This window comes from Streptomyces sp. NRRL B-24484 (assembly GCF_000717715.1).
Lineage (GTDB): Bacteria > Actinomycetota > Actinomycetes > Streptomycetales > Streptomycetaceae > Kitasatospora.
The window spans coordinates 57672-241744 of record NZ_JOAI01000003.1; the positions used below are offsets into that span (position 1 = coordinate 57672).

The following is a 184073-nucleotide window of genomic DNA, read 5'->3' on the forward strand; positions in this document are numbered from 1 at the left end:
CGGTGCTGCTGCCCTGGCTGCCTGCGCTGATCACCGGTCTGCGGGCGGGCGGCGCCGAGCTGGCGCCGCTGCTGATCCGCGAGGCCGGGCGGATCTTCCCGGGGCGGCTCGCCGCGCTGGACGCCTGGGTGCCGCCGTGGCGCGCCCCGCAGCCGGACCCGGCGGCGCTGCGCCCGGCCGGGGGCGGGGGCGGCGCGGCCCTGCTTGCGGCCCACCCCGCGTCCTGCGACGCGCTGGCCGCGCTGCTGGGCTGCGAGGGCGGCTGGGCGTCACCGGACTCCGGGCCGGCGGGCGCAGCGCTGGTCGGCCGCCACCCGGACGCGGCCGGGGCCCTGGAGGCGCTGCTGGCGACCCGCTGACCCGCCCGGACGGACGGCGGCCGCACCCCCCACCGGGTGCGGCCGCCGTCCGTCGTGCGCCGCTCAGGTGCCGCCGGAGGCGGCCGTCCGCCGGGCGCGGGCGAGGTCGAGGCAGAGGGCGGCCGCGGTGATCAGCCAGGCGGCGACGGCGATCCAGAGCAGCGGGTGGCCGAGGCCGTTCAGCCAGGGGAGGTGGGCGGCGGTGCCGGTGGAGAGGGTCGCGACGGCGCTCATGCCGAGCGGGAAGACGGTGGCCCAGCGGCGGATGTTGTACCGCGGCCGGGGGTGGCGGATCTCGGCGGCGAGCAGCACGAGGTAGCCGGCCAGGTCGAGGGTGAGCAGGACGAGGGTGGCGTCGCGCAGCACGGTGTGCCCGGCGCCCGTCCACTCGGGCCAGGCGGTGAGCTTGGAGCCGGCCAGGGCGCAGATGGCGAGGGCTCCCGCGGAGATCCACTGGTCTCCGGCGCCCGTCAGGATCTGGCGGGGGTCGAAGCGGAGCAGCGCGGCGACGTACAGCACCAGGCCGAGCGCGAAGGCGGCCAGCGCGGCCGGGGCGAGCCAGTCGCCGCTGCCGGCCGGGGCGAGGGTGCCCGCGAGCACGGCGAGCCCCTCGGTGGCGACGCAGACCAGGAAGGCGACGCCGGGCAGGTGGTGCTTCCAGTGCCGCAGCACGGAGATCAGCAGTGGCGGCCAGGCGGCCGCGGCGATCGCCAGCAGCACGCCAGCGGTGCCGTGCCAGCCGGCGAGCGCGAAGCGGGTGCCGACCACCGTGGTGGCGGCGACGGCGGTGAGGGCGGGCGGGGTGGTGGCGTTGGCGGCCCAGCGGTCGCGGTCCCGCAGCAGGGTGAGGGCGAAGGCGAGGGCGAGCAGCAGCCAGCCGGCGGAGGCGAGCGCCAGCAGGACCTGCGAGGAGGTCTCGCGGCCGACCAGGTCCAGGCCCACGGAGACGATGCCGGTGGCCATCACCGCGGAGCCTGCGGCGGGCGGCACCTTCGTCCACCAGTGCGCGGCCGGCCGGTCGCCGGGACGGTTCGGGGCGGGGCCGGCCCGGTTCGGGGTGGGGAGCTCCATGCCGCCCATCGCAGCGCAGCGTGGCCGGTGCTGCCAGCGGGCCACGCCGGTGGGCCACTCGCCCGGGTGCAGCCGCGGTGGTCCGCCCGGTGCGGCGGGAGAGGCGCCGCACCGGGCGGGGTCGGATCGGCGGCCCGGCGGGGCCGCCGGGGTCAGAGCAGCGGGCCGGTGACCGGCAGCACCACCTGGCAGGGGATCGGCCGCGGGTGCGCCGGGTCCAGGGCGTTGAGGACGTCGGTGAGGGCGATCGGGTCGTAGCCGATCTCCAGGTGGTCGGTGGCGTCCAGCGGGCACTGGTCCTGCACGGTGAGGTTGGTGACGTGCGGTCCGGCCGGCAGGAAGGTGTTGGTGTACGGGGTGACGACCTCGTCGAAGCGGGTGGCGATCACCGTGTAGTCGACGCCGGGGACGGTCTGGCCGCCGGCGTCGAGGGCGGCCAGGAACGGGGAGCCGACCTCCTGCTCGACGCAGGCCGCGCAGGCGTCGTCGAGCAGCTCGTTCGCGGGCTCCAGGATGTGCAGCTGCCGGCCGAACTCGGTGATGCCGTCCAGGGTGGTGCCGCTGTTGTTGGGCGCGAGGCCGACCAGCTTGCCGACCTTGGCGGCGCCGCCGAGGTTCTTCAGGTAGTAGCGGGCCATCAGGCCGCCGCCCTGGGAGTGCCCGACGAGGTCCGCCTCGGGCGCGCCGGTGCCGGCCAGCACGCGGTCGACGAAGGCCGCGAGCTGCTGCGCGGAGTCCTCGATCGGGCCGGTGCCCTGGACGGGCGACCCGGCCGCGCCGCCGTAGCCGAAGGCGTAGACGCAGTACCCGGCGTTCGCCAGCAGCGGCGCCGCGCCGCCCCAGTTGTCGTTCATGTTCTCGAACGTGCCGTGCACCAGCACGACCGGGGCCGGGTGGTCGGCCCCGGGCCGGCAGGACCAGTCGTTCGCGCCGGCGGGCGGCCGGTCCGGGGTGAAGAAGCCCTTCACGAAGCCGGCGCCGAAGTGGTACTCGACGGGGTACGAGGCCGCCGCCGCGGAGGGCTGCCCGCCGGCTGCGAGCAGGCCGGCCGCCGCCAGGGCCGTCACCGCGAACGACCGTGCACGCTTCGCTCTCATATTGCACACCTTCCGATTCCGCCGGAATTCCCTGACATCCGGACGGGACCCGAAGCTAAGTGCGGCCCGATGGTGCGTCAACACACACGGCGGCCCGCCGAAGGAAATCCTTCGGCGGATGCCAGGAATCTTCCCACCCCCTCCCAAAAAGTGTCATCCGGACGAGTGATTCTGCGTCAGATGCTCTCCACTGCAGGCCACAACGGTGCGCCGAGCCTACTGACCCGCCGGTAACATCACCCGCATACTCCCCCTGTGACAGCCCACAGAGAGGCCCTTCCACGCAATTTCTCCACAGAACTCAGGGCCGCGGAGAAGAGTCTCGCCGTCGATATCATCCGGGAGATCAGGGCAGCCATTCCAGAATTCTCCCGACCGCTCGCCGGGCAATTCGGTGCCGGAATCCAGCACGGCGTGGAGACGGCGCTCGCCGAGTTCGCCGACCGGATCGAGGGGGCCGGCGGCCTCGGCGTGGAACGGCTGCGGGTGTACCGCTCGCTCGGCCGCGGCGAACTCACCGAGGGGCGCAGCCTGGACGCGCTGCAGGCCGCCTACCGGCTCGGCGCCCGGGTGGCCTGGCGCCGCTACGCACGGGTCGCCCGGCGCTGCGGCCTCGGCCCGGAACCGCTGGTGACGCTCGCGGAGGCGGTGTTCGCGCACATCGACGAGATCGCCGCCGCGAGCGTGCAGGGCTACGTGGAGGCGCGTGCCGACCGGGCCGGGGCGCTCGGCCGCTCCCGCCACCAGCTGCTCGGGGCGCTGCTGGGCGGTGCGGCACCGGAGGAGGTCCGGCTGGCCGCCGCGGCGGCCGACTGGGCACTGCCCGAACGGGTGGCCTGCGTGGCGCTGGACCCGCCGCCCGCCGACCGGCCCCGGCCCCGGCCCCCGCGGCTGCCCGATCCCGTCCTCGCCGACCTGGACCATCCGGAGCCCCGGCTGCTGGTGCCGGAGCCGGAGCTGTACCTGCGCGACGGCCAGGTCCGGGAGGCGCTGCGCGGCCGCGGCGCGGTGATCGGCCCGCCGGTTCCGCTGGCCGAGGCCGCCGAGTCGCTGCGCTGGGCACGGCTCGTGCGGGAGCGGCTGCCCGGCCCGCCGCCCGAACCGGTGGACTGCCGGGACCGGCTGGCGGACCTGCTGCTGCTCGCCGACCGTCCGCTCGTCCGGCTGATCGGCGAACGGCGGCTGGCCCCGCTGGCCGGTCTGACGGCCAAGCAGAGCCGCCGGCTGGCGGAGACCCTGCTGGCCCGGCTGCAGACCGACCACGGCAGCGCGCCCGAGGTGGCCGCCCGACTCGGCATCCATCCGCAGACCGCCCGCCAGCGGCTGCACCGGGTGCAGGAGCTGTTCGGCGACGCACTCCGCAGCCCGGACGCCCGCTTCGAACTCGAGGTCGCCCTGCGCTCGACCCTGTGCGACCCGGCCTGAGCGCGACGGGACACCTCTTCGAGGACGCCTCGTCAGGGGCACCTCGTCAGGGGCACGGCATCCGTGCGCGCTCGAAGCCGGCTCCTACCGCCCGACCTCGCGGGCGCGGAAGTCCTCGACGGTCTCGCGGCGGATCAGCAGCCGGATCCGGCCGTCCCGGACGGCGGCCACCGCGGGGCGGCCGACCAGGTTGTAGCCGGAGGCCATCGACAGCTGGTAGGCGCCCGCGGCGGGGACGGCCAGCAGCTCGCCCGCCCGCAGGTCGGCCGGCAGGGCCGCGCCGCGGACGAGGACGTCCCCGGCCTCGCAGTGCCGTCCGACGACGTCCGTCGGAACGGTCGGGACGGCCGGCCCGGTGGCGCTGCGGCCGACCGGACGGACCTGGTAGGCCGAGCCGTACAGCGCCGGGCGCGGGTTGTCGCTCATCCCGCCGTCGACGGCGGCGTAGCACCGGCCGTCGGCGGTGCGCTTCACCGACAGGACGCGGTAGACGGCGACCCCGGCCGGCCCGGCGATCGCCCGGCCGGGCTCGACGATCAGCCGGGGCACCGAGAGGCCGTGCGCGGCGCAGCGCTCGGCGAGCCGGCGCCCGACCGCGAGGGCGAAGCGGGCGGGCTCCAGTTCGCCGTCCCCGGGCAGGTAGCGGATGCCGTGCCCGCCGCCGAGGTCGAGCTCGGGGAGTTCGCGGCCGTGGCGGTCGCGGACCACCGCCAGCAGCGCGACCAGCCGGTCCACGGCGGCGAGGTAGGGCCCGGTGCCGGTGATCTGCGAGCCGAGGTGGCAGTGCAGTCCGGCGAGGTCGAGACCGGGTCGGCCGAGGACGCGGGCGACCGCCTCCTCGGCGTCCCCGCCGGCGATCCGGAAGCCGAACTTCTGCCCGTCGGTGCCAGTCCGGACGGCGCGATGGTGCCCGGCGGCGATGCCGGGGACCACCCGGACGAGGACGCGCTGCGGGGTGTCCGCGTCGGCCAGGGCGGCGAGCCGGGGGATCTCGGAGAGGCCGTCGACGACGATCCGGCCGACCCGCAGCCGCCGGGCGAGCCGCAGCTCCTCCGGGCTCTTGGCGTTGCCGTGCAGCAGGATGCGCTGCGCCGGGAAGCCCGCGGCGGCGGCGAGTCGCAGTTCGCCGGCCGAGCAGACGTCCAGCCCGAGGCCCTCCTCGGCGATCCAGTCGGCCATGGCACTGCACAGGAAGGCCTTGGCGGCGTAGTGCACCTGCGCCTGCGGGAGGGCACGGCGCCATGCGCGGGCGCGCCGTCGGACTTCGGCCTCGTCCAGGACGTAGAGCGGGGTGCCGAAACGGTCGGCGGCCTCCGCGAGGCCGACGCCGCCGATCAGCAGGTCGCCGTCGGGTCCGGGGCGGGCGGACTCGGGCCAGGGGCTGCCGAGCGGCCGGGGGCCGACCGGGGCGGCGGCCGGCCGGGGGTCCGCGGGCGGACGGTGACCCGCGGGCGGACGGCCGGTGGGCGGGTGGGCGGAGAGCGTGGTCATGGCGCGGTGCTCCTGGTTCGGAGGGGCGGGGACAGCGGGGACGGCGGGGACGGCGGGGCGGCGGGGACGGGTGCCGGGGCGACGGCGCGGAGCACCGGCTCGACCCGGATGCGGGTGGCACCGGCCCGGCGCAGCTCCGCGACGACGGCGTGCAGTTCACCGGGCCCGGTGCAGGCGAGGAGGAGTTCGAGGTCGGCCTCGTCGGCAAGGGCCGGGCCGGGCCGTACGGCGGGGCAGCGCGCCGCCAGGTGGTCGAAGTCGAGGGGCGCGGGGCCGTGGCAGAGCCGGACGACGGCGCGCAGCGGACGGGGTGTCACCGCCGGTGTACCAGCGGCCGTTCGGCGCCGGACAGACTTGGGAGCGCGGCGACCGCGGGGAGGCGGGTGCCGCCGGCGCGGGGTGCGACCAGTCCAGGGTCGAGGACGAGCCGGTCGATACCGAGCGGGGCGGTGAGTCCGCGCAGGGTGGGCTCGGTGAGCTCGGCCACCTCATGGTCGGGGCCGAGCAGGGCGTGCAGGGCGGCGGCGGTGCTGAAGGCGACGGCGCAGCGGCTGCCGTCGCGGAGCCGGAACAACCGGAGCACCTGCACCGGGCCGGTGGTCCGGACGGGCACGAAGCGGAGCGCCCGGGCCCCGGGCCGGCCGGATTCTTCGGGCTCTTCGGGTTCTTCGGGGTCGTCGGGCTCTTCGGGCGCGGTGTGATCGGTGGTCATCGCGTGTCCTCGGGTCGCCTGGTCGGGACGGTCGGTGAGGTGCCGTCAGTCGAGGTACTGCAGCGCGGTCCGGCAGGTGCCGGTGGTGCGGGCGCGGTCGGCGCCGCGCTCCTCCCTCTCGTCGGCCGCGGCAGTGGCGCGGGGCAGGGGGCGCGGGACCGCCCCGTCGGCCGGGCGGGGACCGCGGTCCGGCGCGGGGGTGGCGGTGAGGGGCAGGTGGTCCGTCATGACGGGGCGCTTCCTTCCGGTGGCCGTACGGGCGACCGGTCGTCCGGGCCCGCACCACCAGTGGATTCCCTCCACCCGTCGACGGCACCGCTTCTTGACGCACGGTCTACGCGAACCGGCCCCGCATTGACGCGATCCTGACGCCCCGGCACCCGCAGCACGCCCCGCACGGACAGCCCCGCACCCGCAACACATCCCCGGCCCCAGCCGGCCCCGCGCCTCGCCCGTCAGCCGAGGGTGCGGCGGAGCCGGCCGGACAGCCGGCGCCAGAGGGCCGTCCCGAGGTGGCTCGTCTCCAGGCGGTCGGCCTCCCGGGCGGCCTGCTCGTTGCCGCTCTCGGCGGCCCAGCGGTACCAGTCGATGGCCTCCCGGACGTCGCCGCGGGCCTCGCAGGCCCGGGCGCCGTCCACGATGGCGGCGGTGTTCCCGGCCTGGCCGGCCCGCCGGAGCCAGTCCAGCGCGGTGCGGAGGTCGCCGGGGCCGTCCGCCTCCAGATGGGACCGCGCCACCTCCCGCATCGCCTTGGTGCTGCCCGCCAGGGCGGACCGGCGTTGCCACTTCGCGCCGTTGGTGGTGTCGAGCTCGGTCATCATCCGGAGCGCCCTGGGGTCACCGCCGTCGGCCAGGTCGCGGTACCGCTTGACGGCACGCCGGCGCAGTCGCCGGCGTTCCTCGACGTCGTCGGTCCGGTCGCACAGCTTCAGGCAGAGCCGGGCGATCTCGCGCTTGGCCTCCTTGTCGCCCAGCGCCTCGGCCTGGGTGTAGCAGTGGACGGCGTCCTCCAGCCGACCGTTCCGCTCGTGCTCCGCGGCCTCGGCGTGCGCGGCGGCCCGGACGTCCGCGGCCGGCGGGGCAGCCGCCTTCGGCGCGGCCCCGGGCGCGGCGTCGGTCTTCGGTGCGGCCGCGGCCTTCTTCCCGGCGGTCGGCTGTGCGGCCGCGGCCTTCGGCGGTGTGGTCTTCGGCGCGGACTTCCCGGTGGCCTTCCCGGCGGGACTCCCCGCTGCGGGCGCGGTGGCGGCTCGCAGGCGTTCGGCCTGCCGGGCCGCTCCGGAGTGTCCCTTGGCGGCGGCCCGCTCGTACCACTCGACGGCCCGGACCCGTTGGCCGGACTCCTCCAGCAGGGCGGCCGCCTCGACCATCGACGGGAGGTGGTCCCGCTCGCCGGCCCGCCGGAGGTGGTCGAGCGCCTCGGCCGTCCGGCCCTCCTCCCGCAGGCGGCGGCCGAGGACGTGCAGCGCCTCGGTGTTGCCGGCCGCAGCGGCCAGGCCGTACCAGTGAGCCGACTCGCCCTGCCGCTGCGGGTCCTTGCCGAGGAGCTGGGCGGTCAGCAGCATGCCGTGCGCGTGGTCGGCCTCGGCCGCGCGCCGGTACCAGACCAGGGCGTCCTGGAGCCGCTTCTCCTTGTGGTACCAGGTGCCCAGCGCCAGCATGGCGTTGCCGTCGCCGTCCAGCGCGGCGTCCCGGTGCTGGCGCAGCACCGCCTGTTCCCCGGGCGACAGCACCGTCCGGGTGGCGGCGGCCCTCACCCGCAGCACGGCGTCCGCCGCCTTGGCGTGGTTGTGCGCGGCGGCCCGTTCGAACCACTTCAGTGCGTCGGGCAGCCCGCCGGGCTCCTGCTCCAGCAGTTCGCCGAGCCTCATCGTGGCGTGCAGGTCGCCGGCCTCGGCGGCCTGGCGGTAGAGGGCCATCACCTTGGGCCGGTGGTGGGGCAGGTGCTGTTCGATGAGGAGGGCGGCCTCCCGGGCACCGGTGGGGTTCCGGCCCGCGGCGGACCGCCGGAACCAGCCCAGCGCCCCTTCGAGGTCGCCGGCCTGTTTGAGGGAGGCGGCCAGTCTCCGCATCGCCTCGGTGTCGCCGGCCTCGGCGTCCGCCAGGAACTTCGCCCCGGGCGTCCCGGGCCGCTTCACCGCGCGCGCGGGCACCGGGGCCTTCGCTGCCGCCGCCTGGCCGGTGGGCGGCAGGGTGGTCGACTCCTCCCCCGGTCCGCGGGACGGCGCGGGGGCGAGGCTCCGCTCCCGCAGGGCCCGCGCACCCGCCGCCGGCGGACCGTCGGCCGTCGGCGCGGGCGGGGCCGTCGGCGTGACCGGGCCCGACCGCCCCGACCACGGCGGTCCGCTGCGCATCGGTTCGGCCAGGTCGAGGGCGATCGCCGACCGTTCGTCGACGGCCACCCGCAGCGCCGGCGGCAGCCACTCCCGGCCCCGCTGCTGCCCGTCCGCGGGGAGCAGCCGGGCGAACTCCGCCGGGTCCGGCCGGTTCTGCGGCCGGGGCTCCAGGCAGGGCCGGACGATCCGCTCCAGCGCCGGCGGCATGCCGTCGAGCTGCGGGGTGCCGTGCAGGATGTTCGCGCCGATCTGCGCGGCCGAACCCGGCCCGAAGGGGTGCCGGGCGAGGGCGGTGTAGGCGAGGACGAGGCCGAGCGCGAACATGTCGCTGGCCGGGCCGACGCGTTCGTCGCGGAGCTGCTCGGGCGAGGCGAAGGTGGTGGTGCGCAGCGCGACGCCGGTGGCGGTCAGCGTGCCGCCGTGGGTCGGGGCGAGGTGGCGGGCGATGCCGAAGTCGATGACGGCGGGGCCGGTGCCGGCGAGCAGGACGTTGGCCAGTTTGAGGTCGCGGTGCACCAGGCCGGAGGCGTGGATGCTGCGGAGGGCGTCGGCGAGCCCGGTGGCCAGCACCCGCCAGGTCCGCTGCGGCAGTGGGGCACCGTGGCGTTCGAGGGCGTCGGCGAGGTCGATGCCGGGGATGTAGCGGGCGGCGAACCAGGGTTCGGGGGCGCGGGTGTCGGCGTCGACGACCTCGGCGGTGTACTCGGAACCGACCGCGCGGGCGGCCTGCACCTCCCTGGCGAACCGGGTCCGGAACCGTTCCGGGGCCTCGGCGAGCCGGTCGGGCCGGACGGTCTTGAGGGCGACGGCGCGGCCGTACTCGGTCCGGGCGAAGTAGACGTTCCCCCAGCCGCCGCGGCCGAGCAGCGCGAACAGCCGGTAGGGACCGATCAGTTCGGGATCGTCCTCCCGCAGGTGCTCCACTCGCCCCCCTCCCTCCGCCGCGCCCGTACCCCGCCCCGGCCCGCGGAGCCGGTCCGCCGTCCTCAGTCCGTCCGGGTCAGTTCCTCGTCGTGCCGCGAGCGTCTGGGCGGTCTGGCCCGGACGCCCTCGGCGCGTTCGCCCGGCCAGCGCTGTCCGCTGCGGCGGAGGACGATGCCGGGCACCAGCTCGATCTCGTCCTCCGGGCCGAACGTGCCGTACCGGCCGGGGCCGGCCGCCCCGGCGGGCAGCTCGTCGCGGTGCGGCAGCGGCCGCCAGGGCGAGGCGGCGCCGCCGGGCCGCAGCGTGCGGATCCGGCTGCGGCCCTTGCTGGTGTCCAGGACGCGCAGGGTTCTGCGGTGGGCGACGATCACCAGGTGGTACCGGCTGACGGCCAGTCGGCGCCGCTCGGCGAGCACGCCGGGGTCGATCCGGGCGAGGTGGCCGCGGCCGAGGGCGAATTCCCGGCCCTCCTCCTCGGCGAGGTTCTCCCAGGCCTGGCACTCCCCGTCGACGAGGATCTTGAGCTGGAGGCGGGGGCGCCGGGGGCCGGCGTCGGCGAGCAGGGTGCCGTGGCCGCGGCAGACGACCTTGCCGCTGCGGATCGCCGGGGCCGGGTTGCACGCCTGCCGGGGGCAGCGCCAGGAGCGTTCGAGGATGTCCGCGCGCGGACGGCCGCCGACCATCAGGTTGCGCGCCCTGAGGTCGTCGCGTTCGCCCTCGCGGGAGATCTCCCGGTCGGCGACGATCCGCATGGTCCGGCGGACCAGCCGGACGGCGCCGCCGCCGGGGCGCTCCGGCTTGAGGAAGTGGTCGCGGTCGCCCTGGATCCAGGGGTGCTCGCCGCGGTGACCGGTGAAGTTGTCGCTGCTGACGACCGGGGTGCCGAAGACCTTCGCATGGTCGAGGAGGTCCGGGTCGGCCTTGCCGATGGCGGCGATCAGGCCGGTGTCACGCCACTCGCGCAGCAGACCGGCCTCGCCCGGGTCGGGGAACTCGCCGTCGTGCCGGCGGTCGAACAGGCTGTTGTCGGCGATCGCGTGGACGGTGACGTCCGGGTCGCCGCTGGTGCGGCAGAGGGCCGCGAGGACGAGCCGCAGGCGCTCCAGGGAGCGGCGGGTGCGGCCGCCGAGGGCGGTCTCGCGGACGATGTTGGAGAGGTCGATCAGGTAGTCGGCCCGGTCCGGTGCGCCCCGCAGGTGGCGCTCCATGCCGCGGAAGACCGCCAGGTCACTCGCCACGCCCGTCACCCCATGCAGCCGGCCCGCCCCGTACAGCAGTAGAGGCTAGCGATTCCCGCGGCCCGGCAGGCCGTTCTCCGGCAATTCGGGCGGGCGGACCCGCCGGGGTGCTAGGGCCGGCTCCCGGGAGCCCGACCGGGCCGGACGCGAGGACACCGGAGGTACGCGTTCCGCAGACCCCGACGACCTCCCGCCCGGGCGGCCGTCGGGGTCACCGTCGGGCGGCCGTCGGGGCCGCTGCCGGGCGGCCGTCGGGGCCACTGCCGGGCTGTCGTCCGGGCTGCGGACAGCCCTTGACATGCGGGTCCGCGGCTGGATTACTGGGATTCCCGACACCGACCGAACGGTCGGTGGGCATCGGCTGGAGGCGTGATGAGCGGCAGCGGCACGGAGCACCACCGGAACGGGGCGCACCGCCTCGGCGAGCCGCTGCCCGCCGACCTGCGGGACTCCGGCGAGCTCCTCGACCGACGGGAGCTGGCCGGGCTCCAGCTCCGCCGCCTCCGGCAGACGCTGCGGCACGCGTACACGAACGTCGAGTTCTACCGGCGCTCCTTCGACACCGCCGGCGTCAGCCCCGAGGACTGCCGCACCCTGGCGGACCTGGCGCGCTTCCCGTTCACCACCAAGGCCGACCTGCGGGACAACTACCCGTTCGGGATGTTCGCCGTGCCGATGGCGGACGTCCGGCGGGTGCACGCCTCCAGCGGCACCACCGGCCGCCCCACCGTGGTCGGCTACACCGAGAACGACCTGTCGGTCTGGGCGGACGTGGTCGCCCGCTCGATCCGCGCGGCCGGCGGCCGCCCGGGCCACAAGGTGCACATCGCCTACGGCTACGGCTTGTTCACCGGCGGCCTCGGCGCGCACTACGGCGCCGAGCGGGCCGGCTGCACGGTGATCCCGGCGTCCGGCGGCATGACGGCCCGCCAGGTGCAGATCATCCGGGACTTCGAACCCGAGATCATCATGGTCACCCCCTCGTACATGCTCACCCTGCTCGACGAGTTCGAGCGGCAGGGCATCGACCCGCGCAGCACCTCGCTGCGGATCGGCATCTTCGGCGCAGAGCCGTGGACGGAGGAGATGCGGCGCGAGATCGAGGAACGCCTCGACCTGCACGCGGTCGACATCTACGGGCTGTCCGAGGTGATCGGCCCCGGCGTCTCCGCCGAGTGCGTGGAGACCAAGGACGGTCTGCACGTGTGGGAGGACCACTTCTATCCCGAGGTGGTCGACCCGTTCTCGGACGAGAACCTGCCCGACGGCGAGAGCGGCGAACTGGTCTTCACCTCCCTCACCAAGGAGGCGATGCCGATCGTCCGCTACCGCACCCGCGACCTGACCCGGCTGCTGCCCGGCACCGCGCGCCCGGCGTTCCGCCGGATGGAGAAGGTCACCGGCCGCTCCGACGACATGATCATCCTGCGCGGGGTCAACGTCTTCCCGACCCAGATCGAGGAGATCGTGCTGCGCACCCCGGCCGTGGCGCCGCACTTCCAGCTGGAGCTGACCCGGCGCGGCCGGATGGACCACATGTCCGTCCGGGTGGAGTGCCGTCCGGACGCCACCCCCGAGCAGCGCGAGGCCGCGGCCGCCACCATCGCCGCGGGCGTCAAGGACGGTGTCGGCGTCACCGTCGCCGTGGAGATCGTGCCGCCGGACACCCTGGAGCGTTCGCTCGGCAAGCTCCGCCGCGTCGTCGACGCCCGCAACCGCTGACACCCGCACCCGGCGAACTCGGCGCCCTCCGCCCCGGACCGGCACACCGCCGGGCCGGGGCGGAGGCGCGCCGTCAGGCGGGCCCCTCGCCGAGCACCCGGTGGAGCAGGCCCAGCAGGGCGGTGCGGTCGGCGGCCGGCAGGTCCGCGTAGCACCCGGCGAGCACCTCCTCCGCGACGGCGCGGCCGGCCTCCAGCATCCGCTCGCCGGCGGGCGTCAGCCGGTGCTCGATGCGCCGGCCGCGGCCGGGGGTCCGCTCGACCAGCCCCTGGGCGACGAGCCGGCCCGCGAGGGCGCCGAAGGCCTGCTCGGTCTGGAAGGTCTCGGCGGCGAGGGTCCGGGCCGAGGCTCCGGGCAGCCGGCCGACCGCGCGCAGCGCGTCCCACTGGGCGAGGGTGGTGCCGACCGCGGCGAGTCCCGTCTCCAGCGCGCGGTGCTGACGGTACTGAACCTGCTTGACCGCCCTGCCGAGATCCTGCAGCTCACTGTGCATGGGCCGATTCTAGGCCATGACAAAACTAGCTTATATAAGCATCCTTAGTTATGCTCGCCCCATGACCACCGACCGCGCGATCGCGCTCCCCGACGACCCGGCCCTCACCCTCTCCGAGAGCGGGAGCGGCCGCCCCGCCCTGGTCCTCCACGGCGGCGGCGGGCCGGCCACCGTGGCGGGCCTCTCCGCCCACCTCGCCCGCACCAGGCACACCCTGACCCCCGTCCACCCCGGCTGGGACGGCACCCGCCGCCCCGACCGGCTCACCCGCATCGCCGACCTCGCCACCGCCTACCTGCAGCTGCTACGGGACCGCGGGCTGACGGACGTCCTGCTGGTCGGCTCCTCGCTCGGCGGCTGGATCGCCGCCGAGATGGCCGTCCGGGACACCGTCGGGACGGTCGGCGGCCTGGTCCTCGTCAACGCCGTCGGCGTGCACGTCGAGGACGAGCCGATCCGCGACGTCCTCACCCTCGACGCCCGCGGCCTCGCCGAGCACGCCTGGCACGACGCCGAGCGGTACTACGTCGACCCGGCCGGCCTGCCCGCCGCCGAACTCGCCCGCCGCCGGGGCAACACGGCCACCATGCGCGCCCTCGCCGGCGACCCCTACATGCACGACCCCGAGCTGCTCGGCCGACTCGGCGGGGTCCGCGTCCCCGCCCTGCTGCTCTGGGGCGAGAGCGACCGGATCGTCACCCCCGCGTACGGCGCCGCCTACGCCCGCGCCTTCGCAAACGGTCGGCTCGCCCTCGTCCCCGCCGCCGGCCACCTCCCGCACATCGAGCAGCCCGAGGCCACCTTCGCGCTCCTCGACGCCCACCTCGCCTGACCCGCTCCGCCCGCCGGGGCGCCGCCCGCCGGCCGAGTCAGCCGGCGCCGCCCGAATGCTCCCGCCCGTTGGCGTTGAAACCGGTGAAGGGGTGCACCCCCGCAGGATCCGCGCCCGCGTCCCCGCCGGCCCCGGCCCGCCGGTCGGCGCGGAACCGCCCGGCCAGCAGGGCCGCCACCCGGCGGGCCCGCGACGGTGCGGGCGTACCGCCGGTCCGCACGAAGTGCGGTCTGCGCGACGGACCGGCGGGTCCGCGACGCTCCTCGTCCACCGGGCGCTCCTCGCCTGCCGGAGGAATCCCCCACCCGCGCGGCGCCCGTCGGCCCCGGCGCGTCCTCGCGCCCCTCGGACACCGCTCCGTTCCAGCGTCCCACCGGCGCACCCGACCCGGAAGCGCCCTGCAGCAGCCGGGGACTTCAGTCGAGTTCGATGTCCGACTCGTACTGCCACCACAGGTCGATCCGGTAGGACTCCAGCACCTCGGCGTGGGCGGCGAAGACCTTGTCGGAATCGGCCTGCCCCTCCGGCTCCCCGAGGCTGCGCAGCAGCGAGGTCTGCTGGGCGGCAGCGGCCTCCCTGCCTCGCCACGACACCAGGGCCGCGTACACCCCGGGCCGGGGCAGTTCGACGCATCCGGCGAACTCGGGGACGAACGCCCGGACGATCACGGTTCCGGTGGGGCAGTCCAGGACGGCGGGACAGAAGCCCTCGCACTCCCCCAAAACGTCGCCGGACACCGGCGCGTCCCAGACCCGCAGGACGATCTCGGCGGGCGAGGTGCCCTGCAGGCTGTGGATGTGGAGCTGGGGGCCGATGCCCGCCACCACCGTCCGCATGCTCCGCCGGGCGGCGGCGGAGTCAGGAACGCAGGCGTCCGAGTCGTACACGAATATCCAGCCGTGGTCCGGCTTCGCCTCGGTGCGGAACTCAAGGGCCGCAGCCATGAGCACTCCTGTCCATGCGTCATGGACGGCCGCCGCGCGGGACGGGCCGCCGCCCGGGCCTCCTTGCCGCATACACGGCAAGGATGATGGTGCCACCGCACCGCTGCCGCCGTTGTTCGATCGGCGGCGAAGGGTGCCGTCCTCCGCTCGGCCGGACGGCACCCGCCCGCACCCTCGGCGGGGCGGTCAGACCGCCGCCGCCTCGGCGCGGCCGCGCAGCCGCGAGGGCCGCAGCGCGGCGAACGCCGTGACCGCGCCCAGGAGGACGGCCGCCGCGGTGAAGGCGGCCTCCGGCGCCGCCCGGTCCGCCAGCAGCCCGCCCGCGGCCGAGCCCAGGGCGCCGCCCAGGTTGTACGCGGTGTTCACCCAGGCCCCGGCCTCCGTCCGGGCACCGGTCGGCACCAGGTCCTCGACCAGCAGGTAGCCGGTGACCAGCAGCGCGTCCGTGCAGGCCCCCGCGAGGAAGAGGCCGAGTGCGGCACCGGGCGGGGCGAACAGCACGGCCGGCAGCCCGTAGCAGGCGGTCGCCGCGGCGGCGAGCAGCAGCAGCCGCCGTCCGGGGGCGGCCCGCCAGGCCAGCCGCCCGTAGACCAGACCACCGACCACGCCGCCCACCGAGAACAGCGCGAGCAGCGGCCCGGCCGCACCGGCACCCCAGGCGGCGACCACCACGAGTTCGTCGACCGCGAGCGCCGCCGCGACGGCGAGCACCACCGCCAGCAGCGGCGCGAAGCCGGGGGCCCGCAACGGGCCGAGGATCCTGCCGCCGCGGGCGGACTCCGCCGGGCCCGCCGCCGGCCGGCCCCGCAGTGCCCGGGCGAACGCGGCGAAACCCGTCAGGGCGAGCAGCGCGCAGACGGCGAGCGCCCAGGCCGCCGAGGTGCGGGCCGCGAGCAGTCCGCCCAGCACCGGACCGCAGGCGAAGATCGTCGACTCGGCCACCGTGTCGAGGCTCAGCGCGCACCGGCGCTGCTCCTCGCCGTCGGTCAGCTCGCCCCACACCGTGCGCATCAACGGCCCCACGGGCGGCGGGAAGACACCAGCCACTGCGGCCAGCACCAGGGCGGCCCACGGCGGCAGACCGGCGGCGGCGCCGGCCGCCAGCGCCACCAGCAGCAGGGTGTAGCAGCACGTCAGGACCATCAGCGCGGCAGGCCGGCGGGACACCAGCCGGGCCCGGGCCGGGCCGAGCAGCGCCGAGAGCAGACCGAACGCACCGGCGGCCGGGCCGGCCGCCGCGAACGAGCCGGTGCCGTCGCGCAGGGCGAGCAGCAGCGGCAACGGGAGGACGCCGTAGCTCAGCCGGGCGAGCAACGCCGCGGCGAAGGGTGCACGGGCATGCGGAAGGGAGAGGACAGCGCGACAGCCGACGCTGCCCCGGGAGGTTCGGGACACGGGTGAGCTCCGGTACGGGAGGCGGACATGACGGATCGACGGATCGCCGCCCCGACCCGCCCGCGAAGGGGCGAGGGGCGGCCGGAGTCGACCTGTCAGTGCGGCCCGGAGATGTCCATGCCGGAATCCTACGGGCACTCACCACCCCGCAACCACCGCCTTCGCCGAACCCGCTCCCCCGGAACCCGACCGCGGCCGGAAGGAGTCGTCCACGCACCGTGCGGACACACCCGGGCCCGACCCCCGAGGACGCCCCGGACCCGACCGGCCCTGCGGCCGGCAGCGGGCGCCGGACCGGGCCCCGGACCGGGCCCCGGACCGGGCTTCCGACCGGATCACGGCGCTCACCAGCGCAGAGCGCTCCCGCACGCGCCGGTCCGGTTCTGATTGGATGTCGCCATGAGCACAGGCACCCACGCGGAATCCGGTCTGACGAAGAGCACCTGGAGCGACGCCGACTTCGACGACATGGGATGGCACTACGTCACCATCCACGGCCTCTGCGTCCAGCCGGGCGCCTCCGCGGATGCGCTGCCGCGCCTCGTGCTCGACATCGACTACATCATCAAGTGGGTGCACCCGGTCGCGCCGGAGAAGCACTTCAGCTTCTGGATCGCGCCCTCCACGCTCGCGTTCGAGGACGTCCGGGACATCGAGGGCGATCTCGACTTCAAGGGAACGGCCCTGAGTCTCGACATCGACCACCTGCGGCGTTCGGCGGCCGAGGACGGACACGACGACCCGCAGTGGCACATCGAGGGCCACTCCTTCGACCTCAGGTTCCGGGCCACGGGCTTCCAGCAGTACCTGCGGCAGTCCCCGCGCCACGCCCAGCGGCTCGCCCTCACCCACGGCGAGCGCGGCGGCCTCTCCTTCGCGGAGACCGCCTTCGCCTGACGGGCCCCGCCGCCCCCTCCTCGCCGGCACCGCCTCCCCCCGCCGTCCGCCGGTCGGGTCAGGCGAAGAAGGCGCTCATGCCGTCGACGTCCGACAGGTAGCTGTCGATGGCGGCGATCACGCCGTCCCGCACGGTGAGGACGGTGGCGAGGTGCTCGTCGAGTTCGCGGCCGTCGGCGGCGACGGCGGTGTTGTGCAGCGAGAGGGCGACGCCGTGCTGCCCGACGAGGACGTGGAGCAGTTCGGTGCGGACGCCGCGGCCGGCGATCTCCCACGCGCGGGTGGCTGCGGCGTCCCGGCCGCGCACGGTGCCGGAGATCGTTCCGCTGCCCGGCATCGACCAGACGACGTCCTCGGCCAGCAGCGCCCGCAGCCCCGCGTCGTCGCGCGCCCCGAACGCGGCGAGGAACCGCTCCGCGACCCCTGCGTGTCCGCTGCTCTCCACCATTCCGGCTCCTCCCGAGGGCGATTCGTGCTGGACCGACCCTAGGCCGCCGCCCGGCGCCCCGAACAGTGCACGACGGGTGGTGTTGATACCGGTGTCAGCAACACCAGGACGGCCGCAGGGGCCACCATCCGCCGTTCCCAAGGGAATTCGTCCGTTTACCGGCCAGTAGCCAATTCGTCCCGGAGCCTTGACGCGTGCTTTGCCGCTCGCGATTCTCGGGTGGATCCCGCACGGCATGCGCAGTACAAAATCCCCCACCGCCTCCCGATGAAGCGAGGTGCGATTCCTTGACCACACATCACCGCCGCAGAAGCCGCACGGCCACCACCCTCGTGGCGCTGCTTCTCGCCCTCACCGCCGGTGCCTTCGGCGCCGTCCGAGCCCCCGCGGCCCACGCCGCGGACGGCTGGTGGGAGCCGGCGGCCCGACCCGCGCCCGACTCGCAGATCAACGTGACGGGGGCGCCGTTCACCGGCACCGACGCCGACGGCAAGGTCCGCGGCTTCGTCGACGCGCACAACCACCTGATGTCCAACGAGGGTTTCGGCGGCCGCATCATCTGCGGGGCGACCTTCTCGGACAAGGGCGCGGCCGACGCGCTCAAGGACTGTCCGGAGCACTACCCCGACGGTGCGCTCGCCCTGTTCGAGAACGTCACCGGCGGCGCCGACGGCCACCACGACCCGGTCGGCTGGCCGACCTTCAAGGACTGGCCTGCCCACGACTCGCTGAGCCACCAGCAGAACTACTACGCCTGGGTGGAGCGCGCCTGGCGCGGCGGCCAGCGCGTCCTGGTCAACGACCTCGTCACCAACGGGCTGCTGTGCTCGATCTACCCGTTCAAGGACCGCAGTTGTGACGAGATGACGGCCATCCGGCTGGAGGCGCAGAAGAGCTACGACCTCCAGGCGTACATCGACCGGATGTACGGCGGCCCGGGCAAGGGCTGGTTCCGGATCGTCACCGACAGCGCGCAGGCGCGCCAGGTGATCGAGCAGGGCAAGCTGGCGGTCGTCCTCGGCGTGGAGACCTCGGAGCCCTTCGGCTGCAAGCAGATCCTGGACATCGCCCAGTGCGGCGAGGGCGACATCGACCGCGGCCTCGACGAGCTGTACAAGCTCGGCGTGCGCAGCATGTTCCTGTGCCACAAGTTCGACAACGCGCTGTGCGGCGTCCGCTTCGACGAGGGCACCATCGGCGTCGCGGTCAACGCGGGGCAGTTCCTGTCGACCGGCACCTTCTGGAAGACCGAGAAGTGCGCCGGCCCGCAGCACGACAACCCGATCGGCCTGCCGACCGCGCAGGCGGCCTCCCTGCTGCCGAAGGGCGTGCAGATCCCGACGTACGCGGGCGACGCCCAGTGCAACACCCGCGGCCTCACCCGGCTCGGCGAGTACGCCGTGCGGGGCATGATGCAGCGTCACATGATGCTGGAGGTCGACCACATGAGCGTGAAGGCGGCCGACCGTGCCTTCGAGCTGCTGGAGTCGCAGGCGTACCCGGGCGTGATCTCCAGTCACAGCTGGATGGACCTGCAGTGGACGGAACGGCTGTACCGGCTCGGCGGGTTCGCCGCGCAGTACGCGCACTCCGCGGACGGCTTCGTCGCCGAGGCGCACCGCACGGAGGCCCTGCGCGACCGGTACCACGTCGGCTACGGCTACGGCACGGACCTCAACGGGGTCGGCGGCTGGCCCGGTCCGGTCGGCGAGGACGCCCCCAACGCGGTGCACTACCCGTTCCGCACCGCCGACGGCGGATCGGTGGTCGACCGGCAGGTGACCGGGGACCGCACCTGGGACTTCAACAAGGACGGCATGGCGCACGACGGCCTCGTGCCGGACTGGATCGAGCAGATGCGGCTGAGCGGCGGCCAGGACGTGGTCGACGACCTGATGCACGGCGCCCAGTCCTACCTGGACACCTGGAAGGCCACCGAGGGCCACCGGCCGGGCACCGACCTCGCCGCGGGCCGGCCGGCGGCCGCCAGCTCCTCCGAGTGGTCGCTGTTCACCAGCTACCGGCCCGGCCGGGCGGTGGACGGCGACCGGGGCACCCGCTGGGCGAGCGGCTGGAGCGACGACCAGTGGCTGCAGGTGGACCTCGGCTCGGTGCGGACGGTGAACCGGGTCACCCTCGACTGGGAGCGCGCCTACGGCAGGGAGTACCGCATCGAGCTGTCGGCGGACGGCAGCAGCTGGCACACCGCCTGGTCGACGGCCGCGGGCAACGGAGGCATCGACACGGCCTTCTTCGACCCGGGCCCGGCCCGCTACGTGCGGGTGCACGGCGTCAAGCGGGCCACCGGCTGGGGCTACTCGCTGTACGAGGTCGGCGTCTTCGGCCCCTGACCGGGGGCGAGCGTGCGGAGCCGGTGTCCGGACGGGCGCCGGCCCCGCCGCGTCCGGCGGGAACCGCCCCGGTCAGACGGCCGGCGGCCCGGCCGGCGCGGCCTCGGCGGGCCGGTCGGCGGTGTCCGGCGCGGAGCCGGGCGCGGAGCCGGAGCCGGCCGGCAGGCGCTTGCCGAGGCAGACGAAGAGCAGGACCAGCCCGGCGGTCAGCAGGATGTGTCCGAGGCCGGCGATCCCGGCGATCGCCGCGCCGCTCCCGCGCCCCAGCACGGTCAGCGTGCCGTGCACCGTCATCATGCCGACGGTCAGGGCGAGGCCCGCGTTGTAGATCCAGTAGAACCAGGGGAAGAGTCTGCTGCCGGTCAGCCCGAACTGCTTCTCCAGTACCAGCACGATCAGGAAGAAGAGCATCCCGAGCGCCAGCAGATGGGTGTGGACGACGCCGAGTTGGGAGTCGCCGGTGAAGTCCTCGGCCTTGGTCAGCTCGCGGTAGTACAGACCGCCGACCACCCCGAGGATCATGTAGATGTGCGCCGTGTTGAGGATTCTCCGCATACTGCTCGCCTCCGGACCGGGTCGGATCTCGACGCCCCACCCTCACCCGGAATCCGATGATCCATCAACCGGGCGGCCGGTGAAGATCCCGTGACCTCAGGCTCGCCGCCGCACCCGCGCCTCCGCCGGTGCCGGCGGGTCGCGGCGTAGGCTCGGGGCATGGCGGACGCAGGGTTCACGGCACGGGCGATCGGCCGGGTGGAGTCGCCGCTGCGGACGCGGGCCGAGGCTCCGAAGCAGGGCGACGAGGGCGGCCCGGACGCCTGGCTGGTCTTCGAGCCCGAGGTGGCCAGGGGCCTGCGCGAACTCACGGCGGGCCAGGAGGTCCTGCTGCTGACCTGGCTCGACCGTGCCGACCGCAGCGTGCTCGCCGTCCGTCCACGCGGCGACCTCACCCGCCCGGAGACCGGCGTCTTCGCCACCCGCTCCCCGGACCGCCCCAACCCGATCGGACTCCACCGGGTCACCATCCTCGCGGTCGACGGCCTGCGTCTGCTCGTCGGCGGCCTGGAGGCACTGGACGGCACCCCGGTGCTGGACGTCAAGCCGGCCCTCCGCGGCTCCGCCGAACGCTGATCCGGCACCCCTCCGGCGACGACCGCTCCGCCAACTCGACCGCCGTACCGACCCCTTGCCAATTGGTATAGGCCAATCGTAGGCTCCAGGGCGGCTGACGGTGTGTCGGGTCCACGCCGCCGCGCCCGCAGGCTCCCCGGGTTCGCACCGCTCCCCCACGACCGGCCCGAATCCGCACGAGGAGAACCATGTCCTGGACCCGCAGAGTCCTCGCCGCCGGCGCCCTGACGGCCGGCGCGCTGGCCGCGACCGCCGGCACGGCCAGCGCGCACGGCTCACTGTTCGGCCCCACCAGCCGGGTGGCGGCCTGCTACGCCGAGGGCCCCGAGCACCCCCAGTCCCAGGTCTGCAAGGACCTGGTCGCGATGAGCGGCACCCAGCCGCTGTACGACTGGAACGAGGTCAACATCGCCGACGCCAACGGCCGGAGCCAGCAGATCATCCCCGACGGCAGGCTGTGCTCGGCCAACCGCGACAAGTACAAGGCGCTCGACATGGCCCGCACCGACTGGCCGGCCACCTCCGTCGCCGCGGGCAGCAACACCTTCAACTTCCGCGTCACGGCCCCGCACCAGGGCGTCATGACGCTCTACATCACCAAGACCGGCTACAACCCGGCCCAGCCGCTGAAGTGGTCCGACCTCGACCTGGCCAACCCGGTCGCCCAGTACGCCACCGGCCGGACGGCCACCAACGGCTACTACACCTTCAACGGCACCCTGCCCAGCCGCACCGGCCGCCAGCTGGTGTACCTGGTCTGGCAGCGCAACGACAGCCCGGAGGCCTTCTACGGCTGCTCGGACGTCGACTTCGGCGGCTCGGCGGCCGCCGCGGGCCTCGCGGCCCCGATCGCGCCCGGCACGCCGACCGAGCAGCAGCTCGTCGCCGACGCGCCCAAGTCCACCGTGAGCTACCACGACCACGGCGCGGCGGCGGCCGCGGCGACCGCGGAGCTCGCGGCGGCCCCGGTCCTGCCGGCCGCCGGCTCGGCCTCCTCCGCCGTCCTGCTCGGCGTGGTGGGCCTGTCGCTGGTCTCCGCCGGCGCGTCCGGGGTTTACCTGTACCGCCGCACCCGGACGGTGGCCGCCGCCGTCTGACCCGGCGTCCCTGCCGGGCCCGGTCCGCACCGCGCGACCGGCCCGGCAGGGCACCACCTCCGGGCACCCGTACCGCACGGACATCCGCCCGGTCCGGGCAACTGCGGCACCCCGGGAGGGTGTTGATCGGGAGACGGGCGGATCACGGCTCCGCAACGCGGCGGGCCCGCCGGGCGCCCGCGGCGGTAGCGTCGGCGCGCCTCGCACCGCCGACCCTGGGGAGCCCATGCGCGTCCGCACCACCGCCCTCGTCTGCACCGCCGTCCTCGCGGCCGCCACCGCGTGCGCCGACCCCGGGTCGGCGGCCACCGCCACCGGGCCGGGCGCGGCTCCGGCCTCCGGTCCGACCTGGGCGGTCGGTGACGCGGCCGCCGTCACCAAGCATCTGCTCGCCTCCGGACTGCCGGTCAAGCTGACCGCCGCCTACACCGGTGCCGACGACCCGGAGCGGCTGCTCGGGCGGCCGCGCCAGTACGTGTCCAAGGCCGCCTTCGACGACACCCGGGTGTCGAACAGCCCGCTGGCCAAGGAGGAGGCCCCCGGACACCGGCGGGACGCCGTCTCGTACGGCGGCGCCGTCGAGGTGTTCGCCACCGCGGAGGACGCCGAGGCACGGGCCGGCGACCTGGGCGGCCGGCAGCCCTCCCCGGGCGGCGGCGCCCGGCCGGACTACGTCTACCGCTCGGGCGTGGTCCTCGTCCGGGTGTCGCACCTGCTGACGCCGGAGCAGGCACATGCGTACACACGGGCGATCCGCTGACGGCGGCCGGGCGGCCGGGCGGAGGCACGACCGGCCGGGCGATCGGGCCCCTCCGCCGTCCGGCAACCCGGACGGGCGGCGCACCCGCCCCGTTCCGGGGCCGCGCGCGGCGGGGAGGCACGGCCCCGGGACCTCTGGAATCCTGGCCGTACCACGCCGCACGCCAGCGAGGAGCGGACATGTCCGGACAGTTCGAGGCGACCGTCGAGATCGACCGGCCGGTGGACGAGGTCTTCGCCTATCTGGCGGACGGCCGGCACGACCCCGAGTTCAGCCCCCGCGTCCAGCGGATCACCAAGTCGCCGGACGGCCCGACCGGCGTCGGCACGGTCTTCCGCAGCACGGTGAAGGACGCAGGGATGAAGACGGCCCGCGAGTTCCGCATCACCCGGTTGGAGGCACCGCGCACGGTCCGCTGGGCCGAGCAGAGCAAGAACCTCATCACCGCCGAGGGCGGCTACGACCTCGAACCGCTGCCGGACGGCCGGACGAGGGTCCGGATCTTCAACGAACTGGCCGGCCACGGACTCGGCAAGCTGCTGCTCGGCCCGGCCCTGCACGCCGCCCGCAAGGACGCACCGGCCTTCGGCGACCGGATCAAGAGCGCGGTCGAGCACTCCTGACGCCCGGCCGGTCCACCGTCCTGCAGGGAACGGCACCGCCCGGCGCGGAACGGCACCGTCCGGCGCGGAAGCGCACCGTCCTGCAGCGAACGGCACGGCCGGGGCAACCACTCGCCGCACCGCCGCATTTGCCGTCCCGGTGACCTCCGGCGACCGTGGGAACGTGGAGTGCCGCCAGGGCCCGTCGGACGGCCCCTGGCACCGGCGGACCACCGCCGGAGCGGCTCTGCGCCGAGCACGCCGGCCGGTTCCACGGGTGTGCGTCCCCGACCTCCGTGTCCGTGGGCGCCCCCGCCGGCCCGAGCGCAAGGGAGCAGCACATGACCGAGGCCCGACCCGGAGTCGACGGGCGGTCCGCCGCCGGAGCGGCGTCCGCCCCGCCCCGGCCGGACGGCCACCGCGGCGGGGCGCCCGCGGACCTCCGGCGGATCGGCATCGATCCGGACCACTGGTACCCGGTGGCGGTGTCGCGGAAGGTCCACCGGCAGCGCACCTTCGCCGCCGTCTTCGCCGGCGAGCGGATCGCGCTGTACCGCGGCCGCAGCGGCAAGGTCTACGCCCTGGAGGACCGCTGCGCGCACCGCCAGGTGCCGCTCAGCATGGGCGTGGTGGAGGACGAGATCCTGCGCTGCTGTTACCACGCCTGGGCCTACCGCGGGAACGGCCGCATCTCGCAGATCCCGTACCTGCCGAAGGGCTGCGAGCGGCCGCCGCGCGGAGTGCGGTCCTACCCGGTGCGGGAGGCCTTCGGGCTGGTCTTCGTCTTCCCCGGCGATCCGGAGAAGGCCGAGTCGGCACCGTTCCCGGTGCTGCCGGAGTTCGGCTCGCCCACGCACCGCACCATGACGTTCTCCCGCACGGTGAAGTGCCACTACTCGTTCATGCACGAGAACCTGCTCGACATGAACCACCAGTTCCTGCACCGCGGCGTGCTGGGCCGGATCAAGCCCGAGCTGCTCGGCTACGAGACCGGGCCGCGGTTCGTGGAGGCGCGCTACCTCTTCGTCCCGGCCGGCGGCCGCAAGGACCGCGGCGCGGGCCTGCTGTCCGCCGAGGGTTTCGGCGGCAAGGACCGGCCGGACGTCATCACCATCCGCACCGAGTACCCGTACCAGACCCTGCACGACGTGCCGGAGGACGCCGAACTCCCCGCCTTCTCGCTCTGGGCGGCGTACGTTCCGGAGGACGCCGAGCAGCGCACCAACCACGCATACGGCCTGCTGATGATCGCGAAGCCGCCCGTCCCCGGGGCGCTGCACGTGGCCTGGCCGTTCATCCGGCGGTTCACCGAACGGGTCTTCGCCCAGGACCGGATGGCGGTCGAGGCCGAGCAGCGGGCCTGGGACGAGCAGGGCGCGGACCGGAACCACGAGGTGTTCCCGCTCATCCTGGACGTCCGGGACGTGCTGCGCAGCAACGGCGTTCCGCTCCCTGCCCCGCAGGAGGCCGGCTCCGGCGGGGTGCCGTCCGTCAACGGCCACGGCGCGGCCGCCGACGGCCCGGCCGACGGAGCCGTCCAGGTGCCGCCCGAGCCGCGGCCGGCCGATCGGAGGCAGCCGTGAAGGACCTGAAGTTCGAGCAGAAGCGCTCGCTGTCGCGGATCGAGGCGGCGGCGCAGCTGGAGGCGCTGGCGGCCGCGCTGCGCCACGGCGGCGAGGCCGAGTTGGAGCTCGGCCCCGGGGTGCTGACCCTGCGCGTCCCGGACGAGCTGCGCACCGAGCTGGAGGTGGAGGCGGGCGAGGGCGAGATCGAGGTGGAGATCGAGCTCAAGTGGTCGACCGGCGAGGGCTGAGCCGCACGGAACGGCGCTGACGGCGGGTGCACGGAACGGTGGTGACGACCGGCCGCACGGAACGGCGCTGACGGCCAACAGCGTTCGAGGCTTTACGAGTTGTGATCGACGGGAGGACGCCCGGGCGGGCGTCCTCCCGTCTTTTCGGGTACGCCGCCCCGTGGATCACGCCATAGCAGATGATCCCGCGACGGCACGGCCCACCGCCCGAAGTCCGCCCGCACGAATGAATCCCGCTCCGGTCCCCGGCATGACAACTCCGGGTGCGGCAAGTCTGGTTGGCGGCAGCGACCGACGGACCGACGGGTCCGTCCGCCGACTGTCGAGCACCGGCATGCGAATACCTGGCCGAAACCCTGGCACGTCCCACATGAATGCACTGATTCACGTGCACAGCAGCGTTTTTGAGGACGCGTCAGATATGTCCGGAAACCGGCTATGCTTCTTCCGGCTCGGCCCGCCGCACCGCCGTCGCACCAGGTCACCCGGACCGACGCAGGTGCCGCGCCGCACGCCAGACGCAGCCCCACGCCCCCCGGAGCGGCCGCCGCCCGTCCGTCCCCCCGCCACCCACTCGATCGCTTGAGGATGCCGATGCTTCGTGCTGGATCGCCCCCCGCCAACCGGGTCTCCGCTCCCGTCCTCGGCTGGCTCCTGCCCACCGCGGTGACGGCGGCGGCCGTGGTCGCCGCCGTGTCGGTGGTCTCGGCCGGCGCCCGGGCGGGAGTGCTCTGGTGCGGGCTGGCGTGCACGGCGGCCGTGGCGGTGGCGGCCGCCGAGGCGGCCCGCCGGGGGCGCGCGCTGACGGCCCTGCGCGAACAGTGCGCCCGGCAGGAGCAGGAACTGCACGCCCGGCTGGCCCGGCAGGAGGCCGAGACGGTCGAACTGGCCACGGTCGCCCTGCCCGAGGCGGTGGCCCGGCTCCAGCGCGGCGAGTTCCCCGAGGACGTCCTCAAGGCGTTCGAACGCCGGGAGGCCGGCGCGGCCACGGAGTTCCGCGCCGCGCGGGAGGCCGTGCTGCGCACCGTGCTGGACGCGGTCGACAATGAGGAGGGGATGCGCGAATCCGCCCAGCGGGCCTTCGTCAACATCGCCCGCCGCGTCCAGGCGATCGTCCACCGGCAGGCACAGGACCTGCGGACCATGGAGGACCGGCACGGCAACGACCCGGCCGTCCTCGACGACCTGCTGCTGCTCGACCACGGCAACGCACTGATCGGCCGTCTCGCGGACAGCATCGCCGTCCTCGGCGGGGCCCGCCCCGGCCGCCAGTGGAGCCGCGCGGTTCCGCTCTACTCGGTACTGCGCGGCGGCATCTCGCGCATCCTCGACTACCGGCGCGTCGAACTGCACCCGGTCTCCGAGGTCGCCGTGGTCGGCCCCGCGGTCGAACCGCTGATCCACGCCCTCGCCGAGCTGCTGGACAACGCCACCCGCTACTCGCCGCCGCACACCAGAGTGCACCTGTCCGCCGCCGAGGTGCAGGCCGGGATAGCGATCGAGATCGAGGACGGCGGCCTCAGCCTCAGCGAGGAGGGCCGGGCCCGCGCCGAGCGCATGCTCCGGGACGCACAGGCCGGCATCGACCTCAACGACCTCGGCGAGACGCCCCGGCTCGGCCTGGCCGTGGTGGGCCGGCTCTCGCAGGCGTACGGCTTCCAGGTCTCGCTGCGCCCCTCCGCCTACGGCGGCGTGCGGGCGGTGCTGATCGTGCCGCAGCAGCTGATCACCACGGCGCCCGCCACCGGCCGGGCGCACGGCATCGGCGCCGCCGCCGGCCTCCGGCCGGCCCCGGGCGCGATCCCGCAGCCCGCCTCCGAGCCGCGGCCGTACGGCCGGACGACGGCGGGTGCGTTCTCCACCGGTCAGCCGTTCGGGTCGAACGCGGGGATCCTCGCGGATTCGGGCCGTACGGACAACGAGATTCCGGTGGTGGCCGAGCGGGCCCCGAACGGGCTGCCGCAGCGCCGCCGCCACGCCAGGCCCACCCGGCCGGGTCCGGTGGAGGTCTCCCGGGTCCCCGAGCCGGCCCAGGCACCGGTGCAGCCCGGCATGTGGCTGGCCGCGTTCCACGAGGGGGTGAACGGCCACGCGCCGTCCACCGGTGCGGCCGGCCCCACCAGTGAAGAGTCGGCAGGGAAGGGCGAGCAGTGATTCAGCAGCGCAGCAACATGGACTGGATGCTCAAGGAGCTGGCGAACGGCGTCCCGCACACCCGCCACATCATCGTGCTGTCGGCGGACGGCCTGCGGATGGCGCAGTACGGCACCGACCCGGACACCGCCGACCGTCTCGCCGCCGCGTGTGCCGGCCTGCAGAGCCTGGCCAGCGCGGTGGGCCACGAGTTCCCGCACGGCGACGGCCGGATGCGGCTGGTGGTGATCGAGGTGAGCGGTGGCTTCTTCTACCTGATGTCCGCCGGCGCCCGGGCCTACCTCGCCGTGCTCGCCGACGAGGGCGTGGACGCGGGCCTGATGGGCCAGCGGATGCGGGACCTGGTCGCCCGGATCGGCGAGCATCTCAGTACACCGCCCCGCAACGGCGAGCAGGTCGCATGAGTGCAGGCGACCAGGACTGGGACGAGGGCATCCCCGAACGTCTCTACGTGATCACCCGAGGCCGCAGCGGTCTGGCCGAGCAGGCCGCGTTCGACCTGGTCACCCTGATCGTCTCCCGTGCGGAACCGGCGCCCACCATGCAGCCGGAACTCGCGGCGATCCTGCGGATCTGCGGTTCGCCGCTGTCCGTGGCCGAGATCTCCGCCTACCTGGGGCTGCCGACCAGCGCGGTCACCGTGCTGCTGGCGGACCTCCTCGCCGACGGACGGATCGAGGCGCGTTCTCCCGTCCCACAGGCGATCCTTCCCGACCGAGCCCTGCTGGAGGCGGTGATCCATGGACTACAGAGGCTCTGACACGATCGCCGGGCCGGCGAGTGCGGACCTGCTGCCCGACTCGGCCACCATGGCGGTCAAGGTGGTGATCGTCGGCGGCTTCGGCGTCGGCAAGACCACCCTCGTCGGATCGGTGAGCGAGATCCGGCCGCTGACCACCGAGGAGACGATGACCCAGGCCGGCGCGGGCGTCGACGACCTGGCCGGCATCGAGCGCAAGACGTCCACCACCGTGGCGATGGACTTCGGCCGGATCAGCATCACCGACGAACTGGTGCTGTACGTGTTCGGCACGCCCGGACAGGAGCGGTTCTGGTTCCTCTGGAACGGGCTGTTCGAAGGGGCGCTCGGCGCGGTGGTCCTGGTCGACACCCGGCGGCTGGAGGTCAGCTTCGACGTGATCGGACGGTTGGAGGACCGCGGTGTGCCGTTCGTCGTCGCCGTCAACACCTTCCCGGAGTCGCCCGGTTACCCGACGGAGGAGCTGCGGGCCGCCCTCGACCTGGACCCGGAGGTGCCGATCGTCGCCTGCGACGCCCGGACCCGGGAGTCCAGCAAGGACGTCCTGCTGACGCTGATGCGCTACCTGTACGGCCTCTCCGCCCGTGCGGGCCGGTGACGGTCCCGCACGGCTGACGGTCCGTTGCCGTACCGATGGTCCGTTGCCCGGCCGACACCCCGGCGCTCGCGTGACGGACGAGCGGTCGGGTGCTGCCCCGTCGGGTCGGTGACGGCCAGCCGGTCCTGCGATTGCCTGTCAGCCGCGCGGCACTCAGTCAGTTACATGACTGCCGGTCAGCCGTGTAAGCCCCAGTCGATTCAGTGATACCCCGTCACTAGACCGACCCGGTAAATCCAAATCACTTCAGTGATACCCCATCACTGAACCGACACCCCGTCACCCCGCCACCCGCGACGACCCCGGAGCCATTGTGACCTCGTCCTTCCCCGAGAACACCTCCGCCACCCCGCCGCCCGGGTGCCCCGCCCACGGGCTCGGCCCCGACGGTCTGCGCCGCCTCTACGGCCCCGAGGCCGAGGCCGACCCGGCCGGCCTGTACGAGAAGCTGCGCGCCGAGCACGGCGAGGTGGCCCCCGTCCTGCTGCACGGCGACATCCCCGCCTGGCTGGTCCTCGGGCACTCCGCGAACCTGGCCGCGATGCGTACACCGTCCCGGTTCTCCCGGGACTCCCGCCGCTGGACGGCCTTCCAGAACGGACTGGTCACCCCGGAGTCCCCGCTGATGCCGGTGATCGCCTGGCAGCCGCTCTGCGTCTTCGCCGACGGCGAGGAGCACCGGCGCCTGCGCGGCGCGGTGACGGACGGCCTGAACCGCTTCGACCGGCGCGGCATCCGCCGCTACGTCACGCGCTTCGCCGACCAGCTGATCGAGGAGTTCGGGCCTTCCGGCCGGGCCGAACTGGTCTCCCAGTTCGCCGAGCACCTGCCGATGCTGGTGATGACGCAGTTGGTCGGCATGCCCGAGGAGTACGGTCCGCGGCTGGTCGAGGCCGCCCGGGACCTCATGAAGGGCACCGAGACGGCGATCGCCAGCAACGAGTACGTGGTGGAGACGCTGCGCCGGATGATGGAGCGCAAGAAGGAGTCGCCCGGCGCCGACCTGGTGAGCTGGCTGATGCAGCACGAGGCCGGGCTCACCGACGACGAGGTGATGGAGCACCTGCGGGTGGTGCTGCTCGCCGCGAACGAGACCACGGTCAACCTGATCGCGGACGGCCTGAAGATGGTGCTCACCGACCGGCGGTTCCGCGCCCACCTCTCCGGCGGCCAGATGACCCTGCCCGACGCCCTGGACCAGGTGCTGTGGGACTCCCCGCCGATGCTGCTGGTCGCGGGACGCTGGGCCACCGGCGACACCGAACTCGGCGGCCAGCGGATCAAGGCCGGCGACATGCTCCTGCTCGGCCTCGCCGCCGGCAACGCCGACCCGGCCGTCCGCCCGGACCTGGCGGAGCCGCTCTTCGGCAACCGCTCCCACCTGGCCTTCGGCAGCGGACCGCACGAGTGCCCGGGCCAGGACATCGGCCGGGCCATCGCGGAGACCGGCATCGACATCCTGCTGACCCGCCTGCCGGACCTCCGACTCGCCGTCCCCGAGGCCGAGTTGAGCTGGACCTCGGCCTGGATCTCCCGCCACCTGACCGAGCTGCCGGTGAGCTTCTCCCCGCGCACGGCCGAACCCGCACCGACGGCCGCACCCGTACCGCCGGTGGTGCCGGCGACACCGACCGTCCCGAGGCCGGCCGCACCAGCCACCCCGGACAACGCGGCCGACGCCGCCGACCCCGCCGCGGGCCGGATCGCGGAGCCGGTCGCGGCAGCGGTACCGCGCCAGCGGCGCAGCTGGTGGACCACGCTCACGAGCGTCTTCCGGCGCTGACGGTTCCAGGGCTCCAGGGCTCCAGGGCTCCAGGGCTCCAGGGCTCCAGGGCTCCAGGGCTCCGGCCCGCTCCGGAGACCCATCACCTCCGGCCGGAATGCCCGCGGTGCCTACGGCGGTCATCGACTGTCGTAGGCCCGGCGGGCCGCTTCCACCGCCGGCAGGGCGCGTTCGACGAAGCGACCGAGGCCGCCGACCAGGTCGGCGGCCTGCTCGCCGAGCGGGGTGAGGCTGTAGTCGACCCGGGGCGGGATGACGGGGTGGGCCTCGCGGTGCACGAAGCCGTCCCGCTCCAGGGTCTGGAGGGTCTGCGCCAGCATCTTCTCGCTCACTCCGGCGACCGCGCGGCGCAGCTCGCTGAAGCGGTAGCCGCGCTCGCGCAGGGCGATCAGCACCAGCACGCCCCAGCGGCTGGTGACGTGCTCCAGGATCCCGCGGGAGGGGCACATCCGGTCGGTGACGTCACCGGTGGGCGCGGCGGCCGGGGCGGGGACGGCGGCCGGGGCGGTGTCGATCGAGGTACTCACCTTCATATCAGTACCGTACTTCAAAGTGGGTACTTTCGAATGGTTAGTGCAGCGCCTACCGTGGTGGTTGAAGTCGAAACCATCTGAGGGAGCGCATCATGATCGTCGTCACCGGAGCCACCGGACAGCTCGGCCGCCTGGTCGTCGAGGGCCTGCTGGAGCGGATGCCGGCCGCGGAGCTGGCGGTGGCCGTCCGCTCGCCGGAGAAGGCCGCGGACTGGGCCGCCCGCGGCGTCGAGGTCCGCGAGGCCGACTACGGCCGCCCGGAGACGCTCGTCGGAGCCTTCCGTGCCGGTGAGACGGTACTGCTGGTGTCCGGCAGCGAGGTCGGCGCCCGGGTGCCGCAGCACACCGCCGTCGTCGAGGCCGCCGCGGCGGCGGGCGTCGCCCGGCTCGTCTACACGGGCGTCCTCGGCGGCGACGAGGCCACCTTCGACCTCGCCGCCGAACACCGCGCGACCGAGGCCGCGATCCTCGCCTCCGGCCTGCCGTACACCTTCCTGCGGAACGGCTGGTACACGGAGAACTACACCGCCGGCGCGGCGGGGGCCGTCGAGCGCGGCGTGGTGCTCGGCAGCAGCGGCGACGGCCGGCTCGCCACCGCCGCCCGGGCCGACTACGCGGCCGCGGCCGTCGCGGTGCTCACCGGCGAGGGCCACGAGAACCGCGCCTACGAACTCAGCGGCGACACCTCCTGGAGCCTCGCCGAGTACGCCGCCGAGCTCGCCTCCCGGTCCGGCCGCCCGGTGGCGTACCACGACGTCGCCCCGGAGGAGCACCGGGACGCCCTGGTCGGCGCCGGGCTGCCGGACGTCTTCGCGGCGATCCTGGTCGACGTGGACGCGGCCGTCCGCCGCGGCGAGCTGGACCGCGACCGCGGAGTCCTCTCGGCCCTGATCGGCCGTCCCACCACTCCGCTCGCCGACTCGGTCGAGGCCGCCCTCGGCCGCTGACCGCACCGGCCCGTCCGGCCGTGCGCACCGTGTGCACGAGCGTGGGGCACGGCCCCTCGGACGGGGCCGTAGGGACCTTGGTCCCGTTCCGTCGGCACCGACCGGACCTGGTGACGCATCGTCCGGAGCACCGAGGATGGAACTGCGGCGCCGCCGCGCAGGTCACCTCGGAGAGGAATTGCCATGCCCCAGTACGTTCTTGCCGGGATCGACGGTTCGCCCGAGAGCGCTGCGGCGGCCCGCTGGGCGGCCGGTGAGGCCGTCCGCCGGGAGCTGCCGCTGCGCCTGGTGCACGCGCAGACCTGGCTGGACGACATCCACGCCGACGGCGCTCAGCCCACGGACGTCCGCGGGCTGACGCTGCGCATGCTGGCCGACGCCCGCGAGGAGGTCCGCGCCGCGCACCCGGGTCTGGAGGTCGGCGCGGAGCTGATCGGCGGCGGGGATCCGATCGACGTGCTGGTCGAGGCCGCCGCCGGCGCGGAGCTGCTGGTGGTCGGGTCCCGCGGGCTCGGCGGGTTCGCCGGGCTGGTGGTGGGCTCGGTGGGCCTCGCTCTCGCCGGCCGGTCCGAGGCGCCGACGGTGCTGGTCCGCCCCGCCGGGACGCAGGACGGGCCGGCCCCGGAACGGACGGCCGTGGTGGTCGGGGTCGACACCCGCTCGCCCTCCCCCGAGGTGCTCGACTTCGCCTTCGCCGAGGCCGCCCGGCGCGGGGCGGTGCTGCGTGCGGTGCACGGCTGGACCCCACCGCCGGTGTGGGGCTACGCGGGCGGGGTGGGCCCGCAGTTCGAGGCGGACCAGTTCCGCGCGATCGAGGCGGAACTGCTGGACGAGGCGCTGACCGGCTGGCGCGCGAAGTACCCCGAGGTCACCGTCGTCCAGGACTGCCGGATCGCGGGCGGGGCCCAGGCCGTCGTCGACACCGCCGAGGACGCCGCGCTCGTGGTCGTCGGCCGCCGGCGCCGCCGTCACCGCGTCGGCCTGCACCTCGGCCCGGTCGCCCACGCCGTCCTGCACCACGCCGAGGCCCCCGTCGCGGTCGTCCCGCACGACTGACGGGACAGGGTTCGCAGCGCAGGGCTGCGGGATGGCACGGCCGGCGGCCTCCCCGGGGTTCAATGCCGGGATGACGGAGCGGGCGGGGATGTACGACGGCTGGTTCGAGGTCGATCGCGTGCCGGAGCTGTTGGCGCGGGTGGAACGCCGGCACGACCCCGAGGCGTGGGAGGAGCTGGACCGGCGGCTCGTCCTCGAACACGACCTGGTCTTCCCGGCGGGCTTCGCCGCGCTGCCCCGCCTGGTGCGCCTAGCCCCGCACAGCGCGGAGGCGCGCGGCCTGGCCGGGCGGATCCTCGCACGGGCCGCGGGGCACCACGGCTGCGACGACCTGCTCGCGGACTGCGCCCCTGTGATCGCCGAGTTCGGCCGGGTGCTGAACGCGCACCTGCGGTCACGGCCGGCCGACTACCTCGTGGCTTTCCGAGCGCTGCTCGCCGTCGCGGAGGAGTACCACTGGGCGAACGTTCTCGAGGACTTCACGGACGACATCAAGCACGTGGGCTGTCCGCACTGCGGGGTGACGACGACGATCGCCGTCGGCGGGTTCGGCTGCTACTCCCAGGTCTGGGACGGGGACGAGGAGTTGCGCCGCGACCTGCGGCCCGCGGCGGCCGGGGAACTCACCGGCACGGGCCGGTGGATGCACCGGCTCGCCGTCCGCGACGGACAGCAGGAGCTCGCCGACGGCATCGCCCACCTGTTCGGACGTGCGGAATGCCCGGTCTGCGCCTGCCTCTTCACCGTCGCGGACGAGTACGCGGCCGCCAACCGCCCGGTCGTCCGGTGACTGCGTTGTCCGACAGCTGCGTCGCCCGGTCGCTGCGTCGTCCGGTCGCTGTGCTGCGACGGCGGCAGCTCCGCCGACGGTTCGGCCGGAGTCGGGGACGGCCCCCACGCCGTCCCCGGCTCCCGTGCGTCGGCCCGGCCCGCCCCCACGGCGGTCCGGGCCGCGTCCGCCCACCCCTGGTGCGGACGCGGCCGGGTCGGCGGTCCTGTCGGGCCCGGACGAGGGGCCCGCTCCACTGACGGATCGTCAGGAATGCTTCCCGGTAACTCCACCGTGCCGCACGCCGCCCGGTCACGCGGAGGGCCGAAGGTCCCGCCGACCGGCCCGCCTGCCGTCCGGCCGCTCGCCGCCCGCTCGCACGCGCGGCCGGCGTCGCCCCCGGCCACCGGGTCGGGGACCGCCGACCGGCTCGCGGCCGACGGAACGCGACCGGGCAGCGGCCTCCGGGTGACGGAGATCAGGTGAGCAACTGCTCGATGCGGTCGAGGGCTCCGGGCAGGTCACGCGGGCGCAGTATGCCGGCGCCGGGCGGGTGGCCCGCCCAGCCGGGTCCGGCGGTGAGGACGACCGGACGGGTCCGGGAGCCGCGGCCGCCCCAGGCGGTCTCGGCGGCCCGGCGGGCGAGGACGCGGTCGGCGGTGTGCTTGGCCTGGGACCAGACCATCACCGCGGCCGGTCCCGTCCGGCGAACGGCCTCCAGGAGCGCCTCGGCGGGTACGGCGGCGCCGAACATCCGGTAGGGCAGGCCGCGTTCGGCCAGGCCGGCGGCGACCGCCTCCAACGGCAGGGTGTGCAGTTCGGCGGGCATGCCGGCGAGCAGGACGGGCGGCCCCGGGCGCGGCGGTGCCGGGCGGTCGGCGACCCGGCGCAGGGCTGTGGAGACGTGCCAGGAGAGCAGGTGCTCGACCTCGACGTAGCGCTCGCCCTCGCCCGCCCACCGCCGTCCGGCCGCCCGCAGCGCGGGCATCATGACCTCCGTCCAGGCGGCCACCGCCCCCATGTCGTCGACCACCTGACGGAGGATCCGGGCGACTTCGACGGTGTCGAGGCGGACGGCGGCCCGGGTGAGGCCGCGGCACTCGGGGCTCACCGGTCCGGCCACCGGGGCGTTCGCCGTCTCCGTCCGGTCGGAGGCCCCCGCAAGGGGATCGGCAGCCTCCGGCCCGGCACTCCCCGGGTCGCCCCCACCGAAGGCAGGCCCATCGGGAGCAGCACCACCGGGAGCAGCACCACCGGGAGCAGCACCACCGGGAGCAGCACCGTCCGGACGGACAGCACCGTCGGGACGGACAGCATCGGCGTCCGACGGCACGGTCCGGGTGGCACCGAGCGCCTGCCGGGCCGCCTCGCCGGGCGGGACACCGCGGGCGGTCAGGTGGCACATGGCTTCGAGGACGGCCATGTCCTGCGGGGTCCAGCGGCGGTGGTGGCCCTCCTCGCGCCGGGCGGGTCCGATGCCGTAGCGCCGTTCCCAGGACCGCACGGTCGTCGGTGACACGCCGAGCCTGCGGGCGACGCCCCCGGTGGTGAGGCTGGCTTCGGCGAGCGCCGTCGCGGCCGGAGAGACCGCAGGAGCCGCCGCGGCCGCGCCATCCGGTCCGGAGGCAGATGGGGCGGGCGAGGTGGCTGAGGAAGGTCCCACGGGTCTCCTCCTCACGGGCATACGGGCGGGCGATCGGGCCGGCGGCCCGGCGGCCCGGCGGCTCGGCTCCGCTGCCCGTCCAGCATGGCGAACCTGCACCGGGAGGGGCGCTCGCAGCGGTTGCGCACCGGAAGGACCGTCTCGGACGGGAGCCGGCTCAGTCGTGACCGGCGAGGCCGTTCCGCATCCGGATCAGGCCGTCCCGCATCCGGGTCTTGACGGTGCCGAGCGGGGCGCCGAGGATCGCGGCGATCTGCGACTGCGAGTACCCGCCGTAGTACGCGAGCGCGAGCGACTGCCGCTGCAGTTCGGTGAGCGCGCCGAGGCAGCGCCGGACGCGGTCGCGGTCGATGCGGCGTTCCACGGCCTCGGCGACCTCGTCGTACACCGGGGGGCGGGAGGCGGCGGCGACCCGCCGGTCCCGGTCTGCGGAGGCCTGCGCGGACCGGACGCGGTCGACGGCGCGGCGGTGGGTGATGGTGAGCACCCAGGTCAGCACTTCGCCGCGCTCGGGCCGGTAGCGGGCGGCGGTGCGCCACACCTCCAGCAGGACCTCCTGGGCAACCTCCTCCGCCTGGGCGCGGTCCCGCAGGACCCGGCGGGCCAGTCCCAGCACCGGGCCGGCCACCGCCTCGTAGAGGGTGCCGAACGCCCGCTCGTCGCCGTGCGCGATGCGCGGCAGCAGGCCTGCCAGGTCCCGGCCGCAGGTGCCGGGCGGGGCCGGGACACGCTGGGCGGGGCCTGCGACGACGGGGTGCTCGCGGACGGCTGTCACGCTGCGACCCTCCCGGTCCGGCCGGTTCACAGGCCAGTCGCAGCGTTCCTGCACCGTTCTCTGCGCCGCGCCCTGGACCGTGCCCTGGACCGTGCCCTGCGCCGTTCCGGTGCGCCCTCCGGGAAGGGCCCACCGGGACGTCCCCGGGCGGCGGGCGGGCCTGTGCGTCAGTCCGGGAGCAGCAGCCGGGCGACCCGCTCGGCGGTCTTCTCGCCGGCCCGCTGCCTGATCAGCCCCTCCTTGGCCGCGGCGCGCAGCCGGACGACGGTCGTGTCCTCGGCCTCCCCGGCTGCGAGCAGCACGGTGACCAGGACGGGGTTCATGTTCCACGCGCCGCCGCCGGTCAGCACCCGGAGCGCGCGGCGCTCCTCGGCGGGGGCGGAGCGGCGCGGTGCGATCCGGCGGCCCTGCATGCCGAGGACGGCGGACACCCTGGTCCGGGCCTCGGCGGTCGGCATCGGGAGGTGGAGGGTGATCTCGCGGACGTTCTTCGGCAGCCGTCGGGCGACGAAGCGGGCACCCCGGCCGCCGAGCGAGCCGAGGGCCTCGGCCAGGATCTCGTCCTCGTCGTCCACTGCTGCTCCCCCGTCCCGGCGGCTCCCCGCGCCACCGCCTGTCCGGAGGTCAGACTAGCGACCGGGCCACCGGGGGCCGCCGCACGGCGCTCTGCCGTGCCGTCAGACCTTCACCGCAGCGGCCGGGGCGGGAGCGGGCGGGGTGGCCCCCTGGTCCGGAGCCGCCGGCGAGGACGGACCGGGCTGCGAGGACGGCGACGCCGCCGGGGCGGACGGCGCGTCCACCGAGGAGGACGGGGACGCCTGGGGTTCCTGGGACGCCGACGACGATGATGACGAGGGCGATGACGACGAGGGCGGCGACGGCGGCGCGTCGCGGTGCAGTTCGGCGGGCGGGGTCCGCTGCGCGTCCATCGGGTCGACCCGCACCAGGCTGCCCCAGACCGCCATCCGGTACAGCGAGGTGTAGACCGGGGTGCAGGTGGTCAGGGTGATGTACCGCCCGGGCGCGTGGTACGGGGAGCCCGCGGGGACGGCGGCGACGATGCCGACGTTCTCGGGCGAGGTCTCGGGCAGCACGCCGTCCACCCGGTAGACGTACCAGTGGTCGCGGGTCTCGACCACGATCGGCGCACCGAGGCCCACCGCGTCGAGGTCGTGGAACTTCGCGCCGTGGCCGTCGCGGTGGGCGGCGAGCGCGAAGTTGCCGGCCCGGTCCCAGGGCATCGCGGCGCGGGGCTCCTGGTAGACGCCGGCGACGCCCTGGTCGAGGACGGCGGCTTCGGTGCCGACCTTGATCACGACGGGGTCCTGCTCCATCGCGGGCACGTGCAGGAAGCCGACCTCCTGCCCGGTGTACACGGTGCTCGGCGCACCGGACGGGCCGGGCGCCGCCCAGCTCTGCCGCAGCCGGTCCCCGGCCCGGTCGGCCTGGCGGTCGGCGAGCACGTCCGTCCACCAGAGCGAGTAGGCGGCGAACAGTGCGGCCGCCAGGGCGACGGTGAGCATCAGGTTGCCGAAGGCGTTGGTCCATCGGCGGCGGGGGGATCGCCGCGCGGTCTCTGCCGGAGCCCGGCCCATCGGGTCCTCCTCCGCCACGCGCCTGCCGGTCACCGTCCCGGGCCCGGTGTCCGAGGGCCCGTCAGACCGGCACGCGGCGGCGCCGCTTGTCCGTTCCCGGGATCCGGCCGGCGCGGGTGGGCCGTCCGTTCCCGGAGTTGTCCGTTCCCGGACAGTCTGCCGACCGGGCGCGGCCGAACGGCCCGGACGGCACGCGGCATTCGGGTGACGCGGTCCGCCGGACGGCCCGCCGGGAGGTGCCCGGGGAGCTCTTCACTCGAACGGCATGCGCGCCTTCCGCCGGACACGGCGCCCGCACCTATTACAACTCTGAATGTCGTACGGACCGCGCGAGACCGCGGTCCCGACACCGACTCCCCCGCCCTCCCCCCTCCCCCCGCGAGGCCATTTGCCATGAGTACTGCCACCCGCCCGCTGACGCTCACGGTCATCGTTCCCGCGCACAACGAGGAGCAGGGCCTCCCGGCGACACTCGAGGCGCTGCTCCGCCAGACCGTCCCCGCCGAGCAGATCGTCGTCATCGACGACGGGTCCACCGACCGCACCGGCGAGGTCGCCGCCGGCTACGGAGTGACGGTGCTGCGCCCGCCCGCGAACCTCGGCAGCAAGGCCAAGGCGCAGAACTACGCGCTGCCGTTCTGCACGACCGACCTGGTGCTCGCGGTCGACGCGGACACCGTGCTGGCCGACGACTACATCGAGCACATCAAGCCCGCCTTCGACGACGAGGAGGTGCTGATCGCCTCCGGCTGCGTGCAGAGCCGGTTCGAACGGACCTGGGCCGAGCGCGGCCGGTCTGTGGAGTACCTCTACGGCTTCCACTGGAACCGCCCGATCGAGAACATGGCCAACTCGCCGGTGGTCTGCTCCGGCTGCTGCTCGGTGTTCCGGCGCCAGCCGCTGGTCGACTTCGGCGGGTTCCCGGAGCGGACGATCGTCGAGGACATGGACTACACGTGGTCCGTGCAGATGTCCGGCAAGAAGGCGGTCTACGTCAGCGCGGCCGTCGCCTGGGCCGCCGACCCCGAGGACCTCACCTACCTGCGCAAGCAGACCTGGCGGTGGGCCGCGGGGTACTTCCAGAACGTCCGCATCCACCTGCCGCGGATGATCTTCAAGAAGCCGATGCTGGCGTTCTGGGTGGCCCTCAAGCTGTGGGAGACCATCGCCGTCCCGCTCTGGCTGATCCTCCCGATGGTGGCGCCCGGCGTCGGCTTCTCCGTCGGGGACGCCTTCGTCTGGTGGTTCCTGTGGTGGCTGTCGACGAGCACCCTGATGATCGGACTGCCCCTGGTCTACGCGGCCAAGAAACGGGGGATCCCGATCCGTCGCGTCCTGCGGAACCTGCCGTACGTCTTCCTCACCAAGATGGTCGACTTCTGCTACCAGTGGAAGGCGATGGTGGTCGAACTGATCCTGGTGCCGCTGCGGCTCTCCAAGGGCCTGGTGAGCTACGAGAAGGGCCGGGCCGACACGCCCGGCGTCCCGGGCCCGGCCGCCCCGGCCGAGGTCGAGACCGGCACGTCCGCCGGTACGTCGGCCGCCGCGCCCACCGCCTGACCACCGCCGCGCTGCTCCGGCCGGCCCTGCACCCGCGGGGCCGGCCGTCGCGCTTCCCGGGAGGGGCACCGCCGGCAGGGCCCGCACACGGAGCGAGGTGCCCGGCACCGCCCCCTCGCGGGGCGGGCCCGGGCACCTCGGCGCGTTCTCCTCGGCCTGGCCGACGCTCCGTCAGCGACCGGACGTCCGGCGGCCGAAGAACTTCATCATCAGGCCGGACGCGCCGAGCACCAGCGCCACGCCCACGTACGCGAGCCCGCTGAAGCCGGTCTTCGGAAGAGAGTGCCCGTATCCCATGAGGGTGCTTCCTTTCGGTGAAGGGTCCCAGCCCTGATTCCGCCGGCCGGCATGTGCCGCCGGGCAACTGAGTACCAATAAGTTTTTAAGCTGCCCACGGTGATTTCCGGCGACAGGCACGTATGTTGTTCGGGTGAAGCTCGTACGGAAACCTTCCGGTGACCCGTCCGGCCGGGGGTGACGGCGGTGCACGGCTTCGCCACGACCGAGTTCCAGCTCGTCCTGCTCCGCCGGATGGCGGATTTCCACCCCGATCTGGTGGAAGGCGCGCTGCACCGGCTCGGCGCGACCCGCGCCGGGATGCGGGAGGCGAACAAGCGGTGGCAGGCGATGGTCCGCTCGCCCCGCCTCCCGCACGGCGCCCGCCGCTACGCCGCCGTGCTCGGCCCGCCGGAGGCCGTGCTGCCGCGGCGGATCGGCGACCTCGACTGCACGGTGCAGCTCTGGGCGCTGCCGCTCTGGCCCGACCTGCGGTTCGAGATCCTGCTCGGGCCGGCCGGCGGTGCGGCCCCGCCGTGGAACGAGTGGCTCGTCCGCGCGCCCGGCACGCCCCCGCCACAGCTGCGCACCCTGGAGGACCTCGTCCCGTGGAGCTGCGTCGTGGCGGACGTCGGCGCGGCATTCCCGCCCGCCGTGCCGCGCGAGGGCAGTGCGCCGACCCGGTGGCAGCTGGACTTCACGGCCCCGGACGGCGCGGGCCGGCCGCGCTCCTGCACCGCCGACTTCACCTGGGGTCTGCTGCAGGAGGTCCGCACCGCCGGCGCCTCCCGCGGCACGGAGCCCTCCTGACGCCCCGTCCGGCCCGCCCGACGGCCCCTCGCCGGCCCGCGGAAATTCGCGCGAGGCACGGCCGGATCTGTGGTCGGATACCGGTCGACCGGACCGTCCGAGAAAGGGGATGCCCGTGGGATCCGTACTGGAAGCGCCGCTGCTGGAGGGTTCGCTGGTGCGCCTGGAACCGCTGGGGCGCCGCCACGCGGCGGGCCTCGCCGCCGCGGCGGAGGAGGACCGCGGCTCGTACGGCTTCACCTGGGTGCCGGCCGCGGCGGAGGTCCCGGCGTACGTCGACAAGCAGCTCGCCCGGGCGGCCGCGGGCCGGCTCGCCCCGTTCGCCCAGGTGGACCGTGCCTCGGGGCGGGTGGTCGGGGCGACCGCCTTCTGGGACCCGCGGCCCTGGCCGGACGGCGAGGGGCTGTGCGCGGTCGAGGTCGGCTTCACCTGGCTGGCCGCGTCGGCGCAGGGCACCGGGCTGAACACCGAGGCCAAGTACCTGCTGTTCCGGCACGCCTTCGAGCAGTGGGGCGTGGCGCGGGTCGACCTGAAGACCGATGCCCGCAACGGCCGCTCGCGGACCGCGGTCGAGCGGGTCGGCGCACGGTTCGAAGGGGTCCTGCGGAACTGGTCGGCCTCGTGGGCGCCCGGGGAGCAGGGCAGGCTCCGCGACTCGGCGATCTTCTCGGTGACGGCCGAGGAGTGGCCGGAGGTCCGGGCGGGCCTCGAACGGCGCCTCGCCGCACGGTGAACCGGGCACCGGCCGGTGGCCCGCGGCCGATGACCGGTGGCCCGCGGCCGATGACGGGAGCAGAGCCCGGCCCGACGGAGGAGGACCCATGACCGCATCCACCGCCACCGTCTTCCGCGGTGTCCGCCCCTTCCGTGCCGGCGAACCCGTCGACCTGGTCGCCGTGGACGGGCTGCTGGCCGCCCGGGTGCCCGAGGGCGCCCGGGCGGAGGTGGTCGACGGGGGCGGCCGGATGGTGGCCCGGGACGGGCGGTTCACGGGCTGAGCAGCGGGCCGCCGGAGCACCCGGTGTCACTATTCGTGGTGAAGTGCCGGGATCGTCCCTAGGATGGATGACCGGCGCTCGGGCGTGGCCGGACGGGTGACGTCCAGGGCGGGAAACCGATCAGCTCGGGACGGGGTCCCCATGGCTCAGGCCGCCGGTCCGCCGCGGACCGTTCTCATCACCGTGGACGACGATCCGGCGGTGTCCCGCGCCGTCGCCCGGGACCTGCGGCGGCGCTACGGCGAGTCGTACCGGGTGGTGCGCGCGGAGTCCGGGGAGTCGGCGCTGGAGGCGCTGCGGGAGCTGAAACTGCGCGGCGACCCGGTCGCGGTGATCATCGCCGACTACCGGATGCCCGCGATGAGCGGCATCGAGTTCCTCGAACAGGCGATCGACATCTACCCGGACGCGCGGCGGGTGCTGCTCACCGCGTACGCGGACACCGGCGCGGCGATCGACGCCATCAACGTGATCGACCTCGACCACTACCTCCTCAAGCCGTGGGAACCGCCGGAGGAGAAGCTCTACCCGGTGCTGGACGACCTGCTGGAGGTGTGGCGGGCCGCCGACCACCACCACGTCGCCGTCACCAAGGTCGTCGGCCACCGCTGGTCGGCCCGCTCCTCGTCGGTCCGCGAGTTCCTGGCCCGCAACGAGGTGCCGTACCGCTGGTACTCCTCCGACGACCCCGAGGGGCGCCGGCTGCTCGCCGCCGCGGGCGAGGACGGCCGGCGGCTGCCGCTGGTGGTCACCCCGGACGGCACGGCACTGGTCGAACCCGCCGACCGGGACCTCGCCGCGCAGGTGGGCCTGGCGACGACCCCGGCCGCCGACTTCTACGACCTGATCATCATCGGCGGCGGCCCGGCCGGACTCGGCGCGGCCGTGTACGGCGCATCGGAGGGGCTGCGGACCGTCCTGGTCGAGCGGTCCGCGACCGGCGGCCAGGCCGGCCAGAGCTCGCGGATCGAGAACTACCTCGGCTTCCCGGACGGCGTGTCCGGGGCGCAGCTCACCGACCGGGCGCGGCGCCAGGCGGCGAAGTTCGGCGCCGAGATCCTCACCGCGCGGGAGGTGACCGGGCTGGAGGTCGGCGGCGCGGCACGGGTCGTCCGGTTCGCCGACGGCTCGGCGATCGCCGCGCACACGGTGATCCTGGCGACGGGAGTGTCCTACCGGCAGCTGGACGCCCCCGGCGCGGCGGAGCTGACCGGGTGCGGGGTGTTCTACGGCTCCGCACTGACCGAGGCGGCCGCCTGCCAGGGCCAGGACGTGTACATCGTCGGCGGCGCCAACTCGGCCGGCCAGGCCGCCCTGTACCTGGCCCGCAGCGCCAAGTCGGTGACCCTGGTGGTGCGCAGGCCCTCGTTGACCGCCACCATGTCGCACTACCTCGTGCAGCAGGTCGAGGAGGCCCCGGAGATCTCCGTCCGCGCCAACACCGTGGTGGAGGCGGCGCACGGCGAGCACCAGTTGGAACGGCTCACGCTGCGCGACACGGAGTCCGGCCGGAGCGAACTCGTCGACGCGCAGTGGGTGTTCGTCTTCATCGGGGCGGCGCCGCGGACGGACTGGCTGGAGGGCACCGTCCGCCGGGACGCCCGCGGGTTCATCCTGACCGGCCCGGACCTGGCCCCGGAGGGGCAGCTGCCGGCCGGGTGGGAGCTGGAGCGCCCGCCGTACCACCTGGAGACGAACGTTCCGGGCGTGTTCGTGGCCGGGGACGCCCGCGCCGAGTCGGCCAAACGCGTCGCCTCCGCCGTCGGCGAGGGCGCGATGGCCGTGATGCTCGCCCACCGGTACCTGGAGCAGTCATGACGGGCCGTTCGATGCCCTGCGACCCGGTGGAGCTCTCCACGCTCTTCCTCTTCGAGGAGCTCGCCCCGGAGCAGTTGGACCGGCTCTGCCGGGAGGGCTCGGTGCTGGAGTTCGACCCGGGGCCGGTGTACGCCGAGGGCGAGCCGGCGACCTGCTTCTACGTGCTGCTGCAGGGCACGGTCGTGCTCTCCCGCAAGGTCGGCGACTCCGACGTGGAGGTCACCCGGACGTCCGACCGCGGGGTGTACGCCGGGGCGTTCCAGTCCTACCTGGGCGACCGGGTGCCGCAGGTGTACAACAGCTCGCTGAAGGTGCCGGAGCGTTCGCGGTTCTTCGTGCTGCCCGCGGAGACCTTCGCGCAGGTGATGCGGGAGTGGTTCCCGATGGCCGTGCACCTGCTGGAGGGGCTGTTCTTCGGGTACAAGAGCGCCCAGGCCGCGGTCGGCCAGCGCGAGCGGCTGCTCGCCCTGGGGGCGCTGTCCGCGGGGCTCACCCACGAGTTGAACAATCCCGCGGCGGCGGCCGTCCGGGCCACCTCGGCGCTGCGCGAGCGGGTCGCCGGGATGCGGCACAAGCTCGGCGCGATCGCGGCCGGCCCGTTCCGGCGGGAGAGCCTGGAGGCGCTGGTCGAGGTCCAGGAGCGGACGGCGGAGCGGGTCGCCAAGGCGGTCGCGCTCAGCCCGCTGGAGGCCGCGGACCGCGAGGACGCGCTCGGCGACTGGCTGGACGAGCACGGCATCGCGGGCGGCTGGCAGCTCGCCCCGACCTTCGTCCAGGCCGGTCTGGACACCGACTGGCTCGACCAGGTCGCGGCCCGGGTGGACGAGGGTCTGCTGGAGGGGGCGGTGCGGTGGCTCAACTACACCGTCGAGACCGAGCTGCTGATGAACGAGATCGAGGAGTCGACCAACCGGGTCTCCGCGCTCGTCACCGCGGCGAAGCAGTACTCGCAGCTCGACCGGGCGCCCTACCGGACGGCCGACGTGCACGAGCTGATCGACAGCACGCTGCTCATGGTCTCCGGGAAGATCGGCCCGCGGATCCGGGTGGCCAAGGAGTACGACCGCACCCTGCCGGCGATCCCGGCCTACCCGGGCGAGCTCAACCAGGTGTGGACGAACCTGATCGACAACGCCGTCGCCGCGATGGACGGCGCCGGCGGCGAGGGCACGCTGACGGTGCGCACCGCCCGGGACGGCGACCGGCTGCTCGTCGAGTTCGGCGACACCGGCCCGGGCGTGCCGGAGGAGATCCGTGACCGCATCTTCGACCCGTTCTTCACCACCAAGCCGGTCGGCGAGGGGACGGGCCTCGGCCTGGACATCTCCTGGCGCATCGTCGTCAACAAGCACCACGGCGACCTGCGGGTGGTGTCCGTGCCGGGCGATACCCGCTTCCAGGTCCGCCTGCCGCTGACCGCCCCGGAGAGCACCGGAACGGAGAACGGCGGAGCGGAGGACGGCGAGGTGGCGGAGGACGGCACGGAGGAGGACGCCGGGGCCGGGAGCGGTGCGGCGGAGCAGCCTTCCTGAGCGGCCGCCGGGAGCGGCCCGACCGACAGCGAGGTGGAGCGATGGGATTCATCGGCACGGTGGGGCTGGTGCTCCACCCCGAGCGCCAGTGCGCGTCCACCGTGGACGCCGTCCTCGACTGGGGGCACGGGCGGGGCGCGAAGGTGCTGGGGATGGCGGAGGAGGTGGACCGGATCGGCTGCCGGGCGGTGCCGGTCGGCGCCGAGGAGATGACGGCCGCCGCGGACCTGCTGATCAGCCTCGGCGGGGACGGGACCATGCTGCGCGCGCTGCGCCTCGCGGTCGGCGGCCACGCCCCCGTCCTCGGGGTGAACGTCGGACGGCTGGGGTTCCTCGCCGAGGTCGACATCCCCGAACTGCCGTCGGCGCTGGACGCGATCGACGAGCACCGGTTCACCGTCGAGCAGCGCTCCGGTGTCCGCGCGGGGTTCGAGGCGGGCCACGAGACGGCGCTCAACGACGTGGTGCTGCTGCGCAGTCCGGGGCAGCGGTCGGCGGAGGTCGCGGTGCGGGTGCAGGAGCAGCCGTTCGTGCGGTACACGGCGGACGCGGTGGTGGTCGCCACGCCCACCGGGTCGACCGCGTACAGCTTCTCCGCCGGGGGCCCGATCGTCTCGCCCAACGCCGAGGGGCTGCTGGTCACTCCGGTGGCGCCGCACGCGGTCTTCAACCGTTCGGTGTTCCTCTCGGCGGGCGAGCGGCTGTCGCTGGAGGTGCTGGCGCACAGCGGCGACCTCGCGGTGGAGGCCGACGGCCGGCTGGTCGGCCACGTCCGGCCGGGCGACGTGATCGAGGTGACGATGCTGCCGGCCGCGGCCCGGGTGGTCCGTCTCGGCCACACCACCTTCTATCAGCGGGCGCAGCGCAAGCTGCGCCTGTCCGGCTCCGCCGAGCCCGACTGAGTCCGACTGGGTCCGACTGGGTCCGGCACCGCCGAGTCGGCGGAGGGATCTGTTCCGTCACCGTCCCGAGAGCCCTCTCTGCACATCAAAGGAGGCTTAAGAGAGGGTTAAGACCCGAGCCCTCGGGCGTTTTTGCAGGTCAAGGCCGTGCCGGAGATGGTCTCCTGACATTGCCATGACGGTTGCCGCTCCGTAATATTCAGGCCCACGGACGACGCCGCTTCAGATCTGAGAGCGCTCTCACTACTGTGGGTGAGCACAACCCGATGCGCGAACCGACGGATCCCGTACGGCAGTTGCCCCACCGCTCCCCCACCCGACCCCGCGGAGAACGGAACCCCCACCTCATGACGCCTCGTCACCAGCGCCCGATATCGCGCCGCAAGCTCCTCGCCGCCACGGCAGGTGTGGCCCTCACCGTGCCCGCCGCAGTGACCTGGCTGCAGTCCAGTGCAGGCGCGTCGACCTCCGTCAGCCTGCCCCTGGACCTGGTCAACACCACCGGGAACAACACCGTCTACGCATACGTCCTCGGCCGCGACCCCGCCGCGGGCGGCAACTGGGCCTTCGTCCAGGCGAACGGCAGCAGCCTGTACCACCCGCCGTCCCCGGCCAACGACCAGACGCCGCTGGGCGTCGACTGCGCCATCGCGCTCAACGGCTCGGGCGCGGGCGCCCGCCGGGTGACCCTGCCGCGCCTGGACAGCGGCCGCATCTACTTCGCCATCGGCTCGAAGCTCACCTTCCTGATGAACCGCGGCGGCGGCCTCGCCCTGCCGTCGGTGAGCAACCCGAGCGACCCGAACATCGACATCCGCCACGACTTCTGCGAATTCACTTTCAACAACGACCAGTTGTACGCGAACATCACCTTCGTCGACATGGTCGGCCTGCCGATCTCCTTCCAGCTGGAGACCGGTCAGGGCACCCAGAACGTGCGCGGCCTGCCCGCCGACGGGCTGTCCCGGGTGGCGAGCGCGCTGCGGGCGCAGTCCGCCGCGGACGGCAGCGACTGGAGCCGGCTGATCGTCAGCAAGAACGGCGCCGACCTGCGGGTGCTCAGCCCCAACCTGGCGATCCGCGGCAACAGCGCGCTGTTCAAGGGCTACTTCGACAGCTACGTCGACCAGGTGTGGACGAAGTACCGCACCACCGACCTCAAGATCGACACCCAGTTCACCTGGGGCACCGTCACCGGCCGGGTGAACGGCGACACGCTGACCTTCCCCGGCGTCGGCAGCTTCGCCCGGCCCTCCACCCTGTCGATCTTCTCCTGCAGCGACGCGCCCTTCACCACGGGCAACGACGAGATGGGCAACCTGAGCGCCCGGCTCGCCGCCGCCTTCAACCGCACCACCCTGCTGGACAACCCGAACCAGCCGACCGCCGAGAACCCGTCGGCCTTCTACACCAAGCCGCGCACCAACCACTACGCCCGGATCCTGCACACCACCACCCCCGACGGCCTGGGCTACGCCTTCCCGTACGACGACGTGCACCCGTCCGGCGTGGACTTCGAGGGCAAGGTGCAGTCCGGCAGCCCCACCCGGTGGACCATCACCGTCGGCGGCACGGCGGGCGGCGGCGGCACGCCGACCCCGACCCCGACGCCGACCGCGACGGCCACCGGAGGCGGCGGGGCCAGCGCCTTCTCGACCATCCAGGCCGAGGCGTTCAACGCGCAGTCGGGCACCCGGACGGAGGCCTGCTCGGACACCGGCGGCGGCTCCGACGTGGGCAACCTCGGCAACGGCGACTGGCTGAAGTTCAACGCCGTCAACTTCGGTACGGCCGGGGCGACCCGCTTCAGCGCGCGGGTGGCGTCCGGCGCGGCCTCCGGGGTGAGCGGCCTGGTGCAGGTCCGGCTCGGCAGCCCCACCGCCACACCGGTCGGCAGCTTCGCCATCGCCAACACCGGCGGCTGGCAGACCTGGCGGACCGTCCCGGCCGACATCGCCCGGACGACCGGGACGCACGACGTCTACGTGACCTTCGACAGCGGCCAGCCGGCCGACTTCGTCAACCTCAACTGGTTCACGTTCGCGTAACCCCCGAGGTCGTCGCGTGCGGTCCCCGGCGGGCAGGCCGGGGGCCGCACACCCGTTCCGCCGACGGGGCGCCGCGGGGCCGCCGGGACCGCGCCCTACCGCTCGCCGTGGATCACCGCGAGGGCGTGCTCGCGGGCCCGGGCGCCCAGCCTGGCGTTGAGTTCGCCGAAGAGCTCGCCCGCGCCGACGCCGTTCCACCCCGGTGGGAGCAGCGAGAGCGGCAGGCCCGGGTCCCGGTAGGGCAGTCGGCGCCACTGGGTGAGCATCGGGACGTACTCCCGGAAGGCCTCCTGCGGGGACGCCCCGGCCGCCTCCGTCCGCTCCAGCACCGGGCGGTAGCGGCGCAGGAAGTCCGCGTACAGCGCGGTGAGTTCGTCGAGGTCCCACCAGCGGCGGACCTTGGAGCGCAGGTCGCCGAAGGCGAGGTGCTCGCCGGTGAAGAGGTCGACGTACCCGGCGAGCCCGAGGCGTTCCAGGGTGCGGCGGGTCTCGCCCGCGAGGTTGCCCGGGGCGATCCAGGCGCCGGGGGCGGCCGTGCCGAAGCCGAGCCGGGTCAGGGCGGCCCGCAGTTCGTGCCGCTTCTGGCGCTCGGACTCGGGGACGGAGAAGACCACGACGACCCAGCCGTCGTCGGCGACCGCGCGGACCCGCTCGAAGATCCGGACGTCGCCCTCCGCGAGGGTCTCCAGCACCGAGGACGCCAGTGCGTAGCCGGCCGCGCCGTCGTGCCGCACGCTCTCCAGGACGCCCCGCCGCTTGAGCCGGGAGACCGACGAGCGGACGGCCGGCGGCTCGACCCCGAGGTCGCCCATCAGCCGGACGACCGAGGCGACGGAGAGCCAGTTCTGCTCCCCGCGCGCGTACAGTCCGAACGCGGTGATGATGAGCGGTCCGTGCCGCGTGTCGCGGCCGGCCGCCGGGGACTCCTCGGGCCCGGCCGTCACAGCTGTGCTCTCCTCGCCTCGGGCCGGTGCCGTCCGTGGTGCCCGTCGGCGGGCAGCCTACCGCCTCGCCCCTCCGCATGATCGCGGTGTTCCGTGCGCCCGCCGCCCGGTGCGGGGCGGCGGCCGGCCGGGCTCAGACCAGGGATGTCGTCACCACCCGGTTGCGCAGTTCGCCGAGGCCGCCGACCCGGGTCACGACGAGGTCGCCGTGGCCGAGGAAGAGCTGCGGGTCGCGGGCGCTGCCGATGCCGCTCGGGGTTCCGGTCAGCAGGACGTCCCCGGCGCGCAGGGTCATCCCCCGGCTGAGTTCGGCGATCAGCCGGGCGAAGGGGAAGGCCATCTGCGCGCTGGACGCGTTCTGCCGCAGCTCGCCGTTGACCTCGCACTGGACCTGCAGGCCGGCGGGGTCGGCGATCTCGTCGGCGGTGGTGAGCCACGGCCCCAGCGGCATGGTGGCGTCGATGCTCTTGCCCTTGAGCCACTGGCCGCCGTGGGCCCGCTGCAGGTCGCGCTGGGAGACGTCGTTGGCGACCAGGTAGCCGAGGACGTGCTGCAGCGCCTCGGCTTCGGGGATCGACCGGCCGTCGCGGCCGATGACGAGGGCGATCTCGGCCTCGTAGTCCCACTGGGCGGAGAGGTCGGGGTCGTAGGCGATGTCGGCGGAGGGGCCGATGACGGTGTCCGGGCCCTTGGTGAAGAAGGTGGGCCGGGTCGGGAGTCCGGCCGGGTCCTGGCCGCCGCGCTTGCCGGCGGACTCCTCGAAGTGGTCCCGGTAGTTCCAGCCGGTGCAGAGGATGTCCCGGTTGAAGCGCTGCAGCGGTGCCTCCAGCCGGACGCCGTCGAGCGGCCGCACGTCGGGGCCGGCGAGGGCGGACGCGGCGGCCTCGCGGGCCGCGTCGAGGGCGGCGGGGCCGCCGCGGACGATGTCGTCGACGGTGCCGAGCGACGCGGGGAGCACCGCCAGCGCCGTCCCTGCCGGGTCGACGGCGGCGGCGCGCCGGGCGCCTCCGACGGTGAGCGATGCGAGCCTCATGCCTGCCCTTCGTGCGGATCCGTGCCGGTCGTCAGAGAATGTCGATGCCAGAGCGTGTTCCCGGGGATGCGGGTGCACCGCCAGGGGGCGCGGGAGGCGCCTCCACGCGCCCCTACGAGCCGTCCGTTCGGCCGGGGCGCACCAGGCGGTCGTCCGGGACGACGGCGACGCCGAGGATCTCGATCATGGCTTCGGGCTGCCAGAGCGCGGTGCAGCCGATGCCGGCCATGGCGGGGTAGACCGGGCCGGCGAGCTCCCGCCAGACCTTGCCGATCTCCTTGCCGTGGGCCTGGTAGTCGGGGATGTCGGTCAGGTAGAGGGTCACGCTGACCAGGTCCTGCGGTTCGCCGCCCACCGCGCGCAGCGTGGTGAGCACGTTGCCGAACGCCTGGCGGAACTGCTCGACGATGCCGCCGGGAACGATCCGCATGTCGGCGTCGAGGGCGGTCTGTCCGCCCAGGTAGAGGGTGTTCCCCGCCAGGGTGCCGTGCGAGTAGCCGCTCGGTGCGGGAAGGGTGTCCGGGTTCACGGCGACGGGCGTCATGCGACCTCCGGTCGGTGCTGCGTCGGGCCGGTTCCGCCCCGCCGCGCGGGGCATATTGACAATAGATGACGGCCGTGAAAAAAACGAGATACCGATCGGCCCGGGCGGCGGGCGGGAACAGCGCCGGCCCGGCAGCAGACCCCTTCGAGACCACCATGGCGCCGGCCGCGGCAGCAGCCCCCACCGGCGCGCCGACGTCCGCCGCACGGAACGGAGCCGTCCGCAATGGAGCCCGACCTCAGCAAGTACCGCCTCGACGGCGACAACTCGATGTACCGCCTGCCGAGCGGCCTGGTCGCCCCCGTCGTGACGCGCCGCGGCCTGGAGGACCCGGGCACGGCCGACTCGGGCGGCGCCGTCCGCGTCTCCGGCGTGAGCATCCAGCACACCCCGGCCAGGCGCCTCTGGTTCGGCAAGGTCAGCAACGAACCCGGCTACCGCTCGGTCTCCCACCACCACGGCGAGGCCGAGACCGGCGGCTACGTGCTGTCCGGCCGGGCGCGCATCTACTTCGGCGAGGAGTTCGCGGACTACCTCGACATGGAGGAGGGCGACTGGGTGTTCGTGCCGCCCTTCATGCCGCACGTGGAGTGCAACCTCTCGCGGACGAAGCCGCTGGTCTGGATGACCACCCGCACACCGGAGAACATCGTGGTCAACCTGCCGGACGTCGCCGACGCCGACCTGCGGGACTGGGCGGACCGATGACCCCCGACGCCGCCCCGCCCACCTCCGCGGTCTTCACCGCGGCGGTCACCCTGGCCCCGGCCGAGCCCCAGCACTTCGACCTCGCCTTCACCGCGACGACCCAGCCCTGCCCCTGGCCCAAGGCCTACGGCGGCGACCTGGTGGCGCAGGCCGCGGCCGCCGCGATGCGCTCGGTCACCGACGGCAAGTCGCTGCACTCCATGCACGGCTACTTCCTCCGGCCGGCCGACATCGGCGCCGCCGTCCGCCACGAGGTCGAGCTGCTGCGGGACGGCCGCGGCTACAGCACCCGGCAGGTGCGCGCCTACCAGAACGGCCGGCCGGTCTACGTCTGCCTGGCCAACTTCGCGGCCGGCGAGCCCGGCGGCAGCTTCGGGGCCGGCCCCGACCTCGACCTGGACGTGCCGGCCCCGGAGACCCTGCCGGACTCCGCGGCGTACCTGGCGGAACGCAGCGGCGGCACCATGACGGAGGCGTCCAAGGCCTACTGGTCGGGCGGCCGGAGCTTCGACATGCGCCACGTGCCGGGCCCGCTCTACCTCGCCGTGGAGGGCAAGCAGACGCCGCACCAGGCGGTGTGGGTCCGCCCGTTCGACCGGCTGCGGCCCGTCGAGGGGCTGACCGACGACCAGCGGGACCGGGCGGCGCTCGCGTACGTCTGCGACTACACGATCCTGGAGCCGGTGCTGCGGGTGCTCGGCCTGCCCTGGGCGATGCCCGGGCTGGTCACCGCGAGCCTCGACCACGCGATGTGGTTCCACCGCCGCGGGCCGGTCGACGACTGGCTGCTCTACGTCCAGGAGGCGGTCGCCGCCGAGAGCGGCCGCGGGCTCGGTACCGGGCGCTTCTTCACCCGGGACCACCGCCACCTGGCGACCGTCGCCCAGGAGGGCATGATCCGCACCGCCTGACCCCGTGTCAACGCCTTGGAAGGACTCCTCCGTTGACTCTTTCACCGTCGGCCCACCAGGACACCTTCACCCGCGACCACCTGCCCCCGGCGGAGCTGTGGCCGACGCTCGAGTTCGGCACGCCGGAACTGCAGTACCCGGACCGGCTGAACGCCGCGACCGAACTCGTCGACCTGCCCGTCCTCACCCACGGCCCCGACCTGCCCGCGCTGCGCACCCCGGACGGCGAGACCTGGTCGTACGGCCTGCTGCAGCGGCGGGCGAACCAGATCGCCCAGGTGCTGACCGAGGACCTCGGCCTGGTGCCGGGCGGGCGGGTGCTGCTGCGCTCCCCCAACAACCCGTGGGCGGTGGCCGCCTGGCTGGGCGTGCTGAAGGCCGGCGGGGTGGCCGTGACCACCATGGCCGCGCTGCGTGCCCGGGAGCTCACCCCGCTCGTGGAGCGGACGCTGCCCGCGGTCGCCCTGGTGGACCACCGCTTCACCGAGGACGTCGAGGCGGTGCGGGCGGCCGTGCTGCCCTCGCTGGCGGTGGTGCCGCACGGCGGCACCGGCCCGGACGACCTGGTGGTGCGGGCCACCGCGAAGTCCGGCGCGTTCACCAACGTGCCGACCGCCGCGGACGACGTCGCCCTGCTCGGCCCGACCTCCGGCAGCACCGGCGTCCCGAAGATCACCATGCACTTCCACCGCGACCTGCTCTCCATCGACAACACCTTCGGCCGGCCGCTGCTCGGCCTCGGCCCGGGCGACACCGTCGCCTGCTCGGCGCCGCTGGCCTTCACCTTCGGCCTGGGCATGCTGGTCGTCTTCCCGCTGCGGGCCGGCGCCTGCGCGCTGCTCACCGAGCCGGCGACACCGCTGCAGCTCGCCGACATCGTCGAGAAGCAGGGCGTCACCGTGCTGGCGACCGCGCCGACGGCGTACCGGGCGATCCTGCGCGAGGGCCAGGAGCACCGGCTCGCCGGGCTGCGGGCGGCGGTCTCCGCCGGCGAGCAGCTGCCGCGGACCACCTGGGAGGCGCTGCGCGACCGGCTGGGCCTGCGGGTCGTCGACGGCATCGGCGCCACCGAGCTGCTGCACATCTTCATCTCGGCCGCCGGCGACGACATCCGGCCCGGCGCCACCGGCAGACCGGTGCCCGGCTGGCGGGCCGCGATCCTCGACGTCGACGGCCGCGAGCTCGGCCCCGGCGAGGTCGGCCGGCTGGCCGTGATCGGCCCGGTCGGCTGCCGCTACCTCGACGACCCGCGCCAGCACGACTACGTGGTGGACGGCTGGAACGTCACCGGCGACCTCTTCCACCGGGACGCCGACGGATACTTCTACTACCGGGCCCGCAGCGACGCGATGATCGTCTCCTCCGGGTACAACATCGGCGGCCCCGAGGTCGAGGCGGCCGTCGACACCCACCCGGACGTGGTGGAGTCCGGAGTGGTCGCCAAGCCGGACGGCGAGCGCGGCTCCGTCGTCTGCGCCTTCGTGGTGCTCCGCGAGGGCGTCACCGGCGACGCCGCGAAGGCCAAGGAGATCCAGGACCACGTCAAGCGGATCCTGGCCCCCTACAAGTACCCCCGTGAGGTGCGGTTCTGCGAGGCCCTGCCGCGCAACACCAGCGGCAAGCTGCAGCGCTTCGTGCTGCGCAGGATCGTCGACGACGAGCAGGCCGCCGCGCCTGCCGCCGAGCACTGAGAGGACCAGCGCGTGAGGATCGCGATCGTCGGCGGCGGGCCCGGCGGCCTGTACTTCGCCGCCCTGATGAAGCAGCTCGACCCGGCCCACCGGGTCACCGTCTGGGAGCGCAACGCACCGGACGACACCTTCGGCTTCGGCGTGGTGTTCTCCGACGAGACGCTCGGCGGCATCGAGAACGCCGACCCGGAGTTCGCCGCCGCGATGGCGGACCGCTTCGCGCGCTGGACCGACATCGACATCCACCTGGACGGCGGCAGCCACACCGTCGGCGGCCAGGGCTTCGCCGCCCTGGGCCGCCGGGAGCTGCTGCGCCTGCTCCAGGACCGCTGCCGCGACCTGGGCGTCGAGCTGCACTTCGGCACGCCGGCGCCGGACACGGCCGAGCTGCTCGCCTCGTACGACCTGACGGTGGCCGCGGACGGCGCCAACTCGCAGGTGCGCAGGGGCTTCGCCGAGGAGTTCCGGCCCGCGCTGGACACCCGGCGCAACAAGTACATGTGGCTCGGCACGGACCTCGTGTTCGAGGCGTTCCAGTTCTTCGTCAAGCAGACGCAGTGGGGCACCGTGCAGGTCCACGGCTACCCGTACTCCGACTCCGGTTCGACCTTCATCGTGGAGATGCACGAGGACGTCTGGCGCCGGGCCGGCTTCGACGCCACCGAGGGCGAGGAGTTCCCGCCCGGCACCTCCGACGAGAAGGCCGTCGACCGGATCCGGGAGCTGTTCGCCGCCGAGCTGGACGGCCACCGGCTGTTCGCCAACAACTCCAAGTGGCTCAACTTCACCACCGTGCGCAACGAGCGGTGGCACCACGGCGGTCTCGTCCTGCTCGGGGACGCCGCGCACACCGCGCACTTCTCCATCGGCTCGGGGACGAAGCTGGCCATGGAGGACGCCCTCGCGCTCGCCGCCTGCCTGCACGAACACCCAGGCCTCGACGAGGCGTTGACGGCGTACGAGACCGAGCGGCGGCCGGTCGTGGAGTCCACCCAGCGGGCCGCGCAGGCCTCCCTGGAGTGGTTCGAGAACATCGGCATGTATGTCCGGCAGGAGCCGACCCGGTTCTGCTTCAACCTGCTGACCCGTTCGCGCCGGATCACCTACGACAACCTGCGCGAACGCGACGGCGACTTCGCCGACCGGGTCGCCGCCGCCTTCGCCGCCGCGCAGGGGCCGGCCGCGGACGGGGCCGTCCCGGCGATGTTCCAGCCGTTCCGGATCGGGCAGCTGGAGCTGAAGAACCGCGTGGTGGTCTCCCCGATGGACATGTACTCCGCGGTCGACGGCGTGCCCGGCGACTTCCACCTCGTCCACCTCGGCTCCCGGGCGATGGGCGGCGCCGGGCTCGTCATGACCGAGATGGTCTGCGTCTCCGAGGACGCCCGGATCACCCCCGGCTGCACCGGCCTGTGGACGGACGGGCAGCGGGACGCCTGGCGCCGGATCGTCTCCTACGTGCACGGGCAGAGCTCCGCCCGGATCGGCCTGCAGCTCGGCCACGCGGGGCGCAAGGGCTCCACCCGGCTGATGTGGGAGGGCATGGACGACCCGCTGCCGGAGGGCAACTGGCCGGTGGTCGGCCCCTCGCCGCTGCCGTACGGGCCGGGCTCCGCCGTCCCCCGCGAGGTGACCCGGGCGGACCTGGACCGGATCACCGCCGACTTCGTCGCGGCGGCCCGGCGCGGCGCCGAGGCCGGCTTCGACCTGCTCGAACTGCACTGCGCGCACGGCTACCTGCTCTCGTCCTTCCTGTCGCCGCTGGCGAACAGCCGGACCGACGAGTACGGCGGTCGGCTGGAGAACCGGCTGCGCTACCCGCTGGAGGTCTTCGACGCCGTCCGCGCCGTCTGGCCGGCCGAACGCCCGGTGATCGTCCGCATCTCGGCCACCGACTGGGCGCCCGACGGCAACACCGAGCACGACGCGGTGGAGATCGCCCGGGCCTTCGTCGCGCACGGCGCGGCCGCCGTGGACGTCTCCTCCGGTCAGGTCACCAAGGACGAGCGCCCCGCCTACGGCCGCTCCTACCAGACGCCGTTCGCCGACCGGATCCGGCACGAGGTCGCCGCCGCCGCGGGCGTCGCCGTGATCGCGGTCGGCGCGATCGCCTCCTACGACGACGTGAACTCCATCCTGCTGGCCGGCCGCGCCGACCTCTGCGCGATCGGCCGCACCCACCTGTACGACCCGCACTGGACGCTGCACGCGGCCGCCGAGCAGGACTACCGCGGGCCGGCCGCCCAGTGGCCGCTGCCCTTCCGGGCCGGCAGCCGCAAGCCGCCCTCGGCGCGGACGGACGCCGTCCGGCCCCGCCTCTCGCTGCTCCGGTCGGACGGCCCGGAGCGGGCCGTGCACCTGCGCTGGACCCCGCCCCGGCAGCCGGCCCGGGTGCCCTGAGCCCGGCTCCGGCGGCGCCCGGCGGTGCGGTTCAGGCCGCCGAGCGCTCCACGGTGACCTTGAGGTGCTTCATGATCGGCTGGTCGCTCTGCGTGCTGTGGTCGGCGAGCGCGCAGAGCACGTTCATCTCCGGCATGTAGCCGGCGGCGCAGCCGCGCGGAATGTCGTACGGGACGGCGAGGTAGCCGTGCAGCGAGCGGGTGGAGCCGTCCCGGGCGGTGCTGGTGATGTCGACCGGGTCGAACTCGCCGAGGCCGCGTTCGCGCATGTCGTCGGGGTTCATGAAGACCAGGGTGCGCAGGTTCTTGATGCCGCGGTAGCGGTCGTCGTCGGAGTAGATCGTGGTGTTCCACTGGTCGTGCGAGCGCATGGTGCCGAGTGCCAGGGTGCCGGGGGCGGGGACGACGTCGGGCAGCGGGGCGGCGGAGAACTCGGCGCGGCCGGACGGGGTGAGGAAGACCAGCTCGCGGGCGGGCTGCCTGATCCGGAAGCCGAGCGGCAGCCGGACGCGGCGGTTGAAGTCCTCGAAGCCGTCGAGGACCTTCGCCATGGTGTCGCGGATCCGGTCGTAGTCCTCGACGTACCACTCCCACGGGGTGGCGCTGTCGGGCAGGGCGGCGCGGGCGATGCCGGCGATGATCGCGGGTTCGGAGAGCAGGTGCGGCGAGGCGGGCCGTTTCATGCCGACGGACAGGTGGACCATGCTCATCGAGTCCTCGACGGAGGTGCTCTGCACGCCCGCGCGCTGCTCGTCCTTCTCGGTGCGGCCGAGGCAGGGCAGGATCAGCGCCTGCCGCCCGTGCACCAGGTGGCTGCGGTTGAGCTTGGTGCTGACCTGCACGGTGAGCTCGGTGCGGCGCAGCGCCTCGCAGGTGTAGGGGGTGTCGGGGGCGGCGAGCGCGAAGTTGCCGCCCATGCCGACGAAGACCGTGACGTCGCCGCGGTGCATGGCCTCGATCGTGCGGACGGTGTCCAGGCCGTGGGCGCGCGGCGGGTCGATGCCGCAGACCTCGCCGAGCCGGTCGAGGAACTCCGCGGCGGGGCGGTGGTCGATGCCGCAGGTGCGGTTGCCCTGGACGTTGCTGTGGCCGCGCACGGGTGAGGGGCCGGCGCCCTCGCGGCCGAGGTTGCCTCGCAGCAGCAGGAGGTTGACGATCTCGCGGACGGTGTCGACGCCGTGTTCGTGCTGGGTGACGCCGAGGCACCAGCTGACGACGGAGCGGTCGGCGTCGCGGTAGGTCCGGGCGGCCGCCAGGATGCCGGCGCGGGGGACGCCGGACTGCTGCTCGATCTCCTCCCAGGGGGTGGCCTCGCAGCGGGCGCGGTACTCGTCGAAGCCGGTGGTGTACCGGTCGACGAACTCCCGGTCGAGGGCCTTGGGGTCGGAGTCGGAGAGTTCGAGGACCGCCTTGGCGATGCCGCGCAGCAGGGCCATGTCGCCGCCGATCCGCGGCTGGAGGTTGAGGGTGCTGGTCGTGGTGGGGTGGAACAGCGCCATGTCGACGAAGTCGTGCGGGACGATGGTGCGGGTGGCGGCGGCCTCGACCAGCGGGTTGATGTGCACGATCCGGGCGCCGCGCCTGTGCGCCTCGGCGAGGGCGGTGAGCATCCGGGGCGCGTTGGAGGCGGCGTTGACGCCGATGACGAACAGCGCGTCGGTGGTCTCCCAGTCCTTGAGGTCGACGGTGCCCTTGCCGGTGCCGAGCGATGCCTCCAGGGCGCGTCCGCTGGCCTCGTGGCACATGTTGGAGCAGTCGGGGAGGTTGTTGGTGCCCAGTTCACGGGCCATCAGCTGGTAGAGGAAGGTGGCCTCGTTGCCCAGCCGGCCGGAGGTGTAGAAGGCGGCCCGGTCGGGGCTGTCGAGCTCCCGCAGGGTGCGGCCGACGAGTTCGAAGGCGTCCTTCCAGCTGATCGGCACGTAGTGGTCGGTGGCGGCGTCGTAGACCAGCGGCCCGGTCAGCCGCCCCTCGTTCTCCAGGGCGGAGTCGGACCACTCCGCGAGTTCGGTGACGGTGTGGGTGCCGAAGAGCTCCTTGCCGGCGCGCTTGCGGGTCATCTCCCAGGTGACGTGCTTGATGCCGTTCTCGCAGATGTCGAGGTGCAGGCCCTTGGTGTCGTCGGGCCAGGCGCAGCCGGGGCAGTCGAAGCCGGTGTTCTCGTGGTTCATCCGCAGGATCGCGCGCGCTCCGTCGACCAGGGCGCCTTCGCGGACGAGGACGCGGCTGACGCTCTTCGCGGCGCCCCAGCCGGCCGCCGGGTGGTGGTAGGGCCGGAACTCGGGCGGGTTGCCGGGGGCGGGCCCGGAGCCGTTGCCGGCGCGGTGGCCGTTCCCTCCGTCGGCGCCCGGTGCGCCGTCGGCGTCCGTCGCGACCGGCACGTCGTCGTTGCGGTCGGAGGCGTTCACGGCACTCACCCTTCGGCGTCGGACCCCCTGGTATCCGGCCCTCCCCGGTCCCGGATCCCCGGCGTCCGGCTCCGCGGCGTCGGGGCGCCGGTGTCGGAGGCGGGCGGCGGGACGCGGGCCGGTACCCGCTGCCCAGGCTATGCCCGGCGGCAGGCGCCCGCCCCCGGCACCGGGTGCGGGGCGGTGCTGCCGCCGTCCGGCCGGTCCGGCGGGCTGCCGCTAGGGTGGCAAGCGTTGTGTCCGTTTTGATATGAGGCGAGTGATTTCCATGGGCTTGCCCCCCGTGGCGGGTCTCGGCTCCTCCGGGTCCGCGGATCCCTTCTCCGACCTGCTCAGCCGTCGCTTCCGCATGTCTGCGGTGTCCGCGCCGCCGGCCGTGCGGCGGGTGCCGATCGCCCGCGCCCCGCAGCGCGCCGCCGGGGACGGCAGCGAGGACCCGGACACCGAGCACCCGGTCGCGCACGGCCAGCGGCCGGAGTTCGGCGCGCGCCCGCGGCGCCGCACCGTCCGGGGCGACACCTTCGTCGCCGACGTGCAGGACGGCGAATCGCGGGTAACCGCCCGTCACCCCGCCGACGGCCCCGCGCCGGACGCGGTGTGACCACCCCGGACGAAGGGACGAGAGGACGGTGGACGTGACCGGACCGGTCGAGGTGCCCACTCCGCAACCGGTGCTCAGCCCGCTGACCAGCGCATCGCTGTTCCTCGTGCTCACCGTCGACCCCGGCGGCGAGCCCGTGGTGCGCGAGCTGCTGGCCGACCTGGCGGGCCTCCGGCGCAGCGTGGGCTTCGGGCATCCGGACGGGCGGCTGAGCGTCGTCGCCGGGATCGGCTCGGCCTGCTGGGACCGTCTGGCGGACGGCCCGCGCCCCGCCGAACTGCACCCCTTCCGGGAGCTGCAGGGCGCCCGTCACCGGGCCCCGGCCACCCCCGGCGACCTGCTCCTCCACATCCGGGCCGCCCGGCAGGACCTCTGCTTCTCGCTCGGCTCGGAGATCATGTCCCGACTGCGCGGCGCGGTCGCGGTCGCCGACGAGGTCACCGGTTTCGCGTACCTCGACCAGCGCGACCTGCTCGGCTTCGTGGACGGCACCGAGAACCCCGTCGGCCGGGAGGCCGCCGAGGCCGTGCTGATCGGCGCCGAGGACCCGGACTTCGCCGGCGGGACCTACGTGATCGTGCAGAAGTACCTGCACGACCTCGACGCCTGGAACCGCCTGCCGGTCGAGCAGCAGGAGCTGATCGTCGGCCGCCGCAAGCTCACCAACGTCGAGATCGACTCCCCCGGCTCGCACGTCGACCTCAACACGATCACCGGCCCGGACGGCGCGGAACGGCAGATCCTGCGCGACAACATGCCCTTCGGCAGCCCCGGCAGCGGCGAGTTCGGCACGTACTTCATCGGGTACGCCCGGACGCCGGAGGTCACCGAGGAGATGCTGCGCCACATGTTCCTCGGCGACGGGCCGGTGAGCCACGACCGGATCCTCGACTTCTCCACGGCCGTCACCGGCACGCTGTTCTTCGTGCCCTCCGCCGACCTGCTGGAGGGCCTGGGGGCCGAGCAGGACGCCGGTGCGGGCGAGCGGGGGTCGCTCGGCATCGGCGACCTGAAGAGCCGCTGACCGCCCCGCACGCCGGCGGCACCGCAGCAACCGAACCAGGCAACAGGAGGCCCGACCCATGGACAACCTGCACCGCGAACTCGCGCCCGTCTCGGCCGCCGCCTGGGCCGACCTGGAGGAGGAGGCCCGGCGCACCTTCACCAGGCACGTGGCCGCCCGCCGCATCGTGGACGTCCCCGAGGCCGGCGGCACCGAGCTCGCCGCGGTCAACACCGGCCGCCTGGACGAGATCCGCTCGCCCGACCCGGGCGTGCGGGGCCGGCTGCGGCAGGCGCAGCCGCTGGTGGAGCTGCGGGTGCCGTTCACCGTGGACCGGGCGCAGGTGGACGACGTCGCGCGGGGCGCCCGGGACGCGGACTGGGGACCGGTGAAGGAGGCCGCCCGCCGGATCGCCTTCGCCGAGGACCGCGCCGTGTTCGAGGGCTACCCGGCCGCCGGCATCGCCGGCCTGCGGGCGTCCTCGGCCAACGAGGCGCTGACCCTGCCCGCCGACCCGCGCGACTACCCGAACGTGATCAGCCGGGCGATCGGCGAACTCCGGCTGGCCGGTGTCGGCGGCGCCTACACCCTCGCGCTCAGCGCGGACGCCTACACCGCCGTCAGCGAGACCTCCGACCACGGCTACCCGATCCACGAGCACCTGCGCCGCCTGCTCGACGGCGAGATCATCTGGGCACCCGCCATCGACGGCGCCTTCCTGATCTCCACCCGTGGCGGCGACTTCACCCTCCAGCTCGGCCAGGACCTGTCCATCGGCTACCTCGCCCACGACACCGACACCGTCGAGCTCTACTTCCAGGAGTCCCTGACCTTCCTCGTCCACACCGAGGAGGCCGTCGTCGCCATCGACCCCGCCCCCGCGGCGTAGCCCGGCCCTCCGTGCCGCCCTCCTGAACGGCCGGGTCGCGGCCTGTGACGGACCACCCGGGTAGGACCGCCCCCGAAGAGGGGAGGACACCGGTGAGGGGTTACGGGGCGCTGCTCCGGAGCCGGCACGGCGGGGAGGGACCGATCGATGGTGGATTCGATGCTGCCGGCGCGCTACGAGCGGCGCGAACGGCTGGGGCACGGCGGTATGGGCACCGTGTGGAGCTGCTGGGACAGCGTGCTGGAACGGACCGTGGCCGTCAAGATCCTGCACGTGTCGGAGGACGAGGAGCGCACCGGAACGCTCCTGCGCGAGGCCCAGACGGCCGCACGCCTCAACCATCCCGGGATCGTCGCCGTCCACGACGCCGGCATCTGCCGGGACGGCGAGGTCTTCGTGGTCATGGAACTCGTCGACGGCCGGAACCTGCGGCAGGTACTGCGCACGCAGGGAGCGCCGGGCCCGGACACCGCCGCCGACTGGGCCGCACAGATCACCGACGCCCTGGCCGCCACGCACGACCACGGCGTGGTGCACCGGGACGTCAAGCCGGCCAACGTCATGCTCACCGACGCCCACCGCATCAAACTGCTGGACTTCGGTCTCGCCCGGGCCCAGGTCGTCAGCACCGAGGACAGCCGCCTCGTCGGCACCCTCGGCTACATCGCCCCCGAGCGGCTGCGGCAGCAGAAGGCCGGCTCCCGCGCGGACCTGTACTCCGTCGGCTGCCTGCTGTTCGAACTCCTCACCGGGAGCCCGCCGTTCGTGCGTGACCACAGCGCCGCACTGATCCAGGCCCACCTGGACGACCCGGCCCCCGCCGCGAGCAGTGTGGTGCCCGGCCTTCCGGCGGCGCTCGACCTCCTGGTGGCCCAGCTCCTGCAGAAGGACCCCCGGGACCGGCCGGCCGGCGCACGCGAGGTGTCCGACCGTCTCCGCACCGCCTTCCCGCCCGCCTCGCGACCCGTCCCGAGACCCGTCCCGGGACCCGTCCCGGGACCCCGCGTCGACACCGCACCGACCGTCACAACGGGCCCCGCCGAGCTCGAACGGCTCCGGAAACAGGCGGACGAGGCCGCGGACACGGGCGACCACCGGGAGGCGGACCGGCTGTACGGCGCCCTCGGCGAGGCCTGTACCGGCCTGCTCGGCGCCGAGCACCCCGAGACGCTCACGATCCGCCACAGCCACGCCCTGCTCCTCGGCAGGGCCGGCGACCACGAGGAAGCCACCCGACGGCTCACCGTGCTCGTCGACGACTGCGCCCGCATCCTCGGCCCCGACCACCGCGATACGCTCCTCGTCCGACAGAGCCGGGCCCGCGCGACCGCGGAGTCCGGCAGGCAGCGCGAGGCCGTCCGGCTGTTCGCCGCGCTCGGCGAGGACTGGACGAGGATCCTCGGCCCGCACCAGCCCGACACCCTGCTCGTGCGCCACGAGCACGCCCTCGCCGTGGCGGCGTCCGGGAACCACGAGGAGGCCGCACGCCTGTGCGACGACCTCGTCCCCGCCTGCACCCGGGTGCTGGGCCCCTCCCACCCCGTCACCCTGACGGTGCGCCACGACCTTGCGCACTGCCTCGGGGAGACAGGGCGCCGTGCCGAGGCGACGCAACAGTTCGCCGACCTCGCGGCCGAGCGGACCCGCGTCCTCGGTGCGGCCCACCCCGACACCCTCCGGACCAGGCACGGTCACGCGCGCAGCCTCGCCGGGACGGGTGACCGGCCGCGGTCGGTCCGGCTGCTGGAGGAACTCCTCCCGGAACTCACCCGGGTGCTGGGCCCCGACGACCGGGAGACCCTGACCGCACGCCACAGCCACGCCGTGGGCGTGTCGGACGTCGGCGACCCGGCCGAGGCCGTCCGGCTCTGCACGGCGCTCGTCGCCGACTGCACCCGTGCCCTCGGCGCGGACCATCCCGACACGCTCGCCGCCCGGCACAGCCGGGCCCGCAGCCTCGGCGAGTCGGGTGCCCGGCTGCAGGCGGTGACCCTGTTGCAGTCCTTGGTCGAGGACCTGACGAGAGTGCTCGGACCGGGCCACCGGGAGACCCTCGCGGCCCGCCACAGCCACCTCCACAACCTCGGCGAGCTGGGCGAGCGGCACGCGGCGGCCCGGCTGTGCGGAGCACTCGTGTCCGACTGTCGACGGGCGCTGGGCGCCGACCGACCCGGAACGCTCGCGGCACGGCACGAGGAGGCACGGCAGCTGGGCGCGCGGGGCGACCGGCGACACGCCGTCCGGCTGCTGGAGGAACTCCTCCCGGAACTCACCCGGGTGCTGGGCCCCGACGACCGGGAGACCCTGACCGCACGCCACAGCCACGCCCACAACCTCGGCGAGGTCGGCGACCACCGCCGTGCCGCCCGGCTGCTCGCCGGACTCGTCCGGCACTGCACCAGGGTGCTGGGGGCCCGGCACCGCGTGACGCTGACGGCCCGGAGCGACCGCGCGCGCAACACCGGTGCCGCGGGCAGTCCCGCGAAGGCGGCCCGGATGTACGCGGCGCTCGCCGAGGACCAGTCCGCCGCGGTGGGCCCGCACCACCGCGAGACCCTGGTCGCCCGCAGCAACCAAGCGCACAGCATCGGCCGGGCGGGCGCCCCGGCCCGGGCCGCGGGGTTGCTCACGACCGTGGTCACCGCCTGCGAGCGGTCGCTCGGCGCAGACCACCCGGACACCCTCATCGCCCGCAACAACCACGCCCACTACGTGGGTGCGGCGGGATCGCCCGCCGCCGCCGCGAAGATGCTGCAGGACGTCCTCGACCACCAGACCCGGGTCCTCGGCGCCGGGCATCCGGACACCCGTGCGACGCGCCGCAACCTGCTCCACTGGTCGCGGCGTTGAGCCGGCGGCGGTGACAGCGTCCGCCCGGCCGTGTCGTGCCTCAGGAGGCGGCGCTCTCGGCCGCGATCATCGCGATCAGGCCGGCCCTGCCGTGTTCCTGCAGGTGGTGGCGCTGGCGTTCGGCGCCGTTGCCCTCCCGTAGGAGGCGGCCGACCAGGGGGGCCACCGCGCGGGTGTCGCCGAGCGTCTCCAGGGCGGGGGCGAGGCGCTCCAGCATGGCGGCGGCGACCTCGCCGGCCGGCCGGGACATCCCGGTGGCCGGGTCGTGCAGGGTGCCGTCCATGCCGTACCGGGCGGCGTGCCAGGCCGCGCCCTCCAGGCTCTCCGGGGTGCGGACGTCCGGCGGGGTCCCGTCGGCCGCGTCCCGCATCGCGGTGACGACCAGCGCCCGGACGAGTCCGGCGAGCATCACCGCCTCGTCCGCCCGCAGCTGGACGTCCATCGCGCGCAGCTCCACGGTCGGGAACTTGGCGGACAGCCGGGCCTGCCAGTACAGCTGGCCGCGGTCGCGGATCAGTCGGGCCTCCAGCAGGTGGTCGATCCGGCGCTCGTAGTCCCGGGCGTCCTCGAAGTACGGCGGGATGCCGCTGATCGGCCAGCGGCCGAAGACGACCGTCCGCCAGCTCGCGTAGCCGGTGTCGGTGCCGTACCAGAGCGGCGAGTTGGCCGAGAGCGCGGTCAGCACGGGCAGCCAGGGACGGAGGCGGTTGAGCACCTCGACCCCGGTCTCCGGGTCGGGGACGGCCACGTGCACGTGCATGCCGTTGATCATCGCCTCGTCGGCCAGCCGCGTGACGATGCTGCGGATCGAGTGGTAGCGCGGGGCGTCCACGATCTCCGGCGGTGTATCGGGCGCGTACGGGGCGGTGCCGCAGGCCGCCAGCCGGCAGCCCGCCGACTCCGCCGCGGCCGCCAGCGCGTGCCGCAGCCGGAGCAGGTGGCCGCCGACCTCGCCCAGGCCCTCGCAGACCGGGGTGGCGACCTCCACCTGGGCCTGCAGCAGCTCGTTCTGCAGTTCGTCGTGGTGCACCGCGGGGTGCAGTCCGGCGACCTGCCGCACCGCGTCGACCCGCGGCAGCGGCAGGCCGCTCTCGGGATCGAGCAGCAGGTACTCCTCCTCGACCCCGACCGTCGGGAAGTCCCGCGGATCGCGGCGTCGTCCGCCCCCGCCTGCCGTGTCGGTGCCAGCGCCCATGACTCCGGGCTACCACGTCCGCCGCGTCACCACATCCGGGCGGGTGTTCCCGGGCCGGCCCGGAGACCGCATCGGAGGCCGTGCCGGGGCACTCGGGTACGGCCGGCGGCCGTGCGGCTACGGGGTGTCCCGGTGGGCCAGGCCGCCCGGCAGCGGAGCCGCGGGCTTGCGGCGGCGGTGGTGGAGCCAGACGAAGAGCAGCAGGCAGGGCAGCAGCAGCCCACCGAGGGTGAGCACCAGGAACGCCGTGAAGCTGGTGATGTTCCTGACCAGCCAGGCGAAGTTCTGGCCGAAGAAGCCGACGACGAAGGAGAGCGGCAGGAAGACCGTGGCGATGACGGTGAGTCGCTCCATCGTGGCGCTCTGGCGCAGGGTGATGGTGTTCTGCTCCACCGAGATCACCGCGATGTTCGCCTCCAGCACGGTGGCCAGCAGGTCGCGCTGGGCGGCGACCTCCTCGTTCACCAGCAGCAGGTGGTCGTGCACGTCGCGGAAGAAGGGCAGCAGCTCGGCCGGCGCGCGCCCCGGCTGCAGCCGCCGGGCGAGCACGGCGAGCAGCGGGTGGACGGCGCGGTAGAAGTCGGTGGCCTCGCGCCGCAGGGAGTAGATCCGCTCGGTCGGCGCGACCGCGCCGGAGAAGACGGTGGCCTCGATCTGCTCGATGTCGCGGTCGAGTTCCGCGACGACCGGGGCGTAGCCGTCGACGACCTGGTCGAGGATGGCCCACAGGGTGGCGGCGCTGCCGGTGCGCAGCAGGTCCGGACGGCGTTCGAGGCGGCTGCGGGCGCCGGCGAGTTCGCTGGCGATGCCCTGGCGGACGGTGATCACGAAGTGTTCGGCGAGGAAGATGCTGATCTCGCCGGTGTCGATCTCCTCGCGCTCGTCGTCGTACCGCGCGGTGCGCAGGATGATCAGTTCGGTGCCGTCCTCGTACTGCTCGGCCTTCGGCCGCAGGTGGAAGGACTGGGCGTCCTCGACGGCGAGTTCGTGCAGTCCGAAGGTCTCGCGGACGCCGTCCAGCTCCTCGGGCCCGGGTTCGAAGACGCCGAGCCAGACGAAGCCGCCCTGCCGGGCGTGTTCGGCGGCCTCCTCCAGCGGCATCGTGCCCTCGTGCTGCCGGCGTCCGTCGCGGTAGTGCGCGCAGTCCACGATCATGACCGTCTCCTCGCGTCCGGCCGACCGCGCCGTGGGTCGGCACGGCGCGCCGTACCCGCCCCCGGCAACCGATGTTCCTCCGAGTCGGCGCGGCCCGCTCAGCGGGGCCGCGCCGGTGGCCCCCCGGCGGGGCTCAGGAGGGGGTGACCTCGGCCAGGCAGAGCGTGTAGACCTTCGAGCCGCGCTCCTGGACGTACGCGGCGTCGGTCTGCGGGTAGCCCTTGCAGACGCTCGCGTCCGACACCTCGAACCGGGCGATGACCCGGAACTCGGCGTCCCGGCCGGAGCAGTCGGCCACGCCGAGGTCGGGCCGGTAGTCGCTGCCGGCGTTGTGGACGAAGTCGCCGACATCGGCGTAGTCGGGGTCGCGCTGCGCCGCGAACGCAAAGGCAGTGACGACCAGTACCGGCAGCAGAAGGCCGAGGATCTCCACCCGGCGGAACAGCGGCCGGCCCGGCACCAGCGGGACACCGGGGGCGCCCGGGACGGGCGGGGCCAGCCTGCGGATCTTCGCCAGCGCGACCAGGTTGACCAGCGCGGTGACCGGATTGATCACCGTCGAGGCGATGCCCCACCAGCCCTGCCAGAGGCTCTTCGCCGTCATGTCCCGGAAGACGGCGGTGCCGCAGTCGCGGCAGAACGGGCCGCGCGGCTTGAGGAAGCGCATCACCACCAGGAAGCCCTGGTGGCCGCGGACGGTGGCCTGCACGGCCGGCACCGAGCCGCAGCAGCGGCAGAACGGGCCCGCGGAGAACGGCACCGACCCGGCGGCCGGGCCGGGGTCGGCCGCGGCCTGCCCGGGGCGGGCGGTGCGGACACGGGCACCGGGCCCGTCCCCGCACCGTCGGCGGGGGCCGCGGCCGGGTCGGACGGGAGCTGCGGTGCGGGTACGGACATGCGGATCCGCTGCGGGAGTGGTTCCGGGGGTGGGCAGGCGGACGCCACCGGTGCGCACCGACGGCGCGGCACCGGATTTCCGGCGGCCCGGCGCACGGTGTCCGGACGCTGCGTCAGATCGTCCGCGGGGCTGCCCGATCGGTCGGCGGGTCCCGGAAAACCGCTGGACAGGCGGACGACGGGTGGAAGATCATCCACCCGATGACTACACGAACCGATGTACCAGCGGCCCTGGACGAGCGCACCCAGCTCATCACCTTCCTCGACTACGCCCGCGCCACCGCACGGGCCAAGTGCGAGGGGGTCAGCGCCGAGGACGCCCGCCGCGCTCCCCTGCCGGGCTCGCCCCTGATGACCCTCGCCGGCCTGATCAACCATCTCCGGTGGGTCGAGCACTGGTGGTTCGAGGTCATGTTCCTCGGTGAGGAGGACCGCGGCCCCTGGACGGAGGAGGATCCCGACCGGGAGATGCGGATCGCCGTCGACCGCCCGCTCGACGAGCTGCTCGCCGAGTACGAGGCGGCGTGCGCCCGCCACAACGAGCTGATCGCCGCCAACTCCCTGGACTCGGTGGCGAAGCGGACCCGGCGCGACGGCGGGCGGTTCGACCTGCGCTGGATCGTCCTCCACCTGATCGAGGAGACCTCCCGGCACAACGGGCACCTCGACGTGCTCCGCGAGATCGTGGACGGCACCACCGGCTCCTGACGCGCCGTCGCGCGACGCATCGCGGTCGGGCCGGGCGGCCGGTCGTCCACGTACACTGACGGGCATGGCGTGCCGCATCAGTGAACTGGTCCTCGACGCAGCCGACCCCGGCCTGCTCGCGGCCTTCTGGCGCGAGGTGCTCGGCTACGTCGAGCTCGGCCGGGAGGACGACGGCAGCATCGAGATCGGGCCGCCCGGCACGGGCTTCGGCGGCCCGCAGCCCACCCTCGTCATCAGCCCGTCCGAGGACCCGCGGCCGGCCAAGCTCCGGCTGCACATCGACGTCAGCGCCACCGACCGCGAGCAGGACGCCGAGCTGGAGCGGCTGCTCGCCCTCGGCGCCCGGCACGCCGACGTCGGCCAGACCGGTGCCGAGAGCTGGTACGTCCTGGCCGACCCGGAGGGCAACGAGTTCTGCCTGCTGCGGCGCCGGATCGAGCCCGTCTGACGGACGGCGGGTCAGCCGTCGTCGGACGGCCCCATGCCGAAGGAGTCGTGGACGGGTCGGACCTCGACCGCCACGACGTGGAAGTCGACCACCCGTCCGGCGATCTCGCGGGCCCGCTCCGGGCTCGCGCAGTCGAGCACGTAGTAGGCCGTCAGGTGGACGGGTGCGGCGGTGAGCGGCCCGTCCGACGGCACCGGGGCCTCGTCGTGCAGCCGGAGCACGGTCGTGTCGGCGGGGTAGGCCAGCCCGGCGCCGTTGAGCAGTTCGCCGGTGTCGGCGAGGTCCCGGTGCAGCGCCTCGTGCCGGGCGAACACCTCGGCCCGCTGCTCGGCGGTCATCGCCGCGGTCGCGGCCGGGTCGGCGTACATCAGCACCATGTACTTCACACCGCCCAGCCTGGCACCGGTGCGGGCACTGCGGTGCGCGGATCCCGGAGCTGCCGCCCCCGGTGGGGCCGAACGTGTTTGCCGTGGCCGGCCGAGGCGGCCGATCATGCGGCCATGAGACCCGAAACGGCGGCGTTCACCGCCGGCGGCCCGCTCCCCGACGAGGACGCGCACGAGGACGAGATCGCCCGGCGCGTCCGGCAACTGGAGGCGATCTCCCGCCCGGTCACCGCGGAGGAGGCGGCGCGGCTCGCGGAGTGCTTCGGCCCGGACGACTGCTACGGCGTCGCATGGTCCCTGCTGCACCTCGTGGAGTCCGGGCCCGGGCCGCTGCCGGTCGTCGAACCGGCGGCGGACGCGAACGAGTGGCACCACCGGCTCCGGTGGCGGGCCGTGAACGCCGGTCTCCTCCCGGAGGACTGACCCGGCCCCGGGCCGGTCGGGTCCGGGGCCGAACGCTCAGCCGGGGCGGCCGGCGCAGCGGGAAGTCAGGGTCGGCCGAGCGGTGGTCAGGCGAGTGCGGCGACGAACATGCCGGGCTCGTAGGAGCCGCCCTTCTGGTGCACGATCACGGCGAGCCGGTTGGCCGCGTTGATCAGGGCGACCAGGGAGACCAGCGTCCACACCAGTGCGCTGACGGCGACGGGCAGTTCGGCTCGGCCCAGGGAGAACGCGCCCGGCCGTCGGCCCAGCCGGCGGCGCACCGCGAGGTGGAGCACGATCGTCGCACCGTAGATGAGGGCCGGGAGGATGGTCGACGCCGTGATCAGCTCCAGCAGGGCGGCGCCCGGGAGCGCGACCATCAGGACGACGCCCAGCGCGAGGATCGGCACCGTCGCCGGGATCGGGGTCCGCGTCCGGGGGTGGACCCGGCGCATCACCCGGTGCACGGGGAAGCGGGCGTCGCGGGACATCGCGAAGACGAGCCGTGAACAGGACGTCATGACGACGATCCCGGCGCCGAAGAAGGCGAAGCAGATCAGCACCAGCAGCACCCGTTCCGCCGCCGCGCCGAGGTGCTCCTGGATGAAGGACGGCCTGGACGAGCAGCACCACCAGCGTGATCACCCGCGCGGTGCCCTCGTCGGGCGCGATGTCGGCGAGCGGCATGAACGCCTGGCTGGCCGGCGCGTTGTCGATCGCCACCACCGCGATGGCGAGGTAGCAGAAGGTCAGCCACCCGAACCACCAGCCGACCCGAGACTGCCCGGCCGCGAGGCCCACTGGTACGAGGAGCCGCTGAGCGGGATGCGGGCGGCGAACTGCGCCACCACCAGCGCCACCAGGGTCTGGCCGACGGCCGCGACGATCCACAGCCAGATCCCGACCGGACCCGCGGACCGCAGCACGTCGTCGTGGGTGGCGAAGATCCCGACGGCCACCGAGATGAACGCGAACGAGATCGCGAACACCTGGAACGAGCCGAGCGAGCGCTGCAGCTCCTGCCGGTAGCCGCCCGCCTCGACCGCGCTCCCGCCGTCGTGCGCGTCCGTCGACACCTCCGCCACCGCGGCCACCTCACCCTCCGTCAGCCCTCGGCCCGCCGCCGGACCGGCCGGGCGGACGCGCGGCCGGTCTCTCCCGTGCGGCGTCCATGTCACGTTCCGCGGCGGCCGACGCGCAGGACCGGGCCCCCGTTCGGACGCCCGGCCGAAGCCCGCGGGGGCAGCGGCGACGGGTCAGGCGGGCGGGGGTGCGGTGCGGTGGGCGAGGTGGCGGGCCCGGGCGGCGGTGAGGGCGTGCCGCAGCTCGTCCTCCGGGACCTCGGGGGCGAGGCCGGTCCGCCCCGGGTTCTGGCGCCGGCAGTCGCAGGGCCTGCGGTGGGTGCGGCCGGCGGTCGAGGTGTCGAGCAGCTCCAGCAGGGCGGCGAGGCGAGCGCGTCCGCGGACGGCTGCGCGTGCCCGGTCGGCCGCGTCGAGCAGGCGCAGCTCCCACCGCAGGGCGCAGTACGCACAGGACGGGACGGCCGCCCGGTCGGCCTCGGCCAGCTCGGCGAGGGCGGCGCGGACGGTCGCGGGCAGGGCTTCGTCGGCCGCGGCCCGCAGCAGCAGGAGGTCGAGCGGCTCCCGGTCCCCCGGGTCGCACCAGGCGAGCCGCAGCAGGGTCGAGGCCAGCAGCTGGTCCTCACCGTCCGAGCTGGGCGCGACGAGGTGGATCCGGGTCAGCAGCTGCTCGTCCCCCGGCGTCTCCCGCCGGTCCGCCGCGCGCCGGACCTCCCAGTCCAGTTCGAACCGTACGGCGGCCTCGCCGCCCGGCGGGTCCAGCGGGTACTCCAGGACGCACTGCCGTCCGGTCCGGACGGTCGGCGTGAGCTCGGTGCAGGTCCGGGTGCCGTCGGCGGCGGTGCGGATCCGCCGCACCCGCACGACCGGGCGGGCCAGCGGCATCACCAGCCGCAGCACCGGGCCGCGGGCCGGCCACCCCGGGCCCGGCGGCACCACCCCGACGGACGACCGGCCGCCGTCGAGGCCGACCGGCACCGACTCCTCGTGCGTGACGTCCAGTTCCCAGCCCAATGTGCGCTCCCTTCCCCGGCTACCGACGTACGGCCGGACGGCGCCGGTTGCACCCGGCCTCGCAGGCCGGCCCGTCGCGAAGCCGGGTCGCGGCGGGCAGGCCGGTCACGGAGAGGCGAGGTCGCCGACGAGCCGTTCGCGGCTGCGGTGCAGCACCTGGCGAGCGGGGTGGTACCCGCGGTCTCGGACACCGGCGCGGTGGCACCGCGTGGGCCGCTGCCGGGGTTCCGCACCCGCGGCCGGACCGGTGCTGCGGGCGCGTCGGACGGCCGCTCCGGGAGGGCCGGTGCACCGGACGGCCGCACCGGGCGGGCGCGGCCCGCGGCCCGGGCCACGGTGCGGGCCGGGCCCGTCGGGGTCAGCAGGGTGCCACCGCTTCGGGCAGGGTGGTGGGTATCAGGGACGAGGTGACGATCCGGCGGTTGGCCCGGCGGAACTCGTCGGCCACGCGGCCGCAGCTCAGGCACTCGTCCAGGTGCCGCGCCAGCTCCCGGCCGCGCCGCCGGCCCGGGCGGCGGACGGCGCCGGCCAGCAGCGAGGTGAAGTAGCGGCACTCCAGGCCGGTGCCCTCGTCCACGTGAGCGCGCAGGTACGCCTCGCGCAGCCCGGAGCGGGCGCGGGCCGCGAGCGAGCGGACCCCGCTCGGGGTCATGCTCATCCGCTTGCCGACGGTGGCGGCGGACTCTCCCTCCACCACGAAGAACCAGAGCAGCACCTGCCAGCGCTCCGGGAGGGCGCGGAAGGCCCGGGCGATCAGCTCGGCCTCCTCCGCCGCGAGCAGCGCGTTCTCGGTGCCGGTCTCGTCGGCGAGGTGGTCGGCCCAGCTGTGGAAGTCCTCCGGCAGCACGACGCGGTCGGTGGTCTGGGCGCTCCACTCCATCGCCGTCCGGCGGACGCAGGCCTTCAGGTACGGCCGCCAGGCGTGCCGCGGGCCGCGGCCGCGGGCGACGGAGTGGTAGGTGCTGGCGTAGGCCTCGGCGGCGAGGTCCTGCGCGGTCTGCAGGTCGCGGCAGTAGCGGCGGGCGTAGGCGAGCACCGCGCCGTGGTGGCGCGTGAACACCTCGGCCATCACCTCCCGGATGCGGGAGGTTCCGGTCGGGGCGGGGGCGGCGATCGCCTCCGCGAGTTCGGCGTCGCTCAGCGCGCTCAAACCGGACTCGGGGGTACTGGTACGAGGGGTCACCCTGTTCCTCCTCAGCTCTGGCCTTCTCACGGGGGGAGTTCGCGGGGCCTGGCCGGCGTGTCGGCCGCACGGGCCGGGACGGGGAACTGCCTGGACGAAAGGCATCGACGGCATTTCGCTGCTGGGGCCGTCGGGACGGTGTGGCGGAAGGGCCACAGCACACCAGTCCCACGGGTTTCAGTGCAACAGTCTTCAAAACGGCATCGCGCCGGACGATTCCGGATCCGAATGTGGGGGAATCGCGCGCATCGCATCACGGCTGCGTCTCGGCACCGCGGGGCGCGCTCCCACGCCTGGTGGGAGCGTCGGACGACACCCTGGCGCGCTCGCGTCAAGTGGAACGGCTGCGAAATGCGCGGAAAGTTCATACAGCATTTGCATGGTTGAACGCCCCCGCAGGAGGCCTTGTGTGACAGTGTGTCAGCACCGCGATGTGACGCTCCGACACATGCCGAGCAGCGCACAGCGACAACTGGCATGCGAGAGGGCGGGGTTGCCACCGGCTGTACCGGTGGTAACCCCGCCCTCTGGTTGCAGTCCGTGCTCGGCTACCCGCCGCCGCCGGGGTGCTGGTGCGCCCCGGTGTGGTCCGCCCCGTTGACCACCTTTCCGCCCAGCAGGCCGTGGAGTTGGTCCGCGGTGGCGTCCGAGAGCACCACCACCCAGTCCTCCCCCACGAGGTAGGAACCGCCGTAGGCCTCGGCCTCGGTGATCCAGGACTGCTGGGCCCGGGGCTCCGGGAAGGTCGCGATCCAGACCTCCTCACCGGCCGAGGTGCACAGGCCCTGCCGGAGGTCGGCCGTGTCGGCGGTGATCTCCGCCGTGCAGCCGATCCGCCGGGCCAGGTCCTCCACCGAGGTGCCGGCGGGGCGCTGGGCGGCCTGTGAGGTGCCGGCCAGTCCTCCCGGCCCCCAGAGGAGTTCGAAGACTCCGAGGAGGAGCAGGAGGACCAGCGCGGACCACTTCAGCGCGGTGCGGACGGTACGTTCGCCCCCCGGCGGTCCGAGGGCCGCGCTCAGGACCTTCACTTGCCGGTCGCCGCCTTGCCCTGCGGGTTGATGGCGGTCCACGCGCCGTTGGCCAGGCCGTTGCCCAGCGCGTCGCCGGCACTCTTGTCACCGGTGTAGAGGTAGGCGGGCGTGCAGTTGATGCTCAGCTGCCAGGTGCCGTCGGAGCGCTGCATCTTGCCGATCAGCTTCGGGTCCACGCCCTTGATCTTCTTCGGGTCGACCGGCGGCGCGGGCGTCCAGGTCTTCAGGCACTCCCCCTCGCAGTTGGAGCGCATCGGCCAGGCGGTGTCCTTGGCGAAGTGGTAGAGGGTCATGCCGTTGGCGTCCACCATGATCGGGCCGAGCTGCGGGTGGTTGAAGAGGGAGAGCTGCATGCCGGACGGGGCCTGCTGGGTCATCGACGGCATGGCGGTCGGCTGGGCGGTGGCGGTGGGCGCGGTGGCGCCGCCGGCCTTGGCCTTGCTGCCGTCCGGGGCCAGGGCGTGCCAGGTGCCGCCCACGCCCTCGCCCTTGGTGTCACCGGGCGCGGCGTCCTGCGCGTAGCGGTAGGCGGGCCAGCCGCCGACGGTCAGCTGCCGCGAGCCGTCGGCCCGGGTGATCTCGCCGAGCTTGCCGGCGTCGACGCCGGTGCCCGCCGTGGTGGCGTCGTCCTTCAGCACGGGCGGCCAGGTGGTGGCGCAGGTCCCCGAGCAGTTGGACGCCGGCGGCTTGGCGGTGTCCTTGTCGAAGCGGTAGAGGGTGAAGCCCTCGCCGTCCGTCATCACCGGGCCGAGCTTCTCGTCGACGCGGACGGCCAGTTGCCCGCCCGGCTTGCCCGCGGAGCCGGCCGGCGCGGAGGACCCGTAGTCCCCGTAGGCTCCGCCTCCGCCGGCCGGGGCCGGGGTACCGCCCGAGCCGGCCAACTGGCCGGCGTCGGCCTTGCCGTTGGCCGGGCTGGCGCTGCTGTTGGCGCTCCCGAAGGCCGCCATGAGCACGAGGCCGGCCAGCAGGAGGCAGACCGCCACGAGGCCGTATCGTTTCGTGGTCATCGTCAAGATCTTCCTTGCCTTTCCATCGGTGGTGCTGTCGAGGGATCGCGGGTCAAGGTCGTTCGGTCAGGGGGTCGTTGGGATCAGGGGATCGTCGGGGTGAGTGGATCGTCGGGATCAGGGGTTCTCGTCGGGACAGGGATGTGGTCGGGACAGGGATGTGGTCGATTCGGGGGGTCGGACCGGGGGTGCGGCCGGTCAGGGGCGCGCGGTCACTGGATCTTCAGCGCCAGCGCCGGGCACCGGTCGACCGCTCGGGCCGCCTGCTGCAGCAGCTCCGGCGGGACGGGCATGACCCCGGCGGCGGGGAAGCCGTCCGCCTCCAGGCTGATCACCTCGGGCAGGACGCTGGTGCACAGGCCGTGCGCCTCGCAGAGGGTCCAGTCGACGACGATCGTGCCGGCGCTCTCCATGACCGGCATGGGGAGCACGTCCTGGACGGGCCGGCCGCAGCCGTACTGGAAGGTGTGCATCTGCAGGTCCTCGTCGAAGACCTCCAGCGCCGAGGCCACGAACCGGGAGGCCGCGTCCGGGTGGCTGCACGCCCCCCGGCCGGTGACCGCCTTCATACGGGACTCGACGGCCTCCAGGGCGGGTCGTCCGCCGCCCTTCACCACCGCCTCCAGTTCCTTCACCAGGGCCGGCAGACCGAGGTAGCAGGGCCCGCACTGGCCCGCCGTCTCGTCGGCCAGCCAGCGGGCGACCCGGAGGACCTCGCCGAGCGGGCAGGTGGTGTTCGGCAGCGGCAGGAGCGCACCGGCGCCCAGTGCCCCGCCGAGGCTCTGCAGGGACTGCCGCGACACCGTCGCCCGGCCGGCGGCTTCAGGGCTGAGCCACTTGCCGTGGTAGCCGCCGGTCAGCACGCCCTGGCCGATCTCCAGGTCGAACAGTGCGAGCAGTTGCGGGAGCGGGACGCCGAGCGGGGTCTCCACCACCTGGCGGCCGGCCAGGGTCAGCAGGACCGTCCCGGGCTCCGACGGGGTCCCTGACTCGCGGTAGGGCAGGGCCCCCAGCCGGGCGGCGACCGCGAGCTGCGCGTAGGTCTCGGCGTTGGAGAGCAGCGTGGGCAGGCCGCGCACGCCGCTGTCGCTCGTCCGGACCTTGCCGCCGCGCGGCAGGGCGATCCCGCTGGTGATGCCGCGGGCCAGCGAGCTGCCCTCGCCCGAGACGAACCGCTCCGGCAGCCGGGCGACGTTGACCGGCACCCGGGTCGACCGGCGCTCGGCCAGCGCCCGGCGCAGCGACTGCTCGGTGTCGGCGCGGGTGACCCCGAGCACCACCTGCTCGGCGTCCAGGGCCTCGGCTGCCAGCAGGGCCCCGTCCACGACGAGGTGGGGGGTGCGCAGCAGCAGGGCCGCGTCCTTGAGACAACTCGGTTCTCCTTCCGTTCCGTTGACCACCACGACCGGGCTGGTGCGGCGCCGGGCGGCCGCCTTGACGACGGCCCGGAGCTTCCTCGCGAACGGGAAGCCGGCGCCGCCGCGACCCCGCAGGTCGACGTTCTCGGCGAGGTCGGCGAGGTCCTCGGCCTTCATCGGGGACAGCCGGCCGTGGACGACCAGGTGCTCGCGGTAGTCCAGCTGCTCGGCGTGCTCGAGGCCGGCGAAGAGGACGGGCCGGCCGAGCCAGGCGATCGGCGCGCCGCTCATCCGTCCTGCCTCCGTCGTCCGGTGCCGGCGCCGACCGGCGGCCGCGCGGCCGTGTCGGGGCGGACGGCGGTGGCCGGGCGGCGCGGGGCGCCGCGGTCCTGGAAGGCCATCCGCAGCCCGAGGGCCACGATCACGCCGACCACGGCCACGCAGTACATGACGGTGATGTAGGTGGCGGGCAGCCGGCCCGCGTTGAGTCCGTGGACCAGGCCGGCGCCCCAGGCCGGGTAGGCGAGGACGTGGACGATCCGCCAGCGCCGCGAGTCGCCGGTGCGGGCCAGCAGGCCGCGGGCGGCGCCGGCGAGTGCGACCGCGAGGAGCACGTAGCCGGAGAGCACGCCGAGGCCGTAGAGCACCGGCTTCTGCGGGTCGGCGAAGGGGACGAAGGCGCCGAGCGGGCCGATCTGGTCCTGGATCAGGTTCATCCACACGTGCAGGACGAGGAAGACCACGCCGCTGATGCCCATCACCCGGTGGATCGCCTGGGCGGCGAGCCGGTGGACGGGGTACAGCAGCAGCCGGTCGGTCGCGGCCAGCCCCCAGAGCACGGCGGAGGTGAACGACACCAGGGCGAGCACCCCGGCGGCGATGCCGAGGAAGGCCTGCAGTGCGCCGTTGACGGCGACGGCCGTGAGGCCGAGGCCCGCCGCCAGCACGGGGAGGAACGACCAGACCGAACGGGGCTGCCGGCCCTCGGGCCGGTCCGCCGCGGCCGCGGCGGGTGCCTGCTCGCTGCGCGCGGCCCGGTCCGACCGGTTCGCCTGGCGTGTTCGGGCCGCGCGGCCCGCACGCGCCGGCCCTGCCGCCGAATGCCAGGATCGGCGTCCTTGACCTGTCAACATCGCTGAGCCCTCCGGCTGTGTCCTTGCTCTGCTCGAATGGCGCCCGGTCCCGCCGGGCCGGCCGCGCGAGGGGTCGCGGCCCGGGCCGTCCGGGGCGGCCCGTGCGGCCGGCCCGGCGGCCCGAAGGTCAGCCGCAGCGGCGGCCCTCGTTGATGCAACTCACCATCTGGTCCAGCAGGTTGCGGTTCATCACGTTGATGAAGTCACCGTGGTCGGTGATCGGGTTGTGGAGCTGCTCGGGGAAGCTGTCCACGGCGAACTTGGCGCCGGACGGCACGTCGTAGGCGACGCGCTGGACGAGCTGGGGGATGGCGCGGAAGTTCCGCGGGCAGCTGCCGTTCTTGGAGAAGGCGGTGTGGGTGCGGTGGTTGGCGCTGTCGATGTTCTTGCCGTCCCAGCAGTCGGGGAACTTCAGCGTCCGCACGACCCGGCTGCCGCTCGGGCAGATCGGGTACTTGTCGGCGAGCTGGCGGTCCTCGAAGCCGGTGCAGCTCCAGGAGGCGTGGGCGTTGGCCGGGCCGTTGGTGAGGGCCTTGGCGTCGCCGGTGATGATCCGCAGGAAGCGGGTCATCGGCTGGACGCGGTTGCCGGTGGCGGAGCTGTAGGTGATGCCGACCTCGGCGGGCTGCAGGATGCGTCCGACGTTCTTGTCCTTGCCGCCGCCCGGTGCCTTGGCGTCCTTGTCGTTGGTGCCGTCGAGGACCCGCAGCACGGGCCAGTAGTAGGCCGACTGGTCGCCGTTGGAGCAGGTGGTGCCGGCGTTGGCGAGCTTCCCGTTGGAGGAGAAGCCGTCGGTGATGCGGTTGCCGACGTAGTCGTGCATGTGGTGGGCGCCGTTGCTGACGCCGGGCGCGACGATGACGTTGTCGGGGTTGAGGTGGCGGTTCTCGTTGCGGCCGCAGCGCGAGGTGAAGGTGCCGGTGGCGGGGCCGTTGCGGGCGGGCCGGGCGGTGTTCGGGGCGACGTTGCGGATGTCGACGAAGCCGCGGCCGGGGCCGGACTTCGAGCTGCCGGAGTTCTTGCTCTGGGCGGCGACGCTCTGCGCGTCGTTGGCGTAGTCCTTGGTGGACGCGTCGACCACCAGGTCCTTGCGGATCGCGCAGTTCGCCAGGCCGGAGGTGTCCTGCGGCAGGCCGGAGTCCTTGCCGGCGCTCGCGGCGAGCTTGCGGAGGGTGTCGGACCGCTTGGCGGCCAGGTCGCCCATGACCCGCTTCTCACCGCCTCCGCCGCCGGGCTCGGAGAGGCTGCGGTAGGCGTCCGCGACCTGAACGTCGAGGTCGGCGAGGTCACGGTCGACGTCGGCGCGGGCGGCGTCCGGCACCGCGGTCAGGCCGAGTCCGACGTCGGCGCAGGCGACGGTGCCCAGCTGGGCGTTGGCCTGTTGCGACCTGGACGGGCGCTGCCCGGCGAACGCGGCCGCGGCGACGACCGAGGCGCCGCCGACCGCCAGTACGCCGGCGAGCAGCAGGGCCAGCATTCTCCGCCCGGCCTTATCACGTTTGTGAGTCCTCATGTTCGCACTCTCGATAGTCGTGGACAGGGTATTTTCTGCACGGGTCCGGCGTTCGCGGATCACCGCTCCGTCAGCGCTGACCGGCCGGTTTCGGGCTCGGCGAGGCGGATCCCGCGGGCAGCGCGGAAAGTCCGCCGTAATTGACCAGTCGGGTGTCCTCGAGAACCGTCATGTGGTCGAGCACCGTGGAATTCGCCACGGTCGCGAGGTCCCGGACGGTGGAGTTCTGGGTACTGGCCCGAACCTGCGCGACGACGGCGAAGACCTGGCCGTGGGCGCTGCGCACGATGTTGGCGAAGAGCCGGTCGAACTCGGCGCCCTGGGCCGCGTCCAGCTGCTGCAGCCAGCCCTTCTGCTGGTCGTTCGGTTCGCTGGGGACGTCCAGGCCGAGGGTCGCGGCCGCCTCCAGGTCGGCCCGGTCGAGCGCGGTGTGCCCGTCGACCAGGTGCTGGCCGGCGGTCTTGACCTCCGGCGAGCCGCCCTTGGCCAGGGCCATCCTGCCTGCGGGGATCTCCCAGAGTCCGGCCAGCCGGACGCGTTTGACGAAGTCCCGGTCGAGCGCCGTCAGCGGACCGGTCGCGGTCTGCGTCGTCGTTCCCAACGACGGCCCGCCCGCCTGCGGTGTCCGGTACGAGCCCGCCGACTTCACGACGGGGACGACCAGGGCCGTCACCGTGGACATCATGGCCACGATGATCGCCAGGGTGGCGAACGACCGCGGAAGGCGGCTCACCCTGGGCAGGCCGTAGGCGCCTTTCCCGGGTCCGCGTTTCTTCCTGGAAGATGACATCGGTTTCCTATCACGCCGGAATGGGTGATCGCACCGGCTGCCGCCGGAATTCTCTTCGGACGGGCCCGGCGGCCGCGGTGAAAACCCTACGGATCGCGGGGGCGTCCGTCGGGAATTTCATCAACAATGGACAGTTTCTTCGAGCGTCCGCGGATTCCGGTCTCAGGTCACGGAATTGCGGGACGGTCGGTGGCGGGCAGCACTCAGCGGCTGCTGCGGCGGACGTCCTGGCGGGGGCCGAACGTCCGGTGCGGGGGCAGTTCCTCCGCTCTGCGGCGCAGCCTGGCGCACTCGGAGGCCGTGCCGTGGATCTTCAGTGCCAGCAGGATCTCGAAGCGGGCCTGCGAGGTGCGCAGGCTGCTGCCGAAGATCCGCTCCAGCTTGCGCAGGCGGTACCGGACGGTCTGCGGGTGGATCCGCAGCAGCACCGCCGCCTCGGTGGCGCCGCCGCCCTCCAGCCAGGCGAGCAGGGTCTGCTCCATCCGTTCGCGCTGGCGCGGCGTCAGGTCGTTGAGCCGGCCGAGCCACTTGGCCGACAGACGGCCGGCCAGCAGCGGGTCCTGGAGGAGGAGCACCTCGGCCAGGTGGTCCTCGACGAAGAGGAGTTCGCCGTGGCCGTCCGGCCACTGCGGCGTCAGGGCGAGCAGGGTGCGGGCCCAGCGCAGCGAGGCCCCGGCGTCGGACCGGTTGACCACCGGGCCGACCACGGCCGCCCGGCCCTGCAGCCAGCGGGAGAGGACCCGGCGGACGCCCGGCGTGGGGTCGGGGATCAGCAGGTAGGGCTCGGGGCCGTGCAGGTAGGCGACGACCTTGGCGGTGGACAGTCCCGGCGGGGGCGGTCCCGGTACGGCGGACAGGGCGACCGCCTGGGCGACTCCGGGGCCGGCCTGCAGCCGGGGCTTGCCGGCGGGCTCGGACGGGCCGCGCCGGACGATTTCGCCGCGGCCGCCGCCGGGCAGGGTCAGCGAATCCATTGCGACCCCTTCCACGGCCCGCCGGAGCTGCACCGCGGGGGACGGTCGCCGGGCTTCGCGGTTCCGGCGCGACGGCCGGACGGGGCGGGCGTCCGGCGCACGGGGGCGCCGGACGGGGCTGACGCCCGCCGCACGGTTGTGCAGGACGGGGAATGCACTGCCGGTCGACCGCTGGGGCAAGCGTGCACCGGACCACCTCCCGGGGAGAACTGCCGGCCACGGGCGGGCCGGTCACCTGGAAAGAGGGCGGGATCGAGGTTTCGTCCCGCGCCTTTGCCAATCCTTTACCATTCGCCGGCTGCGGACCCCCGGGGCGGCCGGGTGGCCCCCGGACGGCCCGACCCCTCGTCAACCCGGGTGCGGGGCACGGAGAACGGGCGCACACGACCTGTTGATCTTGCAGGTGAACCGCCTGTGACACGGGCCCGGTGCACGGTACATTGCCGTACCGGCCGGGCCCGCGGGGCGCCGCGCCGGCCCCTGTGTCCCAACCCTCCGGACGCGAGCGAGGCCATGATGCGACTGAACCTCAATCAACTGGCGGTTTTCGCGAAGGTCATCGAGTGCGGGGGATTCTCGGCCGCCGCACAAGTCCTGTTCCTGAGCCAGTCCTCCGTGTCGAAACAGGTGCAGAACCTGGAGATAGCCCTGCGGACGCAGCTGGTCGACCGCTCGGGCCCGAAGATCCGCCCCACCCTGGCCGGCGAGGTCCTGCTGGCGCAGAGCAAGGAGGTGCTCGCCGTCGCCGACCACGCCGTCGAGGCCGTCCAGGCGGCGGCGCTGCTGCGGACGGAGCCCCTGGTCATCGGCAGTACCAGCACCGTCAGCGGCCAGTTCCTGCCGTCCGTCCTGCGGGAGTTGCGGCGCCGCGAGCCGGCCGCCCAGTTCAGCCTCGCCATCGGCACCGCCGACCAGCTCGCCGAGGCACTGGAGGAGGGCCGGACGGGCATCGGGCTGAGCGGCGGCCCGCTGCCGTCCGGCCGGTACCGCTCCGAGCGGCTCGCCGAGGACGACATGCTGCTGGTCTGCCCGGCCGACCACCCGCTCGCGGGCCGGACCGTCACCCCCGCCGATCTGTCGGACGAGACCTTCCTGCTGCGCGAGTGCGGCTCGCAGACCCGCCGCCAGCTCACCGACCTGCTGCACACCTGGGAGCTCACCGGCGCCCGCACCCTCGACCTGTGGGGCACCGAGGGCGTCAAGGAGGCCGCACGGATCGGCCTCGGCGTCGGGCTGGTGCCGCGCTGCGCCGTCCGGCTGGAACTCCGGCACCGCGTGCTCGCCGAACTCCGGATCCGCCCGGCGCCCGAACGCCGCGCCGTGCTGGTCAGCTGGACGCTGGCCCGCCCGCTCACCGCCTACGAGCAGCTGCTGCTCCCGCTCCTGCGGGACGTCGCGGGCACGGCGGCCAGGGCGGCGTGACGGACGGGGCGGGCGGACCGGGAACCCGGCGCCCCCGCGCCCCGACTGCTGAGGGGTGGAGACAACGGAGCCGGACATCCGGCCGCATCGTGTTCTGACGGGCTTCGCGCTGCTGCTCGTCCTCGTGTTCGCCGGGGCGTTCGCCCTGGGCAGGGCCGTCGGGCCGGTCGCACCGGGACTGCGGCCGGCCACCGGCGGCACGCCCGTCCCCGGCCACCCCGGGGACGGCATGCCGGGCCACGGGCAGGGGGCCGCCCGGTGAGCGCCGCGGCCGGGGAGGTGGTCACCGACCTGACCGTGAGCGGTATGACCTGCGCCGCCTGCGTCGGCCGGGTCGAGCGGCGGCTGACCCGGATCGACGGCGTGACGGCGACGGTGAACCTGGTCACCGGCCGCGCGCGGATCGTCCACCCGGCCGGCGTCGCGCCGGCGGACCTGGTGGCCGCGGTCGGGCGCGCCGGCTACTCCGCCGCGCCCGTCCCCGCCGGCCCGGTCGCGGCCGTACCGGCGGAGCCGGACGACGGGCGCCTCCGGCCGGCCGTCACCGCCGCCCTCGCGCTCCCGGTGCTGGCGGTGTCGATGCTGCCCGGGCTGCAGTTCCCGGCCTGGCAGTGGGTCTGCTTCCTGCTCGCCGTCCCGGTGGTGACCTGGGGCGCGTACGGGTTCCACCGGCGGGCGCTGCACCACCTGCGGCAGGCGACGGCGACCATGGACACCCTGGTGAGCCTGGGTGTGCTGGCCTCCTTCGGCTGGTCGGGCTACGCGCTGTTCCTGGGCGGCGCCGGGGCGGTCGGCATGCGGATGCCGTTCTCGCTCACCGCGGACACGGGCGGCGCCGCCCACGTGTACCTGGAGGCGGCGGTCGGCGTGCCGCTGTTCGTGCTGTGCGGCCGCTCCCTGGAGGGACGGGCCCGCCGCCGCGGCGGGTCGGCGCTGCGGGCGCTCGCCGAGCTCGGCGCCAAGGAGGTGTGCGTCCGCCGGGCGGGCGTCGAACGGCTCGTCTCGGTGCAGGAGTTGATGCCGGGGACGGAGTTCGTCGTACGGCCCGGCGAGAAGGTGGCCACGGACGGCGTCGTCGTCGAGGGCGGCTCGGCGCTGGACGCGGGCCTGCTCACCGGCGAGAGCGTGCCGGTCGAGGTCGGCCCGGGCGACCGGGTCACCGGTGCCACCGTCAACGTCGGCGGGGTGCTGGTGGTCCGTGCGACGGCGGTCGGTGCGGACACCCGGCTCGCCCGCGTCACCGCACTGGTGACCGAGGCCCAGACCGGCCGGGCGCGGGCGCAGCGGGTCGCCGACGCGGTCGCCGGCGGGTTCGTGCCCTGTGTGCTGGCGGTGGCCGCCGCCGTGCTGGGCTTCTGGCTCGGTGCCGGTGGCGATCCGCAGGCGGCGGTGACGGCGGCGGTGGCGGTGCTGGTGGTGGCCTGCCCGTGCGCGCTCGGGCTGGCGACGCCGACGGCGCTGCTGGCGGCGACCGGCCGGGGCGCCGAGCTGGGCGTGCTGGTGCGCGGGCCGGAGGTGCTGGAGGGTCTGCGCCGGATCGACACGGTGGTGCTCGACAAGACGGGCACCCTGACCACCGGGCGGATGGACCTGCTGGCGGTCACCACGGCGCCCGGGGTCGACGAGGCGGAGGTGCTGCGGCTGGCCGGGGCGGTGGAGCACGGCTCGGAGCATCCGGTGGGCCGGGCGGTGGCCGCGGCGGCCCGGCTGCGCGGCCGGGCGGAACTGCCCGCCGTGGAGGGGTTCGCGGCGACGGCGGGCCTCGGTGTCGGGGGGACGGTCGAGGGCCGGCGGGTGCGGGTCGTCCGGCCCGACCGGGTGTCCGGCCTCGGGGGCCGCCTGCGCGAGGCGCTGGACCGGGCCGGGTCGGACGGACGGACGGCCGTGGTGGTGGAGCTCGACGGCCGGGCGGCGGCCGTCCTGGCGGTGGGCGACCGGGTGCGGCCGGGCAGTTGGCGGACGGTGCGCCGGCTGCGCGACCTGGGGCTGGAGCCGGTGCTGCTCACCGGTGACGGGCCGGGCCCGGCCCGGGCCGTGGCGTCGGAGCTGGGCATCACCGCGGTGCACGCCGCGGCCTCGCCGGAGCGCAAGGCCGAGGTCGTCGCCGACCTGCGGGCGGCCGGGCGGTGCGTGGCGATGGTCGGCGACGGGGTGAACGACGCGGTGGCGCTGGCCTCGGCCGATCTGGGCGTCGCGCTGGCGGGCGGCACGGACGCGGCGATCGGCGCGGCGGGGCTGACGCTGGTGCGCGGCGACGTCGAGTCGCTGGTCGTCGCGGTGCGGCTGGCCCGGCGCACCGTGGCGACGATCCGCGCCAACCTGGTCTGGGCCTTCGGCTACAACGCCGTCCTGCTGCCACTCGCCGCCCTGGGCCTGCTGAATCCCGTGCTGGCGGCGGTCGCGATGTCGGCGAGTTCGCTGCTGGTGGTCGCCAACAGTCTGCGGCTGCGCGGCTGGCGGCCCTCGCGGGGTGTCTCGCGGAGTGTCTCGCGGGGTGTCCGGTGAGGCGGGCTGCGGCGCTGCCGCCGGTGGCCGCGGCGACGGCCGTGCTGGTGCTGCTGTTCGGCTGGACGTTCCTCGGCCGGGCGGGGCGCCCGGCGCCGGTCGTCGCCGGGGAGGGCCGGATCCTGGTGCCGGCGTCGGGTGCGGCGACGGCCGCGTTCTTCGTGCTGCGCAATCCCGGTGATCTGCCGGACGAGCTGACGGGGGCGAGCTGGGGGCCGGCGGGCCGGGTGGTGCTGAAGCGGCACGTGCACCGGGGGGCGACCGGCAGTTGGGAGCCGGTGGCGGGGCTGGCCGTGCCGGCCCGGTCCGAGGTGCGGATGTCCGTGGAGGGGGTGGACCTGCTGGTGGTCCGCCCGCCGGCGCTGCGGGCCGGGGAGCGGGTGGAGTTCACCCTGCACTTCCGCCGCGGCCCGGACGTGCGGGTCCGGGCCGTGGCGGTGTCGCCGGGCGGCACCGGGGGCTGACCGGCAGCGCGGCGGGCGGGGCGTCCCCGGCCCGGGCCCGCGCCGGGGACGGGCCCGGGCCGGGGACGGGCCCGGGCCGGGGACGGGCCCGGGCCGGGGACGGCGCCGTGGTCAGGGCACCCGGAGGGTGAGGGCCGCGGTGTGCAGGCGGCCGGCGGTCCGGAACTGCAGGAAGACCCGCCAGTTCCCCGGCTCGGCGAGCATCGCGTAGAAGGTCAGCACCGGTCCGCCGCCGCCCGCGGTGACGGGAGTGATCGGGTGCAGGTGGGCCAGCGCCAGGTCGCCCTCGTGGAACGCGCTGAGGTGCGCGTAGCTGCCGAGGTAGGGCTGCAGGTCGCCGACCGGCCTGCCGTCCGGCCCGGTGACGGTCACGGTGAGCGGGAAGGCCTCCGCGGCGGTCGGCTCGGCCCGGACGGTGAGGGTGTGGCCGTCGACCTCGGCCGTGGCGGAGGCGGCGGGCAGTTGCGCCGCGCCTCCGGTGCCCGGCACGGTCAGGGTGCTGCCGAGCACGTACTCGGTGCCCTTGTGCGGACCGCTGTTCGGCGTGAACGAGGTGTACAGGCGCCAGGTGCCCGGGTCCAGCGCGGGCAGGTCGGCCGTCCAGGTGCCGTCGGCCGCCATGGTGGGGTGCAGGTGCTGGTAGCCGGTGAGGTCGGAGCGGATCGCGTAGAGGTGCATCCGCTGCGTCTGGTTCTCGGCGAAGTCGGTGACCGGCCGGCCGTCGGGCCCGGTGACGGTGAACGGGAGGCTGGTCGGGGTGGCGGCTGACAGGGTGCCGGTGCGGGGTGCCAGGCGGTAGCCGTCGCGTTCGGAGGCGAGTCCGTCGGTGCCGGCCATGGTGTGGGTGCCGTGCCGGCCGGCCGCTGCCGGGGACGCCTGCGCACCGCGGCCCGGGCCGGCGGCCGGGGGGTGCTCCGGCGCCGCGGACGAGCCCTGCGCGGCCACTCCGAGCAGGGCGGTGGCACCGACCGCGAGCGCGAGGGAGCAGGCGAGCAGCGGGCGGTGGCCCTTCCAGGCGGTGGTCACGGCGAGCCCTTCGGTCGTGCGGGTGCGGGCGGCGGCGCCGCGGGGTTCGGCGGCCGGTGGACCGCGTCGTTCAGGAGATCGCCGGCGGCTGCGCGGATAACCGAAAAGCACGGGGGTTTCGGCTGATCGTCGGCGGGGATGATGGCGGGGCTGCCGGGCACGGATCGGCCCGGGCGACGGATCCACGGAAGGCTTGTCGATGGCACAGGGCACGGTGAAGTGGTTCAACGGTGAGAAGGGCTTCGGCTTCATCGCGCCCGACGAGGGGGGCGCCGACGTGTTCGTCCACTTCAGCGCGATCGTCGGAAGCGGTTACCGGAACCTCGAGGAGAACCAGCGGGTCGAGTTCGAGGTCTCCCAGGGTCAGCGCGGCCCGCAGGCGGGCAACGTCCGGGCGCTCTGACCCGGTTGCCGGTCCGGCGGCGCCGGACCGGCCGGCACCCCCTCCCCGGGAGGCGGGGTCGAGGCCGCCACCTGTGCGGGTGGCGGCCTCCGTGCGTCCCGGCCCGGCGGTTCCGGGAGCGGCCGGAGGACCGGCCCCGGCGGTTGCCCGTGCGGGTGCTCCGCGGATCGCCCACGATCGAAGGGGGACCCGTTCGCGGCGGTCGGAGGTGCCCGATGGAACAGCGGACCGAGGAACACGGGAGCCGGCCGGCCGGCGGCGGCTACTTCGCCGGGTTCGCGCCGTGGATCGTCTTCGACGTGGTGGCGAGCCCGAGCACCTGGGAGTACGCCTCCCTCGCCGCCCTGGTGACGGCCGTCCTGTTAGGCCGGCCGTCCGCCGGCCGAGGGGGCTGGAAGATCCTGGACGTGGCCGGCATCGCCTTCTTCGCGGTCATGAGCCTGCTGGCGCTCTTCCTCGGCCGGGACGACCTGGAGTGGCTGGAGACGTACGCCCAGCCGATCTCGTCCGGGGTGCTGGCGGTGGTGGCGTTCGGCTCGCTGCTGTTCGACCCGTTCACCGCGCAGTACGCGCGCGAGTCGACGCCGCGGCAGTACTGGGACAGCCCGGTGTTCCGGCGGGTCAACCGGTTGCTGACGGCGGTGTGGGGGCTGGTGTTCGCCGTGATCGCGGTGCTGGGCGTGGTCGCCGTGCACGTCGAGGGCGGGGACGACTGGCTGAACTGGGTGATCCCGGTCGCGCTGATCGCGGCGGCGTTCACGTTCAGTTCCCGTTACCCGGACTCGGTCCGTCGCCGGACGGCCGTGGACGGGGCCCGGGCGGGCGGCGGGGCGACGGCCGGGGCGGGCGTCCGGGACGACCGGGGCGGAGGCCCGGGCCGTCCCGGCTGACCCCGCGGTCCGTCGGGTCGCCGCCCGCCCTGCGGGCCGGCCGCCGTCAGAGCCGCTCGGGGACGGGGTTGCCGACGGCCTCGACGGCCCGCCGGAGCGGGACCTTCAGCAGCACGGCGAAGCCGATCACGAAGAAGACCAGCAGGGAGATGATCGCCGACCGGTAGCTGCCGGTGAGCTGGTACGCGAGGCCGAAGACCAGCGGGCCCATCCAGCTGGTGCCGCGGTCGCTGATCTTGTAGAAGCTGAAGTACTCGGCCTCCTTGCCGGCCGGTATCAGGTGGGAGAAGAGCGAGCGGGAGAGCGCCTGGCTGCCGCCGAGGACCAGGCCGATCATGCAGGCCAGGGCGAAGAACCAGATCGGCTTGTGGGCGGGCATGACGTAGCCGAGGGCGAGGGTGAACACCCAGGCGACCAGCGAGCCGAGGACCGTCCGCTTGGCGCCGTACCGGCCCGCGATCCGGCCGAGCAGCAGTGCGCCGCCGATCGCCACGATCTGGACCAGCAGGACGGCGGCGACCAGCGAGGTCTGGTCCATGCCGAGTTCCTCGCTGCCGTACAGCGAGGCCTGCGAGACGACGGTCTGGATGCCGTCGTTGTAGCAGAGGAAGGCGGCGAGGTAGAGCAGGGTGAGCGGGTACCGGCGCATGCCGCGCAGGGTGCGGGCGAGTTCGCGCAGGCTGCCGCCGGTCTGCCGGTCGGCCGCGGCGGGGTCGGGGGCCGCGCCGGCCCGGGAGGGCAGCCGCAGCATCGGGACGATCGTGAACAGCGCCCACCACAGGCCGGCCGAGGCCAGGCAGATCCGCACGGCGGTGCCGGAGGCCAGGCCGAGCGCGTCGTGTCCCTCGAACAGCGCGAGGTTGGCGATCAGCAGCAGTCCGCCGCCCGCGTAGCCGTAGGCCCAGCCCTTGGAGGAGACGGCGTCCCGCTGGTCGGGGGTGGCCAGGCGCGGGAGGTAGGCGTAGGAGAGCGCGACCGACACCGCGTACGCGATGTTGGCGACCACCAGGAGGGCGCCGCCGAGCAGGTAGCGGTCACCACCGAGGAAGAACATCCCCATGGTGGCGGTCGCCCCGACGTAGGCGAAGCCGCACATGAGCTCCTTGTGCCGCCCGGTGCGGTCCGCGACCGTACCGGTCAGCAGCATCACCGCGACCGACACCAGCACGGAGACGGAGACCGTGTACGGGAAGAACGAGCCCGCGCGGATCGACAGACCGAGCGGGTGCACGTCGCCGGCCGCGTCCGCGGCGTTCTTGGCGACGGAGGTCAGGTACGGCCCGAGGAACACCGTCAGGACGGTGGCCGAGAAGGCGGCGTTGGCCCAGTCGTTGACGTACCAGCCGAACTGCATCCGGCGCAGGGACCGGCTTTCGGTGGGGGTCTCGACGTGGTCCGGCAATTGGGCTGCGGTGCTCATGGGGCTCCTGTCTCCGTTCCGGTGCCGGCGCTGCCGTCGTTCCAGCAGCCGCGCTCGCCGAGGACGTCCCGCAGGACGTCGATGCGATCGGCCATGATGCCATCCGCGCCGAGGTCGAGGAGAGCCCCGATCCGCACGGGATCGTCCACCGTCCAGACGTGCACCTGCAGACCGAGGCGGTGGGCCTCGCGGACGAACGCCCGGTCGACGACGCGCACGCCCCGGTGCCGCTCCGGCACCTGCGCGCACACCCCGGCGAACGGCGCCCCGCTCCCCCGCAGCAGCGGCCCGGCGAGCGAGCGCAGCCGCAGCCGGGCCACCTCGCGCGGGCCCAGCGAGGTCGCCAGCCGGGGGCCGGCGGCGGCACGGACGGCGGCGAGGCGGCTGTCGGAGAAGCCGCCGACGCAGACCCGGTCCCAGGCGTCGGTCCGGCGGACCGCCTCGACCAGCGGCGCGACGGCCCGCTCCGCCTTGACGTCGATGTTGAAGCGGGCCCCGGGGAAGGCGTCGAGCAGGTCCTCCAGCAGCGGCACGGGCTCGGTGCCGCCGATCCGGGCCCTGCTGACGGTGGACCAGGGCAGGTCGGCCACCGCCCCGGTGCGGTCGGTGACCCTGTCGAGGCGGGAGTCGTGGAAGGCCACCAGGACGCCGTCAGCGGTGGCGTGCACGTCCGTCTCCAGGTAGCGGTACCCGAGGGCGACGGCGGCCTCGAAGGCGGCGAGCGAGTTCTCCGGGTGGCCGAGGTCGCCGCCGCGGTGCGCGAAGGCGATCGGCCCCGGCTGGTCGAGGAAGGGGTGCATGCGGTGCTCCGAGGTGCGGGGAGTGGGCCGTGCGGGCCGGGCGGTGCTGCCCGCTCCGACGGCGCCCCGGACCGCGCGCGTTACAGTATGACGTAACCTGTCAAGCAGTAACGTGCGGTGCGCCGCGGCCGGGCCCGGAGCGGCCCGGCCGCCCCTCCCCCGGGCCCGGCTCAGCCCCGGGCGACGGCCCGGCGGGTGCGCCGGGCGAGCCGGTGCAGGCGCTGGACGGCCACGAAGCGGTCCATCCGATCGGCCAGCGTCAGGCGGTACTTGAGCCACAGCTGCGCGCTCAGCCCGGCCGGGCGCTTGGGGGCGATCGCCCGCAGCAGCCGGCTGACGTGCTGCTGGTAGGCCTGGCGGTAGGCCCGGTCGCCGTCCGGGACGGACCAGAAGAACATCGGGATCTCCTCGACCAGGCAGTTCCGGTCGTAGGCCCGCAGGTGCTCGGCGAACACCGGCTCGGGGCGGCCGAGCAGCCACTCCCGGACGAGCTCCATCGAGCGGACCCGGTCCACCAGGCCGCGCGGATCGGTCTTCCGCTGGGTGATCGACAGGTCGCCGTCCTCGCGGACCCGCCAGTGGTAGACCGGATCGGCCAGCACGTCGACCCGCTCGGCGAGGAAGTGGTGGGGCACGCTGACCGGCGCGTCCTCGTAGAGGATGCCCTCGGGGTAGAGGATGCCGGCGACGTCGAAGAACGAGCGCCGGTACACCTTGTTCCAGGCGGTGCGGTCGGTGACCAGGGCCGGCAGTTCGCTGACGTGGGTGCGCAGCCGGGTCTCGCGGAACGGGCGGCGGTGGGCGTGCGACGGCGTGAGGCCGTCGCGCCGCAGCCGCAGCGCGTTGCCGGCGGCGAAGTCGGACCCGGTCTCGTCCAGCGTACGGATCATCAGCTGGTAGGCGTGCGGCGGCAGGGTGTCGTCGCTGTCGACGAACGACAGGTACTCGGTGTCGGGGGCGAGGTGGCGCCAGCCGGTGTTGCGGGCGGCGCCGAGGCCCTTGTTCTCCTGCCGGACCAGCCGGAACCGGGGGTCCGCGGCGGCGTACGCCTCCGCGATGGCGGGTCCGCCGTCGGTCGAGCCGTCGTCGACCATGACGCATTCGAAGTCCTCGAAGGTCTGCGCCGCGATCGAGTCGAGGCACTCCTGGAGGTAGCGCTCGACGTTGTAGACGGGGACGACGACGGAGAGGCGCGGGGCCATCCAGCGGCCTTTCGCTCGGGGGCGGCGGCGCCGTGGGGCGCCGATCGCCGATCACCGGGGGTGGCGGATCGCCACCTGTAGCGGCCCGAGCGTAGGGAATGCACACGACGGTCGGATGAACGGGGGGTAGGCCCCGGGTGTGCGGCAGGGTGCAGCGGCCCGGCCCCTGCCCGGTCTCAGCCGCCGGTGCCGGTGCCGGGCCGGAGGTCGCCGAGGAGTTCGGCCCGGTCCGTGATCACGTCGGTGAGGATGTGGCGGGCGACGGCGAGGAGTTCGGCGACCTCGGGGCTGGTGATCCGGTAGACCACCGTGGCGCCGTCGCGCTGCGAGGTGACCACGCCGGCCCGGCGCAGGACGGCGAGCTGCTGGGAGAGGTTGGAGGCCTCGACGCCGACGTCGGCGAGCAGTTCGGCGACGGCGTGCTCGCGCCGGCTGAGCAGTTCGAGGACGCGGATCCGCACCGGGTGTCCGAGCGTCTTGAAGAACTCGGCCTTGACCTGGTAGAGCGGCACGGCGGTGACGGAGGGCTGCCGCGGTCTGCCGACTGGCATGGATCACCGTCCGTGTCGAGGTTGATCGGCTGCAGCTCCGAGGGTATCAACGCAGGTCGCGCGAGTGGACCCGAGGAGTTGCGATTATTCGCAACTGATAAACTCAATCATATCGGTGGCACCTCCACGGCGCCGCCGGCCCCGGGCCCGCCTGCGCTATGGGGGTGCGGCGGGCCCGTTCCCACCTTTCTCCGAGGTGCGCGATGGACGACGAGGACCGGGGGCCGTTCCTGGGCCCGCTGGACCAGGAGCCCGTGCAGGCGCTGACCCTGCTGGCCGGGCTCGCGCCGGGGTGCGTGCTCCGGCCGCCCGGCGACACGCCGCCGACCGTCGTCCGGCACCTCGTCGAGGGCACCCTCCTGTACCTCCGGGTCCGCTTCCCGGGCGGGATCCCCGTCTGCCCCGACCGGCTCACCTACCAGGCGCAGCGGATCGACCCGGAGGGGCACGCCGGCTGGCTGGTGCTGGTCACCGGCTCGGTGCGGCTGGTGCCGGAGCCGGACGAGCGGGACCGGCCGCGGATCCCGGTCGGCCCGTGGTCCGGCGAGGTGGACCAACTGCTGCTGCTGGTGCCGGAGCGGCTGTCGGTGTTCCGGCTGGCCGGCGCGCCGGGCTGACCGGGATCCGCGGGGCGGCGGGCGGCGGGCGCGCTCACCGGCCGCCTCCGGGGGCGGGGGCGAGGTGGGCGCCGAGGCGGGTGCGGGCGTACGCGATGGCCTCGGGCGTCCCGGCGAAGACGCGGTGTTCCGCGTGGAGGGCGTCGAGCGCGCCGAGTGCGTCCAGCGTCCTGCGGTGGTCCTCGCGGACGCCGGAGACCAGGACGAGGATGCCGCGCCGCTCCAGCTTGTCGACGGCGTCGCCGAGGACGAGGGCACCGGTCGCGTCGATCGCGGTGATCCGGGACAGCCGCAGCACGACCGCCTTCACGTCGCCGGTCTCGGCGAGTTCGAGGAGGAAGCGGTGGGCGGCGGCGAAGAACAGCGGCCCGTCGATCCGGTAGGCGACGATGTGCTCGGCCAGCAGGGCCTGTTCCTCGGTGTGGTGGTCGGCGGGCGGCAGGCCGTCGTGCAGCGGCACCCGGGTGAGGGCGGCGGAGCGGGCGACCTGCCGCAGCGCCAGCGCGCCGGCCACCAGCAGGCCGACCACGACGGCGGTCACGAGGTCGAAGGCGAGCGTGGTGGCCGCCGTCAGGGCGAGCACGGCGGCCTCGCCGCGGCCGGCCCGGGCGAGGGCGCGCAGCGAGGCGACCTCGACCATCCGCACCGCGGTCGCGATCAGCACGCCGGCCAGGGCCGCGAGCGGGATGCCCTCGACGAGCGGGGCGGCGGCGAAGACCACCAGTGCGAGGACGGCCGCGTGGACGAGTGCGGCGAGCCGGGAGGCGGCCCCGGAGCGGACGTTGACCGCCGTCCGGGCGATCGCGCCGGTGGCGGCGACGCCGCCGAACAGCGGTGCGGCCAGGTTGGCCAGCCCCTGGCCGAACAGCTCGCGGTCGCTGTCGTGCCGCTCGGAGACGCTCATCGCGTCCGCGGCGGTGGCGGACATCAGCGACTCCAGTGCGGCGAGGGCGGCCACCGCGAGCGCCGCCGTCGCCAACTCCGGTACGTCGCCGAGGTGGAAGAAGCCCCATGACGGAGCCGGCAGTCCGGAGGGCAGGTGCCCGATCGTCGCCACGTCCAGCCCGGCGCCGGAGGCCACGAGGGTCGCACCGATCACGGCGAGCAGCGAGAACGGGATGCCGGGCCGCAGCCGGGCGCCGAGCAGCATCACCACCGCCACACCCGCGGCGAGCGCGAGTGCGGCGAGATGCGGGTCGCGGACGAAGTCGACGAGCGCGTCCCGTGCCGCGACGGCGGTGTTCTCCGCGCCGGAGGGTTTCACACCGAGTGCGGCCGGCACCTGCTGGAGGCCGATCACCGCGGCGATGCCGAGGGTGAAGCCCTCCACCACCGGCGCCGGGACGAACGCCATGAAGCGCCCGGCGCCGCCGATCGCCGTCGCCACCAGCAGCAGTCCGGCGAGCAGCCCCACCGTCAGCACGCCGTCGGTGCCGTAGCGGTGGACGATCGGCACGAGGACCACGGTCATCGCCCCGGTCGGCCCGCTGACCTGCAGGTGGGAGCCGCCGAACAGGGCGGCGACCGCGCCGGCCACCACGGCCGTCGCCAGGCCCGCCTGCGCCCCGGCGCCGGAGGCCACGCCGAAGCCCAGCGCGAGGGGCAGTGCGACGATCGCCACCGTCAGCCCGGCCGCCAGGTCCTTGCGCGGCGAGCGCCGCATCGTCGCCCACACCGCGCGGTCGGGCAGCACGGCCCGCAGCCGCGCGCCGAGCCGGTGCGCGGCCGCCGCGGACGCCCCGCTCATCTCTCCGTCGCCGTCCGCCGCGGCTTGCCGAGTTCGGCGAGCAGGTCCGACTGGTCGGTGATCATCGCGCCGAGGATCCGGCGCGCGGTGTGCAGCAGGTGTGCGACGTCCGGGGTGGCGAGTGCGTAGACCACGGTGTTGCCGTCCCGGGTGGCCGCGACCAGCCGGGTGCGGCGCAGCACGGCGAGCTGCTGGGAGAGGTTGGACGGCTCGATCTCCAGGGCCGCGAGCAGGTCGCGCACCGGCCGGGGGCCGTCCTGCAGGAGTTCGAGGACGCGGATGCGTGCCGGGTGGCCGAGGGTGCGGAAGAACTCGGCCTTGAGCTGGTAGAGCGGTACGGTCATCGCCCCTGTCGCTCCTTCCCGCCGCCGGCCGGAGCGGGCCGGGGCTGTGCGCGGTGCGGCCGTCCGACCGCACACCCGCAGCATGTATCAATGTGAAGAATTCTTCAACTTCTGATCTCTTCATGTTGTGCGGCGGGGGCCGGCCGGACGATTGCGGTCGGTTGCGGTCATCCACAGGCCTGCAACCTGCGCGTTTTCGTAGCCTCCCGGGCAAGACCCGTGCGCAGCCGCGCCCGGGAGGACAGGGACACCGACGAGGAGGCCCGGTATGGGCGGCGTGGAGCAGGCACTGACGGAGGCGATGGGGATCGACGGCGCACTGGGCGCGGCGATCGTGGACGGGGACAGCGGCATGGCGCTCGGCACCCGCACCGGCGGGGCGCTCGGCATCGATCCGGCGCTCGCCGCGGCCTGCCACACGGACCTGGTGCGGGCCGCCCGCCGGGCCCTGGACGACACGGGCCTCGGCCGGGAACGGGTCGAGGACATCCTCACCTCGCTGTCCGGCCAGTACCACCTCATCCGTCCGCTCACCCGCACCGGCGGCGGCCTGTTCCTCTCCCTGGTGCTGGACCGCGCCCGGGCCAACCTCGCGATGGCCCGTCACCGCCTGCGGCTCATCGACGACCGTGTGGTCCTGTAGGCCCGTCGGCGTGCACCGGGCGCGGGGCACGGCGGGAGGCCCGGACCGTGGGACGGTCCGGGCCTCCCGGCCGGCGGGGTGCGCCGGTCAGCGGACGGGCAGCCGGTCGGGCTCCGCGGCGGTGTCCGTGGACGGCGCGGTGGTGCGCGGGTGGCTGCCCGGGCGGAGCGGCCACCAGAGGGCGCGGCCGAACAGGGCGGCCAGCGCGGGCACCAGGACCAGGGACAGCACCAGCGCGGAGAGCAGGATGCCGAGCGTCATCGCGAAGGCGACCTGTCCGCTGCCCGGGGTGGTGGCCAGGGTGGCGAAGGAGCCGGCCAGCACGAGGCCGGCGGTGGCGACGGCGGGCGCGCTGTGGCGCACCGCGCGGGCCACGGCCCCGCGGACCGGGCCCGGGTGCCGCATCTCCTCGCGGATCCGGTCGGTGACGAGGATGTTGTAGTCGGTGCCGAGGGCCACCACGAACAAAAACAGCACCAGGGGCAGGGTGAAGGCGACGCCCGGCCCGTCCAGGAGGTGCTGGAACAGCAGGGTGGCGGCGCCGAGGGTGGCGGCGAAGCCCAGGCCCACCGACAGCATCAGGACCACCGGCGCGAGCAGGCTGCGCAGGAGCAGCAGCAGGATCAGGGCGATCAGGGCGGCCGCGACCGGGAAGACGATCGCGAGGTCGTGGTCGACCGCGGTGGAGATGTCGGCGAAGACCGCCGCCGTGCCGCCCACGTGGGCGCTCGTCCCGGCCGGCGTGTGGGCGGCGACCGCGGCCCGGACGGGACCGGCGGCCAGGTCGCGGGCCCGCCGGCTCTGCGGGTCGGCGGTCAGGTAGAGGTCGATCCGGGCGGCGCGGCGGTCCTCGTTGAGGACGGTCGGGCCGACCCGGCCCACGCCCCCGACCGCGCCGAGGGCCCGGGCGAGACCGTCGAGCCGCCCGGTGCCGAGCGCGGCGCCGTCCTCGGCGGTGACGTAGACCGTCGTCGGGTCCGAGACGCCCGCGGGCAGGGCGCGGGAGATCTCGGCGGCCGTGGCCGCGGCCGCCGTACCGGAGGCACCGCCCCCGCCGTAGTCCATCCGGATGCCGGTCGTGCCGGCGGCCAGCGCGGCGAGTACGGCCACCGCGGCGAGCAGCAGCGGCAGCGGCCGCCGGGCGACGAGGGCGCCGAAGCGGGCGGCGAAGCCCTCGCGCTGTTCCCGGCGCAGGCTGCGGGAGGGCCAGAACATCCGGCGGCCGCAGGCGGCGAGCAGGGCCGGCATGAGGGTGAGACTGCCCAGCAGCATGACCAGCACGGCGACGGCGATCGCCGGGCCGAGCGAGCGGAACTGGCCGAAGCTCGCCACGCCGAGGGTGGCGAACGCCGCCACGATGGTCAGCGCGGCCGAGGTGATCGCGGTGCCCACCCGGCCGGAGACCTCGGCGGCCGCCTCGCGCGCCGGCTGGGCGGGGCGGGCCCGCAGGTGCTCGCGGAACCGGAAGAGCAGGAACAGCAGGTAGTCGATCCCGATGCCGAGCAGCACGACGGAGACCAGTCCCGGGGTGCCGGGGTCGAGCCGCAGGCCGGTGAGCGCGGCGGCGCCCGCCACCGCGCCGCCGGCGGCACCGCCGATCACGGTGACGGCGAGCAGCGGCAGCACGGCCGCCAGGACGCTGCGGAACACCAGCACGTTCAGCAGGACGATCAGGCCGGTGACGAGCGCTCCGGCGACGACGGTGGCCGTCCGGTGGGCGTCGGTGGTATCGGCGGCGTCGGCCGCTCCCCCGGTGAACCCGGTGCGCAGCCCGGTCTCGGCGAACCGGGCCCGGGCGGTGTCCCGGAAGGTCCGGTACACGGCCTGGACGCCCTCGTCCGCGGCGCTGCCGGCGAGCGCGACGGCGAGCAGTTCGAAGCTCCCGTCGGGCGCGACCACCGCCGGGGCGATCCGCGGGGTCTGCGAGCGGTCGGGGACCAGGAAGGCCGGCTGGTCCTCCTTCCGCGGCATGACCACCCGGTGCCGGGCGAGCTCCGCCGCCCCGGCCTCGATCCGCTGCCGGTCGGCGGCCGAGAGCGGGGTGCCGTCGGCCCGGGCGACCAGCACCGTCACCGTGGTGGTGTCCGACCGCACCCCGAACCGCTCCTCGGCGATCCGCAGGGCGGCGGCCGAGTCGTAGCCGCGGGGCAGGAAGTCCCCGGACTGCGCCTGGGTGACACCGGCGAACAGCACCGGGCCCAGCACGCCCAGTCCGATGCCCAGCACCGCCCAGACGGCGATGACCTTCCACGCGTGTCTGGTGGAGAATCCGGTCAAGGCGCGGATCACGTCGTCCTCCGGGTCGTGGACGCGAACGTCCGGGTGGCGACCGGGGGTTCCCGGCCGGTCTCCAGACCACCACCCGCAGGGGCCCCGGGGCGTCCGGGCAGCGGACGATCCGCACGGGGGCCCCCGCTCCCCCTCGGGCTCCGGACCAGGACCGTGGTCCTGGTCGGCCGGCCCGCCGTCGGCCGCGGGGACCACGCGGGGCGGTGCGCGGCGGTGCCAGAATCGGGCATCGGGGCTGATCAACCGGGTCGGCCCGAGCCGCGGCCGGGCACGGCACGGCCACCGGGCACGGGAGGAACGGACATGGGAGGGCGTCAGCGCCCCGAGGCGGCGGCGGACCTGGGCGGGCGTCAGCGCCCCGGCGCCGGGGCGGGCGGGGGGACCGGCCCGGCCCTCCCGGCCGGCGGAGCGGGCCCCGCACCGGAGGCCGACGCCTCGCCGTGGACGCACACGGACGCGCTGGTGGCCGTCGGCGCCTGCACGCTGGACCTGCTCGCCTACCTGCTCTTCAGCACCGCCGAGCGGAGCGAGGGCCCCGGCCTGACGGGCTTCGTCGTGATCGTGCTGTCGGCGCTGCCGCTGCTCGCCCGGCGCCGGCACCCGGTGGCGGTGCTCGCCGCCGTCGTGCTGCTCGGGGCGGCGGCCGACCTGTCCGCGCCGCCGACCAGCCACTTCGGCGCCGTCCCGGTGGTGGCCCTGTTCACCGTCGCCCGGACCTGCAGCGGCCTCCGGACGGCGGCCTCCGCCGCGGCGACCGCGGTGGTGACCGCGCTGGCGCAGAGCCATCTCCGGCCGCCCGACTGGCAGGCGGCCGTCGCCACCCCGCTCACCGTCCTGCTCGTGGTCGGCGCGGGCCTCGCCGTCTCCCGCTGGCAGCGCGAGGTGGCGGCCAACCGCAGACTGCTGGCCGACCGGGCGGTGGCCGACGAACGCCGCCGCATCGCACGGGAGTTGCACGACATCGTGGCCCACCACATCACCACCATGCAGCTGATGGCCGGCGGCGCCCGCGCCAACGCCGGGAATCCGGAGGTGGTCAGGGACGCCCTGGTCACCCTGGAGTCCTCCGGCCGGATGGCGCTGCGCGAGATGCGCCAGCTCCTGGACGTCCTGCGGGCCGGTGACGAGCCGGACACCGCACCGCCCTCGCCGCAGCCCGGCACGGACGACCTCGACCGGCTGGTCGCCGAGGCCTGCCGGGCCGGACTGCCGACCGGGCTCGACGTGCAGGGCGCGCCGCGGCCGCTGCCGCCGACCGTCGGCCTGACGGTGTTCCGGATCGCCCAGGAGGGCCTCACCAACGCCCGCAAGTACGCGGGGTCGGCCCGCGCGCTCGTCCGGCTGACGTACGGCACCGACCGGGTCACCGTCGAGGTGCGCGACGACGGGGGCGGCGCACCCGCCCGGGACGCGGCCGCGCCGACCGGGCGCCGGGCCGGGTACGGCCTGATCGGCATGCGCGAGCGGGTCGCCCTGCACGGCGGCACCCTGGACGCGGGTCCGCAGGCCGGCGGCGGCTTCGCCGTGGTGGCCGACCTGCCGCTGACCCCGGACGAGGTCGCGGAGGCGGCCGTGCAGTGCGGGGAGGCGAACCGGTGACCGCCGCGCCCGGGATCCGGATCCTCGTCGTGGACGACCAGCCGCTCGTCCGGCGCGGCCTGTCGCTGATCCTCTCCCCCGACCCGTCCTTCGAGGTGGTGGGCGAGGCCGCGGACGGGGCGCAGGCCGTCGACCTCGCCCACCGGCTGCGCCCGGACGTCGTGGTGATGGACATCCGGATGCCCGTCCTGGACGGGGTCGGTGCGGCGCAGCTGTTGGCCCGCACCCTGCCCGACTGCCGGGTGCTCGCCCTCAGCACCTTCGACATGGACGAGTACGTGGTGGCCGCGCTGCGGGCCGGCGCCTGCGGCTTCCTGCCGAAGGACGTCTCCCCCGAGGAGCTCTGCGCGGCGATCCGCACCGTCCACGCGGGTGATGCGGTGGTCGCGCCGCGCCTGCTCACCCGGTTGATCTCGGCCTACGTCCGGGCGCCCGCCGGCCCGTCGCCGGCCGCCGTGGACACCGGCGGGCTGACGCCCCGGGAGGTCGAGGTGTGGCGGCTGATGGCCACCGGCCTCGACAACGCCGGGATCGCGCTCGCCCTGGGGATCGGCACCTCCACGGTGAAGAACCACATCACCGCGCTCTTCGGCAAGCTCGACGTCCGCGACCGGGCCCAGGCGGTCGTCGCGGCGTACGAGTCGGGCCTGGTGACCGCCCGGGCGGCACCCGGCGGCCGGGCCGGCGGCGCGGTCACCGGGTAGCGGCCCCCGGGGCCGCGGCGTCGGGATCGAAGCGCCCACCGTGCCCTCGGTGGGTGCGGTGGGCGCCGGGACGTCCGGGTGGCGGCGGGGTCAGGACCAGGGCTGGGTGACCAGCCAACTGGTGTCCTCGCTCCAGCTGCTGGCGTTGTCCCAGGTGTTGCTGCCGCCGTCGCCGGCGAGGTAGCCGGTGTAGGCGTAGTGGCGCAGGAACTTGTTCGGGTAGTTGACCGACTGGAAGGAGAGTCCCTGCCCGCTGTGGCCCGCCCGGGGGCAGAAGGTGGCGTCCTGCGCGAAGAGGGCGGTGCCGTTGCCGGCCGCCGTGTGGAGCTGGAAGCCGGAGTGGCGCAGGTACTGGCCGGGGGTGCCGGCGGACTCGAAGGACAGGCAGGTGCTGTCGGCCAGCCCGGCGCGGACGGTCCAGGTGGCGGCGGCGCGGTCGGCCGCCGGACTGGTGGCGCCGATCGGCGAGATGCCCACCGTGCCGTCGGTGTTGCGGCGCAGCGAGTCCGCGGTGCAGCAGGCGGTCGTCGCGCGGAGCGAGACGCGGGAGCCGGGGGTGAGCGAGCTCGACGTGACGGGGGCGGTCTGGTAGCCGACGGCGTTGATGTTGGCCTGCACGGCGTTCTCGGTGGCGTCCGACGGATAGCCGGAGGTCATGACGCCCTCGTAGAAGGTGCCGCTCGACGACTTGCTGTTGTCGCCGCCGATGCCGAGGATGATCGCGCCCTCCTTGTGCATCGGGTTGTAGCCCGAGGCGTTGGGGCGGGGGCCGCTGTAGTAGGTCGACAGGCCGCCCGACTGGGCGTTGCCGGCGCGGATCGCCCACTGGTTCGGCCCGCCCTTGACGAGCGCGGTGAGGAAGCGGTGGCTGACGCTCGGGTCGTTGGCGTTGTTGCCGACGGCGGCGCCGGAGAACAGGCCGTTCTCGAGGTCGGCCATCACCCAGGGTCCGTTCCCGGCCCCGGTGCCCCAGATCCTGCTGTCGCCGAAGTAGATGGCCTCCATGTGGCCGTTGCCGGTGTCCAGGTTGTTGGTCTCGGCGTTGCCGTAGTCGAAGCAGCAGCCGCCGCCGAAGTGCGTTCCGTCGAAGATCGCGTACATGCCCTCGGGCTGGTCGCCGGTGGCGATGCCGGAGGTGTGGTTGTTGCGGTAGCCCGTGCCGGCGGCCACGTAGACGCCGTAGACCGGGTGCCCGCCGGCCCTGGCGGGTGCGGCCGTGGCCGGCGCGAGGTCGTCGGGGCCGCCGGCGGCGCCGCCTCCGGGTGCCTGGGTGAGGGCGTTGCCCCGGCCGGACTGGTCGTAGACCACCGTGATGAGGCAGGTCGTGCCGGCGCAGAACGCGTCCTGGGCGGCGGCGTCGGCGTAGCCGCCCGTGCTCAGCGGGCCGATGTCGCGGGTCGCGCCGTCCGAGCCGCGCCTGACCTGGTACAGCGCGCCGTTGTAGCCGCCGTACAGGGCACGGGTGGTGCTGTGCGCGGCCACGCAGGGCGTGCCGCCCGCGGCGTAGATGTCGCAGGGCCCCTGGGTGGCGGCCTGCGAGGTCGCCTCCGTGCCGGCGAGGAGAGCGGCGGCGAGGACGGCGGTGGTTCCGGAGGCGAGCAGGGTGCGCCGCGCACGGCGCAGCCATGTTCGAGCGGCCAAGGGGGGCTCCTTTGCTGGTGGTGGAGGTCGGGTGACCCGGGGAGCGGCCGTGCGGGGCCGGCCGGAACGGTCGGCCCCGAAGGCCCGGCGAGGACCCCTCTCGACCTGTTAACGCTAACAATTTCACCCGGCCGACATCCAAGCGGACTGGGGCAATTGAGAGTTCGGCTCAGTGGCGGCCGGGCATCACTATGGGCACTCCGTGTGACCGCGTCAAGACGTCCGGCGGCGCCCGATCCGCAACCCGCCCGCCGGCCGGGCGCCGCGGGCAGGACGGGACGGGCCGGCCGGAGCGGCATCGTCGCCGGTCGGGCCGGGTGGGACGCGTGACGGATCCCCCACCGAGCTTAGCGCCGAGCGAAGTTGGCGCCGTCCTCGCCGACACGGGCGCGGGACCGGCGTGCAGCGGCGGAGCCGGACTCCACGGCGACGGGCCGGGCCGAGGGGGCGGGAAGAGGCGGACGGAGGGGCGGGAGGGGGCCTCCGGCGGCCCGCGGACGGGCAGGAGCCGCGGCGGTCAAGATTCGATAAAGCAGTGCACCGCTCTTGCACCGCCCATATGTGAGCGCTAACAATCATCGGGCACAGGGGCCGGCGCCCCCGGTCCCACCCACTCCGGGACGGCGTCCGCCCGTCAACCCGTGGGCTCTGCAGCGCACCTGACGGTTCATTCGATCTTCAAGACGGCCGATCCGCCGGCCGACCCGTGCACCCGTCCCCTCCGGAGCGCGCCGCCCGCTCGGCGGCCCGGCCGTGAGGGACCATCGAGAGGAAGACCCAGATGTCCAAGAGAGCCGCTGCCGCCGTCCTCGCCGGCGTCATGATCGCCGGTCTGTCCGCCTGCTCCTCGGCCGGCGGTTCGTCGGACGGCGCGAAGCCGGGCGGCAAGCTCGTCCTCGGCTTCGCCCAGGTCGGCGCCGAGAGCGGGTGGCGGACCGCGAACACCAAGTCCGTCCAGGAGGCGGCGAAGAAGGCCGGCATCACCCTCAAGTTCTCCGACGCCCAGCAGAAGCAGGAGAACCAGATCAAGGCGATCCGCTCGTTCATCCAGCAGAAGGTCGACGTGATCGCCTTCTCGCCGGTGGTCGAGTCCGGCTGGGACACCGTCCTGAAGGAGGCCAAGAACGCGCACATCCCGGTGATCCTCACCGACCGCGCGATCGACTCCGAGGACACCTCGCTCTACGCCACCTTCCTCGGCTCGGACTTCGTCGAGGAGGGCAAGAAGGCCGGCGACTGGCTGGTCAAGGAGTACCAGGGCAAGCCGGGCGAGGTGAACATCGTCCAGCTGGAGGGCACCACCGGCTCCGCCCCCGCCAACGACCGCAAGTCCGGCTTCGCCGACGTGATCAAGGGCGACCCGAAGTTCAAGGTGGTCGCCTCGCAGACCGGCGACTTCACCCGCGCCAAGGGCAAGGAGGTCATGCAGGCCTTCCTGAAGGCCCAGCCGAAGATCGACGTCCTGTACGCCCACAACGACGACATGGCGCTCGGCGCGATCCAGGCGATCGAGGAGGCCGGCAAGAAGCCCGGCACCGACATCAGGATCGTCTCCGTCGACGGCGTGAAGGACGCCTTCACCGCCATGTCCCAGGGCAAGATCAACTTCGATGTGGAGTGCAACCCGCTCCTCGGCGACCAGCTGATGGAACTCGCCAAGAAGGTCAAGAACAGCGAGAGCGTCGAGCGCCGGATCAAGACCGTCGAGGGCACCTTCACCCCCGAGCAGGCCACCGCCGCACTGCCGACCCGTCAGTACTGACCGGCCGGAGGACCGGGCCGCCCCCGCCCGTCGGACCGCCGACGGGCGGCCGGCCCGCCGCCCCGACCGACCACGAAAGGAGGACCGATGCAGCAACCGGTCCTGGAAGTACGCGGACTCCGCAAGGAGTTCCCCGGCGTGCTGGCACTCGACGGCGTCGACTTCCGGCTCTTCCCGGGCGAGGTGCACGCGCTGATGGGCGAGAACGGCGCGGGCAAGTCCACCCTCATCAAGGTCCTCACCGGCGTCCACCCGGCGGACGCCGGCGAGGTCACCCTGGCCGGGCGGCCGCTGCGGATCACCGGTCCGCTGCAGGCGCAGCAGGCCGGCATCTCGACGGTCTACCAGGAGGTCAACCTCTGCCCGAACCTGTCGGTCGCGGAGAACCTCTTCATCGGCCGTGAGCCGCGCCGCCGCGGCCTGATCCACTGGTCCGAACTGCGCCGCCGCGCCGCGGCCTCGGTCGCCGCACTCGACCTGGACATCGACGTCACCGCCCGCCTGGACAGCTTCTCCATCGCCGTCCAGCAGCTGGTGGCGATCGCCCGGGCGGTGGACGTCGAGGCCAAGGTGCTCGTCCTGGACGAGCCGACCTCCAGCCTCGACCGCGAGGAGGTCGCCCAGTTGTTCGCCGTCATGCGCAGGCTGCGCGAGCGCGGGGTGGCGATCCTGTTCGTCTCGCACTTCCTCGACCAGGTCTACGAGATCTGCGACCGGATGACGATCCTGCGCAACGGCCGGCTGGAGGGTGAGTACCTCACCCGGGAGCTCAGCCAGGTCCAGCTGGTCTCCCGCATGATCGGTGCCGAACTCGCGGGCCTGGAGGGCCTGTCGGCCGTCGGCCGCCGCGAGGCCGGAGCGGGGCGCAGCGCCCCGTTCCTGGTCGCCGAGAAGCTCGGCCGGCGCGGCGCGATCGAGCCGTACGACCTGACCGTGCGGCCCGGCGAGGTCGTCGGCCTGGCGGGGCTGCTCGGCTCCGGGCGCACCGAGGCGGCCCGGCTGCTGTTCGGCGCCGACCACGCCGACAGCGGCACCGTCCGCATCGACGGCCGCACCTCCGCGCTGCGCAGCCCGCAGGCGGCCATCGGCCACGGCATCGCCTTCTGCTCGGAGGACCGCAAGGCCGAGGGCCTGGTCGCCGAGCTGACCGTCCGCGAGAACATCGTGCTCGCCCTGCAGGCGGCCCGCGGCTGGCTGCGTCCGCTGTCGCGCACCGCGCAGGACGACTGTGCGCTGCGCTGGATCCGGGCGCTGAACATCCGCCCCGGCGACCCCGAGGCGCTGGTGCGCAACCTCTCCGGCGGCAACCAGCAGAAGGTGCTGCTCGCCCGCTGGCTGATCACCGACCCCAAGCTGCTGATCCTCGACGAGCCGACCCGCGGCATCGACGTCGGTGCGAAGGCCGAGATCCAGAAGCTGGTCGCCGATCTCGCCGAGAAGGGCATGGCCGTGCTGTTCATCTCCGCCGAACTGGAGGAGGTCCTGCGCCTCAGCCACCAGGTCGGCGTGCTGCGCGACCACCGCATGGTCGCCCGGCTGACCAACGACGGATCGCTCACCCCGGAGCACCTCATGGAGACCATCGCGAGCGGAGCCCGGCGATGACGAGACACCGGCTCTTCTGGCCGGCGGCGGTGCTCGTCGCCATGCTGCTGGCCAACCTGCTGTTCACCCCGGACTTCTTCGCCGTCCACACCAAGGAGGGGCACCTCTACGGCAGTCTGATCGACATCCTGCACTTCGGCGCGCCGCTGGTCCTCGTCTCCCTGGGCATGACCCTGGTCATCGCCACCGGCGGGATCGACCTGTCGGTCGGCTCCACGGTCGCCATCGCCGGGGCCCTGGCCTGCCTGCACATCAGCGAGGCCGCCGACCCGGGCAGTGTCTCCACCGCCCTCGTCGCCGTGGCGCTGGCCCTGCTGGTCGCACTCGTCCTCGGCACGGTGAACGGCCTGCTGGTCTCCCGCATCGGTGTACAGCCGATCGTCGCCACGCTCATCCTCATGGTCGCCGGTCGGGGCGTCGCCCAGCTGATCACCGACGGCCAGATCATCACCGTCACCAGCGACCCCTACCGGCTGATCGGCGGCGGCTACTGGCTCACCGTCCCGTTCTCGGTGCTGCTCGCGGCGGCCGTCGTCACGCTGACCGTGCTGCTCACCCGTTCCACCGCCCTCGGCCTGCTGCTGGAGTCGGTCGGCGGCAACCCCGTCGCCAGCCGGCTGGTCGGCATCCGCGCCCACCGGCTGACCACGCTGGTCTACGTCGCCAGCGCCGTCTGCGCGGCCGTCGCCGGACTGATGATCAGCTCCAACGTCTCGGCCGCCGACGGCAACAACGCCGGCCTGTGGATCGAACTCGACGCCGTCCTGGCCGTCGTCATCGGCGGCACCTCGCTCAACGGCGGACGCTTCTCGATCGGCGGCACCGTCCTCGGCGCCCTGGTCATCCAGACCCTGTCCACCACCGTCTACACCATCGGCATACCGCCCGAGACCACCCTGGTCTTCAAGGCCGCAGTCGTCATCACCGTCTGCCTGATCCAATCACCGCAGTTCCGCGCCAAGCTCGCCCGCCGCCGCACCGGCACCCACGGCGGCCGTCGGCCCGAGCCCGCGGCCCCGGCCAACCTGGAGGTCGGCGCATGACCACCACCCCCGCCGCCCGCCTGCGCGGCCACGTCCCGCTGCTGGTCACCACCGTCCTGCTCGTCGCGATGTTCGGCGTCGGCTCGGTGCAGTACGAGGGCTTCTTCTCCGGCCAGGTGCTGCTGAACCTGCTGATCGACAACGCCTTCCTGCTGGTCGTCGCCGTCGGCATGACCTTCGTGATCCTCACCGGCGGCATCGACCTGTCGGTCGGCGCGGTCGTCGCCCTCTCCACGATGGTCTCGGCCTGGCTGGTGGAGCAGCACCACTGGCCGATCCTCGTCGTCGTCCCGCTGGTGCTCCTCCTCGGCACGGGGCTGGGCTGGGCCATGGGCTGGGTCGTCCACACCTTCGAGATCCAGCCGTTCATCGTGACGCTCGCCGGCATGTTCCTCGCCCGCGGCCTCTGCTACACCATCAGCGTCGAGTCGATCTCCATCACCGACCCGTCGTACACCGCGATGGCGCAGACCCGCATCCCGCTGCCCGGCGGCACGTTCCTCTCCCCCGGCGCCGTCATCGCCGTGCTGGTCGCCGCGGTGGCCTTCGTGGTCCTGCACCACACCCGGTTCGGCCGCAACGTGTACGCGCTGGGCGGCAGCGAGCAGTCCGCGCTGCTGATGGGCCTGCCGGTGGCCCGCACCAGGATCACCGTCTACGCGGTGAGCGGGCTCTGCTCCGCCCTCGGCGGCGTCCTGCTGACGTTCTACATGCTCTCCGGCTACGGCCTGCACGCCGTCGGCCTGGAGCTGGACGCCATCGCCGCGGTCGTCATCGGCGGCACCCTCCTCACCGGCGGCTCCGGCTACCTGATCGGCACCGTCCTCGGCGTCGCCGTCCTGGGGCTCATCCAGACGGTCATCAGCTTCCAGGGCACGCTCAGCTCCTGGTGGACGCGGATCGTCATCGGCGCTCTGCTGTTCGTCTTCATCGTCCTCCAGCGCCTCGTCACCGCGCCCGCCCGCCGCCGCGACGGCTGAAGCGCCGTCGCCCGCCCGCGCCCGCCCGCGGCCGGTGGCCGGACCGTTCGGGCCGGGACCGTGCCGCCCCGGGGTGCGGTGGCGGTCGGTGGCGGTCGGTGGCGGCTGGCATGATCCGTCGTCATGACCGGAACGACAGGAGGGGGCGGCATGGACGGGGACGAGGCGGTCGGGGGCGGGCCGGCGCCGGAGGACGTGCTGAGAGAGTGGGCCCGGATCCTCCGCTGGACCGAGCGGCATGCGCACGGGGCCTTCGCCGCGCTCGACGGTCCGGGGGACCCGGCGGCCGTCGACGCGGCGGAGCGGCGCATGGGGGTGACCTTCCCGCCGGACCTGCGGGCCTGGCTGGAGGCGAGCCGCCTCGGCCGGTACCGGACGGACACCGGCCGGAACGCCTGCGTTGCGTTCGGACACGACGGGATCCTGTCGGACGGCGGGCTGCTGCTGGAGCTCACGGACATCGAGCGGGTCCACGGCTCCAGGACGGCCTTCCAGGAGTCCGTGCCGCCGGAGGACGAGGAGGTCCACTGGCAGCCGTGGTGGGTGCCGATCGCCGCCGACCGCGACGGGTTCTACGGGCGCTTCCTCGACACCCGCACCGGTGCGGTGGGCGACTGGAGCGAGGCGGAGTTCCCGGGGACGGGCCGCTACCCGTCGCTGTACGCCTACCTCCACCGGGCCGCGAACGATCTCGAAGGAATCCCGACCGCGGTCATCGGCCCCTCCGTCCCGGGCGGGCAGGGGCCGCAGGACGAGGCGGTCCGGGCCTGGGCCGCGGCGAACGGCTGGGCGGTGAACCTGCGCGGCCGGATCCCCGCCGCCGTCCGCGAGGCCTGGGAGGCGGCCCGCGCCGACGACTGAGGGCACTGTGGCGACGGACCGGTCCGCCGTGACGACGTGACGGCGGATCAGGATCCACCCGGCCCCGGGCGGACCGGGCCGGGTGGGCCGCCCGGGGGTCAGTCCGGGGGTCAGTCCGGGGGCCGGGACAGCCGCTCGACCATGGCGAGGACGTCGACCGGCGGCGTCGGCACCTCGTCGCGGGTCAGCGCCTCGGCCGCGGAGGCCACCTCGTCCGCCGTGACGGACAGGTCGCCGGCCTCGTCCGCGAGGATCACCCAGTCGCCGACCTCCACCGACCGCCCGCACCGTTCCACCAGCTCCAGGAGCCGCTGGTAGCAGTCGGCGAGTCGCCTGGCGGCAGGTGTGAGCCGGATCTCCCCGCCGTCGTCGCCGGTCGTGCGGCCGGACTGGGCGAGGTCGTGGCGGAGGCGCTGCAATTGCCGGAGCGCGGATCCTCCGGAGGTGCTCCGGACATGGCGCCCCGAACGCATCAGGGCCCGGCACCTCGAAGGTGCCGGGCCCTGATGGCATTGGTAGCGGGGACAGGATTTGAACCTGCGACCTCTGGGTTATGAGCCCAGCGAGCTACCGAGCTGCTCCACCCCGCGTCGGTGATCCAGACTCTACGTCATCGGGACCGCAGGAGGGAAATCGGTTACCGACGCGCGGCGCGGAGGCGTCGGCTACAGCATCACGAGCAGCTTGGTGCCGGGCACCAACTTCCGGTTGACGGAGGTCGACTGGACGAACACGGTGTACGACGGGTTCTCGCCGGGCTTGACCGTGGCCTCCGCGTTCGGCAGGCCGAGCAGCTGGCGGGCCGCCGGGCCCGAGAACACCCGGCCCGTCATCCGGCCGGTGGCCGGGTCCTTCTCCGCCACGGCGAGCTGCTTGCCGCCCTGGATCTTCTCGCGCTTGGACAGCTCGTAGAAGGCGCAGCCGGTCCGGTACGCGTGCCCGGCGCTGGTCACGAAGTCGCGGATCGCCAGCTGCTGGTCGACCGGGACGAGGAGGTACTTGCCGGTGTCGAGGGCGTCGAGGCTGGCCTTGACCTCGTCGGTGCTCAGGTCCTGGCCCATGGCGAACAGGTTCCTGGTGCCGCGCACGCCCTGCTCGCGGCCGCGGAGGAAGCTGGTGGCGGCGGACTTGACGGTGTCGATGGCCTCCTCGACGCCCTTGCTGGAGTCCGCGTCCCAGATCGCGATGTTGCCCGCGGGGAAGCCGTACTCCTGGGCGGTGCGCTTGGCCAGCGAGTTCGGGACGAGGATCGCCGACGTCCAGTGGTCGGGCAGGTCGTCCATCGCGCCCTTGATCCGGCCCATCCAGCTGCGCAGCGTGGCGGCGCCGGCGTTGCCGCCGACGCGGGTGTGCATCCGGCCGGTCTCCGACCAGCCGGAGGCGTTCTCCTCGCCGTCGGTGACGACGACCTGGAGGAAGGAGTGCTCGCCGTACCCCTCCCAGATGTTCTTCAGGTCGTCGATCGACTTCACGGCCGCCTCGATGAGCGCCGTCGCGCCCCGGTCGACCGCGTAGAGGCCCCGCAGCGACGGCAGGTGCTTGACGTCCATGTCCCAGACGAGGTTCTGCACCTCGTGGTCGAAGGCGTAGAGGCTGATGCGGGTCTCGTGGCCGAGCCGGTCGGACTCCTCCTGGAGGCCCTTCACGAACTCGTCGACGACGCGGACGAGCTGCGCCTCGTGCTGGCGCATCGAACCGGACTTGTCCACCACGAGCGAGACGTGGTTGACCTTGTGCTTGATCCTGTTCGCCGACATGTCTCCACCCATTTCCAACGCTCTTCCGACGCCTTTTCCGGCGCCCCCTCCGACGTTGGTTCCACACTACGGCGGAGCACTGACATCCCTGCCTGACCTGCGGTCATACTGCTCCCGTGACAGCCTTCCAGAACACATCGTGCACCGACACACATCCGAGGGGACGCCGCTCCCGCGGAATACCGGTCGGGGATTTCCCGGCCGTTCCCGAGCGGGCCGCAGCGGCCCGGGACCGCGGGTTCCGGCCGGGAATCAGGCGCGCCGCATCCGGTAGACGCAGGTCCGGTAGGGCATCTCGACGGTGTCGCGGCCGGCCAGGGCCGGGTCGGTGGCGGCCAACTCGCCGATCTCCCGGTCCAGGCGGGCCTGCTCGGCGGCGTCGGCGGTCAGGTAGGAGGAGCGGGACCGGACCAGGTCGATCAGCCGGTCCGTCGGGACGGTCACGGTGTGCTCGATCAGGCCGCGTTCGGGTTCGGTGAACCAGGGCGTCACCGGCCCGTACTGCCAGGCGCTCTCCAGGCCGTACCCCTCGCTGCCGGCGATGCCGGAGAGCGCGGCCACCCACGGGGTCCGGTCGTCACGGATGTTCCACAGCGCGGCGAAGGCGCCGCCCTCGCGCAGCACCCGGTGGATCTGCGGCAGCGCGTCCTGCGGGGTGAACCAGTGGTAGGCCTGCCCGACCACGACGGCGTCGACGGACCCGTCCGGCAGTGGGATGTCCTCGGCGCTGCCGGCGAGCACCCGCATGCCCGGGTGGCGTTCGGCGGCCACGGCGCGCATCCGCTCGTCGGGCTCGACCGCGACCACCTCGTGGCCGGCGGCGCGCAACGCACCGGCCAGCAGCCCCGTGCCCGCCCCCAGATCCAGGACGCGCATCGGTGTGGCGCCGACGGCCCGGGCGACCGCCCGCACCGGGTAGGCGGGCCGGATCGAGTCGTAGCGGTGGGCAGCGGAACCGAAGGACAGGGCAGCGGCGGACATGCCGGTGTACGTACCCATGTCCGGTCGGCAGCATCCGCGCGGCGGCAGTCCGAGCACGCGCCGACGGCTGCGGGCCGCGTGTTCCGTCACCGGAGCGGTTGGCGTCGGAGCCCCGGCTAGGGCACCAGGCGGGCCACCGCGGTCGCCCGGTGCATCGCCGCCTCCAGGGGTCCGCGGGCGAACCGTGCCGTCCACAGCCCGGCCGCCACCAGCGTCCCGGCGGTGAACAGGGCGAACAGCGGCAGCGGCGGGCCGGGATCGAGCTCGATCCCGAGCAGCACGACCAGCAGGACGTGCGCCGTGTACGCGGTCAGCGAGAGCCGCCCCACCGCCGCCACCGCGTCGACCGCGGCCGCCCCGACGCCCGCCGTCCCGGCCCGGCGGGCGGCCAGCTCCAGGCACCCGGCGACGACCAGCAGCGCGAACCCCAGGGCGCCCGGCACCTCGAAGCTCGTCCCGGTGTGCGGTGCCGCGCCCAGCAGCCCGGCCGGGTCGCCCAGGTCGACGACGCCGGACCCCTCGGCCGGCACCTCGGCACCCGACTGCCGCAGGGCCAGCCGGGATCCCCCGTACCCGAGCGCGAGGAGGCCGGCCCCGACGGCCGCGGCCCGCCGCCGGGCGGCCGGCCCGGACGGGTCGAGGCGGGCCAGGGCCATCCCCGCGAGTACGAAGGGCATCCAGGTCGCCGCCGGGTAGGCGCCGGTCAGCAGCGGTTCGGCGAGGCGCGGCGGCAGGAGGTCGGCCGCCCCGGCCGTGCGCAGTGCGTACGAGAGCTGGGGGGCGAGCAGCGCCCAGGCGGCGGCGAGGCCGGCCAGGGCGCCGGCGGGCAGGCGGAGCAGCGGCAGGGCGAGCAGGAAGTACGCACCGTAGGCGGCGAGGATCAGGCTGATCGGCGGGTCCAGCGTGTCCAGGGCGGTGCCGAGGGCGATCAGCAGGACGGCGCGCAGGGCGATCCCGGCGGCCGTCCGGCGGGCGTCCTGCCGGGTGGCGGGGCGGCGTCCGGCGAGCAGCACCAGCGAGCAGCCGGCGAGCACCGCGAAGAGCGCGGAGGCCCGTCCGTGGGCGAGGCCCATGACGGCACCGACCGGGCCACCCACCTCCGGGTCGGGCCCGAGGTGGGCGGCGAACATGCCGAACACGGCGAGGCCCCGGGCGAGGTCCAGTCCGACCAGGCGGCCGCGGCGCGATCCGGGCGGCCTGCCGGTGTGCCCGGCGGCGGTCGCGACGGTTCCTGACATGCCGTCCACTCTGCCGGGGCGGGCCGCGGCGGTGCATCGGGCGGCCGGGGGACGGTGCGACCCGCCGACCGGCGGGGTCCCGCGGACGGGCCGGGCCCGCGGCGCCGGGACGGGCCGGCGTCCGGCACCCCCTGTCGGGAATCGCCGGGCGGGGTTAGCCTGCTCCGCATGGCACCTCGGCCCCTCGCGCCCGTCGTCCTGCACGGCCGGTACGTCCGGCTGGAGCCGCTGACCACGGCGCACGTACCCGACCTGCACCTCGCGGGCAGCCGCGACGACGGCCTGTGGCAGTGGCTGCCGGTGGTCACGCCCTACACGCTCGGCGAGATGCACATGCTGGTGGAGCAGCGGCTCGCCCAGCAGTCGGCGGGGAACGCGGTGATGTTCGCGATCGTCCCGGCCGGCTCCACCCGGGCCGCCGGGTGGGTGGCGTACACCGACATCGCGGTCGTCGACGAGCGCCTGGACATCGGCTGGCACTGGGCCGCCCGGAACACCTGGGAGACCCCGATGACCGCGGAGACGCACTTCCTGCTGCTCCGCCACGCCTTCGAGGACCTGGGCTTCGGCCGCGTCCAGTGGCAGGTCGACCACCTCGACGTGCGGACGCAGCTGACGCTGTCCGCACTCGGCGCCGTCCGCGAGGGCCCGCTGCGCCGGCACGCCCGGCGCTCGGACGGCTCCTGGCGCGACACCCTGGTCTACGCCGTGCTGGCCACGGAGTGGCGGGACGGCCTCGGCGGCGGCCTGCTCTGAACGCGGCTCCGCGCCGCCGGGAACACGTCCCGGGGGCGCGGGGCAACGGGACGCGCCGTGCGCGCCCGGGGTTGTCCGGATCAGGCCGGGGCGGGCCCCGGCGCGGGCGTGGTCGCGAGTGCGACGAGCGCCCTGCTCTTGACGAGCCACGCGACACCGAACGCGAACACCGACACCGCCTCGCCGACGTACGTCAGGGTGAGCGGGAGGTCCCACGCGAAGTGCAGCGCACCGGCCGCCGCGATCATCACCGTGCACCCGACGACGACCCAACCGCACACCAGGTAGACGGCGTTGTGGATCCGGTGTCCCGGCCGGCCCCGGCTGTCGACGAACAGCCGGAGGCAGAAGAACGCGAGCAGGCCGAACAGCCCTGCGGCGAAGCAGAGGTGGAGGATGCCGACGGTCGTCTGCACCTGGCTGGGGTGCGGGGTGACGGACGTCGGCGGCAGGGTCGGGAACATGGCCACCAGGATCGCGAACACCCCGGCCAGTGAGCTCAGCCGGTCCTCGCGTCGGTCGTGGCGGTAGCAGATCAGGAAGACGCCGATGGCGCACAGACTGCCGACGAAGACGTTGCGCATGTGCGTGTAGTAGGACGCGCTCATCGAGGCGAGCAGGGTGAGTCGCGCCGATGTGACGATGTTTCCGATCGGGAGGACGATCGGCAGGAGGAACCCGATGATGCCGACGCCGAAGCGAAGGCGCTGCACCGTCTGCGGGTCCTGGTCCTGGGGGTCGAATCCGGAGTCGGGGTCGGTCATGAGATGCCCCCTCAGCCACCCGAAATGCTCAGTACCTCCCGATTTTCCCGCGCCCGCCTACCTCGAAACCGGGCGGCGCACAGGTCGATTTCCCGCCATCCGTGCGGCCCGCCGGTTCGAGCCGTCCCACCGGGCCGTGCGCCCCCTCCCCCGCCGGCCGGCGGGTCAGAACGCGGAGTTGGCGAACCAGTGCGCCAGCAGGTCGGCGTCGCCCTCGTGCGCGAGGGTGTCCGCGTCGAGGGTGAGGCGGCCGTACACGAGGAGCAGCAGGTCGGCCGCGGTGCCGTGGACGGTCGCGTCCGCGGTGACGGAACCGTCGTCGGCGGATCCGGGGGCGGCGGATCCGGGGGCGCCGGATCCGTCGTTCGCGGGGTCGAGCCCGAAGCCGTCCGGCCGCAGGCGGACCAGCCAGTCGCCGTCCCCGTCGGTCGGACGGAACCGGATCGTGCGCCCGTCCGCGCGGAGGTCGGCCACCTTGGGGGCGAAGAGGCCGGCGAAGGGGAGGTTGGTCAGGAACTCGTCCACGCCGTCGACGGCGAGCGCGCGGTCGATCTCCGGCCGCACGCCGAGGGCCAGTTCCGCGTCGACCCGGTGCAGCAGGGTCTCGAACAGCATCCGGCGCGCCCAGAACCGGGCGTGCTGGTCGGCGCCCCACGCCCACATCGGGGTGTCCGGGCCGGTGGCCCGGAAGGCGTCCGCGGCCACCGCCGCGCTCCCGGTCAGCCACTCGGCCCAGGCGTCGCCACCGGCCGGCAGCTGCAGGTCGACGTCGCGGCTGCGCGGCGGCTCCTGGATGCGTCCGTGCAGCAGCACCGCGAACCAGCGGTGCACGCTGCCCGCGTGGCGGACCAGGTCGGCCAGCGTCCAGCCGGGGCAACTCGGCACCGGGGTGGCGAAGTCGGCGCCCTCGACGACCGCCGCGAAGCGGGCCGCCTCCGCACCGACGGCCGCACGGTGGTCGATCGGGGTGGGGATCCGGAGGCCGGAGGTCGTCATGGTGGTGGTGCCTCTCTGGACGGATCGGCGCTCCCGGTGGTCGCGGGCCTCCGCGGATGCGGGGCCCCGTGCGCCGACGACTCGACCGTAGACTCAATGGTTCACGAGGTCAACCATTGAGGCACCCATTCGATCTGTGTCCGAGGTCACCCGCGCCGCCAGGGCGGCGCGGGTGACGGTCCGTCGGACGGCTAGCTCACGTCGAAGGCGTAGTAGTAGGCGTCGTACACCGTGCCGTCGGCCGTGGTCTGGTAGGCGTACACCAGGTGCTGCCCGCCGGTGTCGGGAGTCCACTCCACCCGGGCCGTGCCGTCGGCGCCGGGGGTCACCGTGGTCTCCGGGCCCCAGTCGAAGGAGTAGGTGTAGGAGGCCACGTCCGGCACGGTCGGGGCGAAGGTGAACGTCCCGGTGACGCCGACCCCGCCGGCGTCGACGGGGGTGCCGGTGTCCTCGGGGTACACGTCCGAGGTGATCGTCGGCGAGGTGTCCACCGTGGCGAAGCGGCGGTACGCGGAGCTCACCCAGCCGCTCGTGCTGTGGCTGCGCACCTCGATCTGGGTGGGTCCGGTCAGCTCGACCGCCATCGACGCGGTGCCGTCCGCGGCGGCCGGCAGCGTCCGCGGCTCGGCGTAGCCGACCCGCACGGTGTAGCTGTCGACCGACCCGGCGTTCGGGTTCGGCGCCAGGTGCAGGGTCAGCGGCGCCCCGAGGCGCGCGTTGGGCGGGTCGGGCGTCACCACGGGCGAGGTGTCACCGACGAAGACCCGGTAGGTCGTGACGGCCGACGCGTTGAACGCCCGGTCGAAGGTGCGGACCGACAGCGTCTGCGGACCGGAGTCCGGCGGGAAGAGGCTGACCGAGGCCGACCCGCCGAGGGTGTCCGCACGGACGTAGCCCGGGCCGGAGAACGGGTCGTGCCACTGCGGCACCCCGTGGTCACCGGTGCTCCAGACGGGACCGACACCGAGGTCGGGGGCCCAGGTGTACTGGTAGGCCGCCACGTCCGCCACACCGTTCGCCGTGAAGGTGAACTGCGCCGGCGAACCCCCGGGCGTCAGCTGGCCGGCGGGGTAGTTCGGCGACGTCACCACCGGAGCGGCGGCCGGACGGGTGGCGTCGACGTGGAAGTAGCAGGGCCGCGTCCACGCGGAGGTGTCGGTGCCGTCGCCGCCCCGGACCTGCCAGGCGTACGTGCCACCGTCGGCGAGCAGCCCGGCCGGCACGTGCCCGTTGCCCTCGAAGCCGTTGCCCATGGAGCCCTGGGTGAACTCCGTCCGCTGTTCCCGGTGTCCGACCGGCCAGACGGCGAAGTGCCCGGTGAGCGTGGTGTCGCCGGCGTCCGCGTCGTGCAGCACGGCCCCGAGCGCCGGGGTCGTGCTCCCCACGTACGGGTACGGCTTCTCGGTGGCGCAGGGCTGGTACTCGTTGAAGAGCTCGGTGGGCGTGCCGGGCGGCGTGTTGTACGTGGGGTACAGCCGGATCCCGCGCGAGCCGCTGAGCCGGCGGCCCAGCGAGGTGTTCGCCTCGTCCGTCGCGGGTACCCGCAGTTCGATCGACAGGGTGGGGCGCTTCGCCGCCGCGGCGTCCGCGGCGGCGGCGGTCAGGTCGATCTGCAGGAACGGGGCCGGGCAGGTCTGGCTGCCGCCGACGGTGCCCAGCAGCTGCTTCTCGGCCGGGGCGTTGCGCCAGGTGATGCCGTCCGTCCGCGGGCCCGTCCGCCAGACCTCGATCGCGCGCTGTGCGCAGGCCTCGGCCCGGGACTCGCCGAAGGAGAGCGTCGCCTTGAGCACGTGCGCGGCGGCGAACCCGGCGAGGTCGAAGGTCGCGTAGACCCGCGAGGTGTGCGCGGTGCCCGCGTCGTCGAGCCAGGCACCCAGCGGGAGGTCCTCGCCGGCGGCCACCGGATGGGCCGTCAGCGGCGCCTGCGCGTCGGTGTACGCCAGGGAGAGCTGCGGCGCCTCCCGGACGACGGAATCGGCGGCCGCGGGCGGCGCGGGTACGAGGACTCCCCCCAGCCCCAGAGCGACCGCTGCCGTACCGGCCGCGACAGCGCGTATGCCCAGTCTTCGTCTCAAGCCGAGAACTCCTTCTGAGGCCCCGTGGGGCATCGTCGATTGGCGGCCACCATGGTGTCAGAACGTATGCGGAGCACGGCGATCGGCCTACCGTCCGGGCACGGCGGCCGGGCGGCAGGCCGGCGCCGCCCGGCCGTGGCGGCGGGTCAGTGGGCGACCTCGTCGAGGCCCTTCGGTCCGAGCAGTGCGCGGGTCCTCCGCCGACGTGCCGCGCAGCGGGGCACGGGACGTCGGCGGTGGGTCGGCTGCCGTCAGCGGCAGTCAGAGGGCCGTCAACGCCCCTGGAGGGACTTGACGTTGTCGCCGAAGGTCCAGCCCTTCGAGCCGTCCCAGTTGATCGACCAGGTCATGAGTCCCTTCAGCGAGCCGCCGAAGGCGTTCCACGACTGGCCGACCAGGCTCGGTGCCATGTAGCCGCCGCCCGCGCCGGACTGGGCCGGCAGACCGGGGACCTGCTTGTCGTAGGGCACCTTGATGGTGGTGCCCTGGATCACCAGGCCGTTGTTCAGGCAGGTGGTCTGCGCGGTGAAGCCCTGGACGGTGCCCGCCTGGTAGGAGTCGCCCGAGCAGCCGTACATGCTGCCGTTGTAGTACTGCATGTTCAGCCACCAGAGGCGGCCGTTGTCGACGTACTTATTGATGATCGGCAGGTAGGCGCCCCAGATCGAGCCGTAGGTGACGCTTCCGCCGGTGACGTACGCGGTCTCGGGGGCCATGGTGAGTCCGAAGCCCGCGGGCATCTGGGCGAGCACGCCGTCGATGATGCGCATCAGGTTGGACTGGGAGGCGGACAGCGTGGTGATGGAGCCGCTGCCGGAGAGGCCGGTCTCGATGTCGATGTCGATCCCGTCGAAGTTGTACTTCTTGAGGATCGGGACGACGGTCGCGACGAACCGGTCGGCCACGGTGCTGGAGCTCAGGTCGATGCCTGCGGCGGCGCCGCCGATCGACATCAGGAGCGTCGCGCCGGCCGCCTTGGCCTGGCACATCTCGGCGGGGGTCGAGACCTTGACGCCGGCGTCCATGCCGTCCTGCCACAGGACGGTGCCGTCCGAGAGGATGACCGGGAAGGCGGCGTTGATGACGTTGTAGCCGTGCGCGGCGATCCGGCTGTCCGTGATCGGGACCCAGCCCATGCCGGGGTGCACGCCGTTGGAGGCGCCGTCCCAGTTCTCCCAGTAGCCCTGCAGGACCTTGCCGGCCGGCTTCGGCTTCGTGGGGCAGGTGTCGCCGGTCGAACTGCCGCTGGGCGAGGCGCTGGTGGACGGGCTGGTCGAGGGGCTGGTGCTGGTGGACGGCGAGGCGCTGGTGCTGGGCGGGGCGCTGGTCGAGGGGCTGGTGCTGGTGGACGGCGAGGGGCTGCTGCCACCGGGGCCGGTGAGGGAGACGTCGTCGGCGTAGTAGGCGGGCTGGCCGTACCAGCCGTGCACGTAGACGGTCACCGAGGTGGTGGTCGCGCCGGTGGTGAAGCTGACGCTGAGCTGGCCGTACGAGGCGTTGTTCGGCGTCCAGGTGGACGGGGCGGTGGTGAGGCCGGTGCCGGTGGCACCCAGGTAGACGTAGCTGCCCTGGACGTAGGCGCTCAGCGTGTACTGGGAGTTGGGCTGCACGCTGATGGTCTGCGCGCACTGGGCGGTGTCCTGGCCGGTCGGCGTGGCCTTGAGCGCGGAGGCGCCGGCGTGCACCGGGCTGCCGACGGCCGCACCGGAGCCGCCGGAGCAGGTCCAGCCGGAGAGTCCGTTCTCGAAGCCGGAGTTGGCGATCAGGTTGGTGGTGGCGGCCCCGGCCGTGACGGAGCCGGCCACGGCGATGCCGCCGCCGATGACGGCGGCGGCGCTGACCGCGGCGACGGCGCGGCGCAGGACGGGCGATCCGTGCCGGGGGCCGCGGGTCCGGTTCACCTGCCGGGCGCGTTCGCGGGCGGGTCCCGGACGGGGGTCGAGGTCTCCCGACGGGCGTGGAGTGGCCGACCTTCGACGGAACATGCTGTGCTCCCTTCCCGCCGGGCGTCATGGGCATGCCAGTGCACGCGTGGGGGCGTGACGGCCGGCTGCGGGTGAGGTGGGGACATGTGGGGGCTGTGCCGGTCCGGATCGTAGGAGGGGCGACAGAGCGCGTCAATAGGTCTGGACCAATTACGGGGGGCGCAGCCCGGCCGAGCACCTCCGGTGCAGGCACGTTCCCCTGTACGGAGGGACCGATGAGTGGCGGCCGACAGCAGCCGGGGCGATCCGATCCGTCCTCAGCGCGTCCGGCCCGAGCGCCCGTTGTACGGTCGGGCAGTGATCGACTCCTCCCCCGTGCGCCTCGCGACCTTCAACGTGCTGCACGGGCGGCAGCTCCTGGCCGACGGCCGCCCCTCACCGGCGACCGCCGGCACCGTGCAGCCGCTCGTCGAGGCCGTCGCGTCCCTGGACGCCGACGTGGTGGCGCTGCAGGAGCTGGACCGCTTCCAGGAGCGTTCGGGCCGTGCGGACCAGCCGCGCGCGATCGCCGAGGCGACCGGCGCCGCGGACTGGCGCTACGCCTCGGCGTTCCACGCCCGGTCCGTGCCCGGCCGGAGCTGGGTCCGCGACCCGTCCGAGCCGGGCCTGCGGGTGTACGGTCCACCCGGCGCGGGCCACGACGGCGAGGTCCCCTCGCACGGTGTCGCGCTGCTGTCCCGGCTGCCCGTCCTGAGCTGGCGGGCCCGGCGGTTCGGCGCGCCTCCCGTCGCGCTGCCGCTGCCGGTGGCGGGGCGGGCCGGCCTCACCGTGATCCGCGACCACCCGCGCGCGGCGCTGGCCGCCGTGCTGGAGGGGCGGCGCGGCCCGTTCACAGCCGTCGCCCTGCACCTGTCGTTCGTCCCGGGGTGGAACGTCCGCCAACTGCTCGCCGTGCACCGCTGGATCTCCGACCTGCCGCGGCCGCACGTCCTGCTGGGCGACCTCAACCTCCTCGGCACGGTGCCCGTCGCCACGCTCCGGGCGGCCGAACTCCTCGCGCCGCCGAGACCGCCGGCGCCCCGGCCCGGCTGGCGCGCCCTGGCCCGCGCCCGGACCTTCCCCGCGCACCGCCCGCTGGTCCAGCTCGACCACGTCCTCGCGGCCGGCCTCCCCACGGCCCCCGGCCCGCACCGGCCGGAACCGGTGCGGGCACCCAGGACGCCGGTCTCGGACCACCGCCCCCTGTGGGTCGAGCTCCCGCTGTAGCCCCGTCGGCCCGCCCCGATCCGCCCCGCCCGCAGCTTCCTCCTACAGCCCGCCCCGCCCCGCCCACGCACCGTCCGACCCGCAGGCGTTACCGTCAATTGCCTGACATGACGTCATATTTCCTCTAGCCTCGAAGTGTTGTGATGACAGTGCAGTGCTCCAGGGGGTTGATCATGGATGCCACCAGAACCATCACGTCAGAACTGCTGACACGCGACGACCTACCGCTCGGCCTGGCGATCGTCCAGGAGGTCTCGGAACTCGACGATCCGCCCGGCGGCGCCGTTCGACTGGGCCAGCCCACGGACGTGCGATGGAGGACATGGGTTCAGACGAGCCCGGGCGACAACGACCAGGCGAACATCGACCACCACTTTGACTAGCCGGACGCCGCCCGGCCGCCCGCTGATCGTGACCGATGAGCTGGAGGGTCCGGTCGAGCGGGTGTGCGAGCTTCTCTCCGACCGCGGGATCGAGCCCGTCGTGATCCGGCCCTCGATGCTGGGTAGCGGATCGCTCGGCCTGACGGTCCGATCGTGCGGAGCGCAGAGTCACGCCGAGTTCCGCTCCGCCACCTCGGCGGCCCCGATCGTCGTGGACGCCGGCACTCGCATCTGGTGCCGCCGCCCCGCCTATCCGGGACAGCACCAGCCACTGGATCCGGACGCCGAGGTCTCGTACTTCATCCGCGCCCAGTACCGGTCGGCACTCGACTCCCTGTACTCCACAGGCGCCGAGTGGATGAACGACCACGCTGCCGAACGACTCCTGGACCAGAACAAGCCGCTGCAGAACCACCTCGCCGCCCGAGCCGGCCTGACCACCATCCCGACCCTGTGCACGGACGATCCGGAAGCCTTCCGAGACTTCGTCCGGGACCTGCCGGGCGGTGGCGATGTCGCGATCAAGGCACCGGCCGCCTGGCTGGCCGCAGTGGTGGACGAGGACCGATCGGTCGGGACGTTCACCCGACGATTCACCCGATCGGAGGCGCTCGCGCTCGCGGGCGGCGTCGCAAAGGCGCCGGTACTCGTGCAGCCCTACGTCGACAAGGACTTCGAACTCCGGGTCACCGTGGTCGGCCGACAGGTGTTCACCTGCCGGATCGACTCACAGCTGAGCGAGGTCGCGTCGGTCGACTGGCGACACTACGACCTGGCCCGCACACCGCACTCGCCCCACCGGCTCGACACCGACACCGAGGAGGGACTGCTGCGCTTCATGGACCGCTCGGGACTGCGGTACGCGGCGGTCGACCTCATCGTGACTCCACGCGGCGACACCGTGTTCGTGGAAGCGAATCCGAGCGGACAGTACACCTGGATCGAGGCGCTCACCGGGCTGCCGATCAGCGCGGCCATCGCATCGTGGCTGACGCGAACCGCCGGCCCCACCAGCGGCTGAGGTTCCGGGACGGAATCGGGGCGAGCGCCGACCACGCGAGCGCGGGTCGGCGGAGGTGCAGGACGGACCAGCACCCCCACCGACCATGCTCAAAGACTCACGACAGCTGAACAGGCACCCTCAGCCGTCGCCCTTTTTCATGCCACAAACGACGCAGGTCGTTGTTCCGTGATTGACCCCCTGACAGTTGGCACAGGTCCAGTTCGAGATGGTTCCCTGACCCTTGAGCACGAAGTCCTCCCGGAGTCGACAGGCATTCCCTGAACGATACAGGAGGAATCCGCGAGAAGCATGGACAATTTTCCACCCACGCCGATCGGCCACTTCCGTTCGAATCTGACCAACAGGCAAAGATTCCGACATTCATCCCCCGTGAACGAGTATTCGATCGACTTTTCCTCTTGCATCGCGCACGCTACGGCTGCACCCTGTTGAGTCCGGCCGCATCAGCTGTGACCGGGATCAATGCCATGGGGAGACTTCATTGCGCGTTTCCGGCTTCGACCTCCACACCAATCTGGGCATTCAGCAGGCCGCCCAAGTATTTCGGGACACATCGAATTCGATGTTCAGCGGCACGGCCAAGCTGGCTGCGAACATTCGACGCTTTTCCGGGCAGATGACGGACGCCCAGAGGATCAATTTCTTCACACCGCGTGACGACGATGCATTCGCCGCACTGAACGAGGACAAGGAGGACTTCGCGGTCGGCGCCTCGATCCCGAAGGCACTCGGGACCGGGGGAGGTGTCGTGACGATCCACCTCTACGTCTGGGACCGGGGCGCCCGCAGGGAGCTGTGCCTGCGGGCGCCTTGCTCCATCGGAAACACCAATGCCACTCGACGGGCCTTGGAGACCTTCGTCGACACCTACCGAGCCGAAGATCCCGAGCTGATCGCCCACCAGATCTAGACGCACTCCCTCGAATCGCGCCGGAGGGCACCGGGAGTGCCGGCGGATCGCCCTCGTGCGGCGCGAGGACGATCCGCCGGCATCCGGGGTGGCCGCGCAGCGGACACGGCTCGCCCCTGCGGCCGGACGCCGTCCCGCCCGCCGGTCTCGCGAGAGCGGGTCCTCGGGACGCTCGGGACACGCACGCGCGGAGCCGCGCTGCCCCGGTCAGGTCGAGGCGGGGTGCTCGACGACGATCTCGCGCTTGAGGATCTTGCCGGTGGCGCCCTTGGGGAGCTGCTCGGTGAAGGTGACGATCCGGGGGTACTTGTAGGCGGCGACGCGGCGCCTGACGTGCTCGCGGATCAGGTCGGCCGTGGTGTGCGCGCCCTCCCGGAGGACGATCACGGCGGCGATCTCCTCGCCGTGGTGCTCGTGCGGGACGCCGACGACCGCGGCCTCGGCCACCGCCGGGTGCTCGTACAGCACCTCCTCGACCTCCCTCGGGTAGACGTTGTAGCCGCCGCGGATGATCAGGTCCTTCTTGCGGTCGACGATGTGGAAGTAGCCGTCCTCGTCGACCCGGGCCAGGTCGCCGCTGTGGAACCAGCCGTCCTGGAAGGCCTCCGCGGTCGCGTCCGGCCGGTTCCAGTACCCCTTCATGACGTTCTCGCCGCGGATGGCGATCTCGCCGACCTCACCCGGTCCGGCCGGGGTGCGGTCGGCGGTCACGAGTCTGATTTCCACACCGCGGACCGGGAGGCCGATCGAGCCGGGCCGGCGGGGCCGGCCGGGGTGGTTGAACGAGGCCACCGGGGCGGTCTCGGAGAGTCCGTAGCCCTCCAGCACGACGGTGCCGAAGGTGCGCTCGAAGGTGTGCAGCACCTCGACGGGCAGCGCGGCGCCGCCCGACACGGCCAGCCGCAGCTGCGGGCGGTCGTGGCCTTCGGGCGCGGCGGTGTTGAGCAGCGCGGTGTACATGGTGGGGACGCCGAGGAACACCGTGACGCCGTCCCGCCGGAGGATCTCCAGGGCCTGCCGCGGGTCGAACCGCGGCAGCAGGGTGAGGGCGGCGCCGGCCGCGACGGCGGCGTTCATCGCGCAGGTCTGGCCGAAGGCGTGGAACAGCGGGAGGCCGCCGAACAGCACGTCGTCCGGGCCGAGTTCGAAGAGCGTCTCAACGCAGGTGAGGGCGTTGCTCAGCAGGTTGTGGTGGGTGAGTTCGGCGCCCTTCGGCGTCCCCGTGGTGCCCGAGGTGTAGAGGATCACCGCGGTGTCGTCGGCGGCCCGCTCGGCGACGCCGTGCAGCGGCGGGATGCTGCCGATCAGGGTGTCGAAGGCGGTGGCCTCGACGACCAGGCTGCCGACCCCGGCGTCCGCGGCGGCCTCGGCCACCTCGTAGGCGTACGGCGGTGCGGTCAGGACGGTGCGGGCGCCGGAGTCCCTCAGGACGAAGGCCATCTCACGGGCCTTCAGCAACGGGTTCATCGGCACCGCGACGGCGCCGGTGCGCAGCACGGCGTAGTAGGCGACGGGGAAGAGCGCGACGTTGGGCAGGACGAGGGCGACCCGGTCGCCCGGGCGGACGCCGTCGGCGTGCAGCAGGGCGGCGAGCCGGGCGCTGGCGTCCTCCAGCCGGGTGTAGGTGAGGGCGGTCGTGTCCTGCCGGACGGCGGTCCGTTCCCCGTGGTCGCGGGCCGCGGTCACCAGGAGCGAGGCGAGGTTGGTCATGGCGTGGTCTCCTTCGGGCCGAGCCGGCGGCGGCTCTGGGGCGGGAGGCGGACCGTGCGGTCCGCCGGGTGCGGCGGGGCGATCACGTCGCGGGGCGGGACGCCGCCGCGGCCGGGGCCGGTGTCGGCCCGGTGCGGGTCCGTCCACAGGGCGGGCGGCAGCGGCCTGCCCCGGTGCAGGGCGAGCCAGAGCCGCAGCAGGTGGCGGCGGTGTCCCGGGCCGTCCCGGTAGGCGGAGCGGGAGTGCAGGACGGCGAGGTTGTTGACCAGCAGCAGGTCGCCGGCCTCCGGGTCGAGGTCGAGCCGGGCGGCCGGGGAGGTGGCGGACTCGTCGATCAGGTCGAACAGTTCGGTGTCGGCAGGTTCGAGCCGCGGGGCGTCGGGGAAGCGCTGTGCGGACTCCAGGTGGCAGCGGTGGTAGCGCAGGCTGAGCCGGTCCGCGTGCCAGCAGGCGAGGGGCACGGTGTCGTAGGGGCGTTCGCCGGGGCCGTGCTCCTCCCTGCGGTCCACGGCGTAGCGGCGGTAGAGGCGGCGTGCCAGGTCGGGTCGGCGGGCCAGGACGGTGTTGTGGACGGTGGCGGCGCTCGCCAGGCCGATCCGGCCGCCCGCGGCGGCGGGGCGCAGGCAGAGCAGGGCGAGGACGTCCGAGCCGTCGGTGTGGAACCCGAGGGCGGTGCGGGTCTGGTAGCCGCGGGTGGCGGGATCGGCCATCGTCCGGCCGGTGTCGCGGACGTGGCCGAGCAGGTGGCCGGCGGCGTTCTGGGAGACGGGTGCGCCGAGGTGTCGGCCGATCCCCCAGAGGAGGGTGCCGGCCGCGGCCTGGTCGTACCGGTCGACGGGCACGCCCTTCACCAGGGCGAAGCCCCGGCCGTTCTCCAATTCGTCGGCGATGCGGTCGAGTTCGGTGGCGAGGGTCGGCAGGGGGAAGTCGGCCGCGGTGGACCGCAGCAGGGTGGTGCCGCGACCGCGGGCGGTGTGCAGTGCGGCGTCCAGTTCGGCGAGGTGGGCCGGTGACAGCCGGACGGTCCACTCGTCGCGGCCGGCCAGGTCCGGGCCGTGCCAGGCGGCCGGGCCGGTCAGGGGCGCGTGCAGCATGCCGTGGGCTCCTTCCGTGTCGTCCTCCGCGCCGTTGCCGGCCCGCGGTCACGCCGGGCGGAGGGGGCGGGGGTCCGTGGCGGACCCGTTGGTCGACCGGCTCGGCGGTGGTGCAACGGTAGGGGCCGACCCGTCCCGTCGCTTGACTTCACGTGACAATTGACTTACCACTTGGGGACATTCTCCAAGGGAGTTGATCCCGTGAGGCCACTGGTCCGCACCGCGGCGCTGAGCGGTTACGTCGAGCTGAGCCGGTCGCTCGGGCTCGACCCGCAGCCGCTGATGAAGCACGTCGGCCTGGACGCCGCCGGGCTCGCCGTCCAGGACCGGTGGATCTCGGGTGCGGCCGTCGTCCACCTGCTGGAGCTGTCGGCCGCCGCGGCCCGGCACGAGGACTTCGGTCTGCGGATGTCCGAGTTCCGCCGGTTCTCCAGTCTCGGTCCGATCAGTCTCGTGCTCCGGGAGGAGCCGGACGTCCGCAGCGCGCTCGGGCTCATGCTCCGGCACGAGCACATGTACAACGAGGTGCTGCACACCCGGCTCTCCGAGCGCGACGGCCTGGCGACCATCAAGGTGGGGCTGGACCTCGGCGAGCCGATGGAGCACCGCCAGGCGACCGAGCTGGCCGTGGGGGCCTTCCACCGCGTGCTGCTCGGCTTCCTCGGCGCGCACTGGCGTCCGCTGTCGGTCTGCTTCACGCACGCCGCGCCGGCGGACACCGGCACCCACCGGCGGGTCTTCGGCTCCGCGGTGGAGTTCGGCCGGGAGTTCGACGGCATCGTCTTCTACGCCGGCGACCTCGACTCGCCGAACGCGATGTCCGACCCGCAGCTGCGGACGTACGCCCGGCAGTACTTCGAGGCCATCGCCGTCCCCCGGGACACCACCGTGCCGGACCGGGTGCGCGAGCTGATCGAGGTACTGCTGCCGACCGGCCGCTGCTCGATCGAGCAGGTCGCCCGCAGCCTGGGCGTCGACCGGCGCACGGTGCACCGCCACCTCGCGCAGTCGGGCGAGACCTTCTCCTCGCTGCTCAACGCGACGCGGGTGCAGCTCGCCGAGCAGTTCGTGGCGCACGGGCGGCGGTCGCTCACCGAGATCGCCGACCTGCTGGGGTTCTCGGCGCCCAGCGCGTTCTCCCGGTGGTTCCGCGAGCAGTTCGGCTGCACCGCGCGGGAGTGGCGGGACCGCCGGGGGCAGGCCGCGGAGCACTGACCCGGGCCGGCTTCCGGGGCGTGTCCCCAAATGGAAAGTCCGCTGTCACCCAGGGTCAAGCGCGGCCGCCCGGCGAGCCCTACCTTGGCTGCACCGCGAGAGACGGCCGGCCCCGCGACGACGGGCCCGGCGGCGGCCCACCCTCAGCCTCCGCCGCGCCGGCCGGGCGCACCACGCCGTCCGCACCCCGTCCGCCGGGGCCGGACCCGCACCGCCCGCACCGCCCGCACAGCCGCACCGCAGCACCGCAGCACCGCAGCACCGCGCTCCCGGCACTGCAGCGGCCCGCGCCATCCCTCAGCCCAGCTCCCCGCACCGCGGCGCCCAGGCGCCGGACCGGCGCGCACCCATCCGACGAAGGAGACGGACCGTGCACTTCCTCGACGACTCCCTGCTGCCCGAGAACCAGCAGAAGCTGGTCATCCAGGCCGCACCCTACGGCCCCGAGTGGCTGCCCGGCGACGCCCCCGACCTGCCGCTCACCATGGACGAGCACGTGCAGGCGGCCGTCGACTGCTACAACGCCGGTGCCACCGTCCTGCACATCCACGTCCGCGAGCTGGACGGCAAGGGCTCCAAGCGGCTGTCGATGTTCAACGAGCTGGTCGGCCGGCTGCGCCAGGCGGTCCCGGACATGGTGCTGCAGATCGGCGGCTCGATCTCCTTCGCCCCCGAGGGCGAGGGCGCGGGCGCCGAGTGGCTGTCCTACGACACCCGTCACATGCTCGCGGAGCTGGACCCCAAGCCGGACCAGGTCACCATCGCGATCAACACCAGCCAGATGAACATCGTCGAGATCATGACGGCGGACGACCTGGAGGGCACCTCGATCGCGAAGCCCGACTACTACCGCGCGTACCGCGACATGTACCTGGAGGCCGGGCCGGAGTTCTACCTGGAGCACCTGGAACGGCTGCGGGACAAGGGCATCCAGCCGCACTTCCAGCTCGCCACCATCGCCCAGCTGGAGACCGTCGAGCGGCTGATCCGCTCCGGCGTGTACACCGGGCCGCTGGTCCTCAACTACGTGGCCATCGGCGGCGGTTTCGCCGGCCGCCACCCCGCCGACCTGATCGAGTTCGTCCGCCGCACCCCGGACGGCGCGGTGCTCACCATCGAGAGCTCGATGCGCGCCGTCGCCCCGATGAACGCCATCGGCATCGCACTCGGCTGCCACGTGCGCGTCGGCAACGAGGACAACCTGTGGGGCCGCAAGGGCGAGCGGATGACCTCGGTCCAGCAGGTCGAGCAGATGGTGACGATCGCCGACGCCCTCGGCCGCGACATCGCGACCGGCGCCGAGGCGAAGGAGATCTACCACCTCGGCGAGTACTACGCGGACACCGAGGAGACCCTGGCGCAGCTCGGCATGGTACCGAACCGCCGCCCCGGCCAGCGCGGCTTCATGCTCCGCGACGTCAAGTACTGAGCCCCGGCCCACCACGACCAGCCCGAGACAGAGCAACGGAGCATCCCATGGCCCATGCCATCCGCTTCCACCAGGCCGGCGGCCCCGACGTCCTGAGCTGGGAGGAGGTCGAGGTCGGGGCGCCGGGCCCCGGCGAGGTCCGGATCCGCCACTCGGCGGTGGGCCTCAACTTCGCCGACACGTACTTCCGGACGGGGCTCTACCCCGCCCCGCTGCCCGCCGGACTCGGCGTGGAGGCGGCCGGCACGATCGAGGCCGTCGGCCCCGGCGTCACCGGCTTCGCCGAGGGCGACCGGGTCACCTACACCGGCAGTCCGCTCGGCGCCTACAGCACCGAACGGGTCATGCCCACCGGCTCGTTGATCAAGCTGCCCGACGCGATCGACTTCGAGACGGCCGCCGCCATGACCATGCGCGGCCTCACCTCCGCGTACCTGCTGCGCCGGATCCACCCGCTGAAGGCGGGCGACACGGTGCTGCTGCACGCGGCGGCGGGCGGCGTCGGCCTGATCCTCTGCCAGTGGGCAAAGCTCCTCGGCCTCACCGTGATCGGCACGGTCTCCACCACCGAGAAGGCCGAACTCGCCCGCGCCCACGGCTGCGACCACGTCGTGCACTACCGCGAGGAGGACGTCGCCGCCCGGGTGCGGGAGCTCACCGGCGGCGAGGGCGTGCCAGTCGTCTTCGACAGCGTCGGGCGGACCACCTTCGCCGGGTCGCTCGCCTCGCTGCGGCGACGCGGACTGCTGGTCTGCTTCGGCACCGCCTCCGGCCCCGTGCCGCCGATCGACGCCATGCAACTCGCCCTGCACGGCTCGGTGTTCGTGACCAGGCCGGCCCTCGCCGACTACATCGCGGACCCGGCGGAACGTGCCGAGCTCGCGGGCGAGCTCTTCGGCCACGTCGCCGCCGGCCGGATCAGGATCGAGATCAACCAGCGCTACGCGCTCAAGGACGCTGCACAGGCGCACCGCGACCTGGAGGGCGGCCGGACCACCGGCTCCTCCGTCTTCGTCCTCTGACCCGCACCGCGGAATCCACACCCGCACCGCCCATCCCACTTGCACCGCCGAGCCCACCCGTACCGCCGACCCGGTCCGCGCCCGGCGCGGCCCCCCACCGCCTCCCCCGGAGGAACCCATGAGCCAGACCGCCCTCCCCGGCCCGGCCGCACCGGCCCTGGTGCGCCCGTCCGTCCGCCGCTCGATCAAGGTCGAGCCGCTGACCTGCACCATCGGTGCCGAACTGTCCGGTGTGGACCTCGGCGACGCCTCGCGCGACGCCGACCTGTTCACCGAGATCAGGGAACTCCTGCTCCAGCACAAGGTCCTGTTCCTGCGGGACCAGGACATCACCCGGGCCGAGCACGTCGCCTTCGCGCAGCGGTTCGGCCCGCTGGAGGACCACCCGGTGGCCGGCAGCGACCCCGACCACCCCGGGCTGGTCCGCATCTACAAGGAGCTCGACAGCCCTCCCGAGCACTACGAGAACGCCCTGCACACCGACGGCACCTGGCGCGAGACGCCGGCGATGGGCGCGGTCCTGCGCTGCGTGACGACACCGTCGGTCGGCGGCGACACGCTCTGGGTCAACATGGCCGAGGCCTACCGCCGGCTGCCGGACCGCGTGAAGGAGCAGATCGACGGCCTGCGGGCCCGGCACAGCATCGAGGCGACCTTCGGCGCGGTGATGCCGACCGAGGCGCGCCACCGGCTGAAGGCCCAGTACCCGGACGCCGAGCACCCGGTGGTGCGCACCCACCCCGAGACCGGCGAGAAGATCCTCTTCGTCAACGGCTTCACCACGCACTTCGTCAACTACCACACCCCGGAGAACGTCCGCTTCGGCCTGGACTACGCCCCGGGCGCCGCCAACCTGCTGACGTACCTGATCAGCCAGGCGGCGATCCCCGAGTACCAGGTGCGCTGGCGCTGGCAGCCGAACAGCGTCGCGATCTGGGACAACCGCTCCACCCAGCACTACGCCGTGCAGGACTACTGGCCCGCCGTCCGCCGGATGGAGCGCGCCGGGATCGTCGGAGACAGACCCTTCTGAGCCCGTCCCAGGAACAGGTGAGGTGGTAACAATGGCGTTTCACACCGATGCGGAGCCGGCGACGGCTCCGGCCGACGAGGCCCCGGCTCCGGCCGTGTCCAGGCGCTACGCCTGGGTGGTCTTCGCCCTGAGTTTCGGACTGCTCCTCTCGGACTACATGTCGCGACAGGTGCTGAACGCGGTCTTCCCGCTGCTGAAGGCCGAATGGCTGCTGACGGACGCACAGTTGGGATCGCTCAGCGGCGTCGTCGCGCTGGCGGTCGGCGTGCTGGCCTTCCCGATGTCCCTGCTCGCGGACCGCTGGGGCCGGGTCCGGAGCCTGGTGGTCGCCGCGGCCACCTGGAGCGTGGCGACCCTCGGCTGCGCGGTGGCGGCCGGCTACGGCCAGATGTTCCTCGGCCGCCTCTTCGTCGGCATCGGCGAGGCCGCCTACGGCAGCGTCGGCATCGCGGTGGTCCTCAGCGTCTTCCCGATCGGGATGCGGGCCACCCTGTCGGGCGCGTTCATCGCCGGCGGCGCGTTCGGCTCCGTCCTCGGCGTCGCGATCGGCGGCTTCGTCGGCCAACACCTCGGCTGGCGCTGGGCGTTCGGTGCGATGGGAGTCTTCGGACTCGCCCTGGCCGTGGTGTTCGCGCTCGTGGTCACCGAGCAGCGGCTGCACCCCGGGCCGCGCCCCGACCGGGCGGAGCGGGCGGCGGCGGCGCCGCTGCGCGCGCTGCTGCCCAAGCTGTTCTCCTCGGTCTCGGTGGTGAGCGCGTACATCGGCAGCGGCCTCCAGCTGTTCATACCCGGAGCGCTGATCGCCTGGCTGCCCAGCTTCTTCGACCGCTACTACGCGATGCCCACGGCGAAGGCCGGCGGCACGGCGGGGATCTACGCCCTGCTCATCGGCATCGGCATGATCGGCGGCGGCATGGCCTCCGACCGGATCAGCCGGTCGGACGCGGCCCGCAAGTGGCTAGTCGCGATCGCCTGCAGCCTGGGCTCGCTGGTCCTGCTGACGGCCGCGTTCCGGCTGCCGACGGGCGCACCCCAGCTCGTCCTGCTCGGCGCCGGCGCCCTGCTGTCGGGTGCCACGGCCGGCCCGGCGGCGGCCATGGTCGCTAATCTGACCCCGGCCGCGATCCCGGCGACCGCCTTCGGCACGCTCACCCTGGCCAACAGCCTGCTCGGCCTGGCACCCGGACCCGCGATCACCGGGATGATCGCGGACCGCGCGGGCCTGCTCGGCGCGCTGCAGCTCGTCCCGCTGGTCGCACTGGCGGCCTCGGCCTGCTTCCTCGTCGGCCGCAGCCGCTACCGCGCCGACCTGCACCGCCTGGGCGGCCTCGCCCCGGCCACCCTCGAAGCGGAGGCACCCGCATGAGATCCCCCCTCCCTCCCCCGGTCGTGATCGTCCCCGGGCTGCGCGGCCACGTGGCCGACCACTGGCAGACCGTCCTCGCCGACGGGCTCGCCGCCGCCGGCCGGGACGTCCGGACCGTGCCCCCGCTGACCGGCGACGACGACCGGACCGACTGCGAGGCCCGGGTCGCCGCCCTGGAGCAGACGGTCGCCGAGGCGCCGGGACCGCCGATCCTGGTCGCCCACAGCGCCGGAGTGATGACCACCGTCCACTGGGCACTGCGGACCGGCCGGCCCGTGCACGGTGCGCTGCTCGCCACCCCGCCGGACTTCGACACCCCGCTGCCGGAGGGCTACCCCACCCCGGAGGCGCTCCGGCAGCGGGGCTGGGCCCCGACACCGCTGGCGGCGCTGCCGTTCCCGAGCATCGTCGCGATGAGCGACGACGACCCGCTCGCCCACCCGAAGAGGGTCTCCGAGATGGCAGCCGCCTGGGGCAGCCGCCTGATCGGGATCGGCCCGGTCGGTCACCTCAACCCCGGCTCCGGCTACGGACCGTGGCCGCAGGCCGCGGAGCTCGTCCGCGAACTCGAGTTCGGCTGACGGCACCGGCGCCACCCACCACCAGGTCCACCACCACGTCCGACCCCCCACCCACCGGGGCGTGTCCGACGGCTCCCGCCCGACGCGGGGGCCGCCGGGCACGCCCGCCGTTTTTCCACCCCGCACCACCGGAAGGCGACGATGAGCACCGATTCCGACCTGCTGTGGTCCCCGAGCCCGGCCTCGACCGCGGACTCCGACCTGGCCCGCTTCCTGGACCGGCTGGAACGCACCCGCGGCCTGCGGTTCTCCGACTACGCGGAGCTGTGGCGGTGGAGCACCGGCGACCTGCCGGGCTTCTGGTCGGCGGTCTGGGAGCACTACGGCCTCGACGCCGTCTCCGGTTACGACGAGGTGCTCGGCGAGGCGGCCATGCCGGGGGCGGTCTGGTTCCCGGGTGCGCGGCTGAACTTCGCCGAACGCTGCTTCGCCCGGGCCACCGACGAGCGGCCCGCCCTCGTCGCCCTGACCGAGGACGGCGAGCCGGAGGAGACCTCCTGGCGGGAACTGCGGCGCCAGGTCGCGGCCTTGGCCGCCGGCCTGCGGGAGATGGGCGTGCGGCCGGGCGACCGGGTGGCCGGCTACCTGCCGAACACCCCGCACGCCGTGGTCTCCCTGCTGGCCGCGGCGGCCGTGGGCGCGGTGTGGACGGTCTGCTCGCCGGACTTCGGCACGGCCGGCGTGCTCTCCCGGCTCCGGCAGGCCGAACCGACCGTGCTGCTGGCCGTGGACGGCTACCGCCACGGCGGCAGGGAGTACGACCGGCTCCCGGCCGTCGCCGAGATCGCCGCCGGGCTGCCCACCCTGCGGCACCTGGTGACGATCGACCACCTCCGGCCGGCCTCGCCCGCCTCCGCGTGGTCGCCGCGCGGCGACGTGGTGCAGCACCGGTGGGCCGCGCTGACGGCCGGGGACATCCCGCTCGACGTCGCCGACCTGCCCTTCGACCACCCGCTGTGGATCCTCTGGTCCTCCGGCACCACCGGCCGGCCCAAGGGCATCGTGCAGGGCCACGGCGGCATCGTCGTCGAACTGCTCAAGGCGCTCGGCCTCGGCTGCGACCTGCGCGCCGGGGACCGGTACCTCTTCCACACCACCACCGGCTGGATGGTGTGGAACTTCATGGTCGGCGGCCTGCTGCACGGCAGCACCCTGGTGCTGTACGACGGCAGCCCGACCCACCCCGACACCGACGGCCTCTGGGGGATCGCCGAACGGGCCGGCGCCACGGTGGTCGGCGTCGGCGCCGCCTACCTGACCGCCGCCGAGCGGGCGGACTCCCACCCGGCCGCCCGGCACGGCCTCGGCGCGCTGCGGACCGTCCTGCAGACCGGGTCGGCGCTGCCGCCGAGCACCTGGCGCTGGGCCCACGACCGCCTCGGGCCGGACGTCCGGCTGCAGTCCATCTGCGGCGGCACCGACATCTGCTCGGTGCTCGCCGGTGCCAGCGTCCTGCTGCCGGTGCGGGTCGGCCGGATCCCGTGCCCCGCGCTCGGGGTCGCCCTCGCCTCCTGGGACCGGGACGGCCGGCCGCTGACCGGCCGGCAGGGCGAACTGGTGGTGACGGCGCCGCTGCCGTCGATGCCGCTGCACTTCCTCGGCGACCCGGACGGCTCGCGCTACCGGGCGAGCTACTTCGACACCTACCCGGGCGTGTGGCGGCACGGGGACTGGGTGACGGTCGAGCAGGACCTCACGGTCGTGGTCGCCGGCCGCTCCGACTCGACGCTCAACCGGATGGGCGTGCGGATGGGGTCTGCCGACATCTACGCCGTGGTGGACCGGCTGCCCGAGGTGGCGGACAGCCTGGTCGTGGGAGCCGAACTGCCGGACGGCGACTACCACATGCCGCTGTTCGTCGTCCTCGCCGAGGGCGCCGTCCTCGACGACGCGCTGCGCGCCCGGATCGCCACGGCGATCCGGCACCGGCTCTCGCCCCGGCACGTGCCGGACGCGGTCGTCGAGGTGCCCGCGGTACCGCGCACCCTGACGGGCAAGCGGCTGGAGGTCCCGGTCAAGCGCATCCTCCAGGGCGCGGCCGCCGCGGAGGTGAGCGGCGAGGGGTCCGTCACCGCCCCGGAGATGCTGGCCTGGTTCGCGGAGTACGCACGCGGTGTCCGGCCGTCGCGGACCCGGTGAGTCCGCGACGGCCCCCGGCTCACAGGGTGCCGGTCAGCCACTGCAGCCCCAGGCTGCCGGCCGACACGACGACCCACAGGCAGCCGCCGAGGATCAGCGGCCGGGGGCCGGCGCGGCGCAGCCCGCCGAGGTCGGTGGAGAGCCCGATCGCCGACAGCGCCACGGTGATCAGGAAGACCGAGAGCTCGCCGAGGCCGTGCCGGGCCCCGGCGGGGACGAGCCCCGCGGTGTTGGCCGCGGCCACGGCCAGGAAGGCCAGCAGGAATCCCGGCACCAGCGCGGTCACCCGCACCCGCACGGCGGCGGCACCCGCACCGCGCCGGGCCCGCCGGGAGGCCAGCGCCGACAGCACCAGGCAGATCGGGATGATCATCAGGGTCCGGGTGAGCTTCACGACGACGCCGTAGTCGGCCGCGTCCGGGCCGTAGGTGGCGGCCGCGGCGACCACCGACGACATGTCGTTGACCGCCGTCCCGGCGAACAGCCCGAAGGCGTGCTGGCTCAGCCCGAGCAGGTGCCCGATCACCGGGAAGGCGAGGACGGCGGCGATGTTGAAGAGGAAGACCGTGGAGACCGCGTAGGCGACCTCGGCGCCGGCGGCGCCGATGACCGGGGTCACCGCGGCGATCGCCGACGCGCCGCAGACACCCGTCCCCACGCCGATCAGCGTGCGCAGGTCGCCGACCACCCCGAGCCACCGGCCGAGCCCGTACGCGGCGGCCAGGCACAGGCCGAGGGTGCCGAGCATCACCGGCAGCGAACCGACGCCCACCCCGACGATCCGGACCAGCGACAACTGGGAGCCCAGGATGACGACCGCGCTCTTCAGCACCGGCTTGCCGGCGAACTCGATGCCGGGCCTCAGCCGCGGGCGGGGCCCGAGGAGGACGGCGACCAGCACTCCCAGCAGGATCCCGGACACGGGACCGCCGACCACCGGCACCAGCCGGCCGGCGGCGGTGCCCGCCACGGCCACGGCCAGCGCCACGGCCAGGCCCGGCACCCGGGCCGCCCGATCGCTCCGGCGGGACGGCCCGGGCCCGTCCGCGGGCTCCGGCGCGTGCCGGTCCGGAGCGGCGGCGGTCGGCGCCGGGATTTCGATGTCGAGGGCATCACTCATGCCTGCGACCCTTCCGCGCGGCCGAACGTCCGCGTAGCCCCCATCTGCAGAGGAGGTCATAGCCCATGGGCATGAGCCCGCCCACCGTCGGCACCACCGCCCGTCCCCCGGGGACGGACCCGGCCGGGGACGGCCCGCTCGACCCCGCCGCGTTCGGCCACCTGCCGGACCTGGAGTCGCTGCGACTGCTCGTCCTCGTCGCCTCGACGGGCAGTCTCGGCAGCGCCGCGGCGCGCCTCGGCATCGCCCAGCCCTCGGCGAGCAAGCGGCTCTCCGCGCTGGAGCGCCGGCTCGGCCTCGTCCTGCTCGACCGGAGCCGCCGCGGCTCCCGGCTCACCGACGCCGGCGCGGCCGTCGTCGACCAGGCCCGGCGCGTCCTGCTCGAACTCGACCGGCTGGTCTCCGGCGCGGCGGCGCTGCGCGGCCGGCGTGACGCCGAGCTCAAGGTCGCGGCGAGCATGACCGTCGCCGAGTACCTGCTGCCGGCGTGGATCGGTGAGCTGCGGCGGCGCCGGCCCGACCTGCAGGTGAGCCTCCGGGTGACCAACAGCGAGCACGTCCCCGAGCTGGTGCGCACCGGCGCGGCGGGCATCGGCTTCGTCGAGGCGCCGCAGGCCCCGAACGGCCTCTCGGCCCGTCAGGTGGCCGGGGACCGGCTGCTGGTGGTGGTCGCCCCCGGCCATCCGTGGACCCGGCGGCGCCGGCCGCTGGACGCCGCCGAACTCGCCGCGACCCCGCTGGTGCTGCGCGAACGGGGCTCGGGCACCCGCGACACCCTCGACCGGGCGCTGCGCCGCGCGGGAGCGGGCGGACCACGACGCCTGCTGGAGCTCGGTTCGGCCACGGCCGTCCGCAACGCCGTCATCGCCGGAACGGGCCCGGCCGTCATGAGCGAACTCGCCGTCCGCACCGCCGTCGCCGACGGCCGCCTGGTCGAGGTGGAGACGGAGGGCATCGACATGCGCCGGTCGCTGCGCGCGGTCTGGCCGTCCGGCCGCACCCCGGCCGGCCCCGCGGCCGACCTGCTCGCCTGCGTCCGGTCGGGCCTCTGACCGCACCGCGGACGGGCCGGCAGTGGGAACCCCGACGGGCCCGCGGCTACGAGCCGGTGCCGTGCACCGTCCCGGGGTGGACCAGCCGGGCCGACCGGGTGTGGCCGTGACGGCGCAGCCCTGCGGCCAGGACCTGCGCAGCGGCTGTGAGCCGGGCGTCCCGGTGCGGATCCGCGGTCCCGGGCAGGGTGCGGGCCGCGTTCAGGTGCGGTGCGAGGGCCGGCCACCACGGGGTGTGGGCCGGGTCGTCGGGATCGAGGGCGTGGACGGTGCGGTCCAGCAGGTCGACGAGGACGGCGCCCAGGGCTGGGGCCGTCTCCGGTTCGTCGTCGAGCTCCGCGCGCATCGCCTCCCTGACCAGCGGATCCACCGTCAGCAGGGCCTTCCCGTGGACGAGGCCGATCTCCCGCAGCGCGGTCACCGTCCGCGCCAGGTCCTCCTCGGCGATCGGCGGCCCGTCGGGCGTCCGGAGGCCGGCGGCTGCCGCCGAGGTCAGCAGGGCCGCCGGAACGGGCTCCGCCGCGAAGAGGCAGAGCAGGGCGAGCACCGGTCGGGCGTGCCGGACGCCCCGGTCGGCGAGCAGGCCCAGGTTCAGCCCGCAGAGCGCCGGTACGGCGCCCCGTCCCCGTGCTCCGTCGAGGGCGCCCGCCAGGCCGGCCGCGGCGTCCCCGGGGGCGGTTCCGGTCGTCGCGGTGAGGACGTGCAGGTGGCGTCCGGCGAGGCGCAGAGCCAACGGCAGGTACCCCACGCGGTCCGCCAGGGCCGCCAGTTCGGTGTGCTGTCCGGTTGCAGCGCCGGTGTGGGCGCGCAGCAGCTCGATCGCGGCCCCGCGGTGCCAGGGCCCGGTCCCGGCGAGCGAGACCCAGGGCCCCCAGGCGGTGCGGGCGGCGATCCGGGAGGTGACCACGATCTCGCCCACGGAGGGCCAGGGGCCGCGGGGCATCCGCTGTCGGAGGATGCCGTCGGGGGCCTGGGCGCGCCGCAGGAGGTCCGGGTCGTCCAGCCCGTCGAGGATCAGCAGCCACGGGGATTCCAGGGCGTGGAGCGCGCGGAGCACGCGGTCCTCCGGCGTCCCGGCGGTCCGGCGGGGAGCCGGGGTTCCACCGCGCGGGCGAAGGCGTTCCAGCGCCTTCAGCAGCCCGGACTCCAGCGAGGCCCCGTCCCGTGCGGACACCCACGAGATGGTCCGGTAGCTCCACAGGTACGGGTCCCAGTTGTGGCCCCCCGTGTGGCTCTCGTCGAGTGCGCGCAGCGTCTTGCCGGTTCCTCCGGGCCCGACGAACGCGCGGACCGGCACGCGTTGCAGGGGCAGGGCCGGTCTGCGGAGGCCCAGCGGCGCGTGGAGCCGGCCGCGGCTCCACGTGGTGCGCACGCCCCGGACGGGGCGGTCGGGCAGGGCCGGGCCGCCGTACAGCCGATCGGGGTACAGATGGGTCGGCAGGCCGTGCAGGTCGTCCTTCAACGGACCGGGCACGCCGACGGGTCGGGGTTCCACCAGTTCCTCCTCCGGCGAACGGTCGGGCTCTTCGGCAGGGGTGTCAGTCATCCGCCGCACCGGGCGGTCGGAGGCGGACCAGCTGCCCCAGGTGGTCGGAGAGGTGGGTCGCGGGCCCGGACGGTGTCGGCACCGGCTCCGTCAGGAAGCGGTCGGTGCCGGTGACGGGGTGGCGCTCGGGGTCGCCGTGGACGAGCAGGTAGTCGACGCGGTACGCCCGGGCGCCGTCCGGCAGCAGGGCGGCGTGGAAGGTCGGCAGGTCGGCCGCCGCGAACGGGTCCCGCCAGCCGCCGCCGTCCAGGATCTCCCGGTAGAGGCCGCTGCTGCTCGGGATGTTGAAGTCGCCCGCGAGGACGGACAGTCGGATGTCGGGTCGGCGGGCCTGCCGCAGGGCCCGGTGCACCGCTCGCACCTGCGCCAGGTGCAGGGCCTCGTGCCGGTTGCCCGGGGACCAGTCCCCGTCGCGGTTCGCGGTCAGATGGGTGGTGCCGACGACGGTGCGGAGTCCGGTGAGCTCGTAGGTCAGCACGCCCTGCAGGGCCGCGTTCGCCGCCGCGCCGGCTCGGTGGAGCACGCCGCCGCGCCGTGCCCGGGTGCCGCGGAAGGACCGGTAGGCGGCCGGCCCCAGCGGCACCCGGGAGAACGCGGCGAGGCCGCCCGCCGGCCGGCCGGACAGCCCGGTTCCGCAAGCGAGGAAGGGGAAGGACGGCAGCCGGGCGCGGAGGAGGGCGAGCAGTCCGGGCGTCCAGACCTCCTGGAGGTTCAGGACGTCCACGTCCGTGCCCTCGATGTGCGCGCACACCTCGGCCATCCGCTCCTTCAACGGAGGCAAGGCGTTCCTGAGCCCGCAGCAGACGTTCAGCGACGCCACCGTGAGCGTGTCCGCCCCGTTCCCCACGAGCCACCCCCGTACGCCCGGTGCTCCCACCCCGGAGCACCCGGGCACCCTACCCGCCGGACGCGGCCTCCGGTTGCGGCGGGCACCGGGACGGGGCGTCATGACAGGAAGGCCCGCGCCGCCCCGAGGGGCCGTGCGGCGCCGTTCCCTGGCCACCCGAGAGTGTCGGAGACCTCCGTGCAGACCGCGCGCACCTCGCAGCAGATCACCCGCGACGTCATCGCCTACATGGAGCCCGCGCTGCGCGCGGCCGCGGCCCGGCTCGACGAACCCGTCCGGCGGATGACGGAGTATCACTTCGGGTGGGTCGACGCCGAGGGCCGCCCGACGGCACCCGTCGGATTCCGGCGGCGGCCCGCACTGGTCGCCCTGCTGTGCGCGGGCAGCACCCCGCAGGCGTGGGACGCCGTCCGTACGGCGGCCGTCGCGGGCACGCTGATGTCCGCCGCCGGGACGGTCCACGACGACATCATCGACCGGGAGATGGTCCGCAAGGGCCGGCCCACCCTCTGGACGGCCTTCGGCACGCCGGCCGCGATCCAGGTCGGGGTCGCGCTGCACTGCCTCGCGTTCGAGCTCCTCGCCGAGGAGGGCGACCGGGTCTCCACCGAGCTGGTCCGCCGGGCCGCCCGCGCCATCCGGGAGTGCTGCTCGGGACAGGTCCGCGACCTGGAGTCCGAGGGCAGCTCGCGGATGAGCCTGGACCTCTCGCTCGAACTGCTGGAGAGCACCATCGCCGCGCCCACCGCCGGGGTCTGCCTCGCCGGCGCCCTGGTGCGCGGCGCGGACGAGGACGAACTGGTCGCCGCCGAGCGGTTCGGCCACCACGCCGGGATGGCCATGGCCTTCTACGACGACTGGGAGGGCGTCTGGGGCACCTCCCGCGACGCCCTGGAGGACCCGCTCGCCGACCTGAGGCGACGCAAGTCCCGGGCCTTCGCCGCGGTCGCCCTCCGCTCGGACGGGCCGGCCCGCGACCAGCTCGCCGCCTTCTACGACGACACCGCCGAGCCCACCCTCGACCAGCTGCGGCGCGTCGCCGGCCTCATCGAGGAGTGCGGGGGCCGCGCCTGGGTGGAGGAGCGGATCCGCGAGCACATCCGGCTGGCCCACACCGTCCTGCCGCAGGCCGTACCGGACCCGGTCGCGCAGGCCGAGCTCGGCGCGTTCGTCGCCGCCCTCGCCGACGAGCTGCCCTGACCGGGCCGACGGGCCGGGCCGACGGGTCAGTGCAGGACGCTGACCGCGCGGGCGATGACGAGCAGGGAGGTGACGAGTGCGGCGATGCTCTCGACGTCCATGAGGACCTTGGCGCGGGCGGAGAGCGGCATGGTGTCGGTCGGGCTGAAGGCGGTGGAGTTGGTCACCGACACGTACAGGTAGTCGATCAGGGTGGGTGCCCAGTCGCATGAGCGGCTGGAGCCGTCGGCGACCTCCTCCACCGCGTCGTGGTTCTCGTCCTGGGAGAAGCGGAAGTCCGCCAGCGGGAGTTCCCTGCGCGGCACCTGGGTGCGCACGACCGGTCCGCCGCGGTCGAGTTCCCAGAACGCGAGGCCGAAGACGATGACGTCGGTGGCCCAGACCTGGAGGGCGGCGATCAGCAGCGACCCGCCGTCCTTGACATCGGCGACTACAAGGGTATGGACCAGCAGCCCCAGCGCCAGCAGGTTGCTCACGCCGATCAGTCCGACCAGGGCCAGCGAGAGGGTCCTCGACAGGCGGTTCTGGCGGGTCATCCGGTGCGGGTTCACCGCGACCAGCGGGATCAGGAGCAGCACCTCCAGCGCCGGCAGGACGTAGCGCGGGGCGACGAGCAGCGGCTCCGGCAGGGCCAGGTGGAGCACGATCGCCGCCAGGGTGGCCGCCATCGCCGGCAGCCTGGCCTCACCGCGGCGACCGTGCCTCGGGTGGCGCTGCAGCATCGGCGCCCGGTGGGGGTTCGCCGCCCGAGGGGCGGTCGGCGTTCGGCTGTCCGTGCTCATGTCGAGAGGTCCTCCCCGGTCCGCGTGGCTGACCCGCGGCTTCCCCCGCACGCGCCGTCCACTCCCGCGGCGGGCGCAGCGGTTGCGCGCAGCGGTCGCGCGCGGCCGTCGGTCCGACGGCCGGCTCAGCCGGTGAGACCGGCCATCCCGGTGAGTGCGGCCATCCCGGTGAGTGCGGTCGGTGCGAAGGCCGCGAGCCAGGCCAGCACGAGCGTCCCGACCGTCATGACCGGCACCAGGAAGCGGGTCTCGAAGCGGTTGCCCGTCCGGTTGATCAGCACGATCTCGAACCGCCGCCCGTACGGCCACAGCAGCGGTGCGCCCTGCCGGGTGAGGCAGTCGCCCAGGACGTGGGTGAGGGTGCCGAGCACCACCGCCCAGGGCAGCCACGCTCCCGTCCCGGGGAGCCAGCTGTCGACGCAGGCGGTGCCGATCGCCGCCAGACCGACGGTGGTGGCCCGGAAGGGGGCGCGGGGTCCCGCGGTGTGCGGGAGCAGGGCGTGGACGGCGAGGAGGAGCAGGGCGAAGGCCAGGCCGTCGGTGAGGCCGCGCTCCCAGCGCGCGACGCCGGCCCGGGTGCCCGCGCCGGCCAGCGCCACGAACAGCAGGGAGTGGGTGGCGTGCCGGTGTCCTCCGGAGAGCCGGGCCACCGTGCGGCACAGCAGCCGCGTGATCGGTCCGAAGAGGTGCGCCACCGTTCCGTCGTGGTGGTCGAGGTCCGGCAGCAGCGCCGCGCCCGCCGTCAGCAGGACGCCGACGAGGACCTCTCCGGGCTGCAGGGGGCGGCCGATCACCAGGGGTGGCAGGAAGGGTGCCGCCGCCGAGAACACGAGTGCTCCGCTCACGGCGTGCGAGTGGCCCATCATGTGCGTCTCCCCCTCCGCGCGGTCCGGCCGTGGCCCCGGTGCGCCCGACAGCCGTCGGCTGCCCGCCGACCGGCCGTCCATGCGCGGATGCCGGAGGTCGGCCGCCCCGTCGGGGCCGGACGCCGGCCGCCGTCACTTCAGCGGTGGGGCACACGCAGCGCGAGGAGGGCGACGTCGTCGTCGTTGTCCGAGGGGCGGACGTGTTCGAGGAGGCGCTGGCAGAAGGCGTCGAGGCCGTGGTGGGCGAGGGCCGCGGCGTGCCGGCGGAGTCGGGCCAGCCCGGGGTCGATGCCCTCGGCGCGCGATTCGATGAGGCCGTCGGTGTAGAGCAGGAGGGTGGAGCCCGACGGCAGCCGGACGGAGGCGTCGGCGCGGGTGGCGGGGACGCCGGTGCCCAGCAGGAGGCCGCGGGGCGACCGGAGGTAGTCGGCGCGACCGTCACGGGTGACCAGAAGGGGCGGCGGGTGGCCGGCGTTGGTCCACGTCCACGTCCAGCCGTCCTCGGGGCCGGGGGTGAGGTGGCCGAGGACGAGGGTGGCGCCCGGCAGGTCGGTGACGCTGCCCATGGCGTGGTCGAGACGGTCGACCACGACGCCGGGCGGGCCCTGGTGGGACCAGGCGAGGGCGCGGAGCATGTTGCGCAGTTGCGCCATGCCGGCGGCGGCCTCCAGGTCGTGTCCGACGACGTCGCCGATGACCAGGGCGGTGGCGCCGCCCGGGAGGGTGAAGGCGTCGTACCAGTCGCCCCCGACCTGGGAGGCGTCCGGTGCGGACCGGTAGTCGACGTGCAGTTCCACCCCGGGCAGCTCCGGCAGGTGGGGCAGCAGGTGGCGCTGCATGGTCTCGGCGACCCGGCGCTGACGCTGGTAGAGGCGCGAGTTGGAGATCGCCAGCCCCACCCGGCGGGTGATGTCCTCCAGCAGGGACAGGTCACGGGTGCCGAACGGCACGGGGTTGGCGCTGCGGCCCAGCGTGAGGGCGCCGAGGACCTCGCGGGCGCCCCGGATCGGGGCGATGGCGGCGGAGTGCATCCCGGTGGCGGCGAACAGTTCGCGCTGGACGACGGCGATGCCGGAGTCGGGTTCGCCCTGGTAGACCTCGGGGCCGGCCAGGGAGGCGGCACTGCCCCGCAGGGCGCGCGACAGGGGCATCGGGGACCGCTCCAGGACCGCGGGCATCGGCCCCTCCAGCTCCGGGCTGCGGACGGGGCGGCCCTCCCGGTGTTCGACCACCCTGGTCCGCCGGATGTCGCCGACCTCGTCGATGAGGTCGACCACGACCCAGTCGGCCAGGCGTGGCAGCACCAGCGAGGCCAGCCGGTCGACCGTCTCCTGCTCGTTCATGGTCGACGTCAGCGTGGCGGTGGTCTCGGCGAGCAGGGCGAGGCGTTCGAGTTCCGGCAGCGTGCCCGGGGCGTCGATCGCCGCGTCGGCCGCGCCGGGGTGGAACAGCACCACCGTCCCCCCGCCGTCCTCCGTGGCGAACGGCGAGGCCGTCCAGTGCACCGGCAGGAGCCGACCGTCGCCGCGCAGGAAGCACATGGCCGCCCCGCTGCGCGAGGCCCGGGCCAGGACGGCGTCCATGAGCGGGCACTGCGCCCGCGGGGCCGTGCTCCCGTCCGCGGTGCGGTGCAGCAGCTCGTGGTGGTGGCGGCCGAGCACGTCCGCGCGGCTCAGCCGCAGCAGCCGGAGGCCGCGGTCGTTGACCGCGGTGATCCGCCCGCTGTCGTCGATCACGTAGGACCCGAGCTCGCCGACCTCGGGAGCCGTCCGCGACGGCGCGGTCGACGTGGATCCGTGCCCTGGCATCGATCGCACCCTTCGCGCGGCAAACGGAGAGGTCCGAACATCGAGCTCGATGCCGAAACCGGAACGGTTCGCTTCTCACCGTTCCGAGCGGCTTCATGCCTCGCCGTTCGGCGGGGCAGCGGGCCGGCCGGGCGGGGCAGCGGCGGCGGGCGGTGTCGGGACGATTGACATGCCCGACGCACCCTCCCATCATGGGAGCGCTCCCAAGCCTCACCCGCCGCACGCATCGTCGACGGTCGACGCGGCACCGCACGCGCCGCACAGCCCCCGTCCACCGTCCCGCCCGCGGCGTGCCCCCGGGCCGGCGCATCCTCCGGGAGGAACACCCCATGCCGTTCCGCAGCAGACCCGACGGGCTCCGACGTCCCCTCGCCGTGACGGCCGCGGCCGCCCTGGCCGTGGTGGCCGCGGCGCTGCCGCTGTCCGTTCCCGCCGAGGCGGCCGCCACCGGCGACACCACCGTCACGGTCAACGCGAACGCGGGCCTGGGCACCGTCGGCCCGGCCGCGCTCGGCGCCAACACCGCCATCTGGGACTCGTCCATGAACGACCCCCAGGTGGTCTCCCTCTACAAGGCGGCCGGGATCGGGGCGCTGCGCTACCCGGGCGGCTCGTACTCCGACATCTACCACTGGGTCGACAACACGGCGCCCGGCGGCTACGTCGCCCCCGGCACCGGCTTCGACGCCTTCATGGGCACCGTGCAGGCCTCCGGCGCCCAGCCGATCCTGATCGCCAACTACGGCTCCGGCACGGCCCAGGAGGCCGCGGACTGGGTCCGCTACGCCAACGTCACCAAGGGCTACGGGGCGAAGTACTGGGAGATCGGCAACGAGATCTACGGCAACGGCGTCTACGGCAGCGGCTGGGAGAACGACGTCCACGCCGACAAGACGCCGGACCAGTACGCCAGGGAGGTCAAGGCGTACGCCGCGGCCATGAAGGCCGTCGACCCGACCGTCAAGATCGGTGCGGTGCTGACCATGCCCGGCAACTGGCCGGACGGCATCGTGGCCGCCGGCGACACCGGCGACTGGAACCACACCGTGCTCGCCGCCGTCGCCCACGACGTCGACTTCGTCAGCGTCCACTGGTACCCCAACACCGGCAATGGCGACCAGTCGCTCGCCGCCGTGCAGCAACTGCCCGGCGAGCTCCGCCAGGTGCGCGCCCTGCTGGACCAGTACGCGGGGGCCGACTCCGCGCGGATCGGCATCGCGATGACCGAGGTGAACTCCAACTCCGGCAGCGGCGCCTTCACCAGCCGCCCCAACGGCCTGTTCGCCGCGGAGGCCGTGATGACGGCGCTGGAGAACGGCGTCTTCACCGTGGACTGGTGGGACACCCACAACGGCGCGGGCGCCGTCACCACGGTGGGCGGCGAGACCGACTACGGCGACATGGGCATGCTGTCGAACGGCAGCTGCTCCGGCAGCGTCTGCGAACCGGCGGTGAACACCCCGTTCGCCCCGTACTGGGGCATCAGGACGCTCGGCGCCCTCAGCGACCCGGGCGACACCATGGTGGCCTCCGGCTCCTCCGGCCCCGAGGTCTCCTCCCACGCGGTGCTCAGGGCCGACGGCGGCCTCGGCCTCCTGCTGCTGAACAAGAGCTCCTCCGCCACGCACACCGTGGACCTGCGGTACCTCGGCTTCACCGCCGGCTCGGCGGCCCCCGCCGTCCAGCGGTGGGCGCCCGGCGACGACGGCCCGGTGGACGCGACCGGCACCGCCACCGCCACCTCGGCGACCCTGGCCCCGTACTCCGTCACCGTGCTGACCCTGCACCCGAAGGCCGGCACCGGACCGTCCGCCGCCACCGCCGGCACCCCCGGGGCACCGAGGACCACCTCCGTCGGAGCCAACACCGTCGCCCTGAGCTGGCCGGCCGCCACGACCGGGTCCGTGGACCGCTACGAGGTCTACGAGCAGCTCGGCACCACCGTCCAGCTGCTCGGCTCGTCCACCGGTACCTCCGCCACCCTCCACAACCTGCCGCCCGGCTCCCGGCACACCGTCAACGTGCTGGCCCGGGACCAGGCGGGACGCCTCTCCCGGCCCTCCGAACCGCTGACCTTCACCACCGGCACGCCCGCCGACAGCACCTGCACCGTCTCGTACCAGGTGACCGCCGGCTGGGGCAACGGCTTCGTCGCCGACGTGGTGGTCAGCAACCTCGGCCCGGCGGACATCAACGGCTGGACACTCGACTTCGACTGGCCGTCGACCGGGCAGTCCGCCGGCTCGTGGTGGAACGCCGTCGTCGCCGGCGAGGGGCAGCACGTCCGCGTGACCAACGGCGACCAGAACGCCCGGCTCGCACCGAACGGCGGCAACTCCGTCGACTTCGGGTTCGTCGGCGGCAACAACGGCGCCAACCCGTCCCCGACGGTCTTCCGGCTGAACGGGACGGTCTGCCGGACCGTCCTCTGATCCGCAGCACCCCCGCCGGGTGGGGGCGGCCCCTGTCGCCCCCACCCGGCACGCCGCGCCGGAGGTCCGGTCCCGTCCGCCTCCTCCCGTGCCCGGACGGCACGTTGACACCCCTTCCGTCACCGCCTGCGGATCGCCATGCTGGAACACGTGACCGAATGCGAGGGTGGGGACGTCTTCCGCTGGGAGACCCACGGGGCCGGGAACGAACCGGTCGCCGATCGAGGGACGTACGTGGGCTTCACCCTGCTGCACCTGTTCGTCGTCGGAGTCGTGCTCCTCGCCGAGCCGCTCGCGGGCCTGCTGGTCGGCGCGGCCCTCGCGGCGTTCTGGGCGGTCCTGCTGCTCCCGCCCCGGCTGCGCGAGCGGCGCGCCGTGGAGTGGGCCGAGATCCGGCCGGGGCCCGACCCGGAACTCGTGCTGGCCCGCGTCAGCGGCGTCGAGGACGTCCACCCCCTCGACGCGGTCACGCGGCTCCGGCTGGTCCGCACCGGGTACCGCTCCGCGGACCACCCCGACGGCGGCCGGCAGGTGCTCGAACTGCGGGTGGGCGGCACGCGCTACCGCACGCGAGCCGCCCACAACCCCCCGGAGAACGACCCGAGGCTGCTCGCCGAGGCACTGCGACGGGCCTGTCCCGGAGTCGAGGTCATGGCCGACGAGGACCGGACGAGCTGGGTCTCGGACAGCGACTGAACGCCCCGCCGGGCCCCGACCCGGTGGACCCCCGTGGTCGGTACGATTCCTCCGCGCGACCACGGACCCGGGGGGATCGGCATGCTGTTCGGCCAACTGACGACCGTTTGGAAGACCGTTCCCTGGGCCGAGGCGGTGGAACGCCACCCGTTCCTCGACGGGCCCGACCTCGAATTCGACGGCCTGTTCAGCGAAGTCCCGGCCCACGTGCTCGTCCACGACGGCCACCTGGTCGTCCACGGCGGCGCAGCCGTCGGCTGCGCGGTCGACGACCTCAGCGAGCGCGAGGACGTGGAGGTGGTCCATGTGATCGACGGCGACCTGACCGTCGAGGGCAGCCTGCGCTTCGCCAACGCGGGCCACTACCCGACGCTGTGCGTCACCGGCTCCGTCACGGCGGAGAACCTGCTGTGCGAGAGCGAGTGCGTCCTGTTCGTCGGCGGCGCACTCCGGGTCGACGACCTCCTCGTCACCGACCTCTACGAGGGCGGCCTCCTCTCCGTGGAGGGCCCCTCCTCGGTGGGCGCCTGGCTGCAGCTCGAAAGCCGCGAGACCCGCACCCGTCTCGGCGGCGGCGCAGCAGGACGGGCTGCCGAGGTGCGGGTACTGCGCCTCGACGGCGGGGCGGAGGCCGAGGCCGCGGCGGCGGTGCTGCTGCCGGAGTTCTTCGACGGTGACCGGCTGGACCGGGGGAGGCTCGCGGCCGCCGCGGCCGCGGGACGGCCCCTCACGCGTCGCCGGCCTTCCGCCTGACGGTCCCGGCTCGGCCGGTTCCGCGCGGGTCCGACGGGGCCGGGGCCGCCGGGTCGTCGCGCCGCCGCGGCGGTGGCACGCTGGAGGCATGGAGTTGAGGCCGGAGAGGTGATCCGTCATGGCCGAACACCCACACATCGCGCTGGTGCGCAGAGGATACGAAGCGTTCTCCCGCGGGGACATGACCGCGCTGTCGGAGATCCTCGCCAAAGACGTGACGCACCACGTTCCGGGCACGCACATGCTGTCCGGCGACCACAAGGGGCTGAACGCGGTCCTGGACTTCTACCAGCGGCTAGGCGCCGAGACCGCCGGCTCCTTCAAGGTCGAACTGCAGCACCTGTTCGTCGACGGCCGGGGCCATGTGATGTCGGTGCACCGCGCCACCGCCGCACGTGGCGGCAAGCAGTTGGACGCCATGGGCGGGATCATGTTCAGGATCATCGGTGAGAAGGTCACCGACCTGGACGAATGCGCCGAAGACCTGTCGATCGCAGACGAGTTCTGGAGCTGACCGCCCGAAGTGCGCGTACCCGGCCGGGCCTGCGGCGGCGTCGGCACGGCTCGGCGCCGCCGTCGGGCGGGCACCGGGTCGTCCGCGGTCTTCATGCCGGTCGGCCGGGCCGGGCGGGGTGCAGGAAGACCTCGTCGGTGTAGCACCAGGCCCAGTCCTCGCCGGGCCGGAGCGAGCGGGCGATGTGGTGTCCGTCCCGGGCGCGGGCGTGGTGGTGGGCGTGCTGCCCGCGCGAGCTGTCGCAGCAGCCGACGTGCCCGCAGCTCAGGCAGGCCAGCAGGTGGACCCAGGGACGGCCGGCCCGCAGGCATTCCTCGCAGCCGAGGGGCGTACGGGCCGGGACCTGCCGCAGCCCGTCCAGATGGTCACAGGTCCGCTGGACGACGCGGCCCGGATCCGCCGCGACCCGCCATTCACGCTGGTCGTTCACGGCATCCACGGTACGCGGCCGAACCCGACGGCACCGGGATGCGCGTGACGGCGACGGCTGGGCAGAGCGGGCGCGGCACCGGCGACGGCCCGGCCGATGGCACGACGTTCGGGGCTTAGGCTCACCGGTCTGGTGTCGATCCGAGGAGACGGACGAGTTGACCGCTGTGGTGATTGTTCATGGCCTGTATCACCGTCCCGAGCACTTTGCGGTGGTTGCGGAAGGATTGCGGGCGGACGGAACCGAGGTTGCTGTGCCCGAGCTCCACCGCGGCTCCTTGGTCGCTGACACCGCCGCCGTCCAGGCCGTCGTCGACGCGTTGCCCGAACCCCCGGTCGTCCTCGGCCACTCCTACGGAGGGTCGGTGATCACAGGGGTCCGCGGAGCGGCACACCTCGTCTACCTGGCAGCGTTCGTGCTGGACACCGGCGAGAGTGCGGCCGGTCTCGGCGGCGCGTCCCAACAGCTCAAGGACGCCATCGTCGCTGAACCGAACGGCTCGACCACCCTGCACCCCGGCCTGGCCATCGACACCCTCTACGGCGACTGCCCCGAACCCCTCGCCGCACGGGCGGTCGGCCTGCTGCGTACGCAAGCCCCGGGCTGCGGACGAGGAGTCCCCCAGCACCACAGTTGGAAGGAGACTCCCTCCACCTACGTCATCTGCGCACAGGACCGGGCCATCGACCCCGGTTTGCAGCGCACCATGGCCTCGCGCTGCACCGAGGCACGCGAATGGCAGACCGGCCACTCGCCGTTCGTGGGGCAGCCCGACCTCGTCGTGGAACTCCTGCGAGAACTGCTCCCCGCCCGCATCTCGCCCCGGCGAAACCAGGAAGCCACAACCACTCGTTGATCACTGCGATCAGGACCGTCGCCTCGTATCGGACCGCGAGCCTGTCGTACCTGATGGCGACGGCACAGCGCCGCCACCATCATTCAGCAGGCAAGATCGATTTCCGATACGCGCCCTGGGTGAGCTCGACCGACTCGCCGAGGGGGATGCGGGCGTAGTCGGTCCCCTCCTCCGACAGCCATCCGTCGAAGTTCTCCATCCCGATGGCGCTCAGGTTGGCGTCGTGGATGGGGAACGCCCGGGCCGGCCGTACGGCGCGGACGAACTCGATGGCTTCGCGGAGCTTCAGCCACGGGCCGGATGCCGGGACGAGCAGGGTGTCGACCGGCCCGTCGGGGACGAACAGGGAGTCGCCGGGGTGGTAGACCCCGTCGACGACGAAGCCGAGGTTGGGGCAGCCCGGCAGGCCGTCGATGATCTCGGCGTGTTCGCCGCCGACGGCACGCACGGTGAACCCGGCCGCGGTGAAGGTCTCGCCCGCTGCGACGGCGGTCGCGCCGCTGCCGAGGGCTGCCGCGAGGGCTGCGTGGGTGTGGACGGTCAGCGCGGGATTGCTGTCGCGGGCCGCGGCCAGCTTGCCGACGTCGATGTGGTCCTGGTGCTCGTGGGTGACGAGCACGGCGGTGGCGCCGCGCAGCGCGTCCGCCTCGGAGAAGGTGCCCGGGTCGATCACGAGCACCCGGTCGCCGTCCTCGATGCGCACGCAGGCATGGCCGTACTTGGTCAGACGCATCCGATCAACCTACCGGCACGGCCTCATCGGCGGGTGCGGTCGCGGGCAGCGCGGGCGCGGACTCCCCACCGCCGCCGGTTCGGTCGCGGGCAGCGCCGGCGAACTGTCGGGCCGTCACCGTGTCGGCCGGCAGGTGGGAACCGCGTGGGTTCCCGCGAGGCCGGGTGCCGTGTGGTCAGCCGCTCGGAGTGCTGTCCCGGGTGGCGCCGTCGATGCTGTCCAGCCCGTCGAGGGCCTGCTGGGTCAGGTCCGTCAGGGAGTGCTCGCGTGCCAGGGCGAGGGCTCGCTCGTACTGACCCGACCCGCATCCGCCCGCACCCGCCGGTCATCGCTCCGGCGGGCGCGGGCGGACCGCGCCACGGGCCGTACCCGCCCCGATCCAGGCCGGCAGGCGGTGGACCGTGGAACGGACGCACTCGTGGCTGAACGGCTACGGCGAGCTCCGGCGCTGCACCGGGAGGAACGGCGCGGTCGTCGAGTTCCACCTCCACCGTGCCGCGACTCTCGTCAGGCTCCGCATGCTCATCCGACGCTCGACGAGCCGCTGCCGCTGGGACGGCCGCCCCGGCCCCCGGCGCCTCAAGTGATCCAGCTGCCGGTCGGTACTGATCGAGTGCGAGAGTCCCCGTCCGGGTGATACAAGGTCCGCGTGACTGATCATCTCTACTTCCCCACCCTGCTGCGGATGATTGACGAGCGTTCCGCCGCGTTCCGCGCCGCCGTCGCCGCGGCCCCCAGCCTCGACGCCGACGTCCCGTCCTGCCCGGGCTGGACGCTGTACGACCTGGCGAACCACCTCAGTGAGGGGGACCGCTTCTGGGCCTACATCGTGCTGAACACCGCGCCGGGCGACGAGCGGCCGAGCAAGGACGGGCTGGCGGCGCCCAGGGAGCGCGAGGCCCTCATGACCTGGCTGGCCGACTCCACGGAGCAGCTGCTCACTGCTCTGCGCGAGGCCGGCCCGGACCGGGCCTGCTGGGCCTGGTGGGAACCGCTGGCCTCGCCGCACACGGTGGCCGCCGTGGCCCGCCGCCGCGTCCCGGAATCGCTGATCCACACCTACGACGCCCAGCTGGCCTCCGGTACCCCGCAGGAGCTGCCGACGACCGAGGCGGCCGACGCCGTCGAGGAGTTCCTCGCCACCGTCTGCACCGGCACGGTTCCGTGGCCGGGCGAGCCCGCCACCATGGACTACCACGCAGCCGAGGCCGGCTCCTGGCGCCAGACGGTGGACGCCGCCGGTTCCCGCTTCACCCGCCTCACCGCGGCGGAGGCCGCCGAGAGCAAGCCCACCGCCGCCGTCTACGGCACGGCGAGCGAGATGGCCCTGCTCATGTACATGCGCATCCCGGCCGGCTCGCTGCGGATCGAGGGTGACGCCGACCTGCTCCAGCAGCTGCAGGACTGGGGCTGAGGCCGGCCGGCAGACGGATCACTTGAGGCGCCGGGTGGCGGGGCGGCCGTCCCAGCGGCAGCGGCTCGTCGAGCGTCGGATGAGCATGCGGAGCCCGACGAGCCCTCCGGGTGATCACCGAGCGTCAAGAACTCCATGATCACTCAGGCTCGTGCCTGCCTTGCGTTCGGGCCCGTCCGGGCTGCCCCACCCATCATTTGCCGATCGGCCGAGCCTCGTCGTCCCGCTCCAGGATCAGGCCGACCGAACCGTCCGCGAGCCCGTTGCCCTCTTCCAGGTGCAGGTGGCTGCCGTCCGGCGTGCCGTCCTCGGCGAGTGCCAGCAGGTGCCGGGCGAGGGTTCGCAGCCCGGCGGCGTTCGCCTCGATGACGGCCTCGGCGCCGAAGCTGCGGACGTTGATCCGCGCATCGTCGTCCCAGCTGAACACGCGCGGCACACCGTCACCGGTCACGGTCGTGGTGGTCCTGGCGATCGGAGGCTGATGCGGCTCGGCTGTCATGCGGCACATCCTGCCCGGTCGCCCGCCCTTCGGGGCTCGATCGCCGTCGGGCCGAGCTTCCATCCGCGGCTTTCCCGCTCCGTCGGCAACCGACCCCCTTGTCATGGCGTCTTCACTCCTGACGATGCACGGCCGGGGCCGACACGGGTGGCCCGTCGGCCGTTCCGACGATCCGGGGGGATCCATGCGTTCGCGCTCTCTGTCGACGATTTCCGTCTCCGTCCTGCTGGCCGGGCTCGGGCTGACGGCCTGCGGGTCCGGCTCGACCGACGACCCGCCGAAGGCCGCCGGCGGCGCGCCGGTGTCCGCCGCGCTCCTGGCCGGCCGCCCCGAGGCCCGGGCCTCCGCATCGCCGCTCGCCGGCGCCACGGCGACGGCGGCACCGGGCGGCTCCCCGGCGCCCCCGTGCTCCCCGGAGGACCTGAGGTGGACGGTCGTCCGGCTCACCGACGCGGCCACCGACACGAGGGACCCGGCGAACGCCGAACTCGTCGCCGCCAACTCCGGTCCGGGCAGCTGCGTCCTCGCCGGGTACCCGACGCTCGAATTCCACCTGGGCAAGGGGCCGCAGGCCGTCGGGGTGGGGACGGGCAGTCCTGCGCCGGTGACGCTGGGCGCGGGCAGGAAGGCCGTGATCGCCCTGCGCTACTCCGAGTTCAACGGCAAGGGGCCGGACAGCGGGAATTGCGTGTTCGTCACGGCCAGTGCCGCCCAGGTCGTCGCGCCGGGCACCGATACGGTCGTCCGGGCCCCGGTGGTGGACCGGCGCAGCAGGCCGACGGAGATCACCATCTGCGGCGACGAGGTCCGGATGAGCCCGCCCACCGCCCGGTAGGGCCGCTCATCGGGACGCGGGCGTCACCGGCGCCCCCCGGCCAGGTACGACGCGAGGGCGAGCGCCCACCGGCCCTTCTTCAGCCGTCCGAGGACGTATCCGACGACGACCGCGATCAGGAGGACGATCTTGGTGGTGGTCTTCATCAGGCGATCCCTTCGCTCGTGCCCCTCGGTGCGCCGTGCCTGCGGAGGGCTGCGCGCGGTGGGACACGCCGCCCGGCCGGGTACCTTCCGCTTCTGGCCGGGATCGGCCCGCGAGTAACCACCACCGGTCGAGCGGGGCCGGGGGATCCGCGTCCGGCGGCGCCGGCGGTGGATGCGATCGAGTGGACGCGATCGAGTCCGCCGCCGGCGCCGCGAGGCCGCGTGCACGGCCCGGGCAGGGGGCGAGGTCAGCCGACGGGCACGTCCCACTGCTGGTTGCTGAGGCCGTTGCAGTCCCAGATGCCCAGCGGAGCGCGGTCGGCGGCGTTGAAGCCGAGGTTGTCCAGCCACTTGCCGGACCGGGGGTTCCGCAGGCCGCCGTCGGCGGTCCCGGTCCACTGCTGGTTGCCGCCGCCGTTGCAGGTGCAGAGCTGGACGACGGTGCCGTTGGCGGTGCCGTTGTGCTTGACGTCCAGGCACTTGCCCAGGGCGACGATCCGGCCGTCGGAGACGATCTTCCAGGTCTGGGCGGCGGTGCCGTTGCGCGGGAAGATCTGCACCGGGGTGCCGTCCCGGTCGGAGCCGTTGTCGACGTCGACGCACTTGCCGGAGAAGACGCCGACGATCGGCCCGGTGACGTAGGTCGGCTGCGGCGGGTAGGTGTAGATCAGGGCGGCGCCGATGTACGTGCCGGCGATCGTGCACCGGACGGCGGAGGTGCCGCTGCCGGTGACGAGGTTGCCGTAGACGACGTAGCCGGGATCGCTCACGTTCGAGCTGCGGCAGATCGTCCACGGGTACCACCGTGTTCCGGCGTCCCGGGTGCAGGTGGCCGAGGCGTACGAGCCCTGCACGGCCGGCTTGCACGCGTCGGCCGCCTGCACCGCTTGTGCCACCTGTGCCACCTGCACGGCCTGTGCCGCCCGCGCCGACGCCGGGCGGAACCCCGCCGGTGCACCCACCGTCCTCAGGGCGTCGCGACGGTCACAGCCTCGACGGACGCCCCGCGGAGAGTCCGTCGGGCGGGATCGGCGCGACCACCGGGGGCAGGGGGGCTCGGCAGTCGAGCATCCGCCGGTCGTACTCCCGCTGGTGCGCCCGGATCTCGTCGGTGTTGTCGACGGCCCAGGTGTGCAGTTGGCTGAACGGCCCCCGCAGGGATTCGCCGAGCCGGGTCAGCGAGTACTCGACTCCGACCGGCGAGGTCGGCAGCACCTGACGTCTGATCATCCCGTTGCGCTCCAGGCGGCGCAGGGTCTGGGTCAGCACCCGCTGGGTCACCCCCTCCAGCTGGCGCTTGATCTCGTTGAACCGCCTGGGCTCGCTGAGGACCGCCAGGACGGTCATCGACCACTTGTCGGCGATCTGCTCCAGGATCGGGCGGCTCGGGTCGTCGGCTCGATGAGCGCCGTTGACGGCGGCGCCGGCCTCGGAAGTGGCCACGGTGTGCTCCCCCCTCACGTTCGCGGCACGTAGCAGTCACCGTGCCGGGAGCATGAGCATGCCATATCATGCGCGCATTCCGTCCCATACGATCGCATTCAATGACATTCCTTTGCCTAACGGGTACTCATATCACTTCCCCGCCAACCGGTTAGAGACGACCACCGGCGTCGACGAAGCCGATCAGGTCCTGGATCCGGTCCATCGCGCGCACCCCGTGCACGTCCTCGACCGCCCGGGAGACCACGTGGCAGACCAGGTTGCGCTCCAGCTCCCCGATGCCGATCCGGTACATGTTCAGGTACAGCCAGTTGAGGACGACCCGGTACTGCTGGAAGGCGTTCCAGCCGCCGAGTTGGTCGGCCGCGCCCCGGTGGCCTCCGAGCGTCCGGTGGAAGGGACTGCGGTCGGACCAGGCGCTCCAGCTCGAACCCCACTCCTCCGGACGGCCGTTCGCGTCGGTGTCGAGGGCCAGCTGCCCGGTCAGGATCAGCCCGTTGGCCCGGTCGCGGTACCGCAGCAGGGTGTCGAGCAGGCTGCCGAACGGCAGGGCGCCGTACTGGCCGGCGTTCGCGGTGACGGTGACGACGCGTTGCCTGAAGCGCTCCGCGTTGGTCTCGTAGACCCGGTCGAACCGCTCCCGCAGGCCGTCGGGGTGCTTGGCGAGGAAGGCGTCGACGTGGCCGCGGTAGGAGAGGTAGCCGTAGGTCACCGGCGGCAGGAACCGGTGCGCGGCCGCGATGAACAGGTCGACCGCGAGCGCCATCCGCGAACCGCCGCCGCGGACGTGCTCCAGCACGGCGAGGACGGTGTCATTGGTGTCCACGTAGTAGTCGGCGAGCAGGTCGGCGGCGGCCGGGCCGCCGAGGACGGCCAGCCGCCGGTCGTAGGGCTCGACCACCACGGAGTTGTTGGCCTCCCACGGGGTCAGCGGCCCCTGTTCGCGCTCGTACCGGGCGAGCCGCCGGTGCTGCTCCAGCGCGGCCCGCTCGTCGAGCACCGCGGTGGAGGGGTGGGCCCGCAGGTACCCGCCGAGGACGTCCGCCACGGCCGGGGCGACCACGGTGTCGAAGGCCTCCGGGGTCGCCTCGATCGGGATGCGGACGTGCGGCCCGCGCCGCCAGTGCGGCTGGAACCAGATCCGGGAGGCTGCGGGGGCCACGGCCCGGAGGAACGGCCGCACCGCGTCGAGCAGCAGGTCGGTGCGGTCGGGGTCGTGATGGTGGACGTTCACGGTGCGCCAGGAGTAGTCCGTCATCGCGCGTCTCCTCGACAGTTCAGCTCGATCAGGAATTCTGTCACCCGCGGCACGCCCTCCCGGTCGGTGAGCGCCGCCTCCGGCTCCGGCAGGACCTCGGTGAGGACCGCCGCCGCGGCCGGGTCCGCGGCCAGCTTCTCGAAGGCCAGCACCAGGGGCGGCGAGCCGATGTCCACCAGCAGCGGCTTCCGGGACCGGTCCCGGGCGAGTGCGCCCGTCGGGCCGGCGCCCGGTCGCAGCACGGAAGCGAAGAACCGGGGCGGGATGCCGTGTTCGGCCAGCCAGGCGGCCAGCAGGAGGAAGTGCTCCGCGTCGGACCGGCCGGCCGCGCGAAGGGGCAGGGTGCCCGGCCGGGCGATCCAGGCGGCGCGCCGGAGCACCACGCGTCCGACGGTGAGCCGCGGTGCGTGCAGCACCCGGCCCTCCCCCGTCCCCGCGGCCGCGTCGTGCTGCAGCGGCTGGTCGGGCCGGAGCAGGATCGGGTTCTCGCCGAACGCCTCCACCAGCAGGGCCATCACCGGGGGCAACTGCCGCTCGTAGGAGAGCCCGCCGTGGACGGGGCGGACGGCCGTGCCGCCGTCGAGCAGGACGGGCAGTCCGTCCGGCCCCACGGCGACGGTCAGCCGGGCGGGCGGCGGGTAGTCGAGGCGCTCCGGCAGGGCGAACTCGCGCTGGTTGAGCGAAGTGGCGAGGGTCCGCGCGAACTCGGCGTAGCGGACCCCGGCCGGGTGCACCGCCGCGACCGGCAGCGCGTCCTCGCCGAGCGCGCCCAGCAGCCGGCGCAGCTGCGACCGGCCGCGGCCGAAGCCGGAGTTGACCGCGTTGACGACCAACCGGTCGCCGTCGCACTGGGTGTAGACCGCGGCCGACCCGACCGGGCGCACCCAGGCCGGGAGTGCGTCCAGTACGGCGGCGAGCCGCTGCCGGTCCGGCAGGGCACCGCGGACCTCGCCGATCAGGCCGGCCAGTCGGCGGACCTCCGCGACCGGGCTGGCGGCCAGGGCCGCGGTGAGCCCGGTCGGGGCGAAGGCGACGACGGCCGGGTGCAGGCGCATCGCCTCGCTGCCGTGGCGCACCAGGTCGGTGTAGAAGAGGTCGAAGGGCACCGGCGTCCGCGTGCCGTACCGCTCCGCGACGAACGCGGCGACCGCCAGCTTGAACGGCAGTGCGTGGTCGAAGACGGCCAGCAGCCGGCAGGCGAGCGCCAGGTCGTCGAGGGCCTCCTGCCACGCGGGCAGGCAGGCCTCGACCAGCACCCCGGGGACGACCGACTGCTCGGTCACCACGTCCCGCAGCCTGCCGGTGACGCCGAGCGGCGCGAGGTGTGCGGAGAGCGTCGCACCGAGGGCGGCCCGTCCGGATCCGTCGGCCTCCGCGTAGGCGTGCAGCGCGTCCCGGACGGGCACCAGCTCGGGCGCGTTCCGCGCCAGCCGGCCGAGCGGGTCCGGGCCGTGCTCGTCGAGATCGGGCCGGGCCAGCAGCAGTCCGGCTGCCAGCAGTGAGCGCAGGTACGCGGCGGCCCGCTCCGGCGGCGCGGGGAGTCCGGCGGTCAGCTCGGCGAGCGTCGGCCCGGCGGCTGCGGCCCGCAGGCAGTGCCGCAGCGCTGCGGTCAGCGGCAGGCTGAGCAGTTCCTCCTGCGGCGCGGGGCCGAGGAACCGGACGGTGTCCGACACGACCCGTGCACTGGGGTTGACGCGGACGCGGGTCGCGGTCGCCGCGGCGCGTTGCGCGGCCAGCGGGACGAGGGCGGCGAGGTCGAGCTCGACCACCGACCGGGCCGGTGCGGTGGCGGTCCAGCGGAGCGGCGGTCCGTCCAGGACGAAACGGCCGAGGCCGCTCGCGGTGAAGGTGCTGAACGGGCTGGTCTTGACGGCGGCCCGGGCGACGTAGACGGCCAGCCGGGTCCGCTCCCGGCGGCCCGGCCTGCGCCGCAGCACCTCCCGCAGGGTGGGGCTGGCATGCGCGAGGCCCTGGTCGAAGCGGGGGTGGGTGGCGATCTCCCGCAGGGCGGCGGCCACGGCCCGGTCGGCCTCGGCCAGCAGAGCCGGCAGCTCGGCCCGCTCGGCCCGGTTCCGGTCCACGCTCCGCCCGAACTCGGCTATGTCCGAGGCGAGTTCGTCGCCCAGGGCGGTGCTGACCAGGGGATCGGCGAGCAGCCGCGAGGTGTCCCGCTGTTGGTGCACGCGGCGCCGCAGGGCGACCAGCCCCGGCTTGGCGGCCCCGTCCGGCAGCGCCCCGATCACCGCGTGGCAGCGGTCGGAGAGCACGGCCGCGCGGGCCGTCAGTGCTGCGGCCGCGCGGGCGGCCGCCAGCAGCGCGTGGCGCAGCCGCCGGTCGACCAGCCGCTCGGTCGCGGTCGCCGGCAGGCACGCGACCCGGACGGCGAAGGTGGCGGCGACGGCGGTGGGGTGAGGGCCGGTCACGGGAAGGGGTGGGGGTGGGGGTTGAGGTCGGCCTCGGCGAGCGGGTGCGGTGCGTGGCCGAGCCGGTGCGGCACCTCGCGCAGGCGGGACAGGCCGGTGGTCCGCCGGTTGCGGTGGCCGAAGGTCATCGGCAGCGCGCCGGGCACGATCACCTTGACGCAGTGCAGGCCGGCGGCCCGGTGCAGCGGCGACGTCTGGTCGACGACCACCACGTCCATGCCGCCGGCCAGCATCCGGCCGACGGCCTCGGTCAAGTCGTCGCGGAGGTCGGGGTGGTGCGGCCAGGGGCCGCCGCCGAGGCGGTCCCAGCCGATGGTGCGGTCGGGGCCGGAGAGCAGGAAGTCGAAGCGGTCGAGGGCCTCCGGGGTCGCGCTGCACAGCGCGTGGTCGGTCATCACGCGCACCAGGTCGGGGTCGGCCGTCATCCGCCGGGCCCGCTCGGCCTCGGCGGGGTAGCGGCGCAGCTCCTGTTCGACGATGGGCGCGAGTTCGCCGAGGGCACTGAGCACGGCGGCGGCCGGGTCGAGGGCCGATCCACTGGTGCAGACGACCTGCGGCCGAACGGGGTCGCTGTCGGTGTCCCGGGCCAGGACCCAGAAGGCGGGGATCGCCTCGGTCAGGGTGATGTCGAAGGCCCGCACCCGGTAGCCGGTCCGCTCCAGACGTTCGGCGACCAGCCGGATCCGCGGGTCGGGTGCGCGGGCGAGGTCGACCTCGGGCACCGGCATCCTGGCGTACCAGGTCATCAGGAAGGCGTCGCGTTCGACGACCTCCAGGATGCCGTGCAGGATCGCCTCCTCCGCGCACCCGCCGAGCGCGCAGCCGTTGGAGATCTCGAAGGTGAAGGGCTTGTCCGCCGCGGCGCCCGGCTGCCAGTCCGTCCGGTAGTAGGCGTGGCTCTCCGGGACGAGCACCGGGCGGGCGCGGCCGAAGGAGTACCCCCAGACCCAGGACACCACCGCGTCCTCGGTGAACGGCTGGTAGCGGCCGTCCGGGTCGGGGTGGCGTTCGGGCGGGAAGAGGCCGAGCGTGCGCGGGTCGAGGGCGTCGTCCGCGAGGTCGGCCCAGCTGCCGCGCACGGTGGTCCGCCTGCCCCAGGGCCACTGGCCGCCCAGGCGTTCCAGGGCCTCGGCGATCGCGGTGGTCCGGCAGGTGGCGTAGTCGTGGCCGCGTCCCCAGCCGGCCTCGCCGCGATAGCCGTACTCGGCGAGCACGGCCTCGGCCAGCGGGAACCGTGCGTCCCGCATGCCGTTCGGCGGGGCGACCACGCCGGTTTCGGCGTCCGCGTACACGGCGGTGAGCGTGGCTTCGGACAGCTCGCGGATCCGGGTGGCGCCCGGCCGCGGCTTGGGCCGGGGCTGCAGGGCGATCGCGGCCAGGTCGGCGGTGTCCGCCGGCAGCGCGCCGCAGACCCGGCAGAGCGGGTCGGGCAGGAAGTGGTGCCGGGCGAGGGAGAGGTCACGCAGGCCCACGTACCAGCAGCGGTCGGCGGCCGCACCGGTGTGCAGCAGTTCGCGGACGGTCGCGGCGGCGTGGCCGGTGAGCCAGGTCGAGGGCCGCTGCGCGATCCGCGTGTCCTCGCGCAGGGCGGCCGTCCACCGGTCGCGGCGGGGCGCGGCGGACCGCCAGGTCTCCACGCACCAGGCGCAGCCGGGTTCGCCGGGCCGGACGACCGGGCCGATCACGACCTTGTCGAGCTCGGTCCACACCGGAAGCCAGGGTTCGCCCCGGTCGTGGGCGGCGGCCCAGTCGCCGGTGTCCCACGTGTCGCGCACCACCACCAGGAAGGCCGGTGGCCGCGCGGCGATCGTGGCCGCCAGCAGGCCGTCGCCGAGTACGGTCTCGCTCACGTGCGCCTCTCCCTCACCGCGTCCTCCCGAACGCACCGCGTCGACCGGTGCGCACCGCGTCGTCCGGTGCTCACCACGTCAGCCGGAACTCGGGTCGCAGCCCGGCCGGGTGCTCGGTGCCCAGCTGCGCCATGAGCAGGCTCCGCCGTCGCCCCTCCAGGCCGAACCACTCGTCCAGCAGGTGCGTGAGCACGTCGTTCTGGATCCGGCTCGCCACGCCGATCGCCGCGCCGGCCAGACAGGCCCGGTGCAGTGCGGCGCCGGCGGCGGCCTGCTGCAGCCGGTACCAGCGGGCTCCGAACCGGGCCTCGGCGGCCTCCGCGTCACCGACCGGCAGCAGCCACAGGTTCGCGGTCCGCGCGCCCTGTTGGGTGAGGGCGGCGAGGGCGGCTTCGCGCAGCCGCTGCCGGGGGTCGCCGTCGGCGACCCGCTCCAGCCGGTGCTCGTCGGGGTGGTAACGGTAGGCCCCGGGCGGGACGCCGGTCACGTCGGCGACGACGCAGTAGTGCTCGACCAGGTTGTCCGGCAGGTCCCAGCGGGCCTGCTGTCCGTAGGCGGCGAGGACGGTGGCCAGGGCGAGGGGCGTCATCGGGTCGCCGTTGAAGCCGCGCACGGCGGCGTGCCGGGTCAGGATGCCGGCCCGCAGGTCGGGTGCGGCAAGCGGCAGGTCGATCCGCTCGCCCTCCCCCGCGGGGGCGGCGGGCAGCGGTTCGGGGCGGGGCCGGCTCTGTGCGAGCACGGCCGTGTGCGCGCCGCGGGCCCGTGGGAAGGCGGCCGTGGACGGGCCGCGCACGGCGGCCGGGGCCGGCGGGAGCAGCTCGACGAGTGCGTGCACGCCCTCCTCGCGGGGGTCGAGGCCCAGCAGGTCGGCGAGGTCGGCGTCGGGGAAGCGGAACCGGGCCGTGGCCTGCTGCTCGCCCGCGACGGCGAGGGCCTGCGCCACCTGGATGCCGGCCTCCAGGCAGGCGAGCCGGTAGTGCATCTCGCCGTACTTCGCGGCGAGCCGCCAGAACACGGCGGTCTGCACGAGCACCGTGGCGGCCGGCCGGGAGGCGACCTGGGCGCGGTAGTCGCCCGACCGCAGTTGCACCAGGTCGTGGCGGGCCGGGTCGTAGTAGTGGACGCCGGTCGGCACCTCGGAGTCGGGGCCGGCGATCACGTACCACTCGGCGCCGTAGCGGGCGCCGCCCGAGGGTGTCGGACGCCTGGTCACCAGCCACTGCAGCGGGTCGTCGTCGGGGAGGGCGTCGAAGCCGTCGGTGAAGGGCAGCATGTCCAGCGGCGTCAGCCACTGTGCGCGGGTGATGCCGCCGAGGTCGGCGAGCAGCCGGCCGAGCCGGTGTCCGGCGCGCTCCGGCGGCCAGGGCAGCGGATGGCGCGGCACCCCCGGGTAGCTCTTGACCACGTGGGGCGGGAAGGCCTGCGGGTCGGCCACTTCGGTCGGTGTGTGCACGTCCTCCTGGTAGCGCGTGACCTGGTCGCTCACGGTCACACCGCACACAGGTCGAAGGCCGTCCGGGTCAGCAGCAGGCGCAGGTGGGACTCCTGGGCCAGGCCGATGCCGAGCCGGTTGCACATCAGGTGGGCGCAGCGCTCGACGATCAGCTGCGGCACCAGGTGGTTGATGTGGTCCAGCACGTCGGCGGGCGCCTCGAAGTCCGGGTACGCGTCCAGCCTGCCGAGCAGTTCCAGCCGGACGAGGGTGTCGTTCAGGTCCCTGGTGCTCTCCAGCCATGCGTTCGCCACCGAGCCCTCGGGCAGCGCCACGCCGCGGGTGGTCGCCCAGACCGCCTCCAGGGTGGAGCGCAGTTGGGCCTTGTTGGCCTCGTAGTGCCGCTCGAACTCCGGCGTGCCGATCAGCTGCGCCGCCCGGCCGCCGCTCTCGACCATGAACCGTGCCTGGTAGGCGAGTTCGGGCAGGATGCCGGTGAACAGGGTGCGGTTGGCGGCCAGCAGGGCGAAGGCGTCCATGGCGCGCTGACCGGGCTTGCGGCCACGGGCGATCAGCTCCGCCGCGAGGGCGCTGGCCGTCATCAGGTGGCGTTCGACGGCCTCCAGTGCGGGGCCGGTGCCGAACACCCCGGTCTCCGGCCGGTAGTCGACGAACGCGACCGAGTTGTCCGGGTGGAGCACCGTGTCGTAGTCGGCCATCCGTTCCAGGGCGGCCAGGCCAGGCGCGGAGGCGGCGTACTCCTGGGGGGTCATCGGGGTCTCCGACGGCGAGGCGCGGTGGAACGCCGCGGCCGTCTCCTCGATCACGGACCGGACCTGTGCCACCTGCTCGGGACGGGTGCGCACCCGCAGCCGGAGGTGCGGGCCGCCCTCCCAGTAGCGCAGGAAGAAGAAGCCCTCGGCCCGCCCGGCGCGGCGCAGCCGTTCGACGGCGGGCCGGACGACGCCGACGACCACGGCGTCCTGGTCCCCGTGGTGGTGGAGGTGGGCGCTGACCCAGGTGCGGCCGGCCGGTCCGGGCGGTACCGGCACGTCGGCCATCGCGGACGCGGCGGGCATGGCGGTCGTGTCGGTCGTGTCAGACATAGGTGACTCCGGGCTCGTTGAGTTCCACGATGTACTCGGCGACGCGCTCGCCGCGGATCCGGCCGGGGTCCGGCAGGGTCTCGCTGATCTGCACGATCGCGTTCGGCTCGGCGAGCCGGCGTTCCAGTCCGAGCAGCAGCAGCGTGCTCGCGAAGTCCACGTAGGTGGGTTTGGTGTCGTTTCCCCGGCCCCGGTCGCCGACGCCCCTGCCACCGCCGCCCGGGGCCAGGACGGCCGGGTCGAGCACGGTGACGAAGCACCGCTCGGGGATGCCGTGTTCGGCCAGCCAGGCGGCCGTCCGCAGCATCCAGGCCGCGTCGGAGGCGGCGTCGGCGCGCCGCGGCATCCCGTCCGCGCGGGTCATCCACATGGCGCGGCGCAGCACCACCGTGCCGACCGTCAGCCGCGGCAGGTGGCGCACTCCGGTGTCGGCGCGCGGGTCCGAGGTCATCCGGAGTTCGGTGTGCGCGCCGAACCAGGTGTTGGACTCGCCGAAGGCCTCGACCATGAACCGCGCGGTGGGCGGCAGCAGCCGGTCGCCGAGACCGGGGTGGACGGGGCAGATCCGTCGGCCCAGTCGCCGTGACACCAGTTGGAGGATGCCGTCGCCGCCGCGCCGCACCGCCAGGTCGTTGAGGGGCAGCCGGTCCTCCGGGTCGCGCGCGCTGCGCACCCCTGGGTAGTCGACGACCAGCCGCACCCCGGGCTTCCGGACGTTGACGGCGGACCTGGCCACGGCCTCGAACTCGGCGAAGAGCACGTCGTCGCGGCCGGCGGCGAGCCCCCGTTCGGCGGGCGCGTCGCTGTGCAGGTCGAGGCCGTCCAGGATCTGCCGCACCCGGTTCCGGCCGCGGCCGAACCCGCAGGTGACGGTGTTGACCACCAGCTCCGCGCCCGGTGCGGTGTCGGTGAGCTGGCAGTAAGCCGCCACGGAGGTGGGGGTGCGCACCCAGGCCGGCCATGCCTCGGCGAGGGCGCGGACCTCCTCCGGGTCGATGCGGACCACCCCGTCGGGGCCGGGTGCCCGCCCGCCCAGCAGCCGTTTGGCGTCGGCGCGCAGTCGCTGCAGCTCGCCCAGCGCGTCGCCGTTCCCTCCGGAGTCGGTGCCGTCGCCGTCGGTGCCGTCCCGGTCGGCGGCCGCCGGGGCACCGGCCCGCTCGGTGAGGACGTCGCGGTAGAACACCAGCAGCGGGACCTCGGCCCCGGCCGGGTACCGGTCCTGGAAGAGCCGGCTCAGGGTCAGCTTGGTGGGCAGGTCGGGGCCGATCAGGCCGAGCAGGGTGCGCACCGCGTCCAGGTCGTCCAGCAGGGGCTGCCACTGCTCCAGGTCCAGCACGGCGGCGGTGCCCGGGTGGACGGCGTTCTCGTAGAAGCTGTACCGGGCGAACTCCTTGGCCAGCTTGGGGTTGTGCAGGTGGGCGTGGTCGCCGGCCTCGCGCAGGGCGGTGTCCAGGCCGCGGACGACGGCGTCGCGGACGGCGACCCTGGCCCCGGGGGTGGCGATGGTCGGGTAGGTCGACAGGGCCTCCTGCACCGTGTGCAGGGTCCAGTCCAGCGTCTGCAGGCCGGGCTGCCGCAACCGGTGCAGCCAGGCGCGCAGTTCGGCGACCGGGTCCGGGGACTGGTCGGCGAGCGGCGGGACGAGTTCCAGGACGCCCAGGGTGACCAGGCGGCGCAGGAAGACGTCGGCCCGGTGTCCGTCGGTGGCCCGGGCCAGGAGCGCGCCGCGCAGGTCGTCCAGGGTGGTCCCGTGCGTGGTCGCGTCGAGCACCCGGCGCAGCGTCGGGGTGAGCGCCAGGCCGTGCACGTGCTCGACCGGGCGGCGGCCGAGGAAGACCAGGGTGTCGTCGACGACGGTGGCGCTCGGGTTGATCCGGATCCGGCAGCCGCCGACGACCTCCGGGCGTTCGCTGACGGCGCGGGCGATCCGGTGGAGCGTGCCGATGCTGACCTCGGTGCCGGTCGACGCGGAGGGCCCGCCCTCCGTGAGGCCTCCGGGCCCGACGGGGTCCTCGGACCGGCTCCAGGCGGCGAGTCCGCTGCTGGTGAAGGTGGAGTAGGGGCTGGTCTTGGCGGCGGAGCGGGCCAGGTACTGGGCGAGCCGCAGCAGGCTCTGGCGCTGCGGCGCGCGCCCGGTGGTCAGCCACTTGTGCAGGGCCAGGAACATGTCCGGGTTGGCGTGCACCAGGCCCAGTTGGAAGGCCGGCAGCCGGCCCGCGTCGCGCAGCGCACGGCAGCTCGCCGCCCAGTCCTGTTCCAGCTGCTGCGGCAACTCGGCCTGCAGCCGGTCGCGTTCGGCGATCAGGGCGGACCACTGCCACAGCGGGGCGGTGAGCTCGGCAGGCACGTCGGCCAGCCGGGCGGGACCGATGCGGCGGCCGCGGTGGACGGCCCGTCGCACGGCGACCAGCCCGGCCTTCGCCTCGCCGTCGCCGAGGGCGCCGATCGCCCCGTGCAGCAGGGCCGACAGCCGGCCGGCCGCGTCGGAGATCTCGGCGCGCAGGCGTACCAGCTCCCGGGCGGTCTCCCAGCTCCGGTCGCAGCGCAGGCCGTCCAGCACGACGGCCGGGCTTCCGGCGAGCCGGACGACGGCGGCCGGGCCGAGCCCGTACCGCATCGGGCCGGTCCGGGCCTCGCGCAGGCTCTCCATCACTCCACCGCCTCGGGTTGGACGGGCACGATCATGCGTCCGCCGGGGCCCGTCCTGGCCAGCAGGATCTGGAAGACCGGGGTGTGGCGCCGCTCGGTCAGGCCGAGTGCGGCGCGGACCCCTTCGGCGTGGTAGGCGTTGACGACGCGGCCGGACAGGCCTTGCGCGGCTGCGGCGACGCAGACGCGGTGGGCGAGCATCCCGGCCTCCTGGTTGATCACGCGGTAGCCGCGGTCGCCGAAGGTGTCGAACGCCCAGTCGCGGTCGCCGACGAGGTGGACGACGGCGTTCATGTGCGTGAAGACCGGTCCGGGGATGGTGGCGCGCTCGATCGCGGTGAGCGCGTTCGGGCCGGTGCTGCCGGCGGCGTCACGGGCGACCGGGTGCAGCGCGCCGGTCTCCGGGTCGAGCCGGTAGGCCCCTGGCGGTACGCCGGTGAGGTCGCCGACGGTCAGGTAGATCTCCAGCGGGGCCGGTGTGCCGGCGGGGACGGCGTCGCTGACCGGCCCGGTGCGGATCCGGGCCAGTCGCGTCCACAGCTCGACGCCGTCGACCCGCGAGGCGACCGGGCGGAAGACGCCGGGCCCGGAGTCGCGCCTGCGCAGCACCCAGGCGAGGCCCGGCTCGGGGACCTCGGCCGCGGGCAGCGGCAGCGGCTCGGCGTCGGTGGCGGCGGTGGCGGCCGGTGCGACCGGGACGGCGGTCGTGAAGCTCGTGGTGTCGGTGCGCAGGGAGGCCCGGTCGACTTCGGTCAGCATCGGGCAGGCCCGGGGGACGTGCAGGCCGCTCGGGACGACCGGCGGCTCGATCGGCTCGATGGTCGCGGCCAGCGCCGCGGCCGTCTCCACGACCGGCCGGACCGCCGGACGGCTGCCGGTGGCGGCCGTGCCGGTGCCGGTGCCGGTGCCAACATCGTCGTCGGGGTCGGCGAGGTGGAGCGGCAGGACCAGCAGGGCCGGTTCCTCGTCGCCGTCGAGTCCGAGCAGTTTGCCGACCGGCCCGTCCAGGAACTGGTGGTGGACGTGGGCCCGCAGGCCTATGGCCCGGGCGACCAGGTCGAGGTTCCCGGCGACCAGTCCCGCCTCCTGGGTGCAGAGGCGGTAGGCGTAGTCCCGGTAGATGTAGGCGGTCTTGGGCAGCAGGGCTGCGAGCACGAGCACGGCCTGCGGCATCGGGCCGCCGGTTCCCGCCGCCCGGGTGAGCAGCCGGCGGTGGTCGCCCTCGCGCAGCCGCACCAGCGCGTGGTGCGGGGCGTCGTAGTGGTGGGTGCCGTCGGCGAGGCACACGTACAGCTGGACGCCGAAGAGGCAGCGTGCCGAGGCGACCGTCCGGTGGTAGGGCCAGGTCCCGTTGGTGTCGAACTCCTGCCGGGTGATGCCGTAGCCGTAGTGCAGCAGGGTGGACAGGGCCGGTCCGTCGAGGGCGTCCACCGGGCCGAGTTCGGCGGGCAGCGCGGTGGTCAGCGGGCGGCGCGGCAGGCCCCGGTAGATCTTGAACTTCAGCGGCTCGTCCGGGTTCCCGTACTCGGACTGCCGGCCGGCCATCGCCTCGGGCAGGTCCTCCAGGCTGACCCGCCAGAACTCCCGCCCGACACCGTCGCGGGGCGCCGTCACGGGAAGGGGTGCGGGTGCGGGTTGCGCACCTGCCCGAGCCGGGGCAGTCCGGTCACCCGACGGGCCGTGTGGCCGAAGGTCATCGGCACCGAGCCCGGTGCGATCACCTTGACGCATGTGAAGCCTCCCGATGCCTGTTCCGTTGAGGTGGTGTCGACGGCGACCACGTCCATGCCGGCGGCCGCGAACCGGCGGACGGCCTCGTCCAGGTCCGCGCCGATCTCGCCGTGCTCGGGCCACCGCCATCGTTCGACGCCCTGCTGCCAGGTCGAGGCCGGCGGGTCGTCCAGCAGGAACGCGTACCGGTCGAAGCCGTCCGGGTCCGCCGCGCAGAGCAGGTGGTCGGCCATCGTGACGACCTCGTCCGGATGCCCGGCCAGGTGCCGGGCGCGGTCGCGCCACCCGGGGTCCGCGGCCAGCAGGCTCACGTACTCGACGGTCTGGCTGAGCTCGTGCAGCGCGGCGAGGACGGCCTCGGCGGGTTGCAGCCCGCTGCCGCCGGTCGACACGGCCCTCGGCCGCCCGTCGCCGGTGACGTCCTCGGCGAAGGTCCAGAACGAGGGGATCCCGTGCTCCCGGGTGCTGTCGAAGATCCGCACCCGGTAGCCCCGCCGCTCGATCCGCTCGGCCACCAGCGGGATCCGGCGGTCGGGTGCGGCGGCCGGGTCGAGTTCGGGCAGCGGGGTGCAGCCGTACCAGGCCGTCAGGAAGGCGTCGCGTTCGGCGACTTCGAGGACGCCGTGCAGCACCGCCTCCTCGTAGCAGCCGCCCAGGGCGCAGCCGCTGGAGATCTCGCAGGCGAACCCGGCCTCGCCGTCGCCGCTGCGCAGCCGGTAGTAGACGAAGCCCTCCGGGACGAGCACCGGCCGGCCCCGGCCGAACGACCAGCCCCAGACCCAGTTCGCCACCGCGTCCTCGGTGAACTCCCGGTAGCGGAAGCCCGGCACGCGGTACCGGTCGGCGGGGTAGAGCCCGAGCGTGCGGGGGTCGACAGCGTCAGTGGCCACCTCCGTCCAGGTGGCCCGGACGGCGGTGCGACGGGCGGGCGCGTGGGCCGCCAGCCGCTCCAGCGACTCGGCGACGGCGACGGCCCGCGCGGACGCGAAGTCGCGGGTGCGGCCGTAGCCGGACGCGTCGGTGGAGACGCCGGGCACGGCCAGCACGGCCTCGGTGAAGGGGAAGGCGTGCTGCGTGTAGGAGGTGACGGACGGGATCAGGCCGCTCTGCCCGTCGACGTAGACCGCCTCCAGCGCGGCCGGGTCGAGCCGGCGGACCCGGCTCGACCGGGGGGAGAGCTTGGCCCGGGCCCGGCGGGTGATCCGCGCGCCCTCCGCGGTGTCGGGGACGGCGGTCGAGCAGGTCGGGCAGTGCGGGTCGGCCAGGAAGCCGTGCCGGGACAGTGCGAGGGTGGCCGTGTCGACCACCCAGTAGCGCCGGGCCTGCGGCTCGGCCCCGGTCAGTGCGGCGACGGTGTCGGCGAGGAAGGTCGGGAGTTCGGGGTGCCGCGTCCCGGCGCCGGGCCGGGCGGTGGGGTCCTCGCCGGACGCCGCGGTGCGTCGGGTGCGCAGGCAGTCGGGGCAGCCCGGCGGCCACGGTCCGACGATCGCCCGGTGGGGTCCGAGCAGCACCTGCGGGCGGTCAGCCATGGACGACCACGGCCTGTGCCACGAACGGACACAGCCGGGCGACGGCGGGATCGTGGTCGAGCGGCACCGCCACCACGCGGCCGCCGTCGCGCGTCAGCCGTGCCACGACCTCCTCCAGGGTGACCGCGCCCGGCCGGGCCGCGCCCGGGCCGTCCGCCGCCCGCGGCCCTCCGCGCAGCTCCGCGGGCAGGTCGGGCACCGGCTCCGGCGCGTAGCCGGGCTGGTCCGCGGCGCGGGACTGGTGGGCGAGAAGCGTCAGCTCCAGCCCCTGCTCCAGCGCGGTGGCGGCGTCGAACGCGCAGGTGCGGGCGACGGTGGTCTCCGGGGTGGTGAACGCGAAGGTGGGCAGGCCGAGCAGCCCGGAGAGGTCGTGGACCTCGAAGGGCTGGTCGACGATCTCCAGCAGCTTGCGGTAGCGGGCGCCGCGGGCGGTCAGCTCGGCGCCGTCCAGGTCGAGCCGCGGCAGCGGCCCGGTCGCGGTCGCGAGCGCCGCACCGACACGGGATGCTGCCGCCGCGACCACCGCGGCGCGCACCGCCTCGGCCCAGTCGCGCCCGGACGCCGCGGTCCGCGCCGGGAAGACCGCCGCCGCCTCGACCTCCACCGGTTCCCCGGTCAGCACGTCGACGCCGTGCAGGCGCTCGCCCTTGCGGGGGTCCGCCATCACCGCCGCGTAGCGCTCGAACGCGCGCCGCACGGCCCGTTGGCGCGATTCGACGACGCTCTCTCCGCAGCCGTGCACCGGGAACGGGCCGCCGGCGAGGCCGACGGGGTCGGAGACCACGACCTCGCTGACGAACAGCGGCAGCTGCTCGTAGTCGCGCTCGGTGATCTCCGCGAACACGCCCGTCCGGGCGTCGACGCACTCCACCGCGCGCCGGCCCAGCTCCTCGTCGTCGACGGGCGGCGCGGCGGCGAGCAGGGCCGGCCTGGCCGGGTCGTCGGGGACGGCGGGCAGCGCGAGCGGGTGCGGCAGGAAGGCGTGGGTCCCGGTCTCCAGGGTCTCCAGGTCGAACCGGACGAGCCGGTCGGGTGCCTGTCCCCGGTCGATGCCGGTCAGGTGGCGGAAGGCCGCGAAGCAGAGCTGGTTGGCGACCAGGGCGACGGTCGGGCCGCGCAGGAAGTCGCTCGGCGCGAGCTCCGGGTGGTCGCGCAGGTCGGCGCCCGCGAGGTCCGGGGCGAGCGCGTGCAGCCGCCGCCAGGCCGACTCGCAGGCCGTGGCGTCGCCGTCCCGGCCGATCACCGGGCCGATCCACGCCTCGTCGCCGACCGCGACCGCCTGCGCGAACGCGGCGCCGGCGGCGCGGGCGGCCCTCGGCAGCCGCAGGGCGCGCCCGATCATCGGCCGGTCGGCGACGTGCAGCACCATGTCCGCACCGGCCGCCAACCGCTCGTCGGCGGCGTCCTCCAGGAAGGTCACCTGCTGGTCGGGGTCGAGAAGCCGGGCCGCGGCCAGGTGCTCGGCGACGCGCTCCCGGTCGAACGGGGACTCGGCGAACGGTGCGACCGGGGCGGTGCGCAGACCGGAGCGCAACTGCGCGTTGGCCAGTGCCTGCAGCAGCGGGCCCGCGCCGGCCAGCACGACGGTGGAGTCGCGGTAGCGCTCGAAGCGCAGCTCCGGCGAGTCCGTGAAGTACTCGACGAAGGCGATGTTGGCGGCGTAGGTGGTGGCCAGCTCGGCGGAGAGGTTGTGCGGTCGGTCGTCCAGGACGTTCTTCACGTAGCCCTTGCCCAGCAGCAGCAGGGTCAGTTTGGCCAGGGCTGCGCGGCTCTGCTCCGGCACGGCCGCGCACAGCTCGCCGAGGGTCCTGGTGCCGTCCAGCAGCGGTGCGATCCGCTGGATCCACTCGTAGGTCGACGCGCCCTTGAGCATCGATCCGCCCAGGTTGCTGCGAATGTAGGCGCCCTCGGGCACGCGCATGACGTACACGTCCCCGCGCAGCCGCGGCCGGATCCGCTCGACGTTTGCTTCCATGACCACCGCTTCTTCGGGCAGGACTGATGTCGGGTCAGGATGAGGACCGAGAGCCACCCGGTCCTCGTTCACGAACACGCACCGGCTAGAGCGCGGGTGCCGGAAGGATCAGCACCCCGGTCAGGTGCAGGAGCAGCACGGGCAGCAGCAGCAACAGCTGCTCGCGCCGCCGGACGCGGACAGCTCGGTCAGGCCGTAGCCCGCCGTCACCGACGACGGGACGTCGGGCACGCGACGGGAGCTCCGGCCCCCGCTCAGGTGCAGGAGCAGCACGGGCAGCAGCAGCAACAGCTGCTCGCGCCGCCGGACGCGGACAGCTCGGTCAGGCCGTAGCCCGCCGTCACCGACGACGGCGGGTGACGGGTCGTCACAGTGATTTCACTTCGGGCAGCACCTCGGTGCAGAAGAGCTCCAGGGTCTGCCCAGCCTCGGCGAGCGGCATCGCACCGAAGTCGATCTGCCACAGGATCTGGTCGACGCCGCCGATGTGGTCGTTGAAGGCGCGGATCCGCTCGACGACCGTCTGCGGGGAGCCGACGATCGCGCCCCCCTCGGTGAAGAGTTCGGTGGGCTTGAGGCCGCGCAGCATCCAGCCGAACCCGGAGTAGCCCCGGTAGGCCGTGGACTCGCGGCGGTCCCAGGCGTTCACGGCCAGCGCCCACACGTCCAGGTAGCGCCGCAGGTGGGTCTCGGCGATCCGCTCCGCTTCCGCGTCGGTGCCGGCGACGACCAGCGGCAGGCTGGCGGCGACCCGGGGGCGGAGCCCGGTGCCGGCGTGCGCGGCGTTGAACGCGTCGCGGTAGAGGCCCAGGTGGTCGCGGAACTCGTGCGGCGAGATCAACGGGGTGATCAGCAGCCCCAGTCCCTCCGTGCCCAGCCAGGTGAAGCTCTCGGGCGTGCGCACCGCGGCTCCCCAGACCGGCGGGTGCGGCCGCTGGGTGGGCCGCGGCAGACCGGTCACGTCGCGGTAGGCGAAGAACGGCGTGTCCTCGCTCACCTCTTCCTCGGTCCACAGGCGCAGCACCGCCCGGACGGTCTCCCGGAAGCGGTCGGTGCTCTCCTCCATGGGTACGCCCAGCGTGTCGAACTCGTCTGGCAGGTAGGCCCGGGCGAAGCCCACGTCCAGCCGGCCGCCGCTGATCGCGTCCACCTGGGCGGCCTCCGCGGCCAGCTGGACGGGGTGGTGGAACACCGGCAGGACGCAGCCGGTCATCAGCCTGACCGAGGTCGTCCGGGCGGCCACCGCGGAGAGGAATCCCAGCGGGCTCGGGCAGTATCCGCCGTAGTGGTGGAGGTAGTGCTCGGTCATCTTGATGGAATCCAGGCCGCCGAGCTCGGCCCGGACGGACAATTCCAGCGCGTCGCTGAAATAGCTCTGCGGAGATTTCGTCCCGGGCGGGCAGTCGGGAAGAAAGGACAGACCGAAGCGCAACGACACCACTCCCTGAACCGGATTCCCCCGGGAATTCCCCGGGATATCCGCGCGATCGACGCCTGCAGTGGCCATCCACCCGTCCCGAGGTCAGCCTGTGTGCAACACAGGCCAGTTGGTGCAGGGCGGGGGATCTCGGCCGACGCTACATCGAGCCACGGAAGTCGTCAATATCCAACATAGGGAGCCGCCACAGGAAAGGTATTCCGGCTCGCGGCCGGTATCCTCCGGGATACTTACGCTACAAATCGCGCGTTATTGACGGCGCCACGGCACGCTGCGAGCGTGTGTGTCCCTTGCCGACTGCACGGATGGGAAGCCATGACCTCCACCTGGCCGGCCGGGGCGGCCGCGAAGAAGCGGACCGTCCAGCTCGTCGAGTTCACCGCGATGCGCGGCGTCCGGTACAGCGTCACCCTGGGCTATCTGAAGGCCACCGCGGTCGCCGACCCGGTGCTCGACGACGCCTGCGACTTCCGGATCAACGTGCGCGAGCAGACCGGCGGCGACCGGGCCGTGACCGAGCTGCTGGACTCCTGGGACGAGCCGTTCGCCGTCGCGCTGACGGTGTTCTTCTGGAACCGCGCCCAGTCCCTGGAGCTGGCCCGCCGGGTGAAGGAGCGCTGGCCGGACTGCCGCGTCGTGCTCGGCGGGAACGACGTCAGCCACCAGCAGGACCCGCTGTTCGCGGAGGCCCCCTGGGTGGACGTGCTGGTGCACGGCGAGGGCGAGTTGCGCTTCCGCGACCTGATCCGCTGCTTCCTGGCCGGCGGCGACCTCGCCGCCGTCCCCGGCATCAGCCACTGGTCCGACGGCGCCGTCGTCACCACCGCGGACGCGGACCGGATCACCGATCTCGAGCAGGTCGTCTCGCCGATCCTGACCCCGGTCTACTCCGACGAGGAGATCGCCGGCTCGTCGATGATCGTCTACGAGACCAACCGCGGCTGCCCCTACAAGTGCGCCTTCTGCTACTGGGGCGGCGCCACCAACTCCAAGGTGCGCCAGTTCGACCTGGACCGGATCTTCGGCGAACTGGACCGGCTCGTCCGGCTGATGCCGACGGACGCCACCCTGTTCATCGCGGACGCCAACTTCGGCATCGTCGCCCGGGACCGGCAGATCGCCGAACGCATCGTGGAACTCACCCGCCGCCACGGCAAGCGGCTGGTCATCAGCACCAACTGGGCCAAGAACGGCAACGACCGCATCGTGGAGATCGCCGGCATGCTGCACGCCGCCGAACTCACCGGCGCGATCACGCTGTCCGCGCAGTCCTTCGACCCCGACGTGCTGAAGATCGCCAACCGCGCCAACATCCGGACCGACCACTACCGCCGGCTGCTGGCCCGCTTCCGCGCACTGGACGTGCCCACCTACACCGACCTGATCTGGGGCCTGCCGGGAGAGAGCTACGACTCCTACCTGGCCGGGGTCGAGGAGGTGCTGACCGCGGGCGGCTCACCGGTGATCTATCCGCTGCTGCTGCTCAACAACACCGAGTACTCCCGGGAGTCCTTCCGGGACGAGCACGGGCTGACGACGCGACGGATGCCGGGCGACGTCACCAACCCCGAGCTCGTCGCCGAGGTCGTCGTCGGCCACGACCGCATGACCGCCGAGGAATGGGTGCGCGGCATGGCGTTCCGGGTCTCCATGACTCTCTTCCAGAAGATCCTGCTGCGCTGCGCGCTGCGCGTCGTCCACGCCACGACCGGTGTGCGCATGGTCGACCTGTGCGAGCAGTTGTGGTCCTTCCTGCTGGAGGACTGCGCCGACCCCTTCCTGCGCGCCGTCGCCCGCAACGTGGCCGCCGCCCACCGGGAGCCCGCCGACCTGGACAGCGCGCTGCTGCGGACGGTGATCGGCGACCGCGTGGTGGTGCCCGAGGAGGTGCACTTCCAGGCGCTGCTGTGCCGCGCCGTCGGCACGGAACGCACCGCGACGGACCTGCTCACCACCGCGGTCGGCCGGCTGTGCGACCGGCTGGCCGCCGCCGGCCACGAGATCGACCGCAGGCTGGTCGACGGCGCGCTGACGCTGGACATCGCGGCGACGACGATCCTGCGGGCCAGCCTGCGCGGCGACCTGGACGAGGCCGGGTTCGCGGTGCCGCGCAGGGCCTGGGACCTGCTGGTGGAAGCCGGGGACGTGCCCTCCGGACTGGACGCCGGCGGCCGGGGCGCCACCGTGCGGGGCACCGTGTGGGCCCCGGCGCGCTGGGTCCACTACCCGATCAGCGTCTACGCGCTCTCCATCTGGCACGGCACCGGCCGACCGTTGCACGACCTCCTGTTCGACCTGGCCCCCGGACCGGCCCGGGGGCCGCTCGTCCCCGCCTGAGGGTCCCGGCGCGGGCTCCGCGGTCACAACCAGCCGCGCGACAGTGCCGTCCTGGCCGCGTCCGTACGGTTGCGCGCGCCCAGCTTGGCCATCGCGGTGGACAGGTAGTTGCGCACGGTGCCCTCGGCCAGGCACAGCCGCGCCGCGATCTCCGCATTGCCCGCCCCCTCCGCGACCGCACGCAGCAGCTCGCGCTCCCGGTCGGTCAGCGGATCGGCCGCGTCCCACGCGGCGACCGCGAGCTCCGGCGCGACCACCCGCTCGCCCGCGTGCACCCGGCGCAGGGCCGCGGCGAGTTCACCGATCGGCGCGTCCTTGAGTACGTAGCCGGCCACCCCCGCGTCGACCGCCCGGCGCAGGTAGCCGCTGCGGGCGAAGGTGGTGACGATCAGCACCCGGACGGGGTCGGCCGTCCGGTTCAGCTCCGCGGCCAGGTCGAGGCCGGTGCGGCCGGGCATCTCGATGTCGGTCACCAGCACGTCGGGGCCGTGTTCGCGGACGGCGGTCAGCGCATCGTCGCCGTTGGTCGCCGTCGCCACCACCGTGATGTCGGGCTGCAGGTCCAGCAGGGCGGCGAAGGCGCCCAGCACCATCCCCTGGTCCTCGGCCAGCACCACCCGGATCACCGGGCCGCCGCCTTCAGTGGAACGGTGATGGTCAGCGTCGTGCCGGCCGTGCCGCTGCGCTGCACCGCACCGCCGACCTTCGCGATCCGCTCCCGCAGCCCGGTCAGCCCGGTGCCCTCCGGGGCCGAGCCCCCGATCCCGTCGTCCGCGATCACCAGCCGCACTCTCCCCTCGTCCGCGTCCAGTCCGATCCGGCAGCGGGTGGCCCGCGCGTGCCGGGCAACGTTGGTCACCGCCTCGCGCAGCGCCAGCCCCAGCTCGTGCTCGACCTCCGCGACCAGCAGCAGCCCGTCGTCGCAGTCGACGCCGAGGCTCACCCCCGTCCCGGCCAACGCCCGCCGCGCCGACTCCAGTTCGCTGCGGACGGTGGTCCGGCGCCAGCCGGTGACGGTGCTGCGCACCGCGGCCAGCGCCTCGCGGGCATTGCGTTCGATCTCCTCGGCCTCGGCGCGCGCCCGGTCGGGGTCGACGGGCACCAGTTCCTTGGTCAGCTGGGCGCGCATCACCACGGCGGTCAGCGAGTGCCCGAGCAGGTCGTGGAGGTCGCGGGCGATCCGCTCGCGCTCGGCGAGCGTCGCCAGCAGCTCGACCTGGGAGGTGCGCAGCCGCTCGTTCTCCCACTCCTGGAACCGGTCGCGCTGGCGCAGTTCGAGCAGGCCGACGACCCAGATCAGTACGGACGCCGACAGGAACCCCCACAGCCGGTAGGGCATCGGCACCCTCGACACCGCGGCGGCGGCACTGTTCAGGACGGTCAGCGCCGCGAACCACGGGCGCGCCTCCCGCCAGGACAGGGTGTCGCCCGCGACGGCCGCCGCGTAGACGAACAGCACGCTCGCGTTGGTGTTGAACGGGGTCGCCAGCGCGCCGATCGCGGCCATCGGCACGACCGCCGTCCAGACGTGCCGCGCGGCCGGCCCGCGCAGCAGCTTCACCGCGTACAGCCCGGCCGTGGCCGCGCACACCGCGATCGCCAGCGGCCACTCCCACCGGGCCGGGGTGGGCGAGAAGTACGGCTGCGCGGGGACGAACAGCAGATAGCCGAGGTGGACCCACTCCCACGTCCGCAGGCCTGCAGTGCGCGAGCCGGCGGCGGCCGCCCTCGGGGCGGTCACGTCCGGGCGTGGCGATGGGCCAGCACCGCCAGTCCGAGCGCCGCCGCCGTCGTCACCAGCAGGGCCAGGACGTGGATCAGCACCCCTCCCCCGGACAGTTGGGCGAGCCCGAGTCGGGCGAGGTGGTACGTCGGCAGGAACCTGGCGATCTGACGCACCGTCTGCGGCAGGAACTGGAGCGGGATCCACAGCCCCGACAGTACCGCCAGCGGGAAGAGCAGCGCATTGAGCAGCGCGATCGTCGCACTGGTGCGGAACCGCAGGCCGACCGCCACGCTCACCAGCGTGAACGGCACCGTGCCCAGCAGCAGGACCACCGCCACCCGCACGAGCTGCCCGGCCGAGGCGTGCAGGGTGCCGAAGGCCGCGGCGGCCGCCCCCATCAGCACCAGCACCCCCACCGCGTACAGCAGTGCGGCCGCGGCCTTCGCGGCGAGGCTGATCACGACCGGCACGGCGGAGACCCGCTTCGTCCGCAGCCACCCGAGGTCGCGGTCCTGCGCGACCCCGATGCCCGGCTGCAGCGCGGCCACCGTGATCACACCGTAGGTGCCGAAGGTGGCCACCATCGCGGTGCCGGCCGTGACGCCCTGGGTGACCTCGTGGCCGTAGAGCAGGTCGAACAGCACGAAGAACCCGACGGGCATGAGGATGCTGAAGAACAGCGAGGTGGGCTCGCGGACGATCGCCCGCAGTTCGTCCCGCAGCTCGACCCCGAAGATCCGTACCGCCGTCGCGCTCACCGTGCCGCCTCCGCCGTGTCCGTCAGCGCGAGCACGGCTTCCTCCAGGCCCGCGTCCTGCACCCGCAACTCCGACAGCTGCTCGTCGCGGTCCAGCAGCACCCGCAACAGGTCCTCGGGCGAGCGCGTCCGGATCCGGATCAGCTCCTGCTCCGCGGTGACCGAGAGCGCACCCGGCAGCCGCTCGACCTCCCGCGGGTCGAGGCGGGTCCGGACGGTCACGGTGCGGTCCGGCAGCCGGGCCACCAGCTCCTCCGGGGGCGCGTCGGCCAGGATCCGGCCCCGGTCGAGCACCACCACGCGGTCCGCGACCGCGGCCGACTCCTCGATCAGGTGCGTGGTCACCAGCACCGCGGTGCCCTGCGCCCGGCGGCGTGCCAGGATCTCCCAGAAGTGCCGCCTGGCCGCGGTGTCCAGGCCCACGGTCGGTTCGTCGAGCACCAGCAGGGCCGGATCGGTGACCAGGGCCATCGCCAGCTGGACCCGCTGCTTCTGGCCGCCCGACAGCTTCGGCACGCGCCGGCGCCGCAGCTCGGCCAGTCCGAGCTCCGCCAGCACCGGGCCGGCGGCCGAGGCCCGCAGTCCGCCGCGGACGGCGGCGCCGGTCACCAGCTCGCCGACGGTCAGCGTGTTCGGAAGGCCGAGCGTCTGCTGCGCCACGCCGAGCCGCCGCCGGGTCGCCGCACGACGCGGATCACCGTCGAGCACCTGCACCGAGCCCTGCTGCGGGGCGAGCAGCCCGACGGTGAGCGACACCAGCGTCGACTTCCCGGCACCGTTCGGGCCGAGCAGCGCCACGCACTCCCCCGGGTCGACCCGCAGGTCCACCCCGTCCAGCGCGAGGCGCTCGCCGTACCGGTACCGCAGCCCCTCGGCGGTCATCACCGCCCGTGTCGTCCCCATGGCCGTCAGCCTCGCGCGGGCCGCCCGCCACCGGTAGTGACGCCGCGTCACCGACGGTGAATGACAATTGTCAACGGACGGGCGGAGCACCCGGCGCGACGTGTCAAGGGTCGGCTCTGCCGTCCGTCGCAACCGGGCGAACGCCGTGTCGCCCGAGCGGGTGACCACGACGCCGGACGCCGAGGTTCGATCGTCCGGAGGGTTGAGGGCTCGCAGAGAATCAGCATGCTGATTTGATCTCGGGGTTGGCTTCCGGTGCGAGGAAGGCCATCACGTCTGCCGGGGTGCGGAACCGTGCGGTGGATGGTGGAACGGTGTGGCCGTGCTCGGCCAGGGTGGCGCGGTGGCGCCGTGGCGCCGTGGCCCCGTGGAGGAGGAGGCCGCCGAGTGGCCGCGGCGGGTTCTCGGCCCGGCAGCCGCTGCCGATCGGTTCTGATGCCTGCACGGCCGACATCGGCGGCCGTCCGGCGCGCCTCACCAGGGCAACGGCCTGCCGTCCCGGAAGAAGCCTCCGGTGGGGCCGGTGTCCGGCAGCGTCGCGGCCCAGACCAGGTGGGCGGCGCCCGCTTCGACCGGGCCGCCGCCCGGGCCGCCCATGTCCGTGGCGACCCAGCCGGGGCAGACGGCGTTGACCAGGATCCGCTCCGCGCGCAGTTCGTCGGCGAGCTTGCGGGTGAGCGCGTTCAGTGCCGCCTTGGAGATCCCGTACGCCGGCTCCCCACCGGTCATCTCCGCCAGTGAACCCGACTCGCTGGACACGTTGACCACCCGCGGACGGGCGGAACGGCCGAGCAGCGGGCGGAATGCCTGCACCATCTTCCAGGCGCCGAAGAGGTTGGTCTCCAAGGTGCGGCGGACCTCGTCGAGATCGACGTCGACGGCCCGTTCGGCGGGGTCGTAGTTGATGGCGGCGTTGTTGACCAGCACATCGAGTCGGCCGAACTCCGCCTCCACGGAACGGGCCAGCGCGTCCACGCCGTCCGCGTCGGTGATGTCCAGCCGCCGCGGGAGTACGGCACCGGGCAGCTCGGCGAGTTCCGCGGCGGCACGCTCGGCGTCCGCTGCCCGCCGGGCGCACAGCAGGACGGTGTGGCCGAGTTCGGCGAGCCGGCGAGCCGTCTCGTGGCCGATCCCCCGGTTCGCGCCCGTGACCAGCGCGACCGGCGCAGTGGCATCCATCGTCTCCCCCGTCGTTCCGGATCGGTCGGTCCCGAGGCGGCCCGGCACCGGCCGGACTCTTCCGTGCCCCACTCTGCACGCTAATCGATCGGCGCAGCTGCGGGCTGTACGCAGGGGAGCTCGGAAGTGCAGCGCGCCGATGTCGCGGACGGTCCGGGCGAGGGCCCGGATGAGCTCGTTCTCGGCGTCGCGGCGCCACACCAGGGCGTACGGATCGTCCCCGTCTCGGGGAGGGGGACGAACTGCACGTGGGAGGCGGCAACGTGCTGTGGGACTGCGTGCCCTACGGAGCGCCCCGAGGCCGTGCGCGCCGCCGCCGACCTGCTCGCCGGCTACCGCTTCGAGCGGCTCCACGGGGCGTGGTGGGACCGCGTCGTCACCGGCGACGGCAACGAGGTCCCGGCCCGGTCGGTCGCCCGGTACCTGCGCTTCGGACGAGGGACTGCCGCCGGAGTCCCGCCCGTGACGCCGGCGGAACACGTCCGTCCGGGAAACTGCAGAAACGACCCGACCAGCACCGTTGCACTCACCGTGGCAGAGATCCGACGGCTCCTGGACGCTCTCCTGCCCCGCCCCCGGCCCGACCGCGACCACCGCCAACACGCCCTGAACTGGTCCTACTCGCGCCGGCACCACCAAGCCATCGCCCGCCACTGCCACTACCGAAGAAGAACCAGCTCAGAGCACGATTTCTCACTGGAGTACTAGCTGACCGCCGCTCGCGAGTGACGGCCTGCCAGGAGGCGCGCTGCGGCGGCCAGGGCCGACGCGCTCGCGGCCGCCCATGGCAGCAGGCCGAGGACTCCGCCGGCCTGCTGCCAGAGGCTGAACAGGCTGAAGGCGGCGGTCAGCGGCAGCAGGGCGAGCCCGGCGGCTGCGGCGTCGAGCCGGCCGCGGGCCGCGCACAGGACGGCCGGCAGCAGGGGCGCGAGCAGCAGGAGGAGCGGCCGCCACCCGTCCATCAGGTGCCGGGTGTCGTAGCCCCCCTGCACCTGCGTCGCGGCGAAGCCGGCGGCCGCGCCGGCGAGCACCAAGAGCGGCCGGGCGTGGCGTCGCGGTTCGTCGAGCAGGGCGGGCGGGGCGGCGAGCAGCAAGGCGCCGCCGGCGAGGTACGGCATCAGGGCGGTCGCCGTGTAGAGCACCCACCAACCGGTCGGGGCGTCCTGCGCCGCGAGGGCGATCCGCAGGGCGCCGAGCAGGGCGACGGCGACGGCCAGGACGCGGGCGGCGCGCCAGGCTCCGAGGGCGGCCGCGGCGGCGAGCAGGGCGGGGACGACGGTCAGGCCGAGGACGGCGAGTTGGTCGGGCAGGTCGGCCCAGGGCGGGGCCAGGCCGGACCTGGCGGCGACGCGGATCTCGTGGGTTCGGGGGTCGGCGAGTCCGGGGACGGGGCCGGCACCGAGCAGGGCGCCGGCGAGGAGGGGCGCGGCAGTCGCGAGGAGTCGGCCGCCGAGGGTGGTGGCGGTCAGGCGGGTGCGCAGCCGCAGGCCGTAGGCGGCGAGGTCGAGTGCTTCGCGGGCGGTCGCGAGCCGGCCGGCGTCGGCGGTGGTGTCGGCGAAGACCTCGGCGAGTTCGACTCCGCGGTCGCGGCGGTAGTGCGCCGGGTAGGCGGCGAGGGCGGTGCGCAGGGCCACCGTGCGGGCGGTCACGCGAGGGCCCGGCGGGTGTGGACCGCGGGGCCGCCGAGGCGGCGCTGGGCCTCGGCGGCGACGGCGCGCAGCCGTTCGGCCTCGGTGGCCAGGACGTCGCGTCCGGCGCCGGTGAGGGCATAGCTGCGTCGGGCCCGGCCGTCGACGACCTCCTCGGCGGCGACCTCGATCAGGCCCTGCTGGAGCAGCCGGTCGAGCGCCCCGTAGAGGGTGCCGGTGCGCATCGTCACCCGCCCGCCGGAGATCGCGTCGATCTCCTTGATCAGCGCGTATCCGTGCCGGGGGGCGTCGGCGAGGGCGGTGAGCAGCAGCAGGGTGGATTCCTGCATCGCGCGTTCTGTCATACGACTACATATACCGCCGAGCTGCGTATCGGTGCCAGCGCGCGACTGCCCGGGCGGCCGGTCGGCCACCCGGGCAGCGGGCCGGTCGGGTTGCCGGCTATCCGCGCCAGGGGCCGGTGTGGTCCCGGCGGGCGGCTCCGAGCAGGGCGGCCAGCAGCGGCAGCACCACGGCGAGCAGGGCGATGGTCGGCCAGGGCGCGTCGGCGAGGTGGACCGCGGGTGCGCCCGGCTGTCCGGCGGCGCGCGAGCGCAGCAGGGCGAAGGCCGGGACGGCACCGGCGGCGGTGCCGAGCAGGGCGCCGAGCAGGGCGATCAGGCCGGCCTGGAGTCCGGCCAGGGTGCGCCGGGTGCGCGGTCGGGCGCCGATCGCGGTGAGCACGGCCCGGTCGCGGCGGGCGTCGGCCGCGGCGAGCGCGGTGGCGACCACGGCCGCACCGAGGACCACGACGGCGGCGAAAGAGCTCAGTGCCACTCCGATCAGGCTGTTGGTCGGCCGGTAGCCGCGTTCCACCTCGAGGGTGGCATGCGGGGCGAGCCGGGCGACGGTGGCGGCGGCCCGTCGTTCGGCCTTCTCGGGGGTGGGGGCGGCGGGCAGCCAGATTGATCCGGTGGGCTCCACCGACAGGCCGCCCAACCGCTGGACGGTCTGCGCGCCGACGACCAGCGGCGCGTAGCGCCGGTCGGCGGGCCGTTCGACGAGGACGCCGTCCACACTCTCCTGCCGTACCGCGCCGCCGGCGCCCTGCATCTGCAGCAGCACCCGACCGTCGTGCAGGTAGGCGGGGTCGGTGACGACGGCCTTGCCGGCGGCGAGCGCGGCCTCGGCGGCCGGGTCGTGCAGGGCGAACAGGTTGTGCAGGACCGCGGCGTCGCCGACCAGCAACGGGGTGGTGACGGTCCGTCCGTAGCGTTGGCCGCCCTCGGCGTGGACGGTGGCCCGGCAGCCCTGGCAGAAGACGTACTCGGCCTGGTAGAGGTCGGCGCGTTCGCCGAGGTCCGGCAGGTCCTGGGCGAGCGCGGTGCGAAGCTGCGGCAGCGCGGCCGCGTCGCCGTACGTCTCCAGTTGGACGGAGTCGACCGGTCGCCGGAGCTGGTAGGCCGCCCGGTCCTGGGCCTCGGACCCGGTGGTGTACACGCCGACGGCGACCGCACCGGCGACGGCGGCGAGGACCGCGGCGACGGCGGGCGCGGTGCGGGAGCGGTGCCGGGCGGTGTCGCGCAGGGCTAGTCGGGCGCCGAGCGGTAGCCGGCCGGCGAGCCGGCCGCACAGGGCCAGCAGCAGTGGGGTGAGCAGCAGCAGCCCGAGTTCGGCGGTGACCGCGCCGCCCAGCACCGACAGGGTGCGGACGGACAGTCCGGCGACCACGGGCGGTCCGCCGACCTGTCCGGCGACGGCCCCGTGCAGGGCGAGTCCGGCGCCCGCGGCCACGGTGGCCGCTCCGAGCAGCGGCACCCACCGCCCCGCCGGGCGGACGGTGTCGCGGCCGGTCAGGGCGGCGAGCACGTCGCGGCGGCCGGCCTGGACGGCGGGCAGCAGGGCCGCCAGCAGGGCGGTGGCGATGCCGGTGGCGGCGATCAGCAGCAGGTCTGTCGGGCGCAGGGCCAGGTGCCCGAAGCGGCTGCCGCCGGCCTGCTCGATCCAGGGGCGCAACAGCGCGACGGCCGCGCAGCCGAGGGCGGTGCCGAGCGCGGCCCCGGCCGCACCGAGGACGAGGCCGCCGGCCAGCACCACCGCGCGGACGTGCTCGGGCCGTCCGCCCGCCGCACCGAGCAGGGCGAGTTGGCGCCTGGCCTGCCGGGCGCCGATCGCGAACGCGGGTCCGGCCAGCAGCGCGACCTCCAGCAGTGCCAGGGCGGCCGTGGTGGCCGCGGCCATCACGGTGCGCTCGCGCTGGTCGGCGGCGCCGAACGCCTCCTCGCGCTCCATCGCCGCGGCGGGCGGGTGCAGGGCCACCTGCCGGGCGGCCACCGTGTAGCCGTGGCGGTTGAACTCCCGTACCCGGTCCCAGTCGAGGGTGGCTCCGGCGGGCAGCTCGACCAGCCAGGCGGCCTTGCGGGCGGCGGCCTCCTGCGCCCCGTTGCCCAGCGGTGCGAGCCCGGCGGCGGCCTGGGCGGCGTCCAGCGCCCCGTACAGCGTGTCCGGCCGGGCGACGAGTTCGACCTTCCGCAGGTCACCGGGGTCCTCCACGGTGCCGGTCAGGGTGAGCGGCGCAGACTCGAGACCCTGGAGGGTGACCGGGTCGCCGAGGTGCAGTCCGCTCTCGGCAAGGAACTCCCGGGTCGCGGCGGCCTCCTGCGGGGCGGCGGGCGCGCGGCCCGCCACCAGGTTCAGCCGGCCCTGCCAGAGCGGGCCGGTCAGGTCGGCCTCGAAGGTTCCGGTCGGCACCAGGCCCTCCGGGGTGTGCACCCCGGTCACCGGTCCGGTACGGGCCGGCACCAGGGTGCTGCCGGGCGGCAGCAACGTGGCCAGCAGCGCGGCGGGTTCGCCGTCCGGCGTGGGCACCTGCCCGGCGCCGGCCGGTTGCGGCAGGGTGCGGACCCCGTCGTCGGGGAAGACTGCCTGCTCGACGGCCCGGCCGGGCGCGTACGCCCCGATCAGGGCGTCCGCCCGGCCCATCAGCCGGTCGGAGCGTTCGGCGGCGGTCAACTGCCCGCTGCGGTGGACCACGTCGGCGCCGGCGACACCGAGCACCGGCAGCGCCACCATGGCCAGTACCAGGGCGCTGCGGCCCTTGGCCCGCCACGCGTCCCGGCGGGCGATCCGCAGCGCGGCCCGCCACGATCCGGCGCTCATCGGACGGCCTCGATCCGCGGCTGCACCGATTCGTCGGTGATCTGGCCGTCGCGCAGGAAGACCACCCGGTCCGCCCAGGCGGCGTGTGCCGGGTCGTGGGTGACCATCACCGCCGCCGCCCCGGCGTCGCAGCGTCCGCGCAGGACCTCCAGGACGGCGTCTCCGGTCGCGGAGTCCAGCGCGCCGGTCGGCTCGTCCGCCAGGACCAGTCGGCGTTCGCCGATCAGGGCGCGGGCGATCGCCACCCGCTGCTGCTGGCCGCCCGACATGGCGTCGGGGAAGCGGTCCGCCAGGTCGGCGATGCCGAGTTCGGTCAGCGCCGCCAGCGCCTCCCGCCGGGCGGTGCGGGCCGAGGCTCCGTCCAGCTCTCTTGGCAGTGCGGTGTTCTCGGCGGCGGTCAGGGCCGGGACGAGGTTGTAGTCCTGGAACACGTAGCCCACCGAGCGGCGCCGCACGTCGGCGAGCCGGCGCCGGCTCAGCCCGTCCAGGGGCACCCCCTCGACCAGCACCCGCCCGGTGGTGGGCCGGTCCAGCCCGCCGGCCAGCGCCAGCAGCGTCGACTTCCCCGAGCCGGACGGCCCCATCACCGCGACGAACTCGCCCGCACGCACGGCGAGATCCACCTCGCGCAACGCGGACACCTCCCCCGCGCCGCCGCCGTGCACCCGGCCGACCCTCTCCAGGCGCAGGACGACCTGCGCATCCGATCCAGACACGGCTCCCCCTCGAAACAGTGGAACATTTTGCATACCGAGTATGTATAGCCGGTCGTCGATGGATACTCAAGCGAGCGAGATAAGCAGTCTAGCGACCTATAGAGCCTAGTACTGCAACGGTGCTTGCCGTGACGGTTGTCGTGTTCGCTCGTTGGGCCGTTCACGGGTGGGGACATATCCGAGGTCGATGCTCGTCGCTGGTCGGACGGGCCGGCCGGGCTGCACGAGCGGTTTGCGCACCGGTTCGCGCGGAGCGAGTCGCGGGAGTCGGCGCTGGCCTGCATGCGTGGCCTGCCGGCCCCGTTGGAGCGCAAGAACGGCTGGACGGTGGCCGAGGAGGCCGGCCATGGCGGACCGGACCGGATCCAGCGGCTGCTGAACCGGATCGACTGGGACGCCGACGGGGTGCTCGGCGACGTGCGCGAGTACGTCGCCGAGCACCTGGCCGATCCGGGCGGCGTGCCGATCGTGGACGACACCGGCTTCCCGAAGAAGGGCGTGCGGTCGGCCGGCGTCCAGCGGCAGTACTCCGGCACCGCCGGGCTTGTATCTCAATTAATGCTTGTCCAGCATGAGTTGGTGGGAGGGTGGACCATGACAGTGCGTCCGCCCGTCATCGCGTTACGGGCCAAGTTCGACCGGATCCTGCCGCATCTCGATGAGCGGCGCCGTCGGCTCCACCTGGCCAGCGAGGCCGTGGCGATCGGCCACGGCGGGATCGCCCTGGTGGCTGCAGCCTCCGGGACCAGTGCTTCCACCGTCTCGCGCGGCGTCACCGAGCCGGCCGGGAACCCGATGCCGACGCGGAGGGTCCGGGCTGCGGGAGCCGGCCGCAAGCCGTTGACAGTCACCGACCCCGGCCTGCCGGCGGCGCTCGAGGCGCTGATCGAGCCGCACACTCAAGGTGATCCCGTCTCGCCGCTGCGATGGACCACCTTGTCGCTGCGGACCCCGGCCTCGACCCTCACGCCACAGGGCCACCCGATCAGTGCCGCAACCGTCGGGCGCCTGCTGTACGGCCTGGGCTACAGCCTCCAGGGCACCGTCAAGTGAGCTGCCCCGACTTTCGTAGAGTCCGCGATCGTGTGATCAAGCGGCCTGCGGGACTTGCTCCGGTCTCGCCCAGTACGCCTGTTCGTACTCGTCTGGTGGCAGGTGGCCGAGGGCGGAGTGGAGTCGTTCACCGTTGTACCACGCGACCCACTGGAGGACGGCCCGCTCGACCTCGTCGAAGTCCCGCCATGGCCCCTGATGTTCGATCAGTTCGGCTTTGAACGTGCCGTTCAGGGCCTCGGCCATCGCATTGTCGTACGAATCGGCGACGGAACCCACGGACGCCGGGGCGCCGGCCTCGGCCAGTCGCTCTGTGTAGCGAATGGATACGTATTGCGACCCGCGGTCGCTGTGATGAATGAGGTCGGCGCCCTTCTTGATCCTCTGCCGCCACAGCGCCATCTCCAGCGCGTCCAGCGGCAGGTCGGTGCGCATGTGGGTGGCGGCCCGCCGGCCCACGATCCGACGCGAGTACGCGTCCAGGACGAACGCCACGTGGACCCACCCGGACCAGGCCCGCACGTAGGTCAGGTCGGCCGGCCACAGCTGGTTCGGGCGCTCGGCGGTGAACCGGCGGTTGACCAGGTCCGGCGGGCGCGGCGCGGTGAGCTCCGGGACGGTGGTGCGGCGGCGCTGCCCGCGGATGACGCCCTCGATGCCGAGCTCGCGCATCAGCCGCTCGACCGTGCAGCGGGCCACCCGGTGGCCGGCGCGGACCAGCGCGCGGTGATGCGCCGGGCGCCGCAGGTGCGGCCGGAGTCCTCCCGCGCGGCTGTGACCAGCGGAATCAGCTCCTCGTCGCGCAGGCGGCGGGCGGACTTCGGGCGTGTCTTGCGCGCGAAGTACGTCGAGGGAGACAGCTCCAGCACCCGGCACACTGGGGGTACCCCCTCTGGGGGAGATCGACACCGAAGCCGTCTCACAGGTGGTCGATCACCTGCTCGGCCTCGTCCGGGGACGGTCGATCTCCCGGGCAAAAAACACGCCGGTGCACTCAACCCGTCAGCGCAACAGGGGCTCCAGCCTATCGGCCGGCGTGTCGAAGTCGAGGGTCTTCCGGGGCCGCGTGTTCAACTTCACGGCGAT

Annotated in this window: 167 protein-coding genes, 1 tRNA gene and 5 pseudogenes (1 of these 173 only partly in view); 81 read left to right on the plus strand and 92 right to left on the minus strand. The window is 74.2% G+C overall.

The annotated features are described in order from the left end of the window. Window positions 1-359, plus strand: partial view of a DUF5682 family protein gene (locus IE98_RS0103595; RefSeq protein ID WP_030263868.1) — the 3' end only. It extends 2446 nt beyond the left edge of the window; the window shows 359 of its 2805 coding nt (coding positions 2447-2805); the start codon falls outside the window, past its left edge; the stop codon is at window positions 357-359. 63 nt (window positions 360-422) lie between these two features. Here the strand turns inward: IE98_RS0103595 and IE98_RS0103600 are convergent, their stop codons facing one another. Together IE98_RS0103600 and IE98_RS0103605 are read right to left on the minus strand one after the other, a co-directional pair. Further along, window positions 423-1430 carry a tellurite resistance/C4-dicarboxylate transporter family protein gene (locus tag IE98_RS0103600; RefSeq protein ID WP_078660766.1) on the minus strand — a complete coding sequence of 336 codons (1008 nt, stop codon included), beginning with the start codon at window positions 1428-1430 and terminating at the stop codon, window positions 423-425. A 152-nt stretch (window positions 1431-1582) separates the two neighbouring features. Further along, window positions 1583-2527 carry an esterase/lipase family protein gene (locus tag IE98_RS0103605; RefSeq protein WP_030263884.1) on the minus strand — a complete coding sequence of 315 codons (945 nt, stop codon included), beginning with the start codon at window positions 2525-2527 and terminating at the stop codon, window positions 1583-1585. Between the two features lie 414 nt (window positions 2528-2941). Here IE98_RS0103605 and IE98_RS0103610 point away from each other — a divergent pair, with 414 nt between their 5' ends. Then, window positions 2942-3952 carry a helix-turn-helix domain-containing protein gene (locus IE98_RS0103610; RefSeq protein WP_234443396.1) on the plus strand — a complete coding sequence of 337 codons (1011 nt, stop codon included), beginning with the start codon at window positions 2942-2944 and terminating at the stop codon, window positions 3950-3952. A gap of 84 nt (window positions 3953-4036) precedes the next feature. Here the strand turns inward: IE98_RS0103610 and lysA are convergent, their stop codons facing one another. The 6 genes from lysA to IE98_RS48870 all read right to left on the minus strand — a co-directional run bounded on the left by lysA (window position 4037) and on the right by IE98_RS48870 (window position 10650). Continuing rightward, complete coding sequence (gene lysA / locus IE98_RS0103615; protein ID WP_043173363.1) at window positions 4037-5443, minus strand: diaminopimelate decarboxylase; 1407 nt, start codon at window positions 5441-5443, stop codon at window positions 4037-4039. Continuing rightward, window positions 5440-5760, minus strand: coding sequence for a hypothetical protein (locus tag IE98_RS0103620; protein WP_030263892.1), 321 nt, complete (start codon window positions 5758-5760; stop codon window positions 5440-5442). Before IE98_RS0103620 ends, lysA begins: the two co-directional genes overlap by 4 nt. After that, window positions 5757-6155, minus strand: coding sequence for an SAV_915 family protein (locus tag IE98_RS49985; RefSeq protein ID WP_078660748.1), 399 nt, complete (start codon window positions 6153-6155; stop codon window positions 5757-5759). Before IE98_RS49985 ends, IE98_RS0103620 begins: the two co-directional genes overlap by 4 nt. Window positions 6156-6200: 45 nt before the next feature. After that, window positions 6201-6383 (minus strand): hypothetical protein, encoded by a 183-nt coding sequence (locus tag IE98_RS47680; RefSeq protein ID WP_030263898.1) that lies wholly within the window; start codon window positions 6381-6383, stop codon window positions 6201-6203. Window positions 6384-6610: 227 nt separating this feature from the next. Next, window positions 6611-9412, minus strand: a complete 2802-nt coding sequence (locus IE98_RS44185) for a serine/threonine-protein kinase (RefSeq protein WP_052390071.1) — start codon at window positions 9410-9412, stop codon at window positions 6611-6613. 62 nt (window positions 9413-9474) lie between these two features. Then, complete coding sequence (locus tag IE98_RS48870; protein ID WP_030263903.1) at window positions 9475-10650, minus strand: hypothetical protein; 1176 nt, start codon at window positions 10648-10650, stop codon at window positions 9475-9477. Window positions 10651-11022: 372 nt separating this feature from the next. Here IE98_RS48870 and paaK point away from each other — a divergent pair, with 372 nt between their 5' ends. Next, the gene (paaK, locus tag IE98_RS0103645; RefSeq protein WP_030263906.1) at window positions 11023-12372 is read left to right on the plus strand and encodes a phenylacetate--CoA ligase PaaK; all 1350 of its coding nucleotides are present in this window, start codon (window positions 11023-11025) and stop codon (window positions 12370-12372) included. 73 nt (window positions 12373-12445) lie between these two features. Here the strand turns inward: paaK and IE98_RS0103650 are convergent, their stop codons facing one another. After that, window positions 12446-12865: a MarR family winged helix-turn-helix transcriptional regulator gene (locus tag IE98_RS0103650; RefSeq protein WP_030263909.1), complete on the minus strand. Its 420-nt coding sequence runs from the start codon at window positions 12863-12865 to the stop codon at window positions 12446-12448. A gap of 61 nt (window positions 12866-12926) precedes the next feature. On the opposite strand from IE98_RS0103650, the gene IE98_RS0103655 reads away from it, so the two are divergent. Continuing rightward, window positions 12927-13697, plus strand: coding sequence for an alpha/beta fold hydrolase (locus IE98_RS0103655; protein WP_030263912.1), 771 nt, complete (start codon window positions 12927-12929; stop codon window positions 13695-13697). 37 nt (window positions 13698-13734) lie between these two features. On the opposite strand, the gene IE98_RS0103660 is transcribed toward IE98_RS0103655, so the two are convergent. The 3 genes from IE98_RS0103660 to IE98_RS0103670 all read right to left on the minus strand — a co-directional run bounded on the left by IE98_RS0103660 (window position 13735) and on the right by IE98_RS0103670 (window position 16036). After that, a complete protein-coding gene (locus IE98_RS0103660; protein ID WP_030263915.1) occupies window positions 13735-13968 on the minus strand; it encodes a hypothetical protein in 234 nt (77 codons plus the stop codon). Between the two features lie 145 nt (window positions 13969-14113). Continuing rightward, entirely contained in the window at window positions 14114-14641 is a 528-nt protein-coding gene (locus tag IE98_RS0103665) for a hypothetical protein (RefSeq protein ID WP_030263917.1), read from the minus strand. A gap of 186 nt (window positions 14642-14827) precedes the next feature. Beyond that, window positions 14828-16036: an MFS transporter gene (locus tag IE98_RS0103670; protein WP_159400814.1), complete on the minus strand. Its 1209-nt coding sequence runs from the start codon at window positions 16034-16036 to the stop codon at window positions 14828-14830. Window positions 16037-16435: 399 nt separating this feature from the next. On the opposite strand from IE98_RS0103670, the gene IE98_RS0103675 reads away from it, so the two are divergent. Beyond that, window positions 16436-16933, plus strand: a complete 498-nt coding sequence (locus tag IE98_RS0103675; protein ID WP_030263924.1) for a hypothetical protein — start codon at window positions 16436-16438, stop codon at window positions 16931-16933. Between the two features lie 58 nt (window positions 16934-16991). On the opposite strand, the gene IE98_RS0103680 is transcribed toward IE98_RS0103675, so the two are convergent. Next, window positions 16992-17381 carry a nuclear transport factor 2 family protein gene (locus IE98_RS0103680; protein WP_030263926.1) on the minus strand — a complete coding sequence of 130 codons (390 nt, stop codon included), beginning with the start codon at window positions 17379-17381 and terminating at the stop codon, window positions 16992-16994. Between the two features lie 287 nt (window positions 17382-17668). Here IE98_RS0103680 and IE98_RS0103685 point away from each other — a divergent pair, with 287 nt between their 5' ends. Next, window positions 17669-19732 (plus strand): discoidin domain-containing protein, encoded by a 2064-nt coding sequence (locus tag IE98_RS0103685; protein ID WP_030263928.1) that lies wholly within the window; start codon window positions 17669-17671, stop codon window positions 19730-19732. A gap of 72 nt (window positions 19733-19804) precedes the next feature. On the opposite strand, the gene IE98_RS0103690 is transcribed toward IE98_RS0103685, so the two are convergent. Continuing rightward, on the minus strand, window positions 19805-20287 hold the full coding sequence (locus IE98_RS0103690; RefSeq protein ID WP_052390073.1) for a DUF2871 domain-containing protein: 483 nt from the start codon (window positions 20285-20287) through the stop codon (window positions 19805-19807). Between the two features lie 159 nt (window positions 20288-20446). Between IE98_RS0103690 and tsaA the strand changes: the two genes are divergently transcribed. From tsaA to IE98_RS0103745, 11 genes are all read left to right on the plus strand, one after another. Beyond that, entirely contained in the window at window positions 20447-20863 is a 417-nt protein-coding gene (tsaA, locus tag IE98_RS0103695) for a tRNA (N6-threonylcarbamoyladenosine(37)-N6)-methyltransferase TrmO (protein ID WP_030263932.1), read from the plus strand. Window positions 20864-21051: 188 nt separating this feature from the next. Further along, window positions 21052-21960, plus strand: coding sequence for a lytic polysaccharide monooxygenase auxiliary activity family 9 protein (locus IE98_RS0103700; protein ID WP_030263936.1), 909 nt, complete (start codon window positions 21052-21054; stop codon window positions 21958-21960). A 226-nt stretch (window positions 21961-22186) separates the two neighbouring features. Beyond that, complete coding sequence (locus IE98_RS48875; protein ID WP_052390074.1) at window positions 22187-22720, plus strand: hypothetical protein; 534 nt, start codon at window positions 22187-22189, stop codon at window positions 22718-22720. A gap of 179 nt (window positions 22721-22899) precedes the next feature. Beyond that, window positions 22900-23343 (plus strand): SRPBCC family protein, encoded by a 444-nt coding sequence (locus IE98_RS0103710; RefSeq protein ID WP_030263943.1) that lies wholly within the window; start codon window positions 22900-22902, stop codon window positions 23341-23343. Window positions 23344-23663: 320 nt separating this feature from the next. Beyond that, a complete protein-coding gene (locus tag IE98_RS0103715; RefSeq protein WP_052390075.1) occupies window positions 23664-24905 on the plus strand; it encodes an aromatic ring-hydroxylating oxygenase subunit alpha in 1242 nt (413 codons plus the stop codon). Further along, complete coding sequence (locus IE98_RS0103720) at window positions 24902-25135, plus strand: amphi-Trp domain-containing protein (RefSeq protein ID WP_030263949.1); 234 nt, start codon at window positions 24902-24904, stop codon at window positions 25133-25135. Before IE98_RS0103715 ends, IE98_RS0103720 begins: the two co-directional genes overlap by 4 nt. Before the next feature lie 594 nt (window positions 25136-25729). Next, window positions 25730-27289, plus strand: coding sequence for an ATP-binding protein (locus IE98_RS0103725; protein ID WP_106976498.1), 1560 nt, complete (start codon window positions 25730-25732; stop codon window positions 27287-27289). Continuing rightward, window positions 27286-27693, plus strand: a complete 408-nt coding sequence (locus IE98_RS0103730) for a roadblock/LC7 domain-containing protein (RefSeq protein ID WP_030263955.1) — start codon at window positions 27286-27288, stop codon at window positions 27691-27693. Before IE98_RS0103725 ends, IE98_RS0103730 begins: the two co-directional genes overlap by 4 nt. Then, a complete protein-coding gene (locus IE98_RS0103735; RefSeq protein ID WP_030263957.1) occupies window positions 27690-28049 on the plus strand; it encodes a DUF742 domain-containing protein in 360 nt (119 codons plus the stop codon). The genes IE98_RS0103730 and IE98_RS0103735 overlap by 4 nt, the downstream gene beginning before the upstream one ends. Then, window positions 28030-28647 carry a GTP-binding protein gene (locus IE98_RS0103740; RefSeq protein ID WP_030263960.1) on the plus strand — a complete coding sequence of 206 codons (618 nt, stop codon included), beginning with the start codon at window positions 28030-28032 and terminating at the stop codon, window positions 28645-28647. Before IE98_RS0103735 ends, IE98_RS0103740 begins: the two co-directional genes overlap by 20 nt. Window positions 28648-28960: 313 nt before the next feature. Further along, a complete protein-coding gene (locus tag IE98_RS0103745; protein WP_043173367.1) occupies window positions 28961-30430 on the plus strand; it encodes a cytochrome P450 in 1470 nt (489 codons plus the stop codon). A gap of 119 nt (window positions 30431-30549) precedes the next feature. Here the strand turns inward: IE98_RS0103745 and IE98_RS0103750 are convergent, their stop codons facing one another. Continuing rightward, window positions 30550-30879, minus strand: coding sequence for a winged helix-turn-helix transcriptional regulator (locus IE98_RS0103750; protein ID WP_043173399.1), 330 nt, complete (start codon window positions 30877-30879; stop codon window positions 30550-30552). Between the two features lie 173 nt (window positions 30880-31052). Between IE98_RS0103750 and IE98_RS0103755 the strand changes: the two genes are divergently transcribed. The 3 genes from IE98_RS0103755 (at window position 31053) to IE98_RS0103765 (ending at window position 33756) form a co-directional block, all read left to right on the plus strand. Next, on the plus strand, window positions 31053-31910 hold the full coding sequence (locus IE98_RS0103755) for an NAD(P)H-binding protein (protein ID WP_030263970.1): 858 nt from the start codon (window positions 31053-31055) through the stop codon (window positions 31908-31910). A gap of 183 nt (window positions 31911-32093) precedes the next feature. Beyond that, window positions 32094-32966 carry a universal stress protein gene (locus IE98_RS0103760; protein WP_030263973.1) on the plus strand — a complete coding sequence of 291 codons (873 nt, stop codon included), beginning with the start codon at window positions 32094-32096 and terminating at the stop codon, window positions 32964-32966. 70 nt (window positions 32967-33036) lie between these two features. Then, entirely contained in the window at window positions 33037-33756 is a 720-nt protein-coding gene (locus IE98_RS0103765) for a hypothetical protein (RefSeq protein WP_159400815.1), read from the plus strand. Between the two features lie 457 nt (window positions 33757-34213). On the opposite strand, the gene IE98_RS41970 is transcribed toward IE98_RS0103765, so the two are convergent. The 4 genes from IE98_RS41970 to IE98_RS0103795 all read right to left on the minus strand — a co-directional run bounded on the left by IE98_RS41970 (window position 34214) and on the right by IE98_RS0103795 (window position 37768). Further along, on the minus strand, window positions 34214-35398 hold the full coding sequence (locus tag IE98_RS41970; RefSeq protein WP_234443397.1) for a MerR family transcriptional regulator: 1185 nt from the start codon (window positions 35396-35398) through the stop codon (window positions 34214-34216). Between the two features lie 157 nt (window positions 35399-35555). Beyond that, window positions 35556-36173 carry an ECF RNA polymerase sigma factor SigK gene (gene sigK / locus IE98_RS0103785; RefSeq protein WP_052390119.1) on the minus strand — a complete coding sequence of 206 codons (618 nt, stop codon included), beginning with the start codon at window positions 36171-36173 and terminating at the stop codon, window positions 35556-35558. 167 nt (window positions 36174-36340) lie between these two features. Continuing rightward, window positions 36341-36748: a hypothetical protein gene (locus tag IE98_RS0103790; RefSeq protein ID WP_030263989.1), complete on the minus strand. Its 408-nt coding sequence runs from the start codon at window positions 36746-36748 to the stop codon at window positions 36341-36343. A gap of 102 nt (window positions 36749-36850) precedes the next feature. After that, window positions 36851-37768, minus strand: a complete 918-nt coding sequence (locus tag IE98_RS0103795) for a class E sortase (RefSeq protein WP_063748853.1) — start codon at window positions 37766-37768, stop codon at window positions 36851-36853. Between the two features lie 393 nt (window positions 37769-38161). Between IE98_RS0103795 and IE98_RS0103800 the strand changes: the two genes are divergently transcribed. Beyond that, complete coding sequence (locus tag IE98_RS0103800; RefSeq protein ID WP_063748854.1) at window positions 38162-39328, plus strand: glycosyltransferase family 2 protein; 1167 nt, start codon at window positions 38162-38164, stop codon at window positions 39326-39328. Window positions 39329-39499: 171 nt separating this feature from the next. Here IE98_RS0103800 and IE98_RS48880 read toward each other — a convergent pair whose 3' ends face one another. Then, entirely contained in the window at window positions 39500-39625 is a 126-nt protein-coding gene (locus IE98_RS48880; RefSeq protein ID WP_159400816.1) for an LPXTG cell wall anchor domain-containing protein, read from the minus strand. Window positions 39626-39859: 234 nt separating this feature from the next. Between IE98_RS48880 and IE98_RS0103810 the strand changes: the two genes are divergently transcribed. The 7 genes from IE98_RS0103810 (at window position 39860) to IE98_RS0103840 (ending at window position 47712) form a co-directional block, all read left to right on the plus strand. After that, window positions 39860-40414 carry a hypothetical protein gene (locus IE98_RS0103810; protein WP_234443403.1) on the plus strand — a complete coding sequence of 185 codons (555 nt, stop codon included), beginning with the start codon at window positions 39860-39862 and terminating at the stop codon, window positions 40412-40414. 115 nt (window positions 40415-40529) lie between these two features. Then, window positions 40530-41147 carry a GNAT family N-acetyltransferase gene (locus tag IE98_RS0103815; RefSeq protein ID WP_030264005.1) on the plus strand — a complete coding sequence of 206 codons (618 nt, stop codon included), beginning with the start codon at window positions 40530-40532 and terminating at the stop codon, window positions 41145-41147. An 88-nt stretch (window positions 41148-41235) separates the two neighbouring features. Then, complete coding sequence (locus tag IE98_RS47695; protein ID WP_199922864.1) at window positions 41236-41412, plus strand: hypothetical protein; 177 nt, start codon at window positions 41236-41238, stop codon at window positions 41410-41412. 141 nt (window positions 41413-41553) lie between these two features. After that, window positions 41554-43230 carry an FAD-dependent oxidoreductase gene (locus IE98_RS0103825; RefSeq protein WP_030264012.1) on the plus strand — a complete coding sequence of 559 codons (1677 nt, stop codon included), beginning with the start codon at window positions 41554-41556 and terminating at the stop codon, window positions 43228-43230. Beyond that, window positions 43227-44762, plus strand: coding sequence for an ATP-binding protein (locus tag IE98_RS0103830; RefSeq protein WP_052390079.1), 1536 nt, complete (start codon window positions 43227-43229; stop codon window positions 44760-44762). The genes IE98_RS0103825 and IE98_RS0103830 overlap by 4 nt, the downstream gene beginning before the upstream one ends. Window positions 44763-44803: 41 nt before the next feature. Then, the gene (locus IE98_RS0103835) at window positions 44804-45664 is read left to right on the plus strand and encodes an NAD(+)/NADH kinase (protein ID WP_030264017.1); all 861 of its coding nucleotides are present in this window, start codon (window positions 44804-44806) and stop codon (window positions 45662-45664) included. Between the two features lie 347 nt (window positions 45665-46011). After that, complete coding sequence (locus tag IE98_RS0103840) at window positions 46012-47712, plus strand: glycoside hydrolase family 64 protein (RefSeq protein WP_030264020.1); 1701 nt, start codon at window positions 46012-46014, stop codon at window positions 47710-47712. Between the two features lie 95 nt (window positions 47713-47807). Here the strand turns inward: IE98_RS0103840 and IE98_RS0103845 are convergent, their stop codons facing one another. The 3 genes from IE98_RS0103845 to IE98_RS0103855 all read right to left on the minus strand — a co-directional run bounded on the left by IE98_RS0103845 (window position 47808) and on the right by IE98_RS0103855 (window position 50233). Beyond that, the gene (locus tag IE98_RS0103845; RefSeq protein ID WP_030264024.1) at window positions 47808-48656 is read right to left on the minus strand and encodes a PaaX family transcriptional regulator C-terminal domain-containing protein; all 849 of its coding nucleotides are present in this window, start codon (window positions 48654-48656) and stop codon (window positions 47808-47810) included. Between the two features lie 133 nt (window positions 48657-48789). Further along, a complete protein-coding gene (locus tag IE98_RS0103850; protein WP_030264028.1) occupies window positions 48790-49689 on the minus strand; it encodes a fumarylacetoacetate hydrolase family protein in 900 nt (299 codons plus the stop codon). A gap of 112 nt (window positions 49690-49801) precedes the next feature. Continuing rightward, window positions 49802-50233, minus strand: a complete 432-nt coding sequence (locus IE98_RS0103855) for a RidA family protein (protein ID WP_030264031.1) — start codon at window positions 50231-50233, stop codon at window positions 49802-49804. 225 nt (window positions 50234-50458) lie between these two features. On the opposite strand from IE98_RS0103855, the gene IE98_RS0103860 reads away from it, so the two are divergent. The 4 genes from IE98_RS0103860 to IE98_RS0103875 are packed head-to-tail and all read left to right on the plus strand — an operon-like array spanning window position 50459 to window position 55943. Then, entirely contained in the window at window positions 50459-50941 is a 483-nt protein-coding gene (locus IE98_RS0103860; protein ID WP_030264034.1) for a cupin domain-containing protein, read from the plus strand. After that, window positions 50938-51852 carry an acyl-CoA thioesterase gene (locus tag IE98_RS0103865; protein WP_030264037.1) on the plus strand — a complete coding sequence of 305 codons (915 nt, stop codon included), beginning with the start codon at window positions 50938-50940 and terminating at the stop codon, window positions 51850-51852. The genes IE98_RS0103860 and IE98_RS0103865 overlap by 4 nt, the downstream gene beginning before the upstream one ends. Window positions 51853-51884: 32 nt before the next feature. After that, on the plus strand, window positions 51885-53543 hold the full coding sequence (locus IE98_RS0103870) for an AMP-binding protein (RefSeq protein ID WP_030264040.1): 1659 nt from the start codon (window positions 51885-51887) through the stop codon (window positions 53541-53543). Between the two features lie 12 nt (window positions 53544-53555). After that, the gene (locus IE98_RS0103875; protein ID WP_030264044.1) at window positions 53556-55943 is read left to right on the plus strand and encodes a bifunctional salicylyl-CoA 5-hydroxylase/oxidoreductase; all 2388 of its coding nucleotides are present in this window, start codon (window positions 53556-53558) and stop codon (window positions 55941-55943) included. 31 nt (window positions 55944-55974) lie between these two features. Here the strand turns inward: IE98_RS0103875 and IE98_RS0103880 are convergent, their stop codons facing one another. Further along, the gene (locus IE98_RS0103880; RefSeq protein ID WP_234443398.1) at window positions 55975-58347 is read right to left on the minus strand and encodes an FdhF/YdeP family oxidoreductase; all 2373 of its coding nucleotides are present in this window, start codon (window positions 58345-58347) and stop codon (window positions 55975-55977) included. Between the two features lie 268 nt (window positions 58348-58615). Between IE98_RS0103880 and IE98_RS52485 the strand changes: the two genes are divergently transcribed. The 4 genes from IE98_RS52485 to IE98_RS0103900 all read left to right on the plus strand — a co-directional run bounded on the left by IE98_RS52485 (window position 58616) and on the right by IE98_RS0103900 (window position 63690). Further along, on the plus strand, window positions 58616-58948 hold the full coding sequence (locus tag IE98_RS52485; RefSeq protein WP_159400817.1) for a hypothetical protein: 333 nt from the start codon (window positions 58616-58618) through the stop codon (window positions 58946-58948). A 34-nt stretch (window positions 58949-58982) separates the two neighbouring features. Continuing rightward, window positions 58983-59972, plus strand: coding sequence for a Dyp-type peroxidase (locus IE98_RS0103890; protein ID WP_043173406.1), 990 nt, complete (start codon window positions 58983-58985; stop codon window positions 59970-59972). 58 nt (window positions 59973-60030) lie between these two features. Continuing rightward, a complete protein-coding gene (locus IE98_RS0103895; protein ID WP_030264056.1) occupies window positions 60031-60840 on the plus strand; it encodes a family 1 encapsulin nanocompartment shell protein in 810 nt (269 codons plus the stop codon). Between the two features lie 147 nt (window positions 60841-60987). Next, window positions 60988-63690 (plus strand): serine/threonine-protein kinase, encoded by a 2703-nt coding sequence (locus IE98_RS0103900; RefSeq protein WP_030264060.1) that lies wholly within the window; start codon window positions 60988-60990, stop codon window positions 63688-63690. A gap of 40 nt (window positions 63691-63730) precedes the next feature. Here the strand turns inward: IE98_RS0103900 and IE98_RS0103905 are convergent, their stop codons facing one another. From IE98_RS0103905 to IE98_RS45625, 3 genes are all read right to left on the minus strand, one after another. Then, the gene (locus tag IE98_RS0103905) at window positions 63731-64885 is read right to left on the minus strand and encodes a carboxylate-amine ligase (RefSeq protein ID WP_078660752.1); all 1155 of its coding nucleotides are present in this window, start codon (window positions 64883-64885) and stop codon (window positions 63731-63733) included. A gap of 117 nt (window positions 64886-65002) precedes the next feature. After that, window positions 65003-66040, minus strand: a complete 1038-nt coding sequence (locus IE98_RS0103910; RefSeq protein ID WP_052390080.1) for a magnesium and cobalt transport protein CorA — start codon at window positions 66038-66040, stop codon at window positions 65003-65005. Between the two features lie 133 nt (window positions 66041-66173). Further along, a complete protein-coding gene (locus tag IE98_RS45625; protein WP_159400818.1) occupies window positions 66174-66749 on the minus strand; it encodes an LppU/SCO3897 family protein in 576 nt (191 codons plus the stop codon). A 389-nt stretch (window positions 66750-67138) separates the two neighbouring features. Between IE98_RS45625 and IE98_RS0103920 the strand changes: the two genes are divergently transcribed. Together IE98_RS0103920 and IE98_RS0103925 are read left to right on the plus strand one after the other, a co-directional pair. Continuing rightward, window positions 67139-67645 (plus strand): DinB family protein, encoded by a 507-nt coding sequence (locus tag IE98_RS0103920; protein ID WP_030264074.1) that lies wholly within the window; start codon window positions 67139-67141, stop codon window positions 67643-67645. 64 nt (window positions 67646-67709) lie between these two features. Then, window positions 67710-68093, plus strand: coding sequence for a VOC family protein (locus tag IE98_RS0103925; RefSeq protein ID WP_030264082.1), 384 nt, complete (start codon window positions 67710-67712; stop codon window positions 68091-68093). An 11-nt stretch (window positions 68094-68104) separates the two neighbouring features. Here IE98_RS0103925 and IE98_RS0103930 read toward each other — a convergent pair whose 3' ends face one another. Continuing rightward, window positions 68105-68470 (minus strand): YciI family protein, encoded by a 366-nt coding sequence (locus IE98_RS0103930; protein WP_052390081.1) that lies wholly within the window; start codon window positions 68468-68470, stop codon window positions 68105-68107. A 123-nt stretch (window positions 68471-68593) separates the two neighbouring features. Between IE98_RS0103930 and IE98_RS0103935 the strand changes: the two genes are divergently transcribed. Continuing rightward, window positions 68594-68902 (plus strand): hypothetical protein, encoded by a 309-nt coding sequence (locus IE98_RS0103935; protein ID WP_043173372.1) that lies wholly within the window; start codon window positions 68594-68596, stop codon window positions 68900-68902. Window positions 68903-68988: 86 nt separating this feature from the next. On the opposite strand, the gene IE98_RS49990 is transcribed toward IE98_RS0103935, so the two are convergent. From IE98_RS49990 to IE98_RS44215, 11 genes are all read right to left on the minus strand, one after another. Then, window positions 68989-69507, minus strand: a complete 519-nt coding sequence (locus tag IE98_RS49990) for an amino acid permease (protein ID WP_267882314.1) — start codon at window positions 69505-69507, stop codon at window positions 68989-68991. A 144-nt stretch (window positions 69508-69651) separates the two neighbouring features. After that, window positions 69652-69996, minus strand: coding sequence for an amino acid permease (locus IE98_RS49995; RefSeq protein WP_052390083.1), 345 nt, complete (start codon window positions 69994-69996; stop codon window positions 69652-69654). Window positions 69997-70158: 162 nt separating this feature from the next. Beyond that, window positions 70159-70995 (minus strand): hypothetical protein, encoded by an 837-nt coding sequence (locus tag IE98_RS0103945; RefSeq protein WP_030264090.1) that lies wholly within the window; start codon window positions 70993-70995, stop codon window positions 70159-70161. A gap of 358 nt (window positions 70996-71353) precedes the next feature. Further along, window positions 71354-72178 (minus strand): RNA polymerase sigma factor, encoded by an 825-nt coding sequence (locus IE98_RS0103950; RefSeq protein ID WP_159400819.1) that lies wholly within the window; start codon window positions 72176-72178, stop codon window positions 71354-71356. A 548-nt stretch (window positions 72179-72726) separates the two neighbouring features. Continuing rightward, the gene (locus tag IE98_RS44210) at window positions 72727-73206 is read right to left on the minus strand and encodes a hypothetical protein (protein WP_052390085.1); all 480 of its coding nucleotides are present in this window, start codon (window positions 73204-73206) and stop codon (window positions 72727-72729) included. After that, window positions 73203-74216, minus strand: coding sequence for an SCO0930 family lipoprotein (locus IE98_RS0103960; protein ID WP_043173373.1), 1014 nt, complete (start codon window positions 74214-74216; stop codon window positions 73203-73205). The genes IE98_RS44210 and IE98_RS0103960 overlap by 4 nt, the downstream gene beginning before the upstream one ends. Before the next feature lie 212 nt (window positions 74217-74428). Next, entirely contained in the window at window positions 74429-75865 is a 1437-nt protein-coding gene (locus tag IE98_RS0103965; protein ID WP_030264097.1) for an NADH-quinone oxidoreductase subunit NuoF family protein, read from the minus strand. Next, window positions 75862-76521 (minus strand): ferric reductase-like transmembrane domain-containing protein, encoded by a 660-nt coding sequence (locus IE98_RS41990; RefSeq protein ID WP_052390086.1) that lies wholly within the window; start codon window positions 76519-76521, stop codon window positions 75862-75864. Before IE98_RS41990 ends, IE98_RS0103965 begins: the two co-directional genes overlap by 4 nt. A gap of 313 nt (window positions 76522-76834) precedes the next feature. Beyond that, window positions 76835-78220 (minus strand): DUF1996 domain-containing protein, encoded by a 1386-nt coding sequence (locus IE98_RS0103975; RefSeq protein WP_030264100.1) that lies wholly within the window; start codon window positions 78218-78220, stop codon window positions 76835-76837. A gap of 70 nt (window positions 78221-78290) precedes the next feature. Beyond that, entirely contained in the window at window positions 78291-78953 is a 663-nt protein-coding gene (locus tag IE98_RS0103980) for a DUF4142 domain-containing protein (RefSeq protein WP_052390087.1), read from the minus strand. Window positions 78954-79213: 260 nt separating this feature from the next. Further along, window positions 79214-79984 (minus strand): PucR family transcriptional regulator, encoded by a 771-nt coding sequence (locus IE98_RS44215; protein WP_052390088.1) that lies wholly within the window; start codon window positions 79982-79984, stop codon window positions 79214-79216. A 513-nt stretch (window positions 79985-80497) separates the two neighbouring features. On the opposite strand from IE98_RS44215, the gene IE98_RS0103990 reads away from it, so the two are divergent. From IE98_RS0103990 to IE98_RS0104005, 4 genes are read left to right on the plus strand one after another with little or no spacing between them, the layout of a single operon-like run. Then, window positions 80498-81406 (plus strand): LysR family transcriptional regulator, encoded by a 909-nt coding sequence (locus IE98_RS0103990; RefSeq protein WP_030264108.1) that lies wholly within the window; start codon window positions 80498-80500, stop codon window positions 81404-81406. Window positions 81407-81461: 55 nt separating this feature from the next. Next, complete coding sequence (locus tag IE98_RS0103995) at window positions 81462-81668, plus strand: hypothetical protein (RefSeq protein WP_052390089.1); 207 nt, start codon at window positions 81462-81464, stop codon at window positions 81666-81668. Next, on the plus strand, window positions 81665-83911 hold the full coding sequence (locus IE98_RS0104000; protein ID WP_030264113.1) for a heavy metal translocating P-type ATPase: 2247 nt from the start codon (window positions 81665-81667) through the stop codon (window positions 83909-83911). Before IE98_RS0103995 ends, IE98_RS0104000 begins: the two co-directional genes overlap by 4 nt. Further along, window positions 83908-84375, plus strand: coding sequence for a copper chaperone PCu(A)C (locus IE98_RS0104005; protein WP_030264115.1), 468 nt, complete (start codon window positions 83908-83910; stop codon window positions 84373-84375). The genes IE98_RS0104000 and IE98_RS0104005 overlap by 4 nt, the downstream gene beginning before the upstream one ends. A gap of 111 nt (window positions 84376-84486) precedes the next feature. On the opposite strand, the gene IE98_RS0104010 is transcribed toward IE98_RS0104005, so the two are convergent. Then, on the minus strand, window positions 84487-85401 hold the full coding sequence (locus IE98_RS0104010; protein ID WP_030264116.1) for a hypothetical protein: 915 nt from the start codon (window positions 85399-85401) through the stop codon (window positions 84487-84489). Between the two features lie 199 nt (window positions 85402-85600). Between IE98_RS0104010 and IE98_RS0104015 the strand changes: the two genes are divergently transcribed. Further along, entirely contained in the window at window positions 85601-85804 is a 204-nt protein-coding gene (locus IE98_RS0104015) for a cold-shock protein (RefSeq protein ID WP_030264118.1), read from the plus strand. Window positions 85805-86019: 215 nt separating this feature from the next. Then, on the plus strand, window positions 86020-86694 hold the full coding sequence (locus tag IE98_RS0104020; RefSeq protein ID WP_063748858.1) for a hypothetical protein: 675 nt from the start codon (window positions 86020-86022) through the stop codon (window positions 86692-86694). A 46-nt stretch (window positions 86695-86740) separates the two neighbouring features. Here IE98_RS0104020 and IE98_RS0104025 read toward each other — a convergent pair whose 3' ends face one another. From IE98_RS0104025 to IE98_RS0104040, 4 genes are all read right to left on the minus strand, one after another. Continuing rightward, the gene (locus IE98_RS0104025; RefSeq protein WP_052390090.1) at window positions 86741-88114 is read right to left on the minus strand and encodes an MFS transporter; all 1374 of its coding nucleotides are present in this window, start codon (window positions 88112-88114) and stop codon (window positions 86741-86743) included. Further along, the gene (locus tag IE98_RS0104030; protein ID WP_052390091.1) at window positions 88111-88914 is read right to left on the minus strand and encodes a glycerophosphodiester phosphodiesterase; all 804 of its coding nucleotides are present in this window, start codon (window positions 88912-88914) and stop codon (window positions 88111-88113) included. The genes IE98_RS0104025 and IE98_RS0104030 overlap by 4 nt, the downstream gene beginning before the upstream one ends. 170 nt (window positions 88915-89084) lie before the next feature. Continuing rightward, the gene (locus IE98_RS0104035; RefSeq protein WP_030264134.1) at window positions 89085-90116 is read right to left on the minus strand and encodes a glycosyltransferase family 2 protein; all 1032 of its coding nucleotides are present in this window, start codon (window positions 90114-90116) and stop codon (window positions 89085-89087) included. A 176-nt stretch (window positions 90117-90292) separates the two neighbouring features. Next, window positions 90293-90667: an ArsR/SmtB family transcription factor gene (locus tag IE98_RS0104040; RefSeq protein ID WP_052390092.1), complete on the minus strand. Its 375-nt coding sequence runs from the start codon at window positions 90665-90667 to the stop codon at window positions 90293-90295. A 203-nt stretch (window positions 90668-90870) separates the two neighbouring features. Here IE98_RS0104040 and IE98_RS44220 point away from each other — a divergent pair, with 203 nt between their 5' ends. Beyond that, entirely contained in the window at window positions 90871-91284 is a 414-nt protein-coding gene (locus tag IE98_RS44220; protein WP_052390093.1) for a hypothetical protein, read from the plus strand. A gap of 34 nt (window positions 91285-91318) precedes the next feature. Here the strand turns inward: IE98_RS44220 and IE98_RS0104050 are convergent, their stop codons facing one another. Next, window positions 91319-93031: a SulP family inorganic anion transporter gene (locus tag IE98_RS0104050; RefSeq protein WP_030264143.1), complete on the minus strand. Its 1713-nt coding sequence runs from the start codon at window positions 93029-93031 to the stop codon at window positions 91319-91321. After that, on the minus strand, window positions 93028-93375 hold the full coding sequence (locus IE98_RS0104055; protein ID WP_030264146.1) for an ArsR/SmtB family transcription factor: 348 nt from the start codon (window positions 93373-93375) through the stop codon (window positions 93028-93030). Before IE98_RS0104055 ends, IE98_RS0104050 begins: the two co-directional genes overlap by 4 nt. 268 nt (window positions 93376-93643) lie before the next feature. Here IE98_RS0104055 and IE98_RS0104060 point away from each other — a divergent pair, with 268 nt between their 5' ends. Further along, a complete protein-coding gene (locus tag IE98_RS0104060) occupies window positions 93644-94018 on the plus strand; it encodes a hypothetical protein (protein ID WP_030264149.1) in 375 nt (124 codons plus the stop codon). Between the two features lie 87 nt (window positions 94019-94105). On the opposite strand, the gene IE98_RS0104065 is transcribed toward IE98_RS0104060, so the two are convergent. Beyond that, on the minus strand, window positions 94106-96307 hold the full coding sequence (locus IE98_RS0104065) for an MMPL family transporter (RefSeq protein WP_063748859.1): 2202 nt from the start codon (window positions 96305-96307) through the stop codon (window positions 94106-94108). 303 nt (window positions 96308-96610) lie between these two features. On the opposite strand from IE98_RS0104065, the gene IE98_RS0104070 reads away from it, so the two are divergent. Next, window positions 96611-97906, plus strand: coding sequence for a sensor histidine kinase (locus IE98_RS0104070; protein ID WP_078660756.1), 1296 nt, complete (start codon window positions 96611-96613; stop codon window positions 97904-97906). Further along, complete coding sequence (locus IE98_RS0104075; protein WP_043173415.1) at window positions 97903-98610, plus strand: response regulator; 708 nt, start codon at window positions 97903-97905, stop codon at window positions 98608-98610. The genes IE98_RS0104070 and IE98_RS0104075 overlap by 4 nt, the downstream gene beginning before the upstream one ends. 90 nt (window positions 98611-98700) lie before the next feature. On the opposite strand, the gene IE98_RS0104080 is transcribed toward IE98_RS0104075, so the two are convergent. Next, window positions 98701-100251 carry an alpha-L-arabinofuranosidase B gene (locus tag IE98_RS0104080; RefSeq protein ID WP_030264171.1) on the minus strand — a complete coding sequence of 517 codons (1551 nt, stop codon included), beginning with the start codon at window positions 100249-100251 and terminating at the stop codon, window positions 98701-98703. 781 nt (window positions 100252-101032) lie between these two features. On the opposite strand from IE98_RS0104080, the gene IE98_RS0104085 reads away from it, so the two are divergent. The 6 genes and pseudogenes from IE98_RS0104085 to IE98_RS50435 all read left to right on the plus strand — a co-directional run. Further along, a complete protein-coding gene (locus tag IE98_RS0104085; RefSeq protein ID WP_030264173.1) occupies window positions 101033-102013 on the plus strand; it encodes an ABC transporter substrate-binding protein in 981 nt (326 codons plus the stop codon). A gap of 87 nt (window positions 102014-102100) precedes the next feature. Beyond that, on the plus strand, window positions 102101-103618 hold the full coding sequence (locus tag IE98_RS0104090) for a sugar ABC transporter ATP-binding protein (RefSeq protein ID WP_030264176.1): 1518 nt from the start codon (window positions 102101-102103) through the stop codon (window positions 103616-103618). After that, window positions 103615-104661: an ABC transporter permease gene (locus tag IE98_RS0104095; protein ID WP_052390095.1), complete on the plus strand. Its 1047-nt coding sequence runs from the start codon at window positions 103615-103617 to the stop codon at window positions 104659-104661. Before IE98_RS0104090 ends, IE98_RS0104095 begins: the two co-directional genes overlap by 4 nt. Continuing rightward, entirely contained in the window at window positions 104658-105641 is a 984-nt protein-coding gene (gene yjfF, locus IE98_RS0104100) for a galactofuranose ABC transporter, permease protein YjfF (protein WP_030264180.1), read from the plus strand. The genes IE98_RS0104095 and yjfF overlap by 4 nt, the downstream gene beginning before the upstream one ends. 150 nt (window positions 105642-105791) lie before the next feature. Next, window positions 105792-106253: pseudogene (locus IE98_RS51840) on the plus strand (SMI1/KNR4 family protein); the annotation flags it as partial. 129 nt (window positions 106254-106382) lie between these two features. Then, window positions 106383-106502 (plus strand): annotated as a pseudogene (locus IE98_RS50435) (Lsr2 family DNA-binding protein); the annotation flags it as partial. Between the two features lie 110 nt (window positions 106503-106612). On the opposite strand, the gene IE98_RS0104110 reads toward IE98_RS50435, so the two are convergent. The 5 genes from IE98_RS0104110 to IE98_RS0104130 all read right to left on the minus strand — a co-directional run bounded on the left by IE98_RS0104110 (window position 106613) and on the right by IE98_RS0104130 (window position 110478). Further along, window positions 106613-106921, minus strand: a complete 309-nt coding sequence (locus tag IE98_RS0104110) for a hypothetical protein (protein WP_030264194.1) — start codon at window positions 106919-106921, stop codon at window positions 106613-106615. A gap of 94 nt (window positions 106922-107015) precedes the next feature. Next, window positions 107016-107092 (minus strand) — tRNA-Met (locus IE98_RS0104115). 75 nt (window positions 107093-107167) lie between these two features. Continuing rightward, window positions 107168-108259, minus strand: a complete 1092-nt coding sequence (locus IE98_RS0104120; RefSeq protein ID WP_030264198.1) for a vWA domain-containing protein — start codon at window positions 108257-108259, stop codon at window positions 107168-107170. Window positions 108260-108511: 252 nt separating this feature from the next. Next, window positions 108512-109240, minus strand: a complete 729-nt coding sequence (locus IE98_RS0104125) for a class I SAM-dependent methyltransferase (protein WP_043173417.1) — start codon at window positions 109238-109240, stop codon at window positions 108512-108514. A gap of 116 nt (window positions 109241-109356) precedes the next feature. After that, complete coding sequence (locus IE98_RS0104130; protein ID WP_030264204.1) at window positions 109357-110478, minus strand: acyltransferase family protein; 1122 nt, start codon at window positions 110476-110478, stop codon at window positions 109357-109359. A 168-nt stretch (window positions 110479-110646) separates the two neighbouring features. Between IE98_RS0104130 and IE98_RS0104135 the strand changes: the two genes are divergently transcribed. Beyond that, window positions 110647-111234, plus strand: coding sequence for a GNAT family N-acetyltransferase (locus tag IE98_RS0104135; protein ID WP_030264207.1), 588 nt, complete (start codon window positions 110647-110649; stop codon window positions 111232-111234). Between the two features lie 80 nt (window positions 111235-111314). On the opposite strand, the gene IE98_RS0104140 is transcribed toward IE98_RS0104135, so the two are convergent. The 4 genes from IE98_RS0104140 to IE98_RS52490 form a co-directional block, all read right to left on the minus strand. Then, the gene (locus IE98_RS0104140; protein ID WP_052390096.1) at window positions 111315-111998 is read right to left on the minus strand and encodes a hypothetical protein; all 684 of its coding nucleotides are present in this window, start codon (window positions 111996-111998) and stop codon (window positions 111315-111317) included. A gap of 165 nt (window positions 111999-112163) precedes the next feature. Further along, window positions 112164-112994 carry a maleylpyruvate isomerase family mycothiol-dependent enzyme gene (locus IE98_RS0104145; protein WP_030264211.1) on the minus strand — a complete coding sequence of 277 codons (831 nt, stop codon included), beginning with the start codon at window positions 112992-112994 and terminating at the stop codon, window positions 112164-112166. A gap of 191 nt (window positions 112995-113185) precedes the next feature. Continuing rightward, on the minus strand, window positions 113186-115069 hold the full coding sequence (locus tag IE98_RS44225) for a DUF7594 domain-containing protein (protein WP_159400820.1): 1884 nt from the start codon (window positions 115067-115069) through the stop codon (window positions 113186-113188). 272 nt (window positions 115070-115341) lie between these two features. Then, window positions 115342-117054 carry a carbohydrate binding domain-containing protein gene (locus IE98_RS52490; RefSeq protein ID WP_078660758.1) on the minus strand — a complete coding sequence of 571 codons (1713 nt, stop codon included), beginning with the start codon at window positions 117052-117054 and terminating at the stop codon, window positions 115342-115344. Window positions 117055-117351: 297 nt separating this feature from the next. Here IE98_RS52490 and IE98_RS0104160 point away from each other — a divergent pair, with 297 nt between their 5' ends. From IE98_RS0104160 to IE98_RS0104175, 4 genes are all read left to right on the plus strand, one after another. After that, the gene (locus IE98_RS0104160) at window positions 117352-118260 is read left to right on the plus strand and encodes an endonuclease/exonuclease/phosphatase family protein (RefSeq protein ID WP_324605743.1); all 909 of its coding nucleotides are present in this window, start codon (window positions 117352-117354) and stop codon (window positions 118258-118260) included. Window positions 118261-118433: 173 nt separating this feature from the next. Next, window positions 118434-118643 carry a hypothetical protein gene (locus IE98_RS0104165; protein WP_159400821.1) on the plus strand — a complete coding sequence of 70 codons (210 nt, stop codon included), beginning with the start codon at window positions 118434-118436 and terminating at the stop codon, window positions 118641-118643. 28 nt (window positions 118644-118671) lie between these two features. After that, complete coding sequence (locus tag IE98_RS44230) at window positions 118672-119664, plus strand: hypothetical protein (RefSeq protein ID WP_052390099.1); 993 nt, start codon at window positions 118672-118674, stop codon at window positions 119662-119664. Between the two features lie 484 nt (window positions 119665-120148). Then, window positions 120149-120577: a hypothetical protein gene (locus IE98_RS0104175; protein WP_030264231.1), complete on the plus strand. Its 429-nt coding sequence runs from the start codon at window positions 120149-120151 to the stop codon at window positions 120575-120577. A 207-nt stretch (window positions 120578-120784) separates the two neighbouring features. Here IE98_RS0104175 and IE98_RS0104180 read toward each other — a convergent pair whose 3' ends face one another. Together IE98_RS0104180 and IE98_RS0104185 are read right to left on the minus strand one after the other, a co-directional pair. Beyond that, on the minus strand, window positions 120785-122287 hold the full coding sequence (locus IE98_RS0104180) for a long-chain-fatty-acid--CoA ligase (RefSeq protein WP_030264234.1): 1503 nt from the start codon (window positions 122285-122287) through the stop codon (window positions 120785-120787). Then, window positions 122284-123381 carry a TauD/TfdA family dioxygenase gene (locus IE98_RS0104185; RefSeq protein WP_052390100.1) on the minus strand — a complete coding sequence of 366 codons (1098 nt, stop codon included), beginning with the start codon at window positions 123379-123381 and terminating at the stop codon, window positions 122284-122286. The genes IE98_RS0104180 and IE98_RS0104185 overlap by 4 nt, the downstream gene beginning before the upstream one ends. Window positions 123382-123582: 201 nt before the next feature. Here IE98_RS0104185 and IE98_RS0104190 point away from each other — a divergent pair, with 201 nt between their 5' ends. From IE98_RS0104190 to IE98_RS0104220, 7 genes are all read left to right on the plus strand, one after another. After that, window positions 123583-124596 carry an AraC family transcriptional regulator ligand-binding domain-containing protein gene (locus tag IE98_RS0104190; RefSeq protein ID WP_030264248.1) on the plus strand — a complete coding sequence of 338 codons (1014 nt, stop codon included), beginning with the start codon at window positions 123583-123585 and terminating at the stop codon, window positions 124594-124596. 370 nt (window positions 124597-124966) lie between these two features. Next, window positions 124967-126025: a 3-keto-5-aminohexanoate cleavage protein gene (locus tag IE98_RS0104195; protein WP_030264251.1), complete on the plus strand. Its 1059-nt coding sequence runs from the start codon at window positions 124967-124969 to the stop codon at window positions 126023-126025. Between the two features lie 47 nt (window positions 126026-126072). Continuing rightward, entirely contained in the window at window positions 126073-127047 is a 975-nt protein-coding gene (locus tag IE98_RS0104200; RefSeq protein WP_030264254.1) for a quinone oxidoreductase family protein, read from the plus strand. A 118-nt stretch (window positions 127048-127165) separates the two neighbouring features. Beyond that, on the plus strand, window positions 127166-128080 hold the full coding sequence (locus IE98_RS0104205) for a TauD/TfdA dioxygenase family protein (RefSeq protein ID WP_030264257.1): 915 nt from the start codon (window positions 127166-127168) through the stop codon (window positions 128078-128080). 31 nt (window positions 128081-128111) lie between these two features. Further along, complete coding sequence (locus IE98_RS0104210; RefSeq protein ID WP_030264260.1) at window positions 128112-129446, plus strand: MFS transporter; 1335 nt, start codon at window positions 128112-128114, stop codon at window positions 129444-129446. Continuing rightward, a complete protein-coding gene (locus IE98_RS0104215; RefSeq protein WP_030264263.1) occupies window positions 129443-130027 on the plus strand; it encodes an RBBP9/YdeN family alpha/beta hydrolase in 585 nt (194 codons plus the stop codon). The genes IE98_RS0104210 and IE98_RS0104215 overlap by 4 nt, the downstream gene beginning before the upstream one ends. A gap of 141 nt (window positions 130028-130168) precedes the next feature. Then, window positions 130169-132166 (plus strand): acetoacetate--CoA ligase, encoded by a 1998-nt coding sequence (locus IE98_RS0104220; protein WP_030264265.1) that lies wholly within the window; start codon window positions 130169-130171, stop codon window positions 132164-132166. Window positions 132167-132185: 19 nt separating this feature from the next. Here IE98_RS0104220 and IE98_RS0104225 read toward each other — a convergent pair whose 3' ends face one another. Continuing rightward, the gene (locus IE98_RS0104225; RefSeq protein WP_078660759.1) at window positions 132186-133286 is read right to left on the minus strand and encodes a YeiH family protein; all 1101 of its coding nucleotides are present in this window, start codon (window positions 133284-133286) and stop codon (window positions 132186-132188) included. Window positions 133287-133357: 71 nt separating this feature from the next. Here IE98_RS0104225 and IE98_RS0104230 point away from each other — a divergent pair, with 71 nt between their 5' ends. Beyond that, window positions 133358-134338, plus strand: a complete 981-nt coding sequence (locus IE98_RS0104230; RefSeq protein WP_078660769.1) for a LysR family transcriptional regulator — start codon at window positions 133358-133360, stop codon at window positions 134336-134338. Between the two features lie 46 nt (window positions 134339-134384). Here the strand turns inward: IE98_RS0104230 and IE98_RS0104235 are convergent, their stop codons facing one another. Continuing rightward, window positions 134385-135884 (minus strand): hypothetical protein, encoded by a 1500-nt coding sequence (locus IE98_RS0104235; protein WP_159400822.1) that lies wholly within the window; start codon window positions 135882-135884, stop codon window positions 134385-134387. After that, on the minus strand, window positions 135877-136833 hold the full coding sequence (locus IE98_RS47700) for an endonuclease/exonuclease/phosphatase family protein (RefSeq protein WP_106976499.1): 957 nt from the start codon (window positions 136831-136833) through the stop codon (window positions 135877-135879). Before IE98_RS47700 ends, IE98_RS0104235 begins: the two co-directional genes overlap by 8 nt. 75 nt (window positions 136834-136908) lie before the next feature. Here IE98_RS47700 and IE98_RS47705 point away from each other — a divergent pair, with 75 nt between their 5' ends. Beyond that, window positions 136909-137931, plus strand: coding sequence for a polyprenyl synthetase family protein (locus IE98_RS47705; protein WP_159400823.1), 1023 nt, complete (start codon window positions 136909-136911; stop codon window positions 137929-137931). Between the two features lie 26 nt (window positions 137932-137957). Here the strand turns inward: IE98_RS47705 and IE98_RS0104250 are convergent, their stop codons facing one another. From IE98_RS0104250 to IE98_RS0104260, 3 genes are all read right to left on the minus strand, one after another. Continuing rightward, complete coding sequence (locus IE98_RS0104250; RefSeq protein WP_199922865.1) at window positions 137958-138599, minus strand: hypothetical protein; 642 nt, start codon at window positions 138597-138599, stop codon at window positions 137958-137960. 239 nt (window positions 138600-138838) lie between these two features. Next, window positions 138839-139579: a metal-dependent hydrolase gene (locus IE98_RS0104255; RefSeq protein WP_052390103.1), complete on the minus strand. Its 741-nt coding sequence runs from the start codon at window positions 139577-139579 to the stop codon at window positions 138839-138841. 137 nt (window positions 139580-139716) lie between these two features. Then, entirely contained in the window at window positions 139717-141387 is a 1671-nt protein-coding gene (locus IE98_RS0104260; RefSeq protein WP_030264289.1) for a SpoIIE family protein phosphatase, read from the minus strand. Between the two features lie 329 nt (window positions 141388-141716). Here IE98_RS0104260 and IE98_RS0104265 point away from each other — a divergent pair, with 329 nt between their 5' ends. The 4 genes from IE98_RS0104265 to IE98_RS0104280 all read left to right on the plus strand — a co-directional run bounded on the left by IE98_RS0104265 (window position 141717) and on the right by IE98_RS0104280 (window position 145782). Continuing rightward, window positions 141717-143819 (plus strand): cellulose binding domain-containing protein, encoded by a 2103-nt coding sequence (locus tag IE98_RS0104265; protein WP_030264291.1) that lies wholly within the window; start codon window positions 141717-141719, stop codon window positions 143817-143819. 150 nt (window positions 143820-143969) lie between these two features. Further along, window positions 143970-144515: a hypothetical protein gene (locus IE98_RS0104270; protein ID WP_159400824.1), complete on the plus strand. Its 546-nt coding sequence runs from the start codon at window positions 143970-143972 to the stop codon at window positions 144513-144515. An 81-nt stretch (window positions 144516-144596) separates the two neighbouring features. Next, entirely contained in the window at window positions 144597-145268 is a 672-nt protein-coding gene (locus IE98_RS0104275; RefSeq protein ID WP_030264300.1) for a hypothetical protein, read from the plus strand. Window positions 145269-145386: 118 nt separating this feature from the next. After that, window positions 145387-145782 carry a nuclear transport factor 2 family protein gene (locus IE98_RS0104280; RefSeq protein WP_030264304.1) on the plus strand — a complete coding sequence of 132 codons (396 nt, stop codon included), beginning with the start codon at window positions 145387-145389 and terminating at the stop codon, window positions 145780-145782. 91 nt (window positions 145783-145873) lie between these two features. On the opposite strand, the gene IE98_RS0104285 is transcribed toward IE98_RS0104280, so the two are convergent. Beyond that, a complete protein-coding gene (locus IE98_RS0104285; RefSeq protein ID WP_078660763.1) occupies window positions 145874-146212 on the minus strand; it encodes a UBP-type zinc finger domain-containing protein in 339 nt (112 codons plus the stop codon). Between the two features lie 157 nt (window positions 146213-146369). On the opposite strand from IE98_RS0104285, the gene IE98_RS0104290 reads away from it, so the two are divergent. Then, on the plus strand, window positions 146370-147068 hold the full coding sequence (locus tag IE98_RS0104290) for an alpha/beta hydrolase (protein WP_043173378.1): 699 nt from the start codon (window positions 146370-146372) through the stop codon (window positions 147066-147068). Window positions 147069-147147: 79 nt separating this feature from the next. Here IE98_RS0104290 and IE98_RS0104295 read toward each other — a convergent pair whose 3' ends face one another. After that, window positions 147148-147801: an MBL fold metallo-hydrolase gene (locus tag IE98_RS0104295; protein WP_052390104.1), complete on the minus strand. Its 654-nt coding sequence runs from the start codon at window positions 147799-147801 to the stop codon at window positions 147148-147150. Between the two features lie 335 nt (window positions 147802-148136). On the opposite strand from IE98_RS0104295, the pseudogene IE98_RS0104300 reads away from it, so the two are divergent. Next, window positions 148137-148388 (plus strand): annotated as a pseudogene (locus IE98_RS0104300) (IS5/IS1182 family transposase); the annotation flags it as partial. Between the two features lie 62 nt (window positions 148389-148450). Then, window positions 148451-149215, plus strand: a complete 765-nt coding sequence (locus tag IE98_RS0104305; protein ID WP_030264319.1) for a maleylpyruvate isomerase family mycothiol-dependent enzyme — start codon at window positions 148451-148453, stop codon at window positions 149213-149215. A gap of 193 nt (window positions 149216-149408) precedes the next feature. Here the strand turns inward: IE98_RS0104305 and IE98_RS0104310 are convergent, their stop codons facing one another. Next, window positions 149409-149714 (minus strand): Imm32 family immunity protein, encoded by a 306-nt coding sequence (locus IE98_RS0104310; protein ID WP_052390106.1) that lies wholly within the window; start codon window positions 149712-149714, stop codon window positions 149409-149411. A 184-nt stretch (window positions 149715-149898) separates the two neighbouring features. Here IE98_RS0104310 and IE98_RS44240 point away from each other — a divergent pair, with 184 nt between their 5' ends. Next, on the plus strand, window positions 149899-150549 hold the full coding sequence (locus IE98_RS44240) for a DUF4232 domain-containing protein (RefSeq protein ID WP_052390107.1): 651 nt from the start codon (window positions 149899-149901) through the stop codon (window positions 150547-150549). A gap of 23 nt (window positions 150550-150572) precedes the next feature. Here IE98_RS44240 and IE98_RS50450 read toward each other — a convergent pair whose 3' ends face one another. From IE98_RS50450 to IE98_RS0104380, 13 genes are all read right to left on the minus strand, one after another. Then, the gene (locus IE98_RS50450) at window positions 150573-150695 is read right to left on the minus strand and encodes a hypothetical protein (RefSeq protein ID WP_420706161.1); all 123 of its coding nucleotides are present in this window, start codon (window positions 150693-150695) and stop codon (window positions 150573-150575) included. Between the two features lie 248 nt (window positions 150696-150943). Continuing rightward, complete coding sequence (locus tag IE98_RS0104325; protein WP_159400825.1) at window positions 150944-151591, minus strand: ricin-type beta-trefoil lectin domain protein; 648 nt, start codon at window positions 151589-151591, stop codon at window positions 150944-150946. An 88-nt stretch (window positions 151592-151679) separates the two neighbouring features. After that, window positions 151680-152138 carry a winged helix-turn-helix transcriptional regulator gene (locus tag IE98_RS0104330; protein WP_234443400.1) on the minus strand — a complete coding sequence of 153 codons (459 nt, stop codon included), beginning with the start codon at window positions 152136-152138 and terminating at the stop codon, window positions 151680-151682. Between the two features lie 151 nt (window positions 152139-152289). Beyond that, window positions 152290-153396 carry a thiopeptide maturation pyridine synthase gene (locus tag IE98_RS0104335; protein WP_030264332.1) on the minus strand — a complete coding sequence of 369 codons (1107 nt, stop codon included), beginning with the start codon at window positions 153394-153396 and terminating at the stop codon, window positions 152290-152292. Then, the gene (locus tag IE98_RS51845) at window positions 153393-155819 is read right to left on the minus strand and encodes a lantibiotic dehydratase (RefSeq protein WP_030264335.1); all 2427 of its coding nucleotides are present in this window, start codon (window positions 155817-155819) and stop codon (window positions 153393-153395) included. The genes IE98_RS0104335 and IE98_RS51845 overlap by 4 nt, the downstream gene beginning before the upstream one ends. Next, window positions 155816-157669 carry a TOMM precursor leader peptide-binding protein gene (locus IE98_RS0104345; protein WP_052390109.1) on the minus strand — a complete coding sequence of 618 codons (1854 nt, stop codon included), beginning with the start codon at window positions 157667-157669 and terminating at the stop codon, window positions 155816-155818. The genes IE98_RS51845 and IE98_RS0104345 overlap by 4 nt, the downstream gene beginning before the upstream one ends. Window positions 157670-157739: 70 nt before the next feature. Continuing rightward, entirely contained in the window at window positions 157740-159155 is a 1416-nt protein-coding gene (locus IE98_RS0104350; protein WP_030264339.1) for a nitroreductase family protein, read from the minus strand. Between the two features lie 2 nt (window positions 159156-159157). After that, window positions 159158-160207 (minus strand): lantibiotic dehydratase C-terminal domain-containing protein, encoded by a 1050-nt coding sequence (locus tag IE98_RS0104355; RefSeq protein WP_030264346.1) that lies wholly within the window; start codon window positions 160205-160207, stop codon window positions 159158-159160. Continuing rightward, window positions 160200-162857, minus strand: a complete 2658-nt coding sequence (locus IE98_RS0104360) for a lantibiotic dehydratase (RefSeq protein WP_030264349.1) — start codon at window positions 162855-162857, stop codon at window positions 160200-160202. The genes IE98_RS0104355 and IE98_RS0104360 overlap by 8 nt, the downstream gene beginning before the upstream one ends. After that, the gene (locus tag IE98_RS0104365; RefSeq protein ID WP_030264352.1) at window positions 162857-164470 is read right to left on the minus strand and encodes a nitroreductase family protein; all 1614 of its coding nucleotides are present in this window, start codon (window positions 164468-164470) and stop codon (window positions 162857-162859) included. Before IE98_RS0104365 ends, IE98_RS0104360 begins: the two co-directional genes overlap by 1 nt. Further along, complete coding sequence (locus IE98_RS0104370) at window positions 164467-166116, minus strand: TOMM precursor leader peptide-binding protein (protein ID WP_052390110.1); 1650 nt, start codon at window positions 166114-166116, stop codon at window positions 164467-164469. Before IE98_RS0104370 ends, IE98_RS0104365 begins: the two co-directional genes overlap by 4 nt. Beyond that, window positions 166109-168091: a hypothetical protein gene (locus IE98_RS0104375; protein WP_159400826.1), complete on the minus strand. Its 1983-nt coding sequence runs from the start codon at window positions 168089-168091 to the stop codon at window positions 166109-166111. Before IE98_RS0104375 ends, IE98_RS0104370 begins: the two co-directional genes overlap by 8 nt. A gap of 367 nt (window positions 168092-168458) precedes the next feature. Further along, a complete protein-coding gene (locus IE98_RS0104380; RefSeq protein WP_199922866.1) occupies window positions 168459-169529 on the minus strand; it encodes an LLM class flavin-dependent oxidoreductase in 1071 nt (356 codons plus the stop codon). 315 nt (window positions 169530-169844) lie between these two features. Here IE98_RS0104380 and IE98_RS0104385 point away from each other — a divergent pair, with 315 nt between their 5' ends. Then, window positions 169845-171866, plus strand: coding sequence for a B12-binding domain-containing radical SAM protein (locus tag IE98_RS0104385; protein WP_030264370.1), 2022 nt, complete (start codon window positions 169845-169847; stop codon window positions 171864-171866). A gap of 23 nt (window positions 171867-171889) precedes the next feature. Here the strand turns inward: IE98_RS0104385 and IE98_RS0104390 are convergent, their stop codons facing one another. The 5 genes from IE98_RS0104390 to IE98_RS0104410 all read right to left on the minus strand — a co-directional run bounded on the left by IE98_RS0104390 (window position 171890) and on the right by IE98_RS0104410 (window position 176431). Then, on the minus strand, window positions 171890-172492 hold the full coding sequence (locus IE98_RS0104390) for a response regulator transcription factor (protein WP_030264372.1): 603 nt from the start codon (window positions 172490-172492) through the stop codon (window positions 171890-171892). Next, window positions 172489-173607 carry a sensor histidine kinase gene (locus IE98_RS0104395; protein WP_030264373.1) on the minus strand — a complete coding sequence of 373 codons (1119 nt, stop codon included), beginning with the start codon at window positions 173605-173607 and terminating at the stop codon, window positions 172489-172491. The genes IE98_RS0104390 and IE98_RS0104395 overlap by 4 nt, the downstream gene beginning before the upstream one ends. Further along, window positions 173604-174350, minus strand: coding sequence for an ABC transporter permease (locus IE98_RS0104400; protein ID WP_030264374.1), 747 nt, complete (start codon window positions 174348-174350; stop codon window positions 173604-173606). The genes IE98_RS0104395 and IE98_RS0104400 overlap by 4 nt, the downstream gene beginning before the upstream one ends. Next, complete coding sequence (locus IE98_RS0104405) at window positions 174347-175252, minus strand: ABC transporter ATP-binding protein (RefSeq protein WP_043173381.1); 906 nt, start codon at window positions 175250-175252, stop codon at window positions 174347-174349. The genes IE98_RS0104400 and IE98_RS0104405 overlap by 4 nt, the downstream gene beginning before the upstream one ends. Window positions 175253-175726: 474 nt before the next feature. After that, complete coding sequence (locus tag IE98_RS0104410; RefSeq protein WP_030264376.1) at window positions 175727-176431, minus strand: SDR family NAD(P)-dependent oxidoreductase; 705 nt, start codon at window positions 176429-176431, stop codon at window positions 175727-175729. Between the two features lie 303 nt (window positions 176432-176734). Between IE98_RS0104410 and IE98_RS44245 the strand changes: the two genes are divergently transcribed. After that, complete coding sequence (locus IE98_RS44245; RefSeq protein WP_030264378.1) at window positions 176735-177139, plus strand: hypothetical protein; 405 nt, start codon at window positions 176735-176737, stop codon at window positions 177137-177139. Here IE98_RS44245 and IE98_RS0104420 read toward each other — a convergent pair. From IE98_RS0104420 to IE98_RS0104435, 4 genes are all read right to left on the minus strand, one after another. Then, on the minus strand, window positions 177136-178080 hold the full coding sequence (locus IE98_RS0104420; protein WP_030264380.1) for a hypothetical protein: 945 nt from the start codon (window positions 178078-178080) through the stop codon (window positions 177136-177138). The two genes, IE98_RS44245 and IE98_RS0104420, sit on opposite strands and share 4 nt — an antisense overlap. After that, a complete protein-coding gene (locus IE98_RS0104425) occupies window positions 178077-178424 on the minus strand; it encodes a PadR family transcriptional regulator (protein ID WP_030264383.1) in 348 nt (115 codons plus the stop codon). Before IE98_RS0104425 ends, IE98_RS0104420 begins: the two co-directional genes overlap by 4 nt. Window positions 178425-178521: 97 nt before the next feature. Continuing rightward, on the minus strand, window positions 178522-181218 hold the full coding sequence (locus tag IE98_RS0104430) for an FtsX-like permease family protein (RefSeq protein WP_030264385.1): 2697 nt from the start codon (window positions 181216-181218) through the stop codon (window positions 178522-178524). Then, window positions 181215-181934: an ABC transporter ATP-binding protein gene (locus IE98_RS0104435; protein WP_030264388.1), complete on the minus strand. Its 720-nt coding sequence runs from the start codon at window positions 181932-181934 to the stop codon at window positions 181215-181217. The genes IE98_RS0104430 and IE98_RS0104435 overlap by 4 nt, the downstream gene beginning before the upstream one ends. 174 nt (window positions 181935-182108) lie before the next feature. On the opposite strand from IE98_RS0104435, the pseudogene IE98_RS42005 reads away from it, so the two are divergent. Then, window positions 182109-182498, plus strand: a pseudogene (locus IE98_RS42005) (transposase); the annotation flags it as partial. Between the two features lie 30 nt (window positions 182499-182528). After that, window positions 182529-182984: pseudogene (locus IE98_RS45950) on the plus strand (ISAzo13-like element transposase-related protein); the annotation flags it as partial. A gap of 39 nt (window positions 182985-183023) precedes the next feature. Here the strand turns inward: IE98_RS45950 and IE98_RS42010 are convergent. Both IE98_RS42010 and IE98_RS48890 read right to left on the minus strand, forming a co-directional pair. Next, complete coding sequence (locus tag IE98_RS42010; RefSeq protein ID WP_078660765.1) at window positions 183024-183686, minus strand: IS3 family transposase; 663 nt, start codon at window positions 183684-183686, stop codon at window positions 183024-183026. Beyond that, window positions 183659-183856: a hypothetical protein gene (locus IE98_RS48890; protein ID WP_159400827.1), complete on the minus strand. Its 198-nt coding sequence runs from the start codon at window positions 183854-183856 to the stop codon at window positions 183659-183661. The genes IE98_RS42010 and IE98_RS48890 overlap by 28 nt, the downstream gene beginning before the upstream one ends. Window positions 183857-184073 lie beyond the last annotated feature (217 nt).

Excerpts from the sequence above, each read along its gene's own strand:
- IE98_RS0104015 (WP_030264118.1), top strand. The coding sequence starts at position 85,601 with ATGGCACAGGGCACGGTGAAGTGGTTCAACGGTGAGAAGGGCTTCGGC.
- IE98_RS0104375 (WP_159400826.1), bottom strand. The coding sequence starts at position 168,091 with ATGGAAGCAAACGTCGAGCGGATCCGGCCGCGGCTGCGCGGGGACGTG.
- paaK (WP_030263906.1), top strand. The coding sequence starts at position 11,023 with ATGAGCGGCAGCGGCACGGAGCACCACCGGAACGGGGCGCACCGCCTC.
- IE98_RS0103965 (WP_030264097.1), bottom strand. The coding sequence starts at position 75,865 with ATGAGCGGCGCGCCGATCGCCTGGCTCGGCCGGCCCGTCCTCTTCGCC.
- IE98_RS0104230 (WP_078660769.1), top strand. The coding sequence starts at position 133,358 with ATGAGCCCGCCCACCGTCGGCACCACCGCCCGTCCCCCGGGGACGGAC.
- IE98_RS48880 (WP_159400816.1), bottom strand. The coding sequence starts at position 39,625 with ATGGGATACGGGCACTCTCTTCCGAAGACCGGCTTCAGCGGGCTCGCG.
- IE98_RS0104145 (WP_030264211.1), bottom strand. The coding sequence starts at position 112,994 with ATGACGACCTCCGGCCTCCGGATCCCCACCCCGATCGACCACCGTGCG.
- IE98_RS0104200 (WP_030264254.1), top strand. The coding sequence starts at position 126,073 with ATGGCCCATGCCATCCGCTTCCACCAGGCCGGCGGCCCCGACGTCCTG.
- IE98_RS44215 (WP_052390088.1), bottom strand. The coding sequence starts at position 79,984 with ATGGATTCGCTGACCCTGCCCGGCGGCGGCCGCGGCGAAATCGTCCGG.
- IE98_RS0103935 (WP_043173372.1), top strand. The coding sequence starts at position 68,594 with ATGAGACCCGAAACGGCGGCGTTCACCGCCGGCGGCCCGCTCCCCGAC.
- IE98_RS0103760 (WP_030263973.1), top strand. The coding sequence starts at position 32,094 with ATGCCCCAGTACGTTCTTGCCGGGATCGACGGTTCGCCCGAGAGCGCT.
- IE98_RS52490 (WP_078660758.1), bottom strand. The coding sequence starts at position 117,054 with ATGTTCCGTCGAAGGTCGGCCACTCCACGCCCGTCGGGAGACCTCGAC.
- IE98_RS0103810 (WP_234443403.1), top strand. The coding sequence starts at position 39,860 with ATGGCGGATTTCCACCCCGATCTGGTGGAAGGCGCGCTGCACCGGCTC.
- IE98_RS0104140 (WP_052390096.1), bottom strand. The coding sequence starts at position 111,998 with ATGACCGACCCCGACTCCGGATTCGACCCCCAGGACCAGGACCCGCAG.
- IE98_RS0103800 (WP_063748854.1), top strand. The coding sequence starts at position 38,162 with ATGAGTACTGCCACCCGCCCGCTGACGCTCACGGTCATCGTTCCCGCG.
- IE98_RS0103990 (WP_030264108.1), top strand. The coding sequence starts at position 80,498 with ATGATGCGACTGAACCTCAATCAACTGGCGGTTTTCGCGAAGGTCATC.
- IE98_RS0103725 (WP_106976498.1), top strand. The coding sequence starts at position 25,730 with ATGCTTCGTGCTGGATCGCCCCCCGCCAACCGGGTCTCCGCTCCCGTC.
- IE98_RS0104035 (WP_030264134.1), bottom strand. The coding sequence starts at position 90,116 with ATGGCCCCGCGCCTCTCCGTCGTCGTCCCCGTCTACAACGTCGAGCGC.
- IE98_RS0104165 (WP_159400821.1), top strand. The coding sequence starts at position 118,434 with ATGGATGCCACCAGAACCATCACGTCAGAACTGCTGACACGCGACGAC.
- IE98_RS0103735 (WP_030263957.1), top strand. The coding sequence starts at position 27,690 with ATGAGTGCAGGCGACCAGGACTGGGACGAGGGCATCCCCGAACGTCTC.
- IE98_RS0104085 (WP_030264173.1), top strand. The coding sequence starts at position 101,033 with ATGTCCAAGAGAGCCGCTGCCGCCGTCCTCGCCGGCGTCATGATCGCC.
- IE98_RS0103740 (WP_030263960.1), top strand. The coding sequence starts at position 28,030 with ATGGACTACAGAGGCTCTGACACGATCGCCGGGCCGGCGAGTGCGGAC.
- IE98_RS0104070 (WP_078660756.1), top strand. The coding sequence starts at position 96,611 with ATGGGAGGGCGTCAGCGCCCCGAGGCGGCGGCGGACCTGGGCGGGCGT.
- IE98_RS0104205 (WP_030264257.1), top strand. The coding sequence starts at position 127,166 with ATGAGCCAGACCGCCCTCCCCGGCCCGGCCGCACCGGCCCTGGTGCGC.
- IE98_RS0103650 (WP_030263909.1), bottom strand. The coding sequence starts at position 12,865 with ATGCACAGTGAGCTGCAGGATCTCGGCAGGGCGGTCAAGCAGGTTCAG.
- IE98_RS0103600 (WP_078660766.1), bottom strand. The coding sequence starts at position 1,430 with ATGGAGCTCCCCACCCCGAACCGGGCCGGCCCCGCCCCGAACCGTCCC.
- yjfF (WP_030264180.1), top strand. The coding sequence starts at position 104,658 with ATGACCACCACCCCCGCCGCCCGCCTGCGCGGCCACGTCCCGCTGCTG.
- IE98_RS0104120 (WP_030264198.1), bottom strand. The coding sequence starts at position 108,259 with ATGTCGGCGAACAGGATCAAGCACAAGGTCAACCACGTCTCGCTCGTG.
- IE98_RS0103850 (WP_030264028.1), bottom strand. The coding sequence starts at position 49,689 with ATGAGGCTCGCATCGCTCACCGTCGGAGGCGCCCGGCGCGCCGCCGCC.
- IE98_RS0104030 (WP_052390091.1), bottom strand. The coding sequence starts at position 88,914 with ATGCACCCCTTCCTCGACCAGCCGGGGCCGATCGCCTTCGCGCACCGC.
- IE98_RS49985 (WP_078660748.1), bottom strand. The coding sequence starts at position 6,155 with ATGACCACCGATCACACCGCGCCCGAAGAGCCCGACGACCCCGAAGAA.
- IE98_RS0104310 (WP_052390106.1), bottom strand. The coding sequence starts at position 149,714 with ATGACAGCCGAGCCGCATCAGCCTCCGATCGCCAGGACCACCACGACC.
- lysA (WP_043173363.1), bottom strand. The coding sequence starts at position 5,443 with ATGACCACGCTCTCCGCCCACCCGCCCACCGGCCGTCCGCCCGCGGGT.
- IE98_RS0104225 (WP_078660759.1), bottom strand. The coding sequence starts at position 133,286 with ATGAGTGATGCCCTCGACATCGAAATCCCGGCGCCGACCGCCGCCGCT.
- IE98_RS0103910 (WP_052390080.1), bottom strand. The coding sequence starts at position 66,040 with ATGATCGTGGACTGCGCGCACTACCGCGACGGACGCCGGCAGCACGAG.
- IE98_RS0103605 (WP_030263884.1), bottom strand. The coding sequence starts at position 2,527 with ATGAGAGCGAAGCGTGCACGGTCGTTCGCGGTGACGGCCCTGGCGGCG.
- IE98_RS47700 (WP_106976499.1), bottom strand. The coding sequence starts at position 136,833 with ATGACGCCCCGTCCCGGTGCCCGCCGCAACCGGAGGCCGCGTCCGGCG.
- IE98_RS0104250 (WP_199922865.1), bottom strand. The coding sequence starts at position 138,599 with ATGGCGGCCACCCTGGCGGCGATCGTGCTCCACCTGGCCCTGCCGGAG.
- IE98_RS0104335 (WP_030264332.1), bottom strand. The coding sequence starts at position 153,396 with ATGACGGACTACTCCTGGCGCACCGTGAACGTCCACCATCACGACCCC.
- IE98_RS0103840 (WP_030264020.1), top strand. The coding sequence starts at position 46,012 with ATGACGCCTCGTCACCAGCGCCCGATATCGCGCCGCAAGCTCCTCGCC.
- IE98_RS0103680 (WP_030263926.1), bottom strand. The coding sequence starts at position 17,381 with ATGGTGGAGAGCAGCGGACACGCAGGGGTCGCGGAGCGGTTCCTCGCC.
- IE98_RS0104050 (WP_030264143.1), bottom strand. The coding sequence starts at position 93,031 with ATGAGCGGGGCGTCCGCGGCGGCCGCGCACCGGCTCGGCGCGCGGCTG.
- IE98_RS0103830 (WP_052390079.1), top strand. The coding sequence starts at position 43,227 with ATGACGGGCCGTTCGATGCCCTGCGACCCGGTGGAGCTCTCCACGCTC.
- IE98_RS0103930 (WP_052390081.1), bottom strand. The coding sequence starts at position 68,470 with ATGGTGCTGATGTACGCCGACCCGGCCGCGACCGCGGCGATGACCGCC.
- IE98_RS0103905 (WP_078660752.1), bottom strand. The coding sequence starts at position 64,885 with ATGGGCGCTGGCACCGACACGGCAGGCGGGGGCGGACGACGCCGCGAT.
- IE98_RS0104220 (WP_030264265.1), top strand. The coding sequence starts at position 130,169 with ATGAGCACCGATTCCGACCTGCTGTGGTCCCCGAGCCCGGCCTCGACC.
- IE98_RS0103975 (WP_030264100.1), bottom strand. The coding sequence starts at position 78,220 with ATGAGGACTCACAAACGTGATAAGGCCGGGCGGAGAATGCTGGCCCTG.
- IE98_RS0103665 (WP_030263917.1), bottom strand. The coding sequence starts at position 14,641 with ATGGCTGCGGCCCTTGAGTTCCGCACCGAGGCGAAGCCGGACCACGGC.
- IE98_RS0103860 (WP_030264034.1), top strand. The coding sequence starts at position 50,459 with ATGGAGCCCGACCTCAGCAAGTACCGCCTCGACGGCGACAACTCGATG.
- IE98_RS0104280 (WP_030264304.1), top strand. The coding sequence starts at position 145,387 with ATGGCCGAACACCCACACATCGCGCTGGTGCGCAGAGGATACGAAGCG.
- IE98_RS0103925 (WP_030264082.1), top strand. The coding sequence starts at position 67,710 with ATGGCGTGCCGCATCAGTGAACTGGTCCTCGACGCAGCCGACCCCGGC.
- IE98_RS0104025 (WP_052390090.1), bottom strand. The coding sequence starts at position 88,114 with ATGAGCACCGCAGCCCAATTGCCGGACCACGTCGAGACCCCCACCGAA.
- IE98_RS0103865 (WP_030264037.1), top strand. The coding sequence starts at position 50,938 with ATGACCCCCGACGCCGCCCCGCCCACCTCCGCGGTCTTCACCGCGGCG.
- IE98_RS0104385 (WP_030264370.1), top strand. The coding sequence starts at position 169,845 with ATGACCTCCACCTGGCCGGCCGGGGCGGCCGCGAAGAAGCGGACCGTC.
- IE98_RS0103765 (WP_159400815.1), top strand. The coding sequence starts at position 33,037 with ATGACGGAGCGGGCGGGGATGTACGACGGCTGGTTCGAGGTCGATCGC.
- IE98_RS44220 (WP_052390093.1), top strand. The coding sequence starts at position 90,871 with ATGGACGACGAGGACCGGGGGCCGTTCCTGGGCCCGCTGGACCAGGAG.
- IE98_RS0104275 (WP_030264300.1), top strand. The coding sequence starts at position 144,597 with ATGCTGTTCGGCCAACTGACGACCGTTTGGAAGACCGTTCCCTGGGCC.
- IE98_RS0104095 (WP_052390095.1), top strand. The coding sequence starts at position 103,615 with ATGACGAGACACCGGCTCTTCTGGCCGGCGGCGGTGCTCGTCGCCATG.
- IE98_RS0103895 (WP_030264056.1), top strand. The coding sequence starts at position 60,031 with ATGGACAACCTGCACCGCGAACTCGCGCCCGTCTCGGCCGCCGCCTGG.
- IE98_RS0104180 (WP_030264234.1), bottom strand. The coding sequence starts at position 122,287 with ATGACCAACCTCGCCTCGCTCCTGGTGACCGCGGCCCGCGACCACGGG.
- IE98_RS0104405 (WP_043173381.1), bottom strand. The coding sequence starts at position 175,252 with ATGGGGACGACACGGGCGGTGATGACCGCCGAGGGGCTGCGGTACCGG.
- IE98_RS47695 (WP_199922864.1), top strand. The coding sequence starts at position 41,236 with ATGACCGCATCCACCGCCACCGTCTTCCGCGGTGTCCGCCCCTTCCGT.
- tsaA (WP_030263932.1), top strand. The coding sequence starts at position 20,447 with ATGGCGGACGCAGGGTTCACGGCACGGGCGATCGGCCGGGTGGAGTCG.
- IE98_RS0104060 (WP_030264149.1), top strand. The coding sequence starts at position 93,644 with ATGGGCGGCGTGGAGCAGGCACTGACGGAGGCGATGGGGATCGACGGC.
- IE98_RS0104125 (WP_043173417.1), bottom strand. The coding sequence starts at position 109,240 with ATGTCCGCCGCTGCCCTGTCCTTCGGTTCCGCTGCCCACCGCTACGAC.
- IE98_RS0103825 (WP_030264012.1), top strand. The coding sequence starts at position 41,554 with ATGGCTCAGGCCGCCGGTCCGCCGCGGACCGTTCTCATCACCGTGGAC.
- IE98_RS0104355 (WP_030264346.1), bottom strand. The coding sequence starts at position 160,207 with ATGTCTGACACGACCGACACGACCGCCATGCCCGCCGCGTCCGCGATG.
- IE98_RS0103715 (WP_052390075.1), top strand. The coding sequence starts at position 23,664 with ATGACCGAGGCCCGACCCGGAGTCGACGGGCGGTCCGCCGCCGGAGCG.
- IE98_RS0103750 (WP_043173399.1), bottom strand. The coding sequence starts at position 30,879 with ATGTGCCCCTCCCGCGGGATCCTGGAGCACGTCACCAGCCGCTGGGGC.
- IE98_RS0104260 (WP_030264289.1), bottom strand. The coding sequence starts at position 141,387 with ATGCCAGGGCACGGATCCACGTCGACCGCGCCGTCGCGGACGGCTCCC.
- IE98_RS0104020 (WP_063748858.1), top strand. The coding sequence starts at position 86,020 with ATGGAACAGCGGACCGAGGAACACGGGAGCCGGCCGGCCGGCGGCGGC.
- IE98_RS0103655 (WP_030263912.1), top strand. The coding sequence starts at position 12,927 with ATGACCACCGACCGCGCGATCGCGCTCCCCGACGACCCGGCCCTCACC.
- IE98_RS0104210 (WP_030264260.1), top strand. The coding sequence starts at position 128,112 with ATGGCGTTTCACACCGATGCGGAGCCGGCGACGGCTCCGGCCGACGAG.
- IE98_RS0104040 (WP_052390092.1), bottom strand. The coding sequence starts at position 90,667 with ATGCCAGTCGGCAGACCGCGGCAGCCCTCCGTCACCGCCGTGCCGCTC.
- IE98_RS0104090 (WP_030264176.1), top strand. The coding sequence starts at position 102,101 with ATGCAGCAACCGGTCCTGGAAGTACGCGGACTCCGCAAGGAGTTCCCC.
- IE98_RS0104265 (WP_030264291.1), top strand. The coding sequence starts at position 141,717 with ATGCCGTTCCGCAGCAGACCCGACGGGCTCCGACGTCCCCTCGCCGTG.
- IE98_RS0104235 (WP_159400822.1), bottom strand. The coding sequence starts at position 135,884 with ATGACTGACACCCCTGCCGAAGAGCCCGACCGTTCGCCGGAGGAGGAA.
- IE98_RS0104430 (WP_030264385.1), bottom strand. The coding sequence starts at position 181,218 with ATGAGCGCCGGATCGTGGCGGGCCGCGCTGCGGATCGCCCGCCGGGAC.
- IE98_RS48875 (WP_052390074.1), top strand. The coding sequence starts at position 22,187 with ATGCGCGTCCGCACCACCGCCCTCGTCTGCACCGCCGTCCTCGCGGCC.
- IE98_RS0103920 (WP_030264074.1), top strand. The coding sequence starts at position 67,139 with ATGACTACACGAACCGATGTACCAGCGGCCCTGGACGAGCGCACCCAG.
- IE98_RS0104360 (WP_030264349.1), bottom strand. The coding sequence starts at position 162,857 with ATGGAGAGCCTGCGCGAGGCCCGGACCGGCCCGATGCGGTACGGGCTC.
- IE98_RS44240 (WP_052390107.1), top strand. The coding sequence starts at position 149,899 with ATGCGTTCGCGCTCTCTGTCGACGATTTCCGTCTCCGTCCTGCTGGCC.
- IE98_RS0104215 (WP_030264263.1), top strand. The coding sequence starts at position 129,443 with ATGAGATCCCCCCTCCCTCCCCCGGTCGTGATCGTCCCCGGGCTGCGC.
- IE98_RS0103795 (WP_063748853.1), bottom strand. The coding sequence starts at position 37,768 with ATGGGCCGGGCTCCGGCAGAGACCGCGCGGCGATCCCCCCGCCGCCGA.
- IE98_RS50450 (WP_420706161.1), bottom strand. The coding sequence starts at position 150,695 with ATGAAGACCACCACCAAGATCGTCCTCCTGATCGCGGTCGTCGTCGGA.
- IE98_RS0104135 (WP_030264207.1), top strand. The coding sequence starts at position 110,647 with ATGGCACCTCGGCCCCTCGCGCCCGTCGTCCTGCACGGCCGGTACGTC.
- IE98_RS0103960 (WP_043173373.1), bottom strand. The coding sequence starts at position 74,216 with ATGACCACGAAACGATACGGCCTCGTGGCGGTCTGCCTCCTGCTGGCC.
- IE98_RS0103835 (WP_030264017.1), top strand. The coding sequence starts at position 44,804 with ATGGGATTCATCGGCACGGTGGGGCTGGTGCTCCACCCCGAGCGCCAG.
- IE98_RS0103710 (WP_030263943.1), top strand. The coding sequence starts at position 22,900 with ATGTCCGGACAGTTCGAGGCGACCGTCGAGATCGACCGGCCGGTGGAC.
- IE98_RS0104185 (WP_052390100.1), bottom strand. The coding sequence starts at position 123,381 with ATGCTGCACGCGCCCCTGACCGGCCCGGCCGCCTGGCACGGCCCGGAC.
- IE98_RS0104370 (WP_052390110.1), bottom strand. The coding sequence starts at position 166,116 with ATGGCTGACCGCCCGCAGGTGCTGCTCGGACCCCACCGGGCGATCGTC.
- IE98_RS0103855 (WP_030264031.1), bottom strand. The coding sequence starts at position 50,233 with ATGACGCCCGTCGCCGTGAACCCGGACACCCTTCCCGCACCGAGCGGC.
- IE98_RS52485 (WP_159400817.1), top strand. The coding sequence starts at position 58,616 with ATGGGCTTGCCCCCCGTGGCGGGTCTCGGCTCCTCCGGGTCCGCGGAT.
- IE98_RS47680 (WP_030263898.1), bottom strand. The coding sequence starts at position 6,383 with ATGACGGACCACCTGCCCCTCACCGCCACCCCCGCGCCGGACCGCGGT.
- IE98_RS0104055 (WP_030264146.1), bottom strand. The coding sequence starts at position 93,375 with ATGACCGTACCGCTCTACCAGCTCAAGGCCGAGTTCTTCCGCACCCTC.
- IE98_RS0103675 (WP_030263924.1), top strand. The coding sequence starts at position 16,436 with ATGAGCACAGGCACCCACGCGGAATCCGGTCTGACGAAGAGCACCTGG.
- IE98_RS0104130 (WP_030264204.1), bottom strand. The coding sequence starts at position 110,478 with ATGTCAGGAACCGTCGCGACCGCCGCCGGGCACACCGGCAGGCCGCCC.
- IE98_RS0103900 (WP_030264060.1), top strand. The coding sequence starts at position 60,988 with ATGGTGGATTCGATGCTGCCGGCGCGCTACGAGCGGCGCGAACGGCTG.
- IE98_RS0104410 (WP_030264376.1), bottom strand. The coding sequence starts at position 176,431 with ATGGATGCCACTGCGCCGGTCGCGCTGGTCACGGGCGCGAACCGGGGG.
- IE98_RS0103690 (WP_052390073.1), bottom strand. The coding sequence starts at position 20,287 with ATGCGGAGAATCCTCAACACGGCGCACATCTACATGATCCTCGGGGTG.
- IE98_RS0103700 (WP_030263936.1), top strand. The coding sequence starts at position 21,052 with ATGTCCTGGACCCGCAGAGTCCTCGCCGCCGGCGCCCTGACGGCCGGC.
- IE98_RS0104425 (WP_030264383.1), bottom strand. The coding sequence starts at position 178,424 with ATGACAGAACGCGCGATGCAGGAATCCACCCTGCTGCTGCTCACCGCC.
- IE98_RS0104295 (WP_052390104.1), bottom strand. The coding sequence starts at position 147,801 with ATGCGTCTGACCAAGTACGGCCATGCCTGCGTGCGCATCGAGGACGGC.
- IE98_RS0104255 (WP_052390103.1), bottom strand. The coding sequence starts at position 139,579 with ATGATGGGCCACTCGCACGCCGTGAGCGGAGCACTCGTGTTCTCGGCG.